The following is a 166,164-nucleotide window of genomic DNA, read 5'->3' as shown; positions in this document are numbered from 1 at the left end:
TCGAGCCCGGCGGGCACGGGCGGCGCGGGCGCGGCGGGCGCGGGCGCGGCGGGCGCGGGCGCGGCGGGCGCGGGCGCGGCGGCGAGGGCGTCATCGAGCTCCTGGGCATACATGCCGAGCTCCGAGGCGCGGAACACGTTGCCCGAGGACTCGGCCGCCTCGGCTGCGCGCCGGAGCCACACGACGGCGTCTCTCCGCTCGCCACGCGCCCACAACGTTTTTGCGGTCGACAACCCCCAGACGACATCCTCCGCGTCGTCGGGGCGCGGTTCGGGAAGCGTCACCGAAAGCTCGGCCATGACCAGACCACCCCTACCACAGGCCGTTTCGGGTCGGTGCGGGAAGTGCCCCGAGGGTGTTCGCCGGGTCGGCGGCGGCTCCGAAAGGCAAACCGCTCGACGTTGGTCGTCCGATGAGGGCGACGACGCGCGGCCTCGGGCCGTATACTCCCGCGATCACGCTGCCGTCTCCGCCGAGCGAGAGCTCGGCCTCAGCGCGCGCGACGACCGTTGCTCCGCGACGAACCGCGGAGCTTCTCGTTGTCGCCTCGGCCCTTCGCGCCGCTCGCGCCGTTCAGGTCCGAGGGGGCGTGCGCGCCGTTCGTGCCGTTCGTGCCGTGCGGGGAGGAGTAGCCGTGCTCGATGCAGCGGCGGAGCATCTCCTCTTTGCCCGCGAGCGAGACGCCTTCGCCGGGCATGCGCCGCGCGAGCCAGCCGATCAGCGTGAGGCCTGCCTCGCGCGCCGCAGGCGGCATCGCGTTCTCCCGCAGCAGGCTCGCGATCTGGCCGATGAGCCGTGTGCGCTCTTCTTCGCACGCCATCTCGAGCGGTTTCTCTAGCACGCGCGGACGGAAAACAAATAGCGATCAGAGCGGCGCGATGAGCACCTCGCGGTCCTTCGCGCCGTTCGCGGGACCAACGATCCCACGCTTTTCCATGGCCTCGACGATTTTTGCCGCACGGTTGTATCCAACCCCAAGCTTGCGCTGGATCCACGAGGTCGAGCAGCGCCGCGTCTCGGCCACGATCCTGACGGCAGCGTCGTACATCGGATCGTTCTCGGCGTCGTTCGTGTCCGCCTCGCCGCCCTCCTCGTCGCGCGGCTTGAGGATCGCTTCGTCGTAGACGGGCTCGCCCTGGAGGCGCAGGAAGTCCGTGATGCGCTGCACCTCCTCCTCGCTCGCGAAGGGGCACTGCACGCGGCGCGTCTCGGTGGCGCCGTTCATCTTCACGAGCATGTCGCCGCGGCCGAGCAAGTGCTCGGCGCCCTGCTCGTCGAGGATCGTGCGGCTGTCGACCTTCTGCGCCACGCGGAACGCGATACGCGTCGGGAAGTTCGCCTTGATCATGCCGGTGATGACGTCGACGCTCGGCCGCTGCGTCGCGAGGATGACGTGCATGCCCGCCGCGCGCGCCTTCTGCGCGAGACGCGCGACGCTCGCCTCCACGTCCTTGCCCTGCTGCATCATGAGGTCGGCGAACTCGTCGACGACGATCACGATGTACGGGATCTTCTCGGGCAAGGCCGCGTCGGTTCCATCCTTCGCCGCGTCGACCTCGACCTCGAGCCCCTCGGCCGAGATCGCGGCGACCTTCTTCGGCGGACGCGGCGGCCGGGCCTCGCCGCGCGCGACCTTCTCGACCCACGCGTTGTAGGTGCCGATGTTCTTCGTGCCCGCGTTGGCGAAGAGCTGGTAGCGCCGCTCCATCTCGTCGACGGCCCACTTGAGCGCGTTCGCCGCCTGCTTCATGTCCGTCACGACGGGAAGGAGCATGTGCGGGATGCGATCGAAGGGCGCGAGCTCGACGACCTTGGGGTCGATCATGAGCATACGCAGCTCGTCGGGCGTCTTGCGGAAGAGCAAGGAGACGAGCATGACGTTGAGCCCGACGCTCTTGCCCGCGCCCGTCGCGCCCGCGACGATCACGTGCGGCATGGAGGCGAGGTCGGCGAAGTAAGGCGCGCCGATGATGTCGCGGCCGAGCACGCAAGGCAGCGGCGCCTTCATCTCCTGGAAGCGGCGATCCTCGACGAGCTCGCGCAAGGAGACGGGGATGCGCCGCTCGTTCGGGAGCTCGAAGCCGATACGGTTCTTGCCCGGGATCGGCGCGATGATGCGCACCTTGCGCGAGAGGCCGAGCGCGAGGTCGTCGGCGAGGCTCGCGACCTTGGAGACCTTCGTGCCCGCGGCCGGCGCGACCTCGAACGTGGTGACGGTCGGGCCCGGGTGGATCTCCTCGACCTTGCCGCTCACGCCGTAGTCCGCGAGCGTCTTCTCGAGCAACGCGGCGTTGTCACGAAGCTGCTCCTCGTCGATCGCGAAACGATCGAGGTCCGAAGGCGGCTCGAGCATGTCGGTCGTGGGCAGACGGAAGCCCGCGCCCTTCGCGGGCACGACCTTCACGATCTCGGGCTCCTTCGGCTTCTCGGGCGCGCGCGTGATCGGCAGAGGCGCGACCGGCGCGAGCGCGACAGGAGCAGCCGCAGGCGCGAGGGGCCTGGCAACAGGCTTCGGCGCTTCGACCCGCACGGGCGCGATCGGGCTCTCGTCGATCGACGCGTCGGGCTCGTCCTCGCTTGCGGGTGCCTCGTCGTGATCGAAGTCGCGCGCGAGGTGTTCGTGCTCGTGCTCGTGCTCGTGCTCGTGCTCGTGCTCGTCCTCGTCGTCGTCCTCGTCGTCCGCGGCCTCGTCCACCACAGCAGGCGCGGGCGTGGGCGTGGGCGGAGGCGGCGGAGGCGCAGGCGGCGCCTTCGGCTCGATCGAGCGCGCCTTCGTCGCAGGCTTCGAGGCTTGCGGCTTCGGCGGCGCAGGCGGCGGAGGAGACGGCGTGGCGGCGGCGTCGAAGAACGACTCGCCAGCCGCCATGTCCGACACGGCCACGATCGCGACGGGGTCCGCGGGCGGCGCGAAGATCGCCGGGCCGACGGGCGCCTTCGGGATCGGCGTCGGTGTCATCGGCGTCGTCGTCGTGATCGTGGTCGCGTGCGCCGACGCTTCCACCGGAGGCGGAGCCGCGGCCGCGCTGTTCACGATCACGGGCGCCGCGTTCTCCTTCGTCTCCGCTTCCGGAGACGCGGCCACCTTCGCAGCTTGCCCGCGCCGCTTGCGTTGCTGCGGCTTCGGCGCGTCTGCCTCGACGACCGCGCTCGCGATCACGCCGCCGTCGTTCCACGAGGCAGGCAGCGCCGGCTCGGACGCGCCCTTCGCGATCACCACGTTCATCGCCTCGGGCGTCGCTTCCTTCCTGGCGTCGTCGCCGTCGTCGCCCGCCGTCAGCGCCGCGATGATCGCGTCGGCCGCGGGCGTCGCCACGATCTTCGCGTCGGCTGCGCGCTCGGCCTTCTCGTCCTTCGTGCTCGCCTGCTCGATCTCGCGCGCCTTCTGCCACGCGTTCGCGAGCGCGCGCAGCCCGAACGCGCCCTTCTCGCCGGCCGTCTCCACCGATCGCCGCAGGCGCGCCACGAGCTCGATGAACGAGAACGTCGCGCGCTGGACGAGGATCAGCGACACCACCGTCAGGCCGATGATGTACGAGCCGATCGCCGAGAACAGCGAGCGCATCACCTCGCCGAAGAGCTCACCCACGGCGCCGCCGAGCGGCATCGCGCCGAACGACCTCGCCTCGGGGAACGCCACGTGCGCGAGCGCCGCCAGGATCACCACGACCACGATGTCGCCGCCGAACCGCGACACGCTCGCGCGATGGGGCTTGCCGCCGAGCAGCGGCGCCGAGAGCGCCACGAGCTCCACGGGCAGCGCCCACGCGACGACGCCCACCGTGCTCGCCGCGAACCCCGCGAACGCCGCGCCGACGGGCCCGACCCAGTCCGGCCCCACCACCTCGGACCGCAAGGGATCTCCACGGAACGAAGCCAGCGCGAGCGACGTGTAGAGCGCGGACGCGAGCAGCACGAGCGCCGCCGCCTCCCGCGCATACGTGTGGCGCGCCGGCGCGCTCGTCGCCGCGGACGCACCCTCACCCTCGCCCCCTCGGCCTCCGCCCCCACGCGTTCTTTTCGTGGGCGACGAAACAGTTTCACCGGGACCGGGGGCGGTCTGCACACGACGCGGAGCGAAGAGAGGAACGGTCATGGCCTACCTGAACCTACCTTGCCTACATATTCCCACTCTTCCTTCTATGCAAGTCCCTGGTGGCGAAGCCGGCGAGACGCGGCGGCTTCGTGGTCGGGGGTACAAAGGATCCCTCTATTCGGCGCGGCGTGGCGAGGGTCCGCGTTTGTTAAGGACCCGAAATTCTTTGAGCCGAGGACGCCCCGAGCGGTACCATCGCCGCCATTCCCAAGGACAGCATGCGAATGGTTGATGGAGCAGGGCCGCGCCCCAAGACCGCGAGCGTTCTCGCGAGTTGCCTCGTGGCCTTGGGTATCGGGCTCTCGGCGAGCGGGTGCCGTGTCGACGAGAACGACATCCACCACTGGGAGAACACGGCCCACGGGCCGAAAAAGCTCTGCGCCGTGCTGCTGTACGACAAGTACGACACCTCGCTCCGCGTGGAGAGCGCGCTCGCGCTGATCCGCATGAAGCCACGATCCGGCAGGAGGCTCGCCTTCACGCAGATCGACGGCGAGGATCCGCCGGAGAACGAGGCCTGCAAGGGCAGCCTCGTCGACGTGCTCTCGGGCCTGCGCGCCGAGGTGCAGCAGCCGATCGTGTCGCAGCTCGTCTCCTCGATCATCGTCGAGCTGAAGCGCCCGCCGCCCGTCGCCCAGCCCGGCCAGGCCGCGCCCGCGGACGGATCGTTCCCCTACAAGGACGCGGCCTACGCGATGCTCGTCGCGGACAAGCCGCCGCTCATCACGGACAAAGGCCTCGAGCAAACGCTACGCGGCGCGCTCGTCGAGTGGGCGATGGCGGACTTCGAACGCCGCCTCGAGGCGCGCGGTCAGGCCTACGGGATGGAGCAGCTCCTGCGGGTGATCGGGGCGGAGGGCGTCGTCGGCCTGCCGAAGCTCATGACGAAGGAGACCCGCAAGCTCGACGCGATGGCCTCGCTCGTGGCGGAGCTCGGCGACGCGAAGACGAAGGAGGCCGCCTCGGGCGCGCTCGTCGAGGTCGCGAAGTGGATCCTCTCGGACGACTGGGCGAAGGTGCGCACGCAGGAGCTCAAGGACTCGAACGCGGCGCAGAAGCTCACGCCGACCGAGGAGCAGTTCAAGAAGCAGCTCGAGCTGCTGCAGGACGACGAGCTCACGAAGGTCTTCGCCTCGATGCGCAGGGTCGGTCAGAGGCCGGTCGTCGAGCACCTGCTCGGCTTCGCCACGCGCAAGGAGCAGAGCGAGAAGCGAAGGCAGACGGCGCTCGCCGCGCTCGAAGGGCACCTCAAGAAGGAGAGCGCCGACGACGTCAAGCGGATCCTCGAGATCGCGAGCAGCGACGCGCCCGACGTGGTGCTGGATCAAGCCTTCCGCCGCATCGGCGAGTTGCCCCGCGAGGCCGTCGTCGACAAGCTCTACGCCCTGTTCAAGACCGACAAGTGGAAGGTGCGCCGCGCCGCCGCGACGACGGTGCTCAAGATGTCGAAGGTCAAGGACATCGGCGAGTTCCTCGGGAAGCTGCCGGACGACAAAAACTTCGCCCTCGGCGAGGCGCTCACGTATGGCGCTTATCTGGGAGAGTTGAAGGACGGCAAGCCCGTCGACGCGCTGCAGAAATACCTCGGCGCTGGATCAGCCGCGGCACGGACGAGCGCGATCGCGTATTATTTCAGCTACGGCACCTCGGCGGACGTCTCCGCCCTGGCCTCGCTCGAGTCCGATGGGGCCAGAGCCCCGAAATGCGACGCCGACCCCGACTGCAAATGGGTCTGCGATGTCCCCAAAGAGGGCAGCCAGGAGCGCGAGCAGAGGGAGATCAAGACGATCGGCGAGTTCGTGCGCCACTGCGTCGTGCCGGCGATGAAGGAGCGCAAACCCGAAGCCTCGAAGGAGCAGAAGAAATGAGCGGGAGAGCACGCCTCCACGCATCACCTTCGTAGAGCGTGTCGCTCGAATTCTCGAATTCTCGGAGGATCGGCCTTCCGGATCCTCAGCACGGCCCCGGAACCATCGACGACGATCAGGGAACAATGTCGGACCCGAACAAGAAGAGCGCAAGGACATTCCAGTGCCGCGACGTCCTCTGGGAGACGTTCGAGCAGATGGCGCGCGAGCTGGAGTGCTCGATCGACTACCTCATCAACGAGTCGATGAAGCAGTACGCGCGGCAGCGTAGCTACAGCCCGCGTACACCGTTCCCCGGCGCGGTCCGCAGCGAGTCCGCCCCCGGGAGCGGGAACCCGATGTCGACGCCGGGGATCCCCGCGCCGCCACCCTCGCCGCCGCCGGGTTACCCGCCGGCCCCTCCCGCCGCCGCCGCCGCCCCCATGCCCGCGGCGTACAACCCGAACCCCATGGGCGCCGGGATGCCACCCGCGCCGCCCCCCATGGTCGGCGCCCCGTCGCAGACGGCCACGCCGCCGCCCATGCTCGGCGCGCCGCCCGCGCCGCCCGCGCCCCCGCCCATGATGGGCCCCGGCGCGCCGCCCGGACCCCCGCCCATGATGGCAGGCGGCCCCGGCCCGGGCCTCGGCGCGCCCCCGCCGCCCCCGCCCATGATGGCAGGCCCCGGCGCGCCGCCCCCGCCCATGATGGCAGGCGGCCCCGGCCCGGGCCTCGGCGCGCCCCCGCCGCCGCCTTCGCCGTACGGAGCGCCACCTCCGCCTGCGCCGTACGGCGCGCCTCCGAGCCTCACGGGGACCGCAGGTCCCGGCGCGCCGCCCGGGCCCCCGCCCATGATGGCAGGCGGCCCCGGCCCGGGCCTCGGCGCGCCCCCGCCGCCGCCCGGAGGCCCCACGGCGACCCCGCCGCCGCCCCCGCCGGGGCCGAGCCGTCCCCCGACGGCCTCCATGGCCGGCGGCCCGCCGCCGCCCCCGAAGCCGGGGAACCGTCCGCCGAGCGTGCCCGCGCCGCCCGCGCCCGGCATGTCGCGCCCGAACGTGCCGCCGCCGCCGCCCACGGGCGTCGCGCGTCCCGGGGGTCCGCCCCCGCCCCCGCCGCCGAACCGGCAGACGATGGGCCCGGGTGCGCCCGCCCGCTCGGTGCCGCCTCCGGCCACGCCGGCGCCCCCGATGGCCGCTGGCGGCCCGCCGCCGCCGCCCGCCCCGCCGTCGATGAGCGCGGCCGCGCCGCCGCCGCCGCCTCCCGGTCCCATGATGGGCGGGATGGGCGCGCCGCCGCCCCCGCCGCCCGGTCCCATGATGGGCGGGATGGGCGCGCCCCCGCCCCCGCCGCCTGGTCCCATGATGGGCGGGATGGGCGCGCCCCCGCCCCCGCCGCCGGCTCCTCCGTCGGCGATCGGCTTCGGGGCGCCGCCGCCTCCGCCGGCGCCGCAGTACAACATGGCGCCGCCCGGCCCGCCGCCGGCTCCGCCTGCGCCTGCGCCCTCCGCGGCGGGTGGCATCCCCGGCGCGATCCCGCTCTTCGCCTACTACGCCGGCGAGCGGAGCGTCGTGAACAAGGACCGCTTCATCATCGGCCGCGGCAAGCAGTCGAGCGACCTCACGATCAAGGACCCGAACGTCTCGCGCCAGCACGCGATGGTCGAGTACCTGAACGGCCAGTACTACATGGTCGACATGGGCTCGACGAACGGCGTCGAGTTCAACGGCCAGCGCATCACGCGCAAGGCGATCGGCGAGGGCGACTCGTTCCGGATCTGCGACCACGAGGTCCGGTTCTCCTACCGCTGACGCGCGGGATGTGGGTCGTGAAGGTGGCTGGCTCGCGTGGACAAACCCTGCGAGCCGCCACCCGTCACGCCCCGCCCCTGCTCTCCTTCACGCTCGCCGCGCTGCTCGTCACCTCCCACGCCCGCGCTTCGAACGGGCCTCCCTGGGTCGCGGCCGAGACCGAACCTCTGCCCGAGGGCATCGTCAGCGCGCGCATCCGGAAGGCCGATCAGCCGATCCTCGCCGCCCCGTGGGAAGGCGCGCCGCGACGTGGATCGGCCGCGCTCGACGTACACCTGCCGATCTTCGCCGCGCGCCGCGGGCCTGGCTGCAAGGGTCGGTTCCTCTCGGTCGGGCCGATCGCGTGGGTCTGCGAGGACGCCGTCGAGCTCGCCGAGACGCCCTTCGTCGACGTCGCTTACCGCGCGATCCGCGAGACCCCGGATGGTTTGCCCTTCCGGTACTACTTCGTCGGCCCTGACGGCTCGTTCGCGTACAAGAAGCTCCACGCGGTCGACGTCGGCGCGCCCGACATGCAGCTCGAGCCTGGCTTCGCCGTGGCGATCGTGGAGGAGCGCGTGGTCGAGGGCGCGCGTTACGGCCGCAGCCACAACGACCTCTGGATACCGATGCGCGACCTCGGCCCCGCGCGGCCGCTCGCGTTCCGCGGCGAGGAGATCAAGGACGCGCCGGGCGACGTGCTCCCCTTCGCGTGGATCATCGTCGACAAGGCGAAGGTCTTCTCGTCGCCGAGCGCGCTCGGCAAGGTGACGTCGAGCCACGCGCGCTTCGAACGCGTGCCCTTCGTCGAGGAGAAAAACGCGGGCGGCGCGCGCTTCTCGCGCATCGGCGAGGACAGGTGGGTCCGCTCCGCCGACCTGCGCCACCCGACGATCGCGCCGCCGCCGCCCGAGGTCGACGTCGAGGCGGGCGAGAGGTGGATCGACGTGGAGCTCGCGAGCCAGACGCTCGTCGCGTACGAGGGCAAGCGGCCCGTGTTCGCGACGCTCGTCTCGACGGGCAAGGGCCGGGAAGGGTCGTCGACGGCGACGCCACGCGGGACGAGTCGGATCTGGGCGAAGCTCTTCACCTCGAACATGGACAACCTCGAGGACGAGGGCGCGAGGCGGTACTACCGGATGGAGGACGTGCCGTGGGTGCAGTTCTTCTCGAAGGGCGTGGGCCTGCACGGCGCGTTCTGGCATCGCTCGTTCGGGCACGTGCGTAGCCACGGCTGCGTCAACCTCGCGCCGCTCGACGCGCAGCGCCTCTTCTTCTGGACCACGCCGCGCGTGCCCGCGGGATGGACCGCCGCCTTGCCGAGCACGCACGACGTGGGCACCGTCGTGCGGATACGCTAAAGGCCCTCACGCGAAGGGCGCCCACGCATGGTCTCGATCGTCAACGCAGTCCGTGATCTCGGCCGACTCCGCCAGATCTACGTCGTGCTCGTTCGTCACGGCTTCGGCGAGCTCGCGCAGCGGCTCGGGCTCGGCGCTCGCGGCCGCGCGCAGGCCTTGCCCGAGTTACCTCCCGGCGAGGTGAGCGAGGCGAGCGAGGCGCTCGTCGAGGCGCCCGAGGCCGAGGCGAAACGCGGCGAGGAAGAACGACGGCGCATCTCGCTGCCCGAGCGCGTGCGGCTCGTGTGTATGGATCTCGGCCCCTCGTTCGTGAAGCTCGGCCAGATCGCCTCCACGCGCCCCGACGTCCTGCCGCCCGACTGGATCGTCGAGCTCAAGAAGCTCCAGGACGAGGTCAACCCGCTGCCGTGGAGCGACATCAAGCCCGCGGTCGAGGCCTCGCTCGGCGCGCCGATCGAGGACGTCTACGAGCGCTTCGAGGAGAGACCCCTCGCCGCGGCCTCGATCGGCCAGGTGCACCGCGCCGTGCTCAAGCACGCGGACGGCCCGCAGGAGGTCGTGGTGAAGGTGCAGCGGCCCGGCGTGCGCACGACCGTCGCGCGGGATCTCGAGCTCCTGCACGCGCTCGCCAAGCTCATCGAGCGCACGATCCCCGAGTCCGCGCTCTACCAGCCGTCGGCGCTCGTCGATCAGTTCGATCGTGCGATCACGAGCGAGCTCGACTTCGGCCTCGAGGCCGAGCACGCCGAGAAGTTCGCGCGTAACTTCGCCGGCCACCCGCACGCGCGTTTCCCGCGTGTCTACCGCGAGGCATCGTCGAAGACCGTGCTCACGCTCGAGCTCTTGCCCGGCGGCAAGGTCTACGACGAGATCCGCGACCATGGGCACAAGGGCCCGGCGATCGCGCAGGCCGCCGTCGGCATCGTCGTGAAGATGATCTTCGAGGACGGCTTCTTCCATGCCGACCCGCACCCGGGGAACATCTTGATCTCCGGCGACCCGGACAGCCCCACGATCGGCCTCATCGACCTCGGCATGGTCGGGCGTTTGTCCCCGGAGATGCGCGACAAGACGCTCGACCTGATGATCGCGGCGGTTCGTCAGGACCACCTCGGCGTCGCGGACGCGCTCTACGCGATCGGCACGCCGACGAAGAAGGTCGACATGCGCGCCTACCGCGCCGAGGTGAGCGTGCTGGCGGAGAAGTACCTCGGCCGCCCGCTCAAGGAGATCGACGTCGCCGCGATGATCAGCGACCTCATGCGCGGCGCGAGCAAGTACGGCATCGAGATCCCGCCGGACTTCTTGCTCGTCGGCAAGGCGATCATGACGATCGAGGGTGTCGGCAAGGAGATCGATCCGGACCTCGACGTCTTCGGCGTCGCGCGTCCGTTTTTCCTCGATCTCCTGCGGAAGCGTTATTCGCCCGAGCGTATCGGCATGGAGCTCTGGCGCGGCGTCGAGCGCCTTTCCGGCGCTGCCTACGACTTGCCGCAGCAGCTCCGCGAGGTCCTCGACGACCTGCGCCTCGGGCGGCTGAGCTTACGCACCACCGATCCGACCCTCCCGCGGACGGTCGATCGCCTCGGACGGCGCCTCTTCGCGGGCCTCGTCGTGGCGACCTTCGTCTTCTCGGGGACGTGGCTGCTTCAAACGAATCGTATGGATCCGCTCGGCATCACGCTCCTCGTCTTCGGCGTGCTCGTGATGTTCGGGCACGTCGCGCTCGACGTGCTCCGTCATCTCCGTTAGCCGCTGCCACACACGCGCAGCAGGGCGCCGGGGCTCTCGCCCTGACGCCCTGCTTCGCGGCCCGGTGATCCGCGCGTGGCCTGTCCGATCAGAGCTGCGGGATCTTGCCCTGGAGCAAGAACGCGATGATCAGCGCGAAGAGGACGAGCGACTCGATGAGGGCCAGGCCGAGAATCATCGGCGTCTGGATACGAGCCGCGGCGCCCGGGTTGCGCGAGATGCCCTCGAGGGCAGCCGCGGCGGCGCGGCCCTGACCGAGCGTGCCGCCGAGGGCGGCGATGCCGATCGCGAGGCCGGCGGCGAGCGCGATCATGCCGCTCGTGTCGAACTTGTTCGAAGCAGCAGCATCCTGCGCGAACGCCATGCTGGGAACGAGGGCCAGCGCGGTGGCGACCAGCGTGGACAGGGTGAGCTTGCTCTTGAGAGACATCCGGTTCTGCTCCTTTCAGGCCACGCGCCCCCCACAGGGGGCTGCATGCATCAGCTTCAATCGAGACGACCCAGGGGGTTCGGGGGGACCGACTGTTGGTCCCAGCCCACCGAGGGCTCGGGGGCTTCGCTTCGGGCGGCCCCGCTCTAATCCGAATTCGGCAGTTTGGCTAGCGACTTTTTGAGGATTCCCACCGCGATCTTCCAGGGGGTCGCCTCAGTGGTGTTCCGCGTGGTGGTGCTCCGTGGCGAGGCCGATGTAGATGCTGCTCAAGAGGCAGAACACCAGCGTCTGCACGACGATCACGATGAGCCCGAGCATCATCACGGGCAGCGGCAGGAAGATCGCCACGAGGCCAAAGAAGACCGAGGCGATGAGGTGGTCGACCGCGATGTTGACCATCAGACGCACGCTGAGCGTGATCGGACGGACGCACGTGGAGATGACCTCGATCGGGAAGATGAGCGGCGCGAGATACCACTTCGGGCCCGCGAGGTGCGCGATGTAGCTCCAGCCGTTCTGCTTGATGCCCCAGATGTTGAAGGAGAGGAAGACGAGCAGCGCGCAGCCGAGCGTGACGTTCAGGCTGGACGTGGGCGGCGAGAAGCCGGGGATCAAGCCCGAGACGTTCGAGAAGAAGATGAAGCCCGCGGCGCCGCCGATCAGCGGGAAGTACCGCTTGGCGTTCTCCGGCCCCATCACGTCCTTGGCCATGTTGTAGAAGTAGCCGAAGAACGCCTCGAAGAACGTGCGCAGGCTGAGCCGATCGTCCGGGACCACCGACTCGTCGAGCCGCCGGAACTTCCCGCGCACCGCGATCGACATCCCGATGAAGACGAGCAGGATGATCATGCTCGAGAAGATCGGCTCGACCGAGTGGTAGCTCATCGGCTCGTGGCCGATGAACGTGTGGCCGAGGTTCTTCGCGTTCTCGCGGAGACCAGGGAGGTGGGCCAGGAGGAAGGTCAGAAAACCAGTATGCTCGGGCATGACCGTCGTCGCTCCGTCAGGCGGAGCGCTCCAATCTCGATCTCACGGCTCGTTCGAGGGGTCCCCCTCGTCGGCGGGCCTCGCCTTTAGCACATCTTTTCGCGGCGCGTCCCCGAAAGATCTTCGCGTCGTGTCGGCCTCCGGACCGTCCTCGGGGGGTTTCGGGCCAAACAGCGTCCCCACGGTGATCCCGATCGGCAGCGCCCCGTAACCCACGATGAGGGAGAGCCCCGACGCGATCCCGCTGCGCAGGATGAGCCAAACCCCGCCCAGCAAGAGCACGAGCTTCAGGGCGCCGATCACCGCCCAGGGCGCGGTGTTGCCACGCCGGGCCAGAAAAGCCTCGCCCACCTGCGCGAACACCCAGAGGTTCAAGGGCGCCAAGGCCCCGCCGATGGCCACGCCGAGCGCGAACCGCGGGCTCACGACGACGAGCGAACCGAGCGAGAGCACCACCGCCGCGCCGATCACCCCGAAGAGCGCCGCGCGCATCGGCGCGTCGAGCTTGCCAGGCTTGGCGTTCTCCGCGTCGCTCATCGGCCTCCCCTCCCCTCCTCGTCCTCGTTCGCCGCGTCCGCGTCGTCCGCCTTCGTGATCGGAGGCTCTTCCTTCTTCTCGTCGCGCGTCTCGTAGCGCGGCAAGGGGTTGCCTTGCTCGCGCTCCTCGCGCTCGGCCTGCGCCTTCATCTCGCGCAAGGCGCGCTGGAAGGCCTTCACGGCCGCGCCGACGCCGAAGCAGAAGCCGAGGATCGCGAGGTACGGCTCGGTGCCGAATTTCCCGTCGAGCCAGCGCCCGCCGAAGTAGCCAAACGCGATCGAGAGGACGACCTCGAGGCCGATCGTCCCGAGGCTGCCCACGCCGCGCCACTCCTCGACCTTGGGCGGACGCTTGCGCTCGTTCCCGTTCACCGCTCGCCCACCACGCGCGCCACCGTCGCGCGCCTGCTCTCGATCAGCGCCTCCAGGAACGGCCGCATCGCGCGCGCCGCCTCGGCGCGGTGGCTGATGCGGTTCTTCTCGTCGTCGCCGAGCTCGGCCATGGTGCGAGCGCGGCCGTCGCCCTTCACGATGAAGAGCGGGTCGTAACCGAAGCCGCCCGCGCCGCGCGCCACGCGCGCGATCGTCCCCTCGCAGCGGCCCTCGCAGACCACCTCGGGCTCGACCTCGTTCCACGGATCGAGCAGCACCATCGTGCAGCGGAAGCGCGCCGTCCTCTGCTCGTCGTCGATCTCCTCGAGCGCCGCGAGCAAGGCCGCGTTGTTCTCCGAGTCGGTCGCGCCCTCCTTGGCGAAGCGCGCCGAGCGCACGCCGGGCCGGCCCGCGAGCGCGTCGACCTCGAGCCCCGCGTCCTCCGCGAGCGTCACCATCATCGCGGCCTCGGACGCCGTGCGCGCCTTGATGCGCGCGTTGTCCACGAAGGTCGCGCCGTCCTCGATGATCGGCGGCAGATCGGGCAGCACCTGCGAGAGCGGCAAGAGCTTGATCGGCAGGTCGGCGAAGATCGCGCCGAGCTCGGCGAGCTTGCCGCGGTTCGTCGTGGCGACGAGGATCGACAGCGGCAGGTTCGTCTCGCTCACGCGAATCTCCCCGCCTGGAACAGGGCCGCGAGCTCGACGCCCGCGCTCGCGAGCGCGCCGCGTTGCATGCTCACGAGCTTCGCCACGCCCGCGAGGCCGACGTCGATCATCGCGTCGAGGTCGCGCCGCGCGATCGCCTCGCCCTCGGCCGTCGCTTGCACCTCGACGATCGATCCTTGCGCCGTGCCCACGACGTTGAGGTCGACGCGCGCCTTGCTGTCCTCCTCGTAGACGAGGTCGAGCATCGCCTCGCCGCCGACGTGACCCACGCTGATCGCCGCCACCTGATCCCTGAGCACCGGCGCGATCACGTCCGCGGCGCGTAGCTTCGCGAGCGCGAGCGCCATGGCCACGAAGCCGCCGGTGATCGACGCCGTGCGCGTGCCGCCGTCGGCCTCGAGCACGTCGCAGTCGATCACGATCGTGCGCTCGCCGATCGCGTCGAGGTCGATCGCGCTGCGGAGCGCGCGCCCGATGAGGCGCTGGATCTCCTGCGTGCGCCCGCTCGGCTGCTTGCCGCGCCCCTCGCGTGTTTCCCTGCGGGCGCGGCTCGCGCGCGGGTGCATCTGGTACTCCGCCGTCAGCCAGCCTTTGCCCTTGCCGGCCATCCACGCGGGCACGACGGCGTCGATCGACGCGGTGCAGAGCACGACCGTGCCGCCGGCGCGGTAGAGCACGGAGCCCTCGGCGTTGCGGTGGAAGTGCGGGACGATCTCGACGGGGCGAGGTTCGGCGGGGCTACGGCCATCGGAGCGGGACACGCCGCGTCCTTAGCACAGGCGCGAGGGCGCGTAGGGCCTCCTCACGCGCGCGCCTCGCTCTCCCTGTCCGGCCTGCGCGCTCGATGGGTGTTTTACCAGCTCACGGCAAAGAGCGTCGCGTAGAGCCCGTCGCCCGATCCGCCCCGCGTCGCGGCGCGCCGGACGAGGTAGAGCTCCTGCTTGGGTCCCTGACAGACGAACGCGCCTCCCTCGGACGCGACGTACACCTGGCCCCCGACGGTCTTCATGGAAAACCCCTCCGGCCAGGTCTCGCGTTTCTTCAGGTACGCGAGCGTCGCGTTGCTCCTCGGCGGGACGTCGGAGCGCTCGAGGGTCCGGATCAGCCGGTCCGCTTGCGTGAACGCGGCGCCGTCCTCCTTGGTGATGTCGGCGATGCCGACCTTCGCGGGCAACTGCCCCGGGCCGACCTCGTTCGCGGGCACGCGGCGCGCGCGGAGGATCGTGACCTCCTCGGTCGTCTTGCCTCCCTCGACGCGAACCCCGCGCCCGATCCACCGACCGTCTCCGGAGGGCACGACCGCGTTCCACGGCTTGCACGATCCAAACGCGTTCACCACGGCGCAGGGCCCGCTCTTCGCGTCGGCCGCGCACTTGAGCGTCTTCTTCAGCGCCGCCGTGTCGAGGTCATCGGGCGCGGTGACGGGCGCCGCGGCCGTCGGCGTGGGCGCGGGCGCGGCGGACGTGGGCGCGGGCGCGCCGGTGCCCTCGGGCGCGGCGGAGTCCCCGGCGGGCTTCTCGGCGCAGGCGGCGACGGTGATCGAGACGAGGGCGGCGAAGAGGCGCGTTCGCATGGGCGCGCAGTCTGGCACGCCCCTGCGAGCGGGCGCTACGGCGGGTCGACGAGCAGCTTCGGCCGGAGCTTCGCGAGCGACTTGCGCCCGATGCCCTTCACGCGCAGCAGATCCTCGGGCCGCTTGAACTTCTTGAGCTTCGCCCGGAGCGCGAGGATCGCCTTGGCCTTCGTGGCCCCGACGCCCGGCAGCTTCCGCAGGTCGTCCTCGGTGGCGAGGTTCAGGATCACCCTTCCATCGGCCGTGATCGCAGTGATGGGTGTCGCCGCTGCCGCATCCGCTGCCGCATCCGCTGCCGCTGCCGTCTCTGCTCCCGCATCCGCTGCCGGCGCGGGTGGCGCTGCGCTGGCGCTCGCGCTCGTCACGGGCGGACCGAGGTACGTCCCGACGCGACGCGGCATCAGATCCGCCGCCGCGCCCGATCCCACGAAGGCGAGGGCCAGAAACCCGAGCGCGCCGAGCGCGGCTTTCCCCGCGAGCGGCGTCCAGGCCGACCCGCGAACCCGCGCCGCGATCGCCACGAAGAACGTCCTTGCCCACGAGCTTCCCCTCTTCTCTTCCTCTGCCGAAAGTTCCATCGAGAGCCTCCTCGACGGCCTCTTCGGCGATCTTCGTGCCACGAGCGGCGGCGCACGAAGGCGCGTCTTTTGGGAAGCAAACGGCTCACGCGGGGCTGGCGCCGCCATGGCGGCGGGGTGGCGACGCCGGCGGACCTATGCCTGGACCTGCGCTACGATGGCCCCGAGCAGGTGACCATGTCCGACCCTCGTTTTTCCCCGTCCTCCGAGGCCTCGTTCTCACGTCGCACCCTCCTCGGCGCCGCCGCGGCCTCTGCCGCGCTGCTCGGCGCCGAGCGAGCGCTCGCGCAGGGCTCCGGCATCGTCGCCCGGCCCCCCGCGGGCTTCGTGCCGCTCTCGATCCCGGGCAAGGTCGTGAAGGTCGCGAAGTCGAACGTGATGCAGCCGAACGGCCTCTGGCCGACCGAGGGCGCGGCGAAGCTCATGCTCGAGCGCGTGATGGCCGAGCTCACGGGCAAGAGTGATCTCGGCGCGGCCTTCGCGAAGTTCGTCCACAAGGACGACAAGGTCGCGATCAAGCCGAACGGCATCGCGGGTCAGAAGGGCTTCACGATGGCGACGAACCGCGAGCTCATCCTCGAGATCGTGCGAGGCGTGATGGCGGCGGGCGTGCCTGCTGGGAACATCATGATCTTCGAGCAGTACCCGAAGTTCCTCGAGGGCACGCGCATCTGGGACCGCAACAAGGGCCCGGACCCGGCGCTGCCCGCGGGCATCCTGACGGCGGTGCACGAGAACAAGGACGCGACGATGCCCGAGCGCAGCGTGATGGGCATCCCGACGAAGTTCGTCCGCCCGTTCACGGAGGCGACGGCGGTGATCAACATCGGGATGATCAAGGATCACTCGATCTGCGGCTTCACGGGCTGCCTGAAGAACATCACGCACGGCGCGACGATCAACCCGCACGCCTTCCACCAGCACAACGCGAGCCCGCAGATCGCGGAGCTCTACGCGCAGGACGTGGTGAAGAGCCGCGTGCGCCTGCACATCGTCGACGGCTTCAAGCTGATCTACGACGAGGGCCCGCTCGACAAGAACAAGAAGCGCCGCGTCCTGCACGAGGCGGTCTACGCGACGACGGACCCGGTCGCGATGGACACGCTCGGCTGGGGCATCATCGAGCAGTGGCGCAAGGACAACGGCCTGCCGACGCTGAAGGACGCAGGGCGGGAGCCGACGTACATCCGCATCGCGAGCGAGCTCGGGCTCGGCGTGTTCGACAAGAACCGGATCTCGCTGCGGGAAGTGACGATCTGAGCCTCCCTCCCTCCCCACGACGTGGAGAGGGAGGGTTGGGGTGGGTGAGGAGAGAGCGCGTCAGGCGGGGTTCATCGTGACCACCGGGGCGGCGCTCGCGACGGGCGCTTGCTCGGGCTCGCCTGTCTCGGGATTCACGTCTTCAGCGGCTCGGCGTGCGCGCAGGGCCTGACCGATCGCCTCGTTCTGCTGCACGATGGGCCCGAGCAGCGCCAGACGACAGGCCTGGTCCTCCGCCGACTCCGACGGATACCGGCCGACGATCATGGCCATGAGCTGAAGCATCCGGCGCTGCCCCTCGTTCCGCGCGGCCTTCACCTCGGCGAACGTGACCCGCTTCGGCAGCGGCAGCTCGAGCGCGGCGCGATATTGCTTCACCAGATCCGAGAGCCGCGCGACGTAACGCGAGAGCCCGAGATCCTGCACCGTGGCGACGCGCGCCGGATCTTCGAGCACGCCGAGGATCCGCTCCACCTCGCAGAGCTCCTCCACGAAGGGGAGCGAGGTCACGGCGAAGAGCCCGCGGGGAAAGATCTCCTCGAGCAACGCAGCGCCGCTCTTGGCGATGGGATCCCCCGGCGCGGACGCATCGACCTGCCGCTCCGCGGTATCACGAATGGCGCCGAGCACGCCGTCGATGGCGAGATCGATCGGCTTCGCCTCGGGGGCGAACGCCGGGGGCTTCTCCTCCTGCGCGGCCCACTTCGCCTCGAGGGTGCGCAGCTCCTTTTCGTGCTCGACGCACGAGGTCGCGAACGAGGCGATGTCGAGATCACCTGTGACGAGGGCAGCCTTGCGCACCTGCGCGACGGCGAAGTGGCGGCGACCGCGAGTCAACGTGTAGACATTGAAGAACGCAGCGAGCGAGGTATCCATGCAGAGCCTCCTTCGGGGCATGCCGGAAAATTCGGTCGGTGTGGTGGACGGAAAGCGGAGCGGTCGCGACGCAATCGGAGCAGCATTCCGGCGAAGGGGAGCGGGGACCGGCTTCGCTCGGGGTCGACCGGCAGCGAAGGGGAGCGGGGACCGGCTTCGCTCGGGGTCGACCGGCAGCGAAGGCGGGCGGGGACCGGCTTCGCTCGGGGTCGACCGGCGGCGAAGGCGGGCGGGGTCCGGCTTCGCTCGGAGATGGATGGCGCGCTGCTCAGGCCGCGTCCGCGTACCGGAGGATGGCAAGCCCTCAACCACCGCCACCACGCGCAGGACCGAGCGCGTCAGGACGCTTTACGCGTCTGCTGGGGCGCCGCGTCGACGCCGAGGCTCCGCATTTCCTTGCCGCAGCAGATGTCCGCGTGGGCCTTCGGCTCGCGCTCCGGGCAGTTGCAGGCTTTCGTGTACACGATCTCCGCACCACAATCGTCGCAACGAAGTCGCTCTCCGGCGGGATGGGACATGGCGAACCTCCTGTGTAACCGTGCATCGCGTCGCACCACGAAGGTGCGCGCCCCGGAGATCGCTGCAACGCCCGTACCCAGCCCCGTGAAGGACGCGAGCTGGCTCGTGTTTTACGCTCTCGAAGCTCACGGCGGCAGCGCGCGCCCCAGGAGCCGCCCCGCCCCGCAATCCTCGTTCGTTGGACATTCGATCCAGTAAACCCCCTCCTCATCCGCCACGAAATGGAAGCGCCCGGCCGGACGCGCCACGACCTCGGCCGCCTCCGCGTTCCACGCCGCGCCGCTCGCCCGGATCCGCGCGATTGCCCTCCCCCCGTCGGCCGTCTTCGCCCCGAAGTACACCCAGTCCCCCTGCACCTCGATCGGCGGGCGTGTCGCGAGCCTCCCGTCCGTCGCCGGATCCGCGAGGACGAGCTCGCCGCCGGGCAGGAGCGCCTCCACGGCGCCGCCCGCTCGCGGGACGCGGTGGAGCAACGTGCCGTCGTCCGCGAAAAAAAAGACGTATTCGCCGCCGACATCGAGGCTCGTCGCGCCATTCACGTCCGCGGCCAGCGTGACCGCCTCGGCCGAGGCGACGGGCTCGATCGTCATCACCGCGCCCGTACTGCTCTTTTCGCCGTCGACACACGAGTCGGGGACGTCGTCGCCCATCGCCGAGCGCGTGAAATAAAGACGACCGTCGTGCAGGCGCAGGTCGTGGAGGATGGGCGCGACGTCCCCCGGCGTGTAGGCCGGATCGACCCAGAGCGCCTCGTATTCGTCCGACCCACGCGCCACCCGGCCCACGAGCCCGTCGGCGAGCATGTAATAAAGAAATTCGTCCCCGAGCGCGAGCCCGGCGAGCCTCTCGAACTCGGGCTGCGCCCCGAGCACGCCGATGACCTCGGGATCACAATTCCTCGGATCACACCACGTCAAATTCGATACGTGGCACGTGCCCTCGTTCCCCTGCTGGGTCCAGGCGAGGTAATCACTCGCGACGACGGCCCACTCCACGCGCAGGCCCCCGACGTCGAGGAGAGGGACCGAGCAGCCCGGCTTCGGCAGGCGGCGGATGGAGCCGACGGCGGCCCATTCACGCACGACGATCGATTCGGCGTCGGAGGAGAGCGCCCCCATCACCACGTTCGGCTCGATCACGAGAGGCTCGCACGCCCCGCCGCCGCCCTCGCAAGGGAGGGCGGCGCAAATGGAAGCGGGCGGCGCAGGCGGGCGCGGATCCTCGGCGGAGCCACAACCCGAGACGAGCGCGACCCCAAAGACCAGCGGCGAGGCGCGGAACCACGAAAGAGTCATCGTCCCCGCCTCCACGCCCCGCCGGTCATTTCGACGCCGAGAGGGCGTCCCCGCGGAGCTGCACCACGGCGTCGCCCCGCTTCACCTCGATGATCCGCGCCTCCTCGCCGAGCGCGACGAACGTCACGACATCCCCGCGCTGGACGCGCTTGCCCTCCGCCGCCGGGATCGTGACCGGCTTGTGCCGCTCCGACTCGACCGTCACCGGACGGTAATTGCAGACCTCCTCGTATTCGAGCCGGCCGTCCCGGTGAATACGCGAGATCCGGTTCGTCGTCCGGCAATTGTAGGCCTCCCGCGACTCGCGGCGGTCCTTCTCGAACGTGAGCTTCACGCCGCCGCCGACGGATTGCACGTTCGCCACGGGATACGCGCCGCCGCGTGAGTATCCGCCGCGCTTCTCGTCGAGCGCCTTCGCATAATCCGGCAGGCGCAGCTCGACCCGGAAGAGCGCACCGCTCGGCCAGCGATACCCCGTCGTGCCGCCGGCCAGCGTCCGCGCCGTCTGCTCGTCGATGCCGTTCGATTTTGCCTTCTCGTACTTCTCGCGCGCGTCGCGCATCCGCTTCATCTCGGCATATTGCGCCGCCGTGACCGCCTGCACGAAGCCGCCGAGGTAGCTGCCCTCCTTCACGTGCATCTGCGACTCCACGATCGCGTCGAGCTTCTTGCCCTCCGCCACCGCGAGCAGCGCGAGCTCGCGCGTCGTGTGCGCCCAGAGCGGCCGGGTCCGGCATTCGAGCGCTCCGCATTTCGCGACGAACCTGCTCCGCAGATCGACGAACGCCGGGGCGAGCGCCGCGGCCGCCTCCGCGCTGCCGCGGGCCTTCTCGGACTTCGCGCCGAGCGCGTCGAGCTCGTCGTAAAGATCCGCGTACGCCTCGTGATGCTCGCTCCGGGACGCGTACACCTCGAGGGGGATCTTCACGTACACCGTCATCTCCTCGGGCGAGAGCCCCGCCGCGCGGGCACGCTGCGCCGCGCCGTCGTATTGCGCGAGGAACGTCGCCCGGGCCTCTGCGGGGACGGCGACACGCGAGAGCGCGGCCGTGAGGTCGTCGCGCTCGATGAGCGACGCATACAGGAGCACGAGGCCCTGCCAGCGCGCGTCCTTGTACCTCTTCTCGTGCTCGTAACGCGCCACGACCGCGTCGTTGCCGATGATCACCGCGCTGATCGCCGCCGAGACGATGTCGAGGTCGCGATCGTCGAGCGCGAGATACACCTTCTCGGGGTCGAGCGGCTTGATCTTGCTCCATTGCCGGATCTCGTGCCCGTGCGTCCCTCGCTTCGACTGCCGCGTGCACGTCGCGAGGAGGATCTGCGCCTCGGGCGACGGGTCCTCCTGGAGCGGGAACTTCCGGTCGTTGCGGTTGTAATCGCTGGACGGATCGTGCTCGTCGAGATCGTAATAAACGCGGGCGCATTCGTCGCCCTCGAACGTGGCGGCGCCGGCCGCCCCGCCGCCGCGGGTGCCGTTCAGGACCACGCAGCCGCTCGTCGCTCCGAGGATCCCGAGAAGGACCGCCGTCGCGCCGAGCAGGGCCCTCCGCGGGGCCCCCGCACCCTGGTGCATCGTCACGCTCATGGGCCCGGTAGAGCAGGGCTCGGGACGCGCGTCAAGGCGCGCGGCGCCCCGCGGCCGCGTCGCCCGGGCGGAACGAGCCGCTTGCCCTGCGCGCCCGGATCGCGCATTTCTGTTCCGCATGCCCAGCGCCAGCGGCACCAAGAAGTTCCTCGACCTGGGCCCCCTCGCGTTCGCCCAGACGCACTCCGTCGTGCCCGACGGCGGCCCCACGTTGAGCCAGGACACCGTGGCCACGCATTACCCGGGCGAGTCCCGCCACGAGATCAAGCCCGCGCATCGCGTGCGGAGGGCTCGCCTCGACAAGAATCACCTCGCCACGTCCGACAGGCACCTCGCCTACGTCCTCACCCAGCAGCCCCACGCGCCGGGCACGCCCGCAGGCGCGGACGAGTTTCTCACCTGGTACCTGCCCTGGAACGCCGGCGGCGGCCAGGTCAGCATGCCCATCCCCAGCGCCGACGCGCTCGGCCCCGACGCCGCGAATCCGCCGTACTTCTTCACCGTCGAGCTCACGGGCTGCTCCGTCTTCATTCGCGGCGAGCCCGAGAGCCCGGAGGTCTTCCACGCGGGCTCCACGACCACGACGTGGAAAGGCAGCGGCAGCACGCACTGGCGGACGCTCTTCGCGATGAGCCGGCCCGACACCTTCGCGAGCGGGCGCTTCGTGGAGGTCAACAAATTCGACTACATCGGCGGCGAGCGCCTCGGGGTGCCGTTCGCCTCGCCCGTCGTGCAGCGTTACATCCGCCACGTCACCGAGCACGAGGGGGGCCGCGACCCGAGCTTCAAGCTCATCGATTGCGGGGGAATCGGCTGCGTCTTCGGGTCGCGCGACGGCGCCGGCGCGTGGTCGTTTTACCTGCAGGAGAACGCGCGTGTCTTCTTTCGCCGCGCCACGACGGCCGGCCCCTACGTCGTCGCCAACCGCGTCCTGCGCGTGTCGCAAATTTACCCCCACCGCGCCGTGCTCACCACGAACGACCCGCCCAAGGCGCTCCCCTTCCCCTGAGCGCCCTCCGGCGACTTTGATGATCTCGCCCGCGGCGGGACCGGTTAGGATGCCGGCCAGCCATGCCGATCCTCGAACTCACGTTGTCCGGCGGTGCGCAGCTCACGGTGCACAACTTCTCCGTGCAGGAGGCCATCTCCGAGCTCTTCCACGTGAACGTCGTGGCGCGCGCGCAGCGGCCGGACATCGACCTCGAGGCCATCGTCGGAAAACCCGCCAGCTTGCGCATCGTGGCCGGGTGGACCTACGTGAAGGACCAGGGGACCCGGGCCTGGAAGGGCGTCTGCGGGTACATCGAGCAATCCCAGGCGCAGACCGAGGAGACCGGGCTCTCGACCTATTCCCTCCAGATCGTCCCCGACCTCTGGCTGCTCACCCAGCGCACGAACCACCGCATCTTCCAGCACCTCTCCATCCCCGACATCGCCGACGTCCTGCTCGACGAGTGGGGCCTCTCGCCCACCTGGCAGGTCGATCGCGGCCTCTACCCGAAGCTCGAGTTCAAGGTGCAGTACGGCGAGAGTGATTTCACCTTCCTCTCCCGCCTGCTCGAGGAGGCCGGCATAACGTTCTGGTTCTCGGACAAGGGCGGCGAGGGCTCACAGCTCATGCTCGGCGACAAGCTACACGCCGCCTCGCCGCGCCCGCCCATTCCCTTCGTCGACAACCCGAACCAGTCGGCGCAGCGCGAGTTCCTCTCGCTCGTCCGCCTCGGCCACGAGGTCCGCCCGGGCGCCCACGTGATGCGCGACCACGATTTCCGCAAGCCCGCCTTCCAGCTCCTCGGCGAGGCCCCGCCCGCCGCCGGGCCCGAAAGCCGATACGAGCAATACGCGTACATCCCGGGCTCGTTCCTCGTGGAGGGCACCATGGGCGGCGGGGGCACGCCGGTGGCGGACGACAAGGGCGTCGCGCGGCACGACGCGAACCACGGCACCGACCTCGCGACGCGCCGCCTGCAATCGCTGCGCGCCGACAAACGCCGCGTCATGTTTCAGACGAACACCCTCGACCTCTTCCCGGGCGCGCTCTTCACGATCGAGGACCACCTGCACCCGAGCCTCGCCTCGAGCCAGCGATTGCTCGTCACGGGGTTTTCGGTGGAGGGCGCGCCGGGCGACGAATGGACGATGAGCGGCACCGCGGTCTTCGCCGACCCTGCCGTGCCATATCGTCCGCGCATCAAGACCCCGCGCCCGCGGGTCTTCGGCGTGCAGAGCGCGACCGTGGTGGGCCCGCCGGGCCAGGAGATCCACACCGACGAGTTCGGCCGGGTGCGCGTGCAATTCCCCTGGGATCGCGAGGGCAAAAGCGACGACAACAGCTCCTGCTGGATGCGCGTCAGCCAGGGCTGGGCCGGCACGGCCTACGGGATGATCACCATTCCGCGTATCGGACAGGAGGTGCTCGTCACGTTCCTCGACGGTGATCCCGACCGGCCGATCATCACGGGGCGCGTCTACAACGCGATCGAGCAGGTGCCCTACAAGCTGCCGGACGACATGACCGTGAGCACGTGGAAGAGCCAATCGTCCCCGGCGACGGGCGGCTACAACGAGATCAAGTTCGACGACAAGGCCGGGAGCGAGCGCGTCTACGTGCAGGCGGAGCGGGATCTGCACAAGCTGGTCAAGAACGACGAGGTCCTGCGCACGCAGCACAACAAGCTCGAGACGGTGGACGGCACGTCGGACCTGGTGGTGAAGGGCGTACGCAAGCAGCTCATCGAATCGGCGGACCACCTGCACGTGAAAATGGACCAGAAGAGCCAGGTCGATGGTGGGGTTTCGTTGACGGTGCAGATGGGCAAGCAGGAGAAGGTGGGGACCGATTACGCGCTCGACGCGGGGCAGGAGATCCACCTCAAGGCGGGGATGACGCTGGTCCTGGAGGCGGGGCTCAGGCTCACCATCAAGGGCCCGGCCGGCTTCATCGATTTCCACCCCATGGGCATCGATATCGTGGGGCTCTTGGTCAACATCAACAGCGGGGGTTTTCCGGGCTTCGGCAAGGGCGCGTCGCCCGCGGCGCCCGAGGACGCCGTGGAAGCCGAGCCGCGGGACAGGCCGCCTGGCGCGCCGGGCGGGACGTCGGGACAAGGCGAGGGTTGAGCCATGCCCAAGGCTGCGCGTATCGACGACGAGCTGACCTGCGAGGTCCACGGCGCGGGGATCATCACCGAGGGAAGCCCGAGCGTGATCGTCGGCTTCCAGCCGGCCGCGCGGGTCGAGGACGAGATTCTTTGCCAGGAGGTGCCGAGCGAGATCGCGGAGGGCTGCCCGACGGTCTTCATCGGGGGCATGCCGGCCGCCCGCGTCGGTGATGTGGCCGTGGACGGCGCGGTGATCAGCACCGGCTTCGCCACCGTGAACATCGGCTCGACGCCACAAATCCAGGTGCTGCTCCTGGCCGCCGCGCTGGGATTGCCTTTTTGCGAGGAGTGCGACCCGGGAGGGCTCGCCGATCCCAGCGGGGAGCCATGAGGGCCGTCCTCTACATCGTCGCAGGCCCGTCTTCGGGGCAGCGGGTGCGGCTCGTCGCGGGAGAACCGTTGCGGGTCGGGCGCGGCGGGCGGGCGGATCTGATCGTCTCGCGCGACGAGCGGATGGCCCTCGACCATTTCGAGCTCACGTGGGACGGCGCCACGTGCCGATTGCGTGATCTGAGCCGGCAGGGGACGGAGCTCGACGGCAAACGCGTGGACGAGGCCGAGCTGAAGAATGGCGGGTGGATCGTCGCCGGCGGGACACGTTTCTTGTTCCGCGTCCGCACGGACGATCTGCGCGCGGAGCTGCCGCCGACGCCGCCCTTGCCTTTGCCTTCCCCGGAGCTCCTGGCGGCGCGCAGGGAGGCGCTCTCCTTGCTGTCGCGAGAGGAGCACCTCTTTGCCATTCTCGACGCGGCCCGGGATCGGCGGGTCGGCGCCTTGCTCCAGGCCTGCGACGACGAGTTTCGCTCGCTCTACGAGGGCCGGAAGGGGGATGTGCTGGCCGAGGTGGCGCCCTACCTCGTGCGTCTCCAGGCGGGCTCGCCATTGCTCCCGGTGCTGGTGGAGGACGGCTGGGGCGAGAGCTGGGGCGTGTATCTGACGAGCGAGCGGCCGTTCAAGGAGGTGCGTCGGCGATTGCGGCAGTCGCTGATGGTGCGGGACGAGGCGTCGGGGAAGCGGCTGTATTTCCGGTTTTATGATCCGCGCGTCCTGCGGGCCTTCTGGCCGACGTGTACGCCGCGGCGGCGGAGCGAGATCCTGGGGACGGAGATCGTATCACTTCTCGTCGAGGGCACGGCGGGCGAGGTGCTGCGATTCTCTCGGCAGGGATGACGACGAAGAGATCGCCGCGGCAAGGACCCTTCACCCCTCCGGCAACCGCACCACCCGCCCCAGCGCCACCACGCGGAGCACGATCGGCAGCTTCTCCTCCGGGTCCACCGCGAAATGGACCTCGACCAGCATCCGCACCGGGAAACGCGAGAACAGCGGGAGCTCTTCGGCGATCTCCGCCGGCAAATACACCACCATCGGCTGCCGCTCGCCCGGCACGTGCAAGAGCGCGCGCAGGTGCCAGCCGCCCAGCAGCCGGCGCCGCTGGTAATGCCGCCCCTCGGCGAGCGAACGCGCGACCAGCTTGGCGAGGTCGTCGCCCGCGAGCGCGTGTGACGTCATCGCGAACTTGTCGAAGATCTTGCCGGTCATACGCTCCGCGAGCACCCGCGCGTTCTCGTACCCCGGCGAGCCGATGAAATCGTCGGCCTCCCGCACGGCGGCGGTGAGCGCCTCGTGGCCCTGCGCGAAGGGCATCGCCGTCGCCTTCGTTGTCCGCAGCGCCTCCACCTCGTCGAAGGGCAACACGAGATCCCCTTCGCACAGCTCGATCGGCGCCACGGTGTGCCCCCGCCTCTTCGCCGTCCGCACCGCCAGGTCGAGCAGGCCCTCGAAGCCCATCGGCGCGGCCCGATCGAGGATCACGTGCGCCTGCGCTCGCTCCTGGATCGCCGCCGGATCCCTCGACAGCGCCGGATCGTCCGTCTCGGGATCGACGGGCTCCTCCTCCAGCGCGTCGAGGATCGGCTGCCACCCGCGCTTGCGCACGACGCGCGGCATGCTCGGCCGATCGAGCCACACGAGCACGAGCACGTCTCCTCGATCCGCGCCTCGATACGTCGCGTCCGCGACCGTGAAGCCCGGCGCCTCGACCGGAGCCGCCGCCGCGCTCGCCGTCGCGACCGCGACCGGCAGCCCGCCCTCGACCACGGCCTCGCCGATGGTCTTTCGAGCAGCAACGAATCCCTCGCGCGCGTGCGCCGCCGTCCCCGGCGCGTCGGGCGACGGCACCTGCGGCACCCCGCTCGCCCACGGGCTCGCCTCCGGCGCGGGCTCGGGCGCGGGCGTCGCGAAGATCAACGCAGGCGGCGTCGGGCCTTGTGTGCTCGGGCTCTGCGTCGTCGTCGCGGCGAACGGAAGCGCTGCCGCGGGCGAAGGCGCGTCCACGCGCTCGATCGCCACCGTGCCCTCCGAAGGAGGCCGATCGAGCAGAGCACGCGGCGGAGGGGACGCAGGCGCGAAGCTCGCCACCACGCCCGCCGCGCTCGCCTTGAAGGGCAACGTGTCCTCCGACGGCGCTCGCTCCTCGCCGAGGAACGTCGTCTTTCCCATCTCCTCGCGTGGCGCGGGCTCCTTGCTCGCGTGCTCCAGGCTCACGGTCACGCGCCCCTCTTCCTGCGCGCTCCGCAGCGGGATCTGCGCCCGCCACGTCAACGTGCAGACCGCGCGCTCCGTGTCGATCACCAGCGTATCGGCGCGCATCGTGATCACGCGTGGCCCGCCCTCTCGACCCGCGAGCACGGCCTTCGGCCGCAGGCCCGGCAGGCTCGTGACGAGGTGCGCGTGTTTCGGGTGCAGGTTGTCGAGCACGATGCGCTCGTTGTCGCGCAACACGTCCACCTGCTGATCGGGCGGCGCGATCTGAAAAAACGCGAGCTCGACGTCCTCCGGCGCCGGCGCGCGCGAGAGCTCCGCGGGTGTCCATCGACCTGCGTGACGACCGAGCTTCTGCTGTCGCGACGGCCAGCGCGCCGCGAGCGGGCCGAAGCCGATCGGCGTGAGCAGATCCCCGGGCCCGCTCACCACCTTGTCGAGCGGCTGCAGGTTGGGGACGGCGACGCGGCCCTGCCGATCCCGCGCGTCGGGCCGCATGCCCGCGGGGTTCCAGGTGTCCGGCCCTCCGCCCGCGCGCTCGTAACGCAACGACATGCGCGTGATCCGCGGCCCCTCTTGCAGCGCGCCGTCGAGCGAGAACGACCTGTCGCAGAAGACCTCGATCGACTTGTCGACGTCACCGACGAGCATCCGCGCCACGAACGCGCGTGTCGGTTGCGCCTCGGGCGCGAAGGCCATGCCCACGAGCACCACGTCGGCGCGTTGCTTGAGCGGGGCCATGTCGCTCGCGGCGCGCAGGCTACGTGACTCGTCGTCGTCCCAGTGCTCGTCCTGCTCGACGATCGGGTCTTGCTCCGGCGCGAGCTGCGCCTCGGTGGGCACGAGCAAAAACGTCGCCTTGCAGACGACCGTGAGCGCCCACGTGCCGGGCCGCGATTGCCAGAGGAGCGAGGCGACGGGGAGCGGTCCCGCGGAGATCACGTCCATGACTGGACGACGATATCACCCCGCTCGCAGGACGAGCACGACGGCGACGACGACGACGAGCACCACGACCGCGACCACGAGAAACCCGACGAGCCCGCGTGAGCTCTCGCGTGGCGCGACGGGGCTCGTCACGACGGGGCTCGGAGCGACGGGGGCAGGCTTCGGGATCACCACGGTCGTGCCTTGCAGCGGTGTCTCCTGCGCGGGCAGCGTGGGCGCCGCGAGCAACACGCGCAGCTCGCGTTTCATCGTGGCGGCGTCCGACATCGACACCTCGCCGAACGCTTGTTTCGCGGCCTGCGCGAGGGCCGCGCCTTCTTTTGTCCCCTCGACGATCGAGGGCGGCCGTGGCGGCGGCGCGACGCCTTGCAGGCGGTGGATCCGCTCGACCGAGATGCGCCCCTCTTCCGAGGCGAAGGGCAGGAGCAGCCGCGCGAGCTCGGCGACGGTTTGTGGCCTGTCGCTGGGCTTCTTCTCGAGGCATTGCAACACGACGGCCTCGAGCCCGGCGGGGATCTCGGCCCTCTGCCAGCGCGGCGGCGAGGGAGGATCGCTGCCGATCATCACGAAGAGCGCGTGCGTCGCGTCGGCCTCGAAGGGGCGCTTGCCGGTGAGGATCTGGTACAGGATGACGCCGAGGGACCAGACGTCGGTGCGCGCGTCGAGCCCCTTGAGGCCACGGATCTGCTCGGGCGACATGTAAAATGGCGAGCCGATGATCACGTTCGACTGGGTGAGGCTCGTGTAGAGCGAGTCGCTCTTCATGCCCTTGGCGAGGCCAAAATCGAGCACCTTCACGAGGGGCGAGCCGTCGGGTCGCGTGGTGACGAAGATGTTCGCGGGCTTGAGGTCGCGATGCACGATGCCGAGCACGTGCGCCTCGGCGATGGCCTCGGAGGCTTGGAGGATGGCGTCGACGGCCTCGGTGATGGGCAGCGGCCCGCGCTCTTTCAGGACCTCGTGCAGGTCCGCGCCGGTGAGCAGCTCCATGACCATGTACGGCAAGCCCGACGCGAGCGTGCCGAGGTCCATGACCCGCGCGACGTGTTCGCTCTGGATCGACACGGCGGCGCGCGCCTCGCGCAGGAAACGCTCGACGGCGTCGCCTTGCTTGGTGGCCTCGGGCAGGAGGATCTTGATGGCCACGCGTTGTGGCAGCGTCGTGTGCTGGGCCTCGACCACGATCCCCATGCCGCCTTTGCCGATCACGCGCTCGACGCGGTACTTGTCCGCGATGACGTCACCCGGCTCGGCGGGGCTCTTGGGGACGCTCTCCGTGGTCATGCGCGGGATCTCGCGCCCGCGACCCTACCACACGGTTCGCCGGAGATGCGTACGGTCACGGGGGCGCTTCTGACCGCTCGCCTCGCTCGAGCAGGGTGAACAGATCGGCCCGAGCGCCAACGGCTCCGATGAGCTCGCGGCGCAACCGCTCCTGCGTGACGATCCGATGACCACCCTTCGACACGCGGAAATCGGGCAGCTCCTCGACCAGGCAAGCCAGGAGGCGACGCGGCCCTGACCAGGGCCTCACGAGGACCGTATCTGCGTGAGGTGCGTCATCGACGAGGCCTGCGGATGCCAAAGCGGCGAGGGGCATCGTGTCTCGCAGGTAGACCTGGACGTCTCCGCCCGGCAGGAACCCGAAGCCGTATGCGAGCCGCATGGCGGTATCGAGCGCGAACACACCTTGGTCGCGCAGGGCGTCGATCACGGTCTGGGGATCGGAGCGCAGCCGTCGCGCGACGACCTCGCCTTCACGGTGGAAGACGATGGGGACGATCGAAACCATTCGGCGAAAGATGGGCCCGGCGACCTCCCGCGCGAGGCGCTTCTTGTGAAGCAACCGGAGGTCGCGGCGCCTCTCGGCGAGGCGTTGCTCGGCGGTCAACGCGCGGCGAAGTTCAGGCATGGAGGTCCTCGAGGAGGTGCAGGAGACGCGCGAGGCCGAGCTCTGCCTGGCGGAGCGCCGAGGCATACCCCTCGGCCCCTGCATCCGAGAAGGTCGGATCGCGGCCGAGCGCGATCGCCGCGTCCTGGGCACCTGCGCGCACGTCGTCGAGACGCACGTCGTCCATGCGGCCGAGGAGGCGCGTGAGCTCGGCCTCGAAAGGAGGGTCGCCGGCGTGCTCTGCGATCACGAGCAGCGCCTGAAGCTTGTCCTTCGTGCCCTTGTGGGCGCGCTCGGTGAGGAGCTTCGAGGCCACGAAGCCGGCGGGTGACAGAGCTCTGCCTCCCTCCGGGAGGGCTATCGTGGCGTCGAGCTCTCCCACGATGCGTGAGATGTCCTCGAACACCATCACGCGCAGGCTACCCGCGCCGCCGATGTGATCCCCCTCTTCGGGCTCGCCGTGGCCGAGCAGATCGAAGGTCACGCCGTCCGCGCTCACGAAGGTGGCGGTGCCGTGCTCGTGCTCGAAGCCCTGCGCGGCGAGCGCGGCGACGATGGCGTCGCCATGCGCCGCCGCGAGTGGCTCGGGGATGGAGATATCGACGTCCTCCGTCAACGCCGGAACCTGGGTCTCGAAGCCGAAGAGGCCGGAGGAGCCGACGAGGACAGCCGCACCTCCGATCGGCGTACGGCCGAGCGCAGCGAGGACGCGGAGGGCGGTGGCACGATCGGTCACGGGGGAAATGTAGCGCAGGCTGGCCGTGGGGAGGAGGACCCCGAGGCGTGAGGCGAGGTCAACGTGCGTTCACGCTCGCTCGATGGTTGACGGGATTTTCTGATCAAAATGCGTGCGCGCAATGGGCTACCTTATCCCCCATGACCCGGCCGGACGTGTTCACCGTCGATCCCGAGGACCCGCGCGCTCCTCCGCAGGAGGTCTGGGAAAAGCGCATCGAACACGACCGGAACGTCGCGCTCTACGCCGAGCTCGGCATCCCGGAGTATTTCGTCTTCGATCGCGGCCGGCTGAACCTTCGGGGCCATCGGCTGCCTTCGCCGGGGGCGCGCGCGTATCAGCCCATCGTGCCACAGGGGGGTCGTTATGCGTCCGCGATGCTGGGGCTCGAGTTGATGCTCGTGGAGGGCCGCTTGCGCTTCGTGGTCGGCGGCACGCCGCTTTTGGAATCGGAGGAGATCATCGGCCAGCTCGAGACGATGGTGGACGGCCTCGTGCAACGGCGCGAGGAGGACGAACGCGCGCTCGAAGAGGCCCGGCGGCAGCTCAGGGAGGAGCGCAAGCGGGTCGAGGAGGAGCGCAAGCGCGCCGACGAAGCCGAACGTCGCGCGGCTGCGCTGCAGGCGGAGATCGATCAACTCCGCAACGGCAAGCCGTAACGCGCGACCTCGTCCTCGACGACCGTGACCTCGTCCTCGACGACCGTGACCTCGTCCTCGACGTCCGTGACCTCGTCCTCGACGACCGCGACCTCGTCCTCGACGACCGTGACCTCGTCCTCGACGACCGTGACCTCGTCCTCGACGTCCGTGACCTCGTCCTCGACGTCCGTGACCTCGTCCTCGACGTCCGTGACCTCGTCCTCGACGTCCCCGACCTCGTCCTCGACGTCCACGACCTCGTCCTCGACGTCCGCGACCTCGTCCTCGACGACCGCGACCTCGTCCTCGACGACCGTGACCTCGTCCTCGACGACCGTGACCTCGTCCTCGACGTCCCCGAGCTCGCCCTCGCCCTCCGCGATCTCGCCCTCGCGCTGCGTGGTCTCGTCGTGACCTCCGTCTACCTGCTACCTTCTCTGCTCGTCCTTCCGGAGGGGCTCGCCCATGCTGCTGCCGCGTCTGCTTCCTCTCTTGGCTCTACTCCTCGCTGCCGGCGGATGCGCCTCGCAGCAGCAGACCAACACCCAGCCCCCCGGCGCGCCGCCCAACCCCAAGACCGTCACCCGCGAGAAGCCCGGCGGCGACGCCGACGATCCCGAGATCGCCGCCCTCACCCGCCTCACCGCCGAGCCCTGGGGGCATCGCAAGGACTTCTGGAACACCCTCCACGTCCCCCTCGTCGACTGGAAAAACTGGCGCAGGGTCCGCATCTTCGGACACCCCACCCGCGCCTCGTACCGCTACGGCGACGACCACTTCGCCGTCGCCTCCATCTGGTACACCACCATCGAAGGCCCCAACGAGCCCGAGGCCTGCATCGCCAAGTTCATCGACATGGCCACGCCCATCGCCGACGCCAACGGCGTCCGCATCGGCGAACGACAACGCGTCCGCATGACCCAGAGCGTCGGCGCCGAGGTCCGACCCCTGATCGTCGACCTCGTCGAAGGCAGGCTCGACAGCTTGCTCGGCCGCGACGATTACGTCGGCGCCATCGCCGCCTACCAATCCTTCCCCGGCACCTGCCTCGTCCAGGGTTTCGCCGTCGTCGCCACCGAGCACCGCGCCATCGCCACGAAGGTGCGCGATCGCTGGGTCGCCGAGGGCGCGAGCCAGCTCGTCTGGGAGCGCCACGTCAAACAAGCCCCCGAGCCGCTCACGCGCTGAATCCGCGTTTCACGCGAATTGCGCGACGACCCGCGCCACCACGTACGTCAACAGCGACACCACCCAGAGCGCCGCGCCTCTCCGGAGCCCGCGTCGATATCCCCAGATCGGCGCGAGCGGCGGGCAAAAGAGCGCGATCACCCCGCGCAGGCGCGAGCTCTCGTGGCGAAAGAGCCTCGCCGCGAGCCACACGTGCGTGGTCACGAACGCGGCGAACCCCACGACGAGGAGGACGACGACGGCAACGTCCTTGCCGGACACGCGCCGAGCCTAGCGCGCCTCGCCGCGCCTCGCCTCGACTTCGCGGTCAGCCTGCGCCCTTTCCCACGAACCGCCCCCGAACACCACGATCGATCCCGCGTGTGAGCTCTGTCCCCGTTCCAATTTCACGCTAAGCTCGGCGCGTGACGAGAAGCCTCATCCCCGTCCGAGACACAGATCGTCCCTCCTCTCCTCGATCTTCGCTCCTCGACCGGCTCCTCCCGGGCTCACGCGTCGTGCCCGCGGGCCTCGCCCTCGGCGTGATCACGAGCGCCCTCGTGGGCGTCGGCGTCGCCGAGGCCATCACGGACCCGCCGGATACGTTGCCCGTCTCCGAGGTCAAACCCGGCATGAAGGGCTACGGCCTCACCGTGTTCTCAGGGACGAACCCCGAGCGCTTCGACGTGGAGATCATCTCCACGCTCCGCAATTTCCGGCCAAACCAGGATCTGATCCTGATCAAGACGCCGAACCACCCGCGCCTCGAGGTCGCCCGCACCGTCGGCGGCATGAGCGGCAGCCCCATCTACCTCAATGGCAAGATGATCGGCGCCTACGCGTACGGCTGGCTCTTCGGCGTCGAGCCCATCGCCGGCGTCACGCCCATCAAGTCGATGCTCGACGAGATGGCCCGCCCCATCCCCAAGGCCATCGTGCCGCTGCCCGGACGCAGCCCCCTGCCCTCGGCCGAGGACGAAGGAAAGGTCAAGCGCGACAAACACGCGCGCGCCTTCCGCGGCGCCCCCGAGGGGTACGACCTCCATGGGCACGCCACGCAGCTCGCCTCACGCGCGGCCAGCATGCTCGCGCCGCCCGAGGGCAGCTCGCTCGCGCGCGCGTCCACGCCCATCATGCTCGGCGGCCTCTCGGGCACGTCGCTCCGCATCGCGCAGAACATCCTCGGGCCCATGGGCCTCGAGCCGCTCCAGGCCGGCGGCGGCTCGTCGACGAAGCCCGCGCCCGACGCGCCCACGAAGTTCGTCGACGGCGGCGCGATCGGCGTCGAGATGATCCGCGGCGACATGTCCGCGATGGGCCTCGGCACGGTCACGCGCGTGAGCGGCGACAAGCTCGTCGCCTTCGGTCACCCCATGCTCGGCGGCGGCGTCGAGGCCCTGCCCACGGCCGTCGCGCGCGTGCACTGGATCATGGCGAGCCAGAACCGGAGCTTCAAGATCGGCGAGGCCGTGCGCTCCGTCGGCGCGCTCGTCAACGATCGCCAGGCCGCCATCGTCGTCGACGCGGGCGTGAAGGCGCCCGTCTTCCCGATGAAGGTCACCATCCAGGCGCCGGGCATCCCGAAGCCGACGTGGAACATGGAGATCGCGCACGACCAATTCCTCTCGCCCACGTTCGTGGCGATGGCGATCGGCAACGCGTTCGAGACCTCGGCCTCCGAGCGCAACGACCTCACCTACCGCGCCACGAGCAAGCTCAAGATCGGCCGCTGGGGCACGATCACGCTGACGGACTTCGGCGCCGGCAGCGGCAACCCGCCCGGCCCCGAGGACTTCGTGCGTGGCCGCCTCGTGCGCGCGGTCGGCTCGCTCCTCAACAACCCCTGGGAGAAGGTGACCATCGAGGGCGTCGAGACCGAGGTGCGCGTCTCCTACGAGCGCGAGGTCGTCACGCTGCGCGGCGCCAAGGTCCTCGAGGCCGAGATCGACGCGGGCTCGAAGGTGCGCATCCAGCTCGAGCTGCAGCGCTTCCAGGGCAAGACCGAGACGAAGATCATCGAGGTCGACGTGCCCAAGGAGCTCGCGGGCCGCGACGTCGAGATCGAGCTCGCCCCCGGCTACGAGGTCGAGCGCCCGCTGCCCTCGCCCGAGACCGTGGCGCAGCTCGTCGCGAACCTGCCGAACCAGACCTTCGATCCGGAGAGCATCGTCGCCTCGTTCCGGCTGCGCGAGAACGGCGCCTCCTACAAGGGCAAGCTCGCCTCGCGCCTGCCCGCCGGCGCCCTCGACACACTCCGATCGAGCACCGACTCCGACATGCCCGAGATGTTCGTCGCGCAGGTGCAGACCGCCGTGCCGCTGAAGCAGTTCATGGTCGGTCGCGACACCGTGCGCGTGAAAGTCCGTGACGTCCTTCGCTGAACCTCCCTCCCTCCTCCGCCCGAAGAAAGCTCCTCGCATGACACGCCTCTCCCCCGGAAAGCTCGCGCGCCTCGGCATCGGCGCGCTCGTCCTCGCCGCCGCCGTCGTCCCCGCGCAGACGGCCCGCGCCGTCGGCACCCGCACCTTCCAGCTCGACACGATCGAAGAGCTCAAGGGCGGCGACCTGACGGGCGTCAGCGTCGACTCCAACGGCAACGTGCGCGCGGGCCTCACGCTCGGCTCGATCCCCGTGCAGGACGCGAGCAGCGTGTGGAGCTCCGTCGTGCTGCCCGACGGCTCGGTGCTGCTCGGCACCGGCAGCGACGGCAAGATCTTCAAGGTCACGGGCGGCAAGGCCACGCTCGTCGCGACGACGGGCGGGATGGCCGTGAGCTCGATGGTCGTCGCCTGGAACGGCGACGTCATCGCAGGCACGTTCCCCGACGGCAAGCTCTACCGCTTGCCCGCGGGCGGCGGCAACGGCGGCCCCGCGGCGGCGTTTGGTGATCTGCCGGGCGCGGAGGACGTCTGGGCGCTCGCGTTCGACACGAAGAACAAGGCGCTCTACGTGGCGACCGGCGCCGAGGGCAAGGTCTTCCGCGTCGATCAAGCGGGCAAGGCGCAGGTCCACTTCGACAGCGACGAGGCGCACATCGTCTCGCTCGCGGTCGCCGACGACGGCGCGCTCTACGCGGGCTCGAACGGCAAGGGCCTGCTCTACAAGATCACGGGCCCGGGCCGCGCGACGGTCGCGTACGACTTCGACGCCGACGAGGTGAAGGCGATCGCGTTCAACAAGAGCGGCTCGATGTTCGTGGTCGCGAACAAGATGACCGAGAGCTTCGCGCCGCCGAAGCGCAACAAGGCCGGCCCCGCCGCCCCGCAGTCGACGAAGCCCGGCAAGCCCGGCAAGGGCGCGCTCTACCGCTTCGGCAAGGACGGCATCGCCGAGCAGCTCCTCACGGACAACGAGTCGCACTACGTCTCGCTCGCGGTCGACGACGCGGGCGCGCCGTACGTCGGCACGGGCGCCGAGGGCCGCATCTACACGGTGGACGACGCGCACGTCGCGAGCCTCGTGGCCGACACGGACGAGCGCCAGATCGGCGCCATCGTGGTGAGCGGCAAGCAGCGCTTCCTCGCGACCACCGACCCCGTGGTGTTCCGCGAGATCAAGGGCACGGGCGGCGCCGACGCCGTGTGGACGAGCAAGGTGCTCGACGCGGGCCTGCGCGCGACGTTCGGGCGCCTCGCGTGGCGCTCGGAGGGTCAGCTCGAGCTCTCCACGCGCAGCGGCAACACCGAGACGCCCGACGCGACGTGGAGCGCGTGGTCGGCGGGCCTCGGCGCGCCCGGCGACGTCCAGAGCCCGCCGGGCCGTTACGTGCAGATCCGCGCGCGATGGAGCCGCGACCCGAAGGCCGTGCTGCGCGAGGTCACGCTCTACTTCGTCACCGACAACGCGCGCGCGGTCGTCACGTCGATCGACGCGACGGCGAAGAACAGCAGCAAGAACAGCGGCAAGACGGGCATGGTCTCCTCGGGCGGCGAGGCGCCGAAGCCGTCGAGCTCGCTCAAGCTCACGTGGAAGGTCGACAACCCCGACCAGGACGAGCTACGTTACCGCGTCTCCTACCGCCTCGAAGGCCAGAGCACGTGGCGCAGCGTGCAGAAGCCGGGCGAGAAGCTCACGCGGCCCGAGCTCGACTGGGACACGACCGGCCTGCCCGAGGGCCCCTACCGCATCCTCGTCGAGGCGACGGACGAGCTCGCGAACCCGCCCGACCGCGTGCAGAAGCACTCGCTCGAGTCGGCCACGGTCCTCGTCGACAACACGCCGCCCGTCTACAAGGCCCTCGCGATGCAAGGCCGCAAGCTCAAGGGCGAGGTCGTCGACGGGCTCGGCCCCATCGCCCGCATCGAGGTCTCGATCGCCGGCTCCGACGAGTGGCGCCCGCTCTTCCCGAGCGACGGCGTGCTCGACGAGCCCGCGGAGGCCTTCGACGTCGACGTCAGCTCCATCGTGCCGCCCGGGGCGCACATCGTGGCCGTCCGCGTCTACGACAGCGCGGGCAACGTGGTCACGCGCGACGTCGAAGCGAAGTAACCTCACCCCAGCCCCTCTCCTCTCCCTCGCGGGAGAGGGGAGGTGCGGCTGTGCCCTTCACACATCAGGCCACGACACGGACGTCATGCCTGGCGCGGGAGCCAGGATCTTGGCGCGTCGTCTCCGTGCGGAAGCGGCGAGCGGCACGGGACGTGAATGAGCCGCGGTGATAAACTCGGGCGTTCCATCACGCGCTCGACCCCTTCTTATGGCCTCCACCATGAAGCGCTTCCTCACCTCGCTTTCCCTCCTCTCCTCGCTCGCGGCTGCGTCTGTCCTCGGCGGCGCATGCAGCATGCAGTTCGAGACCGCTTCGCTGGCGTCCGATCGCGGGGGCGACAACTTCGCAGGCACGGGCCCGGAGGTCGAACCGCCCCCCACGGGCGGCGGCGCGGGCGGGAACACGGGCGACATCACGTTCCCCTCGCCGAACCCGGCGCCCGACGGCAACACGTCGTACACCGAGCTCTGCGGCGCCGGCTGCATGTCGGGCGAGAGCGCGCTCGGATGCAGCGTCGCGATGAACCCCGAGGACGGCGCGCCCCTCGTGTCGTGTCAGATCGTGCCGACCCCGAACGGCGCGTCGGCCCAGTGTTTGACGCCGGGCTTCTCGCAGACCGGCGACCCGTGCACACGCGCGAGCGACTGCGTGCAGGGGCACGGCTGCGCGCTCACGGGCTCGAGCGTCGGCTCGTGCAGGCCCTACTGCTGCGGCGCGGTCGCGGCCTGCCCCGAGGACACGTACTGCGCGCCCGCGCCGATGGCCGACGACACGCTGAACGCCGCGCCGCTCGCCATCCCCGTGTGTATCCCCGCGACGGAGTGCACGCTGCTCGACGACACCTCGTGCCCCGCAGGCCAGACGTGCACGCTCGTGCGCGAGGACGGCACGACGAGCTGCGTCGATCCGGGCGCGGGTTACCTCGACGATCCGTGCCCCTGCGCCGCGGGTTACCTCTGCGTGGCCGCGTTCAAGAAGTGCCTCGCGCTCTGCCACACGGGCGGGAGCGACTGCCCCGACGGCATGTTCTGCCAGGGCGGCGCCGACAGCTTCCCCGACGGCATCGGCGTCTGCGTGAAGTAGTGTGATCGAAGCGGCCTGGGCGGAGCGCCCCGCGCGAACGCGTGGCATCCTCCGTCCGTGCAGCGCTCCCTCCTCCAGTACGCGATCTTCCTCGGCGTCTTCGCCCTGCTCGTCGGCGCGGTCCACTACTACCTCTGGCACCGCATGTTGCGCGCGCCGGCGCTGCACGCGCGCGTGCAGACCTGGGGCAAGCGCCTGCTCGTCGGGCTCGGCGTCGCGCTGCCCGTGGCGCTGATCTTCGGGCGGACCTTGCCGCGCTCGTTGTCCGCGCTGCTCTCGTTCGTCGTGTACTCGTGGATGGGGATCGCCGCGCTGCTCGCCTCGGCGCTGCTCCTCAGCGAGCCCATGCGCGCCGCGGTGCACGCGCTCTCGAAGTTCTCGGCGCGCCCGCTCGACGAGGCGCGGCGCATGTTCCTCTCGCGCACGATCGCCGGTTCGGCCGGGATGATCACGTTTGGCCTCGCGGGCTCGGGCGCGGCGGAGGCGCTCGGCGAGGTCGCGGTGCGCAAGGTGCCGGTCGCGCTGCGCAGGTTGCCGAAGGAGATGTCGGCCTTCCGCATCGTGCAGCTCACGGACGTGCACATCGGCCCGATGATCGGGCGCGCGTGGCTCGCGGAGATCGTCGGCCGCGTGAACGCGCTCGATCCTCACGTCGTCGTCATCACGGGGGACCTCGTCGACGGCTCGGTCGAGGCGCTGCGCGAGCACGTCGCGCCGCTCGGGGATCTACGCGCGAAGTACGGCGTCTACTTCGTCACGGGCAACCACGAGTACTACTCGGGCGTGGGGCCGTGGATGGAGGAGCTCGCGCGGATCGGCGTGCGCGTGCTGCACAACGAGCGCGTGACGATCGGCGAGGGCGCGGCGAGCTTCGACCTCGCGGGCGTCGACGACTGGACGGGCGGCTCGTACGCGAAGGGCCACGGCCCCGACCTCGCGAAGGCGCTCGCCGGCCGTGATCCGAGCCGCGAGCTCGTCCTGCTCGCGCACCAGCCGCGCCAGATCTTCGAGGCCGCCGCGGCGGGCGTGGGCCTGCAGATCAGCGGCCACACGCACGGCGGGCAGATCTTCCCCGCGACGATGCTCGTGCGCCTGCAGCAGCCCTTCGTCGCGGGCCTCGACAAGCTCGGCGACACGCAGATCTACGTCAGCCGCGGGACGGGCTACTGGGGCCCGCCGATGCGCGTGGGCGCGCCCGCGGAGATCACGCTCCTCGAGCTATCGTCCGCCGCAGCAGGCTGAAGATACGCGCCCCGAGCTCGGGCGCGCGGAAGGGCTTGACCACGTAGTCGTCAGCGCCGCTCGCGAACGCCTCGACCATGTCCTGGCTCGACGCGTTCGCCGTCAAGAACAGGACCGGCAAGCTCACGTTGAGCTCGCGCCGGATCAGCCGACAGAGCTCGATGCCCGTCATCTTCGGCAGGTTCCAGTCGAGTACGAGCAGGTCGAAGCGCTCGCGCTGCACGGTCTCGAGCGCCTCCTCGGCGCTCGTGCGTGTCGTGACCACGAGGCCCACGGCTTCGAGCATCGCGCTCACCACGTCGCGGATGTCGGGGTCGTCGTCGACGACGAGGATCTGCGCGCCTTCGCCGCCCTTCGGGGGCCACGAGCGCGGCAGGCTCGGCGGCAGCTCGATCTCCGGCTGCGAGGCGCGCAGGGGCGGCGGCCGCGACGAGGGGCGATGGAACGCCTCGATCGCCGCGAAGTCCGAGAGCCTGCGCCAGTCACGAGGTTCGAACGCGAGAAGGGGACCCTCCGGGCCGATCGAGGCGCGCGCCGCCGCGGACGTGGCCCGTCTCTCCGGACCGACGTCGAAGATGGCGAGCACCCACTCGCCGTCTTCCACCGATTCGCCGGAAGGAAGGCCGAGCTCGAGCTCGGAGTCCCCCGCCGAACCGATCATCTGCTCGAACTGCCGAGGGTCGGGAAACCGATAGCAGATGCTCCGCACGCGCACACGCTACACCCAGTCGGGCGACAGAGCTACGGGGCTAGCGCGCCGCGGTACGTCCGACTAAGCTCGCGCCGCGATGGCCCTACTGCGATGGTCGCCACTCCTCTTGGCCCTCCTCGGGAGCGGCGGCGCCTGTCATGGTTCGTCCGAGCGGACGGATTCGAAAACGGCTCCCTCCGCGACGCCCGATCCGAGCATCCCGGGCATCGACCTCGGCCAGCTCACGGCCCGGGAGAAACGCGACTGGCAGGCGCAGGTCACGACGCTGCTCGCCCCCTGCCCCGAGACCCCGGTCCCGATCAGCCAGTGCGTCCAGGAGAACCGGGCCTGCAAGGCGTGCCTGCCCGCGGCGAAGTTCCTGCTGAAGCAGGTGCAAGCCGGGCGTAGCAAGTCCGAGCGCGAGGAAGCGTACAAGGCTCGCTTCGATCCCAAAAAAGTGCGGACGCTCGTGACCGACGGCTCTCCCGAGCTCGGTCCTCCCGACGCGCCCGTGACCCTCGTGGAGTGGGCCGACTTCGAGTGCCCCGCGTGCCGCGCGTTTTACCCGGTGGTCGACGACCTCGTGAAGCGATTCCCGGGCCAGGTCCGCGCGGTCTACAAGTTCTACCCGCTCGCCATCCATCCCCACGGGGAGATCTCCGCGCGCGCGGCGAACGCGGCGTTCAAGCAGGGCAAGTTCTGGGAGATGCACCATCTCCTCTTCGACAACCAGGACAGACTCGAGCAGTCCGACCTCGAGAGCTACGCGAAGAAGCTCGAGCTCGACCTCGGGAAGTTCCGCGCCGAGATGGGCTCGGACGACACGGTCAGCCGCATCGAGAAGGACAAGAAGCAGGCCGACGGCGTGGGCCTCGACGGCACGCCCACGGTCTTCATCAACGGCCGCGAGGTCGACCTCGGCAAACTCACGGATCTCTACGGCGACCTCGAGGAGTGGATCCAGCTCGACCTCGAGCTGCTCGGCATCAAGCCCGCGCCGGCGCCCGCGAAGCCCGCGAGCTCGGCGATCCCCGCGGCAGGTTCGGCGGCACCGGCAGCAGGTTCGGCGGCACCGGCGGCGGGTTCGGCGATCCCTGCGGCAGGTTCGGCGGCACCGGCGGCGGGCGCGCCCAAGAAATGAAGGTCGCCGACCCTTGCGGCTGCTTCCCGACGGGGAGGCACTACCCCGGCATCGCGCACCTGCTCAAGGTGCGCGCCGTCGGCGTCGCCTCCGAGCTCGACGCGAGCGCGCCGTGGATCGATCACCCGATCGCCTTCCTCGACGTCGAGACCACCGGCCGCAACGCAGCGGTGGACCGGCTCGTCGAGGTCGCCGTGGTCATCGGCCTGCGCGGCGACGTGGTCGCGCGCCATAGCTGGCTCGTGAACCCCGGCCGCCCGATCCCGGCCGAGTCCACCGCCGTGCACGGCATCCGCGACGAGGACGTCGCGGACAAACCCGCGTTCCCCGAGATCGTCGGCGAGCTCCTGGCGACGCTCGCGGGCGCCATCCCCGCCGCGTACAACGCCGTCTTCGACCGCGGCTTCTTGCTCGCCGAGCTCGAGCGCGCCGGTGTTCGTCCGGAGAACCCTCCACCCGCGATGCGCCGCGAGGTCGACTGGATCGATCCGCTCACCTTCGCGCGCGAGCTCTACAAGCACGAGGGCAGCCGCGCGCTCGGCGACATGGCCGCGCTGCTCGGCATCGAGCTCGTCAACGCGCACCGCGCCACGGACGACGCCGAAGCGGCGCTGCGTGTTCTTTACGCGCTCGCCAAGGATTCACGTGTCCCTCGCGCGTACGGCAGCTTCATCCAGGAGCAGCGCCGGCTCCTCCGCATGCAGGACGAGGCGCGCGCGCGCTGGCGCAGGCCGAGCTAGGTGAACGCGCCGGACAAGAAGCGACGCCTGCCGCTCGTGCAAGCGGGTCCGCCGCCGGACGAGCCCGACGCCGAGGATCGGCCGCCGTGGCACTGGTCGGGGATCGGCGCGGTCGCGACGTTCCTCGTCTGGCTGCCGCTCGCGGCGATCGCGGCGAAGCTCGGGGCGCGGATCGTCGATCAGGCCGAGCTCGGCGTGCCGGTGCCGGAGGGCGCGAGGACGGCGGTGCCGCTCTCGGCGCAGCTCGCGCTGATCGGGCTCCAGCTCGCGGGGTTTCTGGTGGCGACGCTCTCGGGCGGGCTGCTCGTGGGTCGATTCGGCGGCAAGGCGGGGCCGAAGGAGGGCGCGGTAGGCGGATTCGTGGCGGCGGCGCTCGCGTGGGCGCTCGCGGCGGCGGCGCCGACGCCGGGCCCGGGCGCGCCGATCTGGGCGGCGCTCCTCGTGCTCCTCGGCGGGCTCGGGGCCGGGTGCGGGTTTCTGGGGGCGCGATGGGGGTACACGCGGCGGCACCCCGCCGAGCGTCGAGGCGCCGGAACCTAGCGTTTGACGGGTCAAACCCGTTTTTTCTTGCGCTGGCGGAGTGGTCGCACCGCCATTCTCCATCGTGGACGGAGCGCCCCTCCTCGGGTCGTGTCGTGGCCGTGCTGCAGGCGGCGAAGGGCTTTTCCGACCCTGAAAACTTGTGTAGGATGGCCGCCATGAATGCGAGCGCCACCCGCGCGGCCGAGGTCGCGCATGCGATGTCCCAGTGCATGAACCTCCTCTTCCTTTTCGCGGCGCCTCGCGTGTTCGCCTCGGTCCGCTCGAGCAGCCCCGAGGCGCTCGCCTCCGCGACGGAGACGCTCCGCGCGTTCGTGCGGACGGCGGAGGGCATTCGGGCTCGGAGCGGCTCGTTGTCGGGTGACGTCGAGCGGGTGGTCGAGGCCGCGACGCTCGTGGAGGCGATCTGCGAGGCGCTGCCCGGCGGCGCGCCCACCGAGGAGGAGCTGCCCCCCGCGGTCGTCTTGCCGGCCCGCCGCACGCTCGCCGTGCTCGGCTTCCCCGGCCCGCGGGAGGGCTGGGACGAATTCGAAGGATTCTTCGTGCCGACGCCGCCGATGCCCAATTAGCAGGTTTCGGCTCCCACCCGGAAAATTCCACACTTCAAGCAACCCGCGACGTCGATCCGCCCGTCTTTGCAGAGCGGGATCGGCACGATCCCGGCCCGCACCACGAGCCCGTAGGTCTTCACGTCGCGACGCGGGTTGATGGCCGTGACCTCGGCGACGTCGTCCGAGAGCTCGATCGACTCCCCCGCGCGGAGGGTGATGTCGGGTAACGCGATGGGTCCGCCGAGACGAACGGTCCAGCGCGTGGGCAAGATTCCGTCCCCGATCCAGCATTGAAAACGGCTGCCTCTGGGGATTCGACGGCCGGCCGCGCGCCCGTCCCGGCCCAGCGTGAAGCTGATGAGCTCGCCCTCTTCGTCGAACGAGAGCACCTCCCGCCCGTCCACCCAGGTCCCGTCGATCTCCACCTCCGGGCCGAAGGCGCCACGCAGGCTCGACAACCGGCCCGAAGGGGCGAAGACGAGGCTCGCCCCCGGGCGGACCGTCATCCCGAGCAGCGGGATCGGCCCGCCGAGCACCACCTCGCGCAGCCGATCGTCCCGGCGCGGATCGAGGAAGCGGTCCTCATTGAAATGGAACGTCGACCCCGGCGGCACCGCGACCTCGCCGACGTACACCGTCGAGACCGAATGGACCCGCCGGAGGCGCCCCCGTTTGTCGCGCATTGCCCGGACGAGATCAAACGCGCCCCCCTGCGGACCGAGCCCGACGTTGCGGAAGTCCGGCGGCGCCAGCTCCTCGGCGACGGAGGCGCGCGCCGCGTCGAGCGCGGCGACGAGCCGCGCGTGCAGCCGAAAGAGCCGCTCCTCGCCGAACCGGGGCCCGAACACGTCGGACTCGTTGTCGAAGCCGGGATCGGCGTGGAGCTCGCGGATCACGAGCCCCCACGGACGCGCCTCGTCGAGGTCGTAATGGACGTCGATGTCCGCGTCGAGCAAGGAATGTCGCCGCTGTACCCGGACGAACCACAACCGATGAAGCGTGAGCCGGATCCCCTCCCGCCCGATGCGCAGGGAATACCGGCGGCCCGCGGACGCAAAGGCAACGACACCGAGGAAGCCGAGGTCGGAGGGCGAGGGTTCGGAGAAGAGCAGCATGAACAGCCCCCCGAGCACGAGCGAGACGACGCCCCCGAAGAGCGCCCCCACCTCGTCGAAGCCGTCGCAGTGCGTCTCGCCGTTGGTTGTCCGGACGAACATCGTTCCAGGGCAAACTGTATAGATGCAGGCTTCCCGTTCGGCAACCATTCGTTTGTCCAGGTGAGCCCCCCGTGCGTCCGGCCGAACCTGTCCCAGGCGCACGCCGGCGCCGCGGCCGGGCTTGGCGCGGACGGCGCGTCCAGGATAGGCTCGGCGTATGTTGCCGCCCTGGGAGCACCCCGACTGGTACGACCTGCACGACACCACCTGGACGGCAGGACCCGAGCGGGAGCCCGAGCACTACCGCGAGCTCGTCCTCGCCCTCCCGCCGCTCGACGCCGACGCCCACCTCGTCGACGTCGGCGCCGGCACGGGCAAGCTGACGCGCCTCATCGCGGCGGCGTACCCCGAGCTCGGCCGCATCACGCTCGTCGAGCCGAACGTGCAGAAGATCATCCGCGCCGAACGTTCGCTCGCCGAGGCCCTCCCCCACTCCTCGACGCGTATCAAGTCGATCACGCAGGGGCTCGGCGACGGCGCGCTCGCCATCACGCCCCTCGCCACGGTCGTCACGGCGGGCAGCGTGCTCATGCCCGTCATGGAGCTGCGCTCCGGCACGCTGCGCGACGGCCTCGCCTGGCTCGATCGCGCGCTCGCCGAGCTCGCGGCCATGCTCGCGCCGATGGGCGCCTTGTTTCTCGCCGAGACGCTCGGCGCGCCCTGGGCCCGCGGCGGGCTCGACGGGCCGGTGCGCAGGCTGCAGCTCCCCGAGCTCGAAGAGCGCCTCGACGCCGCGGGCCTCTCCTCGATCGAGTGCACCTACCGCTTCCGCGACCGCGTGGTGCTCCGCGCCCAGCGCGCCCTGCCCGGCAAGGACGAGGGCGACGGCCACACGACGCGGGTCATGACGAGCGCCGGGACGAGCACGCGCGGCTGAGCGACCCTGCCCGGGAAAACGTTTTTTACGACGAACCCCGGCGCCCGCTCATTTCCCGTGCCCCGGCCCGAGCACGAGCTCCATCTTCGCCACCGGATCGAAGTTCTCGACGTGCGGCGGGTGGTGGCACTGCGACACGCACGACTGCGGATCGGGCTTCAGGATGATGAGGTCCTTCGCGTCCGGCTTGCGCGCGTGGAGCGACCCCGGGCCGTGGCACTCCTCGCATTGCACGCCCTTGAACTTGTCCACGAACGTGACCGTCGAACCGCCGGGTTTGTCGTAACCCGTCACGTGGCAGCTCACGCAGTCGAGGTTGAACTCCTTGTGGTCCTTCTCGAGCGTCTCGTAGGCCTTCGCGTGTGTCGTGCCGTCGTAGACCTTGCGCTCCTCGTCGTGGCAGACCGTGCACGCCTCGACGCCGATGAAGCTCGCCTTCCCCTCCGCGGCGGGCGCGGGCTTGCGGTCCGCGAAGGCCGTGCGGTTGTGATCGTTCACGCGCTTGTAGTAGTCGACGAGCTTCGTGGCGATCGACGGGTCGGCGCCGAGCTTCTCGCGCACCTCGACGAGCTTGTAGCGGAAGAAGCTGCCCTTCGGCGCGGGGCTCGGCGCTTCGAGCTTCGCCCGCTCGGCGCGCAGCTTCTCGAGGTCCGCCTTGCGCGCGGCGAGATCCTCGGCCTTCACCTTGCCGCCCTTCTCCCAGGACTGGATACGCGTCTCGAGGTCACGGATGCGGTTCGCGACGGAGACGAGCTCCTCGGCGCGCTCGATGCCGCTCGCGTCCGCGAACGAGAGCGGCTCCGCGTCGCGCCCGCGCACGAAGAGATCCACCACGCCCACCGTCTGCAGGTGGTTCGACGTCTCCACGACGAGCGTCGAACCCACGCGCATCGGCGGCTTCGGCGCGTCGTTGTTGTGGTCGGCCTCCTGCGGCTTGCCGAGCACCAGCACCGCGAGCTCCGGGATCGCGTCCGCGAGCCGCAGCGCCTCGCCGCGCGGGATCGCCGCCAGGCCCACGAGCACGCGCGCGCCCTGCTTCTTCGCCTCCGCGATCCCCGCGCGCATCGCGTCGAGCGCGGGCTTCGTCGTCACCCCGTCGGGCAGCTTCCCCGCGCGATCCCGCGGCTCGGCCACGCCCACGATCCCGATCTTCACGCCCGACACCTCGCGCACCACGACGCCCGTCACGCCGGCCACGCCCTCGACGTTGCCCGCGAGCAGCGCCGATCCGGCCGTCGACACGTACTTCGACAGCGCCTCGCCGCCCGCCGCCCAGTCGTTCAGGCCCGGGGCCCAGGCCACGAGCCCGAGATCCTTCGCCGCCGCGGCCAGCGTCTCGGCCTTCCACGACTGCTGCGTCACCTGCTCGGGCCGGAGCGTGGGCTCGCCGAAGAGCATCGGCCCCGCGCCGAGCACCAGGCTCGAAGGCGCCGCGGCCGACTCCGCGCGGAGGAAGGCCGCCAGGTGATCGACGCCGCCGAGCTGGTCCTTCGTGCAACCACAAGGCTCGATCGCCCCGGCGACCGTGCTGAGCAGGTAGAGCCGGACCGTCGGCTGCGTCGGGGCCGCGTCGTCCTCCGCGGTGACGGCGGGAGGCGTCCGGCACCCCTGACACGCCGCCACGGTAGCTCCGAAGACGAGAGAGATGACGAGAGCCGTGCTGGGGAGCGCGCGAGGCATCGGCAGGCTTGTAGCACAGCGCGCCGCCGTCCGGAGCCGGGCCGCGGAGGCCGGAGCTAGGCGCGTGAGCGTCGGGAGGACTTCGGCGGCGCCGCGTATTCGTGCCCGAACACCTTGCGATCGAGCGTTCGGCCCCGCGCGTCCCGCAGCGAGAAGCGCCACCGGACGTGCACCCGCTCGCCGAGCTCCAGCGTCGGGCCCCAGACGAGGTGGTCCGCGAGGACGCGCGCGGGCAATCGAACCCGCGTGCGGCCGACGAAGACCTCTCGATCGGGGACGAGCATCACCTCGCCCTCGCCGAGCACCTCGTGGGTTGTATCCTCCAGCGCGTAATGCAGCACCGTCGGCACGTGCGCGCGGCCCTCCAGGGAATAACGCACGGTCGCGGAGAGCCGCGCGCCCGAAGCGACCCCGACGACGGTTCCTTTTCCAATCCCGGCGTCGGCCTGGCAACGCGCGAGCGGAAAATCCCCGAATGCGCCCATCCGCGCGGGCATGAACGTGGCGTGCCACCTCTTCTGAAGAATGCCCGCCGACTGGTCGAGCGCCCGCATATCCGAGATGTACTTGGCGCCCTGGAACTCCAGGTCTCCGTCGGCGGTTTGCAGCGCCTCGAGCAGCGCCCCCGTGAAGCGCGCCCGCCCCTCGCCCTCCGCGCCTGCCCCGATCCGCGTGGCCCGCGCCGCCGCGATCCGCATTCCCTTCCGGGCCCGCGCCACCGCCTCAACCCATTGCGGCACGACCTCGTCATCGGGCACGGCGCCGACCACGAGGTCGAGCACGAACAGCACCGAAGGCGCTGCGATGCGCTCGAAATGGCGAGCAAGGATGTCGGCCCCGAGCCACCCGTCCGCCACATGCAGCCCTTTTTCGCTGGCCCGGCCGGAGAAATACACCACGAAAAACGGCGACTTCTCGCGGCAGGCCGCGTCGAGCGCGTCCTTCACGGCCTTCTTCGTGGCCCTGTTGCCCACGAGACACGTGGCCACGGTGCCTGGCGGCGCGAGGGCTCCGCTGAACAGGCGGAACACGTCGCGGGCGTTAATCTCTTCACATCCGAGCTGCGACTTGCCGGGCACCCCGAGGCAAACGACACGATGACTGGCGCTGGGCGGAGCCATGGCGACTTCCCGGGCGCGCGCGCAGGCCCGAGCAGCACGTCCGGGCGCGGCGCGACCTCGGCCGGATACTGAACTAAGTTTCAGTACATGTCAACCGGGCTCTCGATCCAGGTTCGTCGCGAGATCCACCGCCGAAAAACCCTTGAAGTTCCAGCGGACGAACGGGCGTGACGTGGGTTCGGACACCTGTTCGGGAGCACCTCGACCGGAGCGTACAGGGTGCGGCTGTTCAGTAGTACAGCGGATGGCTCCGGTCGAGGCGGGGTGGGGCGGGTCGGATCGCGTGTCAGGCGGTTTGGCCGTGCTTCTTGGCGTGGTGGCCCTTGTTTTTGCCCTTGCCCTTGCCCTTGTGGGGCTTCAGCGAGCGGGCGAGCTTGCGGACCTCCTTGGCCTCGTCCTTCGTGACCGTGCCGTCCTGCCCGACGCGCTTGGCGGCGGCGCGGATCTCGGTGGCCTTGGCGTCGAAGGCCTTGCGGAGGCTCTCGCGCTTGGCCTCGGGGACGTTTTTCGCCTTCATGCGGCTCTCCATGCGCTCGCGGACCTTTTCGATGCGCTTGTTCACCTGCTGCTCGAACCTGTCGGCCGGGATCGGGAAGGCGGGGCGCTTCTTCTTGCCGGCCTCGTCCTTGGCCGCGGCGGGGGCGGCGTCCGTGCCCGCGAAGGCGACCGTGGGCGCGGCGACGAAAGCGAGGCTGAGGGCGACGGCGAGGGGGCGGAAGAACGAGGCGAGGTGCGTCATGGCTGGCTCCTTGGACAGCGCCTTGTCGCGGCGCTCGCGAAGAGGAATTGCACGACCCGTGCCGACCTCGTTTCTGCCACGGATCTGCGATTTCAGCGAGAAATCGGCTGCGGAGCGCGCGCCGCGGCGCCGGGCTGCGGAGAGATCGGCGCGGCGCGCGCTCCGCACCACGCGCGCTGTCAGAAGACCGGAGGCGTGAACGGCAGGATCGTCTTCAGGTCCTTGTCGTTGAAGCGGAGCTGAAGGCCGATGAAGTAATCGCGCCGGTCGGCGTTCAGGATGTCGTCGACGCCGCCGAGCAGCCAGAGCTTGCGGATGAACTCGTACGCGAGCGCGACCCTCCAGCGCGGGGAGATCTGCTCGCCGAAGCCGAAGAGGTCCTGCCGGAGCTCGAAGCGATCGTCGAGCAGGTGCATGTCGAGGCCGAGGCCGCCGGTCGACTCCATGATGCCGAACCGGCCCGTGAAGGGCCCGAGGCGTTTGGCGAACTGGAACGAGAAGCGGAGGGCGTTCGTCGTGGTCGTGCGGACCTCGCGGTAATGCGGCGGGTCGTTCGGGTTCGTCGTGTCCACGTCGATCTGCTCGAACGTGGTGAGGCCGCGCGGGTCGTTGACGAGCTGGATGAGGTAATACTTGTCCTCGGCCGGCTGCAGGCGGAGCTCGACGTAGCTCTTGATGGTATTGGCGAGGAAGTTGTAATCGGTCCGCAGGCCGACGACCGTCTGCAATCGGCCCATGCCGCCGACGAGCTCGCCCACGTCGCCGACCGCGCTCTCGACCTCGTTGATGAGCGTCTCGTCCTTCGAGAGCTTGCCGAGCGTGCCCTCGCCACGATCGATCCGCGCCGCGACGTTGTCCGCGTGGGCGAGCGCGCTCTCGAGCGAGGTCGTCGCCTTGTCGATCCGCGCCGCCGCGCTGCGCAGCTCCCCCGCCTTGCCGCCGTCGCCGCCGTTCGCGCTCGTCATCTTGCGGACGTCGCCCGTCACCTGCCGCAGGTTGTCGAGGATCGCGTTGATGTTCGGCTGCGAGTTCTGGGTGATCGTGTTGATGTTGTTGATCGTGTCGCGGACCGCCGTGCGGTTCTCCTTGACCGTCTCGTTCAGCGCCTCGGTAACCTCGGCGAGGTTCTTCAGGATCTTCTCGAGCTGATCCTTGCCCTGGTCGCTGCCCACCGTGCCCTTCAAGGACTCGGTGACCGTCTTGACGTCCTTCAGGATCTCCGAGACCTGCCCCTGCAAGGACTGGATCGAGGGCTCCTCGATGTAGTTCTTGATCTGCCCCTGGTCGGGGATGCGGGGCAAACCCTCCGTCCCGGGCGCGAGCACGATGTAATATTCGCCGATGAGGCTCGTCGCGCGTTTTCCAATGGCCGCGTCGTCGAAGAGCGGGGCCGTCGGGAACATCTTGATGTCGACGCGCGCTTTGCCGCCGTCGAGCCAGATGCGGTCGACCGTGCCGACCTGGATGCCCTGGATCATCACGCGCGAGTGCGGCGCGACGCCCGTGACGTCGGGCAAATGCGCCCAGACGCGATAACCGTTCTCCGTACCCGCGTCCGGCGAGATGAAGCGATACGCGCCCCACGCCGCCGCCGCGAGCGCGACGGTCATCAGCCCGACCTTGGCGCCTCTATTGACCTCGATGCCCAAGCAGGCCGAGCGTACCACGGAAAAGCCGAAGAGACGCTCCTTCTCGCGTGGTCATCCGCGTGCGCACCCGGCGAGTGTCAGGCGCGCCGAAATTTGCTACCACCAAAGGCATGCGTGGAGCTCGGGCAGCGCTCGTCACGTTCGCGCTCGGCAGCGTTGGCTGCGCCGGCGCCACACCGATGACCCCCGCACCCCCGTCGCCCGAGGCCGCGGAGATCCAGGCGCGGTCGGGCGCACCCGCGTGGCTCCCCGCGTACTCCGCCGCCCAGCGCGCCCTGCTCGCCCCGGTCGATACGCCCATTCAGACGCCCGCGGCGCCCGTCTATCCCGACCTCGGCCGCTTCGAGTACGCCGGCCCGGCGCGCGTCGACGACCTGCGCAGGACGCTGCGTTTCTCCAGCCTGATCGTGACGGTGATCGACAAATCCCCGCGGCTCTACTCGCTCGACGACGCGCCGCCGGAGCTCGCGAACCTGATCGCGCAGTACGGCCCGCCCCCATCCGCAGAACCGGATCCCTGGCAAGCAGCGGAGATGAGCCGCAAGGATCGCTCTCTCACGCTGACCGAGGTGAAGCTCTCGGAGGAGGCGAAGGCCTCGCTCGCGACGGCCCGCGCGAAGCGCGACGTCGGCGATACGAAGGCCGCCTCCGACGCGTTCCGGGCCGCCCTCGTCGCGACGCCCGCCGCGGCGATCGCGCTCGAGCTCGGCGACATGCTCGCGGCGAAGGGCCAGGCGAAAGAAGCGCGCGACGCGTTCGAGGAGGCGGTCATCATCGATCCGACGCTCGCGACGGCGCACCTCGGGATCGCCGAGCTCGCCGCAAAACGCGGCGATCGCGACGAGGCGCGCCGCTGGCTCGCCGAGGCCATCGCCTACTGGCCGGCCTCGCGCCGCGCCCTCGCGCTCGCGGACAGGCTCACGAACGGCCTCGCCTCGTCGCGCCTCACGCGGCTGCCCCTCTTCCGGGTCTTCGTCGACGTCGACAGCGCGGGCGCGATCCACGTCGGCTCCTCGGGCGGCGAGCCGGCGCGCATCTACGCCGGATGCCGCGCCGTGATGCGCTACGAGCCCAAGGTCCGCGCCCGGATCTTCGAGCAGCCGGAGGACGTGCCCTACCACCTCACCATGATGGAAGAGCTCATCTGCATGGAGTCGGCGATCGGGGTGTACGTCGCTGCGCGGATGTCGGGCAAAGGAGCGGCGGATCCGACGATGGACGCGCTCGTCGACATCGCCCGCGACGAAGGCCTCGGCGGCTACGTGATGACCGAGATCCTGGGCCGGCACCGTCCCGAGCGAGCGCGCGTGGCCCCACGCGAAGTGCATCGGGCCATGGTGCGTTACGTCGAACGCACGATGCTCGGCGCGCCGCTCGTCGCCGACCCCGACCAAGGGGTGTACACGGCGGCGCGTTGACCCCCCGGAGGTCGTCGATGAACACGCATTCGCGCCGTTTGCACCGCGGTCCGTCCCTCCTCCACGCCCTCGCCTGCGCCCTGCCCGCCCTCACGGCCCTCGTCCTGCCGCTCGTCGCGACCGCCGAAGCCGGCGCGCTCCGCGTCACCTGGAAGCCGTCCGTCTCGTCCCCCCGCCCCGCCGCCCCGAAGACCACGCCACGCGAGGCGTCGCTCCTCGGCCTCTGCGGGCCCGCCGACGGCGCGCTCATGGACGTCGCGGGGATCGTGGCGCGGCGCCAGCTCGACGGCGCGAGCGCGCTGACGGCCGACGAGCTCGCCTTCGCGCTGCGCGCCGCGGGAGATCCCCACGTGTGGCCGAAGGCGTGGTCGCTCTCGGGGCAGAACCTCGACGACGCAGACACGGAGGCGCGGTTCAAGGGGTGGATCGGCGGCATTCGTACGCTCGGCAAGCGGCGATGCGGGGTCGCGAAGCTCGACGGGGAGAACGGCGCCGGGGTCGCGACGGTGATCACGTTCGACGCGCTCGCGGACATGGCGCCGGTGACGACGTCCGCGCGGGTCGGGCAGTGGATCACGCTGGAAGGGACGATGCTCGTGCCAGCCTCGGGCGTGCAGGTGGTGCTGCTCGGGCCACGCGCGGCGCCGCGCACGGTGCCGAGCTCGCTGTCGGGGGGCAAGATTCGCTCGACGTTCGCGGTGGATCAGCCGGGCGCGTGGCTCGTGCAGGTGCTCGCCACGGTGTCGACGGGTCCGCGGCCCGTGCTGGAGACGACGATCTACGCGGGGCAGAAGCCGCCGAGCGCGTTCGTGCGCGCAGCGGTGCCGGGCGAGGAGGCCGCGGCGGGCGCGAAGGACGACGCGGACGCGATGCTGCGCATGATCAACGCGGCGCGCATCGCCGAGGGTCGCAAGCCGCTCGTGCGGGATCCGGCGCTCGACAAGGTCGCGAAGGCGCACTCGGAGGAGATGATGAAGGCGCGGATCGTGGGCCACGACGTGGGCGGCGGCGATCCACGCAAGCGCATCGAGGCGGCGGGGATCAAGGCGGCGATCGCCGGGGAGAACGTGGCGAGCGCGAGCTCCTTGCCGAACGCGCATCGGGCGCTCTGGGCGAGCCCGTCGCATCGCGGCAACCTCCTGCTCGAGCGGTTCACGAAGGTCGGCGTGGCCGTCGCGCGCGCGGCCGACGGGTCGTACTGGGTGACGGAGATGTTCTCCGGGCCCTGAGACGATCAGCTCGTACCCTTCCCTCACCCCCCATCCCCCTCTCCCTCACGGGAGAGGGGGAGCTTCGGTTCGTTTGAGGTCGAAGGAATTTCCGTGTGCGACTTGCGCCGGAGGGGCACGAGCTGGGGCTCGGAGGTGGGCTCGGGCTGGATCGTGCAGTGCTCGAGGCCGTGGGCCTCGCGCAGGCGCGCGGCGACGGCCTGGACGACGTCGGTGCCGTGGAAGCCGCGGGCGATGACGATGTGCACGGTGAGCACGTCGAAGCCCTCCGAGATCGACCAGACGTGCAGGTCGTGGAAGCCCGTGACGCCGGGGACCTTGAGCAGCGTCTCCTCCACGTGCGCGATGTCGATCTCGATGGGGCTGCCCTCCATGAGCACGTGCGAGGTGTCGCGCACGAGCTTGAAGCCGCCCCAGCAGATCAGGAGCGCGATGACGCCGCTGATGATCGGGTCGGCGCGGGTCCAGCCGAGCGAGAGGACGAGCACGCCGCCCACGATCGCGCCGACGGAGCCGAGCGCGTCGGAGAGGACGTGCGCGAGCGCGGCGCGCGTGTTGATGTTGTGCCCCTTTTCGCCGATCGAGAGCACCGCCGCGGCGAGCAGGTTGACCACGAGGCCCACCACCGCCGTGGCCGTCATGGCCGTGCCGTCGATCGAGCGCGGCTCCTGGAAGCGCTGCACGGCCTCGCCGAAGATCCACACGGCCGTGAGCGCGAGGGCGACGCCGTTCGCGAAGGCCGCGAGCACCTCGGCGCGGCGATACCCGTAGGTGCGGGCGCGCGTGCGCTGCTGCGAGGCGATGCGCTGCGCGATCATGGCGAGCGCGAGCGCCGCCGCGTCCGCGAGCATGTGCCCGGCGTCCGCGAGGAGCGCGAGGCTGCCCGACAAGAAGCCGACGATCGCCTCGACGACCATGAAGCCGGCCGTGATCGCGAACGCGATGACGAGCCGCCGGATCGGCGTGCGCCGCAGCTCGCTCAGGCCATGCGCGTGGCCATGGTCGTGGTCGTGATCGTGGTGCGCGTGCGCGTGATCGTGATCGTCGTGATGCGCGTGGTCGTGATGCGCGTGTTCGTCCGGCTGCGCCGCACGTGCCATGGCCCGGAGGGTAGTCCATCCACGAGCGGGCGAAGGCCCCGATCGACGCGGCGGACGAGCCGAGCGGGTCCAAATCTTGGGCGGGCGGGGCTTCGTTGACTATGCTCCGCGCCATGGCCGAACCGTCGGACCGCCTCGTGTGGGTGGATCTGGAGATGACTGGGCTCGATCCGGAGCGCTGCGTGATCGTCGAGATCGCCACGATCATCACGGACTCGAACCTCCGCGTGGTGGAGGAGGGGCCGAACCTCGTCATCCACCAGCCGCCGGAGGTGCTCGCCACGATGAACGACTTCGTCCGCGACCTGCACGCCCGATCGGGGCTGCTCGAGCGGATCCCCGCTTCGACGGTCTCGCTCGAAGACGCCGCCGCGCAGACGCTCGCCTTCGTGCAGAAGCACGTGACGAAGGGGACCGCGCCGCTCTGCGGCAACTCCGTGTGGAAGGACCGCGAGTTCCTCGAGCGGTACATGCCCGCGTTCGTGGCCCACCTGCATTACCGCATGATCGACGTGTCCACGCTGAAGGAGCTCGTGAAGCGGTGGTGCCCGGCGCGGCAAGCGCCGAAGAAGAAGGAGACGCACCGCGCGCTCGACGACATCCGCGAATCGATCGAGGAGCTCGCCCATTACCGGTCGCTGCTCTTCGCCCCCCTCGCGGCGCGCGCCCAGGGCTAGCGAGATCGCCGTGTAAGGCGAAGCCGGCGTCCTCGTTCCCGATGCACACGCCACGGAGAACGGATAGCCGCCATGATCGCCTCGAACCGCCTCGCCTCGACCTTCGCGCCCGCCCTCGCCTCCCTCGCGCTGCTCGCCGGCTGCGGCAGCGCGCCGCCCATGGCCGCCGAACCCCACGCCATGGCCGGCGCCGCGCGGCCCGAGATGGCCATGCCCAGCCAGCCCGCCCTCGAGCGCTCCTACTTCACGAGGGACGTGACCGGCGCGCTCACGGAGCAGGACCTGCAACGCGTGCTCGAAGCGCCCATCGATCTGCAGCTCCCCGCGCGTATCGGCGTCATTCCCCTGGCCGAGCCCTTCGACCCGAAAGGCGCGCCTTCGCTCGGCCTGCGCAACACGGCGTCCCACCATTTCGCCAAGGCCCTCGCCGGGAACCCGAACTTCTCGGCCGTCACCGACATCTCCACCGACCTGCCCAACGTGGGCGGTATCGAGGGCCTGCGCGTCATCGCCGCGCGCTACCGGCTCCGGTATCTCGTGTTGTATTCGGAGCGCTTCGAGGACAGCACGCACCTGAACGGCTGGGCTTGGCTCTATCCCACGGTGATCGGCATGTTCCTCGCGCCGGGCGTCACGGTCGAGAGCCACGGCATCGCACAGGCCGATTTCCTCGACGTGCGCACGGGGACGATCCTGTTCTCCGTGACCGAGCCGCTCAGGGTCTCGAAGAAGGAGCAGATGATCGGCGCCGCGCGCTCGCACCGCGACGAGCAAGGCAAGATCGCCGCCGACGGGGCCCGCGCGCTCGCCAGACGCGTGCATGTCCAGACGAACGCGCTCGTGGCCTTCGCCGACGAGACACGCGGCGCGCAGCCGAAGCCGCGGCTCTTGCCGGCCCCCGTCGTCGCCTCCTCGCCCGGGACGGGCGTGGCCTCGGAGATGGGCCTCGCCAGACCCTGAATCAAGCGCGCCAGAGCGCGAGCACCCAGAGAGCCACGCCGAGCAGCGCGACGAGCACACCGGCGCGCGCGCGGGCGACGTCGAAGGCGCCCGGCGCGTCGCTCGAGCGGCGCACGGCCCACGCCGCTCCGCCCGCCCACGCGACGAACGAGACGAGCAAGAGGACGACCCAGTGTGTACGAGGCGCCTCGTCGCGGAGCAGCGCGGCGAGCTGCCGCTGCTCGATACGTTGCGGCGGCTCGGTCCGCGTGCCCGGGGGCCGCGGCGCCGCCGCCTCGATACGCGCGATGGCCAGGTTCGCGCGGTCGAGGTCCTCCGCGTGCGGAATGACGAGCCAGCGCGTCTCGAGCGCCGCCGTGCGGATGCCGCGCCAGGCGAGCAGCGCGAGGTCCCGATCGCCGAGACCCTCCGCGGTCGTCGCGATCGCCCCGAGCCGCTCGTACGCGACCCGCACGTGTGGCGCGCCCGGCGCGTACCAGCCCGCGGCCCTGCGCGCCCGCACCGTGGCCTCGTAGGCATCGCCGCGCTCGAGCGCCGCCGTGCTCTCCGCGATCTCCGACTCGCCCGACCAGACGACCCGCGCCGTCACCGCGCCGAGCACGAGCCCGACGAAGCCCACGGTCGCGAGCGCGCGCAGGGCGCGCGTGAAGAGGCGCGCGCGCGCGGGGGACATCGGGGGAGGAGCTTTCGCGTCGCTCACAAGAAATCACGCTCGTTGAAGACGAGCGCAGCCACCGCCAGGAGGCCCAGCGACCAGCCGAGCGAGGTGAGCGAAGCCATCCCGAGGTACGACGAGAGCTTCACGTCGATCGCCTCGCCGACGAGGAGCGGGCGCGGCGGGACGAAGATCTGCAGGTTCGGTACGATCTTCGAAAGGGCGACGCCGATGTCGTGAATCGTCTGTCCGAACGATTTGACCGGCAAGCGCGCGAGGTTATCGGCATGGCGCCCGACGCCCCACACGCCGAGCGTCATGAGCGCCGACAAAAACGGCGTGGAGAACGACGAGAACAGGGTCGCGGCCGCCGCGACGATCGCGATCTCCAGCATCGTGAGCAGGCTCGACGCGAGCACCACGCGTCGCTCGTCGGGCGCGACGTCCGAGAGCACGACGCCGAGCACGAGCATGCCGAGGGCCCACGGGATCACGCCGTAGGTGCGCATCGAGGGCAGACGCCAGCCGAGGACGCCCATCAGCACGAGCCAGACGATCGCCTGGGCGATCATGCTGTAGATGCGCAGGGGTGACACGCCCGCGCCGAGGGCCGCGCTGAGCAGGAGCACGAGGCCCGCGTCGGCCATCACGAAGACCGCGATCGTGAGCAACGTGCCGAGGTACTTGCCGACGAGGTACTCGCTCCTGCGGATCGGCCGCGCGAGGATGGGGAAGAGCGTCTTCTGCTCGAGCTCACGGTGCAGCGACGTCGCGCCGATGATGATCGCCACGGCCAGGCTGAAGATCGAGATCGAGGCCGCGCCGAGGTCACTCACCACGCGCGGCGCGTTCTTCAGCGTGAAGGCCCCGACCACGAGCGAGTAGAGCGAGACCGCGAAGGCGACGGCCGCGAGCCCGAGCAGGATACGCGCGCGCACCGACTCGCGGTACGTGTTCAGGGCGATGACGCCGATCCGGCCGAACATGGCGCGGAACGTATCACGAAGCGATCGGTTGTCAGACCTTGCGGATGCAGCCGCCGCCGACGTCGAGGAAGCGGCCCCGCTGGAGGGCCGACTCGAGCGCGCCGTCGAGGCCCGTCAGGATCGAGCCGCCGCGCTGCAAACGCACAAAGGCGAGACCCGTGTTCGACGCAGCCCAGTAGGCGGCGAAGCGCAGCGCCGCGTCCCGGTCGGTCGGCTCGCGGTCGAGCGCGTTCATCAGGCAGAGCGTCCAATCCTCGGACGAATAATCCTTCGCGTCCGAACGAATGGCGCGGATCTGGCCGCGCTTCGGCCGATCGAAGCGGCCATCGCGCATGCCGTTGTCGATCGCGCGCTCGACGGCGACGCGCGCTTTGGCCTTCTTCGCTTCGTCCTCCTCGTCGACGAGCCCGAGCAGGACGAGCGCGTCGAGCGCTTGCCCGACGGCGTCGTCCCTGTCGAGCGCGCCTCTGCCGAAGAGGATCTCGAAGACCCAATCGACCTGCGCGTCGCGGCTTGCGAGCACGAAGCCCGCCTCGCCGTGGTTTTCGGAATCCACCCGAGGAGAGGCCGACCTTCGCCGATTTCGAGGAGGTGTCATCTTGCCCGTTCCAGCCCCGGATATCGAGGCCGAGCGAGCGGCGTATGTACTTCCATACCGGCGCGACGTCGAGCCCCGACGAAGCACCACGTGAAAAAGCAGCCCTTCGCGTGGTTTCGTGATGTGGCCAATATTTCGCGGGTTCGGCGCGTGGTTGGTTTCGCTCGACGCCGCCCGCCCCGTCAGTACCCTCGGGCGCGTGATCGTATCCGGTGGCCAGGGTCAGGGGCGTTCGCAGTCATTTCCATTCCCTACGCGCCATGCCGCGCTCCGGCGTGGGAGCGTCGCTTACTTTGACGCCGGGGAGGGGGAAAGCGTGGTGTTCGTCCACGGACTCGTGGGTGATTTCACGCACTTCGAGCATGTCTTGTCGCCCCTCGCTGGTCGATTTCGCCTCGCGGGGCTCGATCTGCCGGGCTGCGGGCTCTCGTACAAACCGCGGACGAGAAACACGATCGCGGGGTACGCCGACACGCTCCTGGAATGGATGGACGAGCGCGGGATGCGCTCCGCGACGCTCGTCGGGCACTCGGCCGGGGGGCAGGTCGTGGCGCGGGCGGCGCTCGAGGCGCCGGAGCGGGTCGAGCGCCTCGTGCTCATCGGCGCGGCGGGGATGCGCAGGTACCCGCCCGGGACCCCGTGGCTCGCCGAGACGCTCCTTCAGCCCTGGGTCCTCGCCCGGACGCTCGACCGGCTGGCCATGCCGATGCTCGACCGCGTGTTCGTCGCGCGGAACGCGTATACCCGGAAATTCGTGAAAGACCAGCTCGACAGGCCCATCCACCCCACCATCGACGAAATGGCGAAGGTGTTCCACGACCTCGCGAAGGACCTGGTGGCGCCGACCATCCTGGAGAACGCGCACCGGTTCGCCATGCCCGTCCTCGTCGTCTGGGGCGAAAAGGACCGCTTGATTCCGCAGGAGAGCGCGGCGGAGGTGGCAGCCAAGCTACCCAGGGTTATAATGAAGGTAATTCCTGGGTGCGGCCACCTGCCCATGATCGAGTGTCCGGACGAGGTCGTACGGACGCTCGACGGCTTTTTCGGTTCTTCCGTGAGCGCGCCCGAGGTGACCAGGACGATCCCCGCATGAAATCCGAAGTCGCGCAGCATTCGAGCGCGCCCAATACTTCACGAAAATACGGACACACCGTCCCCGAGATCCGGACCGACGTCGTGAGGCGCTCGCACCGCATCATCTCGCGGCTCGTGAAATCGTATTTCCGGAGCGAGATCCGCGGCGCCGAGCACATCCCGTCGTCCCAGACGATCATCGTCACCCACCACGACGGCGGCGTCTTGCCCGTCAATGGCCTTTGCCTCGGGGTCCACTGGTACGACCATTTCGGGTTCGACCGTCCCCTCTACGTCCTCACCCACGACCTCCTGCACAGCCTGTGGGACCCGTTCTCACGCCTGCTCGCGGATTCGGGGCTGCTCCGCGCCGACCGGAATGCGATGGACGCGGTGCTCGAGCGCGGGCAATCCGTCCTGATCTTCCCCGGCGCCGCGCGCGAGTCGTTCCGGCCGTTCTGGCACCGCGCCAATATCGACCTCGGCGGCCGCAAGGGCTTCATCGCGCAGGCGATCCGCTGGGGTTTGCCCATCACGCCCGTCGTCTCCGCGGGCTCACACGAGACCGTCGTCGTCCTCTCGGGTGGCCACGACCTCGCCAAGATGCTCGGCATCCCGAAGATCGTGCGCTCGGCCGACGTCTGGCCGCTGCTCTGCGGGCTGCCGTGGGGCGTCTGGGCGCTGCCGTTTTTGCCGCACGTCCCGCTGCCCGCCAAGATCACGACCGAGGTCCTGCCCCCGATCCACCTCTCCGAAGCGCTCGGGATGGACCTCGGCCCCCACCACGCCAAGGACCCGGAGATCGTCCAGGCCGGCTTCGAACTCGTCGTCGGCCGCATGCGCAAGCGCCTCGGCGAGCTCTACGGCGAGCGCAAGTTCCCCGTCCTCGGCTGATCTAGCGCTTGCGCGGCGACGCCCACTCGCGCCGGAGCAGGCCGTAGACACACTGATCCACGCGGCGGCCGTGGATCATGAAGTGCTCGCGCAGCGTGCCCTCGTGCACGAAGCCGAGCTTCTCGGCGAGCCTACGCGAGGCGCGGTTCGGCTCGCTGATGTACGCGAAGAGCCGCGCGAGGTCCGTCTGCTCGAAGACACGATCGACGAGCGCCGCCACCGCCTGCGTCGCGATGCCCCGGCGATGGTAGGCCTGCGCGACGTGGTACGAGATCTCCGCGTGGCCGAGGCGAAAACTCGGCCGCAGGATCGACACGATCCCCACGCACTCGTCCTGCCACTGCACGATCCAGCGGTGCTCTTGCTTCTCCGGATCGGAGAGGTCCGGCGTCGACGCGACGAGCCGCCGGCGCAGCGCCTCGACCGACCAGGGCTCGATCGGCATGTAACGCTGGGCGTGCGCCTCGCTCCGCCAGCCGTACCAGAGCTGCGCGTGCGCCGCGCGAGGCGGCACGAGCTGGACGAGGGAGGCACGCGGGACAGCAGAGAGGGCCATCGACATCGCAAAACTCGAGGGGCAGTTCGAAACGCGCGCGATGCTAAGGGCACTCGCCCCCGCCACGCAACGAAAGCAGTAGGGGGCGCGACGATCCTTCTCGAATCGTACGTTTCGCGATATCTCTCGTGCCCTCACATTCCTTGAAAACAGGGAGCTTTCCATGTCTACCCGCGTTCGGCCTCGTCGCACATTGCGTCTCTCCCTCGGCGCCTCCGCTGCCCTCTGGGGCGGCACGTTCACCCTCCTCGGCGCGTCGCTCTTCGCATGCGGCACCGACACGACAGGCGTGTTCCAGACCGGCGGGAGCGCCGGAGCCGGGAACACGCCGAGCGCGGGGCCCGGCGGGTCCGGGGGCGCGGGAGGGCAAGGCGGCGGGCAAGGCGGCTCGGGCGCCGGGATGACCGGAGGGGAGGACTGCCTCGACGGCGCGGACAACGACGGCGACGGCGACGCCGACTGCGCCGACGCCGACTGCACGGAAGGTTTTTCGTGCGTGGAGGCGCCGGAGGGCTGGTCGCTCGCGTGGACCACGGAGGGCGACGCGCCGCCCGCGGGCTGCGGCGACGCGACGCCCGAGGAGCTCCACACGGATCCCGCGGGCGCAGCCGCGTGCACGGCGTGCACGTGTGGTGATCTCCAGGGCGCGGCGTGCTCGACGCCGGGGCTCACGTGCCACCCGAACTCCACCGGCTGCTTCGGCGGCGGCGACGACTGGTCGGGCCCGTTCCAGAACGCCACCTGCGCCAAACCGACGGACCTGCTCAACTTCGCGTTCACGCTCTCCTGCCGGCTCTCCGGCGAGGCGACCCTGACCGCGCCCGGGAGCTGCGCGCCGTCCGTGAGCGACTTCCCCAACCAGGAGCCCTTCGGCGGTCACGTCCTCGCGTGCGACGTGAAGAGCTCGAGCGGCGGCTGCGGCGCAGGCGCGAAGTGCGCGCCGAAGCCCGCCGCCGCCGAGAGCCTCTGCCTGCGTCAGGAGGGCGAACAAGCCTGCCCCGACGGGTTCACGCAGATCGTGAGCTACAAGAGCGCGGCGGACACGCGCGGGTGCAGCGCGTGCGCGTGCGAGTCCGCCGCGACGTGCGCGGGCGGGGCCTACCGCTTCTACGACGCCGACAGTTGCATGCTGGGCGGCAACGCGAACCCGATCGACATCAACAACGACACCTGCCGCAACGTCTCGACGCTGCTCGACGCGAGCTCGTGGTCCATCGAGGCGATCCCGGCCATGCCGAGCGGCTCGTGCACCCCGACGGGCGGCGCGCCGACCGGCGAGCTCACGCCCGAAGGCGCGGTGACGTTCTGCTGCAAGTGAGCTAGCGGTTCTGGAAGAAGCATGTCCATCGAGCTCGTCATCGTTCGCCATGGTCAGTCGGAGGGGAACCGGGATCGGGTCTTCACGGGTCACGGGCCCTCGCCGCTCACCGAGCGCGGGCGCCGCGAGGCCGAGGCCGTGGCGCGGCGGATCGCGGAGAAGCCCGTCTCCGCGATCTTCGCGAGCGACCTGCCCCGCGCCCTCGAGACCGCGGCCCCCATCGTCACGCAGACGGGCGTCCCGCTCGTCGCGGACCCGGCGCTCAGGGAGCGGAACTTCGGCGAGTTGACGGGCACCTCGTTCGCCGACATCGAGGAGCGCCACCCCGACGTGTGGCGAGCGCTCCGCGCGCGCGACCCGCTCTTCCGCCCGCCGGGCGGCGAGTCGAACGCCGACTGCCGCGCCCGGATCGCCGGCTTCGTCGACGCCCTGCTCGCCGCGCGCGCCGAGGGTCGGATCGTGCTCGTGAGCCACGGCGTGGCGATCAACCAGCTCCTCTACCACCTGCTCGGCTTGCCGGCCGAGGCGCCGCCGGTCGTCTTCCGCGTGGACAACTGCTCGGTCCAGCGCGTCGAGCGCCACGAGGGCGTGGTGCGGATCCTGTGCATCAACGACAAGAGCCACCTCGAAGGTCTTTTGACCTGAAACAAAAGGGCCCCCGGACAAACGCCCGGGGGCCCGCGGCTCACGCGGAGCGCGTCAGCACTTGCGCCAGATGATGTTGTACGTGTGGCGCACGACGAGGCTGAGCGAGTCGACCGTCATCAGGCCCGCGCCGCTGCGGTTCGCGAGCGTCGAGACGGCCGCCTGCGTGCTGATGTTGAGCGGGCGCATCGCGCCGCACGGCGACCACACCGCCGCCTCGAGGGTGAGGTTGTCGCGGCGGAAGTAGTTCTCCGAGAAGGGACCGACGATCCGCGTGCGGAAGCTCCGCCCGAAGCCGCCCGTGAAGTAGTACGTCGAGGTCTGGGTCCCGACGATCTTCTCCTCGAGATCGGCGAAGCCGCGGTAGTCGGCCGAGACGAGGGAGAAGCTGTAGCCCTGCGGGAAAGCCAGGTCGACGGTGAGCTGACAGAACTTGCGCGCTTCGCTCGGCAAGTTCAGCGGGCTCGCCTCGGCCGTGAAGGCCCCGAAGATGAGCTCCAGCGCCTTCCGGTCCTCGGAGAGCGTGCCGGCGACCGAGTTCTGCGGGCAACCGGTCCCGTTGTAGACGAGGCCGCGAATCTCGACCCCGTCCGGCGGCTCGACGAGGTCGTAGGGCTGTGCATCGGCGCGCTCCGAGACGCCGAGGACTGCCGAACCAGCCGCGACCAACGCAACGAGCAGCTTCTTCATGATGATACCCCCCTTGTTCGATCGCTCGCGGGTCTCCCCGCGGCGGTGCATGGGCACGACGAAGGCGCAGGGGTCCGCCCAGACCGCCTCCTCCGTGCCGTCCGATGGCGAACCTGTGGAGGTAGGCCGTCCGTCGCAAGCCTCGGACGGCGCCAACCGCGCGCTTCGATTCCCGCGTTTTCGAGGGCGCACGCGGGAAAACCGAGGGGGCTGGAAAACGAAAAGCGCCGTGTTCCAGGTGGGGAACACGGCGCTTCTTTTTGAGGCTTCGCAGCTTCGCTGCTTCGCCACTCGCTGCGGGTTTTCTTGGTGGACCTGACAGGGATCGAACCTGCGACCTCTAGAGTGCGATTCTAGCGCTCTCCCAACTGAGCTACAGGCCCGTCAGCGACTCGCGGGACTCTACTGATCGAGGCCCGCGAGTCAAGACGAAAGTTTCGTTTTGATCGGCCCCGTCAGCCTCCCGACCTCGCTTGCCCACGCGTGGCCGGGTTTTCGAAGGAGAAGAGCTTGTCCTTCTCCAGCTTGTACGACTCCTTCTTGCCGAAGGGCGGGTTCAAGTCCTTCACCCAGTACACCTCCCCCGAGACGATCGTGTCCTCGGGGCGGCCCGTGCGCTCGGGGTAGCGGTAGAGGAACTCCTTCATCGCATCCCGATAGGCCGAGTTCGCCGGCAGGTGCATGCGGTTGAAGTAGTCGCTCCAGATCTGGTTGTAGCGGAGGCTCTGCGCCTTCGTCAGGTCGAACTCCGGCGGCTTGCCGGTGAACGGATCGATCGTGCGGCCGTCGATGGTCTTCGCGGCGACCACGATCGTCCCGTCGTCCATGACCGGGTTCGGCGAGAACATGAACCAGCCCTGCAAGTACCGCATCTTCTGCGCGAGGATCCGCAGCGGCTCGGGGTGCGGCACCTTCACGCGGCGGTTGACGACCCAGAGCTCGACGAGCGCCTGGTTCACCGCACCCGCGAGCATCACGACGACGGCGAGCTCGCGCAACGTCGCGACGAAGCGGCCAGCCTTGCGGCCGAGCGGCGAGGGCTCGTTCGTGGCGAGCGGGCCCGGCGCGTGGGGCACACGCAGGCCGAAGATCCGCGACACGTCACGCGCCGTGATCACGCTCCAGATCGCGTCGACGAGGTGCGAGAGCAGAGGCAGGCGGAAGAGCCAGGCGATCGTGGGGCCGAGCGGCAAGGCGGCGACGATGTCGGCGAGCGCGGCGCTCCGCTCGAGGCGCGCCTTGTCGTTCGGTCGCTCCACGGCGATGCCGCGCGTGAGGCCCGGCTCTGCGCGGAACGTGAGCAGCTCGTAACGATCGAGGCGCTTGAGCAGGCGGCAGAGCAGGAGCGAGGCGCCGGACGCGCCGTCGAAGAGGACCACGCGGGCGCGGTGCGCGCGGCGCATCGTGCGGGCGGCGAGGTCCCAGTCGTCGGAGGTGAAGAGCAGGGTGGAGAAGCCGCACATCGCCCAGGCGAAGGGGCCGAGGACGAAGGTCGCGCCGAAGCCGATGTGGAGGATACACATGAGGGCGACGGCGAGCCGACGAGCCCACGAGCGGGCGAGCGGCGTGGCGAGGCAAATCGGAATGACGGCCTCGCTGATGAGGACGAACCAGGTCGCGTAGGGGATGAGCCGGGGCGGGATGTACCCGCGCACGGCCGCCACGATCGGCGTGACCATGCGGTCGACCCAGAGCACGTAATGGACCGCGGTGCCGTTTCTCCAGGCGGTCCCGGTCTTGTGAATGACGTTGAAGTAATAAATGGCCGCGATCTGGAGGAGGATGACGCCGACCACGAGGGAGACGTGGGGCGTGAGGCGGCGGGGCTCGACGACGTCCTTGCGGTCGTTGAGCTCGTCGGCATTGGCCTCTTTGCGGCGCCGCATCGAGTCGAGCAGGGCGTCGACGGAGAACCGGTCCCCCATCGGGAGGAAGGCGGTCCACATCACGAGGAGGTTGTAAACGACGTACCCGCCATTCTCGATGAGGAGGATGCGTCCATTCATGCTGGCCACGAAGATCGCGGCGAGGACGTGGGCGATACGGGTCTTGTAGCCGACGAGGACGCAGAGGAAGGTGACGAGGAGGACGACCCAGAGGGCCCAGAGCTCCGGGGCGGTGGAGAAGGCATTGAAGAGGGTGAAGGCGCCCCAGGCCTGGGGGCGGAAGAGGTTCAGGTGTGTCGGCAGGACGCCCTTGTCGGAGTACATGTGGAGCCAGTCCGGGGTGCGCCGGAACAGGTCCATGACCATGAGGAAGCCGATCATGATCCGGGCGAAGCCGAGGGTGCGCCGGTCGGCGGAGAGGTAGACGTCGCGGATGATCGTCCAGTACCCCTGGAGGTGCCAGGAGAGCCAAGCGAGCCCTCTCGGCGCCTCGGCAGCGCCTTCCGGCGCGGCTTCGAGGGCCTCGGGGGCCGTGCTTTCGTCGACGGGCGGCTGGCCGATGGCGGAGCTCATGGGACGGACCCCCATTAGCGCGAATCGCCGCGCGCCGCACCTCTCTTTCCCTTCCCGCGCGGGGGTCGTTTGCGTTAGGCTCGGCGCGCTCCCGGGTATTCGCCACACGGATTTCGCATGCTGGACGCTACGGAACGGAAGACCCTGGCCTGGTCGGCCTTCATCGCCGGGGTGTTATGCCTGATCCCCGGGGAGCAGCTTCACCACGCGCTGAAGGGTCCGCGGCCCGTGGACTACGTGGTGCAGTTCCTGCGCGACGGGCTCCTGCGCGACCGCCTGCTCGCGCACCACGCGACGCACATCGCCTGGGCGATCTGCGCGGCGCTGGTGGCGCATCACCTGTGGAGGAGCCGGAAAGAGGAGGCGGCGGAGGCGGAGAGGGAGCCGGGCTCCGCGGAGCCAGGGAGTTCCGGGTCGGTGGGGGGTTGACAGGTCAGAAGGAGAAGCGGGCGGAGAGGGCGGGCTTCGGCAAGGTTTCGCGGACCTTGCGGATGGCGGAGAGCCAGGCTTCGGAGGCGGGGGGCGGCTCTTTTCGTGTGCAGGCGGCATATACGGCGAGGGCGGCGGTCAGCGTCGCTTGCTCGGGCTCGTCGGGGTTGTCGAGCATTCGATCGCCGACCCAGAAAAACTCCTCCGGGAGGCGGGTCGCGAGCGCCCTCTCGTCCACCGGTATGCCTTCGGTCTCACAATACGCGCGGTAGGCGAGCTCCGCGGCGATGTCCCTGCGCACGCCGCGTATCCTTCGCAGGAGGTCACGCTCACCCTCCCGATGGGCGCGGGCCCATTCCGCGTCCTCCTCGGGGACCGGATCTCGTTTGGCCCGGCGACCTGACGGGTGGGCTCCCCGGATCGCCTGTACACGTGCAGCCTCTCGAATCACGCCACCTGCACGAGCCGCTCCGCCGCGAGGCGCGCGCCGAGGATGTTTCGCGCCGGCGGGCCCAGCTCGAGTTCGGCGAGCGGACCCGTCACGAAGAGGTTCGGGTGCCAGCGCAGGCTCCGATCCACGATCGGATATCCGCAGGAAGCGCATCGAAGCCCGAGCTCCTGGACGGCATTGGCGAGCCACGCGCCGCCTGGACGCCGCGTCTCGAAGCCCGTCGCGAGTACGACCGTATCGGTGACGAGGGGCGCGCCGCCGTCGTCGAGGGAAATATCGATATTGCCATCGATGAGCGCCGCCGCCGACACCCCCGCGATACGCAGGGAGAGCCTTCGTTCGTGCACGGCGCGTCGGAGAGCCGAGGCCACGTCGTCGGGCATCGATCCGCGGTGGCGCGCGTGGCGGATGAGGTGGCGACGGACGTCGTGGTCCGCGACGCGCGCAAAATCGTCGAGGTTCTTTGGCCCCATCCACCCCGGATCCGTATCGAATGCAAACACGCGCGCGGGGTGCCGCGCGAGGATCGTGACCGACCCTTCCTGGCGTTTCGCCAGCGCGAGGGCCGTCTGCGCGGCGCTGATTCCGCCCCCTACGACGACCACGTGACGAAACGGAGCCATTTGCGCGCGCACGAAGCCCGGCTCGAACACGTGGTGCACGCACCCCCCTTCCTCGCGCAGGCTGCGCGCCCAGTCGGGGATCGCCGGCTGATCACCCATTCCGATCGCGAGGAGCACGCGGCGGGCGTCGAGGGCCCCCTCCGTCGTATCGACGCGTATCCCTCCCGGGATTGCCATGATCGACCTCGCCTCCCCCTGCACGCGCAGCGAAGCGAGCCCGTGCTTCTGTATCACGTTTTCGGAGTGGGCCCGGAAGACCGACAGCGAGGGCCGGAGGTAGCGACCGAGGAAGGCTCTCTCACCACGGCGAGGCCGCGACGGCGCGAATCTCCGCAGGTCGAACGGCTCGGGATCGAGGTGGTGCACGAAGGAGGAGCGCAAGAACTCCATTCCCACGTTCTCCGTGCACGCATTCCACCGCTCGAGCGGAGCCACGTGCGGGTCCAGCACGCGCAAACGATCCCGCGCGACACGACCGCCGAGCGTCAATGCGAGCGAGAGATACGTCCCGTGGACACCACCACCAATGACCAGCCAGTCCAGCATCAGAACTCACCCGAGCGCAGTTGTAATTTTGATGTAATAACGGAGAGGGGCAGGAAGCCACGGGAACTCGATGTCCGCGCTGGAGGCCTCGGCGTCACAGCTACATCGCTGTTGCAACAGTATACGAGTCCGTTCATGATGGGCGCATGAACGTACGAGCGAGCCTCCCCTCGGACACCACGCAAACCGCATGCGCCGACTCCGCCCGTCCGGAGCATCGATCGCACGCCGAGGACGCCCGGGAAGCTTGCTGCGGGCACCACCACCCTCGTCGACATGCGGCAAAAGACGGGGCCGCCCGCTCGTCTTTCTTCGGCGCGGTGCTCCCGGTCCTCGCCTGCGCCGTCTGCCCCACGTGCCTCGGCGCCTGGGCGCAAGCCCTCTCCGCGCTCGGCGTCGGATTCGTGATCACCGAGGCGCAGCACCTCGCTCTGCTCGTCGTCGCGGTCTCGGTGACGCTCTTCGTCAGCATTCGTCGTCATGCGCGCTCCCGCCGCAAAGGCCCGCTCGCGCTCTCGCTCGCCGGCTCGGTTGGCCTCGTCGCGAGCCACCTCCTCGGGGAAATCGAGGCCCTCGCCTGGGCGTCGATCGTGATCCTCGTGGCGGCGTCCATCTGGCAGCATCGAGCCCTGCCGAGCCCGGCGCGACCGGCGGAGCAAGCCGCCGCCTGATCGCCTCCCTCCCTCAATGCGCGCCGTCCGCCGCCTCCCGCGTCCACATCGACGCGAAACGGCGATCACCGGGCGGCGCGCCGTCGGCCTCTTCCTCGGCCAGAGCCCACGGCGGGAACGGATCCTCGAATTGCCGGATTTTCTCGGGTCCGAGCGCCATTTCCTCGTCCGTGAGCAGGCAAGCCTCGAGCCGCGCCCGCATCCCCTCGCGCTCCGCGGTCCCGATGATCACGATCTCCTGCCGCCGGTCGCCGAGCTCGGGATCCCAATCGGCCTCGATCCTATGCCGCGCCCCCTCGTCCTCGGGCCAATCCTCCCTCGATTGCGCGGCCCACCATTTCCCCACCACGCCGAACCGGCACGCGCCGCCCGCCTGGGACCACTCCGCGACCCATTCGGGACGCGTCGCCAGCCAGAAGAAACCCTTCGACCGGATCACGCCCGGCCACTGCTCGTGGATGAGCGTATAAAACCGCGCCGGATGCAAGGGGCGCCGCGAGCGGAACACGAAGCTGCCGAGGCCGTATTCCTCCGTCTCCGGCACGTGTTCGCCGCGCAGCTCGGCCATCCAGCCCGGCGCCTCCCTCGCCTTCTCCAGATCAAAAAGCCCCGTACCCATGACCGCGTCGAGCGGCACGTTCCCGAACGTGGCGTGTACGATCTTCGCCCGCGAATTGAGCCTCTGCAGCGTGGCCTCGAGCAATCCGACCTCCTTTTGCGAGACGAGGTCCACCTTGTTCAGCACGATGACGTCGCAGAACTCCACCTGATCGACGAGCAGGTCGACGACGCTCCGATCGTCCTCCTCGGACGCCGCGACGCCCCGCTCCACGAGGTCCTCGGCCGCCGCGAAATCCCGGGAGAAATTGTATGCGTCGACGACCGTCACCATGGTATCGAGCCGCGCCACGTCCGAGAGCCGCGCGCCCGTGTCGTCCTCGAAGCCGAAGGTCTCGGCCACGGGCAATGGCTCGCTGATCCCCGTCGACTCGACGAGCAGATAATCGAAGCGCCCCTCCTCGGCGAGCTTCTTCACTTCGAAGAGGAGGTCCTCGCGCAGCGTGCAGCAGATGCAGCCGTTCGTCATCTCGACGAGCCGCTCGTCGGTGCGGCTCAGCGCGGCGGCGCCGCCGCGGACGAGCTCGGCGTCGATGTTCACCTCGCTCATGTCGTTCACGATGACCGCGACGCGCTTGGCCTCGCGGTTCCCGAGCACGTGATTGAGCAGCGTCGTCTTTCCTGCGCCAAGGAAGCCGGAGAGCACGGTGACGGGGAGCCTGCGATCGCTCATTTCCCGCCGCCGCCCTTGGAGATCTTCCCCTCGGTGAAGACGACGTGCTTGCGGGCGATCGGATCGTACTTCTTGATCTGGAGCTTCTCGGCCATCGTCCGCTTGTTCTTCGTCGTGTAGTAGCAATACCCGGTGCCCGCCGACGAGACGAGCTTGATCGTGTCGCGCATGGCCTCGCTCCTACATCACTTCTCATCTAGTTGCAACATGGTTGCATAAGAACCTTACGCGCATCTGTTATTGTAGCGTCGCGCTGGCCTCCTGGGGCATGACGAGCGCGAGGACCTCCTCGCCGCGCACGGCGAGCACCACGTACGTCGCCGGGCAGAGGGACACGATCTGCTCGAGCCACGCGTCGGCCTCGAACGCCAAGAGGTCGTCGTGTGACGAGGTGATCCAGCAGAGCAGGCCGAGGAGGGAAGAGGAGGCGACGAAGATCCGGAGCTCGGCCCGCCCACCGCGGAAGATCCCGCGCATCGCCGCGCCGCGGACGAACGACACCGAGAGCCGGAGGAGGCCCGCGACGGGGTCGTACCCGAGCGTGAGGGTCGAGTCCACGGCGCGGCGCCGCATGGCCAGCCCTCCCGAAGGTGCGCCGCCGATCGGCGAGAAGCCAGCCTCGTCGAGGTGGCGCGTCACGCGCTCGGAGATGTCGTCGCGTTCAGGGTCCATGTTGCAGTCCATGTCGAACTATAGTTGCAACAGTGATGCGTCTGCAATATAGAAGCGCTCGTCATGATCAAGCTGCCCGAGCCCGGTCTTTACCGCACCACGAAACCCTACCCAGGCCAGGAGGAGGCGATCCCTGCCGGCGTCCTCGTGTACGTCGGCGTCGAGGCGGGCGTCGCCTTCGTGGTTCGCCCTGGCCAGAACCGCCGGAATCGTTGGTTCTGGGGCAAACCCACCTATGTCCTCCGCTCCGCGAGCTGGGCCGAGTCGCTGAAGCGACTGCCTTCGGAGGGCTTCTACACGCTCCCCCACGACCTCACGCTCGACGGCGGAGGGCGCTGGGTGAAAAACGCCATCGTGCAGCTCGGATACAACGGAGAGGGGCGCGGCATCCTGTTCGTCGCCGAGGACCACGAAGACGAGCCGCGTAACGTGCTCGTTTTCTCGGACCGCGGCGTGATGGTGAGCGACGAGCTCCTCGCGAAGCTCGCCTGGGCGCCGATCCTGCCGGTACGCGCGGGAGCCACCTCGTGACGAGCCTCGCAGCCCTCCCGCTCGAACCGACGCCACGCCCGAGCAGCGCCATCGTGCGCGCGCTCGGGGATTTGCCCAGACGCTGTTCAGGTACACGTGCTCGGTATCCGAGGCGAACGGCGTCGCCTCCCGGGCCCATGCATTCGAAACGGGCGTGGTCTTCGGGCGATCCGAGGGGAGGGCGCTCGACGTCTCTGTCACGCGCGTGGATCGGGACCTCGTGTTCGACGCGGCGCGCGGGCGCAACGTCCTCGTGGGGACCTCGAACCGGTTTGGCACGTCAATCTCGGTCAGACTCACGTCCCGCGCGGGCATCGACACGCAAGTGAGCTTGACGTATGCCGCGCGCGGGTACTTTGCCGTGCGGCTGCACGTAGCAAGTGCCCGCGCGCCTCGAAAGATTCGCCGACCGGATCAAAACCCCCGCCCTGTCCTGCCTGCGCGGAAGAGCGCTACGCTCGCGGTGGGTGGTCCGAGGACCACCCGTTCAAGGAGAGCGCGGGATGAAAACAGACGAGCACGGGAAACATGCGGATACCTTCGGGCGTGAGCGTGCATTGAAATATGATGGCCAGGTGCGACTCTCGATAGCGGGCTACGACGCCATGCTACAGGTCGCCGCCGAGGTGCTCGTCACGGCGCTCGCGGGCAAGAAGGCCGCGTCGCTCTTGATGGTCGGTATCGGGACCGCGAGCGAGGTGATGCCGTACGCGCGTCACGCAGGCGCCGACTGGCAATTCACGGGCGTCGATCCCTCCGCGGAGATGATCACCCTTGCAAGGGAGAAACTCGCGGCGGCAGGCCTCCTCAAACGGACGAGCTTGCATGCCTGCGAGCTCCGTGATCTACCGCGCGGGCCTTCGTTCGACGGCGCGCAGATGATCGGCGTCCTGCACCATCTCGCGGGCAATGACGCGCGTGTCGGGCTCCTGCGGGAGGTCGCCGGGAGGCTCGCGCCGGGAGCGCCCTTCGTGATCGGTTGTCGCGTGGGAGACGAGCCATCGCTCAGGGCCGTCGAGGAGCAGCGGCTCGTCATGATGGGTCGGCCGCCCGAACTGCTGGAGCAACGACGGAAGGCAATGGCATCGATGCAGCCCCCGGCCTCGGATGCCGAGGTCTTCGCGCTCCTGGCCCAGGCCGGCTTCGTGGCGCCACGTTTCATCTTCGGCGAGCTGCAATTCAAGGTCTGGGTCGCCCACCGCGAGCCCTCCGCCTCGATCTAGCGCGCCCGCTCCTCCCCCCGCCGCACGACCGCGGCGATGTGATCGGCGATCCGCTCCCATAGCTCACGCGGGATATCGTGCCCCATTCCCTCGACGAGCACGAGCTCGGCGCCGGCAATGGCCGCCGCCGTGGCGCGCCCGCCGCTCGGGTCGATCAGCGTATCGGCGAGCCCGTGCAACACGAGCGCCGGCACGTCGAGCGCGCGCAATCGCTCGGTGCGGTCGCCGGACGCGACCGTCGCGACGCCCTGGCGCGCAGGCGCGGCCTCGTCGTGGTCGCGGTCGAAAGCAATTCCGGCGCGCTCGGCCACTTCGGCCGGATCGGTCGGATATGCAGGCGAGCCGGCGATGGAGGCCGCGCGCACGGCGCGTGTAATGACCTCCTCGCGCGTGCGCGCCGGAGGCCCGCCGAAGATTGCCTTCAGGGTCTCGGGGTGGCCCTGCCCGACCGCCATATCGCCGGTCGTGAACATCATCGACGTGAGCGATCGGACCCGCCTCGGGTGCTCGATCGCCATCGTCTGCGCGATCGCGCCGCCCATCGACGCCCCCACGACGTGCGCGGCGTCGATCTTCAATACATCGAGCAGCCCCACCGCGTCGGCCGCCATGTCGGAGAGGGTATACGAGGCCGACGACAGATCACCCCGGAGCGCCGCGGGCAGGTCGGCGGGCGGGGCGTCGTGCATGTGCGTCGAGCGCCCGGAATCGCGGTTGTCGAAGCGAACCAGATGCAGATCCCGCGCGACGAGCGCGTCGAGGAACCCGAGCGGCCAATGCACGAGCTGGGCGGCGATGCCCATCACGAGCAGCACCGACGGGCGCGCCGGGTCTCCGCGCTCCTCGTAGGCGATGTCGATGCGTGACGGGCCGACGTTGCGTGCAATGCGTTCGTTCAGCATGGATCGTCCTCCGTTTCCACGAGGCCCTCGAGGGCCTGGTCGAGATACCGAAACAGCTCCGGATCCCATCCGGCGAGGTTCTTGGGCGGATCGACCCGGCGCAGGCGCGCGAGCGCCTCCAAGGTCGCCCGATCGCCACCCGCGAATGCACGGATTCGCGCCATGACCGCGCGGGCCGCGGCGCGGGCGCGCGGCGTCGACGGGGCATCGCCCGCATCCATGCAGGCGCGGAGCTCATGGCCGAGCTCCCGCCAGCGGGCCTCGTCGTCGTCCTTTGCGTCGCCGTTTTTTTCGAGGTCCTCGATGCGGCGAGCCACCCGCGACATCGCCTCGATCGTGGCGAGTGTATCGTCGGGATCGACCTCCCCGTCGGCCTGCGCGCAGGCGCGGTCGAGCAGCAAACGGAGCCGCCCGAGGCGCTCGAGCTCCGCGTCCACGCGGCCCCGGTGGGCGCGCAGGACATCCCCGAGCGCGGCGCTGCCGTCATCGAGCATGTGGCCGATGTCCGCGAGCGACAGGCCGAGATCGCGCAGGGCGCGAATGCGGTAGAGGCGTCGCAGGTCGTGCTCGTCGTAGAGCCGCTGGTTACCTTCCGTCCGGACCGCGGGCGCGAGCAGCCCGATGTGCTCGTAATGATGGAGGGTGCGCACCGTCAATCCGGTGGCCTCCGCGAGCTCGCCGATGCGCCAGCGCCGTCTCCTCGTCGTTCGTTCCCCCATGCCCGCGCGAGTCTACAACCTGACGTCGCGTCAGGTGCAAGCGGCGCGTGTTCACTCCACGAGCCGCCCGAATGCCTCGTTCTCCACGTCCGCCTCGGCGTCGGCCTTCGTCAGGTGGACGCGGCCCGGCAGGTGGTTCGGCGGCGCGTACAGCGTATACAGCTTCAGCGGCGCCTTGCCCGTATTGACGAAATTGTGCCGCACGCCGGGCGTCACGAGCACCACGTCGCCGGGCCGGAAGGGCGACGCGACGCCATTGATGACGACCTTTCCCTCCCCTTCCACCAAAAAGAGGACCTGCTCGACTCGCTGATGCATCTCCTCGCCGATGTCACCCCCCGGCGGGATGCTCATCGCCACGATCTGCATCTTCTTCGCGGTGAAGAGCACGCGGCGAAAGGCCGTATTCTGCCGGGTGAGCGCGGCGATGTCCGCGTGGAACGTCGCCCCGCCCTCCGCGCCCTGCCCCTCGGCCCTCTGCGGAGGCTCGGCCCGCGCGGGCGCCGAGACGAAACCCAAGAGCCCCAGGATTCCCACGAATAAAACTCGCAGCATGAGCCCCCTCCTCGCGCATGACGTTCTCGAGGAGAGCCTAATGCGCCCATTCATGGCCGCCAGCCGTCCCGGCGGAACGGCCGCGGCAGGGCGCGTCCGACGGGGCCTGCGGGACGCTCGACGCCTGCGCGCGCCGCGACCGCCTCGATGGACCATCCTGTGACATATTGGAGATCGAAGGGAGGTTGGCCATGGGGTTCGGACGGTTCTTCTCGTGGGTGGTGGCGGTGGGTGCGGCCGGGTTCTTGGCGGGTTGTGTATCCCAGGCGCGGGCCGGCTCGGGGGGCTCCCAGGGCGGGGCGGGGCCGTGGCCGGTCGCGCAGGTTCGGGTGGCGAGGCCGACGGACAAGCTCGACGAGGTGGTCCGTTTTTATCGGGACGGGGTGGGTTTACCGGAGATCGGCTCGTTTTCGGGGCACGCGGGGTATGACGGGGTGATGCTCGGCTTGCCGGACGCGTCGATACACCTGGAGTTCACGCGTCATGTCGACGGGAGCCCGGGAGCGGCTCCTTCGCGGGACAATTTGCTTGTCCTTTACATCCCGGATCGGGCGGAGCGGATGCGCATCGCGCAGCGGCTCGCGCGGATGGGTTATCCCGAGGTCGAGCCGGAGAACCCGTACTGGAAGGGCAAGAGCGTGACGATCGCGGATCCCGACGGTTATCGCGTGGTGCTCTTCGACGGGACGTTCGGCGCTCGTCCTGCGCCGTGACGGTCGATCCGGGCGGCGGGTCGTCCGGGCGAACCAGGCCGAGCCCGTCGACTCGGTCTTACGGATGCCCGAGCTCGACCTCACACTGCGTCGTATCCGTATTCCCCGTCAACCAGTTCACGAGGCACACGTCCCCGGGGTCGCCTTTGTTCCACAAGAGGCCGCCCTTGTGTTTCTCGCGCAATCGCGCCTTTCGCACGATCGACAGCACCTCGGGGTCCGCCGACTTCGCGTACACCTTCGCCACGAGCTCCGGCTCGAGCGCCAGGACCGAGCGGTAGTTGTCCTCCAGCTCCGCGAGCGTCGTCGACTCTTTGCCGCCGGAGTAGTATTCGTCGTAGTTCTCGACGTTCGGCGAGGTCCGCTCCTCGGGGCGGCGCAGGCCATACTGGCCATAAATGCGCAGCGGACGGGCCGCGTGGCCGTGGCAATCGAGCGTCCCGCAGCGGCGCTCGAGGACCGCCGAGACCGAGCGGAACGCGGCCGGGTCGAAGGGCGGACCGACGATCTCGTTCACGGCAGGGCCGAGGTCCCCGCAACCTGCGACGGAGAGGAACAAAAAGAGGCTCGAAAGACGTCCGGTCTTCATTTCGCAGCTCCCGCGCAGGACGGGCTTTGCGGCGGGAACGGCGGGTCGGTCTGGGTCTCCGCGCAGTAGACCCACCCCGGCGAACCCTGGGTCGGGTTGTCCGTATGGCAGCCGGCGCAGGATCCGTCGCGGCTGATGCGCGTCGACATCACCACGCGTTTCGTGCTCTCGAGCTCCCCCGGCACGGGGTACTCGATCTCGGCGCGCAGCGGGAAGGCAGGGTTCCACGCCTCCTTTTCGATGAAGAAATTGCCCGCGCAGTTCGTGCTGACCTCGAATTGCTCGCCGAACGAGTCCGTGAGCTTCACCTTCACGCCCTCGACGGGCAGCGGCTTCTCCTCGCGGGTCTTCGTCGGGTACGCGTAGATCGTCCCGCCGACGCTCATGATCGGGTTCTCCCGCAGATACTCGCCGTGGCAGAGCACGCAGGGCTGCCCCGGGCGGTGGAACTCCCCCACGGGCACGTTCGGGTCCTCCTCGCCGAGCTGGGTGATGCGCTCGTCGACGGCGCGGTTGCCGCAGCCGAGGACGAGCGAGAGGGCGAAGAGCGACGAGGCGAGCACGGTCCGCGGCGTCATCATTCGACGTCGACCTCCAGCGTCAGCGCGCCGAAATAACCGAAGCGCTGCAGGATGAAGAGCGTGTTCAAGAAGCGCGTGTAGATCACGTCGCCGCTCGCGACGAGGCCCCAGTTCTTGGCCTCGCCAAACGCGATACGCGTGCCGAGGCCGCCGGTCACGCCGAGAAGCGCGCCGAGCTCGCGGTCGCCCGTGCGCAACGCCGGGACCTGCAGGCCCGTCGGCGTCCGCTCGGCCACGTACGCGAGTTGCCAGAAGGCCGCGCCCGTCTGCGCGTGGAAGCGGAAATGCGGCCAGACGCGGATGTTCTTGCCGACGTCGTAGAGGTAACGCAGGTCCGTCGTCGTGGCCTTCACGCCCCAGCTATCGGCGTAGAGCCGCTCCTCGGCGCGGAGCGTGCTCGCGGAGAAGCGGCGCGCGTAACGGGCGGCGAGCGCGAAGCGCTGACGGCTCAGCGGGAGCTGCTCGAGAATACGCTCGGGGTTTCGGTAGAAGTTCACCGTCGCGAGCGACTGGCCCGGCAAGACACGAGGCGCGATGTCCGGCGCGAACGTCGGGATGTAGCGGTAGGGCTTCGAGCTGTCACCCGACTCGACCACCAGGCTGAAGTTCGTCGTCAGGACGGAGTTCTTGTCGAGGACGAACGAGGAGGCGAGGTCGAGCGCGTGGCGCTGGATCCGCCGCGAGAACACCTCGTAGCTCGTGCCCGATCGGCCCGCGATGTCGTACGAGAAGTCGTAGCTCAAGCTCGGCGTGACCGTCTTCTGCTTCAGGTCGATCGCGACCGTGGTGCCCACGCTCGTCGCCAGGTAGTCGGGCTCGATCGACATCGCCGCATGCAGGTTCACGTCGACGTCGCCGAACTTCTTGTGACCGCCGAGCGCAGGCACGTAACGCTGCTCGGTCCAGCGCGGCGAGGCCGTGGCCACGATGTCCGTCGACGCGGCCGTCACCACGTCGACGAGGAACGAGCCACCAAAACCCCAGCCGCTCGTCGGGTTCTCGACGTTGAAGAAGAAGGTCGGGCTCACGACGTCGACCTTGTCCGAGTCGTGATACGCCGAGAACTCCAGGCCGAACTTCATGTTCAGCGGCAGCTTGCGGGCCTTCGAGATGCAGTCGTCGAACTGGTCCTGCGTCTGCGCGTCCTGCATGCACTTGACGAGCGCGCGGTCGATCGCCTTGCCCTTCGGCACGAGCTTGATCTCGACCGTGGCCGTCTCGCCTTCGCCGACGTTCACCCGCTGCTCGAAGGACTGCTCGGCGCCGTTCACCTTGCCCGTCGCGACGATCGTGCGTTCGCCGGGGTTGACGAGGATCTCGGCGCCGAGCTGCTCCTCGCCGAGCTCGACGCCGTTCAAGCGGACCTTGAGGTCGGTCGCGTTCGCGGGCTTCTGCAGGACGATCTTCGGGATCTTGGCGCGCAGCTCGTCGGCGCGCGCCCGCGCCTGCGCCGCCGTCTTGCGGATGTTCTTGCGCGACGCGGCCTCGGCCGTGGCCTCGTAGTCGCTGACGGCCTCGACCCAGAGGCCCGCGCGCGCCTCACACGAGGCGACGAGGAACAACGTCGAGGTGCGATCCTCGGCCTCGTACGAGGCCCTCCCGTACCCGGCGCAGTCGAGCCACTCGCGCTCTTTCTCGGCCTTGATCGCCTGGTCGTAGTAGAACCAGCCCTCGCCCGTGCGCCACCCGCGCGCGGGGCGCTGGCCTTCGTACGTGGCCTTGAGCTTGCCGCTGCCTCCCGACGCAGCGGCGGCGGCCTTGGCCTCTTTCGTCTGCTGGTTGCCGCCGCTCGGCGAGCCGCCGGCGCGCGCGTCGCTCCACGCCTTCTCGATCTCGGGCGAGGTGTAGTCGGGGAAGAGGGCGATCGTCGGGTCTTCCTTGATCGCCGTGGCGAAGGCGGCCTTCGCGTCGCCAGGCTTCTTCATGCCGCCGGCGAGCACGGTGCCGAGCGCGACGTAGAGCTTGGCGCGGACCTTGGAGCTGCAAGAGCTCCTCTTGGCGCACGCTTGTTTCGCCAGGTTGAGCGTGTCGAGCGCCTCCTTGTATCTGCCTTCCTTGTAGCTCGCCTCGAGCACCGTCTGGACGAGGACCTCGACCTCCTCGTCGTTGGGCGCCGCGCTCGCGAGCGCGGGAGCGAGGAGGAGCGCGGCGGCGACGAGCGGGGCGAGGAGGGCTTGTGCGAGGCGGCGCATCACGCGGCGGCCACGATAGCCCCGTCCTCGAGAAAAAGGATCCGACAAGATGGCGACCTTCGGAGGGAGGAAGGAGGAAATCAGTTGCAGCCGCAGCCGCTCCCCGTGCCGCCGCTGCCCCCGACGGCGCCCTCGGTGATGGCGCGCAGGTGCGACTCGCCGAACCCGGCCATGTCGGCCGCCGACATCGTCGGATGCGCGAGCTTGCCGCGCTCGTACGGCGCGACGGGCGCACACCCGGTGCTCGCGAAGAGGCCGCCGCCGAGCACGAGGACCACGAGAAGAGCGCGACCGACGCGCGCGGGGAGCGAGGCAGAGCTGTCGTCGTTCATCATCGCGGAAACTCCGATTTCACTCGTATAACGGGGTTTTTCTCGCCCCGCGTCAAGATTCTTCCTAGGGCCCCGCGTCCCCGCCGCCTCCGCCCGTCCGGCGCAGGCCGCACTGGGCCCACGCCTCGACGACGGCGTAGTCCGCGTCGGTGAGGCCACTCGGCGGCGGCATGGGCGCGCCGCCGCCGGGGGTGCCGCGGAGGTTGCAGAGGATCCAGGAGCGCGAGGGGTCCTCCTCGTTGAGGTAGGGATACCCCTGCGAGCCCGAGTACCCCTTGAGCTCGTCGTAAAACGTGTCGGAGTTGGCGGCGTCGAGGTAGATGCCACGCGCGCCGGGGGCCGCGCCGTGGCAGCCGTTGATGGTGCAGCCGGCCTGGGGGCCGGTGAGGATCGTGAAGACGTCTTGCCAGCTCGGCGCCGTCGTGCACTCCGACGGGTCGAGGACCTGGATCTCGGGGCAGCCGGTCTCCTGGACCTTGGGACCTCCCGGCGGGCCGTAGGGGCAGTCGTCGTCCTTGTCGTTGACGATGGACTGCTCGGTGCACAACTGGTCACCCACGTCGACCTGACAACCTGCAAACGCGGCGAACGCGAGGGCGGGGATCAGGGCGAGGGCGGCGCGAAGGGTGCGGCCCGACCGTACCCTGGGCGAGGTTCTCGCGGTCATGGCCCCGCATGGTGCATCTGGTCGTTCACAAAGTCGACTGGGTGCCTCGGGGCTGAGGTAAGCTCGCGCCGTGCGCGCGGCTCGCCCGCGATCGTGTCAGCCAAACCAGGAGACCTGAATGAGCTCGAGATCGTCCTTTGTCCGCACCCTGAGCGCGCTCGTCATGGGCGCGGCCCTCTCGCTCACCCTCGCCGCGTGCGGCGGCGGCGCCGCGTCGGGCGGCGGTGCAGAGACCGGAGGCGCCGAGGGCGGCCTCGTCGGGCAGCCGGCGCCCGAGTTCACCGCCGAGGCGGTCACGGGCGAGGGCCCGAAGAGCGTGAAGGAAGCGAACGGGAAGGTCACCATCATCGACTTCTGGGCGACGTACTGCGGCCCCTGCAAGAAGTCGTTCCCGAAGTACCAGGAGCTCGTCGATCAGTTCGGCGGCGACCTCAGCGTCATCGCGGTGAGCGTCGACGAGGAGGACACGGACAAGGCCAAGCTCGAGGAGTTCGTCAAGGCGACGGGCGTGAAGTTCTCCGTCGTCTGGGACAAGGACAAGAGCGCGGCGAAGGCCTACAGCCCGCCCAAGATGCCGACCGCGTTCATCGTCGACAAGACGGGCACGGTCCGCCACATCCACGCCGGCTACGGCGAGGGTGAAGAAGAGAAGATCGCCGAGGAGATCAAGACGCTTCTCGGTCAGTAAGTTTCCCACGGTGGGGGGCTCCGGTCGGACCTTCGGTCTTTCCTCCGCCCCCCACACCCCCCGCATCTTTCAACTCGAACGCGCCCTCGCGATCCGCTCGAGCAGCTCGGCCCACGCGGGTGGGCCGGGCAGCACCAGATCCGCCTCGACGTTCGGCGTCGGCCGCTCTGCCGACGCCACGTAGATCCCCGCCCCTCCCCGCTGCCGCGCCAGGGCGATCGCGCCCTCGTCGGTGGTGTCGTCCCCCGCGTACACGACGAACGTCCCCTCCGGCAGGCGCGAGAGCACGAACGCGAGCGCCGTCTCCTTCGACGCGCGCGGGTCACGCGCCTCGACGACCTGCCTGCCGTCGATCACCACGAGCTCCGCGGCGCGCGCAGCTCGGCGGAACGCGGCGAGCATCTCCACCGCCGCCGCGCGCGCGTCCGGCTCGACCTCCCGCACGTGCACGGCGACGCTGCTCGTCTTGCGCTCGACGCGCATGCCGGGGACACGCGCGTGGTGCGCTTCGGCGAGGCGCACGAGCTCGTCGAGCACCCGCGCCGGCGCGACGTGGGCCGCCCCGAGCTGCGTCCCGTCCGGCGCTTCGAGGAAGGCGCCGTGCTCGGCCACGCGGTAGACCGACACGAGCGCGCGCGTCCGTTCGTGCAGGCTCTTCATGTCGCGACCCGAGACGACGGCGAGGTGCACGCCGGGCAAGGCCGCGAGCGCGGAGAGCGCGGAGAGCGCGTCGGCCCGCGCGCGCGCGCCGTCCGGCTCGGTCGTGATGTCCGCGATCGTGCCGTCGAAGTCCGTGGCGACGAGCAACGAGGTGGCTCGGGCGATGCGGGCGACCAGGGCGTGCTCGTCCATGCGCGGAGCGTCCCCCGAAGAAGCGCCGGACGCAAACGTCCGGGCGCGATGGTAGCGTCTTCGTTCATGTGGGGTCCCGGCAAACACGCGCGTCTCGCTTCCGCCTCGTTCGTGATCACGGCCGCGACCCGGCTGCTCGTCGGCTGCGGCGGCGACGAACCCGCGGGCGCGGGCGGCGCAGGCGGGCAAGGCGGCGCCGTCGTGTCGTCGTCGTCCTCTGTCGCGTCGATCGGAGCGTCGACGGGCGCGGGGGGCGCGCTGCCCGAGCTGTTCACGGTGACGGGCGTGGTGACGGACGGCGAGGCGCCCGTGCCCGGCGCGATCGTGATGCAAGGCGGCGGCGCGCCCGCGCTCGTGACGGGGCCCGACGGTGCTTTTATGATCGAGCTCTCGACGGACATCCCGGGCGCGCCCACGGTCGTGGCGGCGAAGGAGGGCTACCGGAGCGCGGGGATCGAGCTCGACGTGCTCCCCGAAGCGCCGATCGAGCTCGTCCTGCGCGAGGCCGCGCCGCCGGACAACACCGACTACCCGTTCGGTCCGCCGGGCGTGGGCGACGAGGCGAAAGACGCGACGACCGCCGTCTGCGGCCATTGCCACACGACGCTGGTCGCGCAATTCCAGCAATCGGCGCACGCGAGAGCGACGCGGGATCCGCTCGTGCAGGACCTCTATGCGGGGACGACGCGCGCGCACGCGGACGCGGGCTCGTGCGCGGCGGCGGGCGGGGCGTGGCGCGCGGGGCGGGTGCCGGGATCGATGATGGAGACGGCGCCGCGTTGTTATCTCGGCGGCGGGGTCTTGCCGGACCTCAACGGTTGTGGGGCGAAGGGCGCGCTCGCGTGTGACGACCCGGCCTTGCCTCCGGCCGAGAGGCCGACGGCGTTCGGCGCGTGCGCCGATTGCCACGCCGCGGGCATCAACGGGAAGGCCGGCGGCCGGGATCTGCTGGAGGCGACGGGGATCGCGTTCGAGCATGGAAACCACTGCGACACGTGCCACAAGGTGCGGGACATCGACCTCGAAAAGCCCCCGGGGACGGCGGGGCGGCTCGTCTTGCAACGGCCGAGCGAGAAGGTCTCGGACGATCCCCTCGGAAAACTGCGGCAGGTGATGTTCGGCCCGCTGCCGGACGTGCCGAACCCGTTCATGGGCGGCAGTTATCAGCCGAAGTTCTCGGAGGCGACGTTCTGCGCGGGTTGCCACGAGCTCTCGCAGCCGGCGCTCCTGCCGGGTCAATCGGTAGACCCTTCACGTTTCCCGGGCGGCCTGCCCGTGCACTCCACGTTCGCGGAGTGGTCCGAGAGCCCCTATGCCGAGATCGGCGCGCCCTGCCAGCATTGCCACATGCCGCCGAACGAGGGGCTCTGGAACACGCTGGACAAGACGACCCCGAAAAACGGCGGCATCACGTTCGGGTTCGTGCGTCCGCCGGAGCAGATCCGGTCGCACGCATTTCGAGGGCCGCTCTCCGGGACGCCGCGGCTCCTCGACCTCTCGCTCGGCATGTGGATGACGGCGAAGGTGATGGGGAGCGTGATCGACGTGGTGGTGACCCTCTCGAACCAGGGGTGCGGGCACGCATTGCCGACGGGCGAGCCGATGCGAGCCCTCGTGCTGGTCATTCGCGCGGAGGCCTGCGGGGAGGTGCTCCTGGCGAAGGCGGGGCCGACGGTGCCGGACGTGGGCGGCGCGTGGGCGGAGGGCGTCGTCGGGCAAGGCGTGACCGTCGCGGGGACGTCATGGGCCTGGCCGGAGGGCGCGGCGCGCGCACAGGCGGGGCAGGTCTTGCGGGTGGTGCGGGAGACGGGGAGCTTCCTGGATTACCCGGGGATCGGGTTCTTCGCGAATCCGGCGCTCTCGCCGGCGGACAAGGGAATCCCGATTCGCCTGCCGGTGGCCGAGCTGAAGGTGCTCTCCGCGGAGAACGGGCACATCGTGGCGGAGGGCGCGGCGGCGGTGATGCCGGGGGATCGGGTCTTCCTCGGCGACGCGCTCGCGGCGGAGCTCCTGGACGGCGCGAATTCGACGGCGCTCGCGGGGGCCCCGGGACAAACGTTCGCGCGGGTGCTCGTGGACGCGGAGGGAAAGCGGTCCGCTCCGCATCATCGCGCGGTGGACATGGCGAGCGACAGCAGGCTCCCGCCGCTCTCGCCGGTCACGAGCGCACATGCGTTCGAGCTGCCGGCGGGTTGTCCGGGCGCGACGGTGACAGCGACGGCGCTCTATCGGCCGGTCCCGGCGGAGATGGCAAAAGAGCGCGGGTGGGAGGCGCGGGATTGGGTGGTGGCGGCGCGGAAGGAGCTCGTCGGCGGCGGCTGAGGGTCGGCCGCCCGCTCGACGCCCCGAAAGCGGAAGAGCCTCCCCTCGGGCAGGCTCTTCCAGGTCGTCCTCTCCACCATTCGCCTTCATGACTCGCCGATATTTACCTCCGCGAAGAGCTCACCGCCCCATCGCCAAAAGGCCACGGTGCGGCTGAACAGCAGGACCACTTCGAGGCCCAGGCCGCTGTCGAATTCGACGCGCCAGCGACCGGGGTCGACTTCGAGGATGCGCACGTGGTGGGAGAGTGCAATCGATGGGCCACGCACTCCCGGCGTGGCGCGCGGATTCCGACGTCCGTCACATGCAAAACGTACGTCCGAGGCAAAGGCGCGGCTTCAGGTGCGCGGCCCTTGCATGGGTGTTGTGCATCCCCCTGGCATCACGCGCGGACGATCCCGCCGTTCGACCTCATTGCAGCACGAGCGCCCGGTTCACGACGCGCCGGACGGCCTCCGTCACCCCGAGACGGACAAATTCGTCCACGCGCGCCAGGATCACCTCGCTCGCGTCGTCCCCCGCCGAGAGACCCCCGCCCGTCCGGAGACAGGCATAATCGAGGATCACGTAATGGTAGGGAGGATCGACGACCTCGACGACCTCGACGAGCGGACCGACCCTCACGACGAGGCCCGACTCCTCGGCCACCTCCCGGGCGACCGCGACCTCGAGCCGCTCTCCAGGTTCCACCCGCCCGCCCGGCAAGGACCACGTCCCGGCCATCGGCGGAAACGCGCGGCGGACGAGCAGGATCCGCGGCTCGTCCTCGCTGCGATCGATCACGGCCGCGCCCACGGCGAGCCGCGGCGCGCCCTCGACGAACCGGACCGCGTCTACCACGCGCCCCGCGCGCTCATCTCGTCTCCCCTGCCCCACAACGCGCGCCGCCCGGCGTGCGCAGCACGAGCTCGTACTCGCCGAGCGAGAGCTCCCGCGGGACCACCACGGGCCCGTGGTAGGCGCCGCGCTCGTCCGTCGAGAGCGCGCCGACGACGAAACCCTCGGGCGCGTTCGTGCTGCGCAAGAGCACGTCGACGCGCACGTTCGGGCACGTGCTGCCGCCGCTCTTCACCTCGCCCCTCAAGATCACCGGCAGCCCTCGGCGTACGTCGCGGCCGACCTCGCCCACCGTGATCTCCGCGGGAGGCGCGTCGGGATCGGCCGGCTCGCTCGTGGTTGGCGCGGGCGGAGGCTCGGGCGCGCTCGCGCTCGACGACGTGGTCGCGCTCGGCGAAGGCGTGGCGCCGTTCTGATCGCCGCTCTGCGACGCGCCGCTCTGCCCGCCGGCCTGATTGCGGGCGCGGTCGGCCATCTCTTGCCCGGAGTCCTGGCTCTCCGGCCACGCGTAGGGGTCGGCGGGCGGCTGGTGCGTGGGGCGATCGTCCTGCTCGGTCTGCATGTTGAGCGCGGCGCCGCCGAGGTCGATGCGATGCCAGAGGTTGCCGTCGAAGGCCTCGACCCACGCGTGCGCCTCGTTGACGATCATGCGCGCGGGCAGGCCGATGTTGAGCGCGGTCACGAGGAAGGCGAACGAGCGGTGCCGGCAGACGCCCTTTCGCGTGAGCGCGAGGTCGAGGTAGATGTCCTCGCGGCCGCGGGGCGGATCGTCGGAGGGCTCGAACGAGCGGAAGTAGCCGACCATCTTCTCGAGCACCTCGCGCGGCCGCATCTCGCGCGAGACGCCGATGGCCTCGGCGACCTGCGTGAAGGCGGCGCGGTGCGTGGCGGGCTGCGGCGGCACGAGGCGGTCGAGCTCGCTCCAGCCGACGTTGGCGAACGTGCTGCCGAACGTCGCGCGCGGGATGCCGAGCTGGACCACGAGGCGCACCTCCTTGCGATCACGACCGCGGACGAACCAGTTGTCGGCGCCGTCGCGCACGACCTCGATCCGCGTCTCGGGGTTCGAGCTCAGGCGGAGCAGGCGCGTCCCGGGGCCGACGTTGGGGATCCGCACGGGCTGGTCGGGGATGAGGCCGACGGAGAAGTCGCCGTAAAACGTCTCCTCGCCCGGGGCGAGCGCGCCGCCGATGGGGACGGGGCGGAGGGTCTTGTCACGGACGGCGAGGGTGTAGTCGTCGAGGACGGCGTCGAAGGCGCGCAGGCGCTTGAAGGGCGCGGTGGAGGGCGTGAACGGGTCTTCGTAGTTCTCGACGTTCGGGCGGCGCGTGTCCCGGTCGGGCTCGTAGGTGGACTCGGGCGTGTCGTCGGTGGTCTGTCCGCCGTAGAGGTTGCGCGCGTCGGGCGGCCTGCGTGGATCGGGCGCGGTGGCGATGCCGCTCGGCGTCTGCACCGCGGCGGGCAGATCGCCGTCGATGGTGGTCGTGTTGAACGAGAGGTTCTCCTGCGGATCGGGCGGGAGAAACTCGTGCAGGATCGTGCTCTGCTGGGCGTCGACCGTGCCGGAGAGGGCGATCGTCGCGGCGAGGACGAAGGGCACGAACGGACGCTGGGCCACGCGCATGACGTTCCGGTAGTGAACCACGAAGGCCCCGGAAGTTCCACGCGTGGCGCGCGAGATCACGCTAGGGCGACGAATACCGCACGACGAGCTCGGAGATCTTCCAGCGGCCTCCGACGCGGCGGTACTTTTCCTCGTAGCCGCCGAAGAACGTCGTCTGCGGGGCGTCGGGCGGCGTGCGCGGCACGGCGTGGATCAGGAACGACCACGACCCCTGGGCCGTATCACCCTCGACCGACAGGATCGGGTTGACGATGTAGTGGGCGCTCCAGCGCGTACCCGCCGGCAGCACGTTCTCGAAGGCATTGAGCAGCTCCGCGCGCCCCGTGAACGTGCCGAAGAAGCCGTAATCGGCGACGGCGTCGTCCGTGAAGAGGTCCGCGAGCGCCACGGCGTTGGCGCTGCTCGGCGAGCCGAGGCAACGGTCGGCGAGGACGGCGTAACGGGCCTTGATCGTGCGGATCGCCTCGAGCGATTCGAGGCGGTCGAGGCGCGAAGGCGGGTCTTTCGGACCATCATGGGGGTGCGACATCTCTCGTCCTCCTTATTCCGTTGTGCGGCGACACGGCCGCTTCGTTGCACTCTATCAGAAGGACACACCTCGCATGCGAGCGGCGGTATGATCGGGACGGTTTCTGAACGCGCACCACACGCCGCGCCAGGAGCGCGAGATGTCCCCTGGTGTCCCTCTCGATGATTGCCCCGAGCTCGTCTCGCATCACGACGCCGCCGGGGTCTTCCTCTTCGCGTCGGCGGCGGCGGCGCGTATCCTCGGGCGCTCGCCCGAGGCGCTCGTCGGGACGTCGATCGTCGAGCTCGGCTGCGAGGCAGATCGAGATGGGCTCGCGCAGGCGTGGCGCGAGGGCGTGACGTCGGGCGAGGCGCGCGGGCTCCGCTACCGGACGGAGCGCGACGGCGCGCTCTTGCACGTGGAGACGAGCCTGCGTGTCGTGACCCAGGGCGAAGCCGCGGGCACGGTCGTGTGCGTGACGCGGGACGTGGAGGACCTCGTGCGCGCCGAGCGCCACGCGGCCGAGCGCCTGGCCGAGGCGGAGCTCGGCTGGACGCACTGGGACGAGCTCGTCGCGCTCGTCCCGGGCATCGTGTGGATCGCGCCGTTCCGCGAGGACGGCAGCCGCGCGAACGCCACGTTCATCAGCGACTACCTCGAGCGCTCGCTCGGCTACTCGCCCGAGGAGTGGCTCACCACGCCGAACTTCTGGGGCACGATCGTGCATCCCGACGACCAGAAGCGCGTGATGGAGGACCTCCCCCGCGCCGTCGAGGAGGGCAGGCCCTCGCCTGCGTACCGGATCCTCGCGCGGGATGGGCGCGTCTCGTACTTCCAGTCGTTCATGCGTGTTCGCCACGGCGCGAACGGCAAACCCGAGTGGTTCTACGGGTTGACGCTCGACGTGACGACCTTCAAGCAAGCCGAGGCGGACAACGCCGCGCTGCTCGCGGCGGTGCGGCGCGCCTCGGAAGAGCACAGGGTCCTGAGCGACCAGCTCACGGCGCGCGCGAGGGAGGTCATCGCGCTCTCGGCGCCGGTCATCCCGCTCGACGACGGCGCGCTCGTCATGCCGCTGCTCGGCGTGGTGGACGAGGAGCGTGCCACGCTCGTCCTGCACAAGCTGCTCGAAGGCATCATGGAGCGGCGCCCGCGGCTCGCCATCCTGGACCTGACGGGCGTGCAGTCGCTCGATCCGGAGGGCGCCTTCGGGCTCGTGCAGGCCGCGCGCGCCGCGACGCTGCTCGGCTCACGCGTGGTGCTCACGGGGCTGCGGGCGGAGGCGGCGCGGACGATCGTCTCCGCGGGCCTCGCGCTCGAGGAGCTCCCGACGCGGGCGACGGTGCAACATGCGCTGAGGGAGCACGGCCCGCGGCGGCGACGATAGGCGCTAGCGCCTCCCGCGACGTGACGGCTGCGGGCGCTCGCGGTGGTGGTGCGGCGTCGGCGACATCGGCGCGGAGCTGCGGAAGCGCTCCAGCGTGGCGGTCGACTCGCCGCGGGCCGTGAGGTCGGCGTAGGCCACCTCCACGGCGGCCTGGAAGAGCTCGGTGCGCGCGAAGCGGCCGGCGCGGCCCGCGGAGAGGCGCGGCATGACCCCGATGATGCGGCGGATGCCGTCGGCGTACCTGCGCGAGAGGGCGAGCCGCTCGATGAGCGGTTCGAGGAAATCGGCCACGGCCGAGCCTCGATCCCGCGCGCCGTCACACGCCTCCTTGAGCGGCTCGAGCAGCAGCAAGGTCCAGAGCACCGTGTCGTCGAGCCCGCCCACCTCGGCGCTGCGCCGGTCGATGTACTCGAGCAGCCGCCACTGCCGCACGCCCGGGCCATCCTCGCGCTCCTCGTCGTAGAGGAGCGAGCTGAGCTCGGGCAGGAGCACGTCGAGCACGCCCGTCTCCCAGCACAGGTAGATCGTCCGGCGCGCCTGACCGCCGCGCAAGAGGCGCAGGATCTCCTCGGACAGGCGCGGGCGGGCCGCGAGCGCGAGGGCCTCGCGGCAGAAGACGATGGCGTCGTAGACGTCCGGCGTGATGCCGAAGCCGAGCCTGCCGGCGAACTTCAGCGCGCGCAGGATACGCACCGGGTCTTCGCGGAAGCGCGTCTCGGGGTCGCCGATCGTGTGCACGACGCGGCGCTCGACGTCGGCCATGCCGCCGACCCAGTCGAGGATCTGGCGCGCCTCGATGTCGTAGAACAGCGCGTTCATGGTGAAGTCGCGCCGCATCGCGTCTTCACTGGCGACGCCGAAGACGTTGTCGCTGCGGATGAGCAGCTCGGCCGACTCGTCGCCGTCGTCCTTCGGGTTGCGCCGGAACGTCGCGACCTCGATGACCTTGCCGCCCTGGAAGAGGACGTGCACCAGGCGGAAGCGGCGGCCGATGATGCGCGAGTTGCGGAACAGCTCGCGCACCTCCTCGGGCCGCGCGCTCGTGGCGACGTCGAAGTCCTTCGGGCTCCGGTCGAGCAAGAGGTCGCGGACGCAGCCGCCGACGAGGTACGCCTCGTGCCCGTGCCGCGTGAGCCTGCGGATGACCTTCTGCACGTCCGGATCGATACGCGACTCCTCGAAGGAGACGTCGTACCGACGCGCGGGCTCGGACGGCGGCAAGGGCAGCGGGGCCTCGCCGACGGTGTAACTCGGCTCGAGGTCGGCCTCGGCGTAATCGGGGAGGTGATTCAGAGGAGAGGGGGTCGTTCGCCCCATGGTTTCCATGCGGCCCGTGGGAGGTTTGCTCGGCTCGCCCGAGCGTTGCGCACGACCAGAGCCGCCCTTCGAGAGGATTCACCGCGTCTAGCAGGGGACGGCCCCGGGGGCAAATGTCCAGCGCGATACGGTGATATTTCCTACCGCAACGAGCGCCCTTCGGGGGTGTCGTGCAGGGCGTCGGCCATGGCGGAGGCGGTGGGGAAGCGGCGGGCCGGGTCCTTCTCGAGCGCGCGTGCGATCACGGCTTCGAGCGCGACCGAGGCCTCGACGGTGGGGTTCACCGTCCGGAGCGGGGGCGGGCGCTCCACGGCGTGTTTCTCGGCGACCCACACGGGCGCCCCGACGAAGGGCGGCGCGCCTGCGAGCATCTCGAAGAGCACGACGCCGAGCGCGTAGATGTCGTTCGTCGGCCGCGCGACCTCCCCCGCGGCTTGCTCGGCCGGCATGTACTCGGGCGTGCCGACGGCCGAGCGCTTCGTGGTGAGCCGAAAGGATCCCTTGCCGCCGGGATCGCCGTCGATCCAGGCGAAGCCGAAGTCGAGCAGCTTGACGAGCTCGCGGCCGTCGGGGGCGTGCACGAGGAAGATGTTCTCGGGTTTGACGTCGCGGTGCACGACGCCGGCGGCGTGCGCGGCGGCGAGGGCGAGGGCGGTATCGGCGGCGATCCGCGTGGCGCGGACGGGCGCGAGCGAGCGCGCGTAGGCGAGCGTGTCGGCGAGGTCGAGGCCCACGAGCAGCTCGGCGACGAAGTACGGCAGGCCGTCGGGCATGGCGCCGAAGTCGTGGATCTGCAGCACGCGAGGATCGGCGATGCGGGTGGCGGCGGCGACCTCGCGATGGAAGCGCGCGCGTAACTTCTCGTTGTGCTGGTGCTCGGGCCTGAGCACCTTGACGGTGAGGCGGGGGCCGCTCCGCCCGCCGCGTAGCCCTTCGGCCACGTAGACGTGCCCCACGCCTCCGCTGCCGAGGTACTGGATGACCCGGAAGCGCTTGTCGATGACGGCTCCGAGGAGCGCATCGGCGGTGGCGGAGCTCTCGCGCTGCATGAGCGTGGGATCTTACCGCGTGACGATCGCGGGCACACGGACGGATTCACGGGGCAACCTCGACCAGTCGAGCGTGGCGGCGAGCTCGTCGAGGGGCGCGGGCGTGTCGCCGAGGTCGTGGCCGTAGGCGCGCGTGATGGCGCGGACGAGCGCGCGTGGATCGTGTCCCTGTGCGCGGTGGTCGCGCAAGGGGACGCCCTTGTCGCGTTTGGCGAGGCGGCTGCCGTCGTCGGCGACGAGCAAGGGGACGTGGGCGAAGGTGAAGGCGGGCGTGTCGCGAGGCCGGAGGAGGTTGGCGAGCAGGAGCTGCCTCGCGGAGGAGCTGGCGAGGTCGCCGCCGCGCACGACGTCGGTGATGTGCATGGCGAGGTCGTCGACGACGCAGGCGAGCTGATAGGCGAACACGCCGTCGCCGCGTCGGAGGACGAAGTCGCCGGTCGCGTGACCGACGTGCTCGGCGTACGAGCCGAGGACGCGGTCGTGCACGGTGACGAGGGCGCGGTCGTCGTCGGGGACGGCGAGCCGGATGGCGGGGGGTCGTCGGAAGTCGCGTTTCCGCATGCCGAAGGGCCTGCAGGTGCCTGGATACCGCGGGCCCTCCTCGCCGGCGTGGGGCGCGCTGGCGGCGCGTGTGATCTCGGCGCGGGAGCAGTCGCAAAAGTAGACGTGGCCCTGCTCGGCGAGGGCGTCGATGGCGGCTTCGTAGAGGGCGAGGCGCTCGGACTGGACGTAGGGCGCGTAGGGGCCGCCGAGCTGGGGGCTTTCGTGGAAGCGCAGGCCGAGCCAGGCGAGGTCGTCGAGGATGGCCTCGGCGGCGCCTGGGACGACCCGGGGGCGGTCGATGTCTTCCATGCGGAGGACGAGGGCGCCGCGAGCTTGCATGGCGGCGGCGGCGCAGAAGAGGGCGGCGGCGGCGCTGCCGAGGTGGAGGGCGCCGGTGGGCGAGGGGGCGAAGCGGCCGCGGTAGGCGGTCATGGTGGCGGTGGAGGGACAGAACCACCGGCGAGGCGGGTCGTCGAGGGGTCGGCGTGGTTTCGGACCAGCGGCGGGGAGGCGGACCGGGGTGGAGGAGCGCCGCACGACACATGCACGGATCGGAGCGCCGCATGCACGGCTCGGAGCGTCAAATGCAAGGGGCGGAGCCTCAAATGCAAGGGGCGGAGCCTCAAATGCAAGGGGCGGAGCCTCAAATGCACGGAGCGGCGCGTCAAATGCAAGGGGCGGAGCGTCAAATGCAAGGGGCGGAGCCTCAAATGCACGGAGCGGCGCGTCAAATGCAAGGGGCGGAGCCTCAAATGCACGGGGCGGAGCGCCGCATGCACGAACGGCGACGCCGCATGCAGGCCCTCTCAGTTCGAGGGCTTCGCCGCGCCCTTCTTCATCATCTGCTCGACGCTCGCCTCGAGCCGCTCGCGGTACGCGCGGAGCTCGTCCACGAGCAGCCGGAGCTCCCGCTCGACGTCCTTGAGCATCTCCATCTTCTCCACGCCCTCGCGCATCCGCACGATGTCCTCGTGCCGGACGTCGAGCCCGCTCTCTTCCATGAGCGAGTCGAAGAGCTCGGGCTCCGCGGCGAGCTCGTCGAGCACCTCTTTCATCTGCTCGGTGCGCGCCTCGCTGCGCGGCATCATGCGCGCCTTCTCCTCCGGCGTGAGCCGCCTCCGGAGCAGCGGGAGCATCTCCATGAGCTCCTCCAGGTGCCGCTGACCCTGCTCGTGATCGACCACGGGCCGCGGGCCGGGCGCGTCCTCGAGCGCCATGCCCACCTCGACCGCGAGGGCGCGGCGTTGCTCGCGCAGGAATGCCACCACGAGGTCGACACGGCGGCGCATCTCGGAGACCGAGAGGGCGTCGAGCCGGCTTTCGAGATCGTCGTCGTCTGCCATGGACATGGATGTCGCTCCTACCGCCCCCGCTCGTAATCCTTCGCCGCCCGCTCCACGATGTCCCAATCCCGCGCCGCGCGCTCCGACTCGGCCACGAGATCCGCCGTGAACAACGTGAGCCCCCACATCCCGTTTTCGCGCCGCCGGAACCCGTAACGGGTCCCCCGCGCCGTCTCTACCGTCGCCCGCTCGCCCACGATCTCCACCTTCGCCAATCCGGACAGGTCCTTCCGGAGCCGCGTCACGAATCCCCGCTTCGTCGCCAGGTCCACCCACACGTCCGCCCCGTCCTCGGCCGTCGCGTGCGCGCGGTACGCGTCGAGCAGGCGCGTGCGCTCGGGCTCGGGGTAGGCCTGCGAGATACGCTCGCTCGCCTTCTTGCGATAATCGCGGATGCTGTAGGCCGCGTGTTGCGCCGAGTCCTCGAGGTAATGGAAGCAGGTGCGCGCGTCGCCCTTCGCCAGGTTGGCCGCGACGCGCATGTAGGCGCCCTCGGGCGTCGTGTCCGGCGGGAACTTGGCCACCGTGTAGGTGACGTACCCGATCACGCCCACCGAGAAGAGGGAGAGGCCAGCGACGAGGGCTTTGCGGCGGGTGACGGGCATCGCGAGGTCGTTTCCACGTACAGGGCCGCTCGGCAAGCGGACCGGCGCTGCGATTCAGAAGGCGTGCACGAAGAGCCCGCTCCGTAGCTTCGGCTCGAACCACGTGCTCTTCGGCGGCATGAGCAAGCCCGCGTCGCTCACCGCGAAGAGCTCCTCGATCTGCGTCGGATAGAGGTGCAAGCCCAGCGTGAACGCGCCCGCGTCGACGCGCCGCTCGAGCTCGCCGAAGCCGCGGATGCCACCCACGAAGTCGACGTGCTTGTCGCGGCGAGGGTCCGTCACGTCGAAGATCGGGCCGAGCAGGAGGTCCTGCACGATCGAGCAGTCGAGCGAGGCGACGGGATCACGCGCGCGCTCGGGATCGAGCGCAGGGGCGCGGAGCAGGTACCACCTGCCGGCGAGGTAGGCGCCGAAGGTGCGCGGCGCGGGCGGGGTCGCGGCGAGGCCGTCGGGGCAAGGCTCGACGCGCATCACCTGCGAGAGCCGCGCGAGGATCTGGTCGGGCGTGCGGCCCTCGAGGTCCCGCACGACGCGGTTGTAGGGCATGATCTTCATCTGGTCGTGCGGGAAGACGACGGCGAGGAAGACGTCGTGCTCGCGGCCGTCGCCGCGTGATTTCTGGTGCACGCGGGCCGCGGCGGCGCTGCGATGGTGGCCGTCGGCCACGTAGAGGCACGGCACGCCCTCGAAGCGCTCTTCGAGGGCGCGCGTGGCGTCGCGGCCGAGCACCCAGAAGCGATGGCCCACGCCGTCCTTCGTGGTGAAGTCGTAGATCGGCGGCGCCTCGGTCGAGGCCCGGACGAGCGCGTCGATCGCCCCATCGTTGCGATACGTGAGGAAGACGGGCTCGTCGTGCGCGGCGAGCTCGTCGATGTGGCGCGTGCGGTCGTCTTCCTTGTCGGCCCGCGTCTTCTCGTGCTTCTTGATCGTGCCCGCGAGGTACTCCGACACGGCCGCGCAGCCGACGACGCCGATCTGGCGGTGCTCGCCCATGGTCTGCGCATAGAGGTAGAGGTGCGGCTCGGGGTCCTGGGAGAGCGCGCCGTCGGCGATGAGCTTCGCGAGGTTCTTCGCGCCGGTCGCGTAGACCGCGTCGTCGTGCTCGTCCGTGCCCTCGGGAAGGTCGATCTCGGGGCGGGAGACGTGCAGGAAGCTCGCGGGGTTGCCCTCGGCGAGCTTGCGCGCCTCGGCCGTGGAGATGACGTCGTACGGCGGGCTCGCCACGACGGCGGCCAGGGAAGGCGCGGGGCGGAAGGCGCGGAAGGGGCGGACGGTGGCCATGCGTGGCGGTTAACCCGGTTGGGTCGAGGCGTCGAGTGGAACGGGCGGCTGGGAAAACCGGGGGCTGGTAGAGTAGGCTGGCCGCGCGAGCAGAGGGACGGACGAGCATGTACATCCGCAAGGTCGCGATCGCGAACATCCGGGGTTTCGGGCTGAACGCCCAGGATGAGGACAGGGCGCAGGTCGAGATCGACCTCACGCGTCCTGACGGGTCGCACGCAGGGTGGACGGTCGTAGCTGGGCGGAATGGCGCAGGGAAGTCGACGTTCCTCAAGGCCATCGCCCTCGCCGTCGCGGGTCCCACCGCGGCGCGAAGCCTCGAGGAGAGCTTCGCCGGGTGGATCCGAAAGGACGCGTCGTGGGGCTACATGGGCGTGGTGATCGAATGCGATCCCTTCGCCGATGGCTTCACGGGGCGCGGCATGACGCCGAAGGACGGAGCCTTCTGGGCAGAAATCGGGCTGGAACGACAAGAGAGTGGCCCCGAGCCCAAGGTGGGTCCCCATAATCCGGACAATCGTCTGAAGCACGCCGAGCGCGGCCCGTGGGCGGAGAACCCCAGAGGCTGGTTCATCGCAGGGTACGGGCCTTTCCGAAGGCTTTCAGGGCACGCTGCCGACAGCATCCGGCTGATGGCCGGGCCCTCGCGGCTCGCGCGGCTCGTGAGCTTGTTCCGTGAAGATTCGTCGCTCTCCGAATGCGTGGTATGGCTCCGAGACGTGGCCTTTCGACGGGCCGAGGGCAGGCCTGGGGCGAAAGAACTCGAAGACGCGGTCATCAAGCTGCTGAACGACGGGCTCTTGCCGGACGGGATGAGGATCCATCACATCGACTCGGAGGGGCTCTGGACCGAGCGAGACGGGGTGATCTTGCCGCTGCGGGATCTGAGCGATGGCTACAGGACCGTGATCGCGCTGGTCCTGGACATCGTAAAGCAGCTTCATGGTTGCTATGGGAAGCTCGACCTCGGGGAACACCCGGATGGTCACGTGGAGGTTTTCGGCGCGGGCGCCGTGCTCATCGATGAAATCGACATCCACCTGCACGTCTCGTGGCAGCAGCGCATCGGGTTCTGGTTGAAGACGCGCTTTCGAGGGATCCAGTTCATCGTCACCTCCCACAGCCCCTTTATCTGCCAGGCGGCCGATCCGAACGGCCTCATCCGCCTGCCTGCGCCGGGGAGCCGGGAACAGGCCGAGCACGTCTCTCCGGAGCTGTTCAAGGTCATCGTGAACGGAGGCGCGGACGAGGCGGCCATGAGCGAGCTCTTCGGGCTGGAGAAGGCGCACTCGGATCGCTCGGAGGAGCTACGGACGCGTGTGGCCGAACTCGAAGCCAAGCTCATCCGCGCCCAGATCACGCCGGAGGAGGAAGCGGAGCTCGGAAGTCTGAAGCAGGAGCTACCCGACACCGGGAGCATGGCGGTGGAGATGGCCCTGCGAGCGGTGAGGGCGGCGGAATGAGGCGCGTCATCCGCGAGCCGCTCAGCGAGGAGACGCTCGCGCGACTTTGCCAGCGGACGCTCCAGATTGCTCGGGCAGGGAACGATCCCAAGCACACGAGGACCTCGGATCGCTGCCAGGCACGCAAAGCAGAAGCTGACCGGCTCTGGGACCAGGAAAAAACGAAGGCTTTCGACGAGATCGATCGCGTCCTTCGCCGCATGGCCCCAGGCAACGAGCAGTGCATGTACTGCGAATGCAGCAAAGGCAGCGACATCGAGCACTTCTGGCCCAAGGAGAAATACCCGGGCCGCGCCTACACCTGGGAGAACTACCTGTGGGCTTGCGGCATCTGCAACACCCATTTCAAGGGAACACAGTTTCCGCGCGACGCGCAGGGAAAACCCCTGCTGGTGAACCCCACCGATGAGGATGAGGAGCCCAGCGTTCATCTCCAGTTCACGCCATCGAGCGGGAAACTCGTCGGGCTGACGGACAAGGGCGACTGGACGGTCCGTGTCCTCGGGTTCGACCGGAGAGCAAACCTGGACAGGGACCGGCGCGATGCCTGGAGAGGGCTGCAGAACAGCATCGTCCAGTACGCCGCAGCGTGCGCGCGCGGTGACGAGAACCTCGCCCTTTACACGCAGGGCGTGATCTGTCGCCATCCGATGGCGAGCGTGCTGCGCACCTTGTTCGACCTCCTCGACAGCCCTCGCGGCGCCGAGCTCGTCGACGCGGACTGCCGCGCAGCCATCCACGCACACCCGGAAATCCGGAGCTGGCCCTGAGTCATCACGCGCCCGCGACGCCACAACCTCTCGCCGACGCGCCACAACCCCTCGCCGCGACGCCACAACCCCTCGCCGCGACGCCACAACCCCTCGCCGCGACGCCACAACCCCGCTCGAACCCGCGGACACCCCTCTCGAACCCGCCACAACCCCTCCCCTCGTTCGCCACAACACCACCCAAACCCGCCACAACACCCTCTTGAACCCGCCACAACGACTTCGCCATGCGCGGACACGCCTCCGCCGAACGCGGACATGTACCCACGAAGATCGGACACGCTCACGCTCACGGCCACCTCCCCCTTGACCACATAGATCCTGTGGTACACGTCCGGGCGTGCCCGTGCCCGGAGACGACGACAACGAGCGGCTGACACCCACGATCCCGCCGCCGCCCATGATCGAGCTGCCCTCGGGCGCGCGCACGCGGCGGGTCATCGCCGTCGGCGGCGGGCGCGGCGGCGTCGGCAAGACGCTGCTCACCGTGAACCTCGGCGTCTACTTCGCCCAGCTCGGCCGCGAGGTCGTCGTCTGCGACACCGATCCGTTCGGCTCGAACCTGCACGGCGTGCTCGGCCTGGAGACGCCGCCGCTCGTGACGAGCGAGGCCCTCGAAGAAGGCAAGGCGAAGCCCGTCGGCACGATCGTCCCCGGCCTGCGCCTCTTGCCCACGGCCTACGATCCCATGACGGCGACCCCGATCCGCCCGAGCCGCGGCTCGCACTGGGCGCGGCAGATCGAGAAGCTCGACGTCGACTACGTCCTCTTGAACCTCGGCGCCTCGACGACGGCCTCCACCCTCGACCTCTTCCTCCAGGCCGACGTCGGCATCTGCGTGACCGCGCCCGAGCCGCTCGCGATCGAGACGACCTACCGCTTCTGTCGCGCGCTCTACCTGCGCGTCCTGCGCCGCGCGCTCACGAAGGAGCGCTTCAAGCTCAGGCTCGTCGAGCGCGTGATCGCCGCCCTGCCGCCGCTCGCCCCGCCGCCCGCGATCGTCGCCGAGATCAAGCGCTACGACGACGGCGTCGCCAAGGTCGCGGCCGAGGAGATGCTCCGGGTCGCCGCGCACCTCGTCGTCGGCCAGACGCGCCTGCGCAGCGACCTCGACCTCGGCATGAGCATGTCCGTCATCGCCGAGCGTTTCCTCGGCATCTCGCTCGACTACCTCGGCCACATCGAGCACGACGACGCCGTCTGGCTCACGGTGCGGCGCAGGCAGCCGCTGCTCATCGACAGCCCCACCTCGAAGAGCGCGCGCAACATCGAGCGCGTGGCGCGCCGCATCCTCGCCCTGCTCGCCGCGCAGAGCACGCGCGGAGGCTCGCTCCCGCCGCGCTCGCCCGCCGCGCAGCAACGCGCCGCCGCCCTGCCCGCCACGCTCTACGAGGTCCTCGGCGTGCCACGCACCGCGGCCGACGACGAGATCCGCCGCGCCGTCAAGCGACAGCGCGAGATCTTCCGCGAGGGCAGCCTGCCGCTCTGCTCCGTCGTCGCGCCCGACGTCTTGCGCCAGGTGCAGGCGCGTATCGAGGAGGCCCACGACACCCTGCTCGATCCCGTGCGCCGCCGCGCCTACGACCTCTCCACCTTCCCCGACGACACGCCCGCCACGGTGGTCCCGCAGCGCAGCGCGAACGCCGCGCAGATGGCCGAGCTCGCCATGATGCAGGCCGAGCTCGCGCGCGAGATCAACGCCGAGACCCAGTTCTCGGGCGCGCTCCTGCGCAAGGTGCGCGAGTCGCAGGGCATCGAGATCGCCGAGATCGCGCAGCGCACGAAGATCAACGTCGCGCACCTCAACGCGATCGAGAACGAGTCGTTCGGGGAGCTGCCGGCGCTCGTGTACGTGCAGGGCTTCGTCCAGCAGGTCGCGAAGCACCTGAAGCTCGACCCTGCGCAGGTCGCGAAGACGTACACGCGCAGGCTCCGGGACCTCTCCCATGGGCGCGCGAGGGGCAGTGGATAAGCCTTCGGACGAAGGACGGGATCGGCTCTTCTCGGCCGCCCTCTTCGTGCTGGCGCTGCTCTTGCGCCTCTACGTCGCCATCGCCTGGGCCCGCGAGCCCGTATGGGACGGGCACTACTACGACTTCGGCGCCCGCCGCATCGCCGAGGGCCTCGGCTACTCGGACGACGTGGTCGTCGGCGGCGCGCGTGTCTGGCACCCGTGGTGCCACTACCCCGTCGGATACAGCGGCTTTCTCGCGATCTTCTACCGGATCTTCGGCGCCGGCCCGACCACCGCGCCCGTGGTCAACGCCGTCACGGGCGCCCTCGTCGTGGTGCTCGTGCACCGGCTCGCGCGGTACGCGACCACGAAGAACCGCGCCCGCGCCGCGGGCCTCTTCTGCGCGCTCGACCCGGGCCTCATCGTCTACGCCGCGCTGGTCATGACCGAGCCACTCGCCGCGCTGGGGCTCGTCGCCGCGGGGTGGCTCGTCGCGCGTGACGCGAAGGAAAAGCCCCTGCGCGGCGCCCTCTTCGCGGGCCTCGCGCTCGGCCTGACCACGCTCGTCCGGCCGCAGACCTTGCTCGTCGCGCCCGCGCTCGGGTTCTTCACGATGGGCGACGGAACGCTCCGCGCGAAGGTGAAGAAGGGCCTCGTCACGGCCGGAATCACGCTCGTGACCGCCGTGCTCATCGTCCTGCCCTGGACCGCGCGTAACTGCCGCGTGATGGACGGCTGCGCCTTCGTCTCCACGAACGGCGGCTGGAACCTGGCGATCGGCGCCTCCCCACGCGCGACGGGCCGCTTCGAGACGTTACGCGCGAGCGACGGATGCAAGGTCGTCACGGGCCAGGTCCAGCAGGACCGTTGCTGGCGCGACGAGGGCCTGCGCTGGATCGCGGACGATCCCGTCCGCTGGCTCTCGCTCGTGCCGAAGAAGCTCGGCCACACCTTCGATCACGAGTCGTTCCCGATGGGCTACCTCGGCGAGGCGAACCCCGCGGCCTGGCCCGAAGAACGCAAAGCCCAGGGCCGCGCCCTGCTCACCACGTCACACGTCGCGCTGCTCGCGCTCGCCGCGCTTGGCCTCGTCGCCTCTCCGCTCGGCCGTTTGCCGCTGCGCGCGCGCCTCACGCAGCTCGCCGCGTTGCTCGCCGTCCTCGGCTTCGTGCTCCACGGCGTGCTCGCCGACGCGCATCCGTTCTGGCCGCTCGCCGTGTTGATCGTTCTCTTCGGCGCCTTGCCGCTCCCGGGCGCGCCGGCGCGCAACGCCACGACGGGTTACCTCGTCTTCGCCGTCGCCACCGTGGCCCTGACGCACGCGATCTTCTTCGGCGAGGACCGCTATCACATGGTGATCACGCCGGTCCTCTGCCTGCTCGCGGCGCTCGCGCTCCGCCCGTCGACCGCGGCTGCAGACGTTGCCCCACGGCCCTGATCAGGTCTGATAGAGTACCTTCATGCTGAAGAACCTGAGCCGCGAGGATCGTCTCCGGGTGATGCGGTTCGTGTGCTCGTTCGCCTGGGCGGACCTCGAGATCAAGCCCAAGGAGCGCGCGCTCGTCCACAAGATGGTCAAGGAGCTGCACCTCGAGCCGGACGAGGCGAAGCAGGTCGAGGGCTGGCTGAAGGTCCCGCCGCGCGCCGAGGAGGTCGACCCGGCCGCGATCCCACGCGCGCACCGGCAGATGGTGCTCGATGCCGCGCGCCGCATGATCAAGGCCGACGGGAACGTGGACCCGGAGGAGCAGGAGAGCCTGTCCCTGCTCGAACAGCTCCTGGCTTGATGGTGGGGGGCTCCGGTCGGACTGCTTTGCAGTCCTTCCTCTGCCCCCCACACCCCCCGCGCGTAAGCGTTCGCCACGCCTGGCGTCCGTCTGGTACGCTCGAAGCGTGCTTCGCCATGGTTTCGGTCGCCGGCGCGGGATCACCCTCGCGTGTTTGGCGACCGCGCTCGCCTTCACCTTCGCCCCCGCAAGGCACGCAGGCGCGTTCCCGCACGTCGTCCGCTCGGGCGAGACGCTCGCCCAGATCGCCGAGCGCGTGTACGGCCGCGTCGAGATGGAGCAGATCCTCGTCGCGGCCAACGCCCTCGACGCAGGCAGGGGCCTGTCGATCGTGCCAGGCATGCGCCTCGAAATCCCCTCGGTCGGGCACCACCGCGTCGCCGCCGGCGAGACCTGGACCTCGCTCGCCGACACCCTGCTCGGCCACCCCGATCGCAGCGACGTCCTCGCCATCTCGAACAACGCCAAGCCCTGGATCCAGCCCACCGAAGGCGAGGAGATCCTCGTCCCCTACAACCTGCGTTTCGTGGCGGGGCCGGGCGACTCGACGCTGACGGTCGCCTACCGCTTCCTCGGCCACCGCGACAAGGCGTGGATGCTCGATCGGTACAACCGCCTCGGCGGCGAGCCGCTCCACCGCGGCGACGTGGTGCTCGTGCCGCTCACCGAGCTCGAGCTCACGGCCGAAGGGAAGGTCCTCGCCGCGAGCGCCGGCGCGCTCGTCCGCTCCGAGGGCGCGGGCCAGGCGCGGGAAGCCCAGCGCCGCGCCGAGGTCGAGCTGCCGCAGCTCGCCGCCGACGTCCGCAACGGCCGCTACGTCGACGCCGTCACGCGTGGCAACCGCCTGCTCGGCTCCGGCGACCTCTCGCGCACCCAGCTCGCGCAGATCCACCAGCGCCTCGTCGAGGCCTACGTCGCGCTCGACTCGCAGGGCCTCGCCGAGACCTCCTGCCTCGCCTGGCGCGAGGCCGATCCCTCGCTCGTGCTCGACCCGATCGAGCTCTCCCCGAAGATCCTCCGCGCCTGCACGAACGCGAGCACCCTCGGCGCCGCCGCGCCGCCCGCGTCGGCCGTCCCCTCGGCTTCCGCCTCCGCAGCCCCCGCGGCGCCACGCCGCGCGCCCGCTGGAGGTCGGTAGGCGTGGAGCCGAGCGAGACGAGCGCCCCGACCTCCGAGAGCGCTCCGCGCCTGCCGTCGGGCCGGATCGTCGCCTCGCGGTACACGGTCGAGTCCGTCGTCGGCGAGGGCGCGAGCGGCATCGTCTACGTCGCCACGGACGGCGAGACGGGCGCGCGTGTCGCGCTGAAGGTCATCCACGCGAGCCTCTGCTTCGATCCGCTCTTCTCGCGCCGCTTCTCGCGTGAGGCCTCGATCCTGAAGGCGCTCGAGGGCAACCACATCGTCCGCCTGCTCGACGTCACCGAGGACGAAGGCCTGCCCGTGCTCGTGCTCGAGTACGTCGATGGAGCCTCGCTCGACGCGATCTTGCGCGCGCACCGGCCCTCGCTCGAGGAGGCCGTGGAGATCACGCTCCAGATCTGCGCCGCGCTCGGCGCCGCGCACGCGGGCGGCTTCGTGCACCGCGACCTCAAGCCCGCGAACGTGATCATCCAGGGCGAGCTCGGCACGGGTCGTGTCCCCATGGTCTGGGTCGTCGACTTCGGCCTCGGCAAGGCCCTGCACCGCGACCCCTCCGGCACCTCGCTCACCGAGCGCAACATGATCCTCGGCACGCCCGAGTACATGTCGCCCGAGCAGGTCCGCGGCGACGACGTCGACCATCGCTGCGACATCTACGCCGCCGGCGTGATCCTCTTCGAGATGCTCACGGGCCGCGCTCCGTTCGGGGGCAAGACGCCCATCGCGGCCATGACCGCGCACCTCACCGAGCCGGTCCCCTCGCCGCGCGCGTCGAGCCCCGATCGCGACATCCCGCCCGCGCTCGAGGCCGTCGTCCACCGCGCCCTCGCGAAGAACCCCGACGAGCGCTACGAGACGGCGCGCGCCTTCGCCGAGGCCCTCTCCGCGGCGCGCGACGCGCCTCACGTCATCGCGCCCTCGGCCGTCGACGACGCCGACGCGCTCGCCACCGGCGACACCGAGCTCGAGCTGCGCGGGGCCGTCGCCAAGGCCGTGACGCTCGAAGCGAAGGCCGCGCCGGCCGTGAAGGCGCCCGCGGAGCGCCCGGGACAGCCTTCGAGGTGGTTGTGGATCGTCCTCGGGGTCGTGCTCGCGGCCGTGGCGATCATCGTCGGCGCGATGGCCGGCGCGAGGTAGACGCGGCGCCTCCATCGCGGCGATAATGCGCTGCGATCATGAGAACGCGCTTCCTTTCGAAACCTTGTTTTCTCGCGGCCACCACGTTTGCCCTCGCGGTCGCCCTTTTTTCTGGCGAGGCGTCTGCCGAGGTCGTCGCCGTCGATTGCGACGTCGATCCCGACTGGTGCAAGACCGCCCCGATCTCCTTCTCCGAGAGCGACTCGCTCCCGATCGAATGGAGCTTCGACACTGGCTGGGTCCCTCAGGGCTCGCCCGTGCAGGTCCACGTCTGGGCGGGCGTCTATGCGACGACGCGTGTCTCGCTGAAAGGCGCGCTCGAGACGAGCTGGCCCGAGGCCCTGCTCGTGCGCGCGCCGGGCACCCCGAGCGGCGGCCTGCTCGGCTTCCACTACGGCGTCGAGCTCGGCGCGCAGGCGCAGCTCCACGTGAAGATCGGCGGCATCCCGTACGACTGGGTCGGCGACATCCCGTACGTCCCGCAGATCGATTTCCAGGTCGAGGGCGAGCAGATCTTCGACGCGTGGGGGTGGAAGCCCGGCGCCACGCTCTCCAGCAAGACCCAGCCGCAGACGATCATCGAGGTTGGCCTCGGCGACATCATCAGCATCCCCAGCGTCTTCGTCGACGGCGGCCTCAAGGTCGACGTGCAGATGGAGCTCGCGGCGACGTACACGACCGAGCGGATCGTCGTCGAGTCCGAGGGCAAGACCGTCGTCGGCGGCGACATCACCGAGGAGGGCGGCGAGACGAAGGCGAGTTACCTCAACGGCCCTGCGATCGACCTCGACGTGCACCCCGAGGGGCACGTCGATTACGACGGCATCATCCACATCATCCCGGGCATGTGGATCGAGATCCTCGGCCAGAACTTCGCGTTCGACCTCTTCGACATCCCCATCTCCTTCCCGATCACGCAGACGAAGTGGGTCTTCCCGAAGCAACGCGTGCACGTCCCGCTGCCCGACGTCGTGCTCCCGAAGGAAGAGATCGATTTCGGCGAGGTCGAGGTCGGGCAGAAGAGCCTGGAGAGCTTCGGCTTGTGGAACGCGGGCGAGGCGCGGGCGAAGCTCACGATCGTCTCGAGCAACCCCGAGCTCTTCCCCGCGTGGGACCCGGGCCTCGAGATCGAGCCCGGCATCACCGCCGATACGGCCGTGCGCTTCATGCCCAAGAAAAATGGCCCCTTCGAGGCGACCTTGTTCATCGCCTCGAACGACCCGAGCGACCCGGTCCAGACGATCCTCCTCAAGGGCGTGGGCTTCGGCGGCCCCGTCGATCCCTCCGCTTCGCAGGACATCTCGCAGGAGAGCGGCTGCGCCTGCCGCGCCGCGGGCGGCGACGACACCAAGAGCCCCGCGCCCGCGGGCCTCGCCCTCACCGCCCTCGCCGGGGCCGCGGCGATGGTGCGGCGCTCCCGTAAGGTGGGTCGGCGCTGACCTCCCCGGGTACCCACGGACCCCCCCGCGCGGCTGTCACCGGATCAACACGCGCGACATTTCGCTAGATCACAGGCGTTACCATGGGTCTCCGACGACCCCCTGTTTGCGCAGATTGCGCAAATCTCCGCCAATTCCTTGGCTGGCATGCTCGTTGCTAAACTCCATTGCGGACCTGACTTCAGACTCGGGGAGTTCCTGATATGTCGACGGCCACGCAGGACCAGCACAACCACGAAACCCAGCCCTCTTCGCAGACCCGCGCCGTACGCCAGGCGCTCACCTCCTTGGGATCTCGTGTGGTCGGCAAGAGCGCCGCGATCCAGGAGGTCGTCCGCGCGCTCGAAGGCCTCGCCCTCTCCCGCACGCCCGCGCTCTTCGCGGGCGAGCCCGGCACCGGCAAGCGATTCTTCGCCCGGGTCCTGCACGAGACGGCCGCCCAGGGCCCGCTCGTCGTGCTCTCCGGCGCCGAAGCGCCGATCGACCTCGCCGCGCTCCGCAGCGCCGCCGACAGCGCCCGCGGCGGGACGCTGGTCGTCGCCGGGCTCGATCACCTCGCCCCCGAGCTCCACGAGGAGCTCGTCGCGCTCGCCAGCCGCGGCGAGGCGCGCCTCGTCTGCACCTCCGCCGCGCCGCTCGACCCGAGCCTCCCCTGCGCCGCGCTCGTCGCGCTCTTCGCCACGAGCACGGTCGAGGTCCCGACGCTGGAGCAACGCGGCGAGGACATGCCCGAGCTCGCGCAGCACTTCTTCGAGCTCCACGCGACGCGCGCCCGTCGCAACGACCTGCGCGGCATCTCCCCGGAGGCGGTCGCGCTGCTCGAGGGCCACGCCTTCGCGGAGAACGTGCGCAGCCTCGAGCGCGCGATCGACCAGGCGATCGCGTTCGCCGAAGGCCCCTACGTGACCGCCTCGGACCTTCCCGAGGAGATCCGCGGCGCGAAGCCCACGAGTTTGCCGCTCCTGCTCGGCGCGTTACCCGTGCAGGGGCTCGACCTGCGCGCCGCGGTCGAGGAGTTCGAGACGCGTATGATCCTCCAGGCGCTCGAGCGCACGGGCTGGAACAAGAACCGCGCCTCGCGCCTGCTCGGCCTGAACCGCACGACGCTCGTCGAGATGATCAAGCGCAAGCGCCTCGCGCCTCCGACCGGCGTCCGCAAGCCGGGCGCGTTCGCCGTGAAGGCGGAGCTGCAGTCGGCGCACGCCGACGCGGAGTGACTACCGCATCACATCCTTGAAGCTCATCGCCGGCTTCGGCGGCCCCTCGTGGGCCAGCTTGATCACGAGGTCGGCCATCTTCTCCACCGTCCACTTGAAGTGCTCGGGCCCGAGCGACGTGATGTCGAAGTCGGGCGCCGAGTTCATGAAGTCGATCGCGTACGGCACGCCGTCGCGGATCGCGAGCTCGACCGTGTTCATGTCGTAGCCGAGCGCCCCGCAGAGCGTGCGCGCGTCCTCCACGCATCGCGCGAGCAGCGCGGGCTCGAGCGGCGGCATCGTCTCGCTCGCCCGCACGTACCTGTCGAAGTGCCCGAGCCGCGGATCCCAGAGCGCGGGTAGCACGTGCTCCTTGCCGATCACGATGCAACGCACGTACTGCGACCACGGGATCGCCTCCTGCGCGATCATCGTGAGCGTCCCCGTCCGGTCGTAGGCGCGCCACAGCTCCTCGAGCGAGCTCACGCGGTACACGTCGCGGAACCCTCCGCCCCAGTGCGGCTTGATGAACATCGGGAAGCCGAGCTCGCGCGCCGCACCTTGCCAGTCGAGCGGGAAACGCAGGTTGCAGAGCGTCTCGCTCGACACCCCCTCGACGTACGACTTCGACGGCAAGACCACGGTCTTCGGCACCCGCACCCCGAGCCGCGCCGCGAGCGCCGTGCCGAAGAGTTTGTCGTCGGCGATCCGCCAGAACGGGTTGTTCACCACGCGCGTGCCGTGCAGCGCCGCGAGCTTCAGCACGGGCTGGTAACACGTCACCTCGTGCGAGATGCGATCGACGAGCACGTCGTAGGCCGGCGGCCGATCGATCGACGTGATGTCGAGCTCGGCGTAACTCACGACGACGCCGGCGTCGCGGCGCGCGACCTCGGCGATCAGGGCATCGGGAAAGGAGCGCTCACGTCCGACGAGCAGGCCAACGCGGAGGACCATGGAGCCCTCCTACACCAAACGCTCGCGCTCGTCACACGGCCATGCTGCGCAGCTCGCGCTTGAGCACCTTGCCCGTCGGGTTGCGCGGCAAGGACGGAAGAAACACGAACTCGCGCGGCACCTTCGCGCCCGAGAGCCGCGCGCGGCAGTACGCATCGAGCTCCTTCGCCTCCGCGCTCGCGCCCTCCTTCAGCACCACGAACGCGCGCACCCGCTCGCCCCACGCTTCGTCCGGCACGCCCACGATCGCGACGTCCGCGACCGCCGGGTGCTCGTGCAGCGTGGCCTCCACCTCGGCCGGGTACACGTTCACGCCGCCCGAGATGATCATGTCGCGCTTGCGACCTTCGAGGAAGAAGTAGCCGCGCTCGTCCCTCCGCGCGAGGTCGCCGACCGAGAAGAACCCCTCGCGCCTCGCCTCCTGCGTGCCCGCGTCGTCGTCGTGATACCCCGAGAAGAGCTGCCCGCTCCGCGCGTAGAGCTCGCCCACCTCCCCCGGCCCGCAGATCCGCCCCGCCTCGTCGTAGAGCCGCACCTCCGCGCCCGGGATCACGCGGCCGATCGTGCCCGGCGCCGCCCGCATATCCGCGGGCTTGGCCAGCGTCACCACGCCCGTCTCCGTCGCGCCGTAGAAGTTGAACAGTTTGTCCCCGAACAGACGCAGCACCTCGTTCGCCAGCGGGATCGACAGCGCAGCGCCGCCCGTGAAGATCGCCTTCAGCGACGACGTGTCGTAACGCCGGATCTTCTCCTCCCCGAGCTCCACGATCCGGTGCAGCATCGTCGGCACCACGGCGGTCGTGGTCACGCGGTAGCGCTCGATCGCCTCGAGGAACGACTCGGGCCGGAACTCGCGCAGCACGATCACCGTGCTGTTCACGATGTACGACATCGTGATGAACCCGAACGCCGTCGCGTGATAGAGCGGGCACACCGCGAGGTGCACCTCGCCCACTTCCATCGGCGTCTCCCCGATGAACGCGAGCGCCGCCGCCGTCAATCCCCGCGCGAACTGCCGCACCGCGCCCTTCGGTTTGCCCGTCGTGCCCGAGGTGTACATCACGACCGCGGGCTCCTCTCCGCCCTTCGGCGGCGCGCCCTTCGCCGACGCGACGAGCGCCTCGAGCGTCGCGAACGGCTCGACCGCGCCGCCGACGGAGAAGAGTCGATCCTCGACACGCGCGAGCTTCGGCGCGACCACGCGCGCGACCTCGGCGACGTCCGCGTCGAAGATGAGCGCGCGTGCCCCCGAGTGCGTCACCACGTACTCGAGCTCGCTCGGCGTCGACCGGTACGAACAGCTCACGGCGCCGCAGCCGAGCTTGCCGGCGGCGATCTGGAGCAGCACGAACTCCGGCCGGTTCTTGATCATCAGCGCGATCCTGTCGCCGGGCCGGACGCCCCGCTCGGCGAGGCCCGCGGCGATACGCGTCACGCGCTCGTTCATCTCGGAGAACGAGTAGGCCCTTTCCTCCACGAGCCTGCCGCTCGGCAGCGCGTGCAGCCCGACGAGGCCCACGGTGTCGGGATCGTTGTGCGCCATGAAGTGGAAGAGCAGCGGAGGCGTCGCCTTCCCGCCTCGTAAAACCTCACGCGCGGCGGCCTCGAGCCCGGCCCAGCGGACGTGACTCGTCATCTTGGTCTGGATCGCGACGCGGCCCACCGTACGCGCCCCGAACACCACGTCCTTGGCGGCCTGCTCGAGCGCCTCGAGCCTCTCCTTCCAGTGCATGCCCGGATTGTAGTCTCGCGACGTTGCGGATAGGTTACTCCCGTGAGCGACCGGCGAAGTACCGGAGGCCGCGCGGCCATCGAGCTGAACGTCGAGTACAAGCGGCTCAACACGTTCTTCGCCGACTACACGCGCAACATCTCGAAGGGCGGCACGTTCATCCGCACCGACCGGCCCCTCGACGTGAACACCGAGTTCGTCTTCGCGCTCAGCATCAAGAACCTCGCCGAGCCCCTCCGCCTGCGCGGCCGGGTCAAGTGGATCGTGCGCCCCGTCGACGCGACGCCCGACTCTCCCGCCGGCATGGGCATCGAGTTCCAGTACAACGACGACAAAGAGCGGCGCGAGACCGAGGCCATCGTCGAGCGGCTCATGGCGAACGAGCTCGGTGAAGAGCTCGCCGGCAAGCTGCTCGGACACAAGCCGAACATGTAGACGTAAGCTCGAAGGAGCTCGTTTCGTCTCTCCTGGTCTCCGAGCACGCGAGCGCCTCGTCGCCTCGTGCAGGATCGCCGCCGCCGTGTACACTCCGCGAAGATGCCTCCGAGATCTTCGCCCCGCGCGCGCGCTTTCGCCCGAGCCATCCTCGTCTCGCTCCTCGCCGCGGGCTGCGGGGCGCCGGCACAACCCGCGAAGACCCCCGTGCCGACCATCGAGGGCCCCGTCCGCCCGGTGGACGTCCAGGACGCGGACTTCTCCAGCTCGCTCGCCAAGGTCCTGCAAGACGGTTCCCGCACCCCGGAGCGCCTCGGCCTCGTCGCGGGCGTCGTGCGCCGCCAGCTCGCGCACGCCGAGCGTCGCTTCGCCCTCGGAGAGCCCGAGCGAGGGACCTCCAGCGTGATGGGCGCCCTCTACCTCGTCCGCGTCGGCGAGGGGCAAGGCGCGATGGTCGACGCGGCCGGCGCGCGCGCGCTCGACGGCGCGATCAAGCACCTCTCGGCGCTCGGCGACGAGGGGCGCGTCCACGCGCTCATGCGCATGCGCGCCGCCGCGCTCGGCGAGAGCGCGCCTGGCCGCGCCGAGCTCGACGAGCACATCAAGAACCTCGAGCGCTGGATCGGCGACACCCACGCGGGCAGCCCCGGCGTTCGTCTCGGCGCCGAGGCGCGTTATCTCGCCGCCCGCGCCATGGTGGATCCCTCCGGCGAGACGCTCGACGCCGCGGCGAAAGCGATCGAGGCCTGGGTCGGGCGGGGCATCGAGATCAACCGCATCTTCCGGCAGACCGGCAAGCGCCCCGAGCGCGCCGAGGGCATGGAGGCCGCCCGCTCCATCGAGACGGGCGCGGCGATGCTCGCGTCGATCTTCGCCCGCCACGGCGACGCCCAGGGCGCCTTGTCGCGGATCGAGAGCACCGAGGTCCGCCTCATCACCGAGCCCATGCTCCGCCGCAGCCTCATCGTCGCCTCGGAGGAGGGCGACGCGCAGGCGTGGGAGATGCTCGCGGCGGCCTTCGCCAGCGAGGGCGCGCCCACGACGGAGGAGGACGACCGCGAAGAGCGGCTCGATCCGCGCCTCGTCGAGGCGGGCGTCTGGGGCAGCGTGCTCGAGGCCTACCGCAAGGACCCGAAGAACCTCCGCCTCTCGGCCCTGCTCGCCGAGCAGCTCGTGCAGCTCGGCATGTCCGAGGGCGCGCCGGCCGTGCTCGCGGGCGCGCTCGGCGCGCAGCCGAACCCGCGCTTCGTCGCGGCTGCGACCCGCATCGTCCTCGAGGGCATGGCCGTCGACGCCGACGCGGGCGACATCGACGCCGTGCGCCGCACCTTCCGCGCCGCGGGGCCCCTGCTCGCCGCGGCCGATCGCCCCGAGATCACGAACGCCGGCCTCGAACCCACGCCGGCGCGCCTGCGCTGGCTCATGGCCTCCGTCGAGGTGCGCACGGGCAACCTCGAAGCGGCGCGCCCGCTCTATGTGGCCGCGGCGAAGGGCGAGCCCTCCGTCTCTGCGTGGCTCGCCGTCGCGCGCGCCGATCGACAAGCCAAGGACGCGACGGCCGCGCTCGACAACCTGCGCCGCGCGTACGGCGCGCCCGACGCGCGTGTCGCGCTCGGCGACCTCGCCGAGGCGCACCTGCTCGCCTTCGAGATCCAGCGCGACCTCAAGGCCCACGACGCGGCCAAGGCCGAGCTCTCCGAGGCGCTCTCGGCGGCGCTCGCCTCGCGCACGCAACGCGGCGACGCGGGGAGACGCGCGCGGGCCGAGACCTTGCTCGGCCGCGTGCTCGAGGCGTACGGCGACGCCAAGGCGGCGCGGCGCGCCCATGATCGGGCCCTCGCCGTGGCGGCCACCGATCGTCCTGCGCTCGGCGCAACGGTCCTCCAGGTCGCCTCGCGTGCGCTCGTGCGGCGTGACCTCGAGGCTGCGCGTGCGGCCGTCCGCCAGGGCCTCGAAGCCGACGTCGACCAGGAAGAGCGCATCTACGGCGGCCTGTGGCTCTACCTGCTCGAACGAGAGCTCCGCGCCGCCCCGGACGACACGACCTTGCGTGCGCTCTCGACGAACGGTGATCGGGACGCGTGGGTCGTGAAGCTCGCGCAGTGGGCGCTCGGGCGGATGACCGACGACGGCCTGCGCGCCTCTGCCCAGAACGAGGCGCAGCGCGTCGAGGCGGAGTTTTACACGGCCATGTCGCGCCGCGCGTCCGGCGACCCTGCGGCGAAGGACCGCTTGCGCAAGGTCGCCGAGAGCCCGGTCCTCGATCTCGTCGAGGTCCAGCTCGCGCGGGACCTTCTCGCGCCGATTTTTCGCGCGGAGCTGCCTCAGGGCGCCGCCCTTCCCTGATCAGCCCTGGGCGACGACGCCCGGAAAGTGCATTTCTCTCCCCGCGCCGACTGCGAATGATATCCTACAATCATGAGTTCCTTATGGTTGCGGGGTTCTTGGGTCCTCGTATGTTCGAGTGCGCTTTTCCTCGCCGGGTGTGGCGCTGATGGATCGGTCGTCTGGCCGGTCAGCGCCGAGACCGGGGGCGATTTTCCGCTCTCCTCCACGTTCGGCCCTCGTGTCCGCACGGACGACGACGTCTACGACTTTCATCGTGGCATCGACATCGCCGTGCCCGAGGGGACCGACGTCCACGCCATCGCCGCGGGCAGGGTGACCGAGGTTCAGGAGAACACGAGCGCCGGCGGCATGATGGTCAAGGTCGATCACGGCGACTACTACAGCACCTACATTCATTGCTCCTCGGTCGAGGTCGACGTCGGGGACAGCGTCGACCCCGGCGACGTCATCGCCCTCAGCGGCAAGGCCACGAATGGCTTTGCGCACCTGCACTTCGAGATTCGCAAGCCCGGCGACGACCGGAAGGACTGCGTCCACCCGCTCGACGTCCTGCCTTACGCCGACAAGGGCGCGCCGACGCTGGAGATCGGCAAGGTGGACATGACGAACCCCCTCGAGCCCCGGATCACGATCACGACCCGCGTGCCTGCCGGCGAGCTCGATTTGCGCAGCGTCTCGGTCGCCACCTTCGAGGCCGACGCCGGGGCCGTCCTTTCGGGCCTCAGGCCCCTCTCGGAGCGGGTCTACGACATCGAGGCGTGGAACCGCGCCTATACCGCGCCCGCGTCCGACGCCGTCGTCGACGACCCGAACCACGAGGGCATCCTCGTGCGCCCGCAAAAATACAACAATACGATGTCCGCGTCCGAGATCGATTTCACGTTCACGGGCCTCGTCGGCACCGTCACGAGCGGCCTCCTCCGCGTCCGGGCCGTGGCCACGGACGTGAGGGGCAACGAGATCGCCGTCGAATCGCAGTGAGGCGCGGCGCGGCGGCCTCGGGGCGCGCGGGTTACTTGCTCGCTTTGAGCGTCGTGTAGGCGGTGATCAGGTTCCGGTAATCCGGGATGTGGTTCGAGAACAGGGCGGCGAGGCCCTCCACGTCGTTGCGCCAATCGCGGTGCAGCTCGCAGGCCACGCCGAACCAGGTCATGAGCTGCGCGCCGGCGGCGGCCATACGATTCCACGCGGCGTCTCGGGTCACCTCGTTGAACGTGCCCGAGGCGTCCGTGACGACGAAGACCTCATAACCTTCCGCGATCGCCGAGAGCGCCGGGAATGCCACGCAGACCTCGGTGACGACGCCCGCGAGGATGAGCTGCTTCTTCCCCGTCGCCTTGACGGCCGCGACGAAGTCCTCGTTGTCCCAGGCGTTGATCTGCCCCGGCCGCGCGATGAACGGCGCGTCGGGGAAGGTCTGCTTCAGCTCCGGCACGAGCGGGCCGTTTGGTCCCTCCTCGAAGCTCGTCGTCAAGATCGTCGGCAATTTGAAATATTTCGCCAGGTCGGCGAGCGCCAGCACGTTGTTCTTGAACTTGTCCGGATCGAAATCGCGGACGAGCGACAGAAGGCCGGCCTGGTGGTCGACGAGCAGGACGGCGGCGTTGTTCTTGTCGAGGCGGGTATACGGCTTGCTCATGAGGTTCTCCTGGGTCGATCGATATGGAACGGGCCTAATCGTCATTCCCGCCGCCCGGCGGCTCCTTGTCGATGTGCACGTGCGACGCGTTGTTCAGCTTCGTGATCGACGCCGCGTCGTTGTCCCGGAGCCCGTCGCTGTTCTTGTCCGGGTTCGCTGCGTTCGGCTGCGGCAGATCCGTATTGCCCGTGTGCAGCGCCTTCGAGTTCCTCTCGAGCAGCACCATTCGACCGCCGGCGTTGTCTTTCGCCCGCAAGGCCGCCCGGTAGAGGTTCAGCATTGCGATCCGGCCTGCCTGCGTCCCCGCGGTGTACCCGTTGGGCTTCATGTCGATCGCGCCGCCGTGCTGGTGGTTCGAGTTCGGCACGCCCCCGACCGCCTTGTTGCGTTGCGGGCACCGCCAGGAGCTGTTCACGGTCACCGTCTCCCCGTACTCCGCCTCGACGGCCTCCAGGAGCTCGAGCATTCCGGAGTTCAGCACCACCCTGTCCGCGGCGTAGTTGTTGTTGTTGAGGAACTCCTGCCGCGGCGCCGTCACGATCTGGTCCCGATAAGGCACGTGCAGCGACGTCTTCTTCGCTGGCAGCGATCGATAATCGACGTACTCCTGCCGGATGATGTCGCGCACGTCCTGCTCGATCTTCTCCGTCAGCGTCGCCGACCGCCCGCTCGTCAGCTTCACCGTGATCTCGTAACCCACCGGCTGGTTCCGCGTCTTCGACCCTTGCACGGGCCGCTGCGACGCCGTCACCTTCGGGACGAACGTGAACTCCGCGCCCTTTCCCTTGTTCGGCGTCGGCGTCCCGCTGTGGCTCCCGATCGGCTTCACCTCCCACTCCGCGTCGGCCTGCGGCGGGTTCGTCCGGACCGAGATCTTTCGATCCTGCCCGATGAGGAAGATGAACTCCTTCGCCGGCACCCATACCTCTTTCGTGTACCGGTTCGGCGTCGTGTCCGTCTGCCCCTGCTCCGTGTAGCGGCTCTTGTATTCGAGCTTGAAGCCCTGCGGGCAATCCCCGGTGCACGCGCCGGCCTCGGACGCCGGCATCTGCGAGGCGGCCTGGTTCGCGTTCTGGAGCTGATCCTCCGGCCGCTCCGGCCGCGGCCGCGGGAGCGGGATCGGCACATCGCCTTCACTCATGACCCACCTCGTGTTCACACGCCGGCGCGTCGCGCTCGCGTACCCATTCGATGGCTCGGTCCATGAGAGCGCTCATCTTCTGCCAGCCGCTCGCCTCGGGTTCGCCCAGGATCTCGCGCACCCAGGGCAGGGCCGGATCTTCCTCGAAATCGGGGCCGAGCACCAGCATCAGCGACACGTAGCGGAACACGTCCCCCTCCGATTTGCATCCATGCCGCGCCGCGCGCCCGAGCCCCCGGTCGACGAGCGCGCCCGCGCCCTCCTCGCCGAGCGCGGACCATTGCGCCGGAAAAATCTCGCGGATCTGCCCGAGCACGCGCTCCCGGTATGCCTCGAGCTCCTCCTGGCGCAGCGCATCGACCTGTTCGCGCAGGATCCTCAACATGCCCTCGCCCTCCGCTCGCCGCGGCCCTCGCTCAAGGCCGCTCCATCACCATCACCACCGCGCCCTTCGAGCCGGTCCTCTTCTGCGCCACGAGCCGCCAAGGTTGGAGGTTGTAGCGCCCCGCCGCCGCCTCGATCACCTTCTTCGTCTTCGCCGCGTCGACGCTCCCCGGGCCCGCCGCGCCCGCCACCGCCACGCGCAGCACGTTCCGCTCGAACACCGCCGCGAGCAGCCCGATCGTGTCGATCAGCGCCTCCTCGTCGAGCTTCTCCTGGCGGAACTCCACGAGCGACTTCGTGCCCTCCAGGTCGCCGCCCCCCTCGCCGCTCATCTCGGGCAGGGTGCCGAAGCCCGATCGCGCGAGCGTCGCGATCACGCTCGTCGCGATCGGCGGCGGCGATGGCGGCGGCGTCGCGAGGAGCGAGGCCGCGCGATAGAGCTGCCACGTCCGCCCGAACAACGTCTGCAACGTGAGCGCCCCGCGCCCCGCGAGCCCCGCGAGCTTCGTGTTGTCCCGGAGCGACGCCGACTTCATGTCCCCGAGCCGCCTGAGCAGCGCGAGTGGCTCCGGCGCGCCCTTCGCCGCCGCCACGATCCGCGCCCCGCCCGGCGGATCCTTGGCGAGCATGCTCTGCCCCTTCGAGAACCCGTCCGCGAGCGCCGCGAGCGCGCGCTCCTTGTCCGCGATGAGCCCACGCGGCGCGACGGCCACGAGCGGCACGAGCTTCGGCGTGTCCGCCGTCGTCAGCACGATCTTGTGCCCCGCGGCCGCGTCCGCGCCCATCTCCATCCGGTCGAACGCGACGTACGACGCGTCCTTCTCCTCGCGGCTGCCCGGCGCGACGATCTTCACCGACGAAGCCGGCACGCCCTGGATGTCGAGCATGAACAACCCGACGAACGTCGCCGGTGATCCCGGCGTCCCCACGAGGATCGGCGCGCCCTTCTTGGGCGTCTCGGCCGCCGCGAACGCCTCCCGCCCCTGGGAAAACCCGACCACGAAGAACACCTCGGGCGACAGCGCCCGCAGCCGCTCGTAGGCTGCGACGAACGTCGGCAGCGGCAACACCGCCACGTCCGCGCCCTTCTCGTCGCCGCCGCCACGCGCGAGCGCCTCCTCGACCACGCTCATCGCGTCGGCCACGGAGACCCGCACGTCGAGCCCTGCCGTGGTGAACACGCTCTTCGGCCCCGGCGCTTGCCCCTCGTTCGCGAGCAAGGCCGGCGCCGCGAGCTCCCAGCCGAGCGAGACCACCTTGAGCGGCCGATCCATGAGCGGCGCCGTCCCTGCGTCGGCGGCGGGCGCGCTCGCGCTCGTGCTCCCGTTCGCCACGGGCGCGGGGCCTGCGCTCGTGCTCCCGTTCGGCGCGGGCGCGACGCTCGCCGCGGCGCTCGCCGCTGCGCTCGTGCTCTCGCTCGGCGCGGGCAAACTCGCCTCGGCGCCGCCGCCCTCCGGCGCGGGCGCGGTGTGCTGCGCGCGGCTCCGCGTCACGAAGATCGCGCCGTACCCTCCGAGGAGGCAAACGAGCAAGACGAAGACGATTTTCTGGCGCAAGGGACTCACCACTGGCTGGAGGAGGCGTTCGGAGCGCCGAGCTTGCGCCGCGCGGCGTACGTCGACTTGATCAGGCGCTTCAGCTCGTTCACCGGCACGGCCATGTTCAGGTTCTGCGCGCCGGCCAGCGCCCCGCCGTACTGGGCCGTGTTGATCCCGATCACCTCGCCGCGCATGTTGAACAGCGGCCCGCCCGAGTTTCCTGGCGAGATCGGCACCGAGATCTGGATCCACTGCCTCCCTTCGTGGAGCCGCCGCGCCGAGACCAGCCCGTCGGTCAGCGTGTGCTCGAGCCCGAGCGGGTTGCCGATCGCGATCGCTCGCTCGCCCACCACGATCTTCTCCGAGTCGCCGAGCTCGAGTGGCTTCGCGTCCGGCACCTTGTCGCCCTCGCGTGGCTTCTTCAGGTCGATCCCGAGCAACGCGAGGTCGACCTCGGCGTTGTCCACGAGCACCTCGATGTCGGGGTACACCGCGTTGTTGGCGAACTTGATCCACCCCGACTTCGCGCCCTCGATCACGTGGTGGTTCGTCACGACCACCCCGACCTCGTCGATGAGGAACCCCGTCCCGCCGCCGCGGCCTGCGCCCTTCTCCACGAAGATCGTCACGACCGACGGCGAGAGCTCGCGGAAGAGCTCGGCGGGCGTCTTCTCGGCCTTGCCCATCGCGCCTGCGTCGGCCGGCGCGCTCGCGTCGACGGCTGCGTCGGCGTCCACGACCGCGGGCGCCACCGCGCCTGCGTCGGCCGGCGCTTCGGCGGCGGCTGCGTCGACGGTGGCCTCTGCGTCGACGCCTGCATCGACGGCCGCGTCGACGGCAGGCGCGGGCGTGGGCTCCGGGAACGTGGGGCGCACGCCGCCGAGCAGGTATGCGACCTGGGCGAGGTGCTCGTGACCTGCGGCGGCGAGCCTGTCGCCTTCACGCACGTAGAGCGACCCCGTGAACTTCGCGGCGCCCGTGAACGCGAGCCCGACGACGAGCAGGAAGATCGCGAGCACGTCCGTGACGATGCTACCTGCGCCCTTCGTGTTGCCCTCGGGCAGCAGCCTGTCGGCGATCCCCAGCGGCACGAGCACCGTCACGGCGAGCGCGATGAGCGCCCGCGCGTAGCCGTTCTCGGTCATCATGCCGACGGCGGCCATGAGCGAGATCCATGTCGCGACGAACCCCCCGACGATCGCCACGATCTTCAGGAGGATCAGGGCGACGCGGAAGCCTGTCGAGGGCTCGCTCGACGTGGGCCTGGGTGCTGGCTTGGGCGTGGGTTTGGGGGTTGCCATGGACGTTCGTGCGGAGAGGAGCGTCGCTCTCCGCTCGGCGTGGCGTCAAGCCAGAGCTTGCTAGGGGCGGCGATCCGGCGCTAGACGAAGGATGTGTCCGACGACGCCCGAGCTCCCGAGCCCGAGACCGAGACCGATCCGGTCCTCGCGAAGCTCGACACGCTCCCGGTAAAGCCCGGCTGCTACCTCTTCTACGACAAGACTGGCGCGGCGATTTACGTGGGCAAGGCGAAGAGCCTTCGCTCGCGCGTGCGCAGCTACTTCCAGGAGGGCGGCAGCGATTCGCGGTACTTCATCCCGATCCTGCGCAAGATCGTGCGCGACCTCGAGACGGTCGTCACGTCGACGGAGAAGGAAGCGGCCGTCCTCGAGAACGAGCTCATCAAGAAGCACAAGCCGCGCTTCAACGTGAAGCTCCGGGACGACAAGGACTTCCTCTGCCTTCGTATCGACACGAAGAGCGCGTGGCCACGCCTCGAGACCGTGCGCCGCCCCTCGCCCGACGGCGCGCGTTACTTCGGCCCCTTCCACTCGGCGACGAGCGCGCGCCGCACGCTGCACCTCGTCAACAAACACTGGAAGCTCCGCACCTGCACCGACCTCGACATGGCCTCGCGCCGCCGGCCGTGCTTGCAGTTCCAGATCAAGCGTTGCCCGGCGCCTTGTGTTTACGAGATCGATCGCGACGAGTACGCCGAGCAGGTCCGCTCCGTCTCGCTTTTCCTCGAGGGCCGTCACGACGAGCTCACGGGCGAGCTCGAGCGCCGCATGAAGGAGGCCGCGCGGTCCATGGAGTTCGAGCGCGCGGCGATCTACCGCGACCAGCTCAAGGCCGTGGAGAGCGCGCGGGAATCGCAACGTGTCGTCTCCGTGAAGGACGTCGATCAGGACGTCGTTGGCCTTTACCGTGAGGGCTCGATCGCCGAGGTCGAGCTCATCAAGGTGCGCAGCGGCCGCGTCGCCGACACCGTCTCGTTCTCCTTGCGTGGCGTCGAGCTGCCGGACGAGGAGATCCTCGGCAATTTCCTCGCGCAATATTACGGCGACGAGGCCGAGGTCCCGGTCGACGTCATCCCGGACGAGATCCTCCTGCCGGTCCTGCCGGACGGCGCCGAGGGTGTGAGCGAGTGGCTCGGCGATCGGCGTGGGCGCAAGGTCGCGCTCGTCGTGCCGCAGCGGGGCCCTCGCGTCGAGCTGCTCGCGATGGCGCGCGAGAATGCCGAGCACGCCTTCAAGGAGAAACAACGCGCCTCGGACGACATCGAAGCGCGGCTCGACGACCTGCGCGAGCGACTGCGTTTGCCCTCGCTCCCGCACCACATCGAGTGTTGCGACATCTCGCACCTCGGCGGCGGCGACACGGTGGGCTCGATCGTCGCATTGAAGGACGGCCAGCCCGACCGCAAGCATTACCGCAGCTTCCGGGTGCGCACGAAGACCGAGGGTGACGATTACCTCGCGATGTACGAGGTCCTCGCCCGCCGCTTCCGGCGCGGCAAGACGGCGAAGGAGGCCAAGGAGGCCGAGGTCATCGCGGAGGAGGAAGCGGAGGCGGGAGTGGAGGCGGAGGCGCCGCCGTCGTCGGGCAAAAAAGCCGAGACCGACTGGGATTTGCCGGACCTCTTCGTGGTGGACGGCGGCCGTGGCCAGCTTGGCGTGGCGCTCTCGGCGGCGCGGGACCTCGGCTTGCACGATTTGCCGATCGTGGGCCTGGCGAAGGAGCGGGAGAGCGTGATCGGCGAGAAGATGGTCGACCGCGTGTATTTGCCCGGGCAAAAGAATGGCATCTTGCTGCGTCCCGGGAGCTCGTCCTTGTTTTTCCTGGCGCGCGCCCGCGACGAGGCGCACCGATTCGCGAACCACATCCGCGAAAAGCTCGGCAAAGCGCGGCGGCTGCGGTCGGAGATCGAGGACATCCCGGGGCTCGGGGACGCGGTGCGGAAGGCGCTCTTGCGGGAGCTAGGCTCGATGGCGGCGCTGCGGGCGGCGACGGACGCGCAGATCCTGGCGGTCACGGGGGTGACGAAGCGGCATTTGACGGCGATCCGGAAGGTGATTGCGGGGCCGGGGGTGGAGGCGGGGGCGGAAGGAAACGCGCCTCCTCCGGAAGAGCGCAAGGACGAAGCTTAACGTCCCTCGCTGGGTGGCCCCTGGATGCGCTGGTAGAGGCGGTCGATCGAGAGCTCGACGGACGCTTGCACGATTGCCTCGAGGCCCACGAAGGGATGACTCGTCTTGCCATCCAGGCCGATACGACGCTGCTCGTTGGCATAGGCGAGAGAGGCGCCCAGCTCCGGCACGAAGAGGTACGAAAGCTCCAGGCGAACCCCGTGGCCCATGGCCGTACTCGTGGGCGAATCGACCCGTTCCGGGGTGACGCAACCCGCCACCACGACGACACACGGGCTCGACGGCGGGGGTGGGAGGAGGCGCTGGGAGAGTCGATACGCGACCGCCAGTTGCAGCGATCGATAGAGGGGAAACAGGATCGAGGCCGCCTCGCCGAACGAGTCCACGCCCGCAGGGACGACGGGGGAAGCTCCGTAGAAATCGTGCTGCCAATCGAATGAAAGAGAAATCAAAACCCAGTTGAGCCCCGCCGCATCGTCGCCCAGGAGCTTGATCTGTTGCCGGGCGGCGGCGCCGAGGTGCGTCGAGGCGTCGAGGCCTCGAGATCGGCTCCATCGGGAGGCCGGGAGCGACGCCCCCGACGTCAACGACAACCACGTCCGATGATCCCCTGCCCCGGCGAGCGTGGGATCCCGCATCCCCGCGAGCCCGCCCGGCGCCGCGCCGCGGCCCACGATGAAGGGCAGGGCCGTGTACGTGAGCAGGATGGGGATATCGGCGAGGCTCACGTCCTCGCCGCCATACGTATCGTTGTCCCAGACGGGCGCGACGAGCGCGATCGAAGTGGACGCGCGAAGCAAGTGCCGAGGGCGTCGCAACAAGAAGAACCCCGGGTTCAGGGAGGCGCCCATGACGTAGGACTCCTCGGATGCACGGATGGGATCCCGACCGATTCCGAGCGTGGAAGCGGTGAGAGAATGGTCCCAGGAGAGGGTGGTGCCTGCCCACCGGAGCGGCTCTGCGGGTATGGGTGGGGCCTCCGCGGGCGCCGGCTCCGGTTCAGGCTGCGCGTGGGCGGGGGCGACGAGGAGGAGGGGGAACGCGAGGAGGGCGGGGGAAAGGCAGGAGGCGCGCATACGGGGCGTGAGGGTACACACGGGAGGGGAGCGGATTCAAGGGGAGGCGGTCGAGCCTGCGGCCGTGGAGGAGCGCGGTTCCCTGGCGGAGCGGCTTCAAAGGGACGGCGCCGATCGCGTCGCCGACATGGCCCTCGACCTTTCCCCGGAGGCCCTCGCTCTCTGGCTCGCGGCGACGAACGGGCGATAGGGCCGGCCCCTCTCCGATCCTTCCCGCCGCCACCCACTCCCCGCGGGCCGTATTCCGAACACGAACGCCCGCTTCATCAAGGACCCGATCGCCGTCGTTCGTCGGGATGACCTCCGGCTCGCGAAGAAGTCCGGTTCCTCTGCGTCCTCCCGGCCGACCCCGGTCTTTTTACGGTGAGGGAGGCGCGCTCGATGGAGTGCTCGACGGGGTGCTCGACGCGCCGCCGCTCGGTGCGTCAGAAGGGGGATTGTTCGGTACTAGGAAGGTACGGTTCGTGGTCAGGGCCGTACCAGGTCGAACGCACGATCGGCTTCGACTGTCGATGCCTGTCGGGGGTCTGCATTGGGCCTTCGGAGAGCCGAGCTCCTTCACGCACTCCTCGTCGGAGAGGCAGGACCGGCAACGTCCATCCAGGCACACGCCATTACACTGGACCCTCCTGGGATTCGCGCCGGGCGCCGTCTTCCCGTCGATGCATCGCTGCCCGTACCGCTCATAGTAGGTCCAGATGGCGGCGCACCGCCCGCGGTCGCAGAACCCGTCGCCGCACTCGTCATCCTTCGTGCAATCACGCTGCGGCACGTTCCGGGACCAAGCGCGGGGGAAAAGGGGGGGGTTGTTCCCGTCGTAGGGACGACCATCGTTGGCGATTGCATGATCGAGCGGGGTGAAGACGTCGGGCGGCGGGAGGGCCGCTACCGAGCTGATTGCAGAGGGTGTGGGCTGCGCCGGATGCTCGACGCGCCCCCCCGAAGGCCGTTCCTCGACCGACGAGCAGGCGAGCATGCAAAGAAGAAGGCTGCGCCCGACCATGCGCGCGAGGAACATCGTCTTCATGGCCATACGCACCCTTGGGCCTTGCCGCCTTGGCCTCCGAGATAGAGGAGGCGATCTCCCAGCAAGGTACCGTCCTGGGGTTCCGAGTGGTTGTAGCACGACGCCTGTTCCGTCAGCGAGTCGAGCACCATGCTGTACGCAGGGGCGACGAGCCCGAACGATTCGACGAATGCGGGATTGCGCACGTAGGCCGTGTTGGAAAGGTCGTTGATGTTCGGAAACTTCCCGCTGCCCATCTCGGTCGCGGGCCAGGGCGTGGGCGCCTTCGGCTTGAACCGGGCGACTTCGCCGTACCAGTCCGCTCGGCACGCCTGGCTGTTGAGCGATTTGAACAAATCCGCCGGATAATGCCCCAGGATGTGCCCCTGGTATGCGATCCACCAGTTGCCCATCAAATCCTGGTAGATAGCGAGGAGATGCTCGACCTGCTTCCCGCCGATCTCCGAGACATCCACTTTTTCCCCGGGATAATGAAGATGGGGCAACTTGTTCGGTTTGAACTTTCCATCCTTGTGGTCCCACGTGTACTCGAGTTTCCCGGTGCTCGGGTTCGTTATGGCATATTCGACGTGCAGCCGCGCGTGGTTGTCCGTGAGCGTCGTATTGTTCTTGCCAAAACCGTTCACCTTGTCGATGGAGATGGCCACGCCGACCATTTCCTGCGGTATGCCTTTGGCCGGGCAGCCGACGGCGAACTCGATGAGGCTGAAGCTGCCCGGCTGCACCTCCGGACGAAACTGGTTCACGAAACCGCCTACGCCGCGATTCGGCACGTCGACGGAGATGCCGGCATGGAGATGCTCGCTGCCCCCGGGCTCCCCGCCGAGCTGATGACGGTCGAGGTAGTCCTGGAGCGACGTCGCGTCCGTCTCGCCCAGGACATAGGGCCAGAACGTCGGCCTGTGCATGGGTGTGGCCGTCTCTGCGAGAGCCAAAAGCTGAGGGATCTGCTCGAGCTCACTCTTGCCGAGCTCGACGCCAGGCGGCAGGGTCAGGTCCGCCTGGGAGAATGGCAGCACCGGAGGCTCGTACGGAACGGCCGGGAGCGTATTCCGATCGAGAAAGTCGACCACATCCCCCGATGGGAGCATGAACGAATCGACGATCGTGGCGCCATCGTAAATCGTGTCTCGAATGTACTCGTCCACCTCGGCCTGTCGCGCCTGCGCGGCGTCGTCGAGCACTGGCTCCTCCTCGCTCGGCGCAGGCGTGCCGCCGCCGGGTGGCTTCGGCGTCGGCAGCGTGGGGCGCTCGTCGTTCACGCTCGTCCCGTCCCCGTCCTCGTCCAGAGGACCGAAGCGAATCACGCAACCGCTGAGGATGTGCGCGATCAAGACAATCGAGACCCCCTTCAAGACCATCTTCGGAGATTACAGGTGCAACGGCGTGGGCGTCAACACCACTGGCGCGGAACCTTGCCTTGGCCCACCTGGACGAGACGCAAACCATCCGACCTCGCCCACGTGGTCGCCGACCTCGTCCACGTGGTCGCCGACCTCGTCCACGTGGTCACCGACCTTGCCCACGTGATCGATCGACCTCGTCCACGTGGTCACCGACCTCGTCCACGTGATGGATCGACCTCGCCCACGTGGTCGCCGACCTCGCCCACGTGATGGATCGACCTCGTCCACGTGGTCGTCGATCTCGTCCACGTGGTCGCCGACCTCGCCCGCGTGATCACCGATCTCGCCCACGTGATGGATCGACCTCGCCCACGTGATCACCGACCTCGCCCACGTGGTCCCCGACCTCGCCCACGTGGTCCTCGACCTCGCCCACGTGATCGATCGACCTCGTCCGCGAGCAAGATTCCGACCCTTGCAAACAAATCCACCATGCCCATCATGCCCATCCACCTCGCGCCGTTGCGCGTGGAGATCGCATTGCACCCATGCCCCCCTTTTGGGGAGGAGACCACCATGCCGAACAATCTGGAGCCCATCGCGCTCGACGTCCTCGTTCATGATTGCACCGCGCTCGCGCCCTTCCTCGTCGACCTGCCGGAAGGTGCCCGCCGGGGCATGCGCTCGGAGCAAGAAGGCTTCTTCGACGTCGTCTCCGAGATCCACACGAATCAGGCCGCCCTCGGCGACAAGGCCGGGATCACGAAGGCCGATTTCGACGCCTTTCAGGAGTCCAACACCCGCGTCGCCATGATCGACGCGCACCTGCCCGCCATCAAGAAGCTCGTCGAGAGGATGGAAGAGACCCGCGCCCTCGAAGACGACAAGCGGCAGCGGCTGGCGCACGCCTTCGCCGATTCGGTCGACCGCCGCGCCAGGACGATGGGCGACAAGAACCTGCTCGCGAAGTACGAGCGGACGCGCAAGTACCGCTCGGCCATCGCCCTGAAAGCCGTCAAGACGCGGGCGAAAAATGCCGCGCAGGCCGAAGCCGCCGAAACCCCCTCCCAGCCCTGACCCCGCCCCGCGCACACCCTCGCCCACGCTCTCCCCCCGCGGAGAGCGTGGTTCTTCCCCCTTCCCTCCCAGTTTCCCCTTGTCCTCCCGCAAACCCACGCTCTAGACTCGGCCTCCCCCCAGGAGGCGGCTTTCATGCCGATTCTCGAGCTTTCGTTTGCGTGTGGTGAGACGTCCTTGTCCGTGCGCCATTTCTCGGTGCAGGAGGCCGTCTCCAGCTTGTTCACCGTGTCGGTGATGGCTCGGTCCGAGAGCCCCGGCATCGACCTCGAGGCGATCATCGGCAAGCCGGCCAGCTTGCGCGTCGTCAGCGGCTGGCTCCACGCCCGCCTCGGCGGCGCGCGGCTCTGGTCCGGGATCGTCAACGCGATCGAGCAGGTCCATGCCGTCCAGCCCGGCGGGCAAGGCAAGGAGCTCTCCACCTATTCGCTCACCCTCGTCCCCGAGCTCTGGCTCCTCACCCAGAACCGCAACTACAAAATCTTTCAGCACCTCGCGATCCCCGACATCGTCGATCGGGTCCTCGACGCGTGGGGCATCGAGCGCGCCTGGAACGTCGATCGGGGCCGGTATCCCAAGCTCGAGTACAAGGTCCAGTACGGCGAGAGCGACTTTCACTTCGTCAGCCGCCTGCTCGAAGAGGCCGGCATCTCGTACACCTTCCCCGACGACGACGCGAAGGGCTCGAAGCTCACGCTCGGCGACAGCCTCGAGGCGAACCCCCTCCGCCCCGGCCCCGCGCTTCCTTACGTCGACAACCCGAACCGCGAGTCCGAACAAGAGTACGTCTCCAAGGTCCGCCTCGCGCAGGCCGTGCGCCCCGGCGCGCACGTGCTTCGCGACTACGATTTCCGCAACCCGAGCTACGCGCTCTTCGGCGACGCCCAGAAGGCCGAAGGCAACGAGGCCAGGCTCGAGCAATATCATTACGAGCCCGGCGCCACGCTCATCGAGGGCGGCAAAGGCGGCGGCACGCCCGCGGCCGACGACAAGGGCACCGCGCGGTACACCGAGGCCCACGGCAAGGATCGCGCAGCGCGGATGCTCGGCGGCGCGCGCGGCGACAGGCGGGTCGTCTCCTTCGAGACGAATACCATCGACCTCTGGCCGGGCCAGGTCCTGCGCATCGACAAACACCCCCACGCGCTGCTCGGCGACGAGACGCGCCTGCTCGTCACGCGTTTCTCCGTCGAGGGCACGCCGGGCGAGGAGTGGCACATGTCCGCGCAGGCCGTCTTCACCGACGCGCCGTACCGGCCGCAGCAGAAAAACCCGAAACCACGCGTCGAGGGCGTGCAGAGCGCGCGGGTCGTCGGCGCCTCCGGCCAGGAGATCCATACCGACGAATTTGGCCGCGTGCGCGTGCAATTCCCCTGGGATCGCGACGGCCAGGGCGACGACGATAGCTCCTGCTGGATCCGCGTCAGCCAGGGCTGGGCGGGCACGGGGTACGGGATGATCGTGATCCCGCGCGTCGGGCAGGAGGTCCTCGTCGGTTTCCTCGAAGGTGATCCCGATCAGCCCATCGTCGTGGGCCGCGTCTACAACGCAAAGCAGGCCGTGCCGTACAAGCTGCCCGAGAACAAGACACGCTCGGCGTGGAAGACGAATAGCTCCGAGGGCGGCGCGGGCTTCAACGAGATCATGTTCGAGGATCTCAAAGACAAGGAGCTCGTCTGGGAGCACGCGGCGAAGAACCGGCGCAGGCTGGTCAAGAACGACGAGACGATCACGATCGGCCACGACAGGCAGAAGCTCGTGCAAAACGACGAGCAGGAGAAGACGCTCGGCAATCTCAAGGTCCACGTCGGCAAGGACCAGGACATCGTCATCAAGCAGGACAAACGCGAGCGCGTCGAGGGCGACGATCACCTGCGCGTCTGGGGCAAGCAGAGCGTGGCCGTCGAGGGCAATCGCTCGTTCGTGGTCGAGGGCGACAGGCACGAGCTCGTCGGCCAGAACCACGCGCTCGCCGCCGTGGCCGAGATCCACGTCGCGGCCGGGTCGGCGCTCGTCATCGAGGCGGCGCGGGATCTCACGCTGAAGGGCCCGGGCGGGTTCATCCGGATCGACTCGAGCGGGGTCACGATCCGCGGCACGAAGGTCTGGATCAACAGCGGCGGCTCGCCGGGCGAAGGGAAGGGCGCGTCGCCCGAGGCGCCGGCCGAGGCGATCGAGGCGGTCGTGGACGACGTGAGCAAGACGCTCATCGGGCAATGAGGAGGCGCGGGTGATGGACTCCGTCGCCGCGCCTCGGCTCATCGTCGAGGTGCGACATGGCAAGCTCGCCGGCACGAAGACCGTGCTCGACGCGGGGCGCGCCTTGCGCGTGGGCCGGACGGACCTCGCCGACCTCGTGATCGCGCACGACCTCGGGATGTCGGGCGTCCATTTCGAGCTGCAATGGGACGGCGCCCGCTGCGCCTTGCGGGACCTCCAGAGCCAGGGCGGCACGCGCCTCGGCGGGCAGGCCGTCGAGAGAGGCGAAGTCCCGCACGGCGGCTGGGTTCAGGCCGGCGAGACCGATTTTTTGGTGTACGTCGAGGGGAAGACGGAAGCCCCGGCGGACCTGCTCGAAGGCGACGAGCTCGCGCGGGAGCAGGCGCGTCTCCTCGCGGCCGAGAGGGCGCTCCCTTCGTTACGATCGCTGGCGGGCGACAAGCCTCTGTATGCCGTGCTCGACATGGCCCGGGATCGGCGCATCCTCGGCCTCGTCCGCGAGCACGTCGAGCCACATCGATCACTCTACGACGGCGCGCAGGGCGAGCTCGCCGAGGACGTCGCGCCGTACCTCGTGGGCCCCATGCGGCGCGACTCCGCGCTGCTCGACCGGCTCGTGCGCGAGGGCTTCGGCAAGCGCTGGGGCATTTATTGCACGAGCGACGAGAAGTTCGTCGAGGTGCGCCGCCATTTCCGGCGCTTCTTGATGGTCGAGCTCGACCACACGAACGAGCAGGTTTATTTCCGTTTTTATGATCCCGGCGTCGCCCGGGCCTTCTGGCCGACGTGTAACGCCGCGCAACGGGCCGAGCTGTATGGGACGCTCGGGGACCTGTACGTCGAGGGCAAGGACCTCTCGCTCCTCCGCCTGCCACGCTGACGAACTGGGAGCATTGGGATGGCCATCCTGGATTTGAAGGTCGCCGGAGAACACGAGCTCTTCGTCCGCCATTTCACCCTCGAAGAGGGCGTGAGCGAGCTCTTCTCGGCCTCGCTCCTCGTGCGCTCGCGCGACCATAGCCTCGATTTCTCCTCCATCGTGGGCAAGAAGGCCTCCTTCCGGGTCCAGGCCGGCTACGAAAACGTCGCGGGCGGCGGCGCCCGCTCCCTCGCGGGGCTCGTCTCTTATGCCGAGCAGGTCGAGGCCCTGCAGGAGGGCAGCGCCGAGGAGGGCCTCTCCACCTACGTCCTCTGCATCGTCCCCGACCTCTGGCTGCTCACCCAGCGCCGCGGCAACCGGATCTTCCAGCACCTCTCGATCCCCGACATCGTACGAAAAGTCCTGGGCGAGCTCGGGGTCGCGGGCGAATGGCGCGTCGACGCCGGGGCATATCCCAAGCTCGAATACAAGGTCCAGTACGCGGAGACGGATTACGCCTTCGTCTCGCGCCTCCTGGAGGAGGCCGGCATCGCGTTCGTCTTCGAGGACGGCGGGAGGCTCGTCTTCAGCGACGCGCTCGAGGCGGGGCCGAAGCGCAAGGGCCCGCCCATCCCTTACGTCGACAACCCGAACGCCGCCGCCGAGAACGAATACGTGAAGAACGTCGGCCTCGGCCGCGCCGTGCGCCCCGGCCGCGTCGTCTACCGCGATTACGATCCGCGCCACCCCGAGCTCGACCTCTCCGCGCACGCCTCGCCGCACACCAACGTGGAGAAGCGCCTCGAGCAGTACCATTACGACGCCGGCGCCTTCCTCGTCGAGACCGGCAAGGCCGGCTTCACGCCCGTCGCCGACGACAAGGGGTTCGCCCGGCACGACCAGGGATACGGCTACGACCTCGCCCGGCGCACGCTCGAGGCCGCCCGCGCGGATCATCGCGAGGTCCGGGTCGAGGGCAACACGCTCGACCTCGCGCCCGGCGTGATCTTTTCGATCGCCCGCCACCCGCACCCCGAGATCGGCGAGGGCCGCTCGTTGCTCGTCGTCGAGAGCACGCTCTCCGGCGACGACACCGGCGAGTTCGAGATGACGGCGCGCGCCTTCTTCGCGGAGTACAAGTATCGGCCGCCGCGGAAGACGGAGAAACCCGTCATCCACGGCGTGCAGTGCGCCACGGTCGTCGGGCCCGCGGGGCAGGAGATCCACACCGACGAATATGGCCGCGTCCGCGTGGAGCTCCCCTGGGATCGCGAGGGCAAACGGGACGAGGACAGCTCCTGCTGGATCCGCGTCAATCAAGGCTGGGGTGGCCTCGGGTATGGAATGCTGAACCTGCCGCGAGTCGGCCAGGAGGTGCTCGTCGTCTTCCTCGAAGGCGATCCGGACAGGCCCGAGGTCGCGGGCCGCGTGTTCAATGCGATCCAGCAGGTCCCCTACAGGCTGCCCGAGCACAAGACGCGCAGCACGTGGAAGAGCGACTCCTCGCTCGGGGGCGGGGGCTTCAACGAGATCATGTTCGAGGACCTCGCCGAGAAGGAGCTCGTCTGGCAGCAGGCGCAAAAAGACCGCCGGCGCAAGGTCGAAAACGACGAGTTCGCCACCATCGTGCACGACCGGCAGAAGCTCGTGAAGAACGACGAGCAGGAGCACATCGAGGGCCACCAGAAGCTCTGGGTCGGCAAGGACCTCGATGCGGTCACGAAAACGAACAAGCACGAATGGATCGAAAAGAACGCTCACCTCGTCGTGAAAGGCAGCCGACGTGAACAGGTCGGGGGCAAACATTCACTGACGGTGAAGAAGGACCTCCAGGAGAAGGTGAATGGCAGCTTCGCGTTACGCGCGGGGGGCGACGTGCACGAGGTGGCCGGCGAGAGCTGGGTCGGCGAGGGCGGGGGCGACACGACCGTGAAGGGGCCCGGCGGCTTCCTCCGTATTCACGGCGGCGGCATCACGATCGCGGGCACGATGGTGTGGATCAACGAGCGTGGATCGCCGGGCAAGGGGCGGGGCTCGAAGCCCGAGGGGCCCGACTTCGGCGAGGCCCAGGGCCCCAAGCTCGAAGAGGACGTGAGCGACACGTCCGGTCAGCTCGGCGACGAGGAGGCGGGCTGCCCGCATTGACGCAGAGCGACACGGCCATTTTTAAACCATTTTGATCTTGAGCCCGACCGCGGAGCCGGTTTAGGGTGCCCGTGTCAAAAATCGGGCAGTGTGCGTATCGCTTCGGGCGGGCACGTCGAGGAGGCGGCTTCCATGCCGATCTTGGAGCTATCGTTCGCATCTGGTGAGACCTCGCTTTCCGTGCGCCATTTCTCGGTGCAGGAGGCCGTCTCGAGCTTGTTCAGCGTGAACGTGATGGCTCGCTCGGAGAGCCCCTCGATCGACCTCGAGGCGATCGTCGGGCAGCCCGCGAGCCTGCGCGTCGTGAGCGGCTGGGCCCATGCGCGCCTCGGCGGCGCGCGCCTCTGGACGGGCGTGGTGAGCTCGATCGAGCAGGTGCACGCGGTGCAGCCGGGGGGCGTTGGCAAGGAGCTCTCGACGTATTCGCTCCGCATCGTGCCGACTTTGTGGTTGCTCACGCAGCGGCGCGGGTATCGTATCTACCAGCACCTCTCCATCCCCGACATCGTCGATCGCCTGCTCGGCGAGTGGAGCGTCGAGGCGAAGTGGGAGGTCGATCGGGGCCGTTATCCGAAGCTCGAGTACAAGGTCCAGTACGGCGAGACCGATTTCGCGTTCGTGAGCCGCCTGCTCGAGGAGGCGGGCATCTCGTACACGTTCCCGGACGACGACGCGAAGGGCTCGAAGCTCACGCTGAGTGATCGCCTGGAGGCGGGCCCCGCGCGCCCCGGCGGCGCGTTGCCCTACGTGGACAACCCGAACCGCGAGGCCGAGAAGGAGTACCTCTCGAAGGTCCGGCTCACGCACATCGTCCGCCCGGGCGCGCACACGATCCGCGATTACGATTTCCGGAACCCGATGTTCGCGCTCTTCGGCGAGGCGCCGAAGGCCGAGGGGCCCGAGGCGAAGTACGAGCAATATCATTATCAGCCGGGCGCCACGCTCGTGGAGAACGGCAAGGGCGGCGGCGGCACGCCGGCCGCGGACGACAAGGGCACGGCCCGGTACGATCAAGGGTTCGGCAAGGAGCGCGCCGATCGGATGCTCGGCGGGGCGCGGGCGGACAAGCGCACGATCGCCTTCGAGACGAACACGATCGACCTCTGGCCCGGGCAAATCTTCTCGGTGGACAAACACCCGCACGCCGAGCTCGGCGACGACAAACGCCTGCTCGTGACGGAGTTCTCGGTCGAGGGCACGCCGGGCGAGGAGTGGACCATGTCGGGGCAGGCCGCCTTCACCGACGCGCCGTACCGGCCGCAGCAGAAGACGTCGAAGCCACGCGTCGAGGGCGTGCAGAGCGCGGTCGTGGTGGGCCCTGCGGGGCAGGAGATCCACACGGACGAGTTCGGCCGCGTGCGCGTACAGTTCCCCTGGGATCGCGAGGGGAACAACGACGACGGCAGCTCCTGCTGGATCCGCGTGAGCCAGGGCTGGGCGGGCACGGGGTACGGGATGATCGTGATCCCGCGTATCGGCCACGAGGTGATGGTTGGTTTCCTCGACGGCGACCCGGATCAGCCGATCATCGTGGGCCGCGTGTACAACGCGAAGCAGGCCGTGCCGTACAAATTGCCCGACAACAAGACGCGCTCGACGTGGAAGAGCGACTCGTCGCTCGGCTCCGAGGGCTTCAACGAGATCATGTTCGAGGATCTCAAGGGGCAGGAGCTCGTCTGGGAGCAGGCGCAGAAGAACCGGCGCAGGCTGGTCAAGAACGACGAGACGATCACGATCGGCCACGACAGGCAGAAGCTCGTCTCGAACGACGAGCAGGACAAGACGCTCGGCTACGTAAAAGTGTTCGTCGGGAAAGACCAGGACATCGTCGTCAAGCAGGACAAACGCGAGCGGGTCGAGGGCAACAGCCACCTGCACGTGATGGGCAAGCGCAACCAGCGCATCGAGGGCAACCAATCGCTCGAGGTGAAGGGCGACCGGCACGAGCTCATCGGCGAGAACCACGCGCTCGCGGTGACGAAGGAGCTCCACATCAAGGCCGGCACGGCGCTCGTGATCGAGGCCGAGGACCTCACGCTGAAGGGCCCGGGCGGGTTCATCCGCATCGACGGGAGCGGCGTCACGATCCGCGGGACGAAGGTCTACATCAACAGCGGCGGCTCGGCCGGCGAGGGCTCGGGCGCGTCGCCCGAGGCCCCCGACAAGGCGATCGAGGCCGAGGTGGACGACGTGAGCAAGACGCTCATCGCGCAATAAAGGAGCCGAGAGATGCCTCCTGCCGCACGAATCACCGATCGTCACGTCTGCCCGATTCACCCGCCGAACGTCATCGTCCAGGGCGAGTCCACGGTCATCGTGGGTTTTCAGCCCCAGGCGCGCGTCGGCGACGCCGAGGCCTGTGGCGCCGCCATTTCGGCCGGCGAGCCCACGGTCATCATCGGCGGCAAGGACGCCGCGCGAAAAGGCGACCCCACGAACCACGGGGGCAGCATCGCCTCGGGCTGCCCGACGGTCATCATCGGCTCCAACCCGATGGCCGTGCTCCAGACGGACAAACCTTTCTGCGAGGACTGCGCCAAGAAGGCGGCCGAGCGCGCCGCGCGGCAGAAGGCCGGGAGGGACGGGTCGTGACCGAGCCTCGGCTCATCGTCGAGGTGCGTTATGGCAAGCTCGGCGGCACGAAGCGGGCCGTCGAGGCCGGCCGCGCGCTCCGGGTCGGCCGGACCGAGCTCGCGGACCTCGTCGTGGGGCACGACGGGCAGATGTCGGGCACGCATTTCGAGCTGCAATGGGACGGCGCGAGTTGTCTCTTGCGGGACCTCCAGAGCCAGGGCGGGACGCGCCTCGGCGGGCAGGTAACGACGCAAGGCGAGGTCCCGCACGGCGGCTGGATCCAGGCGGGCGAGACCGATTTTCTGGTGTACGTCGAGGGCCGGACGAAGCCGCCGCGGCGCAAGCTCGCGCGATCACCCGAGGAGGAGGCGGCGCGCGTGTCGGCCGCGAGAGAGGCGTGCGAGCTCTTGCGCGCGGAGGCGGCGAAGGTGCCGCTGTATGCGATCGTCGACGGCGCGCGTGACCGGCATATCCTCGAGGTGATCCGCGAGCACGTCGAGCCGCACCAATCGCTCTACGACGGCCTCCAGGGCGAGACGCTCGAGGACGTCGCGCCGTACCTCGTGGGCCCGTTCCGCAAGGACTCGGCGCTGCTCGACCGGCTGCTCGCCGAGGGCTTCGGCAATCGCTGGGGCATGTTCCTCACGAGCTACGACAAGTTCGTGGAGGTGCGGCGACACTTTCGGCGCTTCTTGATGGTGACGCTCGAATCGACGAACGAGAAGGTGTACTTCCGCTTCTACGATCCGGGCGTGCTGCGCGTCTTCTGGCCGACCTGCAGCCCCTCGCAATGCCAGGAGTTCTCGGCCGGGATGGAGGAACTCTTCGTCGAGGAAGAGGACCTCTCGCTCTCGGCGCTCGTAAGGCCTCACTGATTCGGAGTAAACGCCCGTGGCAAACCTCGAGCTCTCCCTCGCCTCCGGTCAACGCGACCTCTACGTGCGGCGTTTTTCCGTCCGGGAATCCGTCTCGAACCTCTTCTCCATTCACCTCCTCGTCCGCTCGCCCGACCCGAGCCTCGACCTCGGGGCCGCGGTGGGCCACCCCGCGGGCTTCCGCCTGCACGCGGGTTATGCCCACGTGCAGGGCGGCGCCCAGCGCACGTGGACGGGCATCGTGGCCCGCGCCGAGCAGAGCCACGCGCTGCAGGAGGTCACGGCCGAGGAGGGGCTCTCGACGTACCACATCCACATCGTGCCCGAGCTCTGGCTGCTCACGTTTCGCCAGAACAACCGCATCTACCAGCAGCTCTCGATCCCCGACATCATCGATCGCCTGCTCGGAGAATGGCAGATCCGGCCGGTCTGGCGCATCCAGCGCGACCAGTACCCGACGCTCGACTACAAGGTCCAGTACCGGGAGACCGATTACGCCTTCCTGTGCCGCCTCCTCGAGGAGGCGGGCATCGCGTATACCTTGAGCGAGCACCCCGAGCGCGGCACCACGCTCGTCTTCGGCGATCGGATCCAGACGAACGCGCCCCGCTCCGGCCCGCCCATCCCTTACGTCGACAACCCGAGCGAGGCGGCCGAGAAGGAGTACATCAGCCGCGTGCGCTTCGGCCGCGAGGTCCGCCCCGGCGCCGCGACGTTCCGCGATTACGACCCTCGCAAGCCCGACCTTCAGCTCTTCGGCAAGGCCGAGCCGAGGGGCGGCGTCGAGGGCAAGCTGGAGCAGTACCATTACGACGCGGGCTCCTTCCTCGTCGAGACGGGCAAGGCCGAGGGCACGCCGAACGCCGACGATCGAGGGTTCGCGCGGCACGACGGCAAGTACGGGACCGACCTCTCGGTCCGGGTGCTCGAGGCCGAGCGCACCGGCGAGCGGATGGTCTCGTTCGCCGCCAATACCTTCGACCTCGCGCCGGGCGTGGTCTTCTCGATGTCGCGCCACCCGCATTCGGCGCTGCCCGAGAGCCAGAGGCTCCTCCTCGTCGGCGCCTCGCTCGAAGGCACGGACACGGGCGATTTCAGCTTCCATGGCCACGCGTTTTTCGCCGACGCGCCCTACCGTCCGGCGCGCCAGACCCCGAAGCCGAAGATCCACGGCCTGCAGAGCGCCACGGTCGTCGGCCCGCCGGGCCAGGAGATCCACACGGACGAGTTTGGCCGGGTACGCGCGCAATTCCACTGGGATCGCGAGGGCGGGCGGAACGAGCAAAGCTCGTGCTGGATCCGCGTCAATCAGGGCTGGGGCGGCATGGGGTATGGAATGATCACCCTGCCCCGCATCGGCCACGAGGTGCTCGTCGCGTTCCTCGAGGGCGACCCGGACCACCCGACGGTCATCGGCCGCGTCTACAACGCCGCGCAGCAGGTGCCGTACAAGCTGCCGCAGGACAAGACGCGCAGCACGTGGAAGAGCGACTCGTCGATCGGCTCGGACGGGTTCAACGAGATCATGTTCGAGGACCTCGCCCAGAAGGAGCTCGTCTGGCAGCAGGCGCAAAAGGATCGCAATCGGAACGTCAACAACGACGAGTTCGCGACCATCGTCCACGACCGGCAGAAGCTCGTGAAGAACGACGAGTCCGAGCAGACGATGGGCAACCGCAAGCTCTGGGTCGGCAAGGATTACGACGAGGTCACGAAGAAAAACAAGAACGAGACGTACAACGCCGACGTGCACCTCGTGGTGGAGGGCAGCCGGCGCGAGCGGATCGACGGCAAGCAATCCCTCACCGTGAAGAAGAGCCGCCACGAGAAGGTGGAGGGCCGCAGCGCGCTCCGGGCGGGCCAGGAGATTCACCACGTGGCCGGCGAGGAGTGGGTCGGCGAGGCGGGCGGCGCGGCCACGATCAAGGCCCCGGGCGGCTTCATCAAGATCGACGGCGCCGGCGTCACCATTTCAGGCACGATGGTGTGGATCAACGAGCGCGGCGAGCCCGGCGACGGCAGCGGCTCGAAGCCCCAGGCGCCGTTCGATCCGCCGGAGGCCGAGGAGCGCGCCGACTCCGGCGAGAGCCCGGACGATCACGCGCCCCCGCCGCAGTTCACGCTCGCCGCAATGCTCGATGCCATCGGAGGAGGCTCGATCCCGTCATGACCACCGTATCCACCGAGCAAGAGCAGGCACTGGCAGGGGCGCAGGGCGACGGCAGCGCCGTCCAGCCATGCGCCGTCATCGTGGTGATCGACCCCGGCCACGGCGACCGGCTCGAGGCGGGAAACCCGATCGATCCGGGCGCGGTCTCGGGCAAGGTCTACGAGAAGGACATCGCGCTCGACGTCAGCAACAAGCTGAAGCCGAAGCTCGAGGCGAAGACCGACTGCATCCAGGCGGTGTATCTGACGCGCGACGGCGACATCAGCGAGGTCCGCAAGCGGCTCGCGTGGCGCGTCGCCATCGCCAAGGAGAAGAAGGCGAACATCTTCATCAGCCTCCACCTCGACGCGTCGGACAACGCCTCGGCCAAGGGCCAGTCGGTCCTCTATCACCCGAATTCAGCCAATTCGAAGTCGCTCGCGGTGGCGGTCTCGGCGCGCGCCAATGTCGTCAAGCCCCGCAGCAGCGGCGGACCGAAGCCCCGCGACAACCTCTACGTGATCAAGATGGCGCACTTCGGCCCGGACACGAAGGCCGCCGTGCTGGTCGAGCTCGGGTTCATCTCGAACGAGTCCGACAGAAACGCGTGCCTGACGCAAGCCGACGCGATCGCCCAGGAGATCGCCGACGGCATCGCCGATTTCATCCTGGCGAACAAGGCGATCTTCTCGGGCGCCGGGAGCACGCCCCAGAACGTGCCCCTCCCGCGGCCCCGGCCCACCGACCGGGACCTGCCCCAGAACGTGCCCATCCCGCGGCCGAGGCCTGCCAACCTCTGACGGTCAGACCGATCGCGCGCGCTTCGCCGCGGCATGCTCGAACGTGCCCTCGTCGAGCCCCCGCGCGACGCCGAGCGCGCCCGCGCGCGGGACGGCCTCTTCCCTCCTTCGCGCCCTTCGGCGGTGACGGGAGACGATCACGAAGCCGATGAGGCCATTGACGAGCAAGAGCGCGTTCGTGACCGTGAAGACCCAGTTCCCGAGCAGGACACTGTAGCTCGTGAACCCGACCGAGGCCGCGGTCTGACCGACCCACAGCCATTTCGAGACGCCCTCGACGGAGCGGCTGCGCCATTGTTTCCAGTTTTGCCCGGCGAGCGTCGCGAGCAGAACGAGCGAGCTGATCCAGCCAATGAGCTCCGTCATGCGCCTAAAGGCGCATCTGGGGCCGGGCGCCGCGTTCGCCAGGGTGAAACCCCTTCGCGTGGATCGAGCCGCTAGCTCTTCGCCCCGGCCGTCCCCCGCTCCGGCGTCGTGACCGTCCCGATCGCGAGCGCGCGCAGCGCCTCGCCCCGCGCCTCGTACTGGTCCTGCGCCGGGTGCAGCTCGCCCACGAGGCGCGTCCGGAACTTGCGGAACATCGGCAGCTTGCGGGCCACGGCCTCCGGCGCGTACGCCACGATCGGCGTCGCCTCCGCGGTGAGCCGCAGCAAGAGCCGGAGGTACGTCCCGCCGAGCACCTCGCGCTTCTGATAATGCCGCCCGCCGAGCAGCGCCCGCTCCGCCTGCGTATCGAGCGCGTCCGCGGGCAAACCCTTCTTCTCCCGGGCGAACGCCTCCCGGATCCGGTTCGACAAACCCTCGGGCACGACCGGCGCCCAGGACAAACCCGAGCGCGCGACGAACTTGTCCGCCGCCTCGACGGCCGCCTTGAGCCCCTCGTCCGTGGGCCCGACGAGCGGCGCCGCCGCGGTCGAGAGCGCCTTCAAGGTCTCCATCTCGTCGAAGGGCGTCTCGAGCTCGCCCGCCACGAGCACGATCGGCGTCGCGTATTTGCCATCGTCGCGGATCGACTGGTCCATGAGCTCGACGAGGCCGCGCTCGTCCATTCGATCGGCGCGGGCCAGGATCTCGAAAATCTCGCGGCGATCCTCGATTTCCCAGGCCTCCTTGCCGGCGAGGACGTCGTCGATCTCCTTGTCGGCGCCGCGCTGCTCGAGCTCGGAGAGCAGCCTCTTCCACGAAGGGACGCGCCGGATGCGCGGGACGAAGCTCGGCTCGAACCACACGAGGTGCAAGAGCTCGCGGACGATGACGGGCTTCTGCGCCTCCTCCTCCGCGACGAGCGAGCGGATCTCCCGGCGCGGCGCGCTCCACGGGCGCACGCCCGCCGCCTCGTTCGACGCGCCGAGCGCGCCGCCGTCGGAGGCCGAGTCCTTGGGCGCCTCCGCGACCGCCGCCGCCGCCGCGGCCGCCGCCGTGCCGAGCGTCTCGCGCCCCGGAGCCACGCCGCCGGGCGCGCCGCCGACCCACGGGCTCGGACCACGGCCGCCCTCGGACGACGTCGTGCCCGGACGAACCGGCGGCGGGACGGGCGGGGTCCGCGTCGGAGGCGCGGCGGGAATCGTGGAGACGGCGACGGGCGCAGGCACGGGCGGCGGCGCGGCGACGGGCGCGGACACGACGGGCGGGACGAACGCCGGCGTGGAAATGGGCGCGGGCTTGGGCGCGGGCGGCGACACCGAAGGCGAGACCTTGGACACGGGCGGCACGGGCGCGGGCGAGACCACGGTCCCCGGCAAGGAGCCACGCGCCGCCGCAGGCACGGGCGGAGGTTTCATCGTCGGCGGCTGCGGCGGCGTCTGGAGCGGCTGCCCCCAGGGGCGCGGCGCCGAGGTCGGCGGCTGGAGGACCGACGATTGAAATGGCAAATCGCCCGAGAGGGAGGGCTGCGGCTCGCGGGCCCCCGGGTGCAGGGGCGACGCCGAGAAGGGCAACGCCGCCCGACGCGCCGCGTCGGCCTCGACCTGGGAGATCACGTTCGTCTGGGTATGGTCCTCCTCGGAAAAACCCTTCGACTCCGAGGCGGCCATCGCCTGGACGATCTCGCCCCAGCTCAATTCGTGGCCGGGCATCTCCATGCCCACGATCACGCGCCCCGGCTCGTCGGGCCGGGCGAGCGGGATCTGCACGCGCCAGGTGAGGGTGGCGATCCCGCGATCGGTGTCGATCCAGAGGGCGTCGGCGCGCACCTTCTGGCGTTGCGCCGCCCCCTGCCCTCGGTCGACGAAGATCGCAGGGCGCACGCCCGGCAGGTTCGTGATGAGCCGCGGATGCTCCGGGTGCAGGTTCTCGAGGACGATACGCTCGTTGTCGCGCAGCGCCGAGAGGAGCTGATCCGAGGGCGCCGCATTGAAGTACGCCTCGCTCGGCCCCTCGAGCCCCACGCCCGCGGGCGGCGGCGCGCGGCCCACGAGATCGGCCCGCGAGGGCCAGCTCATCGCGATTGGCGCAAAACAAATGGGCGGCACGAAATCGTCGGGCTGCGAGACATACACCCCGAGGGGCTGCAGGTTCGGCAGCGTACGCCTGCCATAACCGTCACGCACATCGGCGCGAATGCCCACGGGGTTGTGCGTCCCGGGCCCGCCGCCTGCGCGCTCCCAGGTCAGGCGCATGCGCGTGAAGCGTGTCCCCTCCTGGAGCGAGCCGTCGGGCAGGAAGGAGCGGTCGCAAAACACCTCGATCGCCTTGTCGACCTCGCCGACGACCATGCGGGCCACGAGCGAGCGGACCGGCTGCTGTCCCGGGGCGTAGGCATAACCGACGAGCGTGACCTCGGGGCGCGGCTTCTGGGGGACGAGGTCACTCGCGGCGCGCAGGCTCCGGTTCGGGTCGTCGTCCCAGTGGTCGTCGGCCTCATTGAGGGCCTCCTGCTCGTTCGAGAGCATGGCCTCGCCGGGCTGGAGCCAATACGTGGCCTTGCAAACGACCGTGAGGACGAAGCCCCCGGCGCGCTTCTGCCACACGAGGGACCCCGTGCGCAGGGGACCGACCGAGAGGATTTGCATCGCGCCGGAGCCTATCCCAAAAGACGCGGGATCGATGGAGAAAAATAGGGATGGCCCACGCGCGGGAAGGGGACGGCGCGCTTCGCAGCGGTGCGTCATCTGCTTCCCGTTGACGCCGCCGGAGCGGGCCTTTACCCCTCGAACCATGAAGGAACCAATCTCGGGTGCGAAGGCTGGCAGGTTTCTGCTCCTCGGCCTCGGCCTCGGCCTCGGTCTCGTCGCGAGCCGGAGCGCGTCCGGGGAGCCCGCGGAGGACGATGGTGTGCCTGCAGGCATGATGGCACACGTCGAAGGCGGCGTTTGTCCCCCCGGGTGGGCGCCCGCGCCGAACGTCGAAGGACGGCTCGTCGTGGCGGTCGCCGAGGGCAAGGACGTCGGCGTGCAGGTCGGCGAGCCCCTCGCGGACCGCGAGGACCGCACACATACCCACGCCTACGAGGGCGAGCTCGCCTTGCCCTCGAAATCGATCGCGGCCGCCAACGGGGACAACCAGGCCGGGGCGAAGGCGCAGACCTACGGCCTCTCCGGGACCACGAGCCCGGGCGTCTCGGGCCTCCCTTTCGTGCAGGTGATGGCATGCGTGAAGCAATGAAGAGCACGCTCGCCGCCATTGCGATGGCCCTCGTCACCGCGTGCGCGGCCGGCACCTCCTCCACGAGCGGCGGCTCGCAGGGCGCCGGCGGGGATGGCAGCGGCGGCAGCGGCGGCGCGGGAGGTGGCCCCGGGGCGCGCGGGGACGCATTGCCGCGGAGCACGATCGGGTTTTTCCAGGTACCGGCCTGCCCGAGCGGGTGGGAGCCCTACAAGGCCGCGGCGGGCCGGACCCTCCTGCCGACGATCGGCGACGCGGCCGGCGGGACGACCGTGGGCGAGCCCCTCGTGAGCGGCGAAGAGCGGGCCCATTCGCACCGGGTGAATGCGACGTTCGACCTCGTCCCCATTTCGTATGCGGGCGTCTCGGGCGGCGGGAACGCGGGCGTCGCGGCGGCCGGAACGGCCGTGTTCGAGACGACCTCGGAGGAAGCCACCACGGGTTTGCCCTACGTGCAGCTCCTCGCGTGCAAGAAGCTGGCGGAGCCCGTGGCCGGGGGCAAACCCTTGCCGAGAGGGATGCAGATTTTTTATGACGGCCCGACCTGTCCGTCCGGCTTCCAGCAGGCCGCCGCGACGCAAGGCCGGCTCGTCGTGGGCCTGCCGAAAGGCGCACCCGCGGATCTCTCCTTCGGCGGCGAGCCCCTCTCGAGCGCGGCCCCGCGCGCGCATACCCACGGCGGCGACACCTCGCTCGCCACGGCCTCGCACGGGATCGGCCTCGTGAGCAACGGCGCCGCGACGGGGTACGCGCGAAACGATACATACACGAGCGCGACGCAGACGGACGCGAGCGAGGCGGCGCTCCCCTTCCTCGAGCTGATTCATTGCGAGAAGCTGTGACGGAGAGCGGGGCAAAGGCAGCCCGAGGCGCGGGCGCATTGCGCGAGCAGGCGCCGCTCGCCCTGCGCGAGCTCGCCGCCGGGTTTCCGGGGGCGGATCACGCGGGTCTCGTCAGCGCGATCATGCGCCTCGTCGTCGTTCTCTTCGCCGCGTCCCGGGGGCGTTTGTCCGAGGACGAGCTCGGGCGCCTGCACGCCGAGCTCACCGCGGCCGAGCGCGCCCGCGCGCCGCTTGGAGATCGTCACGAAGCCTGGCACCGTATCACCGGCCTGTTCCGCCGCCTGCACGACGGGGCCCTCGGACGAACCGGCCCCGACAAACCCGCCCGGCGCGGCTCGCTCTTCGACGCGGACGCCCATCCTTTCCTGGAAGGGCGGCTCTCCGACGCCGTCGTCTTGCGCGTCCTCGACAAACTCCTCCTCGCTTCGGGCGAGCCCCTCGCGTTCGGCGAGCTCGAGGTCGAGGGCATCGGCACCGTCTACGAGACCCTGATGGGTTTTTCCGAGGAGCGACGCCGCACCGGCGCCCATTATACCTCGCCGCTCCTCACGCGGATCATGGTCGAGCGCACGCTCTCGCCGCTCGTCCCCCCGGACGCGAGCCCCGAGGGGATCCTGCGCCTCTCCGTCTGTGATCCCGCAATGGGCTCGGGCGCGTTTCTGGTGGAGGTTTGTCGGTGGCTCGGCGATCGCCTCGTCTCCGCCTGGGAGCGCTCCCCCGCGGGCGCGCCGGCGGGCGAGGATCCACGATCGCAGGCGCGCAGGCTCGCCGCGAGGCATTGCCTCTACGGCGTGGATCGCAACCCGATCGCCGTGGACCTCGCCCGCGTCTCGTTATGGCTGCTCACGGCCGCCCCGGAGCACCCCTCTTCGTTCCTCGAAGCCACCCTGCGCCACGGCGACTCGCTCGTCGGCCTCGGGCGGGACGCCATCGAAGCCGCCTCGCCCGAGGCCGTCCGCGAGCGCGTGGCCGAGGCCGAGGCGCGCCGGAGGCGATTCTTCGCGTCGTCCGATCCAGAATGCCTCGCGGACGCCGATCGCGCCCTCGCGCCGCTCCGAGCTATGGGCGACGCCCTGCTCGGCGCCGCAGCGATCGCGGCGCGCTCTCCGTTTCACTGGGAGATCGAGCTCCCCGAGGTCTTCGGCCGCGGCGGCTTCGACGCGCTCGTGGGAAACCCGCCCTGGGTCTCGTACGCGGGCCGGGCGGCCCAGCCGCTCGCGGCCGAGCTGCGCGCGTTTTATCGAAGCACGAACCCGGCCTTCGCGGGGTATCGCAATTTGCAGGGCCTGTTCGTGTACCAATGCGCCCGCATGCTGCGCCCGGGAGGCCGGCTCGGGCTCGTCTTGCCCACCTCCATGTCCGATCTCGGCGGATACGAGCCCACGCGCCGCGCGCACGACGCGCTCTGCGCCTGCGACGAGGATCTGCCCGATTTCGGGGACGCATTCGAGGGCGTCTTCCAGCCGAGCATGGGGCTCATCTCCACGCGAAGGAGCGCGCCCTTGGCCCTCGAATCGGCCGGCGCCTGGCCCCTCTCGCGTTCGGACCTCGACGCCGAGGCCACGGCCCTGCTCGAGCGGCTCTCGGCCCTGCCGAAGCTCCCCCCGCACCTCTTCGGCGAGCGGGGCTTTCAGAGCACCGGCGACGACGTCCGGCACCTCCACGAGCGCGAGGCGCCCGACGAGCGCTTCCGCGTGGGCGTACGCGTGGGCGGGGACATCGAGCCTTTCGCGAGGCGCCCTCCGCGCCTCTATTGCGACCCGGCCGATTTCTCGGGGCGATTCCGCAAGGACGCCGAATGGCTCGCCGTGCGCCTGCTCATCCGGCAGACGGCCCGCTTCCCGATGGTCGCGCCCTCCGACGGCCTCGCCTTCCGCAACTCGATCCTGGCGGGTTTCTCGGACGAACGACACAGCGCCGCGTTCCTCCTCGGCTGGCTCAACGCCACGCCGATCCGCTGGTACCATTACATGCGGCACCGCGACGCCCGGCAAGGGATGCCGCAGGTGAAGATCACCCACCTGCGCGCGCTGCCCGCCCCGGCGGATCTCCAGTACATGCCCGCGATCGAGGCGCTCGCCGACGAGTTTGGCACGCGAAACCAGGGGATCACCCGGGCCGAGCAGGAAAAGCTCGACGAGCTCGTCGCCCTCGCGCTCGGGCTCTCGTGCCCGGAGCGCGGCCCGATCGAGCGCTGGATCCGGCCCTGAGCCTCACCCACCTCTCGTGGTCTCGCCTGGCGAGGGCGCCGCGCCGCGTGATTCGGAGGGCGCTCGCCCCCACCGCGGCAGCTCCACCCGGAAGGTCGATCCCTCGCCCTGCACGCTCTCCACGCGGACAGAGCCGCCGTGCGCCTCCACGATCTGCCGCACGATCCACAGGCCGAGCCCGAGGCCGCCGAACGACTGGTTGGAGACGGCGCGCTCGAATCGCTCGAAGATCTTGCCCTGGTCCTCGGGCGCAATGCCGACGCCGTGATCGCGGACCGTGAGGCGCGCCGCGGCCTCGTCGGCCTCGAGAGCGATCTCGATCGGCTCGCCGCGGCCATACTTGATCGCATTGCCGAGGAGGTTCGTGACCACCTGCTCGATCCGCAGCCGATCCCACGTGCCGAGGACGGGTTTGTCATGCTGGAACGTGATCGAGCACCCGGCCTCCTCGGCCTCGCGACCGAAACGCGTCACCACGTCCTGCACGAGCGCCGAGAGGTCGACCTCCTCGAGGCAGAGATCGAGCCTGCCGGCCGTGATACGCGAGACGTCGAGCAGGCGATCGATGAGCGCGGCGAGCCGCACGGCTTGCCGGTAGGCCACCTCGAGCGCCGGCCCCATGCGCTCCTGGTGGACCCCGGCGCGCGCGTCGCGCACGAGGCGCTCGAGCTGGAGCTTGAGCGGCGTGAGCGGCGTGCGGAGCTCGTGCGAGGCAATGGCGAGGAAATCGTCGCGCGCCGAGATCGCCTCCATCGCCTCGTGGAAGCGGGTCGCATTGCCGATGGCCTGCGCCTCCAGCCGCTCGGCTTGCTCACGGATGCGATTCTCCGCGAGCTTGAGCGGCGTCACGTCCACGTCCATGCAGACGAACTCGCAGGCCCCCGTGATCGTGGGGATCGAAAAGATCGTCGAGTACACCCAGACCTCGCGGCCGTCCTTGCGGTGGCACGACCATTCCGTGGGCCCGCTCGGCTTGCCCGTGCGCCCGATCTCCGCGAGCGTCTCCACGAACGTCCGCGTCGAGGCCTCGTCCAGCATCACGGCGTCGAGCGTCTTGCCGACAGCCTCCACTTCGGACCAGCCAAAAAGGCGCTCGGCGGCGCGGTTCCAGTAGAGCACGCGGCCCTCGGCGTCATACCCCTCGATCGCGACGCTCGGCGTATTTGCGACGATCGCGCGGAGCCGCGCCTCGGCGTGGTCGACCGCCGCCGCCGCGACCTGCGCCGCCGAGGCGTCCTGGAAGGTCACGACGCCCCCGCGGACCCGGCCCCCCTCGCCCACGATCGGCCGGGCAGAGACGACGACGTGGATCCCCTGCGGCGCGCGCGGGTTTTTCACATAAAGGAGGACGTCGTCCACGCGCTCGCCCGAGAGCGCCCGCAGGAGCGGGACGTCATGGGTGGGGCAAGGCGTCCGTTCGTCCGGCAAGAAAATGCCAAAAGCCTCGACCCACGCTCCCGCCGGGGCGTCGACCGGGAGCCCGATCAGGCGCGCCGCGGCGCGGTTCCACGCGACGATCCGCTTGGTCTCGTCGGCCACGATGATCGCCTCGTCCAGAACGTCGAGGGCGCCACGGACAAGGGCGATCTCCGCTTGCAGTTCACGAACGCTGGAGAAGACGTCTTCCGCCATGAGCTCCTCGCAGCGCTCCTCGCACGCGAATACATCCCGCGTCAACAGTGAATCCGCTCGCTACGCTCGCGCTCGCTCCTGCGTACCCCGTGAGGGACGTGGTATCGACAGCGGGAGTTGTCGAGGGAGGGTCGCACCTTCCACGCGGACGGACGCCCCCATCCATACGCGGGCCACCCGGCGCGGGCCGCCGAGCGCTCACGGCCCGTACCAGATCGGCGAGCTCCAGGCGCGGTGCTGCACGGTCTTCGGCACGCTCGGGTCCGCGCACGCCGGGGGCGCCGCTGCGGGATCGAGCCCGTTGCATTCGTACGTGCTGTAACGACAGCTCGGCACCTCGACGGCGCGCGCATAATAAAAAGCTCGCTCCTTCGGGTCGAAATCGGGGTCGGCCCAGACCACGCAGAGCTCGTCGGCGCCCTGGGCCAGGACGGCGCAGGTCGAGGTATCCACGGCCGGCTCCGCGGCGGGCGTGCCCGCGACGTCGTAGACCTTCTCGTACACCTTCCCCTCGCGCACGTACCCCTTGATGATCTGGAGCCGCTCGAGGGGCCGGCCCGGCCAGCTCGCCGTGCCCGGATCGGCGCTCGCTTGCACGAAAAAGGTCGGCTCCGAGCCCGACGAGGCGCCGAGCGCGCCGCCCATGGGCACGCCCGCCGCGTAGGCCTCTTCGAGTCGCTCGGGCCGGCCGCAGAGGCCCGCGTCGTACCCGAAGCCGCCGAAGAAGCGGATCGGAATGCGGGGGCCGCTCGTGGCGAAGGTCTCGCGGCGGCGGATCGCCGCGAAGATGGCCTCGCGCGTGTTCTCCTCGGCCCAGACCGCGGCGAGCCCGCCGGGGTTGTTGATGACGCCGTCGTGTGTCTCCGTGCCGGCGCCGAGGCGTTTGTCCGGGGTGTCGTCCACGAGCCCGACGTGCCCGGGAAAACCCACGCTGGAGGTGTTCCCGGGCGTGCCGTTGTGGGTGTCGGTCGAGCCGATGAGGCCGAATCGAAAGGGGTTCGTCCCGAGGCGTTCGGCCTCGAGGAGCCCGGTCTTCAGGACGTACCGCAAGAAATCGTGCCGGTGCGTGCAGCCCCAGAGGCGCATGCCCCCTGAGCCGGGTTTGTCCCCGCATTGCAGGTCCTCGGGGGGCCGGAGCTCCTCGAACTCGCAGAGCGGATCGACGTCCGCCTCGACGTCGAGGAAGCCATTGCGGCACTCGCTCGATCCTTTGTGCTGAAAGATCTCCGCGACGGGCTCCATCTCCGCCCGCAGGGACGCGCGCGCGGCCTCCTCCTCGATCGTCGCGCCGCCCGGGTAGGTGGGATCGAAGAGCCGGCCGTTCGAGAGGTTCGAGTTGTGCGGGAGGACGAGCACGTCGCAGCCATTCTCCGCGCCCTTGCAGCCGTCCCGGAGCTGCTCCCAGAGGTCGAGCGGCGTCGGGGCCTCGAAATAGGTGACGGGCAACTCGGGCACGACGTCGTTCGCGAAGATGACGTTCCGGTGCAGGTTCGAGATGCCGAACGTATTCGTGTATTCGTACCCGACGAACGTGGTGAACGAGCAGGCCGCGCTTCGATCGTAGGCCGCCTCGGCCGCGTCCTGCATGGCCTGCCAGCGCTCCTTCGCCGCGGCCTCGCAGTCCTTGCCCTCGCCGCAGAGCTCCGCCACGCGCGTCGGGTTCGGCTGGGAGAGGCGCACGGCGAACGTGGAGGCCCCCTGCCCGACCTCCTCGCGATACGTCTGGCAGGTGAACGTGTCGTATTTGGGCGAGCTCGGCGTCATGCAATGGTACATCTCGCCGAGGAACTCGCCGTGATCGGTGACGGCCACGAAATCGAGCGGCCTGTCGATCCGCGCCTCGCGCGTCCCCTTCCCCGCCGCGTCGAGCGGAGGCAACAAGGTGGCCTCGCCGCGCGCGAAACGATACGCGTCGGCCGGCGTGACCACGGTGTCGTAGGAGCGCGCGTCGAAGGAGAATGCCGTGTGCACGTGGAGGTCGCCGTAGAGCGGGACCTTCGTGGGCACGCTCTCGGCGCAAGCTTCGCGCGGGCGCGGCGCGCGCGGGGGCGTCGCGGGGGGAGGCGCCTCCGCGCATCCATCGACGAGCAGAGCCGAAAACAGGACGAACGAGACGATCCTCACGCGGCGATGAAATACGGATTGCGCCTCCGCGTCAAGCTCCGCAGCCCGGCACGGTGACGTCGACGTCGAGCACCGCCGCGGCCGTGACGCGCGTCTCCTGGGGAGGACGTTTGCCCTTCGCCGCGGTGGTGAGCTTCATGGAGGGCGCGACGACGTAAGGCTTCAGCTCGGCCCCGGACATGACGAGCTCGATCGACGTCTGACCCTTGGGCACGGGGGCGAGCTCGGCCACGAGCACCCTTTCTTGCCCTTCGGTCTCGGCGTAAAACGCGAGCGACTCGAGGAAATCGAAATTCGCCCCGGAGGGCCCGTCGATGACGAGCGCGAGGGAGATCATGCGCACCGAATCGACGTCGTCCTTCGTGACGCCCTGGTTGTCGAGCTCCTGCGTCAGGTTGATGCTCTGAAATTCCTCGAAGGCGAGGACGCCGAGCAGCTCGTCGAGGACCGTCCCGGCGGGGATCGTGGCCTTGGCGGCGACGTCCACCTCGAAATTGTCGAGGTCGTCGCAGCTCGTCACGGCGGCCGCGGCCACCGCGAGGAGGAGGTTCTGAAGAGCGACGCGTCGATTCATCCGAGCACCTCAGTTCATGAACGCACCGCGATCCCAGGCCCCCGCCTGGGGCCGCGGCAATTGCACGAGGTCCGTCGTGACCGAGCCGTACGTGGCCTGGTTGTAGACGTTTTTCCCGGTGCCGTCCCCCTGGCCGCCCGATTTCAGGTTGAAATCGCCGGCCGTCGCGTTGACGAAGACGCTCATGACCGTGGCCGAGCCCGGCGTCTCGTTGCCGCTCACGATCACCGGGGCCGGCGTGCTCAAGAGGTTGTTGGTGAACCCGAAGACGAGGTTGTTCTCGGCCGAGTCGAACGATACGCCCGCGCCCGAGCCGAGGTTCACCGCCGTGCTGCCGCCCGTCATGCTGAAGAGGATGTTGTTCGTCAGCCGCCAGCGCATCTTGCCGCTCGACGCGCCGGTGCCCCAGAGGCCGTAGGTCCGGGCGAGCATCGTGTTGTTCGTGAAGATCAGGTTGAAATCGACGCCGCCGGTGCTGCCCAGGAAATTGACGATGTAGGCATTGTTGCTCGCCGCCTCGAGCAGGTTGTTCTTGGCGACGAGGGAGGCCACGCTCGTCGTATTCGGGCCCGACCCGTTGATCACGTAGGTCGTGGCGCCGCTGCTCTTGCCCTCGACGCAAATGCGATTCGAATCGAGGATCGTCGCGCCCCGCTGATTGCCGAACTGGATGGCCGCGTGCGTGTTCGACGTCGTGGAGCGGGCATACACGTCGTTGCCGAAGATCTTCGACGTGCTCCCCGGGCAGGCCGTCGCGCCGAGGGCCGCGGAGTTCGTGGCGCTCCCGCCGAACAGGGTCTGCACGTAATTGCGCACGAACGTGCCGGCGCGGAGGTTGTGCTGCGTGCCCGAGGTCGTGGGCGTCGCCATCATCCGGAAGCCGCCCCAGACCGCCTTGTTGTGGTCGAGCGTGAGCTGCCCGTAAAACGCCGTGGGGTAGGTGTCCGGGCTCCAGTTCACGAAATTGGAGCTGAACCCGCCCTTGATCGTGAGCTCCTTGGCCACGACGACCGAGGTCGACGCGTAGCCGCCCTGCGCGACGAGGATGGTGCTGCCCGCGGGCGCCATCGCGATCGCCTTGCAGAGCGTCGACCAGGCCTTCGCGGGGCTCTTGCCGTCGTTGTTGTCATTGCCGCCCGAGGCATTAACGTAATATTTCACGGCCGTCTCGGCGATCGAGATGGGCAGGCTCGCGCTGGGCGGGAAGACCTGCTCGCAGCTCGTCGTGAGCGGGCTTTGACCAGGGATCGCGAAGCTCGTGCAGCTCCCCGAGGGGATCGTGCTCGACCCGCACGCGCCGCAGGCGAGGGCCTCGTCGACGTCGCCGTCGCAATCGTTGTCGAGGCCGTCGCAGACCTCCGCCGACGGCTGCACGTTCTGCACGCAGGTGAGGACGCCGCCCTGGCACGTCTCGGTGCCCGCCGCGCAGACGCCCTTGTTGAAGGAGAGCGTGCACGCGGCGCCGCCGTTCGGGTTCCCCTCGTCGATTTGCCCGTCGCAGTCGTTGTCCTTGTTGTCGCAATACTCCATCTCGGGGAGCTTCTTCTGCTTGCACTGGAGCTCGCCCATCACGCAGAGCGTGAACCCGTCGGCGCACTCGCCCGGGATCCCCGTCGTGCACGGCATGTCCGCGTCCACGCCGTGCGTATCGATCTCGCCGTCGCAGTCGTTGTCCTTGCCGTCGCAGATCTCGTCCTTCGGGCCCGGCGCGGCGCAGATCAAGGAGCCCATGAAGCAGAGCGTCGAGCCGAACCCGCACTCGCCGAGCTGACCCGTCGGGCAGGTGATGCCGCCGCCGGGGTTCTCCTCGTCCGACATGCCGTCGCAATCGTCGTCCGCGCCGTTGCACGTCTCCATCGTGGGCTTCGCGTCGGGCACGCAGTAGAGGCCGCCGCCTTCACAATGGTATGTCCCCATGGCACATTGCCCGGGCAATCCCGACATGCAGGACCCACCTCCGCCCGGGTCGCCGTTGTCGACGACGCCGTTGCAGTCGTCGTCCTGGCCGTTGCATATCTCCGGGGCGGGGTCCTTCGGCGTGCATTCGGGTTCGCCGCCGCCGGGGTTGCAGGTGGACACGGTCACCTGGCAGGCGCCCTCGCCGCAGACGATCTCCGGGAAGCTGTCGTCGACGACGTTGTCGCAATCGTCGTCGAGCGCATTACACGTCTCCGCCGCGGGGAGCACGTCCCCCGCGCAGGGCCCCCAGGTGTTCTCCGCGACGCAGGTCTGCGAGCCGTCCTTGCACGCGCCGATGTTCCGCGTGTCCGGCGCGCCGGTGTAACAGGCCTGCGTATCGCCGACCTTGCAAGGGCACCCCTCGTCGACCTGACCATTGCAGTTGTCGTCGATGCCGTTGTTGACGTCGTCGCAGAGCTCGTCCTCCGGAGGCGAACCCGGCACGCACGGCACGGTCATGCCGTCCACGCAGCCCTCGACGGTCACCTGACAGACGCCATCTCCGCAGCTCACGAGCGGCAGGTCGTCGATCGTGCCGTTGCAATCGTCGTCGACCCCGTCGCAGGCCGTCTCCACGGCCGCGCACGCCGCCCCGCCGCTGCCGCCTTGACCTCCGGCGCCGCCCAGACCGCCCATGCCGCCCGCGCCGCTCGTCCCGCCGGACCCCGTCTGCACGAGCACCGGCTCGTCGACGCCCAGGGCTGCATTGCACCCGAAAGCCCCCGCCCCAACCCCCACGAGCACGAGCCCAAGCACCGATGCACGCCGCATGACCGAGTTCCCTTTCGGGCGCTAGAACCGACCCGTCCAAAGAAAAGAAGAAGGACCCAGGATGATCGAGGAGGTCTGCGTCTTCGAACGCTTCGGCGCGGTCAAGAAGAGCGCGAGCCCGCCGGCGAACGCGACGCCGCCCGCCACGAAGAGCCCCGTGGAGAGGTTGCCCGATTGATAGGCGTCCTTCCGCGCGTCGTAACCGAGCTCGTTGCAGACGTTGCCATTGCAATGCCCGTCGATCTCGCTCTCGTCGCGCTTCTGCATCGCCCGGACGCCGAAATACGCGCCCACCGCGCCCGCGCCGAGCCCCGCGACCCCGAGCCCGAGGCCGATGGCGCGCTGGGTGCTGAAAAAACCGTCCTTCGGCGCCTCCGGGATCCGATCGGGCGCAGGGCTCACCCGGGGCCCTTGGGCAGGGTCCAGAAACGGCGTCGAGGGCGGCGTCCCCAGGCCCGAGGCCGGCTCGTTTTGCTGCGCCTCCGGCGGCTTCTTCGGCTCGGGCTGCGGAGCAGCCTCGTCCTCGAGCGCCTGCACCGCGACCGTGAGCTCCGCGCCCTCGGCGATCGCCAGGCCCTTCTCCCAGGGCTTCTTGCCGGGCGCGCTCGCGTCGATCACGTGCTCGCCACGCTCGGTCGGGATACGCGTCCCGAAGACCTCTCGCGTGATCGGCACCCCGTCCAGCGTGACCACCAAGTTTGGCAGCGCGGCGACCGCCTCCGGCACGGCGATCGTGATCCAGCCGAGCCGCGGCTCGAGCTCGCCCATCCGCGCCTTCGCCTCGTCCCCGCGCTTGCGGGCCGTCGACGTCTCGGTGAAGCTCTTCGACGTCGCGACGATACGCGCCGCGTCGTCCACGATGGCCCGATACGTCTCCCAGGCCCGCGCGAGCCGCCCCATTTTGCGATAACAATCGCCGAGGCCCACGCGCGCGCCGAGCCCGGGGCGCAAGCGCACGACCTCCTCGTATTTCGGGCACGCCGTCGCGTAATCCCCCGCGATGAAGGCCGCGCGCGCCTCCTGGAAGAGCGCGTTCACCTTCGCGTCGCCCGCCGGATCGGCCGCGCCCGCGCCCGCCGCGACGAGGACGACCCCGAGCGCGACGAACGAACGAACGAACCACGCGCTGGGTTTTCCGGACGTCTTGGGCAAGGGCGTCTCCTAATCGATCGATGCCGGGGGCTCGAAGGGCTTCCGGGGCGGCTTCGTCGTCGCCGTCGCCGTGCCCTTCGGGAAGGGGGAAGCCGTACGAGCCGGCTGCGTGTACGAATTGGTTTTTCCGGGCAATACCGTCGTGGGCGCGGCCGTGGGCGCCTCGGGCGCCGGAGGGGGAGGGGCGAGGTCCAGCGGCGCGACGGCGGCCTGCGTCGTGGCCGCGGCGGGCACGGTGGGCGCCTCGCCCGGCGCGATCGGCGGCAGGCGCACGGCTTCGGGCAAACCCGCGCGGGCGACCGAGAGCGGCGCCTCGACGCCCACCGCCTTCAGCACCACGACGCCGCTCACGACCGTGAGCAAGGAGCAAGCGAGCGCGACGAGCCCCGCCGTCGTCCAGCGCGACCGCGGCGGCGGCGCGGGCGGCGTCGAGGCCTGGATCAAGGCCACGGACGCGCGGGTCGTGGACGCCTCCTCGAGCGGACGCTCCGGCGCGTCCGAGCGCCGCACGAGCGGGATCGTCAGGTTCATGCGGAACGAGTCCGGCCCCGACTCCGCGTACTGATCGCGCAGCTCGGCGATCGCCTCGGTCGCGCGCTGGAACCGATCCTCGGGGTGCAAGGCCGTCGCGCGCGCGAACCAGCCGTCGAACCAGGCCGGCAAGACCATGCCGCGGCGGCGAAGCGCGCGCGCCGACGGCATCTCCTCCGGCCCCTCGACGACGCGGCGGATGAGCGCGTACACGCCGTGCTCGCGCGCGTCCTCCTGCCAGTACGCCTCGCCGGTGAGCATCGTGTAGGTGATGTGGCCGAGCGCGTGGATGTCGGTCGCCGGCCCGATCTGGCTCGACTTGCCGGCGATCTGCTCGGGGGCCATGTACGTTGGTGTACCAACGGCCTGGGTCATGTTCGAGTTCGTGCCCTCGGAGACGATCTTCGCGATGCCGAAATCGAGGATCTTCACGCAGGGCGAGCCGTCGTCGCGCTCCGTGATGAACAGGTTGCCCGGCTTGAGATCACGGTGGACGATGCCCGCGGCGTGGGCCTTGTCGAGCGCGAACGCGACCTGGCCGAGGTAGACGAGCGCCTCGTCGATCGGGATGTGGCCGCGCTTCTTCAGCATCGCGCCGACCTCCTCGCCGTGCAGGAGCTCCATCACGAGGAACGGCATGCTCGTGGTCTGGTCGATGCCCGCGTCGGTCACGCGCACGACGTGATCGCTCCGGAGCTCGCCGGTGATCCGCGCCTCCTGCGCGAAGCGCTCCCGCAAGACCGCGTCCTCGAGCACGCCGGGCAGCATCACCTTGAGCGCGCACAGGCCGTGGGTGCGCTCGTCGCGCGCCTCGTGGACCGCGCCCATCGCGCCCGCTTTGATGCCCCGAAGGACACGATAACGCTCGTGAAATAGCGTTCCAGTCGGGAGAAAGACCACGCTCGGGGCGCCCATGCCGTCCTCGGGTTATCCCCCATTATGCCAGAGTTCCGGCGCCCTGGACCAAGATCCTGCGCTCCGCGGACGATCCGATCCCCCACCGCCGTCTGGCGAACCCCTTCTAGCCCTTCTTCCGCGGCCGGGGGATGTTGTAGGCCGAGAGCTTCGAGACGAACGTACGTCGAGGCATTCCGAGCATCGCCGCGGCCGCGGTCTGGTTGCCCGCGCATTTCTCGAGCGCGTCGATCATGCGCTGCCGCTCGAGCGAGCCGAGCTCCTCGCGCAGGCTGCCCGACGAGGTCGGGTCGACGACGCTGCCGCGGAGCTGCGAGGTCTGATCGTCTGCGCCAAACGTGAACGCGGACAGCGGCGGCTCCGCGATGGGCGAGGTGAGAGGCACGGTGCCCGTGAGCGGCACGCTCCGCGGCGCAGAGGCCGCGCCCTGCACGCGCCCCTCCAGCACGAGATCCTCGGGCCGGATCACGCCTTCGCAGAGGACGACGGCGCGCTCGATGGCGTTGCGCAGCTCGCGCACGTTGCCCGGCCAGTCGTAGCTCGTCATCGCGGCGAGCGCCTCACGCGTGATCTCCGGCGGGCTACGCCCGATCGAGGACGCCGCGCGCGCCGCGAAGGTCTTCGCGAGCGGCTCGATCTCGGAGCGACGCTCGCGCAAGGGAGGGATCGAGAGCGCGATGCCGTTGAGCCGGAAGTAGAGGTCCTGACGGAAGGTGCCCTTCTGCACCTCGCTCGCGAGATCGCGGTTCGTCGCGGAGACGAAGCGCACGTCGATCGGCCTCGGCGCGAGGCCGCCGACGCGCATCACCTGCCGGTCCTCGAGCACGCGCAGGAGCTTGACCTGGATGCCGAGCGGCAGCTCTCCGACCTCGTCGAGGAAGACCGTGCCCTTCTCCGCGGTCTCGAAGAGGCCCGGCTTCGATCGCACCGCGTTGGTGAACGCGCCCTTCTCGTGGCCGAAGAGCTCGCTCTCGAGCAGCGACTCGCTGAGCGCCGCGCAGTTGAGCCGCAGAAACGGCCCCGTCGCGCGCGGCGACTTGCGGTGGATCGTCTCGGCGAGGACCTCCTTGCCCACGCCCGTCTCGCCGAGCAAGAGCACGCTGATCGGGCCCTCGGCGACGCGCTCGGCGAGCGCGTAGAGGCGCTTCATCGCCTCGTCGCGGATCACGTAGCTCGAGGGTGCTCCGTCGCCGCGCACCTCGGGCTCGTCGTCGTCGAGCTTGCGGACGACGAGGATCGTCGAGCCGAGGTTGATGGCATCGCCGACGCCGAACTCCACGATCTTGCCCGCCTCGACGCGCGTGTCGAGCAGGCGCACCGTGCCGCCTGCGCCCTTCTCGCGACGCACCGTCGTGCCGTTGGCGCTGCCGAGGTCCTCGATGCGCAAGGGTGGGCCGATGTGGATCATCGCGTGACGGCGCGAGACGGAGCCGTCGTCGATCCGGATGTCGCTCTCCTCGGCGCGGCCGAGGACCACCTTCCCCTCGGCGGGCAGCGGGTGACGGGTGACGCCGCCCGCGGCGAAGACTGCGAGCTCGAGGCGCGCCTTCACGTTCTCGTCGTTCCCTTCGTTCCGATGGAAAGCACCGCTCGCGGAACCGTAGGTCGAGCTTGCCCCGAAACGCAAGCCGCCATGCGCCTGCGTGTTCGCTTCACGCGACCCTCCTGGTGGGCGCGGGCCGTGCGTCCCCTCGCGGAAGCGCCGCCCCGCACAGCCAGCGTGATCTCGCTTTCCTTTCCAGGACGTCGCGCATCCCTGCACCCCGACCAGGACGGCGCCCGCCGCGCCGCGGGCACGAAAAACGTTGCCTTGTCAACAGCTTTTTCGAACGTGACGGCTATCACGCAACGGGCGCAACCGGGAGGACGTGGCGGGGTGGGGAGCTTTTGCCGCATCCCTGAGGAGACGAAACATCAAGGCAGGATCCTTCGGCGTTTGCCTGATGAGGCGAAGCATCACCCAGGGCAGCCGCGTCATCCCGTTTCCGCGCGAATCGGGATCCGCGCCGCTCCAATCGAGCAGGATCGGCGCGACAACCCGCTGACGGCCCCATTTTTCCGGCTTTTTTCTGCGTGGCACGGCGAATGCAATTGCTCCGGGCGAGGCGGTGACCATGAACAGCTTGAAGACCCTTTACGAGCCCCGCGTCCTTTCCCTTCGCTCCGAGGTCGAGAATGACCACGTCCTCGGCGAGATCCTCGCCGCCGACGCTTCCCCCGTCCTGGTCGAGTGTTTTCTGCTCGAATGGTTCGCCCGGACGCCCTACCTCGCGCAGCCGACGGCGCGCTGGTCGAGGCGCGCCGCCGAGCAATGCGACAAACTCGGGCTCGAGGCCATCGCCCGCTCGTTCCGCGAGCACGCGGCGCACGACGAGGCGCGCGCCTCGCTCGTCTTGCGCGACGCCCGGACGGTCGCCCAGGTCGTCTGCATTCGCTCGGGCGTCTCGATCGACGTCGCCATGCTCGTCGAGCGGCCGACGGTCGTCATGCGGGCCTATCGCGTGCTCAACGAGGAGGTCCTCGGCGCGGATCTGCCGCTCGGTTATGCGGCGATCCAGTACGAGATCGAGCGCGTCACGAGCGCCCTCTCCCTCGCGCTCCTGATCCAGGCGCAGCGGGTGCTCGGCGCGGACGTGGCCGAGCGGCTGCCGTGGCTGCGAAAACGCGCCCCGCTCGGGGTCGAGCGCGCCGCGCTCCACGCCGAGACGCTCGCGCAGATCCTCGAAGCGAGCCCCGAGGCCGCCGAGCCGCTCGCGGAGATCGGCGCGGGCGCGCTCGACATCTACCGGCATTTCCTGCGCGAATGCGTGCAGGCGGCCCGCGCGAGCGCCCGCGCGATCACGGGCGAGCGCTCGTCGTCGAATCCGCGGAGCTCGCGGCCCGAGCTCATGGCCTGAGATGGGCGGTTTTTACAGCGAGGTGCGCGAGACGCGCCGGAGCCGCTCGATCCCCTCCTCCACGTCCGACGGCGTGATCTCGCGGAAACGCAGCGGCGAGGGGCCCGACCTCTTGGGGTCGTAGACGAGCCCACGCGGGCGCACGTTCTCCTGGCGGAGGACGTCGGTCACGAAACGGACGCGCTCGTCTTGATCGGCTGGCGTGAGCACGTTTTCGTATTTCGCGAGGACCTCGGCGATGTGCTCCTCGATGCGTTGCTTGTCGAGCTCGGTCTCCGCGACGCCCGTGATGATGGGGATCAAGAGGCTCGCGCGCTCGAGCGGCAAATAGAGGCCACGCGCGGTCTTCGCCACGGTCTTGAACACGTCCTCGGCGCCCACGTACTGGCGCAGCGTGGGGAGGCAGCCGACGGCGTGGATGACGATGCCCATCTCGCGGGCGTTCTCGGCCTGCGCATACCAGTGGTGCCCGCAAGGGCACCCATTGGGGAATGCGTCGCCCGAGGGCTCCACGCCGTGCGGCGGCGCGTCGCCGACCCAGACGACGACACGCGCCGCGCGGGGCCGCCATTCGAGCCGAACGAGGTCGTAGAGCCCGTCCGTCACCGATTCGGGCCCGTCGCCGCCGCCCGAGGCCTGCATACGCTCGACGCCCTTCTGGATCGAGGCGATGTCCTCGGTGAGGGGCACGACGCGGCTCGCGAAGGAGCGATCCTGCGGAGGATGGTCGCGATAACTCACGAGGCCGAGGCGCAAGCTGCGGCAGAGCGGCGCGCTCCGCAGGGCCTCGATGATCCCAACGAGCCTCTGCTTTACCTGCTCGATGTATGCGCCCATGCTGCCCGTCTCGTCGACGAGGAACACGAGGTCGAGCTCGCCCACGCCCGCGCCTTGCACGCGGTCCAGCATCTCGGGGGTGTAGGCCTCGGAGTCGCTCGATTGCACGTGCGGCGGGCCTTGCCATCGGCTCTGCGGCGCGGGCGCCGGCAATGGGGGGGGCGGCGCCTCGGGCGGCGGCGGGGCAAACTTGAACGATTTGAGGGACGGGAACCCCGGCGGCGTGGGCGGCGGCGCGTCGTCGTCCTCGGTCGCCGCGAACGACTCCAAGGCCGGCGGCGGCGGCGCCTCCTCCTCGGCGCTTCCGCCGATCCCGAAGGCCTCCTTGACCTTCGAGAAGAACCCTCCGCCGCCGCCACGTTTGGCCGAGAGGGGCATTTCCGGGACGAACGCCGCCGCCATGGGGGGCGGCGGGCCAAACCCTGGCGGGGGCGGCGCGCCCGGAGCAGGCGCGGGTGGCGGGCCAAAACCAGGCGTGGGCGGCGGAGCGCCAAGCGCGGGCGGGGGTGGCGCGCCAAACGCAGGCGCGGGCGGCGGCGGGCCAAACCCCGGCGTGGGCGGCGGCGCTCCGGTCGAGGCGCGCAGCGCGGCGGCGGCCATGGACGGCGCATACCCTCGGACGACGCCGGCGCGCGTGCGCGCGAATGCATCCCCCTCGTCCTCCTCCACGTCCGCATGCCGGATGCCCAGGGGCGTGCCGAGCGCGCCCCCCTCCGCGGCCGGCTCCTCCTCGACCTCGGGCTCGGCCATCGCCGCCAATTGCACCTTCTTCGCCGGCCCCTCCACGCGTTTTTCGCTGTCCTCGGCCACGAGCGCCGTGTACGGGCTCAGCAATTTGTGCTTCAGCGCGAGCGCGAGCACCTCCATCCGCACCTCGGCCGCCTCCCCGGGCGCCTCGGCGAGCCGCGACAAACGCGCGTCGATCCGCAGCCGCGCCCAGAGCCTCTCGAGGCCCGGGATCTGCTCCGATCGCTCCGGCAGCTCCACGTCGACCTCCTGCCGGAACGGCTCGCCCGACGCGCGCGTGCCCGTGAGCACGAGGCGACTCTCGCCCGACCCGGCGAACCGGCCGAGGAGCTGCACCGTTTGTCCTCCGAAGAGCTCGGGCGCCGGGCTCGGATAGACGTCCACGGGCATGGCGTCATCCCAGGACAAACGCAGGTTCGTCAGGACCGGGCCGGCCTGGCGGACACGGCGCGCGAAGCGGGGCACGACGGTCTCGACGTCCTCGCCGGGCAAGAGCACGTCGCTCGCGCCTCCGCCCGCCCGCGCGAGCCGCTCCACGAGATACCGATTCACCGAGGGACCGATGCCGAGCACGTAGAGGCGCGTCTCCTTGCCGAGGATCTCCGGCGCGCGCCGGAAGAGCCGGCCCTCATTGCCGACGGCGCCGTCGGTCAAGAGCACGACGAGCCGCGTCCGCCCCTTCTCGGTGGGCAATTTCGCCGCGTGGACGAGCGCCTCCTCGAGCTCCGTGCCGCCACGCGCCGTCATGCCCCGCAGGAACCCGTCGATCTCCCCGATCCACCACTTCGAGATCGACTGGAACCCCACGCCCTGCCGGTCCGCGGCGATGCGATCGTGATCAAACGCGAAGACCTGCGCGCGATCGTCCGGCCCGAGGTGATCGAGGATCAAGCGCACCGCGCGCCGCGCCTGCGGCAAGCTCTGGCCGCGCATCGAGCAGGATCGATCGACGAGGAAGACGACGTCGCGCGGCAGGCCGACCTTGGCGAGCTCGCGTGTCGCGGCGACGACGACGCCACAATACTCGCATTTCCACGCCGGCCCGAGGCCCGGCCATTCCTTCACGACCGAAGGATCCCGGAGCGCGCCGCCGCAGTTGTTGCAGCGGAACGTCCGGTGATCCCCGGCCGGGCCGGCCTCCGCGAGCGAGAGATCCTCGAGCGGCGCGACGGGCGGCGTCACGACGAGCAAGAACGTGCCCATCTTGTCCGGCTGCCGCTCGAAATAAGCCCGAGGCCGCACGCCGCTGTCGTGCTGCACCCGATAAGCGAGCACGAAATCGCGGTTCGGCACGGTCTCGCTCTCGTGGAGCTTCACGCGGAACGCCCCGCCTTCGAGGGGCTCGGCGTCGATCCGGTGCGAGGGCGAGCGCGGCGGCTCGATCGGCGCGCCGGCGCGGATCTCCACGCAGACGCTCACGTCGGCCTTCCGCTCGCCCGTCGCGGCGCGCGGCGGTCGGATCTTCGTGGCGTCCGGCGCCTCGTCGGCGGTCCTCGCCTGGTAACGCTCGGTCGTGACCATCGGGAACACGAAGCGCCACTCGCCCTCGTCGAACGCGAGTTTTTCCTGGTACCCGAGCGTCACCTCGATCGTCTCGCCGTCCGGGATGTTCGCGACGCTCAGCGTGAACAGGTTCGGCCGATCCTGCTCGAGCAACGTCGCGCTGCGCCCCTCGCGCCGCGCGGCCTCGTAGGCGCGCTTCGCCTCCTCCTTCTCCTTGACGACGGCCTCGACCGTGCGCTCGCCGATCCGGAAGCGCATCGTGTGGACCGACGCCTCGTGCGGGAGCGGGAAGAGGTATTCGGCCTCGATGGGACCGCCCGTCGTGTTGCGGAAGCGCTGCTTCAGCGTGACGCTCGCGACGGGGCCGTTGATCTTGGCCTCGATGCTGGTGTGCTCGAGCGGCAGGGGCGCGCCGCTCGTCGTTCGCATCGTGCCCTGGGTGATTCGGTCGGTCGTGGTCTCGATCATGGCGGGCCTTCGCCGATGCTACATCACGCGAGCCGCAGGCGGAGCACGAAGCGCGTGCCGTTCTCCGCGTCGGAGAGGGCCTCGAGCGAGCCGCCGTGCGAGAGCGCGAGCTCGTGCGAGATGTAGAGCCCGAGGCCCAGCCCGCCGGGGGCATGGTCGCGCGCCGAGTCGCCACGCTTGAACGGGTCGAAGAGCGTCGCGAGCACCTCCTTCGGGATGGGCGCGCCTCCGTTCGTGACCTCGATCCTCGCCCATCCCTCGCTCGCCCGCGCGGTGACGCGGAGGGGCGGGCTGCCGTGGGTGAGCGCATTCGTGATGAGGTTCGAGAGGATCTGCGCGAGGCGGTCCGGATCTGCCAGCACGACGAGCGAATCGTCGAGCGCGAGCTCGATCGGCACACGCCTCGGGTGGGCCACGCACGCCTCCTCCACGACGTCACGCACGAGGGGCGCGAGCGCGAGCGGCCGGGCGTCGATCTTGATCCCGCCGCCGAGCCGCGCGCGCGTGATGTCGAGGAGCTGCTCGACGAGCCGGCTGGCGCGCTCGACGCTCGTCACGATACGCGTGAGCCCGGCCCTGCGCTCCTCGGGGAACGACGCGCTCCGCAGCATGAGCTGCGCGTTCGCCTTCGCCGCGAAGAGGGGGTTGCGCAGGTCGTGGCCGAGCACGCCGAGGAAGGTCTCGCGGATCTGCGCCTGCTCCGTCTCGGCCGCGAGCGCGGCGGCGGCCTTCGCTTGCTCGGCCTCGGCGATCAGCCGCGCGCGCGACGAGCGGACCACGAAGGCCGTGAGCAGCGCGCCGACGAAGACGATGACGATCGTGACCACGCGCGCGTCCGAGATGAGCTCGCACGGCGTCCGCACCTCGAGCGTCCATTCCCGCCCCGCGACGACCACACGCGCGACGGTCGGGTCCGTGTACCGGCCCGGCGCATCGAGCTCGAAGAGGCGCTGCGCGGGGTCGGGGACGGGGCCGTCGTCGATGGTGAGGGCCGGCGGCGCGTTCTGCTCGGCGAAGATGGTGTTGAAGAGATCGCCGGCGCGGAACGGGGCATACGCGAAGCCGCGCAGGCGCGCGCGGCGCTCCTCCACGGTGCGCGGAATCTCGTCGCCCGCGTACATCGGCACGTAGACGAGGAAACCCGGCTGCGCGTCGCCTTCGATCTCCTGCACGAGGCGCACGATCCCTGTCGCGGCCGGCCTGCCCTCGTCGCGCGCGCGGTCCATGGCGGCGCGCCTCGCCGGCTCGCTGTACATGTCGTAGCCGAGCGCGGCGAGGTTCCGGGCGTCGCTCGGCTCGAGGAACACGATGGCGTGCCGTTCCACCTCGTCGTGCTCGGGCCAGAGGTGGAAAGAGGTGACGCCGGCCGCGTGCGCCTCCTCGACGACGCGGCTCGCCTCGCTCGGCGTGAGCACGAGCGTCCAGCCTATGCCCTGAACGCCGGGATACTGGTCGAGCCGCAGGCGCGAAACGAAGCGCCGGAAGCCATCCCGATCGACGCCGGGGTCGTACGCGTAAAGCCCCGCGGTGCCGCGCAACAGCGCCACGTACATGTCCATGCGACGCTCGACCGAGGCGACGACCTCGGCGGTCGCCCGCTCGGTGCGATTGCGGGAGCGGAGCTCCATCACCACCGCGGCCGCCGCGGCCGCCGTGACCACGAGCGCGATCGAGACGAGGAGAGCGGACCACGGAATGCCGGGGAGACGAGGACGGGGGGTCTGTCCAGCATTCAATGCCGAGCGCGCCCGCTCCGGGTACACGAGCATCATGGTTTGTTCAAGGATGTGTCATAAAATTGAACATGCAATGAACATGCGTGGCGCAAAGAATGCGCACCGTGCGAGGCGCGCTCGCCAGGTTTCCGGGCGGGCGCCCGGATTTTCGCGATTTCGACGATTACGACGTGCGCCGCCCCGGATCGAGCGCGCAGAGCGAGGCGACGAGCGAGGAGAAACCAGGAGCGCGCTCGTCCGCCGGGCGCGCCGAGCGCGGGCCGTCCTCGGGCGAGAGGACACGCTCGGCCGCGGGCAATCGATAACCGGAAGCGAGCGCCACCGCGCGCAAGAGCTCCCCCGCGTCTTCGCGTCGCTCCTCGTCCCAGTCGGTCTCGACGATGTGCACGAGCAGCTCCGCCTGCAGCGGCACATCGCCCACTGCGAGCGCCTCCGCCAGCGCAGCCCAGCAAAAATCGGCCGACGACGCCTCCCCGAGCAGCGCGCAGAGCCGCGCCACCCGCGCGGCCAGCCGCACGTCTTCGAGCGTCCCGGGCCGCGCCCGCCATTTTCGTTCGAGCTGCCCGAGCACCACCTCGGCGAGCGCGCGCGCCTTTCCGGCGTCGCCGAAACACGCGAGCGCCTCGGCGCGGCGCAGCTCGAACACGAGCCGCTCGCCTTCGCCCGCCTCCACGGTGTAACGCGCCGCGAGCGCGAGCGCCTCGTCGGGGCGGCCGAGGTGGCACAGCGCGGAGAGCGCGGCCTCCTTGCGCGCCCACTCGAGCGCCGGGGGATCGGTCGCGCCGCGCCGCGACACGAGCGCGAGCGAGACGACGTCCTCGAGCCTGCGCGCCGCGAGCAGCGCCGAGAGCGCCTCCGTCGCCGAAGCGAGCGCGATCGCCCGCGCCGCGGCCGGCTCGAGCGCGAGCACGCTCTCCCATTGCGCGCGCGTCACGCGGAGCAGCCCCGCGCCGATCTCCGCGCCGAGGCCGAGCGAACGCACGCGGCCGAGGTGCAGGAGCGCCTCGTCGAGCCTGCCTGCCGCGCGCTCCGCGGCGCCCACCGAGGCGAGCGCGGAGACGGCGAACGCGAGCGCCTCGGCCGAGCGCTTCTGCCGGGCGATCGCCCCGAAGCACCGGACGGCCGCCTCCGCGATCCGGCGCGCGTCCTCGTGCCGGCCGAGGTGACCTGCGACGAGCGTCGCCTCCTCGAAGCACGCGGCGAGCGCGGGGAGGCGCTCCTCGCGGCTCCGCGCGAGCGCTCGGGCGAGCGCCTGCGTGATCGACGCCGACCATGCGGCGAGCTCCCATCGAACCGCGCGGCCGCGAATGCTCAAGAATTCATCGGCGACGAATCGATCGGAAGCGCCCGCGCGCGCGGCGGGCGAGCGCTGTGCAGCAAGGTTCATGCGAGCCTCGTGGGGAAAAAGCTTGGCGTCCGCGCCGCGCGCGGCGCGGGCAGCCGGCGCGTCCGGCCCGCCCTCGCCGCGCCCCTCTGCCGGCCGCGGTACGTCTGCTTTCTTTAATGGATCCCCAGGCTCATTTCAATGAACGAGCGCGTCGGCTCGGACGTTGTATGTCCGATGATGAACCGAGGCCGTGACGCTGCTAGCCTCGCGCACGATGGCCTCGAAAGACCTCTTCGCTCCGCTCACGTTCCGGAACGGCCGCACGGCGCGCAATCGCGTCGCGCTCGCCCCCATGACGAACCTCCAGAGCCACGCTGACGGCACCCTCTCCGACGACGAGCTCCGCTGGCTCGAGCTCCGGGCCGAGGGTGGCTTCGGCGTCGTCGCGACCTGCGCGTCGCACGTCCTGCTCGACGGTCAGGGCTGGGAGGGCGAGCTCGGCATCTACGACGACAAGCTCCTGCCGGGCCTCACGCGCCTCGCCACGTCGCTCCGCGAGCGCGGCACCGTCTCCATGGTCCAGATCTTCCACGGCGGCGCCCGCGCCGACGCCCGCCTCACCGGCGCGCGACCGTGGAGCGCGAGCGAGATGCCCGAGGATCCCTCGAACCCGCGCGCCGCGACGAGCGAGGACATCGAGCGCGTGATCGCCGCCTTCCGCGACGCCGCCGTCCGCGCGCACCACGCGGGCTTCGACGGCGTCGAGCTGCACGGCGCGCATGGCTACCTCCTCGGCCAGTTCCTCAGCGCGACCGGCAACAAGCGCGACGACGCCTACGGCGGCTCCTTCGAGAACCGCGCGCGCCTCCTGCGCGAGGCCACGCGCGCCGTCCGCGCCGCGGTGCCCGCCTCCTTCCTCGTCGGCGTGCGGATCTCGCCCGAGGACATGGCCCAGTCGAAGGGCCTCGACCTCGACGAGAACCTCACCCTCTCCGGATGGCTCGCCGACGACGGGATCGACTTCCTCCACGTCTCGCTCTGGGACAGTTTCGCGAACACGAAGAAGCGCCCGGACGAGCATCCCGTCCCGCTCTTCCGCCGCGCTCTCCCGGACGGGATCCCGCTCCTCGTCGCGGGCAAGATCTGGACACGCGCCGAGGCCGAGTCGCTCCTCGAGCGTGGCGCCGACGCCGTCGCGCTCGGCCGCTCCGCCATCTTGAACCCCGACTGGCCCCGCGCCGCGCGTGACGCGGCCTGGGAGCCGAAGCGCCCTCCGATGTCGCCCGAAGACCTGCGCGCGCGTGGCCTCAGCGACGGCTTCGTCCGTTACCTCGGCCGCTTCAAGGGCCTGGTGCAGCCGAACGAAACGCGCTGAAACGGAGCGCCGAACTGGTTCGGCGCTCCGCGAGGTCGCGCAGCGAGCTCGCCTCTCTCGGGAAAAAACGCTCGCGAGGGCGCGGGAGAAGAAGGGGTCCGGGAAGCCCGCGCCCCCGCGAGCGCCGTGACGCACGGCGGTCGACCAACGAACCGCCGTGCCCCATCCGCCTTCTAAACCAGCTCGGATGCTTTTGCAACTTTGTTGCATCGAGCCGCCGACTTGACGCCTCCCGCCTCTCTTTCCAAGATGCGCGGGCGATGCGAGCCCCGCGATCCTTCGAGGTCAAACGGTACGCGGCGATGGCCGCGATCGCGATCGGCTCGGGCCTCGGCATCACGTGGCTGCTCCTGCCGCCCGCGCCCGAGGCGCCCGTGAAGCGCCCCGCGCCCGAGCTCCGCGTCGCCGGCATGTCCGTGCCCATGCAGGGAGATCCGGTGGCGAACGCGCTCGACCTCGTGCGCAGGTACGCCTCCGGCGAGATCACGATCAAGCTGCCCGACGGCACCGGCCGCAAGATCCGCCGCGGCGCGCTCGGCGCCGAGATCGACCGCGTCCGCCTCGCGGGCTTCGTGCGCGAGGCCCTCCGCGAGGGCAGCCCCCTGCGCCGCGTCCACGACGAGAAGCGCCCCGGCGAGCCACTCGACGTGCCCTTGCCGCTCATCCTCGACGCCGAGGCCGCCGTCGACAAACTCCTCGCGCTGAAGAGCGAGCTCGACGCGGCCCCGACCGACGCCTACGTCGACCTCGCCCAGAAGAAGCTCGTCCCCGAGAAGGACGGCCACAGGCTCGACGTCTACGGCACGATCGCGCGCATCGACGCGGCCTTCCGCCAGGGCGCGGACGAGGTCCTTGCGGCGGTCGAGACCGTCCTGCCCAAGCGCCGCGCCGAGCAGATGGGCAACGTCGAGTTCAGCCACGTGCTCGGCTACTTCGAGACCCGCTACACGCTCGGCCAGAAGGCCAAGGACCGCACCTACAACCTCAGGCTCGCGGCCTCGAAGCTCGACGGCGCCGTGGTCATGCCGGGCGAGATCTTCGACTTCAACGACGTCGTCGGCCCGCGCGACGAGGCCCACGGCTACCGCGTCGCGACCGTCATCGCGCAGGGCGAGCTCGTCGACGGCCTCGGCGGCGGCACCTGCCAGATCTCGGGCACGCTGCACGGCGCCGCCTTCTTCGCTGGCCTCGACATCGTCGAGCGGTACCCGCACTCGCGGCCGAGCTACTACATCAAGCTCGGCCTCGACGCGACCGTCGTCTACCCGACGATCAACTTCCGCTTCCGCAACCCCTTCGACTTCCCGATCGTCCTGCACGAGACCGTTTCGAACGGCGTCGTGCGCGCCGAGATCCTCGGCCCCGAGCGCCGCCACACGGTCACCTACTTCCGTCGCATCGACGAGGTGATCCCGTTCGAGGAGGTCGAGCGCCAGACGCCCAAGCTCCCCGAAGGCGCGCGCGTGCTCGCGCAGCGCGGCATCCCTGGCTTCAGAACCACGAGCTCGCGTGTCGTGCGCGACGGCGCCCACGCGGTTCGTTACAAGTGGAGCGACCAGTACCCGCCCACGGCGCAGATCTTCAACGTCGGCACCGGCCCGAAGGAGGACGACGTCAAGCTGAAGGACGACGATCACCCCGAGTACGTCGTGGACGAGTACCTCGTGGTCACGCAGGGCCCCGACATCCGCACGCCGGGCACGACCGAGCCCGAGCCTGGCGGCGGCACCATCGAGAGCCGCGAGCCCGGCCGCACGGGCGAGCGTGGCTACTACGAGAAGCTCGGCCTCTCGCACTACCGCAGCAAGGACACGGCCGAGGGCGCGCAAGAGGGCGAGGCCTCCGCGACGCGGCCGGCCTCGGCGGAGAAGGACGGCGACAAGAAGGCCGACGACGACAAGGGCAAGAAGAAGAAGCGCAAGAAGAAGAAGAAGAAGCCCGCGGCCGAGAGCGGGACCTGACAACCACCTTGCGAAGGGCTACCCTCCGCGCCCGTGCTCTCCCCCCACGTACGTTTCGAGGGGTTCACCGCGACGGACTGGGTCCGCGTCCTGTCGCTCTTCCGGCCGCGACGAACCTCGGGCGAGCTGCGTGATCCGAACCGCCCGCGTGGCGGCGTGATCGCCGTCCACGACCGCGGCCGCTTGCAGAAGCTCCTGCACACGAACGTGGGCCGGCTCGGGATCGACGACATCCCGTGGCCGATGACGGCCGAGGAGCTGGCGAAGCGTCACGAGGCGAGCTTCTGCATCGTGCTCGAGAGCGGCACGCTCGAGCGCATCATGGAGCGCTTCGCGGCGCGCGCGCGCAGGGGCGACGACCTCGCGACGCAGACGCTCACGCTCTTCTCGCTCGCGCAGGACGAGCTCGCCGCGGGCCGCCTCGCGGCGTGGCCCTTGCGCCTCCGGGGCGTGCCGATCCCGACGCCGGGCATGGTGCGCCGCAGCCTCGACGCGGTGTGTCCGATCGGCAAGGCGTTGGTGCTCGGCATCTTCGAGGGCGGCGAGCTCTGGGCGAGCGTGGCGCTCAAGCGCGGGCAGGACGGGATCAGCTTGATCCTCGGCCCCGACGAGATCCGCGGCGACATGGGCCTGCTCTCGGGCGACTGGCGCCGCGACTACCGGCACCTCTCGCACGCGATCGAGGACCGCGTCGGCCCGATCGCGTTCGGCTGTTACGCGGAGACGGCGACGTTCCGCGCGCTCGAGGTGGACCCGAGCCCCGGCGCGTGGGCGCGCGCGGCGTTCGTGCGCGACATCATCCTCTCGCCCTTGCCCGCGCCGATGGCGATCCCGCTCGGGATCGACGCGAGCCGCGCGGCGTTTTTGGCGATGCGCAAGGTGATGGAGCGGGTCGATTCGAACGGCGTGGTGGCGGGGTCGATCGAGCGACTCTGGGACCGGGCGGCGAAGAGCGCGCAGCATGGCGAGCTCGAGGAGATGCTGGGGTTCCACCCGCTGGAGCTCTTGCGGAAGTTGCTCGTGCGGGAGGATTGAGTCAGGCCGGCTTGAAGGGCATTCGCGGCGGCGCCGTATCCCAGAGGAGCGCCACATCCTCGGACGTGAGCCCGTAGGCCTCGTTGACCAGCGTCGACAGCCGCCGTTCGAGCCCGAGCGCTTCGCGCCTTCGTTCCTGGATGGGGAGGGCCTCGTCGGCGTACATCTCACGGAGCGCCTTCAGCTCGGCGACCTTGAGGTTGCCCGCGGCCTTGGGGCGGAGCCTCAGCACTTCGTGCACGAACGCGTCGGAGTCGAGCGAGGCGAAGTCGGCGAGCTTGTTCCCCGGCTTCGCGACGGTGAATTGTGTACGCAGCGAATCGAGGACGGCTGCCTGCGCGTCGTGGTTCTTCTTCGTCAGCTCGATCAGCCTGGCGACGGCCGGCTCTGCCTCGTCGCGCATCGCCTGTGCTGGGGCGGCGATCGGCAAATTTTCCATCTTTACGCCGAGGGGCGTCAGCGCCTCGTCCTTGAGATGCGTCAAGTACCGCCAATTGTGCCACCACATGAGCGGAGAATTGAGGACGGCTAGCAGCCACGAGTCGGTGCTGGGGATGAAGAACCCCTTGTCGTTGAGGTACAGCCCGGTGCGATCGATGGCATATGCTGGGTGGAACTGGATGACCTGATAGACGATCTTGGGTTGCTCGAATCGTTGCCAGTAGTCGACGGCGTCCTGCAATTCGAACCACTTGTAAGCGCCAGGCTTACGACCGGGCCAGTTCGACCCCCGGTAGTCGCGCGGCCGCGGCTCGAGGGAGTCCTTGAATTGCAGGAGATGCTGCTCGATTTCTGGGTACGAGGAGATGTCGAACCCATGCCTGGCAAAAATCATCCAGAGCCCCCCCCATTCGGATGCCCAACGATCGATGTCCTGGCCTCGAAGGTATTTCTTGATCACCTCTGCAGACCGGGGATCCTCGGATACGAGCCGGTTCCGCGTGGCGGTGTCGATGATGAACGCTTCGTTGTAACCGGTCACGATGCCCCGATACGGCTTGACGCCCGCGAACTCGGTGAGCGGCACACCCGCGGCTCGAATCTTGGCCATCAAGGCCTCCAGCGCCGATGGTTCGAGGCTCCACGGAGCGGCAGTGAGGCGCGACTGTGGCACGGGGTATCGGTGCTGTTGAACGTACTCAGGAATGGCGTTGGCTGCGAGCTCCTCCCGGGGGAACATGGTCACGTTCACCTCATGAGATGGAGAGGGCGATGCGCTCGCCGGCTTCGCGAGGGTCACCACGCATGGGAAGGCGTCGGCGTCCGGGAAAATCGGCGCATGGCCGAAGTCCACGATCGTCTCCAGCTCCGTCTCCGCCGCGAGGAGCTTACGCAGAGCCTCCGCATACCCCCCGCGTAGCCACTTGTTCGCGACAATGAACCCGAGCCGCCCTCCCGGCTTGAGCACCGAGATCCCCCGCTCGAAGAAGTACACGAACAAATCCGCCATTCCATGATACGCACGGTAGTTCGCCTGCAGATGATCCTTGATCTTCGTCAGGAGCTCTTGCCGCACATAAGGTGGATTGCCGATGACGACATCGAACCCCTCACGCCAGCGCGCGTTGATCTCCGCCGCCTCGGGCGCCGTCGGCGGATCGAAGAGGGCTCGCACGTGTTCGCCCGTCGTCCAGTCGAACGCCAGCGGAT

The 166,164-nt window shown here is 69.8% G+C and carries 146 protein-coding genes and 1 tRNA gene (1 of these 147 cut by a window edge); 65 read left to right on the top strand and 82 right to left on the bottom strand.

Annotated features, from left to right (window positions below; translation table 11 throughout):
• From GF068_RS33790 to GF068_RS33780, 3 genes are all read right to left on the bottom strand, one after another.
• Positions 1-299, bottom strand: a 299-nt coding sequence (locus GF068_RS33790) for a hypothetical protein (RefSeq protein WP_206079603.1), incomplete at its 3' end; no start/stop codon positions are given.
• A 191-nt stretch (positions 300-490) separates the two neighbouring features.
• Positions 491-820: a hypothetical protein gene (locus tag GF068_RS33785; protein ID WP_153823643.1), complete on the bottom strand. Its 330-nt coding sequence runs from the start codon at positions 818-820 to the stop codon at positions 491-493.
• A 45-nt stretch (positions 821-865) separates the two neighbouring features.
• Complete coding sequence (locus tag GF068_RS33780) at positions 866-4,093, bottom strand: FtsK/SpoIIIE family DNA translocase (RefSeq protein WP_153823642.1); 3,228 nt, start codon at positions 4,091-4,093, stop codon at positions 866-868.
• A 218-nt stretch (positions 4,094-4,311) separates the two neighbouring features.
• Here GF068_RS33780 and GF068_RS33775 point away from each other — a divergent pair, with 218 nt between their 5' ends.
• From GF068_RS33775 to GF068_RS33760, 4 genes are all read left to right on the top strand, one after another.
• On the top strand, positions 4,312-5,961 hold the full coding sequence (locus GF068_RS33775; RefSeq protein WP_153823641.1) for a HEAT repeat domain-containing protein: 1,650 nt from the start codon (positions 4,312-4,314) through the stop codon (positions 5,959-5,961).
• A 125-nt stretch (positions 5,962-6,086) separates the two neighbouring features.
• Positions 6,087-7,748, top strand: coding sequence for an FHA domain-containing protein (locus GF068_RS46600; RefSeq protein ID WP_153823640.1), 1,662 nt, complete (start codon positions 6,087-6,089; stop codon positions 7,746-7,748).
• Between the two features lie 8 nt (positions 7,749-7,756).
• A complete protein-coding gene (locus GF068_RS33765; protein ID WP_153823639.1) occupies positions 7,757-9,088 on the top strand; it encodes a L,D-transpeptidase in 1,332 nt (443 codons plus the stop codon).
• Between the two features lie 27 nt (positions 9,089-9,115).
• Positions 9,116-10,840 (top strand): ABC1 kinase family protein, encoded by a 1,725-nt coding sequence (locus GF068_RS33760; protein WP_153823638.1) that lies wholly within the window; start codon positions 9,116-9,118, stop codon positions 10,838-10,840.
• A gap of 88 nt (positions 10,841-10,928) precedes the next feature.
• Here the strand turns inward: GF068_RS33760 and GF068_RS33755 are convergent, their stop codons facing one another.
• From GF068_RS33755 to GF068_RS33720, 8 genes are all read right to left on the bottom strand, one after another.
• The gene (locus GF068_RS33755) at positions 10,929-11,270 is read right to left on the bottom strand and encodes an ATP synthase F0 subunit C (protein ID WP_136928778.1); all 342 of its coding nucleotides are present in this window, start codon (positions 11,268-11,270) and stop codon (positions 10,929-10,931) included.
• Positions 11,271-11,486: 216 nt separating this feature from the next.
• Positions 11,487-12,260, bottom strand: coding sequence for a F0F1 ATP synthase subunit A (gene atpB / locus GF068_RS33750; RefSeq protein WP_153823637.1), 774 nt, complete (start codon positions 12,258-12,260; stop codon positions 11,487-11,489).
• A gap of 42 nt (positions 12,261-12,302) precedes the next feature.
• Positions 12,303-12,797: an ATP synthase subunit I gene (locus tag GF068_RS33745; RefSeq protein WP_206079602.1), complete on the bottom strand. Its 495-nt coding sequence runs from the start codon at positions 12,795-12,797 to the stop codon at positions 12,303-12,305.
• On the bottom strand, positions 12,794-13,168 hold the full coding sequence (locus GF068_RS33740) for an AtpZ/AtpI family protein (RefSeq protein WP_338046684.1): 375 nt from the start codon (positions 13,166-13,168) through the stop codon (positions 12,794-12,796). Before GF068_RS33740 ends, GF068_RS33745 begins: the two co-directional genes overlap by 4 nt.
• On the bottom strand, positions 13,165-13,836 hold the full coding sequence (rdgB, locus tag GF068_RS33735; protein ID WP_338046683.1) for an RdgB/HAM1 family non-canonical purine NTP pyrophosphatase: 672 nt from the start codon (positions 13,834-13,836) through the stop codon (positions 13,165-13,167). Before rdgB ends, GF068_RS33740 begins: the two co-directional genes overlap by 4 nt.
• The gene (gene rph / locus GF068_RS33730; protein ID WP_338046682.1) at positions 13,833-14,597 is read right to left on the bottom strand and encodes a ribonuclease PH; all 765 of its coding nucleotides are present in this window, start codon (positions 14,595-14,597) and stop codon (positions 13,833-13,835) included. Before rph ends, rdgB begins: the two co-directional genes overlap by 4 nt.
• A 92-nt stretch (positions 14,598-14,689) precedes the next feature.
• Positions 14,690-15,409, bottom strand: coding sequence for a hypothetical protein (locus GF068_RS33725; RefSeq protein WP_153823636.1), 720 nt, complete (start codon positions 15,407-15,409; stop codon positions 14,690-14,692).
• 35 nt (positions 15,410-15,444) lie between these two features.
• Entirely contained in the window at positions 15,445-15,987 is a 543-nt protein-coding gene (locus GF068_RS33720; protein ID WP_153823635.1) for a ComEA family DNA-binding protein, read from the bottom strand.
• 177 nt (positions 15,988-16,164) lie between these two features.
• On the opposite strand from GF068_RS33720, the gene GF068_RS33715 reads away from it, so the two are divergent.
• Entirely contained in the window at positions 16,165-17,247 is a 1,083-nt protein-coding gene (locus GF068_RS33715) for a DUF362 domain-containing protein (protein ID WP_153823634.1), read from the top strand.
• Between the two features lie 60 nt (positions 17,248-17,307).
• Here GF068_RS33715 and GF068_RS33710 read toward each other — a convergent pair whose 3' ends face one another.
• From GF068_RS33710 to GF068_RS33695, 4 genes are all read right to left on the bottom strand, one after another.
• The gene (locus tag GF068_RS33710; protein ID WP_153823633.1) at positions 17,308-18,123 is read right to left on the bottom strand and encodes a hypothetical protein; all 816 of its coding nucleotides are present in this window, start codon (positions 18,121-18,123) and stop codon (positions 17,308-17,310) included.
• A gap of 338 nt (positions 18,124-18,461) precedes the next feature.
• Positions 18,462-18,641, bottom strand: a complete 180-nt coding sequence (locus GF068_RS33705) for a hypothetical protein (RefSeq protein WP_153823632.1) — start codon at positions 18,639-18,641, stop codon at positions 18,462-18,464.
• Positions 18,642-18,767: 126 nt separating this feature from the next.
• Positions 18,768-19,937: a hypothetical protein gene (locus GF068_RS33700; protein WP_153823631.1), complete on the bottom strand. Its 1,170-nt coding sequence runs from the start codon at positions 19,935-19,937 to the stop codon at positions 18,768-18,770.
• Between the two features lie 25 nt (positions 19,938-19,962).
• Positions 19,963-21,513 carry a hypothetical protein gene (locus tag GF068_RS33695; protein ID WP_153823630.1) on the bottom strand — a complete coding sequence of 517 codons (1,551 nt, stop codon included), beginning with the start codon at positions 21,511-21,513 and terminating at the stop codon, positions 19,963-19,965.
• A gap of 130 nt (positions 21,514-21,643) precedes the next feature.
• Here GF068_RS33695 and GF068_RS33690 point away from each other — a divergent pair, with 130 nt between their 5' ends.
• The 4 genes from GF068_RS33690 (at position 21,644) to GF068_RS33675 (ending at position 25,856) form a co-directional block, all read left to right on the top strand.
• Positions 21,644-22,534 carry a hypothetical protein gene (locus tag GF068_RS33690; RefSeq protein WP_153823629.1) on the top strand — a complete coding sequence of 297 codons (891 nt, stop codon included), beginning with the start codon at positions 21,644-21,646 and terminating at the stop codon, positions 22,532-22,534.
• A 62-nt stretch (positions 22,535-22,596) separates the two neighbouring features.
• Positions 22,597-24,645, top strand: a complete 2,049-nt coding sequence (locus tag GF068_RS33685) for a type VI secretion system Vgr family protein (protein ID WP_153823628.1) — start codon at positions 22,597-22,599, stop codon at positions 24,643-24,645.
• 3 nt (positions 24,646-24,648) lie between these two features.
• Entirely contained in the window at positions 24,649-25,017 is a 369-nt protein-coding gene (locus GF068_RS33680; RefSeq protein WP_153823627.1) for a PAAR domain-containing protein, read from the top strand.
• Positions 25,014-25,856, top strand: a complete 843-nt coding sequence (locus tag GF068_RS33675) for a DUF4123 domain-containing protein (RefSeq protein ID WP_153823626.1) — start codon at positions 25,014-25,016, stop codon at positions 25,854-25,856. The genes GF068_RS33680 and GF068_RS33675 overlap by 4 nt, the downstream gene beginning before the upstream one ends.
• A gap of 30 nt (positions 25,857-25,886) precedes the next feature.
• Here the strand turns inward: GF068_RS33675 and GF068_RS33670 are convergent, their stop codons facing one another.
• From GF068_RS33670 to GF068_RS33655, 4 genes are read right to left on the bottom strand one after another with little or no spacing between them, the layout of a single operon-like run.
• Positions 25,887-28,178, bottom strand: coding sequence for a DUF2169 family type VI secretion system accessory protein (locus GF068_RS33670; protein WP_153823625.1), 2,292 nt, complete (start codon positions 28,176-28,178; stop codon positions 25,887-25,889).
• Positions 28,179-28,193: 15 nt separating this feature from the next.
• On the bottom strand, positions 28,194-29,462 hold the full coding sequence (locus GF068_RS33665) for a serine/threonine-protein kinase (RefSeq protein WP_153823624.1): 1,269 nt from the start codon (positions 29,460-29,462) through the stop codon (positions 28,194-28,196).
• Positions 29,463-29,517: 55 nt separating this feature from the next.
• Complete coding sequence (locus GF068_RS33660; protein ID WP_153823623.1) at positions 29,518-30,090, bottom strand: hypothetical protein; 573 nt, start codon at positions 30,088-30,090, stop codon at positions 29,518-29,520.
• Entirely contained in the window at positions 30,083-30,805 is a 723-nt protein-coding gene (locus tag GF068_RS33655) for a hypothetical protein (protein WP_153823622.1), read from the bottom strand. The genes GF068_RS33660 and GF068_RS33655 overlap by 8 nt, the downstream gene beginning before the upstream one ends.
• Before the next feature lie 140 nt (positions 30,806-30,945).
• On the opposite strand from GF068_RS33655, the gene GF068_RS33650 reads away from it, so the two are divergent.
• On the top strand, positions 30,946-31,464 hold the full coding sequence (locus GF068_RS33650; RefSeq protein ID WP_153823621.1) for a PDDEXK family nuclease: 519 nt from the start codon (positions 30,946-30,948) through the stop codon (positions 31,462-31,464).
• Here the strand turns inward: GF068_RS33650 and GF068_RS33645 are convergent.
• On the bottom strand, positions 31,440-31,700 hold the full coding sequence (locus GF068_RS33645) for a hypothetical protein (RefSeq protein ID WP_153823620.1): 261 nt from the start codon (positions 31,698-31,700) through the stop codon (positions 31,440-31,442). The genes GF068_RS33650 and GF068_RS33645 overlap by 25 nt on opposite strands.
• A 238-nt stretch (positions 31,701-31,938) precedes the next feature.
• Between GF068_RS33645 and GF068_RS33640 the strand changes: the two genes are divergently transcribed.
• A complete protein-coding gene (locus GF068_RS33640; RefSeq protein WP_240807771.1) occupies positions 31,939-32,634 on the top strand; it encodes a hypothetical protein in 696 nt (231 codons plus the stop codon).
• Positions 32,635-32,643: 9 nt separating this feature from the next.
• Here GF068_RS33640 and GF068_RS33635 read toward each other — a convergent pair whose 3' ends face one another.
• Positions 32,644-32,895, bottom strand: coding sequence for a hypothetical protein (locus tag GF068_RS33635; protein WP_206079601.1), 252 nt, complete (start codon positions 32,893-32,895; stop codon positions 32,644-32,646).
• Positions 32,896-33,131: 236 nt separating this feature from the next.
• Here GF068_RS33635 and GF068_RS33630 point away from each other — a divergent pair, with 236 nt between their 5' ends.
• The 4 genes from GF068_RS33630 (at position 33,132) to GF068_RS33615 (ending at position 39,427) form a co-directional block, all read left to right on the top strand.
• Entirely contained in the window at positions 33,132-34,994 is a 1,863-nt protein-coding gene (locus GF068_RS33630) for a SpoIVB peptidase S55 domain-containing protein (protein WP_338046681.1), read from the top strand.
• Between the two features lie 37 nt (positions 34,995-35,031).
• A complete protein-coding gene (locus tag GF068_RS33625; RefSeq protein ID WP_240807769.1) occupies positions 35,032-37,101 on the top strand; it encodes a fibronectin type III domain-containing protein in 2,070 nt (689 codons plus the stop codon).
• Between the two features lie 220 nt (positions 37,102-37,321).
• Positions 37,322-38,185, top strand: coding sequence for a hypothetical protein (locus GF068_RS33620; RefSeq protein ID WP_153823618.1), 864 nt, complete (start codon positions 37,322-37,324; stop codon positions 38,183-38,185).
• Positions 38,186-38,242: 57 nt separating this feature from the next.
• Positions 38,243-39,427, top strand: coding sequence for a metallophosphoesterase (locus GF068_RS33615; protein ID WP_338046680.1), 1,185 nt, complete (start codon positions 38,243-38,245; stop codon positions 39,425-39,427).
• Here the strand turns inward: GF068_RS33615 and GF068_RS33610 are convergent.
• On the bottom strand, positions 39,390-40,136 hold the full coding sequence (locus GF068_RS33610; RefSeq protein WP_338046679.1) for a response regulator transcription factor: 747 nt from the start codon (positions 40,134-40,136) through the stop codon (positions 39,390-39,392). The two genes, GF068_RS33615 and GF068_RS33610, sit on opposite strands and share 38 nt — an antisense overlap.
• A gap of 79 nt (positions 40,137-40,215) precedes the next feature.
• Here GF068_RS33610 and GF068_RS33605 point away from each other — a divergent pair, with 79 nt between their 5' ends.
• The 4 genes from GF068_RS33605 to GF068_RS33590 all read left to right on the top strand — a co-directional run bounded on the left by GF068_RS33605 (position 40,216) and on the right by GF068_RS33590 (position 43,108).
• Complete coding sequence (locus GF068_RS33605) at positions 40,216-41,259, top strand: DsbA family protein (protein WP_153823617.1); 1,044 nt, start codon at positions 40,216-40,218, stop codon at positions 41,257-41,259.
• On the top strand, positions 41,256-41,999 hold the full coding sequence (locus GF068_RS33600; protein ID WP_153823616.1) for a 3'-5' exonuclease: 744 nt from the start codon (positions 41,256-41,258) through the stop codon (positions 41,997-41,999). The genes GF068_RS33605 and GF068_RS33600 overlap by 4 nt, the downstream gene beginning before the upstream one ends.
• A complete protein-coding gene (locus tag GF068_RS33595; protein WP_153823615.1) occupies positions 42,000-42,539 on the top strand; it encodes a hypothetical protein in 540 nt (179 codons plus the stop codon). It abuts the gene before it with no gap.
• 158 nt (positions 42,540-42,697) lie between these two features.
• Complete coding sequence (locus tag GF068_RS33590) at positions 42,698-43,108, top strand: hypothetical protein (RefSeq protein WP_153823614.1); 411 nt, start codon at positions 42,698-42,700, stop codon at positions 43,106-43,108.
• Here GF068_RS33590 and GF068_RS33585 read toward each other — a convergent pair.
• Complete coding sequence (locus GF068_RS33585; protein ID WP_153823613.1) at positions 43,105-44,307, bottom strand: hypothetical protein; 1,203 nt, start codon at positions 44,305-44,307, stop codon at positions 43,105-43,107. The two genes, GF068_RS33590 and GF068_RS33585, sit on opposite strands and share 4 nt — an antisense overlap.
• A gap of 157 nt (positions 44,308-44,464) precedes the next feature.
• Here GF068_RS33585 and GF068_RS33580 point away from each other — a divergent pair, with 157 nt between their 5' ends.
• A complete protein-coding gene (locus tag GF068_RS33580; RefSeq protein ID WP_153823612.1) occupies positions 44,465-45,184 on the top strand; it encodes a small ribosomal subunit Rsm22 family protein in 720 nt (239 codons plus the stop codon).
• A 48-nt stretch (positions 45,185-45,232) separates the two neighbouring features.
• On the opposite strand, the gene GF068_RS33575 is transcribed toward GF068_RS33580, so the two are convergent.
• The 4 genes from GF068_RS33575 to GF068_RS33560 all read right to left on the bottom strand — a co-directional run bounded on the left by GF068_RS33575 (position 45,233) and on the right by GF068_RS33560 (position 50,373).
• On the bottom strand, positions 45,233-46,864 hold the full coding sequence (locus GF068_RS33575; RefSeq protein WP_153823611.1) for a multiheme c-type cytochrome: 1,632 nt from the start codon (positions 46,862-46,864) through the stop codon (positions 45,233-45,235).
• A 56-nt stretch (positions 46,865-46,920) separates the two neighbouring features.
• Complete coding sequence (locus GF068_RS33570; RefSeq protein WP_153823610.1) at positions 46,921-47,985, bottom strand: hypothetical protein; 1,065 nt, start codon at positions 47,983-47,985, stop codon at positions 46,921-46,923.
• A gap of 286 nt (positions 47,986-48,271) precedes the next feature.
• A complete protein-coding gene (locus GF068_RS33565; protein WP_153823609.1) occupies positions 48,272-48,724 on the bottom strand; it encodes a hypothetical protein in 453 nt (150 codons plus the stop codon).
• A 179-nt stretch (positions 48,725-48,903) separates the two neighbouring features.
• Positions 48,904-50,373 carry an MlaD family protein gene (locus GF068_RS33560; protein WP_240807767.1) on the bottom strand — a complete coding sequence of 490 codons (1,470 nt, stop codon included), beginning with the start codon at positions 50,371-50,373 and terminating at the stop codon, positions 48,904-48,906.
• Positions 50,374-50,552: 179 nt separating this feature from the next.
• On the opposite strand from GF068_RS33560, the gene GF068_RS33555 reads away from it, so the two are divergent.
• Together GF068_RS33555 and GF068_RS33550 are read left to right on the top strand one after the other, a co-directional pair.
• Positions 50,553-51,791: a tetratricopeptide repeat protein gene (locus tag GF068_RS33555; RefSeq protein WP_170319838.1), complete on the top strand. Its 1,239-nt coding sequence runs from the start codon at positions 50,553-50,555 to the stop codon at positions 51,789-51,791.
• A gap of 17 nt (positions 51,792-51,808) precedes the next feature.
• Positions 51,809-53,020 (top strand): CAP domain-containing protein, encoded by a 1,212-nt coding sequence (locus GF068_RS33550; protein ID WP_153823607.1) that lies wholly within the window; start codon positions 51,809-51,811, stop codon positions 53,018-53,020.
• 23 nt (positions 53,021-53,043) lie between these two features.
• On the opposite strand, the gene GF068_RS33545 is transcribed toward GF068_RS33550, so the two are convergent.
• The gene (locus GF068_RS33545; RefSeq protein WP_153823606.1) at positions 53,044-54,120 is read right to left on the bottom strand and encodes a cation diffusion facilitator family transporter; all 1,077 of its coding nucleotides are present in this window, start codon (positions 54,118-54,120) and stop codon (positions 53,044-53,046) included.
• A 113-nt stretch (positions 54,121-54,233) separates the two neighbouring features.
• Between GF068_RS33545 and orn the strand changes: the two genes are divergently transcribed.
• Positions 54,234-54,797, top strand: coding sequence for an oligoribonuclease (gene orn, locus GF068_RS33540; RefSeq protein WP_153823605.1), 564 nt, complete (start codon positions 54,234-54,236; stop codon positions 54,795-54,797).
• Positions 54,798-54,869: 72 nt separating this feature from the next.
• Complete coding sequence (locus GF068_RS33535; protein ID WP_153823604.1) at positions 54,870-55,757, top strand: hypothetical protein; 888 nt, start codon at positions 54,870-54,872, stop codon at positions 55,755-55,757.
• A gap of 1 nt (position 55,758) precedes the next feature.
• On the opposite strand, the gene GF068_RS33530 is transcribed toward GF068_RS33535, so the two are convergent.
• From GF068_RS33530 to GF068_RS33520, 3 genes are read right to left on the bottom strand one after another with little or no spacing between them, the layout of a single operon-like run.
• Complete coding sequence (locus GF068_RS33530) at positions 55,759-56,430, bottom strand: hypothetical protein (protein WP_153823603.1); 672 nt, start codon at positions 56,428-56,430, stop codon at positions 55,759-55,761.
• 23 nt (positions 56,431-56,453) lie between these two features.
• Positions 56,454-57,398 (bottom strand): ABC transporter permease, encoded by a 945-nt coding sequence (locus tag GF068_RS33525; RefSeq protein WP_153823602.1) that lies wholly within the window; start codon positions 57,396-57,398, stop codon positions 56,454-56,456.
• 31 nt (positions 57,399-57,429) lie between these two features.
• On the bottom strand, positions 57,430-57,921 hold the full coding sequence (locus GF068_RS33520; protein WP_170319837.1) for a hypothetical protein: 492 nt from the start codon (positions 57,919-57,921) through the stop codon (positions 57,430-57,432).
• Between the two features lie 394 nt (positions 57,922-58,315).
• Between GF068_RS33520 and GF068_RS33515 the strand changes: the two genes are divergently transcribed.
• Together GF068_RS33515 and GF068_RS33510 are read left to right on the top strand one after the other, a co-directional pair.
• Positions 58,316-59,089, top strand: a complete 774-nt coding sequence (locus tag GF068_RS33515; RefSeq protein ID WP_170319836.1) for an alpha/beta fold hydrolase — start codon at positions 58,316-58,318, stop codon at positions 59,087-59,089.
• Positions 59,086-59,964 (top strand): 1-acyl-sn-glycerol-3-phosphate acyltransferase, encoded by an 879-nt coding sequence (locus GF068_RS33510; RefSeq protein ID WP_153823599.1) that lies wholly within the window; start codon positions 59,086-59,088, stop codon positions 59,962-59,964. Before GF068_RS33515 ends, GF068_RS33510 begins: the two co-directional genes overlap by 4 nt.
• Position 59,965: 1 nt before the next feature.
• On the opposite strand, the gene GF068_RS33505 is transcribed toward GF068_RS33510, so the two are convergent.
• Positions 59,966-60,520, bottom strand: coding sequence for a GNAT family N-acetyltransferase (locus GF068_RS33505; RefSeq protein WP_170319835.1), 555 nt, complete (start codon positions 60,518-60,520; stop codon positions 59,966-59,968).
• Between the two features lie 163 nt (positions 60,521-60,683).
• Between GF068_RS33505 and GF068_RS33500 the strand changes: the two genes are divergently transcribed.
• On the top strand, positions 60,684-61,838 hold the full coding sequence (locus tag GF068_RS33500) for a hypothetical protein (protein WP_170319834.1): 1,155 nt from the start codon (positions 60,684-60,686) through the stop codon (positions 61,836-61,838).
• 21 nt (positions 61,839-61,859) lie between these two features.
• The gene (locus tag GF068_RS33495) at positions 61,860-62,483 is read left to right on the top strand and encodes a histidine phosphatase family protein (RefSeq protein ID WP_153823596.1); all 624 of its coding nucleotides are present in this window, start codon (positions 61,860-61,862) and stop codon (positions 62,481-62,483) included.
• 54 nt (positions 62,484-62,537) lie between these two features.
• Here GF068_RS33495 and GF068_RS33490 read toward each other — a convergent pair whose 3' ends face one another.
• From GF068_RS33490 to GF068_RS33480, 3 genes are all read right to left on the bottom strand, one after another.
• Positions 62,538-63,173, bottom strand: a complete 636-nt coding sequence (locus GF068_RS33490) for a DUF4360 domain-containing protein (protein ID WP_170319833.1) — start codon at positions 63,171-63,173, stop codon at positions 62,538-62,540.
• Between the two features lie 307 nt (positions 63,174-63,480).
• Positions 63,481-63,556 (bottom strand) — tRNA-Ala (locus tag GF068_RS33485).
• A 72-nt stretch (positions 63,557-63,628) separates the two neighbouring features.
• Positions 63,629-65,632, bottom strand: a complete 2,004-nt coding sequence (locus GF068_RS33480) for an HTTM domain-containing protein (RefSeq protein WP_240807765.1) — start codon at positions 65,630-65,632, stop codon at positions 63,629-63,631.
• A gap of 117 nt (positions 65,633-65,749) precedes the next feature.
• Between GF068_RS33480 and GF068_RS33475 the strand changes: the two genes are divergently transcribed.
• Positions 65,750-66,061 (top strand): hypothetical protein, encoded by a 312-nt coding sequence (locus GF068_RS33475; protein WP_153823593.1) that lies wholly within the window; start codon positions 65,750-65,752, stop codon positions 66,059-66,061.
• A gap of 4 nt (positions 66,062-66,065) precedes the next feature.
• Here the strand turns inward: GF068_RS33475 and GF068_RS33470 are convergent, their stop codons facing one another.
• Together GF068_RS33470 and GF068_RS33465 are read right to left on the bottom strand one after the other, a co-directional pair.
• On the bottom strand, positions 66,066-66,362 hold the full coding sequence (locus tag GF068_RS33470; RefSeq protein ID WP_153823592.1) for a hypothetical protein: 297 nt from the start codon (positions 66,360-66,362) through the stop codon (positions 66,066-66,068).
• Positions 66,363-66,508: 146 nt separating this feature from the next.
• Positions 66,509-67,681 (bottom strand): FAD-dependent oxidoreductase, encoded by a 1,173-nt coding sequence (locus GF068_RS33465; RefSeq protein WP_153823591.1) that lies wholly within the window; start codon positions 67,679-67,681, stop codon positions 66,509-66,511.
• Between the two features lie 320 nt (positions 67,682-68,001).
• Between GF068_RS33465 and GF068_RS33460 the strand changes: the two genes are divergently transcribed.
• On the top strand, positions 68,002-68,352 hold the full coding sequence (locus tag GF068_RS33460) for a MerC domain-containing protein (RefSeq protein WP_153823590.1): 351 nt from the start codon (positions 68,002-68,004) through the stop codon (positions 68,350-68,352).
• A 13-nt stretch (positions 68,353-68,365) separates the two neighbouring features.
• Here the strand turns inward: GF068_RS33460 and zigA are convergent, their stop codons facing one another.
• The 3 genes from zigA to GF068_RS33445 form a co-directional block, all read right to left on the bottom strand.
• Positions 68,366-69,643, bottom strand: coding sequence for a zinc metallochaperone GTPase ZigA (gene zigA, locus GF068_RS33455; protein WP_153823589.1), 1,278 nt, complete (start codon positions 69,641-69,643; stop codon positions 68,366-68,368).
• A complete protein-coding gene (gene rpmG, locus GF068_RS33450) occupies positions 69,640-69,813 on the bottom strand; it encodes a 50S ribosomal protein L33 (RefSeq protein WP_153823588.1) in 174 nt (57 codons plus the stop codon). Before rpmG ends, zigA begins: the two co-directional genes overlap by 4 nt.
• Positions 69,814-69,880: 67 nt before the next feature.
• Complete coding sequence (locus tag GF068_RS33445) at positions 69,881-70,315, bottom strand: hypothetical protein (RefSeq protein ID WP_153823587.1); 435 nt, start codon at positions 70,313-70,315, stop codon at positions 69,881-69,883.
• 63 nt (positions 70,316-70,378) lie between these two features.
• Between GF068_RS33445 and GF068_RS33440 the strand changes: the two genes are divergently transcribed.
• Both GF068_RS33440 and GF068_RS33435 read left to right on the top strand, forming a co-directional pair.
• Positions 70,379-70,846: a hypothetical protein gene (locus GF068_RS33440; RefSeq protein ID WP_153823586.1), complete on the top strand. Its 468-nt coding sequence runs from the start codon at positions 70,379-70,381 to the stop codon at positions 70,844-70,846.
• 575 nt (positions 70,847-71,421) lie between these two features.
• Entirely contained in the window at positions 71,422-72,069 is a 648-nt protein-coding gene (locus GF068_RS33435; RefSeq protein ID WP_338046678.1) for an SAM-dependent methyltransferase, read from the top strand.
• Here GF068_RS33435 and GF068_RS33430 read toward each other — a convergent pair.
• From GF068_RS33430 to GF068_RS33420, 3 genes are read right to left on the bottom strand one after another with little or no spacing between them, the layout of a single operon-like run.
• Positions 72,066-72,971: an alpha/beta fold hydrolase gene (locus tag GF068_RS33430; RefSeq protein ID WP_153823584.1), complete on the bottom strand. Its 906-nt coding sequence runs from the start codon at positions 72,969-72,971 to the stop codon at positions 72,066-72,068. The two genes, GF068_RS33435 and GF068_RS33430, sit on opposite strands and share 4 nt — an antisense overlap.
• A complete protein-coding gene (locus tag GF068_RS33425) occupies positions 72,965-73,690 on the bottom strand; it encodes a MerR family transcriptional regulator (protein ID WP_153823583.1) in 726 nt (241 codons plus the stop codon). The genes GF068_RS33430 and GF068_RS33425 overlap by 7 nt, the downstream gene beginning before the upstream one ends.
• A gap of 51 nt (positions 73,691-73,741) precedes the next feature.
• Entirely contained in the window at positions 73,742-74,245 is a 504-nt protein-coding gene (locus GF068_RS33420; protein ID WP_153823582.1) for a cupin domain-containing protein, read from the bottom strand.
• Between the two features lie 329 nt (positions 74,246-74,574).
• On the opposite strand from GF068_RS33420, the gene GF068_RS46595 reads away from it, so the two are divergent.
• Entirely contained in the window at positions 74,575-74,958 is a 384-nt protein-coding gene (locus GF068_RS46595) for a VOC family protein (RefSeq protein WP_420814138.1), read from the top strand.
• 58 nt (positions 74,959-75,016) lie between these two features.
• Here GF068_RS46595 and GF068_RS33410 read toward each other — a convergent pair whose 3' ends face one another.
• The 5 genes from GF068_RS33410 to GF068_RS33390 all read right to left on the bottom strand — a co-directional run bounded on the left by GF068_RS33410 (position 75,017) and on the right by GF068_RS33390 (position 79,319).
• Positions 75,017-75,547 carry a hypothetical protein gene (locus GF068_RS33410; RefSeq protein ID WP_153823580.1) on the bottom strand — a complete coding sequence of 177 codons (531 nt, stop codon included), beginning with the start codon at positions 75,545-75,547 and terminating at the stop codon, positions 75,017-75,019.
• Entirely contained in the window at positions 75,544-76,128 is a 585-nt protein-coding gene (locus tag GF068_RS33405; protein WP_153823579.1) for a hypothetical protein, read from the bottom strand. The genes GF068_RS33410 and GF068_RS33405 overlap by 4 nt, the downstream gene beginning before the upstream one ends.
• Positions 76,125-78,320 carry a DUF3570 domain-containing protein gene (locus GF068_RS33400; protein WP_240807795.1) on the bottom strand — a complete coding sequence of 732 codons (2,196 nt, stop codon included), beginning with the start codon at positions 78,318-78,320 and terminating at the stop codon, positions 76,125-76,127. Before GF068_RS33400 ends, GF068_RS33405 begins: the two co-directional genes overlap by 4 nt.
• An 80-nt stretch (positions 78,321-78,400) precedes the next feature.
• Entirely contained in the window at positions 78,401-78,655 is a 255-nt protein-coding gene (locus tag GF068_RS33395) for a DUF4266 domain-containing protein (RefSeq protein WP_153823577.1), read from the bottom strand.
• Between the two features lie 61 nt (positions 78,656-78,716).
• Complete coding sequence (locus tag GF068_RS33390; protein WP_153823576.1) at positions 78,717-79,319, bottom strand: hypothetical protein; 603 nt, start codon at positions 79,317-79,319, stop codon at positions 78,717-78,719.
• 118 nt (positions 79,320-79,437) lie between these two features.
• Here GF068_RS33390 and GF068_RS33385 point away from each other — a divergent pair, with 118 nt between their 5' ends.
• Positions 79,438-80,007, top strand: a complete 570-nt coding sequence (locus GF068_RS33385) for a TlpA family protein disulfide reductase (RefSeq protein ID WP_153823575.1) — start codon at positions 79,438-79,440, stop codon at positions 80,005-80,007.
• A 69-nt stretch (positions 80,008-80,076) separates the two neighbouring features.
• Here the strand turns inward: GF068_RS33385 and otsB are convergent, their stop codons facing one another.
• Positions 80,077-80,859, bottom strand: a complete 783-nt coding sequence (otsB, locus tag GF068_RS33380; RefSeq protein ID WP_153823574.1) for a trehalose-phosphatase — start codon at positions 80,857-80,859, stop codon at positions 80,077-80,079.
• 66 nt (positions 80,860-80,925) lie between these two features.
• Between otsB and GF068_RS33375 the strand changes: the two genes are divergently transcribed.
• Positions 80,926-83,181, top strand: coding sequence for a carboxypeptidase-like regulatory domain-containing protein (locus GF068_RS33375; protein WP_153823573.1), 2,256 nt, complete (start codon positions 80,926-80,928; stop codon positions 83,179-83,181).
• Between the two features lie 86 nt (positions 83,182-83,267).
• Here the strand turns inward: GF068_RS33375 and GF068_RS33370 are convergent, their stop codons facing one another.
• The 4 genes from GF068_RS33370 to GF068_RS33355 all read right to left on the bottom strand — a co-directional run bounded on the left by GF068_RS33370 (position 83,268) and on the right by GF068_RS33355 (position 86,171).
• Complete coding sequence (locus GF068_RS33370) at positions 83,268-83,417, bottom strand: hypothetical protein (RefSeq protein WP_153823572.1); 150 nt, start codon at positions 83,415-83,417, stop codon at positions 83,268-83,270.
• A gap of 175 nt (positions 83,418-83,592) precedes the next feature.
• Positions 83,593-84,021: an NUDIX hydrolase gene (locus tag GF068_RS33365; protein WP_338046677.1), complete on the bottom strand. Its 429-nt coding sequence runs from the start codon at positions 84,019-84,021 to the stop codon at positions 83,593-83,595.
• Between the two features lie 13 nt (positions 84,022-84,034).
• Positions 84,035-85,642: a transglutaminase domain-containing protein gene (locus GF068_RS33360; RefSeq protein ID WP_153823571.1), complete on the bottom strand. Its 1,608-nt coding sequence runs from the start codon at positions 85,640-85,642 to the stop codon at positions 84,035-84,037.
• Positions 85,643-85,703: 61 nt separating this feature from the next.
• The gene (locus tag GF068_RS33355; protein ID WP_153823570.1) at positions 85,704-86,171 is read right to left on the bottom strand and encodes a nuclear transport factor 2 family protein; all 468 of its coding nucleotides are present in this window, start codon (positions 86,169-86,171) and stop codon (positions 85,704-85,706) included.
• A 139-nt stretch (positions 86,172-86,310) separates the two neighbouring features.
• Here GF068_RS33355 and GF068_RS33350 point away from each other — a divergent pair, with 139 nt between their 5' ends.
• On the top strand, positions 86,311-87,537 hold the full coding sequence (locus GF068_RS33350; protein WP_153823569.1) for a PAS domain-containing protein: 1,227 nt from the start codon (positions 86,311-86,313) through the stop codon (positions 87,535-87,537).
• 3 nt (positions 87,538-87,540) lie between these two features.
• Here GF068_RS33350 and pcnB read toward each other — a convergent pair whose 3' ends face one another.
• The 6 genes from pcnB to GF068_RS33320 all read right to left on the bottom strand — a co-directional run bounded on the left by pcnB (position 87,541) and on the right by GF068_RS33320 (position 93,675).
• The gene (gene pcnB, locus GF068_RS33345; protein WP_153823568.1) at positions 87,541-88,854 is read right to left on the bottom strand and encodes a polynucleotide adenylyltransferase PcnB; all 1,314 of its coding nucleotides are present in this window, start codon (positions 88,852-88,854) and stop codon (positions 87,541-87,543) included.
• Between the two features lie 140 nt (positions 88,855-88,994).
• Positions 88,995-89,903: a serine/threonine-protein kinase gene (locus GF068_RS33340; RefSeq protein ID WP_153823567.1), complete on the bottom strand. Its 909-nt coding sequence runs from the start codon at positions 89,901-89,903 to the stop codon at positions 88,995-88,997.
• A gap of 12 nt (positions 89,904-89,915) precedes the next feature.
• Positions 89,916-90,878, bottom strand: a complete 963-nt coding sequence (gene gluQRS, locus GF068_RS33335; RefSeq protein ID WP_153823566.1) for a tRNA glutamyl-Q(34) synthetase GluQRS — start codon at positions 90,876-90,878, stop codon at positions 89,916-89,918.
• 374 nt (positions 90,879-91,252) lie between these two features.
• Positions 91,253-91,795, bottom strand: coding sequence for a hypothetical protein (locus GF068_RS33330; protein ID WP_153823565.1), 543 nt, complete (start codon positions 91,793-91,795; stop codon positions 91,253-91,255).
• An 11-nt stretch (positions 91,796-91,806) separates the two neighbouring features.
• Positions 91,807-92,394, bottom strand: a complete 588-nt coding sequence (locus tag GF068_RS33325; RefSeq protein WP_153823564.1) for a hypothetical protein — start codon at positions 92,392-92,394, stop codon at positions 91,807-91,809.
• A gap of 54 nt (positions 92,395-92,448) precedes the next feature.
• Positions 92,449-93,675: a DUF1015 domain-containing protein gene (locus tag GF068_RS33320; protein ID WP_153823563.1), complete on the bottom strand. Its 1,227-nt coding sequence runs from the start codon at positions 93,673-93,675 to the stop codon at positions 92,449-92,451.
• Positions 93,676-93,782: 107 nt separating this feature from the next.
• On the opposite strand from GF068_RS33320, the gene GF068_RS33315 reads away from it, so the two are divergent.
• The 9 genes from GF068_RS33315 to GF068_RS33275 all read left to right on the top strand — a co-directional run bounded on the left by GF068_RS33315 (position 93,783) and on the right by GF068_RS33275 (position 104,582).
• On the top strand, positions 93,783-95,138 hold the full coding sequence (locus tag GF068_RS33315) for an AAA family ATPase (protein WP_153823562.1): 1,356 nt from the start codon (positions 93,783-93,785) through the stop codon (positions 95,136-95,138).
• On the top strand, positions 95,135-95,908 hold the full coding sequence (locus GF068_RS33310; RefSeq protein ID WP_153823561.1) for an HNH endonuclease family protein: 774 nt from the start codon (positions 95,135-95,137) through the stop codon (positions 95,906-95,908). The genes GF068_RS33315 and GF068_RS33310 overlap by 4 nt, the downstream gene beginning before the upstream one ends.
• Positions 95,909-96,248: 340 nt before the next feature.
• Positions 96,249-97,880 carry a helix-turn-helix domain-containing protein gene (locus GF068_RS33305; RefSeq protein ID WP_338046676.1) on the top strand — a complete coding sequence of 544 codons (1,632 nt, stop codon included), beginning with the start codon at positions 96,249-96,251 and terminating at the stop codon, positions 97,878-97,880.
• Complete coding sequence (locus GF068_RS33300) at positions 97,873-99,300, top strand: ArnT family glycosyltransferase (RefSeq protein ID WP_338046675.1); 1,428 nt, start codon at positions 97,873-97,875, stop codon at positions 99,298-99,300. Before GF068_RS33305 ends, GF068_RS33300 begins: the two co-directional genes overlap by 8 nt.
• Before the next feature lie 22 nt (positions 99,301-99,322).
• The gene (locus GF068_RS33295; protein ID WP_153823559.1) at positions 99,323-99,649 is read left to right on the top strand and encodes a tellurite resistance TerB family protein; all 327 of its coding nucleotides are present in this window, start codon (positions 99,323-99,325) and stop codon (positions 99,647-99,649) included.
• Positions 99,650-99,755: 106 nt separating this feature from the next.
• Positions 99,756-100,787, top strand: a complete 1,032-nt coding sequence (locus GF068_RS33290) for a LysM peptidoglycan-binding domain-containing protein (protein ID WP_338046674.1) — start codon at positions 99,756-99,758, stop codon at positions 100,785-100,787.
• Between the two features lie 2 nt (positions 100,788-100,789).
• Positions 100,790-101,926, top strand: a complete 1,137-nt coding sequence (locus tag GF068_RS33285) for a serine/threonine-protein kinase (protein WP_338046673.1) — start codon at positions 100,790-100,792, stop codon at positions 101,924-101,926.
• Between the two features lie 38 nt (positions 101,927-101,964).
• A complete protein-coding gene (locus tag GF068_RS33280) occupies positions 101,965-103,365 on the top strand; it encodes an Ig-like domain-containing protein (RefSeq protein ID WP_153823558.1) in 1,401 nt (466 codons plus the stop codon).
• A gap of 203 nt (positions 103,366-103,568) precedes the next feature.
• Positions 103,569-104,582 (top strand): AAA-type ATPase lid domain-containing protein, encoded by a 1,014-nt coding sequence (locus GF068_RS33275; protein ID WP_153823557.1) that lies wholly within the window; start codon positions 103,569-103,571, stop codon positions 104,580-104,582.
• Here GF068_RS33275 and GF068_RS33270 read toward each other — a convergent pair whose 3' ends face one another.
• Both GF068_RS33270 and GF068_RS33265 read right to left on the bottom strand, forming a co-directional pair.
• A complete protein-coding gene (locus GF068_RS33270) occupies positions 104,583-105,518 on the bottom strand; it encodes an ATP-grasp domain-containing protein (RefSeq protein ID WP_153823556.1) in 936 nt (311 codons plus the stop codon).
• Between the two features lie 31 nt (positions 105,519-105,549).
• Entirely contained in the window at positions 105,550-107,250 is a 1,701-nt protein-coding gene (locus GF068_RS33265) for a class I adenylate-forming enzyme family protein (RefSeq protein WP_153823555.1), read from the bottom strand.
• A 42-nt stretch (positions 107,251-107,292) separates the two neighbouring features.
• Between GF068_RS33265 and GF068_RS33260 the strand changes: the two genes are divergently transcribed.
• The 3 genes from GF068_RS33260 to GF068_RS33250 all read left to right on the top strand — a co-directional run bounded on the left by GF068_RS33260 (position 107,293) and on the right by GF068_RS33250 (position 111,015).
• Positions 107,293-107,685: a PilZ domain-containing protein gene (locus GF068_RS33260; protein WP_338046672.1), complete on the top strand. Its 393-nt coding sequence runs from the start codon at positions 107,293-107,295 to the stop codon at positions 107,683-107,685.
• A gap of 102 nt (positions 107,686-107,787) precedes the next feature.
• Positions 107,788-110,031: a hypothetical protein gene (locus GF068_RS33255; protein ID WP_153823554.1), complete on the top strand. Its 2,244-nt coding sequence runs from the start codon at positions 107,788-107,790 to the stop codon at positions 110,029-110,031.
• A gap of 72 nt (positions 110,032-110,103) precedes the next feature.
• On the top strand, positions 110,104-111,015 hold the full coding sequence (locus tag GF068_RS33250) for a M23 family metallopeptidase (RefSeq protein WP_153823553.1): 912 nt from the start codon (positions 110,104-110,106) through the stop codon (positions 111,013-111,015).
• Positions 111,016-111,046: 31 nt separating this feature from the next.
• On the opposite strand, the gene ycaC is transcribed toward GF068_RS33250, so the two are convergent.
• From ycaC to GF068_RS33225, 5 genes are read right to left on the bottom strand one after another with little or no spacing between them, the layout of a single operon-like run.
• A complete protein-coding gene (gene ycaC, locus GF068_RS33245) occupies positions 111,047-111,673 on the bottom strand; it encodes an isochorismate family cysteine hydrolase YcaC (RefSeq protein ID WP_153823552.1) in 627 nt (208 codons plus the stop codon).
• A gap of 34 nt (positions 111,674-111,707) precedes the next feature.
• Positions 111,708-112,814 (bottom strand): D-Ala-D-Ala carboxypeptidase family metallohydrolase, encoded by a 1,107-nt coding sequence (locus GF068_RS33240; RefSeq protein ID WP_153823551.1) that lies wholly within the window; start codon positions 112,812-112,814, stop codon positions 111,708-111,710.
• Positions 112,807-113,199 carry a hypothetical protein gene (locus GF068_RS33235; RefSeq protein WP_153823550.1) on the bottom strand — a complete coding sequence of 131 codons (393 nt, stop codon included), beginning with the start codon at positions 113,197-113,199 and terminating at the stop codon, positions 112,807-112,809. Before GF068_RS33235 ends, GF068_RS33240 begins: the two co-directional genes overlap by 8 nt.
• 31 nt (positions 113,200-113,230) lie before the next feature.
• The gene (locus GF068_RS33230; RefSeq protein ID WP_153823549.1) at positions 113,231-114,754 is read right to left on the bottom strand and encodes a substrate-binding domain-containing protein; all 1,524 of its coding nucleotides are present in this window, start codon (positions 114,752-114,754) and stop codon (positions 113,231-113,233) included.
• Between the two features lie 5 nt (positions 114,755-114,759).
• Positions 114,760-116,037, bottom strand: a complete 1,278-nt coding sequence (locus tag GF068_RS33225; RefSeq protein WP_153823548.1) for a S1C family serine protease — start codon at positions 116,035-116,037, stop codon at positions 114,760-114,762.
• Between the two features lie 93 nt (positions 116,038-116,130).
• Here GF068_RS33225 and uvrC point away from each other — a divergent pair, with 93 nt between their 5' ends.
• On the top strand, positions 116,131-118,167 hold the full coding sequence (gene uvrC / locus GF068_RS33220) for an excinuclease ABC subunit UvrC (protein WP_338046671.1): 2,037 nt from the start codon (positions 116,131-116,133) through the stop codon (positions 118,165-118,167).
• On the opposite strand, the gene GF068_RS33215 is transcribed toward uvrC, so the two are convergent.
• Positions 118,164-119,018: a hypothetical protein gene (locus tag GF068_RS33215; RefSeq protein WP_153823547.1), complete on the bottom strand. Its 855-nt coding sequence runs from the start codon at positions 119,016-119,018 to the stop codon at positions 118,164-118,166. The genes uvrC and GF068_RS33215 overlap by 4 nt on opposite strands.
• Positions 119,019-120,266: 1,248 nt before the next feature.
• The gene (locus GF068_RS33210) at positions 120,267-121,625 is read right to left on the bottom strand and encodes a neprosin family prolyl endopeptidase (RefSeq protein WP_170319832.1); all 1,359 of its coding nucleotides are present in this window, start codon (positions 121,623-121,625) and stop codon (positions 120,267-120,269) included.
• 567 nt (positions 121,626-122,192) lie between these two features.
• Between GF068_RS33210 and GF068_RS33205 the strand changes: the two genes are divergently transcribed.
• From GF068_RS33205 to GF068_RS33160, 9 genes are all read left to right on the top strand, one after another.
• Positions 122,193-122,693, top strand: a complete 501-nt coding sequence (locus GF068_RS33205; protein ID WP_153823545.1) for a hypothetical protein — start codon at positions 122,193-122,195, stop codon at positions 122,691-122,693.
• A gap of 135 nt (positions 122,694-122,828) precedes the next feature.
• The gene (locus GF068_RS33200) at positions 122,829-124,913 is read left to right on the top strand and encodes a type VI secretion system Vgr family protein (protein ID WP_153823544.1); all 2,085 of its coding nucleotides are present in this window, start codon (positions 122,829-122,831) and stop codon (positions 124,911-124,913) included.
• 13 nt (positions 124,914-124,926) lie between these two features.
• Positions 124,927-125,793, top strand: a complete 867-nt coding sequence (locus tag GF068_RS33195) for a DUF4123 domain-containing protein (protein ID WP_240807790.1) — start codon at positions 124,927-124,929, stop codon at positions 125,791-125,793.
• Between the two features lie 18 nt (positions 125,794-125,811).
• Positions 125,812-127,917: a type VI secretion system Vgr family protein gene (locus GF068_RS33190; protein ID WP_153823542.1), complete on the top strand. Its 2,106-nt coding sequence runs from the start codon at positions 125,812-125,814 to the stop codon at positions 127,915-127,917.
• A gap of 132 nt (positions 127,918-128,049) precedes the next feature.
• Positions 128,050-130,134 (top strand): type VI secretion system Vgr family protein, encoded by a 2,085-nt coding sequence (locus GF068_RS33185; protein WP_153823541.1) that lies wholly within the window; start codon positions 128,050-128,052, stop codon positions 130,132-130,134.
• Between the two features lie 12 nt (positions 130,135-130,146).
• Entirely contained in the window at positions 130,147-130,509 is a 363-nt protein-coding gene (locus GF068_RS33180; RefSeq protein ID WP_153823540.1) for a PAAR domain-containing protein, read from the top strand.
• Positions 130,506-131,366, top strand: coding sequence for a DUF4123 domain-containing protein (locus GF068_RS43860; RefSeq protein WP_170319831.1), 861 nt, complete (start codon positions 130,506-130,508; stop codon positions 131,364-131,366). The genes GF068_RS33180 and GF068_RS43860 overlap by 4 nt, the downstream gene beginning before the upstream one ends.
• Positions 131,367-131,382: 16 nt before the next feature.
• Positions 131,383-133,536: a type VI secretion system Vgr family protein gene (locus tag GF068_RS33165; RefSeq protein WP_338046670.1), complete on the top strand. Its 2,154-nt coding sequence runs from the start codon at positions 131,383-131,385 to the stop codon at positions 133,534-133,536.
• Positions 133,533-134,315: an N-acetylmuramoyl-L-alanine amidase family protein gene (locus GF068_RS33160; RefSeq protein ID WP_153823538.1), complete on the top strand. Its 783-nt coding sequence runs from the start codon at positions 133,533-133,535 to the stop codon at positions 134,313-134,315. Before GF068_RS33165 ends, GF068_RS33160 begins: the two co-directional genes overlap by 4 nt.
• Positions 134,316-134,318: 3 nt before the next feature.
• Here GF068_RS33160 and GF068_RS33155 read toward each other — a convergent pair whose 3' ends face one another.
• Positions 134,319-134,681 (bottom strand): hypothetical protein, encoded by a 363-nt coding sequence (locus GF068_RS33155; protein WP_240807762.1) that lies wholly within the window; start codon positions 134,679-134,681, stop codon positions 134,319-134,321.
• Positions 134,682-134,752: 71 nt separating this feature from the next.
• Positions 134,753-137,326: a DUF2169 family type VI secretion system accessory protein gene (locus tag GF068_RS46590; protein ID WP_170319830.1), complete on the bottom strand. Its 2,574-nt coding sequence runs from the start codon at positions 137,324-137,326 to the stop codon at positions 134,753-134,755.
• 145 nt (positions 137,327-137,471) lie between these two features.
• On the opposite strand from GF068_RS46590, the gene GF068_RS33145 reads away from it, so the two are divergent.
• Genes GF068_RS33145 through GF068_RS33135 form a run of 3 tightly spaced genes read left to right on the top strand, consistent with a single transcriptional unit; the run spans position 137,472 to position 140,970 of the window.
• Entirely contained in the window at positions 137,472-137,918 is a 447-nt protein-coding gene (locus GF068_RS33145) for a hypothetical protein (protein WP_170319829.1), read from the top strand.
• Positions 137,915-138,760: a hypothetical protein gene (locus tag GF068_RS33140; protein ID WP_153823535.1), complete on the top strand. Its 846-nt coding sequence runs from the start codon at positions 137,915-137,917 to the stop codon at positions 138,758-138,760. The genes GF068_RS33145 and GF068_RS33140 overlap by 4 nt, the downstream gene beginning before the upstream one ends.
• On the top strand, positions 138,745-140,970 hold the full coding sequence (locus GF068_RS33135; protein ID WP_170319828.1) for an Eco57I restriction-modification methylase domain-containing protein: 2,226 nt from the start codon (positions 138,745-138,747) through the stop codon (positions 140,968-140,970). Before GF068_RS33140 ends, GF068_RS33135 begins: the two co-directional genes overlap by 16 nt.
• Before the next feature lie 3 nt (positions 140,971-140,973).
• Here GF068_RS33135 and GF068_RS33130 read toward each other — a convergent pair whose 3' ends face one another.
• The 8 genes from GF068_RS33130 to GF068_RS33095 all read right to left on the bottom strand — a co-directional run bounded on the left by GF068_RS33130 (position 140,974) and on the right by GF068_RS33095 (position 152,744).
• Entirely contained in the window at positions 140,974-142,602 is a 1,629-nt protein-coding gene (locus tag GF068_RS33130) for a sensor histidine kinase (RefSeq protein ID WP_153823533.1), read from the bottom strand.
• Between the two features lie 198 nt (positions 142,603-142,800).
• The gene (locus GF068_RS33125) at positions 142,801-144,726 is read right to left on the bottom strand and encodes a DUF3604 domain-containing protein (RefSeq protein WP_153823532.1); all 1,926 of its coding nucleotides are present in this window, start codon (positions 144,724-144,726) and stop codon (positions 142,801-142,803) included.
• A gap of 31 nt (positions 144,727-144,757) precedes the next feature.
• The gene (locus GF068_RS33120) at positions 144,758-145,300 is read right to left on the bottom strand and encodes a hypothetical protein (RefSeq protein WP_153823531.1); all 543 of its coding nucleotides are present in this window, start codon (positions 145,298-145,300) and stop codon (positions 144,758-144,760) included.
• Positions 145,301-145,309: 9 nt separating this feature from the next.
• Positions 145,310-148,030 (bottom strand): MopE-related protein, encoded by a 2,721-nt coding sequence (locus tag GF068_RS33115; RefSeq protein ID WP_153823530.1) that lies wholly within the window; start codon positions 148,028-148,030, stop codon positions 145,310-145,312.
• A gap of 21 nt (positions 148,031-148,051) precedes the next feature.
• On the bottom strand, positions 148,052-149,182 hold the full coding sequence (locus GF068_RS33110) for a tetratricopeptide repeat protein (protein ID WP_153823529.1): 1,131 nt from the start codon (positions 149,180-149,182) through the stop codon (positions 148,052-148,054).
• A gap of 9 nt (positions 149,183-149,191) precedes the next feature.
• A complete protein-coding gene (locus GF068_RS33105) occupies positions 149,192-150,628 on the bottom strand; it encodes a serine/threonine protein kinase (RefSeq protein WP_153823528.1) in 1,437 nt (478 codons plus the stop codon).
• Positions 150,629-150,734: 106 nt separating this feature from the next.
• Positions 150,735-152,180, bottom strand: a complete 1,446-nt coding sequence (locus GF068_RS33100) for a sigma 54-interacting transcriptional regulator (protein WP_338046669.1) — start codon at positions 152,178-152,180, stop codon at positions 150,735-150,737.
• 261 nt (positions 152,181-152,441) lie between these two features.
• The gene (locus GF068_RS33095) at positions 152,442-152,744 is read right to left on the bottom strand and encodes a hypothetical protein (protein WP_153823526.1); all 303 of its coding nucleotides are present in this window, start codon (positions 152,742-152,744) and stop codon (positions 152,442-152,444) included.
• On the opposite strand from GF068_RS33095, the gene GF068_RS33090 reads away from it, so the two are divergent.
• Positions 152,743-153,525 carry a hypothetical protein gene (locus tag GF068_RS33090; protein WP_153823525.1) on the top strand — a complete coding sequence of 261 codons (783 nt, stop codon included), beginning with the start codon at positions 152,743-152,745 and terminating at the stop codon, positions 153,523-153,525. The genes GF068_RS33095 and GF068_RS33090 overlap by 2 nt on opposite strands.
• Positions 153,526-153,537: 12 nt before the next feature.
• Here GF068_RS33090 and GF068_RS33085 read toward each other — a convergent pair whose 3' ends face one another.
• The 3 genes from GF068_RS33085 to GF068_RS33075 form a co-directional block, all read right to left on the bottom strand.
• Complete coding sequence (locus GF068_RS33085) at positions 153,538-157,080, bottom strand: VIT domain-containing protein (protein ID WP_153823524.1); 3,543 nt, start codon at positions 157,078-157,080, stop codon at positions 153,538-153,540.
• Positions 157,081-157,103: 23 nt separating this feature from the next.
• Positions 157,104-158,852: a CHASE domain-containing protein gene (locus tag GF068_RS33080; RefSeq protein ID WP_153823523.1), complete on the bottom strand. Its 1,749-nt coding sequence runs from the start codon at positions 158,850-158,852 to the stop codon at positions 157,104-157,106.
• Between the two features lie 127 nt (positions 158,853-158,979).
• Entirely contained in the window at positions 158,980-160,203 is a 1,224-nt protein-coding gene (locus GF068_RS33075; protein ID WP_153823522.1) for a hypothetical protein, read from the bottom strand.
• A 214-nt stretch (positions 160,204-160,417) separates the two neighbouring features.
• On the opposite strand from GF068_RS33075, the gene GF068_RS33070 reads away from it, so the two are divergent.
• The 3 genes from GF068_RS33070 (at position 160,418) to GF068_RS33060 (ending at position 164,514) form a co-directional block, all read left to right on the top strand.
• On the top strand, positions 160,418-161,518 hold the full coding sequence (locus GF068_RS33070; RefSeq protein ID WP_153823521.1) for an oxidoreductase: 1,101 nt from the start codon (positions 160,418-160,420) through the stop codon (positions 161,516-161,518).
• Positions 161,519-161,778: 260 nt separating this feature from the next.
• Positions 161,779-163,479, top strand: coding sequence for a VanW family protein (locus GF068_RS33065; protein WP_153823520.1), 1,701 nt, complete (start codon positions 161,779-161,781; stop codon positions 163,477-163,479).
• A gap of 33 nt (positions 163,480-163,512) precedes the next feature.
• Positions 163,513-164,514 (top strand): hypothetical protein, encoded by a 1,002-nt coding sequence (locus GF068_RS33060; RefSeq protein WP_338046668.1) that lies wholly within the window; start codon positions 163,513-163,515, stop codon positions 164,512-164,514.
• A gap of 1 nt (position 164,515) precedes the next feature.
• On the opposite strand, the gene GF068_RS33055 is transcribed toward GF068_RS33060, so the two are convergent.
• Positions 164,516-166,164 carry the end of an Eco57I restriction-modification methylase domain-containing protein gene (locus GF068_RS33055; protein ID WP_153823519.1) on the bottom strand. 1,681 nt of this gene lie beyond the right edge of the window, so the window shows 1,649 of its 3,330 coding nt (coding positions 1,682-3,330); its start codon lies beyond the right edge, outside the window; the stop codon is at positions 164,516-164,518.

It is taken from the genome of Polyangium spumosum (assembly GCF_009649845.1).
Taxonomy (GTDB): Bacteria; Myxococcota_A; Polyangia; order Polyangiales; family Polyangiaceae; genus Polyangium; species Polyangium spumosum.
The sequence above is the reverse complement of the archived record's forward strand: the minus strand, read 5'-3'. Positions and strand labels throughout refer to the sequence as shown.

What these genes read in the sequence shown, in the direction of transcription:
- GF068_RS33785 (WP_153823643.1), bottom strand. Translation starts at nt 820, where the DNA reads ATGGCGTGCGAAGAAGAGCGCACACGGCTCATCGGCCAGATCGCGAGC.
- GF068_RS33780 (WP_153823642.1), bottom strand. Translation starts at nt 4,093, where the DNA reads ATGACCGTTCCTCTCTTCGCTCCGCGTCGTGTGCAGACCGCCCCCGGT.
- GF068_RS33775 (WP_153823641.1), top strand. Translation starts at nt 4,312, where the DNA reads ATGCGAATGGTTGATGGAGCAGGGCCGCGCCCCAAGACCGCGAGCGTT.
- GF068_RS46600 (WP_153823640.1), top strand. Translation starts at nt 6,087, where the DNA reads ATGTCGGACCCGAACAAGAAGAGCGCAAGGACATTCCAGTGCCGCGAC.
- GF068_RS33765 (WP_153823639.1), top strand. Translation starts at nt 7,757, where the DNA reads ATGTGGGTCGTGAAGGTGGCTGGCTCGCGTGGACAAACCCTGCGAGCC.
- GF068_RS33760 (WP_153823638.1), top strand. Translation starts at nt 9,116, where the DNA reads ATGGTCTCGATCGTCAACGCAGTCCGTGATCTCGGCCGACTCCGCCAG.
- GF068_RS33755 (WP_136928778.1), bottom strand. Translation starts at nt 11,270, where the DNA reads ATGTCTCTCAAGAGCAAGCTCACCCTGTCCACGCTGGTCGCCACCGCG.
- atpB (WP_153823637.1), bottom strand. Translation starts at nt 12,260, where the DNA reads ATGCCCGAGCATACTGGTTTTCTGACCTTCCTCCTGGCCCACCTCCCT.
- GF068_RS33745 (WP_206079602.1), bottom strand. Translation starts at nt 12,797, where the DNA reads ATGAGCGACGCGGAGAACGCCAAGCCTGGCAAGCTCGACGCGCCGATG.
- GF068_RS33725 (WP_153823636.1), bottom strand. Translation starts at nt 15,409, where the DNA reads ATGCGAACGCGCCTCTTCGCCGCCCTCGTCTCGATCACCGTCGCCGCC.
- GF068_RS33720 (WP_153823635.1), bottom strand. Translation starts at nt 15,987, where the DNA reads ATGGAACTTTCGGCAGAGGAAGAGAAGAGGGGAAGCTCGTGGGCAAGG.
- GF068_RS33715 (WP_153823634.1), top strand. Translation starts at nt 16,165, where the DNA reads ATGTCCGACCCTCGTTTTTCCCCGTCCTCCGAGGCCTCGTTCTCACGT.
- GF068_RS33710 (WP_153823633.1), bottom strand. Translation starts at nt 18,123, where the DNA reads ATGGATACCTCGCTCGCTGCGTTCTTCAATGTCTACACGTTGACTCGC.
- GF068_RS33705 (WP_153823632.1), bottom strand. Translation starts at nt 18,641, where the DNA reads ATGTCCCATCCCGCCGGAGAGCGACTTCGTTGCGACGATTGTGGTGCG.
- GF068_RS33700 (WP_153823631.1), bottom strand. Translation starts at nt 19,937, where the DNA reads ATGACTCTTTCGTGGTTCCGCGCCTCGCCGCTGGTCTTTGGGGTCGCG.
- GF068_RS33695 (WP_153823630.1), bottom strand. Translation starts at nt 21,513, where the DNA reads ATGCACCAGGGTGCGGGGGCCCCGCGGAGGGCCCTGCTCGGCGCGACG.
- GF068_RS33690 (WP_153823629.1), top strand. Translation starts at nt 21,644, where the DNA reads ATGCCCAGCGCCAGCGGCACCAAGAAGTTCCTCGACCTGGGCCCCCTC.
- GF068_RS33685 (WP_153823628.1), top strand. Translation starts at nt 22,597, where the DNA reads ATGCCGATCCTCGAACTCACGTTGTCCGGCGGTGCGCAGCTCACGGTG.
- GF068_RS33680 (WP_153823627.1), top strand. Translation starts at nt 24,649, where the DNA reads ATGCCCAAGGCTGCGCGTATCGACGACGAGCTGACCTGCGAGGTCCAC.
- GF068_RS33675 (WP_153823626.1), top strand. Translation starts at nt 25,014, where the DNA reads ATGAGGGCCGTCCTCTACATCGTCGCAGGCCCGTCTTCGGGGCAGCGG.
- GF068_RS33670 (WP_153823625.1), bottom strand. Translation starts at nt 28,178, where the DNA reads ATGGACGTGATCTCCGCGGGACCGCTCCCCGTCGCCTCGCTCCTCTGG.
- GF068_RS33665 (WP_153823624.1), bottom strand. Translation starts at nt 29,462, where the DNA reads ATGACCACGGAGAGCGTCCCCAAGAGCCCCGCCGAGCCGGGTGACGTC.
- GF068_RS33660 (WP_153823623.1), bottom strand. Translation starts at nt 30,090, where the DNA reads ATGCCTGAACTTCGCCGCGCGTTGACCGCCGAGCAACGCCTCGCCGAG.
- GF068_RS33650 (WP_153823621.1), top strand. Translation starts at nt 30,946, where the DNA reads ATGACCCGGCCGGACGTGTTCACCGTCGATCCCGAGGACCCGCGCGCT.
- GF068_RS33625 (WP_240807769.1), top strand. Translation starts at nt 35,032, where the DNA reads ATGACACGCCTCTCCCCCGGAAAGCTCGCGCGCCTCGGCATCGGCGCG.
- GF068_RS33620 (WP_153823618.1), top strand. Translation starts at nt 37,322, where the DNA reads ATGAAGCGCTTCCTCACCTCGCTTTCCCTCCTCTCCTCGCTCGCGGCT.
- GF068_RS33605 (WP_153823617.1), top strand. Translation starts at nt 40,216, where the DNA reads ATGGCCCTACTGCGATGGTCGCCACTCCTCTTGGCCCTCCTCGGGAGC.
- GF068_RS33600 (WP_153823616.1), top strand. Translation starts at nt 41,256, where the DNA reads ATGAAGGTCGCCGACCCTTGCGGCTGCTTCCCGACGGGGAGGCACTAC.
- GF068_RS33590 (WP_153823614.1), top strand. Translation starts at nt 42,698, where the DNA reads ATGAATGCGAGCGCCACCCGCGCGGCCGAGGTCGCGCATGCGATGTCC.
- GF068_RS33585 (WP_153823613.1), bottom strand. Translation starts at nt 44,307, where the DNA reads ATGTTCGTCCGGACAACCAACGGCGAGACGCACTGCGACGGCTTCGAC.
- GF068_RS33580 (WP_153823612.1), top strand. Translation starts at nt 44,465, where the DNA reads ATGTTGCCGCCCTGGGAGCACCCCGACTGGTACGACCTGCACGACACC.
- GF068_RS33575 (WP_153823611.1), bottom strand. Translation starts at nt 46,864, where the DNA reads ATGCCTCGCGCGCTCCCCAGCACGGCTCTCGTCATCTCTCTCGTCTTC.
- GF068_RS33570 (WP_153823610.1), bottom strand. Translation starts at nt 47,985, where the DNA reads ATGGCTCCGCCCAGCGCCAGTCATCGTGTCGTTTGCCTCGGGGTGCCC.
- GF068_RS33565 (WP_153823609.1), bottom strand. Translation starts at nt 48,724, where the DNA reads ATGACGCACCTCGCCTCGTTCTTCCGCCCCCTCGCCGTCGCCCTCAGC.
- GF068_RS33555 (WP_170319838.1), top strand. Translation starts at nt 50,553, where the DNA reads ATGACCCCCGCACCCCCGTCGCCCGAGGCCGCGGAGATCCAGGCGCGG.
- GF068_RS33550 (WP_153823607.1), top strand. Translation starts at nt 51,809, where the DNA reads ATGAACACGCATTCGCGCCGTTTGCACCGCGGTCCGTCCCTCCTCCAC.
- GF068_RS33545 (WP_153823606.1), bottom strand. Translation starts at nt 54,120, where the DNA reads ATGGCACGTGCGGCGCAGCCGGACGAACACGCGCATCACGACCACGCG.
- orn (WP_153823605.1), top strand. Translation starts at nt 54,234, where the DNA reads ATGGCCGAACCGTCGGACCGCCTCGTGTGGGTGGATCTGGAGATGACT.
- GF068_RS33535 (WP_153823604.1), top strand. Translation starts at nt 54,870, where the DNA reads ATGATCGCCTCGAACCGCCTCGCCTCGACCTTCGCGCCCGCCCTCGCC.
- GF068_RS33530 (WP_153823603.1), bottom strand. Translation starts at nt 56,430, where the DNA reads ATGTCCCCCGCGCGCGCGCGCCTCTTCACGCGCGCCCTGCGCGCGCTC.
- GF068_RS33525 (WP_153823602.1), bottom strand. Translation starts at nt 57,398, where the DNA reads ATGTTCGGCCGGATCGGCGTCATCGCCCTGAACACGTACCGCGAGTCG.
- GF068_RS33510 (WP_153823599.1), top strand. Translation starts at nt 59,086, where the DNA reads ATGAAATCCGAAGTCGCGCAGCATTCGAGCGCGCCCAATACTTCACGA.
- GF068_RS33505 (WP_170319835.1), bottom strand. Translation starts at nt 60,520, where the DNA reads ATGGCCCTCTCTGCTGTCCCGCGTGCCTCCCTCGTCCAGCTCGTGCCG.
- GF068_RS33500 (WP_170319834.1), top strand. Translation starts at nt 60,684, where the DNA reads ATGTCTACCCGCGTTCGGCCTCGTCGCACATTGCGTCTCTCCCTCGGC.
- GF068_RS33495 (WP_153823596.1), top strand. Translation starts at nt 61,860, where the DNA reads ATGTCCATCGAGCTCGTCATCGTTCGCCATGGTCAGTCGGAGGGGAAC.
- GF068_RS33490 (WP_170319833.1), bottom strand. Translation starts at nt 63,173, where the DNA reads ATGAAGAAGCTGCTCGTTGCGTTGGTCGCGGCTGGTTCGGCAGTCCTC.
- GF068_RS33480 (WP_240807765.1), bottom strand. Translation starts at nt 65,632, where the DNA reads ATGAGCTCCGCCATCGGCCAGCCGCCCGTCGACGAAAGCACGGCCCCC.
- GF068_RS33475 (WP_153823593.1), top strand. Translation starts at nt 65,750, where the DNA reads ATGCTGGACGCTACGGAACGGAAGACCCTGGCCTGGTCGGCCTTCATC.
- GF068_RS33465 (WP_153823591.1), bottom strand. Translation starts at nt 67,681, where the DNA reads ATGCTGGACTGGCTGGTCATTGGTGGTGGTGTCCACGGGACGTATCTC.
- zigA (WP_153823589.1), bottom strand. Translation starts at nt 69,643, where the DNA reads ATGAGCGATCGCAGGCTCCCCGTCACCGTGCTCTCCGGCTTCCTTGGC.
- rpmG (WP_153823588.1), bottom strand. Translation starts at nt 69,813, where the DNA reads ATGCGCGACACGATCAAGCTCGTCTCGTCGGCGGGCACCGGGTATTGC.
- GF068_RS33445 (WP_153823587.1), bottom strand. Translation starts at nt 70,315, where the DNA reads ATGGACCCTGAACGCGACGACATCTCCGAGCGCGTGACGCGCCACCTC.
- GF068_RS33440 (WP_153823586.1), top strand. Translation starts at nt 70,379, where the DNA reads ATGATCAAGCTGCCCGAGCCCGGTCTTTACCGCACCACGAAACCCTAC.
- GF068_RS33430 (WP_153823584.1), bottom strand. Translation starts at nt 72,971, where the DNA reads ATGCTGAACGAACGCATTGCACGCAACGTCGGCCCGTCACGCATCGAC.
- GF068_RS33425 (WP_153823583.1), bottom strand. Translation starts at nt 73,690, where the DNA reads ATGGGGGAACGAACGACGAGGAGACGGCGCTGGCGCATCGGCGAGCTC.
- GF068_RS33420 (WP_153823582.1), bottom strand. Translation starts at nt 74,245, where the DNA reads ATGCTGCGAGTTTTATTCGTGGGAATCCTGGGGCTCTTGGGTTTCGTC.
- GF068_RS33410 (WP_153823580.1), bottom strand. Translation starts at nt 75,547, where the DNA reads ATGAAGACCGGACGTCTTTCGAGCCTCTTTTTGTTCCTCTCCGTCGCA.
- GF068_RS33405 (WP_153823579.1), bottom strand. Translation starts at nt 76,128, where the DNA reads ATGATGACGCCGCGGACCGTGCTCGCCTCGTCGCTCTTCGCCCTCTCG.
- GF068_RS33400 (WP_240807795.1), bottom strand. Translation starts at nt 78,320, where the DNA reads ATGCGCCGCCTCGCACAAGCCCTCCTCGCCCCGCTCGTCGCCGCCGCG.
- GF068_RS33395 (WP_153823577.1), bottom strand. Translation starts at nt 78,655, where the DNA reads ATGATGAACGACGACAGCTCTGCCTCGCTCCCCGCGCGCGTCGGTCGC.
- GF068_RS33390 (WP_153823576.1), bottom strand. Translation starts at nt 79,319, where the DNA reads ATGACCGCGAGAACCTCGCCCAGGGTACGGTCGGGCCGCACCCTTCGC.
- GF068_RS33385 (WP_153823575.1), top strand. Translation starts at nt 79,438, where the DNA reads ATGAGCTCGAGATCGTCCTTTGTCCGCACCCTGAGCGCGCTCGTCATG.
- otsB (WP_153823574.1), bottom strand. Translation starts at nt 80,859, where the DNA reads ATGGACGAGCACGCCCTGGTCGCCCGCATCGCCCGAGCCACCTCGTTG.
- GF068_RS33375 (WP_153823573.1), top strand. Translation starts at nt 80,926, where the DNA reads ATGTGGGGTCCCGGCAAACACGCGCGTCTCGCTTCCGCCTCGTTCGTG.
- GF068_RS33360 (WP_153823571.1), bottom strand. Translation starts at nt 85,642, where the DNA reads ATGCGCGTGGCCCAGCGTCCGTTCGTGCCCTTCGTCCTCGCCGCGACG.
- GF068_RS33355 (WP_153823570.1), bottom strand. Translation starts at nt 86,171, where the DNA reads ATGTCGCACCCCCATGATGGTCCGAAAGACCCGCCTTCGCGCCTCGAC.
- GF068_RS33350 (WP_153823569.1), top strand. Translation starts at nt 86,311, where the DNA reads ATGTCCCCTGGTGTCCCTCTCGATGATTGCCCCGAGCTCGTCTCGCAT.
- pcnB (WP_153823568.1), bottom strand. Translation starts at nt 88,854, where the DNA reads ATGGGGCGAACGACCCCCTCTCCTCTGAATCACCTCCCCGATTACGCC.
- GF068_RS33340 (WP_153823567.1), bottom strand. Translation starts at nt 89,903, where the DNA reads ATGCAGCGCGAGAGCTCCGCCACCGCCGATGCGCTCCTCGGAGCCGTC.
- gluQRS (WP_153823566.1), bottom strand. Translation starts at nt 90,878, where the DNA reads ATGACCGCCTACCGCGGCCGCTTCGCCCCCTCGCCCACCGGCGCCCTC.
- GF068_RS33330 (WP_153823565.1), bottom strand. Translation starts at nt 91,795, where the DNA reads ATGTCCATGGCAGACGACGACGATCTCGAAAGCCGGCTCGACGCCCTC.
- GF068_RS33325 (WP_153823564.1), bottom strand. Translation starts at nt 92,394, where the DNA reads ATGCCCGTCACCCGCCGCAAAGCCCTCGTCGCTGGCCTCTCCCTCTTC.
- GF068_RS33320 (WP_153823563.1), bottom strand. Translation starts at nt 93,675, where the DNA reads ATGGCCACCGTCCGCCCCTTCCGCGCCTTCCGCCCCGCGCCTTCCCTG.
- GF068_RS33315 (WP_153823562.1), top strand. Translation starts at nt 93,783, where the DNA reads ATGTACATCCGCAAGGTCGCGATCGCGAACATCCGGGGTTTCGGGCTG.
- GF068_RS33310 (WP_153823561.1), top strand. Translation starts at nt 95,135, where the DNA reads ATGAGGCGCGTCATCCGCGAGCCGCTCAGCGAGGAGACGCTCGCGCGA.
- GF068_RS33295 (WP_153823559.1), top strand. Translation starts at nt 99,323, where the DNA reads ATGCTGAAGAACCTGAGCCGCGAGGATCGTCTCCGGGTGATGCGGTTC.
- GF068_RS33280 (WP_153823558.1), top strand. Translation starts at nt 101,965, where the DNA reads ATGAGAACGCGCTTCCTTTCGAAACCTTGTTTTCTCGCGGCCACCACG.
- GF068_RS33275 (WP_153823557.1), top strand. Translation starts at nt 103,569, where the DNA reads ATGTCGACGGCCACGCAGGACCAGCACAACCACGAAACCCAGCCCTCT.
- GF068_RS33270 (WP_153823556.1), bottom strand. Translation starts at nt 105,518, where the DNA reads ATGGTCCTCCGCGTTGGCCTGCTCGTCGGACGTGAGCGCTCCTTTCCC.
- GF068_RS33265 (WP_153823555.1), bottom strand. Translation starts at nt 107,250, where the DNA reads ATGCACTGGAAGGAGAGGCTCGAGGCGCTCGAGCAGGCCGCCAAGGAC.
- GF068_RS33255 (WP_153823554.1), top strand. Translation starts at nt 107,788, where the DNA reads ATGCCTCCGAGATCTTCGCCCCGCGCGCGCGCTTTCGCCCGAGCCATC.
- GF068_RS33250 (WP_153823553.1), top strand. Translation starts at nt 110,104, where the DNA reads ATGAGTTCCTTATGGTTGCGGGGTTCTTGGGTCCTCGTATGTTCGAGT.
- ycaC (WP_153823552.1), bottom strand. Translation starts at nt 111,673, where the DNA reads ATGAGCAAGCCGTATACCCGCCTCGACAAGAACAACGCCGCCGTCCTG.
- GF068_RS33240 (WP_153823551.1), bottom strand. Translation starts at nt 112,814, where the DNA reads ATGAGTGAAGGCGATGTGCCGATCCCGCTCCCGCGGCCGCGGCCGGAG.
- GF068_RS33235 (WP_153823550.1), bottom strand. Translation starts at nt 113,199, where the DNA reads ATGTTGAGGATCCTGCGCGAACAGGTCGATGCGCTGCGCCAGGAGGAG.
- GF068_RS33225 (WP_153823548.1), bottom strand. Translation starts at nt 116,037, where the DNA reads ATGGCAACCCCCAAACCCACGCCCAAGCCAGCACCCAGGCCCACGTCG.
- GF068_RS33215 (WP_153823547.1), bottom strand. Translation starts at nt 119,018, where the DNA reads ATGGGCGCCTCCCTGAACCCGGGGTTCTTCTTGTTGCGACGCCCTCGG.
- GF068_RS33205 (WP_153823545.1), top strand. Translation starts at nt 122,193, where the DNA reads ATGCCGAACAATCTGGAGCCCATCGCGCTCGACGTCCTCGTTCATGAT.
- GF068_RS33200 (WP_153823544.1), top strand. Translation starts at nt 122,829, where the DNA reads ATGCCGATTCTCGAGCTTTCGTTTGCGTGTGGTGAGACGTCCTTGTCC.
- GF068_RS33195 (WP_240807790.1), top strand. Translation starts at nt 124,927, where the DNA reads ATGGACTCCGTCGCCGCGCCTCGGCTCATCGTCGAGGTGCGACATGGC.
- GF068_RS33190 (WP_153823542.1), top strand. Translation starts at nt 125,812, where the DNA reads ATGGCCATCCTGGATTTGAAGGTCGCCGGAGAACACGAGCTCTTCGTC.
- GF068_RS33185 (WP_153823541.1), top strand. Translation starts at nt 128,050, where the DNA reads ATGCCGATCTTGGAGCTATCGTTCGCATCTGGTGAGACCTCGCTTTCC.
- GF068_RS33180 (WP_153823540.1), top strand. Translation starts at nt 130,147, where the DNA reads ATGCCTCCTGCCGCACGAATCACCGATCGTCACGTCTGCCCGATTCAC.
- GF068_RS33160 (WP_153823538.1), top strand. Translation starts at nt 133,533, where the DNA reads ATGACCACCGTATCCACCGAGCAAGAGCAGGCACTGGCAGGGGCGCAG.
- GF068_RS33155 (WP_240807762.1), bottom strand. Translation starts at nt 134,681, where the DNA reads ATGACGGAGCTCATTGGCTGGATCAGCTCGCTCGTTCTGCTCGCGACG.
- GF068_RS46590 (WP_170319830.1), bottom strand. Translation starts at nt 137,326, where the DNA reads ATGCAAATCCTCTCGGTCGGTCCCCTGCGCACGGGGTCCCTCGTGTGG.
- GF068_RS33145 (WP_170319829.1), top strand. Translation starts at nt 137,472, where the DNA reads ATGAAGGAACCAATCTCGGGTGCGAAGGCTGGCAGGTTTCTGCTCCTC.
- GF068_RS33140 (WP_153823535.1), top strand. Translation starts at nt 137,915, where the DNA reads ATGAAGAGCACGCTCGCCGCCATTGCGATGGCCCTCGTCACCGCGTGC.
- GF068_RS33130 (WP_153823533.1), bottom strand. Translation starts at nt 142,602, where the DNA reads ATGGCGGAAGACGTCTTCTCCAGCGTTCGTGAACTGCAAGCGGAGATC.
- GF068_RS33120 (WP_153823531.1), bottom strand. Translation starts at nt 145,300, where the DNA reads ATGAATCGACGCGTCGCTCTTCAGAACCTCCTCCTCGCGGTGGCCGCG.
- GF068_RS33115 (WP_153823530.1), bottom strand. Translation starts at nt 148,030, where the DNA reads ATGCGGCGTGCATCGGTGCTTGGGCTCGTGCTCGTGGGGGTTGGGGCG.
- GF068_RS33105 (WP_153823528.1), bottom strand. Translation starts at nt 150,628, where the DNA reads ATGGGCGCCCCGAGCGTGGTCTTTCTCCCGACTGGAACGCTATTTCAC.
- GF068_RS33090 (WP_153823525.1), top strand. Translation starts at nt 152,743, where the DNA reads ATGAACAGCTTGAAGACCCTTTACGAGCCCCGCGTCCTTTCCCTTCGC.
- GF068_RS33095 (WP_153823526.1), bottom strand. Translation starts at nt 152,744, where the DNA reads ATGGTCACCGCCTCGCCCGGAGCAATTGCATTCGCCGTGCCACGCAGA.
- GF068_RS33085 (WP_153823524.1), bottom strand. Translation starts at nt 157,080, where the DNA reads ATGATCGAGACCACGACCGACCGAATCACCCAGGGCACGATGCGAACG.
- GF068_RS33080 (WP_153823523.1), bottom strand. Translation starts at nt 158,852, where the DNA reads ATGATGCTCGTGTACCCGGAGCGGGCGCGCTCGGCATTGAATGCTGGA.
- GF068_RS33075 (WP_153823522.1), bottom strand. Translation starts at nt 160,203, where the DNA reads ATGAACCTTGCTGCACAGCGCTCGCCCGCCGCGCGCGCGGGCGCTTCC.
- GF068_RS33070 (WP_153823521.1), top strand. Translation starts at nt 160,418, where the DNA reads ATGGCCTCGAAAGACCTCTTCGCTCCGCTCACGTTCCGGAACGGCCGC.
- GF068_RS33065 (WP_153823520.1), top strand. Translation starts at nt 161,779, where the DNA reads ATGCGAGCCCCGCGATCCTTCGAGGTCAAACGGTACGCGGCGATGGCC.